The organism is Vibrio sp. 11-4(1) (assembly GCF_013048625.1).
Classification (GTDB): Bacteria; Pseudomonadota; Gammaproteobacteria; order Enterobacterales; family Vibrionaceae; genus Vibrio; species Vibrio diabolicus.
Genome location: NZ_VHSY01000001.1, coordinates 519,042 through 749,727, shown reverse-complemented (window position 1 = coordinate 749,727; position 230,686 = coordinate 519,042). Strand labels below are relative to the sequence as shown.

Annotated in this window: 216 protein-coding genes, 1 pseudogene and 1 riboswitch (2 of these 218 only partly in view); of the genes and pseudogenes, 110 read left to right on the top strand and 107 right to left on the bottom strand. The window is 45.3% G+C overall.

Translation table 11 applies throughout. The annotated features are described in order from the left end of the window. The 3 genes in view from FKN16_RS03165 to FKN16_RS03155 are tightly spaced (at most 3 nt apart) and all read left to right on the top strand, a layout consistent with a single transcriptional unit that may run on beyond the window. On the top strand, positions 1-826 hold the 3' portion of the coding sequence (locus FKN16_RS03165) for a DASH family cryptochrome (RefSeq protein WP_170901970.1). The gene continues 509 nt to the left of window position 1, outside the view; the window shows 826 of its 1,335 coding nt (coding positions 510-1,335); the start codon falls outside the window, past its left edge; the stop codon is at positions 824-826. Between the two features lie 3 nt (positions 827-829). Then, positions 830-2,374: a cryptochrome/photolyase family protein gene (locus FKN16_RS03160; protein WP_170901969.1), complete on the top strand. Its 1,545-nt coding sequence runs from the start codon at positions 830-832 to the stop codon at positions 2,372-2,374. After that, entirely contained in the window at positions 2,374-3,081 is a 708-nt protein-coding gene (locus FKN16_RS03155) for an SDR family oxidoreductase (RefSeq protein WP_048624688.1), read from the top strand. Before FKN16_RS03160 ends, FKN16_RS03155 begins: the two co-directional genes overlap by 1 nt. A 71-nt stretch (positions 3,082-3,152) precedes the next feature. Here FKN16_RS03155 and FKN16_RS03150 read toward each other — a convergent pair whose 3' ends face one another. Both FKN16_RS03150 and msrB read right to left on the bottom strand, forming a co-directional pair. Then, positions 3,153-3,299, bottom strand: a complete 147-nt coding sequence (locus tag FKN16_RS03150) for a DUF2256 domain-containing protein (protein WP_074189751.1) — start codon at positions 3,297-3,299, stop codon at positions 3,153-3,155. 51 nt (positions 3,300-3,350) lie between these two features. Continuing rightward, entirely contained in the window at positions 3,351-4,493 is a 1,143-nt protein-coding gene (gene msrB / locus FKN16_RS03145) for a peptide-methionine (R)-S-oxide reductase MsrB (RefSeq protein WP_047007986.1), read from the bottom strand. Positions 4,494-4,696: 203 nt separating this feature from the next. On the opposite strand from msrB, the gene FKN16_RS03140 reads away from it, so the two are divergent. From FKN16_RS03140 to FKN16_RS03120, 5 genes are all read left to right on the top strand, one after another. Further along, a complete protein-coding gene (locus tag FKN16_RS03140) occupies positions 4,697-5,095 on the top strand; it encodes an OsmC family protein (RefSeq protein ID WP_005393675.1) in 399 nt (132 codons plus the stop codon). A 129-nt stretch (positions 5,096-5,224) separates the two neighbouring features. Then, positions 5,225-5,779 carry a sugar O-acetyltransferase gene (locus tag FKN16_RS03135; protein WP_005393677.1) on the top strand — a complete coding sequence of 185 codons (555 nt, stop codon included), beginning with the start codon at positions 5,225-5,227 and terminating at the stop codon, positions 5,777-5,779. A gap of 87 nt (positions 5,780-5,866) precedes the next feature. Beyond that, positions 5,867-6,100 carry a hypothetical protein gene (locus FKN16_RS03130; RefSeq protein WP_005393681.1) on the top strand — a complete coding sequence of 78 codons (234 nt, stop codon included), beginning with the start codon at positions 5,867-5,869 and terminating at the stop codon, positions 6,098-6,100. A gap of 1,031 nt (positions 6,101-7,131) precedes the next feature. Beyond that, the gene (locus FKN16_RS03125) at positions 7,132-8,001 is read left to right on the top strand and encodes a hypothetical protein (RefSeq protein WP_170901968.1); all 870 of its coding nucleotides are present in this window, start codon (positions 7,132-7,134) and stop codon (positions 7,999-8,001) included. A gap of 31 nt (positions 8,002-8,032) precedes the next feature. Next, on the top strand, positions 8,033-12,151 hold the full coding sequence (locus FKN16_RS03120) for a M66 family metalloprotease (RefSeq protein ID WP_170901967.1): 4,119 nt from the start codon (positions 8,033-8,035) through the stop codon (positions 12,149-12,151). Between the two features lie 70 nt (positions 12,152-12,221). Here FKN16_RS03120 and FKN16_RS03115 read toward each other — a convergent pair whose 3' ends face one another. The 4 genes from FKN16_RS03115 to FKN16_RS03100 form a co-directional block, all read right to left on the bottom strand. Beyond that, entirely contained in the window at positions 12,222-12,404 is a 183-nt protein-coding gene (locus tag FKN16_RS03115) for a hypothetical protein (RefSeq protein ID WP_005393690.1), read from the bottom strand. Between the two features lie 164 nt (positions 12,405-12,568). After that, positions 12,569-13,255 (bottom strand): YafY family protein, encoded by a 687-nt coding sequence (locus FKN16_RS03110; protein ID WP_023583886.1) that lies wholly within the window; start codon positions 13,253-13,255, stop codon positions 12,569-12,571. A 47-nt stretch (positions 13,256-13,302) separates the two neighbouring features. Beyond that, the gene (locus FKN16_RS03105; RefSeq protein ID WP_029861917.1) at positions 13,303-13,617 is read right to left on the bottom strand and encodes a hypothetical protein; all 315 of its coding nucleotides are present in this window, start codon (positions 13,615-13,617) and stop codon (positions 13,303-13,305) included. A 115-nt stretch (positions 13,618-13,732) separates the two neighbouring features. Next, entirely contained in the window at positions 13,733-14,656 is a 924-nt protein-coding gene (locus FKN16_RS03100) for a LysR family transcriptional regulator (protein WP_005384329.1), read from the bottom strand. 138 nt (positions 14,657-14,794) lie between these two features. Between FKN16_RS03100 and yjjG the strand changes: the two genes are divergently transcribed. Beyond that, complete coding sequence (gene yjjG / locus FKN16_RS03095; protein ID WP_025573851.1) at positions 14,795-15,469, top strand: pyrimidine 5'-nucleotidase; 675 nt, start codon at positions 14,795-14,797, stop codon at positions 15,467-15,469. 51 nt (positions 15,470-15,520) lie between these two features. Then, positions 15,521-16,060, top strand: coding sequence for an NUDIX hydrolase (locus FKN16_RS03090; RefSeq protein ID WP_020834877.1), 540 nt, complete (start codon positions 15,521-15,523; stop codon positions 16,058-16,060). A gap of 71 nt (positions 16,061-16,131) precedes the next feature. On the opposite strand, the gene FKN16_RS03085 is transcribed toward FKN16_RS03090, so the two are convergent. The 5 genes from FKN16_RS03085 to FKN16_RS03065 all read right to left on the bottom strand — a co-directional run bounded on the left by FKN16_RS03085 (position 16,132) and on the right by FKN16_RS03065 (position 21,333). Continuing rightward, positions 16,132-16,566, bottom strand: coding sequence for a hypothetical protein (locus tag FKN16_RS03085; protein ID WP_005393700.1), 435 nt, complete (start codon positions 16,564-16,566; stop codon positions 16,132-16,134). A gap of 20 nt (positions 16,567-16,586) precedes the next feature. Then, a complete protein-coding gene (locus FKN16_RS03080) occupies positions 16,587-17,138 on the bottom strand; it encodes a YtfJ family protein (protein ID WP_170901966.1) in 552 nt (183 codons plus the stop codon). Positions 17,139-17,216: 78 nt separating this feature from the next. Continuing rightward, a complete protein-coding gene (locus tag FKN16_RS03075) occupies positions 17,217-17,936 on the bottom strand; it encodes a carbonic anhydrase family protein (RefSeq protein ID WP_170901965.1) in 720 nt (239 codons plus the stop codon). Between the two features lie 78 nt (positions 17,937-18,014). After that, positions 18,015-19,358: an outer membrane protein transport protein gene (locus FKN16_RS03070; RefSeq protein ID WP_170901964.1), complete on the bottom strand. Its 1,344-nt coding sequence runs from the start codon at positions 19,356-19,358 to the stop codon at positions 18,015-18,017. Between the two features lie 718 nt (positions 19,359-20,076). Then, positions 20,077-21,333, bottom strand: a complete 1,257-nt coding sequence (locus FKN16_RS03065; RefSeq protein WP_005395362.1) for a type 2 secretion system lipase — start codon at positions 21,331-21,333, stop codon at positions 20,077-20,079. A gap of 466 nt (positions 21,334-21,799) precedes the next feature. On the opposite strand from FKN16_RS03065, the gene FKN16_RS03060 reads away from it, so the two are divergent. Both FKN16_RS03060 and FKN16_RS03055 read left to right on the top strand, forming a co-directional pair. Then, complete coding sequence (locus tag FKN16_RS03060; protein WP_046873865.1) at positions 21,800-23,833, top strand: S8 family serine peptidase; 2,034 nt, start codon at positions 21,800-21,802, stop codon at positions 23,831-23,833. A gap of 9 nt (positions 23,834-23,842) precedes the next feature. Continuing rightward, the gene (locus FKN16_RS03055) at positions 23,843-24,190 is read left to right on the top strand and encodes a hypothetical protein (RefSeq protein ID WP_005395359.1); all 348 of its coding nucleotides are present in this window, start codon (positions 23,843-23,845) and stop codon (positions 24,188-24,190) included. A gap of 122 nt (positions 24,191-24,312) precedes the next feature. On the opposite strand, the gene FKN16_RS03050 is transcribed toward FKN16_RS03055, so the two are convergent. From FKN16_RS03050 to FKN16_RS03040, 3 genes are all read right to left on the bottom strand, one after another. Continuing rightward, positions 24,313-25,569, bottom strand: a complete 1,257-nt coding sequence (locus tag FKN16_RS03050; RefSeq protein ID WP_047007992.1) for a PTS ascorbate transporter subunit IIC — start codon at positions 25,567-25,569, stop codon at positions 24,313-24,315. 9 nt (positions 25,570-25,578) lie between these two features. Continuing rightward, positions 25,579-25,866 carry a PTS sugar transporter subunit IIB gene (locus FKN16_RS03045; RefSeq protein WP_005463968.1) on the bottom strand — a complete coding sequence of 96 codons (288 nt, stop codon included), beginning with the start codon at positions 25,864-25,866 and terminating at the stop codon, positions 25,579-25,581. A 67-nt stretch (positions 25,867-25,933) separates the two neighbouring features. Next, complete coding sequence (locus FKN16_RS03040) at positions 25,934-26,377, bottom strand: PTS sugar transporter subunit IIA (protein ID WP_053808137.1); 444 nt, start codon at positions 26,375-26,377, stop codon at positions 25,934-25,936. A 249-nt stretch (positions 26,378-26,626) separates the two neighbouring features. On the opposite strand from FKN16_RS03040, the gene FKN16_RS03035 reads away from it, so the two are divergent. Next, positions 26,627-27,655: a LacI family DNA-binding transcriptional regulator gene (locus tag FKN16_RS03035; protein ID WP_170901963.1), complete on the top strand. Its 1,029-nt coding sequence runs from the start codon at positions 26,627-26,629 to the stop codon at positions 27,653-27,655. A 76-nt stretch (positions 27,656-27,731) separates the two neighbouring features. On the opposite strand, the gene phnX is transcribed toward FKN16_RS03035, so the two are convergent. The 3 genes from phnX to phnW all read right to left on the bottom strand — a co-directional run bounded on the left by phnX (position 27,732) and on the right by phnW (position 31,147). Continuing rightward, positions 27,732-28,547 carry a phosphonoacetaldehyde hydrolase gene (gene phnX, locus FKN16_RS03030; protein WP_170901962.1) on the bottom strand — a complete coding sequence of 272 codons (816 nt, stop codon included), beginning with the start codon at positions 28,545-28,547 and terminating at the stop codon, positions 27,732-27,734. Positions 28,548-28,637: 90 nt separating this feature from the next. Continuing rightward, on the bottom strand, positions 28,638-30,017 hold the full coding sequence (locus tag FKN16_RS03025) for an aspartate aminotransferase family protein (RefSeq protein WP_170901961.1): 1,380 nt from the start codon (positions 30,015-30,017) through the stop codon (positions 28,638-28,640). Positions 30,018-30,043: 26 nt separating this feature from the next. Continuing rightward, positions 30,044-31,147 (bottom strand): 2-aminoethylphosphonate--pyruvate transaminase, encoded by a 1,104-nt coding sequence (phnW, locus tag FKN16_RS03020; protein WP_170901960.1) that lies wholly within the window; start codon positions 31,145-31,147, stop codon positions 30,044-30,046. Between the two features lie 267 nt (positions 31,148-31,414). Here phnW and FKN16_RS03015 point away from each other — a divergent pair, with 267 nt between their 5' ends. The 6 genes from FKN16_RS03015 to FKN16_RS02990 all read left to right on the top strand — a co-directional run bounded on the left by FKN16_RS03015 (position 31,415) and on the right by FKN16_RS02990 (position 37,642). Beyond that, positions 31,415-32,425, top strand: coding sequence for a putative 2-aminoethylphosphonate ABC transporter substrate-binding protein (locus tag FKN16_RS03015; RefSeq protein ID WP_025442487.1), 1,011 nt, complete (start codon positions 31,415-31,417; stop codon positions 32,423-32,425). Positions 32,426-32,537: 112 nt separating this feature from the next. Further along, entirely contained in the window at positions 32,538-32,948 is a 411-nt protein-coding gene (locus FKN16_RS03010) for a GNAT family N-acetyltransferase (protein ID WP_170901959.1), read from the top strand. 103 nt (positions 32,949-33,051) lie between these two features. Beyond that, positions 33,052-34,158 (top strand): putative 2-aminoethylphosphonate ABC transporter ATP-binding protein, encoded by a 1,107-nt coding sequence (locus tag FKN16_RS03005; protein WP_005395343.1) that lies wholly within the window; start codon positions 33,052-33,054, stop codon positions 34,156-34,158. A gap of 8 nt (positions 34,159-34,166) precedes the next feature. After that, on the top strand, positions 34,167-35,891 hold the full coding sequence (locus FKN16_RS03000) for a putative 2-aminoethylphosphonate ABC transporter permease subunit (RefSeq protein WP_170901958.1): 1,725 nt from the start codon (positions 34,167-34,169) through the stop codon (positions 35,889-35,891). A 9-nt stretch (positions 35,892-35,900) separates the two neighbouring features. Then, positions 35,901-36,602 (top strand): phosphonate utilization transcriptional regulator PhnR, encoded by a 702-nt coding sequence (phnR, locus tag FKN16_RS02995; RefSeq protein ID WP_053808131.1) that lies wholly within the window; start codon positions 35,901-35,903, stop codon positions 36,600-36,602. A 131-nt stretch (positions 36,603-36,733) separates the two neighbouring features. Beyond that, positions 36,734-37,642: an EamA family transporter gene (locus tag FKN16_RS02990; RefSeq protein WP_170901957.1), complete on the top strand. Its 909-nt coding sequence runs from the start codon at positions 36,734-36,736 to the stop codon at positions 37,640-37,642. Between the two features lie 47 nt (positions 37,643-37,689). On the opposite strand, the gene FKN16_RS02985 is transcribed toward FKN16_RS02990, so the two are convergent. After that, positions 37,690-38,241 (bottom strand): porin family protein, encoded by a 552-nt coding sequence (locus tag FKN16_RS02985; RefSeq protein ID WP_047008000.1) that lies wholly within the window; start codon positions 38,239-38,241, stop codon positions 37,690-37,692. 52 nt (positions 38,242-38,293) lie between these two features. Continuing rightward, positions 38,294-39,202 (bottom strand): VirK/YbjX family protein, encoded by a 909-nt coding sequence (locus FKN16_RS02980; RefSeq protein ID WP_046873855.1) that lies wholly within the window; start codon positions 39,200-39,202, stop codon positions 38,294-38,296. A 424-nt stretch (positions 39,203-39,626) separates the two neighbouring features. Between FKN16_RS02980 and FKN16_RS02975 the strand changes: the two genes are divergently transcribed. From FKN16_RS02975 to FKN16_RS02950, 6 genes are all read left to right on the top strand, one after another. Further along, complete coding sequence (locus tag FKN16_RS02975; protein ID WP_170901956.1) at positions 39,627-39,986, top strand: DUF3316 domain-containing protein; 360 nt, start codon at positions 39,627-39,629, stop codon at positions 39,984-39,986. A gap of 216 nt (positions 39,987-40,202) precedes the next feature. Then, positions 40,203-41,603 carry an FAD-dependent oxidoreductase gene (locus tag FKN16_RS02970; RefSeq protein WP_170901955.1) on the top strand — a complete coding sequence of 467 codons (1,401 nt, stop codon included), beginning with the start codon at positions 40,203-40,205 and terminating at the stop codon, positions 41,601-41,603. A 113-nt stretch (positions 41,604-41,716) separates the two neighbouring features. Next, positions 41,717-42,841, top strand: coding sequence for a M14-type cytosolic carboxypeptidase (locus tag FKN16_RS02965; RefSeq protein ID WP_005395332.1), 1,125 nt, complete (start codon positions 41,717-41,719; stop codon positions 42,839-42,841). Positions 42,842-43,298: 457 nt separating this feature from the next. Continuing rightward, complete coding sequence (locus tag FKN16_RS02960; RefSeq protein WP_005395330.1) at positions 43,299-44,279, top strand: OmpA family protein; 981 nt, start codon at positions 43,299-43,301, stop codon at positions 44,277-44,279. Between the two features lie 136 nt (positions 44,280-44,415). Then, positions 44,416-45,285 carry a LysR substrate-binding domain-containing protein gene (locus tag FKN16_RS02955; RefSeq protein WP_170901954.1) on the top strand — a complete coding sequence of 290 codons (870 nt, stop codon included), beginning with the start codon at positions 44,416-44,418 and terminating at the stop codon, positions 45,283-45,285. Between the two features lie 160 nt (positions 45,286-45,445). Beyond that, positions 45,446-46,219, top strand: a complete 774-nt coding sequence (locus FKN16_RS02950; protein ID WP_170901953.1) for an aminoglycoside phosphotransferase family protein — start codon at positions 45,446-45,448, stop codon at positions 46,217-46,219. Here FKN16_RS02950 and FKN16_RS02945 read toward each other — a convergent pair. Next, positions 46,216-47,091, bottom strand: coding sequence for a LysR family transcriptional regulator (locus FKN16_RS02945; protein ID WP_170901952.1), 876 nt, complete (start codon positions 47,089-47,091; stop codon positions 46,216-46,218). The genes FKN16_RS02950 and FKN16_RS02945 overlap by 4 nt on opposite strands. Positions 47,092-47,347: 256 nt before the next feature. Here FKN16_RS02945 and FKN16_RS02940 point away from each other — a divergent pair, with 256 nt between their 5' ends. Continuing rightward, entirely contained in the window at positions 47,348-47,584 is a 237-nt protein-coding gene (locus FKN16_RS02940) for a hypothetical protein (RefSeq protein WP_170901951.1), read from the top strand. Between the two features lie 77 nt (positions 47,585-47,661). Here the strand turns inward: FKN16_RS02940 and FKN16_RS02935 are convergent, their stop codons facing one another. Beyond that, complete coding sequence (locus FKN16_RS02935; RefSeq protein WP_170901950.1) at positions 47,662-49,158, bottom strand: MFS transporter; 1,497 nt, start codon at positions 49,156-49,158, stop codon at positions 47,662-47,664. A gap of 334 nt (positions 49,159-49,492) precedes the next feature. Continuing rightward, positions 49,493-50,863 (bottom strand): L-serine ammonia-lyase, encoded by a 1,371-nt coding sequence (locus tag FKN16_RS02930; RefSeq protein WP_005395319.1) that lies wholly within the window; start codon positions 50,861-50,863, stop codon positions 49,493-49,495. Positions 50,864-50,994: 131 nt separating this feature from the next. On the opposite strand from FKN16_RS02930, the gene FKN16_RS02925 reads away from it, so the two are divergent. After that, complete coding sequence (locus FKN16_RS02925) at positions 50,995-51,837, top strand: YdcF family protein (RefSeq protein WP_170901949.1); 843 nt, start codon at positions 50,995-50,997, stop codon at positions 51,835-51,837. Here the strand turns inward: FKN16_RS02925 and FKN16_RS02920 are convergent. Further along, entirely contained in the window at positions 51,827-52,483 is a 657-nt protein-coding gene (locus FKN16_RS02920) for a hypothetical protein (RefSeq protein WP_139060786.1), read from the bottom strand. The genes FKN16_RS02925 and FKN16_RS02920 overlap by 11 nt on opposite strands. Before the next feature lie 249 nt (positions 52,484-52,732). Next, positions 52,733-52,999: a DUF333 domain-containing protein gene (locus FKN16_RS02915; protein ID WP_005395313.1), complete on the bottom strand. Its 267-nt coding sequence runs from the start codon at positions 52,997-52,999 to the stop codon at positions 52,733-52,735. 278 nt (positions 53,000-53,277) lie between these two features. On the opposite strand from FKN16_RS02915, the gene FKN16_RS02910 reads away from it, so the two are divergent. After that, complete coding sequence (locus tag FKN16_RS02910; protein WP_005395311.1) at positions 53,278-53,796, top strand: NUDIX hydrolase; 519 nt, start codon at positions 53,278-53,280, stop codon at positions 53,794-53,796. A 436-nt stretch (positions 53,797-54,232) separates the two neighbouring features. Here the strand turns inward: FKN16_RS02910 and FKN16_RS02905 are convergent, their stop codons facing one another. The 4 genes from FKN16_RS02905 to flgA form a co-directional block, all read right to left on the bottom strand. Beyond that, positions 54,233-54,979 (bottom strand): lytic transglycosylase domain-containing protein, encoded by a 747-nt coding sequence (locus tag FKN16_RS02905; RefSeq protein ID WP_104972265.1) that lies wholly within the window; start codon positions 54,977-54,979, stop codon positions 54,233-54,235. After that, the gene (gene flgN, locus FKN16_RS02900; protein WP_006741304.1) at positions 54,960-55,397 is read right to left on the bottom strand and encodes a flagellar export chaperone FlgN; all 438 of its coding nucleotides are present in this window, start codon (positions 55,395-55,397) and stop codon (positions 54,960-54,962) included. The genes FKN16_RS02905 and flgN overlap by 20 nt, the downstream gene beginning before the upstream one ends. Positions 55,398-55,417: 20 nt before the next feature. Beyond that, positions 55,418-55,699, bottom strand: a complete 282-nt coding sequence (flgM, locus tag FKN16_RS02895) for a flagellar biosynthesis anti-sigma factor FlgM (protein WP_005395308.1) — start codon at positions 55,697-55,699, stop codon at positions 55,418-55,420. Positions 55,700-55,834: 135 nt separating this feature from the next. Further along, a complete protein-coding gene (flgA, locus tag FKN16_RS02890; RefSeq protein ID WP_047008010.1) occupies positions 55,835-56,632 on the bottom strand; it encodes a flagellar basal body P-ring formation chaperone FlgA in 798 nt (265 codons plus the stop codon). 77 nt (positions 56,633-56,709) lie between these two features. On the opposite strand from flgA, the gene flgB reads away from it, so the two are divergent. Genes flgB through FKN16_RS02830 form a run of 12 tightly spaced genes read left to right on the top strand, consistent with a single transcriptional unit; the run spans position 56,710 to position 66,700 of the window. Next, a complete protein-coding gene (gene flgB / locus FKN16_RS02885; protein ID WP_005395306.1) occupies positions 56,710-57,072 on the top strand; it encodes a flagellar basal body rod protein FlgB in 363 nt (120 codons plus the stop codon). A gap of 2 nt (positions 57,073-57,074) precedes the next feature. Continuing rightward, entirely contained in the window at positions 57,075-57,509 is a 435-nt protein-coding gene (flgC, locus tag FKN16_RS02880; protein WP_005395305.1) for a flagellar basal body rod protein FlgC, read from the top strand. After that, the gene (gene flgD / locus FKN16_RS02875) at positions 57,509-58,192 is read left to right on the top strand and encodes a flagellar hook assembly protein FlgD (RefSeq protein WP_170901948.1); all 684 of its coding nucleotides are present in this window, start codon (positions 57,509-57,511) and stop codon (positions 58,190-58,192) included. The genes flgC and flgD overlap by 1 nt, the downstream gene beginning before the upstream one ends. A gap of 27 nt (positions 58,193-58,219) precedes the next feature. Further along, a complete protein-coding gene (gene flgE, locus FKN16_RS02870; protein ID WP_046873843.1) occupies positions 58,220-59,416 on the top strand; it encodes a flagellar hook protein FlgE in 1,197 nt (398 codons plus the stop codon). A gap of 12 nt (positions 59,417-59,428) precedes the next feature. Continuing rightward, positions 59,429-60,160, top strand: coding sequence for a flagellar basal-body rod protein FlgF (flgF, locus tag FKN16_RS02865; protein WP_170901947.1), 732 nt, complete (start codon positions 59,429-59,431; stop codon positions 60,158-60,160). 27 nt (positions 60,161-60,187) lie between these two features. Further along, positions 60,188-60,973 carry a flagellar basal-body rod protein FlgG gene (gene flgG, locus FKN16_RS02860; RefSeq protein WP_005395297.1) on the top strand — a complete coding sequence of 262 codons (786 nt, stop codon included), beginning with the start codon at positions 60,188-60,190 and terminating at the stop codon, positions 60,971-60,973. Positions 60,974-61,005: 32 nt separating this feature from the next. Further along, on the top strand, positions 61,006-61,677 hold the full coding sequence (flgH, locus tag FKN16_RS02855; protein ID WP_005395295.1) for a flagellar basal body L-ring protein FlgH: 672 nt from the start codon (positions 61,006-61,008) through the stop codon (positions 61,675-61,677). Then, positions 61,677-62,798: a flagellar basal body P-ring protein FlgI gene (locus FKN16_RS02850; protein WP_031780462.1), complete on the top strand. Its 1,122-nt coding sequence runs from the start codon at positions 61,677-61,679 to the stop codon at positions 62,796-62,798. Before flgH ends, FKN16_RS02850 begins: the two co-directional genes overlap by 1 nt. A gap of 10 nt (positions 62,799-62,808) precedes the next feature. Continuing rightward, positions 62,809-63,357 carry a rod-binding protein gene (locus tag FKN16_RS02845; protein WP_170901946.1) on the top strand — a complete coding sequence of 183 codons (549 nt, stop codon included), beginning with the start codon at positions 62,809-62,811 and terminating at the stop codon, positions 63,355-63,357. After that, a complete protein-coding gene (gene flgK / locus FKN16_RS02840; protein WP_005395291.1) occupies positions 63,358-64,731 on the top strand; it encodes a flagellar hook-associated protein FlgK in 1,374 nt (457 codons plus the stop codon). Positions 64,732-64,742: 11 nt separating this feature from the next. Then, positions 64,743-65,642 (top strand): flagellar hook-associated protein FlgL, encoded by a 900-nt coding sequence (flgL, locus tag FKN16_RS02835; RefSeq protein WP_005395290.1) that lies wholly within the window; start codon positions 64,743-64,745, stop codon positions 65,640-65,642. 17 nt (positions 65,643-65,659) lie between these two features. Beyond that, the gene (locus tag FKN16_RS02830; protein WP_012842382.1) at positions 65,660-66,700 is read left to right on the top strand and encodes a hypothetical protein; all 1,041 of its coding nucleotides are present in this window, start codon (positions 65,660-65,662) and stop codon (positions 66,698-66,700) included. An 88-nt stretch (positions 66,701-66,788) separates the two neighbouring features. Here FKN16_RS02830 and FKN16_RS02825 read toward each other — a convergent pair whose 3' ends face one another. Next, positions 66,789-69,443 (bottom strand): DUF2339 domain-containing protein, encoded by a 2,655-nt coding sequence (locus FKN16_RS02825; RefSeq protein ID WP_170901945.1) that lies wholly within the window; start codon positions 69,441-69,443, stop codon positions 66,789-66,791. Positions 69,444-69,865: 422 nt separating this feature from the next. Here FKN16_RS02825 and FKN16_RS02820 point away from each other — a divergent pair, with 422 nt between their 5' ends. From FKN16_RS02820 to FKN16_RS02805, 4 genes are all read left to right on the top strand, one after another. Then, entirely contained in the window at positions 69,866-71,665 is a 1,800-nt protein-coding gene (locus FKN16_RS02820) for a sodium:proton antiporter (protein WP_005395287.1), read from the top strand. Between the two features lie 239 nt (positions 71,666-71,904). After that, the gene (gene fni / locus FKN16_RS02815) at positions 71,905-72,924 is read left to right on the top strand and encodes a type 2 isopentenyl-diphosphate Delta-isomerase (protein ID WP_065645655.1); all 1,020 of its coding nucleotides are present in this window, start codon (positions 71,905-71,907) and stop codon (positions 72,922-72,924) included. A gap of 192 nt (positions 72,925-73,116) precedes the next feature. Then, positions 73,117-73,380, top strand: coding sequence for a DUF3012 domain-containing protein (locus FKN16_RS02810; protein ID WP_005395285.1), 264 nt, complete (start codon positions 73,117-73,119; stop codon positions 73,378-73,380). Positions 73,381-73,660: 280 nt separating this feature from the next. Then, on the top strand, positions 73,661-74,059 hold the full coding sequence (locus tag FKN16_RS02805) for a GFA family protein (protein WP_046873838.1): 399 nt from the start codon (positions 73,661-73,663) through the stop codon (positions 74,057-74,059). Between the two features lie 96 nt (positions 74,060-74,155). Here the strand turns inward: FKN16_RS02805 and FKN16_RS02800 are convergent, their stop codons facing one another. Then, on the bottom strand, positions 74,156-74,506 hold the full coding sequence (locus tag FKN16_RS02800) for a rhodanese-like domain-containing protein (RefSeq protein ID WP_170901944.1): 351 nt from the start codon (positions 74,504-74,506) through the stop codon (positions 74,156-74,158). Positions 74,507-74,775: 269 nt separating this feature from the next. On the opposite strand from FKN16_RS02800, the gene FKN16_RS02795 reads away from it, so the two are divergent. The 4 genes from FKN16_RS02795 (at position 74,776) to FKN16_RS02780 (ending at position 78,139) form a co-directional block, all read left to right on the top strand. Continuing rightward, the gene (locus FKN16_RS02795) at positions 74,776-75,066 is read left to right on the top strand and encodes a co-chaperone GroES (RefSeq protein ID WP_005373989.1); all 291 of its coding nucleotides are present in this window, start codon (positions 74,776-74,778) and stop codon (positions 75,064-75,066) included. 33 nt (positions 75,067-75,099) lie between these two features. Next, positions 75,100-76,698 (top strand): chaperonin GroEL, encoded by a 1,599-nt coding sequence (gene groL, locus FKN16_RS02790; RefSeq protein ID WP_005395280.1) that lies wholly within the window; start codon positions 75,100-75,102, stop codon positions 76,696-76,698. 105 nt (positions 76,699-76,803) lie between these two features. Next, positions 76,804-77,013, top strand: coding sequence for a hypothetical protein (locus FKN16_RS02785; RefSeq protein WP_170901943.1), 210 nt, complete (start codon positions 76,804-76,806; stop codon positions 77,011-77,013). Positions 77,014-77,167: 154 nt separating this feature from the next. After that, complete coding sequence (locus FKN16_RS02780) at positions 77,168-78,139, top strand: leukocidin family pore-forming toxin (protein ID WP_104970249.1); 972 nt, start codon at positions 77,168-77,170, stop codon at positions 78,137-78,139. Between the two features lie 89 nt (positions 78,140-78,228). Here the strand turns inward: FKN16_RS02780 and FKN16_RS02775 are convergent, their stop codons facing one another. Then, positions 78,229-78,840 carry a LysE family transporter gene (locus tag FKN16_RS02775; protein WP_023583920.1) on the bottom strand — a complete coding sequence of 204 codons (612 nt, stop codon included), beginning with the start codon at positions 78,838-78,840 and terminating at the stop codon, positions 78,229-78,231. A gap of 109 nt (positions 78,841-78,949) precedes the next feature. On the opposite strand from FKN16_RS02775, the gene FKN16_RS02770 reads away from it, so the two are divergent. Then, entirely contained in the window at positions 78,950-79,837 is an 888-nt protein-coding gene (locus FKN16_RS02770) for a LysR family transcriptional regulator (protein ID WP_170901942.1), read from the top strand. A 59-nt stretch (positions 79,838-79,896) separates the two neighbouring features. Next, on the top strand, positions 79,897-80,268 hold the full coding sequence (locus tag FKN16_RS02765) for a VOC family protein (protein ID WP_005395273.1): 372 nt from the start codon (positions 79,897-79,899) through the stop codon (positions 80,266-80,268). A 101-nt stretch (positions 80,269-80,369) separates the two neighbouring features. Here the strand turns inward: FKN16_RS02765 and FKN16_RS02760 are convergent, their stop codons facing one another. Continuing rightward, positions 80,370-80,591 carry a hypothetical protein gene (locus tag FKN16_RS02760; RefSeq protein WP_005481464.1) on the bottom strand — a complete coding sequence of 74 codons (222 nt, stop codon included), beginning with the start codon at positions 80,589-80,591 and terminating at the stop codon, positions 80,370-80,372. 124 nt (positions 80,592-80,715) lie between these two features. Here FKN16_RS02760 and FKN16_RS02755 point away from each other — a divergent pair, with 124 nt between their 5' ends. Then, complete coding sequence (locus FKN16_RS02755; RefSeq protein ID WP_134645408.1) at positions 80,716-81,243, top strand: TetR/AcrR family transcriptional regulator; 528 nt, start codon at positions 80,716-80,718, stop codon at positions 81,241-81,243. Between the two features lie 44 nt (positions 81,244-81,287). Here FKN16_RS02755 and FKN16_RS02750 read toward each other — a convergent pair whose 3' ends face one another. Next, the gene (locus FKN16_RS02750) at positions 81,288-82,238 is read right to left on the bottom strand and encodes a helix-turn-helix domain-containing protein (protein WP_170901941.1); all 951 of its coding nucleotides are present in this window, start codon (positions 82,236-82,238) and stop codon (positions 81,288-81,290) included. 184 nt (positions 82,239-82,422) lie between these two features. Here FKN16_RS02750 and FKN16_RS02745 point away from each other — a divergent pair, with 184 nt between their 5' ends. The 4 genes from FKN16_RS02745 (at position 82,423) to FKN16_RS02730 (ending at position 87,385) form a co-directional block, all read left to right on the top strand. Continuing rightward, complete coding sequence (locus FKN16_RS02745) at positions 82,423-83,835, top strand: ethanolamine ammonia-lyase subunit EutB (RefSeq protein ID WP_005388715.1); 1,413 nt, start codon at positions 82,423-82,425, stop codon at positions 83,833-83,835. Further along, positions 83,828-84,712, top strand: coding sequence for an ethanolamine ammonia-lyase subunit EutC (gene eutC / locus FKN16_RS02740; RefSeq protein ID WP_114323453.1), 885 nt, complete (start codon positions 83,828-83,830; stop codon positions 84,710-84,712). The genes FKN16_RS02745 and eutC overlap by 8 nt, the downstream gene beginning before the upstream one ends. A gap of 11 nt (positions 84,713-84,723) precedes the next feature. After that, positions 84,724-86,127, top strand: coding sequence for an ethanolamine permease (gene eat / locus FKN16_RS02735; protein WP_170901940.1), 1,404 nt, complete (start codon positions 84,724-84,726; stop codon positions 86,125-86,127). A 187-nt stretch (positions 86,128-86,314) separates the two neighbouring features. Continuing rightward, positions 86,315-87,385 (top strand): nitronate monooxygenase, encoded by a 1,071-nt coding sequence (locus tag FKN16_RS02730; protein WP_170901939.1) that lies wholly within the window; start codon positions 86,315-86,317, stop codon positions 87,383-87,385. Positions 87,386-87,416: 31 nt separating this feature from the next. Here the strand turns inward: FKN16_RS02730 and FKN16_RS02725 are convergent, their stop codons facing one another. From FKN16_RS02725 to FKN16_RS02690, 8 genes are all read right to left on the bottom strand, one after another. Next, the gene (locus FKN16_RS02725; protein WP_170901938.1) at positions 87,417-89,897 is read right to left on the bottom strand and encodes a GH92 family glycosyl hydrolase; all 2,481 of its coding nucleotides are present in this window, start codon (positions 89,895-89,897) and stop codon (positions 87,417-87,419) included. A gap of 89 nt (positions 89,898-89,986) precedes the next feature. Further along, complete coding sequence (locus FKN16_RS02720; protein ID WP_170901937.1) at positions 89,987-92,443, bottom strand: GH92 family glycosyl hydrolase; 2,457 nt, start codon at positions 92,441-92,443, stop codon at positions 89,987-89,989. A gap of 72 nt (positions 92,444-92,515) precedes the next feature. Beyond that, a complete protein-coding gene (locus FKN16_RS02715; protein ID WP_170901936.1) occupies positions 92,516-95,221 on the bottom strand; it encodes a GH92 family glycosyl hydrolase in 2,706 nt (901 codons plus the stop codon). A gap of 47 nt (positions 95,222-95,268) precedes the next feature. Continuing rightward, positions 95,269-97,689: a GH92 family glycosyl hydrolase gene (locus tag FKN16_RS02710; protein ID WP_170901935.1), complete on the bottom strand. Its 2,421-nt coding sequence runs from the start codon at positions 97,687-97,689 to the stop codon at positions 95,269-95,271. A gap of 120 nt (positions 97,690-97,809) precedes the next feature. Continuing rightward, positions 97,810-100,641 (bottom strand): GH92 family glycosyl hydrolase, encoded by a 2,832-nt coding sequence (locus FKN16_RS02705; RefSeq protein ID WP_170901934.1) that lies wholly within the window; start codon positions 100,639-100,641, stop codon positions 97,810-97,812. 120 nt (positions 100,642-100,761) lie between these two features. Then, complete coding sequence (locus FKN16_RS02700) at positions 100,762-102,162, bottom strand: fructose-specific PTS transporter subunit EIIC (protein WP_152813424.1); 1,401 nt, start codon at positions 102,160-102,162, stop codon at positions 100,762-100,764. An 11-nt stretch (positions 102,163-102,173) separates the two neighbouring features. Next, the gene (locus FKN16_RS02695; protein ID WP_164665401.1) at positions 102,174-102,614 is read right to left on the bottom strand and encodes a PTS sugar transporter subunit IIA; all 441 of its coding nucleotides are present in this window, start codon (positions 102,612-102,614) and stop codon (positions 102,174-102,176) included. A 298-nt stretch (positions 102,615-102,912) separates the two neighbouring features. Further along, positions 102,913-103,386, bottom strand: coding sequence for a peptide-methionine (S)-S-oxide reductase (locus FKN16_RS02690; protein ID WP_164665857.1), 474 nt, complete (start codon positions 103,384-103,386; stop codon positions 102,913-102,915). 159 nt (positions 103,387-103,545) lie between these two features. Here FKN16_RS02690 and FKN16_RS02685 point away from each other — a divergent pair, with 159 nt between their 5' ends. Both FKN16_RS02685 and FKN16_RS02680 read left to right on the top strand, forming a co-directional pair. Then, positions 103,546-103,935 carry a VOC family protein gene (locus FKN16_RS02685; RefSeq protein ID WP_164665402.1) on the top strand — a complete coding sequence of 130 codons (390 nt, stop codon included), beginning with the start codon at positions 103,546-103,548 and terminating at the stop codon, positions 103,933-103,935. A 91-nt stretch (positions 103,936-104,026) separates the two neighbouring features. After that, positions 104,027-104,767, top strand: a complete 741-nt coding sequence (locus FKN16_RS02680; RefSeq protein WP_053808097.1) for a DNA-binding transcriptional regulator YciT — start codon at positions 104,027-104,029, stop codon at positions 104,765-104,767. Positions 104,768-104,770: 3 nt separating this feature from the next. Here FKN16_RS02680 and FKN16_RS02675 read toward each other — a convergent pair whose 3' ends face one another. Genes FKN16_RS02675 through FKN16_RS02665 form a run of 3 tightly spaced genes read right to left on the bottom strand, consistent with a single transcriptional unit; the run spans position 104,771 to position 106,570 of the window. Continuing rightward, positions 104,771-105,127, bottom strand: a complete 357-nt coding sequence (locus FKN16_RS02675; RefSeq protein WP_048624733.1) for a VOC family protein — start codon at positions 105,125-105,127, stop codon at positions 104,771-104,773. A gap of 31 nt (positions 105,128-105,158) precedes the next feature. Then, positions 105,159-105,812 carry an isochorismatase family protein gene (locus FKN16_RS02670; protein ID WP_053808096.1) on the bottom strand — a complete coding sequence of 218 codons (654 nt, stop codon included), beginning with the start codon at positions 105,810-105,812 and terminating at the stop codon, positions 105,159-105,161. Positions 105,813-105,844: 32 nt separating this feature from the next. Continuing rightward, the gene (locus tag FKN16_RS02665) at positions 105,845-106,570 is read right to left on the bottom strand and encodes an NUDIX domain-containing protein (RefSeq protein ID WP_065646362.1); all 726 of its coding nucleotides are present in this window, start codon (positions 106,568-106,570) and stop codon (positions 105,845-105,847) included. Between the two features lie 299 nt (positions 106,571-106,869). On the opposite strand from FKN16_RS02665, the gene pncB reads away from it, so the two are divergent. The 4 genes from pncB to FKN16_RS02645 all read left to right on the top strand — a co-directional run bounded on the left by pncB (position 106,870) and on the right by FKN16_RS02645 (position 110,556). Further along, on the top strand, positions 106,870-108,180 hold the full coding sequence (gene pncB, locus FKN16_RS02660) for a nicotinate phosphoribosyltransferase (RefSeq protein ID WP_074190011.1): 1,311 nt from the start codon (positions 106,870-106,872) through the stop codon (positions 108,178-108,180). 334 nt (positions 108,181-108,514) lie between these two features. Next, positions 108,515-108,874 carry a hypothetical protein gene (locus tag FKN16_RS02655; protein ID WP_005373947.1) on the top strand — a complete coding sequence of 120 codons (360 nt, stop codon included), beginning with the start codon at positions 108,515-108,517 and terminating at the stop codon, positions 108,872-108,874. A gap of 214 nt (positions 108,875-109,088) precedes the next feature. Further along, entirely contained in the window at positions 109,089-109,607 is a 519-nt protein-coding gene (locus FKN16_RS02650; RefSeq protein WP_005392659.1) for a glycine zipper 2TM domain-containing protein, read from the top strand. Between the two features lie 169 nt (positions 109,608-109,776). After that, positions 109,777-110,556 carry a methyltransferase domain-containing protein gene (locus FKN16_RS02645; RefSeq protein ID WP_170901933.1) on the top strand — a complete coding sequence of 260 codons (780 nt, stop codon included), beginning with the start codon at positions 109,777-109,779 and terminating at the stop codon, positions 110,554-110,556. Positions 110,557-110,620: 64 nt separating this feature from the next. Here FKN16_RS02645 and FKN16_RS02640 read toward each other — a convergent pair whose 3' ends face one another. Further along, positions 110,621-111,517, bottom strand: coding sequence for a DMT family transporter (locus tag FKN16_RS02640; RefSeq protein WP_150917082.1), 897 nt, complete (start codon positions 111,515-111,517; stop codon positions 110,621-110,623). 94 nt (positions 111,518-111,611) lie between these two features. On the opposite strand from FKN16_RS02640, the gene FKN16_RS02635 reads away from it, so the two are divergent. From FKN16_RS02635 to FKN16_RS02625, 3 genes are all read left to right on the top strand, one after another. Further along, on the top strand, positions 111,612-112,496 hold the full coding sequence (locus FKN16_RS02635) for a LysR family transcriptional regulator (RefSeq protein ID WP_005392662.1): 885 nt from the start codon (positions 111,612-111,614) through the stop codon (positions 112,494-112,496). 180 nt (positions 112,497-112,676) lie between these two features. Then, a complete protein-coding gene (locus tag FKN16_RS02630; RefSeq protein WP_005373936.1) occupies positions 112,677-113,291 on the top strand; it encodes an outer membrane beta-barrel protein in 615 nt (204 codons plus the stop codon). Positions 113,292-113,450: 159 nt separating this feature from the next. Next, positions 113,451-115,118 (top strand): ABC transporter substrate-binding protein, encoded by a 1,668-nt coding sequence (locus tag FKN16_RS02625; protein WP_170901932.1) that lies wholly within the window; start codon positions 113,451-113,453, stop codon positions 115,116-115,118. A 75-nt stretch (positions 115,119-115,193) separates the two neighbouring features. On the opposite strand, the gene ompV is transcribed toward FKN16_RS02625, so the two are convergent. The 4 genes from ompV to FKN16_RS02605 all read right to left on the bottom strand — a co-directional run bounded on the left by ompV (position 115,194) and on the right by FKN16_RS02605 (position 119,104). Then, positions 115,194-115,970 carry an outer membrane protein OmpV gene (gene ompV, locus FKN16_RS02620; RefSeq protein WP_170901931.1) on the bottom strand — a complete coding sequence of 259 codons (777 nt, stop codon included), beginning with the start codon at positions 115,968-115,970 and terminating at the stop codon, positions 115,194-115,196. Between the two features lie 219 nt (positions 115,971-116,189). Further along, positions 116,190-116,726: a copper resistance protein NlpE gene (locus FKN16_RS02615; protein WP_046873821.1), complete on the bottom strand. Its 537-nt coding sequence runs from the start codon at positions 116,724-116,726 to the stop codon at positions 116,190-116,192. A 256-nt stretch (positions 116,727-116,982) separates the two neighbouring features. Beyond that, positions 116,983-118,212: a glycine betaine/L-proline ABC transporter ATP-binding protein gene (locus FKN16_RS02610; protein WP_170901930.1), complete on the bottom strand. Its 1,230-nt coding sequence runs from the start codon at positions 118,210-118,212 to the stop codon at positions 116,983-116,985. Further along, positions 118,205-119,104: a proline/glycine betaine ABC transporter permease gene (locus tag FKN16_RS02605; protein WP_046873819.1), complete on the bottom strand. Its 900-nt coding sequence runs from the start codon at positions 119,102-119,104 to the stop codon at positions 118,205-118,207. The genes FKN16_RS02610 and FKN16_RS02605 overlap by 8 nt, the downstream gene beginning before the upstream one ends. A 502-nt stretch (positions 119,105-119,606) precedes the next feature. Here FKN16_RS02605 and FKN16_RS02600 point away from each other — a divergent pair. From FKN16_RS02600 to nqrM, 3 genes are read left to right on the top strand one after another with little or no spacing between them, the layout of a single operon-like run. Next, positions 119,607-119,897, top strand: coding sequence for a DUF134 domain-containing protein (locus FKN16_RS02600; protein WP_048625148.1), 291 nt, complete (start codon positions 119,607-119,609; stop codon positions 119,895-119,897). Beyond that, on the top strand, positions 119,894-120,409 hold the full coding sequence (locus FKN16_RS02595) for a NifB/NifX family molybdenum-iron cluster-binding protein (RefSeq protein WP_048624742.1): 516 nt from the start codon (positions 119,894-119,896) through the stop codon (positions 120,407-120,409). The genes FKN16_RS02600 and FKN16_RS02595 overlap by 4 nt, the downstream gene beginning before the upstream one ends. 1 nt (position 120,410) lies before the next feature. Continuing rightward, positions 120,411-120,620, top strand: a complete 210-nt coding sequence (nqrM, locus tag FKN16_RS02590) for a (Na+)-NQR maturation NqrM (RefSeq protein WP_054866942.1) — start codon at positions 120,411-120,413, stop codon at positions 120,618-120,620. On the opposite strand, the gene FKN16_RS02585 is transcribed toward nqrM, so the two are convergent. Beyond that, complete coding sequence (locus tag FKN16_RS02585) at positions 120,598-121,392, bottom strand: phosphotransferase (RefSeq protein ID WP_170901929.1); 795 nt, start codon at positions 121,390-121,392, stop codon at positions 120,598-120,600. The genes nqrM and FKN16_RS02585 overlap by 23 nt on opposite strands. 208 nt (positions 121,393-121,600) lie before the next feature. Here FKN16_RS02585 and FKN16_RS02580 point away from each other — a divergent pair, with 208 nt between their 5' ends. Further along, positions 121,601-121,795, top strand: a complete 195-nt coding sequence (locus FKN16_RS02580; protein ID WP_164665409.1) for a hypothetical protein — start codon at positions 121,601-121,603, stop codon at positions 121,793-121,795. Positions 121,796-121,870: 75 nt separating this feature from the next. On the opposite strand, the gene fusA is transcribed toward FKN16_RS02580, so the two are convergent. From fusA to FKN16_RS02555, 5 genes are all read right to left on the bottom strand, one after another. Further along, positions 121,871-123,895, bottom strand: a complete 2,025-nt coding sequence (gene fusA / locus FKN16_RS02575) for an elongation factor G (protein WP_005392674.1) — start codon at positions 123,893-123,895, stop codon at positions 121,871-121,873. A gap of 293 nt (positions 123,896-124,188) precedes the next feature. Continuing rightward, complete coding sequence (dgcA, locus tag FKN16_RS02570; RefSeq protein WP_164665411.1) at positions 124,189-125,181, bottom strand: N-acetyl-D-Glu racemase DgcA; 993 nt, start codon at positions 125,179-125,181, stop codon at positions 124,189-124,191. A gap of 50 nt (positions 125,182-125,231) precedes the next feature. Then, positions 125,232-126,236: an N-acetyltransferase DgcN gene (gene dgcN, locus FKN16_RS02565; RefSeq protein WP_170902007.1), complete on the bottom strand. Its 1,005-nt coding sequence runs from the start codon at positions 126,234-126,236 to the stop codon at positions 125,232-125,234. Positions 126,237-126,337: 101 nt separating this feature from the next. After that, complete coding sequence (locus FKN16_RS02560) at positions 126,338-127,219, bottom strand: LysR family transcriptional regulator (protein ID WP_170901928.1); 882 nt, start codon at positions 127,217-127,219, stop codon at positions 126,338-126,340. Between the two features lie 140 nt (positions 127,220-127,359). Continuing rightward, positions 127,360-128,568, bottom strand: a complete 1,209-nt coding sequence (locus FKN16_RS02555; protein WP_170901927.1) for an MFS transporter — start codon at positions 128,566-128,568, stop codon at positions 127,360-127,362. 201 nt (positions 128,569-128,769) lie between these two features. Between FKN16_RS02555 and soxR the strand changes: the two genes are divergently transcribed. Next, the gene (gene soxR, locus FKN16_RS02550) at positions 128,770-129,201 is read left to right on the top strand and encodes a redox-sensitive transcriptional activator SoxR (protein WP_005392679.1); all 432 of its coding nucleotides are present in this window, start codon (positions 128,770-128,772) and stop codon (positions 129,199-129,201) included. A 9-nt stretch (positions 129,202-129,210) separates the two neighbouring features. On the opposite strand, the gene FKN16_RS02545 is transcribed toward soxR, so the two are convergent. Together FKN16_RS02545 and FKN16_RS02540 are read right to left on the bottom strand one after the other, a co-directional pair. Further along, a complete protein-coding gene (locus FKN16_RS02545) occupies positions 129,211-129,606 on the bottom strand; it encodes a DUF2391 family protein (RefSeq protein WP_005373896.1) in 396 nt (131 codons plus the stop codon). Between the two features lie 13 nt (positions 129,607-129,619). Continuing rightward, entirely contained in the window at positions 129,620-130,465 is an 846-nt protein-coding gene (locus FKN16_RS02540) for a tetratricopeptide repeat protein (protein ID WP_005392681.1), read from the bottom strand. 200 nt (positions 130,466-130,665) lie between these two features. On the opposite strand from FKN16_RS02540, the gene FKN16_RS02535 reads away from it, so the two are divergent. Next, positions 130,666-131,136: an ASCH domain-containing protein gene (locus FKN16_RS02535; RefSeq protein ID WP_170901926.1), complete on the top strand. Its 471-nt coding sequence runs from the start codon at positions 130,666-130,668 to the stop codon at positions 131,134-131,136. A gap of 50 nt (positions 131,137-131,186) precedes the next feature. On the opposite strand, the gene FKN16_RS02530 is transcribed toward FKN16_RS02535, so the two are convergent. Both FKN16_RS02530 and FKN16_RS02525 read right to left on the bottom strand, forming a co-directional pair. Beyond that, positions 131,187-131,774, bottom strand: coding sequence for a class I SAM-dependent methyltransferase (locus FKN16_RS02530; RefSeq protein WP_005392683.1), 588 nt, complete (start codon positions 131,772-131,774; stop codon positions 131,187-131,189). Positions 131,775-131,863: 89 nt separating this feature from the next. Further along, positions 131,864-133,381: a phospholipase D family protein gene (locus FKN16_RS02525; protein ID WP_048624749.1), complete on the bottom strand. Its 1,518-nt coding sequence runs from the start codon at positions 133,379-133,381 to the stop codon at positions 131,864-131,866. 518 nt (positions 133,382-133,899) lie between these two features. On the opposite strand from FKN16_RS02525, the gene FKN16_RS02520 reads away from it, so the two are divergent. The 6 genes from FKN16_RS02520 to FKN16_RS02500 all read left to right on the top strand — a co-directional run bounded on the left by FKN16_RS02520 (position 133,900) and on the right by FKN16_RS02500 (position 141,300). Beyond that, positions 133,900-135,057, top strand: a complete 1,158-nt coding sequence (locus FKN16_RS02520; RefSeq protein ID WP_170901925.1) for an efflux RND transporter periplasmic adaptor subunit — start codon at positions 133,900-133,902, stop codon at positions 135,055-135,057. Between the two features lie 13 nt (positions 135,058-135,070). Then, a complete protein-coding gene (locus FKN16_RS02515) occupies positions 135,071-138,223 on the top strand; it encodes an efflux RND transporter permease subunit (RefSeq protein WP_046873808.1) in 3,153 nt (1,050 codons plus the stop codon). A 342-nt stretch (positions 138,224-138,565) separates the two neighbouring features. Beyond that, on the top strand, positions 138,566-138,832 hold the full coding sequence (locus FKN16_RS02510; protein ID WP_046873807.1) for a hypothetical protein: 267 nt from the start codon (positions 138,566-138,568) through the stop codon (positions 138,830-138,832). A gap of 409 nt (positions 138,833-139,241) precedes the next feature. Next, positions 139,242-140,021: a hypothetical protein gene (locus FKN16_RS24485; RefSeq protein ID WP_249370501.1), complete on the top strand. Its 780-nt coding sequence runs from the start codon at positions 139,242-139,244 to the stop codon at positions 140,019-140,021. A gap of 12 nt (positions 140,022-140,033) precedes the next feature. Further along, positions 140,034-140,462 carry a hypothetical protein gene (locus FKN16_RS24480; protein WP_249370500.1) on the top strand — a complete coding sequence of 143 codons (429 nt, stop codon included), beginning with the start codon at positions 140,034-140,036 and terminating at the stop codon, positions 140,460-140,462. 4 nt (positions 140,463-140,466) lie between these two features. Further along, positions 140,467-141,300: a DNAase gene (locus tag FKN16_RS02500; protein ID WP_170901924.1), complete on the top strand. Its 834-nt coding sequence runs from the start codon at positions 140,467-140,469 to the stop codon at positions 141,298-141,300. Between the two features lie 533 nt (positions 141,301-141,833). Here FKN16_RS02500 and FKN16_RS02495 read toward each other — a convergent pair. Genes FKN16_RS02495 through FKN16_RS02470 form a run of 6 tightly spaced genes read right to left on the bottom strand, consistent with a single transcriptional unit; the run spans position 141,834 to position 147,094 of the window. Continuing rightward, positions 141,834-142,493 (bottom strand): HAD family hydrolase, encoded by a 660-nt coding sequence (locus FKN16_RS02495; RefSeq protein WP_047008044.1) that lies wholly within the window; start codon positions 142,491-142,493, stop codon positions 141,834-141,836. Positions 142,494-142,495: 2 nt separating this feature from the next. Next, positions 142,496-143,515 (bottom strand): ABC transporter ATP-binding protein, encoded by a 1,020-nt coding sequence (locus FKN16_RS02490; RefSeq protein WP_046873805.1) that lies wholly within the window; start codon positions 143,513-143,515, stop codon positions 142,496-142,498. Continuing rightward, a complete protein-coding gene (locus FKN16_RS02485; RefSeq protein WP_170901923.1) occupies positions 143,512-144,300 on the bottom strand; it encodes an ABC transporter permease in 789 nt (262 codons plus the stop codon). The genes FKN16_RS02490 and FKN16_RS02485 overlap by 4 nt, the downstream gene beginning before the upstream one ends. Before the next feature lie 2 nt (positions 144,301-144,302). Further along, positions 144,303-145,193 carry an ABC transporter permease subunit gene (locus tag FKN16_RS02480; protein WP_170901922.1) on the bottom strand — a complete coding sequence of 297 codons (891 nt, stop codon included), beginning with the start codon at positions 145,191-145,193 and terminating at the stop codon, positions 144,303-144,305. Beyond that, positions 145,190-146,014, bottom strand: a complete 825-nt coding sequence (locus FKN16_RS02475) for an alkaline phosphatase family protein (protein ID WP_046873802.1) — start codon at positions 146,012-146,014, stop codon at positions 145,190-145,192. Before FKN16_RS02475 ends, FKN16_RS02480 begins: the two co-directional genes overlap by 4 nt. Positions 146,015-146,026: 12 nt before the next feature. Next, a complete protein-coding gene (locus tag FKN16_RS02470) occupies positions 146,027-147,094 on the bottom strand; it encodes an ABC transporter substrate-binding protein (RefSeq protein WP_104970226.1) in 1,068 nt (355 codons plus the stop codon). Between the two features lie 210 nt (positions 147,095-147,304). Here FKN16_RS02470 and FKN16_RS02465 point away from each other — a divergent pair, with 210 nt between their 5' ends. Further along, positions 147,305-148,033 carry a UTRA domain-containing protein gene (locus FKN16_RS02465; protein ID WP_170901921.1) on the top strand — a complete coding sequence of 243 codons (729 nt, stop codon included), beginning with the start codon at positions 147,305-147,307 and terminating at the stop codon, positions 148,031-148,033. A 62-nt stretch (positions 148,034-148,095) separates the two neighbouring features. On the opposite strand, the gene FKN16_RS02460 is transcribed toward FKN16_RS02465, so the two are convergent. Then, complete coding sequence (locus FKN16_RS02460) at positions 148,096-149,682, bottom strand: BCCT family transporter (protein WP_005392697.1); 1,587 nt, start codon at positions 149,680-149,682, stop codon at positions 148,096-148,098. 304 nt (positions 149,683-149,986) lie between these two features. Between FKN16_RS02460 and FKN16_RS02455 the strand changes: the two genes are divergently transcribed. Beyond that, complete coding sequence (locus FKN16_RS02455; RefSeq protein ID WP_170901920.1) at positions 149,987-152,395, top strand: glycoside hydrolase family 2 protein; 2,409 nt, start codon at positions 149,987-149,989, stop codon at positions 152,393-152,395. Positions 152,396-152,496: 101 nt separating this feature from the next. Here FKN16_RS02455 and FKN16_RS02450 read toward each other — a convergent pair whose 3' ends face one another. After that, complete coding sequence (locus FKN16_RS02450; RefSeq protein WP_046875806.1) at positions 152,497-152,751, bottom strand: hypothetical protein; 255 nt, start codon at positions 152,749-152,751, stop codon at positions 152,497-152,499. A gap of 167 nt (positions 152,752-152,918) precedes the next feature. Between FKN16_RS02450 and FKN16_RS02445 the strand changes: the two genes are divergently transcribed. Then, positions 152,919-153,278, top strand: a complete 360-nt coding sequence (locus FKN16_RS02445; RefSeq protein WP_170901919.1) for a DUF6559 family protein — start codon at positions 152,919-152,921, stop codon at positions 153,276-153,278. 78 nt (positions 153,279-153,356) lie between these two features. Here the strand turns inward: FKN16_RS02445 and tyrS are convergent, their stop codons facing one another. From tyrS to ppsA, 4 genes are all read right to left on the bottom strand, one after another. Further along, positions 153,357-154,616 (bottom strand): tyrosine--tRNA ligase, encoded by a 1,260-nt coding sequence (gene tyrS, locus FKN16_RS02440; RefSeq protein ID WP_170901918.1) that lies wholly within the window; start codon positions 154,614-154,616, stop codon positions 153,357-153,359. Between the two features lie 82 nt (positions 154,617-154,698). After that, positions 154,699-155,505, bottom strand: a complete 807-nt coding sequence (locus FKN16_RS02435) for a helix-turn-helix transcriptional regulator (protein WP_054866994.1) — start codon at positions 155,503-155,505, stop codon at positions 154,699-154,701. Positions 155,506-155,698: 193 nt separating this feature from the next. Beyond that, positions 155,699-156,478, bottom strand: a complete 780-nt coding sequence (locus FKN16_RS02430; RefSeq protein ID WP_170901917.1) for a hypothetical protein — start codon at positions 156,476-156,478, stop codon at positions 155,699-155,701. Between the two features lie 170 nt (positions 156,479-156,648). Further along, the gene (ppsA, locus tag FKN16_RS02425) at positions 156,649-159,021 is read right to left on the bottom strand and encodes a phosphoenolpyruvate synthase (RefSeq protein WP_170901916.1); all 2,373 of its coding nucleotides are present in this window, start codon (positions 159,019-159,021) and stop codon (positions 156,649-156,651) included. A 251-nt stretch (positions 159,022-159,272) separates the two neighbouring features. On the opposite strand from ppsA, the gene FKN16_RS02420 reads away from it, so the two are divergent. After that, positions 159,273-160,109, top strand: coding sequence for a pyruvate, water dikinase regulatory protein (locus tag FKN16_RS02420; RefSeq protein ID WP_170901915.1), 837 nt, complete (start codon positions 159,273-159,275; stop codon positions 160,107-160,109). Between the two features lie 76 nt (positions 160,110-160,185). Here FKN16_RS02420 and ansB read toward each other — a convergent pair whose 3' ends face one another. Continuing rightward, on the bottom strand, positions 160,186-161,250 hold the full coding sequence (gene ansB, locus FKN16_RS02415; protein WP_006741383.1) for an L-asparaginase 2: 1,065 nt from the start codon (positions 161,248-161,250) through the stop codon (positions 160,186-160,188). Between the two features lie 370 nt (positions 161,251-161,620). After that, positions 161,621-162,877, bottom strand: a complete 1,257-nt coding sequence (locus FKN16_RS02410) for an adenylosuccinate synthase (RefSeq protein ID WP_104973443.1) — start codon at positions 162,875-162,877, stop codon at positions 161,621-161,623. Between the two features lie 105 nt (positions 162,878-162,982). On the opposite strand from FKN16_RS02410, the gene FKN16_RS02405 reads away from it, so the two are divergent. The 3 genes from FKN16_RS02405 to FKN16_RS02395 all read left to right on the top strand — a co-directional run bounded on the left by FKN16_RS02405 (position 162,983) and on the right by FKN16_RS02395 (position 164,942). Further along, the gene (locus tag FKN16_RS02405) at positions 162,983-163,852 is read left to right on the top strand and encodes a LysR family transcriptional regulator (RefSeq protein ID WP_085343267.1); all 870 of its coding nucleotides are present in this window, start codon (positions 162,983-162,985) and stop codon (positions 163,850-163,852) included. A 3-nt stretch (positions 163,853-163,855) separates the two neighbouring features. After that, the gene (locus FKN16_RS02400) at positions 163,856-164,248 is read left to right on the top strand and encodes a ribosome recycling factor family protein (RefSeq protein WP_047008054.1); all 393 of its coding nucleotides are present in this window, start codon (positions 163,856-163,858) and stop codon (positions 164,246-164,248) included. A 79-nt stretch (positions 164,249-164,327) separates the two neighbouring features. Then, complete coding sequence (locus tag FKN16_RS02395) at positions 164,328-164,942, top strand: LysE family translocator (protein WP_006741386.1); 615 nt, start codon at positions 164,328-164,330, stop codon at positions 164,940-164,942. A gap of 93 nt (positions 164,943-165,035) precedes the next feature. On the opposite strand, the gene FKN16_RS02390 is transcribed toward FKN16_RS02395, so the two are convergent. The 10 genes from FKN16_RS02390 to doeA all read right to left on the bottom strand — a co-directional run bounded on the left by FKN16_RS02390 (position 165,036) and on the right by doeA (position 175,775). Next, positions 165,036-165,557, bottom strand: coding sequence for a DUF2058 domain-containing protein (locus FKN16_RS02390; RefSeq protein WP_006741387.1), 522 nt, complete (start codon positions 165,555-165,557; stop codon positions 165,036-165,038). Positions 165,558-165,604: 47 nt separating this feature from the next. Next, positions 165,605-166,381, bottom strand: coding sequence for an Asp/Glu racemase (locus FKN16_RS02385; RefSeq protein WP_048624768.1), 777 nt, complete (start codon positions 166,379-166,381; stop codon positions 165,605-165,607). 56 nt (positions 166,382-166,437) lie between these two features. Beyond that, complete coding sequence (locus FKN16_RS02380; protein WP_006741389.1) at positions 166,438-167,397, bottom strand: cyclodeaminase; 960 nt, start codon at positions 167,395-167,397, stop codon at positions 166,438-166,440. Between the two features lie 14 nt (positions 167,398-167,411). Next, positions 167,412-168,386, bottom strand: a complete 975-nt coding sequence (gene eutB, locus FKN16_RS02375; RefSeq protein ID WP_170901914.1) for a hydroxyectoine utilization dehydratase EutB — start codon at positions 168,384-168,386, stop codon at positions 167,412-167,414. Positions 168,387-168,472: 86 nt separating this feature from the next. Then, the gene (locus FKN16_RS02370) at positions 168,473-169,879 is read right to left on the bottom strand and encodes an aspartate aminotransferase family protein (RefSeq protein ID WP_074190436.1); all 1,407 of its coding nucleotides are present in this window, start codon (positions 169,877-169,879) and stop codon (positions 168,473-168,475) included. A 41-nt stretch (positions 169,880-169,920) separates the two neighbouring features. Continuing rightward, the gene (locus FKN16_RS02365; RefSeq protein WP_170901913.1) at positions 169,921-171,441 is read right to left on the bottom strand and encodes an NAD-dependent succinate-semialdehyde dehydrogenase; all 1,521 of its coding nucleotides are present in this window, start codon (positions 171,439-171,441) and stop codon (positions 169,921-169,923) included. A 155-nt stretch (positions 171,442-171,596) separates the two neighbouring features. Then, positions 171,597-172,076 (bottom strand): Lrp/AsnC family transcriptional regulator, encoded by a 480-nt coding sequence (locus FKN16_RS02360; protein ID WP_006741393.1) that lies wholly within the window; start codon positions 172,074-172,076, stop codon positions 171,597-171,599. Positions 172,077-172,179: 103 nt separating this feature from the next. Then, the gene (gene dctP / locus FKN16_RS02355; protein WP_005392727.1) at positions 172,180-173,193 is read right to left on the bottom strand and encodes a TRAP transporter substrate-binding protein DctP; all 1,014 of its coding nucleotides are present in this window, start codon (positions 173,191-173,193) and stop codon (positions 172,180-172,182) included. Between the two features lie 332 nt (positions 173,194-173,525). Then, positions 173,526-174,533: a N(2)-acetyl-L-2,4-diaminobutanoate deacetylase DoeB gene (doeB, locus tag FKN16_RS02350; RefSeq protein ID WP_005392729.1), complete on the bottom strand. Its 1,008-nt coding sequence runs from the start codon at positions 174,531-174,533 to the stop codon at positions 173,526-173,528. A gap of 54 nt (positions 174,534-174,587) precedes the next feature. Then, a complete protein-coding gene (gene doeA / locus FKN16_RS02345) occupies positions 174,588-175,775 on the bottom strand; it encodes an ectoine hydrolase DoeA (RefSeq protein ID WP_005392731.1) in 1,188 nt (395 codons plus the stop codon). Positions 175,776-176,048: 273 nt separating this feature from the next. On the opposite strand from doeA, the gene FKN16_RS02340 reads away from it, so the two are divergent. The 3 genes from FKN16_RS02340 (at position 176,049) to FKN16_RS02330 (ending at position 179,446) form a co-directional block, all read left to right on the top strand. Beyond that, on the top strand, positions 176,049-177,482 hold the full coding sequence (locus FKN16_RS02340; RefSeq protein ID WP_170901912.1) for a PLP-dependent aminotransferase family protein: 1,434 nt from the start codon (positions 176,049-176,051) through the stop codon (positions 177,480-177,482). Positions 177,483-177,614: 132 nt separating this feature from the next. Next, on the top strand, positions 177,615-178,172 hold the full coding sequence (locus tag FKN16_RS02335) for a TRAP transporter small permease (protein WP_047008059.1): 558 nt from the start codon (positions 177,615-177,617) through the stop codon (positions 178,170-178,172). Then, positions 178,169-179,446 carry a TRAP transporter large permease gene (locus FKN16_RS02330; protein WP_005392736.1) on the top strand — a complete coding sequence of 426 codons (1,278 nt, stop codon included), beginning with the start codon at positions 178,169-178,171 and terminating at the stop codon, positions 179,444-179,446. Before FKN16_RS02335 ends, FKN16_RS02330 begins: the two co-directional genes overlap by 4 nt. 64 nt (positions 179,447-179,510) lie before the next feature. Here FKN16_RS02330 and FKN16_RS02325 read toward each other — a convergent pair whose 3' ends face one another. Next, positions 179,511-180,512 (bottom strand): AraC family transcriptional regulator, encoded by a 1,002-nt coding sequence (locus FKN16_RS02325; protein ID WP_104972315.1) that lies wholly within the window; start codon positions 180,510-180,512, stop codon positions 179,511-179,513. 131 nt (positions 180,513-180,643) lie between these two features. Here FKN16_RS02325 and FKN16_RS02320 point away from each other — a divergent pair, with 131 nt between their 5' ends. Genes FKN16_RS02320 through FKN16_RS02310 form a run of 3 tightly spaced genes read left to right on the top strand, consistent with a single transcriptional unit; the run spans position 180,644 to position 183,030 of the window. Further along, a complete protein-coding gene (locus FKN16_RS02320) occupies positions 180,644-181,405 on the top strand; it encodes an SDR family oxidoreductase (RefSeq protein WP_047008061.1) in 762 nt (253 codons plus the stop codon). Between the two features lie 49 nt (positions 181,406-181,454). Continuing rightward, complete coding sequence (locus tag FKN16_RS02315; protein ID WP_025633388.1) at positions 181,455-181,967, top strand: 2,4'-dihydroxyacetophenone dioxygenase family protein; 513 nt, start codon at positions 181,455-181,457, stop codon at positions 181,965-181,967. Between the two features lie 4 nt (positions 181,968-181,971). Next, the gene (locus FKN16_RS02310; protein WP_170901911.1) at positions 181,972-183,030 is read left to right on the top strand and encodes a zinc-binding dehydrogenase; all 1,059 of its coding nucleotides are present in this window, start codon (positions 181,972-181,974) and stop codon (positions 183,028-183,030) included. Between the two features lie 83 nt (positions 183,031-183,113). On the opposite strand, the gene FKN16_RS02305 is transcribed toward FKN16_RS02310, so the two are convergent. After that, entirely contained in the window at positions 183,114-184,238 is a 1,125-nt protein-coding gene (locus FKN16_RS02305) for an alkene reductase (RefSeq protein ID WP_046875827.1), read from the bottom strand. A 10-nt stretch (positions 184,239-184,248) separates the two neighbouring features. Next, positions 184,249-184,878 carry a glutaredoxin 2 gene (gene grxB, locus FKN16_RS02300; protein ID WP_100088690.1) on the bottom strand — a complete coding sequence of 210 codons (630 nt, stop codon included), beginning with the start codon at positions 184,876-184,878 and terminating at the stop codon, positions 184,249-184,251. Between the two features lie 199 nt (positions 184,879-185,077). On the opposite strand from grxB, the gene FKN16_RS02295 reads away from it, so the two are divergent. Then, the gene (locus FKN16_RS02295) at positions 185,078-186,013 is read left to right on the top strand and encodes a LysR family transcriptional regulator (RefSeq protein ID WP_025607263.1); all 936 of its coding nucleotides are present in this window, start codon (positions 185,078-185,080) and stop codon (positions 186,011-186,013) included. On the opposite strand, the gene FKN16_RS02290 is transcribed toward FKN16_RS02295, so the two are convergent. Further along, the gene (locus FKN16_RS02290) at positions 185,966-186,877 is read right to left on the bottom strand and encodes a LysR family transcriptional regulator (RefSeq protein WP_005392753.1); all 912 of its coding nucleotides are present in this window, start codon (positions 186,875-186,877) and stop codon (positions 185,966-185,968) included. The two genes, FKN16_RS02295 and FKN16_RS02290, sit on opposite strands and share 48 nt — an antisense overlap. Positions 186,878-187,097: 220 nt before the next feature. Between FKN16_RS02290 and FKN16_RS02285 the strand changes: the two genes are divergently transcribed. Beyond that, entirely contained in the window at positions 187,098-189,977 is a 2,880-nt protein-coding gene (locus tag FKN16_RS02285; protein WP_170901910.1) for a Six-hairpin glycosidase-like protein, read from the top strand. A 91-nt stretch (positions 189,978-190,068) separates the two neighbouring features. Here FKN16_RS02285 and FKN16_RS02280 read toward each other — a convergent pair whose 3' ends face one another. Continuing rightward, positions 190,069-191,622 carry a DEAD/DEAH box helicase gene (locus FKN16_RS02280; protein WP_170901909.1) on the bottom strand — a complete coding sequence of 518 codons (1,554 nt, stop codon included), beginning with the start codon at positions 191,620-191,622 and terminating at the stop codon, positions 190,069-190,071. A 717-nt stretch (positions 191,623-192,339) separates the two neighbouring features. Between FKN16_RS02280 and FKN16_RS02275 the strand changes: the two genes are divergently transcribed. The 3 genes from FKN16_RS02275 to FKN16_RS02265 are packed head-to-tail and all read left to right on the top strand — an operon-like array spanning position 192,340 to position 196,037. Next, entirely contained in the window at positions 192,340-193,695 is a 1,356-nt protein-coding gene (locus tag FKN16_RS02275; protein WP_170901908.1) for a diguanylate cyclase, read from the top strand. After that, entirely contained in the window at positions 193,682-194,998 is a 1,317-nt protein-coding gene (locus FKN16_RS02270; protein ID WP_047008068.1) for a glycosyltransferase, read from the top strand. Before FKN16_RS02275 ends, FKN16_RS02270 begins: the two co-directional genes overlap by 14 nt. 1 nt (position 194,999) lies before the next feature. Further along, entirely contained in the window at positions 195,000-196,037 is a 1,038-nt protein-coding gene (locus FKN16_RS02265; RefSeq protein ID WP_048624783.1) for an HlyD family efflux transporter periplasmic adaptor subunit, read from the top strand. A 63-nt stretch (positions 196,038-196,100) separates the two neighbouring features. Here FKN16_RS02265 and FKN16_RS02260 read toward each other — a convergent pair whose 3' ends face one another. Beyond that, positions 196,101-196,811 carry a lipoate--protein ligase gene (locus FKN16_RS02260; RefSeq protein ID WP_170901907.1) on the bottom strand — a complete coding sequence of 237 codons (711 nt, stop codon included), beginning with the start codon at positions 196,809-196,811 and terminating at the stop codon, positions 196,101-196,103. A 195-nt stretch (positions 196,812-197,006) separates the two neighbouring features. Here FKN16_RS02260 and FKN16_RS02255 point away from each other — a divergent pair, with 195 nt between their 5' ends. After that, entirely contained in the window at positions 197,007-197,336 is a 330-nt protein-coding gene (locus tag FKN16_RS02255; RefSeq protein WP_170901906.1) for a DUF4156 domain-containing protein, read from the top strand. Positions 197,337-197,439: 103 nt separating this feature from the next. On the opposite strand, the gene FKN16_RS02250 is transcribed toward FKN16_RS02255, so the two are convergent. Both FKN16_RS02250 and FKN16_RS02245 read right to left on the bottom strand, forming a co-directional pair. Next, positions 197,440-198,468, bottom strand: a complete 1,029-nt coding sequence (locus FKN16_RS02250; protein WP_170901905.1) for a hypothetical protein — start codon at positions 198,466-198,468, stop codon at positions 197,440-197,442. Positions 198,469-198,880: 412 nt separating this feature from the next. Continuing rightward, a complete protein-coding gene (locus FKN16_RS02245) occupies positions 198,881-200,029 on the bottom strand; it encodes a PLP-dependent aminotransferase family protein (RefSeq protein WP_170901904.1) in 1,149 nt (382 codons plus the stop codon). Positions 200,030-200,154: 125 nt separating this feature from the next. Here FKN16_RS02245 and FKN16_RS02240 point away from each other — a divergent pair, with 125 nt between their 5' ends. After that, positions 200,155-201,024, top strand: a complete 870-nt coding sequence (locus tag FKN16_RS02240; protein ID WP_170901903.1) for an AraC family transcriptional regulator — start codon at positions 200,155-200,157, stop codon at positions 201,022-201,024. Positions 201,025-201,138: 114 nt separating this feature from the next. Here FKN16_RS02240 and FKN16_RS02235 read toward each other — a convergent pair whose 3' ends face one another. Beyond that, entirely contained in the window at positions 201,139-202,176 is a 1,038-nt protein-coding gene (locus FKN16_RS02235; RefSeq protein WP_170901902.1) for a DUF4382 domain-containing protein, read from the bottom strand. 232 nt (positions 202,177-202,408) lie between these two features. On the opposite strand from FKN16_RS02235, the gene FKN16_RS02230 reads away from it, so the two are divergent. Next, entirely contained in the window at positions 202,409-202,648 is a 240-nt protein-coding gene (locus FKN16_RS02230; protein WP_005392770.1) for a YdcH family protein, read from the top strand. 73 nt (positions 202,649-202,721) lie between these two features. Here FKN16_RS02230 and FKN16_RS02225 read toward each other — a convergent pair whose 3' ends face one another. Further along, the gene (locus FKN16_RS02225; protein ID WP_170901901.1) at positions 202,722-203,393 is read right to left on the bottom strand and encodes a cupin domain-containing protein; all 672 of its coding nucleotides are present in this window, start codon (positions 203,391-203,393) and stop codon (positions 202,722-202,724) included. Between the two features lie 205 nt (positions 203,394-203,598). On the opposite strand from FKN16_RS02225, the gene FKN16_RS02220 reads away from it, so the two are divergent. The 6 genes from FKN16_RS02220 (at position 203,599) to FKN16_RS02195 (ending at position 210,426) form a co-directional block, all read left to right on the top strand. After that, positions 203,599-204,741: a hypothetical protein gene (locus FKN16_RS02220; protein WP_170901900.1), complete on the top strand. Its 1,143-nt coding sequence runs from the start codon at positions 203,599-203,601 to the stop codon at positions 204,739-204,741. Continuing rightward, complete coding sequence (locus tag FKN16_RS02215; protein WP_114323398.1) at positions 204,731-205,657, top strand: zinc ABC transporter substrate-binding protein; 927 nt, start codon at positions 204,731-204,733, stop codon at positions 205,655-205,657. Before FKN16_RS02220 ends, FKN16_RS02215 begins: the two co-directional genes overlap by 11 nt. Before the next feature lie 3 nt (positions 205,658-205,660). Continuing rightward, positions 205,661-206,455 (top strand): metal ABC transporter permease, encoded by a 795-nt coding sequence (locus tag FKN16_RS02210; protein ID WP_053809276.1) that lies wholly within the window; start codon positions 205,661-205,663, stop codon positions 206,453-206,455. A 300-nt stretch (positions 206,456-206,755) separates the two neighbouring features. Then, on the top strand, positions 206,756-207,475 hold the full coding sequence (locus FKN16_RS02205; RefSeq protein ID WP_046875840.1) for a beta-ketoacyl-ACP reductase: 720 nt from the start codon (positions 206,756-206,758) through the stop codon (positions 207,473-207,475). 310 nt (positions 207,476-207,785) lie between these two features. Next, the gene (locus FKN16_RS02200; protein ID WP_170901899.1) at positions 207,786-208,517 is read left to right on the top strand and encodes a hypothetical protein; all 732 of its coding nucleotides are present in this window, start codon (positions 207,786-207,788) and stop codon (positions 208,515-208,517) included. A 535-nt stretch (positions 208,518-209,052) separates the two neighbouring features. After that, positions 209,053-210,426 carry a carbohydrate porin gene (locus FKN16_RS02195; protein ID WP_009698246.1) on the top strand — a complete coding sequence of 458 codons (1,374 nt, stop codon included), beginning with the start codon at positions 209,053-209,055 and terminating at the stop codon, positions 210,424-210,426. Positions 210,427-210,489: 63 nt separating this feature from the next. Here FKN16_RS02195 and FKN16_RS02190 read toward each other — a convergent pair whose 3' ends face one another. After that, entirely contained in the window at positions 210,490-211,476 is a 987-nt protein-coding gene (locus tag FKN16_RS02190) for a LacI family DNA-binding transcriptional regulator (RefSeq protein ID WP_009698245.1), read from the bottom strand. Between the two features lie 235 nt (positions 211,477-211,711). On the opposite strand from FKN16_RS02190, the gene FKN16_RS02185 reads away from it, so the two are divergent. From FKN16_RS02185 to FKN16_RS02175, 3 genes are all read left to right on the top strand, one after another. Next, entirely contained in the window at positions 211,712-213,151 is a 1,440-nt protein-coding gene (locus FKN16_RS02185; RefSeq protein ID WP_048624798.1) for a sucrose-specific PTS transporter subunit IIBC, read from the top strand. A gap of 165 nt (positions 213,152-213,316) precedes the next feature. Next, positions 213,317-214,240 carry an aminoimidazole riboside kinase gene (locus FKN16_RS02180; protein ID WP_170901898.1) on the top strand — a complete coding sequence of 308 codons (924 nt, stop codon included), beginning with the start codon at positions 213,317-213,319 and terminating at the stop codon, positions 214,238-214,240. 31 nt (positions 214,241-214,271) lie between these two features. Then, complete coding sequence (locus FKN16_RS02175; protein ID WP_170901897.1) at positions 214,272-215,726, top strand: sucrose-6-phosphate hydrolase; 1,455 nt, start codon at positions 214,272-214,274, stop codon at positions 215,724-215,726. Between the two features lie 73 nt (positions 215,727-215,799). On the opposite strand, the pseudogene FKN16_RS24820 reads toward FKN16_RS02175, so the two are convergent. Then, a pseudogene (locus FKN16_RS24820) lies at positions 215,800-215,910 on the bottom strand (dihydrofolate reductase); the annotation flags it as partial. Positions 215,911-216,164: 254 nt separating this feature from the next. On the opposite strand from FKN16_RS24820, the gene yghU reads away from it, so the two are divergent. The 3 genes from yghU (at position 216,165) to FKN16_RS02160 (ending at position 220,011) form a co-directional block, all read left to right on the top strand. Next, positions 216,165-217,022 carry a glutathione-dependent disulfide-bond oxidoreductase gene (gene yghU, locus FKN16_RS02170; protein WP_170901896.1) on the top strand — a complete coding sequence of 286 codons (858 nt, stop codon included), beginning with the start codon at positions 216,165-216,167 and terminating at the stop codon, positions 217,020-217,022. A gap of 1,197 nt (positions 217,023-218,219) precedes the next feature. After that, the gene (locus FKN16_RS02165) at positions 218,220-219,389 is read left to right on the top strand and encodes a D-alanyl-D-alanine carboxypeptidase family protein (protein ID WP_170901895.1); all 1,170 of its coding nucleotides are present in this window, start codon (positions 218,220-218,222) and stop codon (positions 219,387-219,389) included. Positions 219,390-219,603: 214 nt separating this feature from the next. Then, entirely contained in the window at positions 219,604-220,011 is a 408-nt protein-coding gene (locus FKN16_RS02160; RefSeq protein ID WP_006741205.1) for an SPOR domain-containing protein, read from the top strand. A gap of 50 nt (positions 220,012-220,061) precedes the next feature. Here FKN16_RS02160 and FKN16_RS02155 read toward each other — a convergent pair whose 3' ends face one another. The 5 genes from FKN16_RS02155 to FKN16_RS02135 all read right to left on the bottom strand — a co-directional run bounded on the left by FKN16_RS02155 (position 220,062) and on the right by FKN16_RS02135 (position 222,967). Continuing rightward, a complete protein-coding gene (locus FKN16_RS02155; RefSeq protein ID WP_005396331.1) occupies positions 220,062-220,535 on the bottom strand; it encodes a peroxiredoxin in 474 nt (157 codons plus the stop codon). A gap of 129 nt (positions 220,536-220,664) precedes the next feature. Beyond that, on the bottom strand, positions 220,665-221,678 hold the full coding sequence (locus FKN16_RS02150; RefSeq protein ID WP_170901894.1) for an adenosine deaminase: 1,014 nt from the start codon (positions 221,676-221,678) through the stop codon (positions 220,665-220,667). A gap of 89 nt (positions 221,679-221,767) precedes the next feature. Next, a riboswitch (purine riboswitch) is annotated at positions 221,768-221,867 on the bottom strand. A 249-nt stretch (positions 221,868-222,116) separates the two neighbouring features. Next, complete coding sequence (locus tag FKN16_RS02145) at positions 222,117-222,257, bottom strand: hypothetical protein (protein WP_005396335.1); 141 nt, start codon at positions 222,255-222,257, stop codon at positions 222,117-222,119. Between the two features lie 50 nt (positions 222,258-222,307). Then, positions 222,308-222,517, bottom strand: a complete 210-nt coding sequence (locus tag FKN16_RS02140) for a hypothetical protein (RefSeq protein WP_053807947.1) — start codon at positions 222,515-222,517, stop codon at positions 222,308-222,310. A 240-nt stretch (positions 222,518-222,757) separates the two neighbouring features. After that, complete coding sequence (locus tag FKN16_RS02135) at positions 222,758-222,967, bottom strand: cold-shock protein (protein WP_005396336.1); 210 nt, start codon at positions 222,965-222,967, stop codon at positions 222,758-222,760. A 391-nt stretch (positions 222,968-223,358) separates the two neighbouring features. Here FKN16_RS02135 and FKN16_RS02130 point away from each other — a divergent pair, with 391 nt between their 5' ends. Continuing rightward, positions 223,359-224,207 (top strand): pirin family protein, encoded by an 849-nt coding sequence (locus tag FKN16_RS02130; RefSeq protein WP_170901893.1) that lies wholly within the window; start codon positions 223,359-223,361, stop codon positions 224,205-224,207. Positions 224,208-224,350: 143 nt separating this feature from the next. Here the strand turns inward: FKN16_RS02130 and FKN16_RS02125 are convergent, their stop codons facing one another. The 7 genes from FKN16_RS02125 to FKN16_RS02095 form a co-directional block, all read right to left on the bottom strand. Further along, positions 224,351-225,199, bottom strand: a complete 849-nt coding sequence (locus FKN16_RS02125; protein WP_048624804.1) for a patatin family protein — start codon at positions 225,197-225,199, stop codon at positions 224,351-224,353. A 387-nt stretch (positions 225,200-225,586) separates the two neighbouring features. Further along, on the bottom strand, positions 225,587-225,925 hold the full coding sequence (locus tag FKN16_RS02120; protein ID WP_006741201.1) for a hypothetical protein: 339 nt from the start codon (positions 225,923-225,925) through the stop codon (positions 225,587-225,589). Between the two features lie 633 nt (positions 225,926-226,558). Beyond that, positions 226,559-226,990, bottom strand: a complete 432-nt coding sequence (locus FKN16_RS02115; RefSeq protein ID WP_005373685.1) for a YccF domain-containing protein — start codon at positions 226,988-226,990, stop codon at positions 226,559-226,561. A gap of 217 nt (positions 226,991-227,207) precedes the next feature. Further along, a complete protein-coding gene (locus FKN16_RS02110) occupies positions 227,208-228,140 on the bottom strand; it encodes a Gfo/Idh/MocA family oxidoreductase (RefSeq protein ID WP_170901892.1) in 933 nt (310 codons plus the stop codon). 123 nt (positions 228,141-228,263) lie between these two features. Continuing rightward, a complete protein-coding gene (locus FKN16_RS02105) occupies positions 228,264-229,919 on the bottom strand; it encodes a phosphoethanolamine--lipid A transferase (RefSeq protein WP_170901891.1) in 1,656 nt (551 codons plus the stop codon). A gap of 22 nt (positions 229,920-229,941) precedes the next feature. Next, positions 229,942-230,298, bottom strand: coding sequence for a diacylglycerol kinase (locus FKN16_RS02100; RefSeq protein WP_139061080.1), 357 nt, complete (start codon positions 230,296-230,298; stop codon positions 229,942-229,944). Positions 230,299-230,441: 143 nt separating this feature from the next. Beyond that, positions 230,442-230,686: the 3' portion of a glycine zipper family protein gene (locus FKN16_RS02095; protein ID WP_170901890.1), read on the bottom strand. 148 nt of this gene lie beyond the right edge of the window; the window shows 245 of its 393 coding nt (coding positions 149-393); the start codon falls outside the window, past its right edge; it ends in the stop codon at positions 230,442-230,444.

Genomic DNA, 230,686 nt, shown 5'->3' with positions numbered 1-230,686 from the left:
CGAGAGCGTTCATGCTTTACCGCCAGAACCTTCAGGTATGAATTTTCCTACCGCCACGACATATTACTTTGACACCAAACCAGCATTTGATGGCGGAGAACTGAGCGGTCTTGAACATTGTCGACGCTATTTTGCTTCAAGTTTAGCGAGCGAATATAAACAGACGCGCAATGGGCTTGATGGGGTGGAGTATTCAACTAAATTTTCACCTTGGTTAGCTCATGGTTGCGTCTCTCCTACAATCATTCATGCCATGCTCAAACAATATGAGCGGAAGAACGGAGCAAATGATTCAACCTATTGGATCTATTTCGAGTTGTTGTGGCGGGAATACTTTTATTGGTACGCGAGAAAGTATCAACAGAAGCTGTTTCGATTTGGCGGTATCGCCAACCAGCCACCACTGACCAGTTTTTATGCGCAACGCTTCAAACAGTGGAAGAAAGGCGAGACACCTTTTCCAATAGTTAACGCATGTATGCATCAGCTTAATAAAACGGGTTATATGTCTAATCGAGGGCGCCAACTGGTCGCGAGCTGTCTGGTTCATGAACTCGGACTCGACTGGCGCTACGGTGCTGCTTATTTTGAAACTCAGTTGATTGATTACGATGTCGGCTCTAATTGGGGCAACTGGCAGTATTTGGCTGGTGTTGGCGCTGACCCACGTGGCTCACGTCAGTTTAATCTAGAAAAGCAGACACAAACTTATGATCCAGATTTCTCATTTATCGACAAATGGCAGGGGAGATGCGTAGGCGTACATCTTGATAGTGTCGATATGGTGGATTGGCCGATTGCGCCAAAAAAAGAGAGCGGGAGATAACCAATGCATTACGAGACGGTTCGGCTCATTCTTGGTGACCAACTTAATAGCGAGCATTCGTGGTTTCAACGTGTAGACGACTCGGTGCTTTACCTTGTCGCTGAGTTAAAACAAGAAAATACTTACGTTACGCATCACATTCAAAAGGTGTGTGCTTTTTTCTCTGCGATGGTGAATTTTGCTAACGAGCTGCAGGAAGAAGGGCATCAAGTTTTACACCTCACGTTGGATGACACACAATCTTTCGAGGATCTTGCGCAAGTCTTACAACACTACGTGAGTGAAGTTGGTGCAAGTAAGTTTGAATATCAACGCCCCGACGAATACCGTTTACTAGAGCAGTTAGCCAAACTAAAGCTTGATGGGGTCGTGATGCGCAGCGTCGATTCGGAACACTTTTTGTTACCGTTTGAGGAAATAGAATCGCAGTTTCCCCAAGGTAAACACATCATGATGGAGCACTTTTATCGCCGTATGCGTAAGCGTTTCAACATTTTGATGCAAGACGGTAAGCCTATTGGTGGAAAGTGGAACTACGACGCCAATAACCGAAATAAACTTAAAGCAAAAGACATTGAACAGCTGCCAAAGCCATTAATGTTTAGTCATGACGTCAGTGATATTGCCGAGCGCTTAGGTCGGCACAACATTCAAACCATAGGTAAATTAAATGGTGATTTACTCTGGCCAGTAAGTCGCTCTCAAAGCTTGTCTTTACTCGCGCATTTTTGTCAGGTCTGTTTGCCACTGTTTGGTCGTTTTCAAGACGCCATGACAGGTCAGCACGAGGCTAAATGGAGCTTGTACCACAGCCGGATTTCGTTCTCGCTGAACAGCAAGCTGCTGAATCCACGAGAGGTGATTGACGCTTCACTTAAGGCATTTCATGCCAATGCCGACATCGATATTTCTCAGGTAGAAGGTTTTATTCGTCAGATCTTGGGGTGGCGAGAGTACATCCGAGGCGTTTATTGGGCGAACATGCCTCATTACCCGAAAAAGAATGAACTGGAAGCGAGTAGAAAGCTGCCAGACTTCTTCTGGAACGGCGAAACCAAAATGGCCTGTATGCGAAACGCGATTGGCCAGTCTCTTGATTACGCTTATGCGCACCACATTCAGCGCTTGATGGTAACCGGTAACTTTTGTTTATTAACCGAGCTCGACCCAGACCAAGTGGATGAATGGTATCTCGGTATCTACGTTGATGCGATTGAATGGGTAGAAATGCCCAATACGCGCGGTATGGCACTGTTTGCAGATGGTGGGATTGTTGGTACCAAACCGTATGCGGCGAGTGGCTCTTACATCAACAAAATGAGTGACTACTGTAAGGGTTGCCACTACGACAATAAGGCGAGGAGCGGGGAAGGATCGTGTCCGTTTAACAGCTTGTATTGGCGCTTTATGAACAAGCACGACAAGCGCCTCGCAACCAACCCACGAATCGGGATGATTTTCCGTTCTTGGGACAACATGGAAGAACAGCAACGCCAATCGATATTAGATACCGCTGAGCACTATATGGAAAACTTGGAGAGCTTGTAATGGACATACTGATCGTTGGTGGAAATGGCGGCATTGGATTGGCGATGGTTCAACAAGCGCTAGTTCGCTTTCCTCAAGCTCGCGTGCATGCCACTTATCGTAAGCATCAACCAGACTGGCAACACCCAAATGTAGCTTGGCATCAAGTGGATGTATCGCAGGACGAGCAGGTGACAGCGTTCAGTGAACAAATTGAACATGTTGATTGGTTGGTGAACTGCGTTGGTATGTTGCACACCCAAGATAAAGGTCCTGAGAAAAATCTTAGCTCGCTCGACGCAGACTTTTTTCAGCAAACCATCATGGTTAATACTTTGCCGAGTTTACTGTTGGCGAAATACTTCACGCCCAAGTTAAAACGCAGTACCAACCCCAAGTTTGCGACCATTTCGGCCAAAGTTGGCAGTATTAGTGATAATCACTTAGGCGGTTGGTACAGCTATCGTGCATCGAAAGCCGCGTTAAATATGTTCCTCAAAACCATGTCGATTGAATGGCGGAGAATGGTCAAACACGGGACTGTACTCGCTCTTCACCCAGGCACAACAGATACGGCTTTGTCGGCACCTTTTCAAGCGAATGTACCTGAAGGAAAGCTGTTTAGCCCAGAGCGTGTCGCGCGAGACTTATGGGGATTGATTGACAAAGCAACCCCGCAGGATAGCGGGGCATTTTGGGCTTATGATGGTGCCTTGTTACCTTGGTGAAGCGCTGCTTGGTCTGAGCCACGTTACCTTGGAAAATAAGGCTAGCAGTGCGACATAAAGTTTTTGTGGTTCTAACTTTTGACTGATTTGTTTCTTCGGCAGCGCTCAGAACAGTAAACGACTTCGTCCCAATTTCTTGCCCATTTCTTTCTCCAAGAAAATGGGCGATGGCAAACAGAGCAGATTTTGGTTGGTAATTGTGTTTTAAAACCTTTCATCTGGTCCTCCCCATTCGCCATCGTATGCCATTGAAGTTGAATGAATACGAACTATTTATCAAAGAGATACAGATACTCTTCATACCCCTGCGTTTTCATTTCACTTACAGGTACAAATTTCATTGCCGCAGAGTTCATGCAGTAGCGTAATCCTGTTGGCTTCGGACCGTCTTTAAAAACATGACCAAGGTGAGAATCACCAAACTTACTGCGAACTTCCGTTCTTGGATAAATCAGCTTGTAATCGGTTTTTTCAACGATGTAACCTGGGTTGATTGGCTTAGTGAAACTTGGCCAACCCGTCCCCGATTTGTATTTATCGGTAGAAGAAAACAACGGCTCACCAGTTACGATATCAACGTAAATCCCCGCTTCTTTGTTGTCCCAATATTCGTTGTCGAACGGACGTTCGGTGCCTTCTTCTTGTGTTACGTAGTATTGCAACTCCGTTAAGTTTGATTTGATCTCGGACTTAGCAGGCTTACTGTACTCTTTCACTTTTGATAGCAACTTTTTTTCTTCGATCAACTGACGAAGCGTTTTTGGGGTCTCTTTACGATCATCACCAAATACTTCATCCAAGTATTTATCTCGACCAGACGCATAGCGGTAATACTTATACTTTAAGCTGCTCTTTTTGTAGTAGTCTTGGTGATACTCTTCTGCGGGATAAAACTTTTCAAACTCGATCAATTCTGTTTTCAACGGCTTTGGATAGATCATCGCCTTGTCGATTTCCATTATAAACTGTTCTGCGATCTGCTTTTGTTCAGCGTTATGATAGAAAATAGCAGGGCGATACTGTGGGCCACGGTCGACAAAAGAGCCTTTATCGTCAGTAGGATCGATATGACGGAAAAAGTAGTCCAACACTTGCTCGTAACTAACCACTTTAGGATCGTACTTAACTTCGATCACTTCTATGTGACCTGATTTACCTGATGAAACTTGGCGATAAGTTGGGTTTTCAACATGACCACCAGAATAGCCTGATACGACATCGACTACGCCAGTCAACTGCTCCAAATCAGATTCTGTACACCAGAAACAGCCGCCAGCTAGTGTGGCGATTTCTGCATTCTCTGAAGCCTTCATCTTATCCATCGTATCGGCGGTGCCTGTTTTACTCAAAAGTAGAAACAAGACAGGAAGTGCGAAAGAGAATCCGACCAATAACTTAGATATATTCTTCATAGCTACCTCAACGTTGTTTTCCGTAGAAAGTGTGACTGAAATAAAAAGTGTTACGTATAGAGAAAGGCAACCGAGCGAAAAAATTACAGCAATGTTGAAAATTCCGTTGCCCTTTTATGCGAGAAAGCTAAAGTATCGACACGAAATACACCGCTTGATAGGGCAACGATGTCTTCAACGAGCGATGCTAAATGAGGTAAATCATGCAAGCAGAAGTTAAATGGGTAGAAGATTTTAAATTCCTTGGGCAATCTCAGTCGGGTCACTCCGTAGTGATGGATGGCAATGGCGGTGCAACGGCACCAAGCCCAATGGAAATGGTACTAATGGCCGCTGGTGGCTGTAGCTCTGTCGATGTTGTCGACGGTTTGAAAACGGCAGGACAAAAGGTCTTGTCTGTTAATGCCAAGCTAACCACAGAGCGTCGTGAAACCGCACCACGTATCTTTACGCAAGTGAATATCCACTTTGAAGTTTCAGGTGACGAGCTTGACCCAGAAGTCGTAGCAAAAGTGGCGGCTGACTCGCTAGAAAAATACTGCTCGGTTTGCTTAATGCTAGGTGAAGGTGTTGAGATGACCCACAGCTGGGAAATCGTGTAAGTCGACAGACTCCACAAAATATAAAAACAGGAAAGAGAAAAGTGCAGGCTTTTCTCTTTTTTTATTCCGCAATTCACGTACCGTGTGATTAATCTGAAAGTAGTAATTGCAGGTTTTAGGAGTCTCCCAGTGACAGAACTCGAAAAAATGATGTCTGGTCAAATCTTTGATGGCATGGACAAAGAAATTGACGCCATTAGAAGTCATGCTCTTCAAGCACTTAGAGCGCTCAATAACAATACCGACGAAAGTCAGCGCGACGAATTACAAAAACAGCTGTTTGGCAAAGCGGGTCTTTGCATTGTTCAAGCCCCTTTCCATTGCGAGTTCGGTAAAACCATCGAAATCGGCGAAGAAACCTTTATCAACATGAATGTGGTCATGCTTGATGGCGCTAAAATTACCATCGGGAACCACGTGCTAATCGGTCCAAGCGTGCAATTGTATACGGCTTCTCATTCTGTTGATTACCGAAGTCGCCGACGTTGGGAGACGTTTTGTAAACCTATCACGATTGAAGATGATGTGTGGATTGGTGGTAACTCCGTCATTAACCAAGGTGTAACGATTGGTGCTCGCTCGGTGATTGCGGCGAACTCGGTCGTCAACCATGATGTGCCGCCAGATTGTCTATACGGAGGCACACCTGCTAAGTTGATTCGTCGTCTCAACGAAGAAGAGTAAGAATCGATAGTGATGGTATGATGACTCGCTTTACAGGCATAAGAGAATCATGCCATCAGAAAGGGATAATTCGCCAAGGAGTCTAAGATGTCGAACAAGACAGAAGTCCTCATGTGCCCGACATGTGGGGTAGAAACGCATCATGTAGTGGTGTTAGTCAGAAAGAAAAGTGGCTTTGAAGGCGATAAAAATCGCAACAAGAAAGAGTTCATCGCTGGATTTCTCAAAAGTGTAGTGTTCGGCGCCTTCCTTGCTTCTATGGATGAATTTGAACGTCACTTGATCTGCGAAAACTGTGGTCATAAAACCATTCAACAGTAACTGATAGTCTTTCTTTCTCTGCATAAGCTCATAAGTGCGGTTTGAAGCACTGGTTATTCAAATCGCATTATCCTCTTTTAGTGCTTTTGCTCTTCTTATGTTCCTTTCTCAAAAATGAGTCACACCAGTACACATTTTAACCACTTGGATACAGGTAAATCACTGCTATGTATAATAAATTTGGTGGGAAATACGTGTTTCAGCTCGATGTTTAACCTCTGTTCTATCGACACGTTTTGGGTCCGTAAACACTTAAATTTCGTTTGCTTTATGTTATATACAGTGCGGTTTTGTGAAATTGGTCACATTAATGTTTAATTTATAAAAAAACATTTAATGAATAGTAATTCACAAATATGCTGACCGTATGTGCTATTTAGTTTTGACTTATCCTTTGAGTATTCACTTGGTGAATGCTTTGTTGGTTTTAGATTGACTGAAAGTTTGATTTTCTATTCAAACTTGTGAAGGGTTGAATGGATATATTAGAAAACATGAATTTGATCTTGTTTCTATCTTTTGTTTTAAATGCGAAATTCATTATTAACAACGGATGGTTTTGATGATTTCTCTTATGTGTATCCCACCAATTTTAGAAATTGAAAATTAAACTTTCTCAATACAATAACGACTAAAATTAAACGGAATGATGTTCTTATATTTTTTTGTATTTTAACTTTTACATTTTCACTCATTCATTTTAACTGTTTTTGTTGATTTTAAGTTGTTGATAATAATTGTCTTTTAACTTTTATTTTAATGGCGTTGCTTTGCTGCTTCTTTAATGTTGTGGTGAGTGGTTTTATTTATAAAAAGTCATTTTAAAGTACGTTTTTAAGCAAAGTAGAACGCGACAATACTCAGATAAATAGTATTAAAAAATTAAATAAGGATTTAACCATAAGAGTAATTTTATGGTTGATAGGTTTATTGGGGTTGATTATCTGAATTTTTATGGAATTTCATCCCAATAATCTGTTTGTCTTTAAGTTTATTCTAATAAACTTAATTCTCATGGAAGTTTCAAAAACATGCAGCACACAACAAAGTGGATGATGACGCCGCTTGCAATGTTGTTGGGTACGCTGTTTTCAGCGCCATCATTCGCGGTGGAAACAAGTGTAATTGATAGCACTAGCACGCCTGAATCTACACAAAATGAAGGAGATGCGTCCTGTATTGTTTGTAAGTTTAGTGGGGCCGTTTACCTATCTTACGATACAAACATTTACGATAAAGACGACTACCGTTCTGTCCGCAATTTCTCGTGGGGAGGCGATCTCGTTTATTCCTTTTCGAGCGACACAAAAGCCTATTTTTCTACGGGTGGCTATCGTGCCCTAGAAGATGAAGTCGGCACCTACGCGACAGATTCGGTGTTGGGCTTGCAATACACGAACCTATATCGCTTTGGAGATACAGGGAAAATCGGCGTTGCGGGTCAGCTCACCATTCCAACTTCAGAAACATCTCGTAAAGATGAACTGCACACCGCGGTTCGTTTAGATGTGCCGATCTCTTTTTCAGCTTGGAGCGTCGATTTTTCGGTTTCGCCAAGACTGAGAAAAAATTTCCACGAATACAAAACCATGGGGGGACGCTCGCTGACTGAGTGGACTTACTCATTGCTTGCTGTTGCGGAAAAGTCGTGGGAATCGTTCGCAGTGGGGATCACGGCGTTAGGTGGTAACAGCATCAGTTATCAAGGTACGCGCAGAAGCAGTTGGCAGTATGAAGGGGCGTTGTACGGCACATACGAGTTTGATGAAAGCTGGTCATTGCTACTCGCGGCGTCATCAACGGGTTTCTATCAAGATGCAGAGCGAGGCACCTTGGGCAACATCGATTTGTTGGACCAAGAGAAAGCGTCTTACATCGCGACAGTGACTTACTCCTTCTAGGAAAATAACAACAATTAAGGATATCCAAATAATGTTTAAAAAATTGACTCTGGTGTCAGCAATAACGGCCGCACTTGTAGGCTGTGGCGCAGATGATCAGGCGTATGACTATGTCGAAAGAGATGCAAAAGAAGTCGCAGTAAAAGATCTTAAAGACGGTCGTTGGTTTTACGTTCCGACGACTGGTGCCGCGCCACGCTTTGCTCTGAACCAATTCCCATTCTTGCAAGGTTCACCTCGTTACGTTGAGCTTTGTTTTACCAAAGAAGGTCTGGAAGTTCGCAGTTACGATAAAAACTACCCAGACGCGCATCTAAGCAAAGATGCCAATAATTACTGCGGTGAAGAGAAATTTGTCGCAGACGACGACGGCGTTAACTTCGCACAAGTGCTGACGATTCCGGGTGACTTTGCTGCGTATCGCTGTCAAGAAGACGCGCATGGTGATTGCACCAACAAAGAAGAAACCAACGAAGACGCAAGCTTAAACTACAAGAAGAAAACTCACTTCACTCCTCGTCCTGAAGATCTCGAAATTGCAGAATTCAATATGGAAGATCTGTATGGCATTACCGAGGGCATTGATGAAATTGGCACACCACGATTGATCTCGTGGGACTTTGACCCTAAAAACGGTCTTCTCAATTTCGAACTAGAGCGCACGTTCCGTATCGATTTAGATAATATTTCCGACTACATCAACTTTGCAACGAAAGCGAGCTTGGATGAAGCGCTTGTTGATGGCGCGTTTAAATCTCGTTTCTACTACTCGTTAGTGCACGAAAGTGAAGTGGCAACCGAAGGTTACCAACCGATCTTGTACCCAGTGGGTGATGAGAACGACATTGGTTTCTTCACCACGTCGACGAAAAAGCTTAACCCAGTCACGAATAAATACGACCGTGATGTGGTTTACCTCAATCGTTTCAACCCGAATCAAGGTTCTATCAAATACTACTTGAGCGATAACTTCTTTGAAGAGAAGAACAAGTTGTTCTTGGATGCAACGCTGCAATCGATCGACAAGATGAACCAAGCGCTGAATGTATTTGGGGCGGATACAGGCAAGCCTGAAATCGAGATTGTGAACAAAACCAAAGCGGCTGGTATTCACCCAGGAGATCTGCGTTACAACGTGATTAATCTGATTGACGAGCCTCTAGCGAACGGTCTGCTTGGCTACGGCCCGTCGGTTTCTAACCCGATGACGGGGGAAATCATCAAAGGCCACGTGAACCAATACGCAGGCGTTGCAAGAACGGGTGTACCTTTCTATTGGGATAACTTGGCGCGATTCTACAATCGTAATCAGCTGGACTTAGATGGATTGGATCCACTGCCGACTAATAGTGAAACGGTGAAAACAGAGGTCGAGGATAGAGTTGAAGCCCTCTCGACAATGGCAGCAATGGCGAGCCTGAAATCGGATGAAAACATTTATGCGCCTTTCGTATCAAAAGAAGACATCGTTTCTGGCAAGGCGGCGACAAAGAGCCCAACTCAGCTAATGAAAAACTTCAATGATGATATGGAGTTTGAAAAGGTGGTTGAAGCTGAAGAGAACCGTTTGTCTTTCTGGGCAGAGAACAACGTCTATCCAATTGAAGCGTCGTGGGTTTCTTCAACTAACAAGGCCATGTTGGACAACTTGAAGTTGGACGACGAGCGTTACTTTGAGATCAAACTTGATGACGCAGGTAACGAAGTATCGCGTCAGCTTAAGCGTTGGAAATACCTGCCAAAAGAGTTGCAAGTGAAAGCCGCTGATGCGATTACGGTTGCGACTTACAGCAATACGCTTGTTCACGAGCTTGGCCACAACATGGGTCTGCGCCATAACTTTAAAGGCTCAAATGACAAAGCGAACTACTACACGCTAGAGCAAGCGCATCAACTTGGTTTGAACAACATTCCTGCTTACAGTTCGACGATGGACTACGCGCCAAGCATGTTGGATGAAACGCCAACTTGGGGTCTGTACGACATTGCGGCCTTTAAGTTTGGTTATGGTCGTAAAGTCGAGACGATTCAAGATTCTTCAGGTTCAGCTCCCGCGCCTGTTGCGAAACCGGCAGACAGTGCGAGCGATGAAGACAAAGCGGCATACGCTCGTTACCTCGCTGATCAGCAAGCCTACCAACAAAGCTTTGCATACAAGTTTGGCAACAATCCAGACAATACATCGCTGATGGTGTGTTCTGAAGTGAAGGCACTAACGGGGAACGAGAAAGGCAAATCACTCTACAACTGTGACTTCAGCCGATTCGATACCGCTGCGTTGTCTGATGATCCTGAACTGAATGCGAAAACTCGTTATGGCGCACTTTACTACCTAGATAAAGTGAATGAAATTGAGCGTAAGTCTTACGATTTCTGTACCGATGGGAACGTTTCTCTAAACAGCGACTGTAACCGTTTTGACGAAGGTACAAACCTAGAAGAAATTGTTTCTTACGAGTGGCAGAACTATCTCGATAGCTATGATCGACGCAACTTGGAGTTATATGGGACGACGGGATTATTCTCGTCCGATTATCCTGGTTACTTAGTGCGCCGTTACATGGAAATGAGCGCTATCCGTGACAAGATGGAAGATCTTGAGCGCATCGATAACCTGTACACCAATCTGGGTTACACTTCGTCAACGGATAAGCCGGGTGACTTTTTATTGCGCCTTGCTTCAAATCCTCAATACTGTAGCGAAGGTAAAGCCGATAACTCATGGTTCTGTGATTACGCGAATGGGGCGAAAAAATCCGCGGCGTTCTTCCTTGATATCTTGCGCACACCAGAGCATCAATGTGTGATAGAAAATGCGGCAGGCAACCAAAAAGTGATTTCTTTTGGTCAACTGTTAGACAACAACTCACACCAAATTCCGGCTGATTACGATCTTTCAACAGCCAGCTGTTTTGATGATTTGGCAGCACGCTTTATCGAAGATTCAGATGAGGGCTATATAGCTGTTGCGGAAACTGCGAATGGACGCTTCCTAAACTCGATTGGTAGCTTTGACCCGGATTACCCTTGGTCAAATGCGGTGTCTGTGTTGGGTAACTGGCCAGATAAAGCGTTGGCGAGCCACTTCTTAGCACGTCGATTCTCGAACCGTTTTACCGACGAGGTGAGCTTTGCATCGCTGCTTGATATCCCTGGGGTGCAAGCTGAATACGAAGACATCATGGGCAACATCGTGGCAAATGATGCGTTAAATACGCCAGTTAAATTGGTGGGTAAAGACGATAAGGAATACACCAATCTAAAAGGTGTTACCGTGAACCTACACATCACTGAGCAAATGGAGTCCCTACCACCAATGCCTCGTGGTATTGCAAGATTCCTTGATATTGGTGCAGAAGGTCGCGGACGTGTTGGCGATGTCATCTTGAGAATGGGTGTGAACCAAATGAAGTCTTACGATTATACAGTGAAGACTCGTGGTCAATCTCAGTTTGATACGTTTACGAAGCAGCAAGACCGTTACGGTATCATCGCGGGTGACAAGGTTGAGTTTGTTATCGACGGCGAGAAGTTTGTGGCAACAAAAGCAAACAAGCTGGCTTACGACTACGCAAATCAACTGGTGACGTCCAAAGGTTACGATCTAAAAACGTACCTAGATAGCTATGAGCCTGCAACACTAAACAAGGTTGCAGAGAGCATCGATAGCGCTTGGGGGCCATTCCGAACAGCGATTGTCCCAGCGTTCCACGATCCTGTATTGCTGCTGGATGCGCCAATGGTCAACGCAATGAAGCGAACCATTAATGCGGATATCGCGGCAGGTATGCTGTCGTTTAGCCAGTCTTTCATCAACTTTACGACAGCGAATGTGACTTCGGGTGATTTGGTCATCGATGCAACTTCGGGCACATTGAGCTACAAAGGTGGTAAAGCGCACGATGAGCTGAAAGCGTTCGAAGCTTACACTGATGCGATGCTTTTGATTTACAACGATCACGCCGAAGACATGATGTTCGCGGTCGACAATGTGTACGCAGGGTACATGGCGTCTTCAGATGCTGACAAAGAACTTTGGCTGAAAGATCTCAATATGATTCAAGCGTATTTGCGTGGTGATATCGGCGCTGTGGCTGGTGATTACTACAAGATGCTTGATCGCCTACCAACTGCAGTGAGTTTCCAGTAAATAACTCTTAATTCACTCATACAAAGGCCTGCAGCAATGCAGGCCTTTTTCGTCATAGGACTGATGGAATTTAGGAGTGAAAGATGATCTGTCCGTCTTCTGTCATCACAAGTGTCGCTTTGCTTTGTTCGATAAGTTGGGCAGCATAAGAAGGGGTAACGGCCTGCATATCACCTTTAGATCGAAGAGTTAAAGATTCCCACGCTTGATCTCGATATTTCCCAGCTTGGGTGTATTGAATCAGTACTTTCATAGCTTCACGCTCCGGTGTGGTTGACGTGCTACTTAAGTTAACGATCTTAGGTTGGTTGCGCATCTGTTAAAAATGAAACATTAGTTTAACCAAATGTACCTTTCCAAATATCGCGCATTGAGCAGAGCAATTTAGAATCCTTGTGATGGAAGGATGAAAAACACTCAATCTTTCGATTCATACTGCGCAATATAATGTTTGAGAGATTTGGTTTCCGCACTCTGAAACTCTTCATCGTGCATACGCAGTGCTTGGATACGGTCGAGGCGGAACTGGCGGTAGTCATCGCGCAATTCGCACCAGGCGACCAGCGTCCAGACTTTGCCCCAAAAGAACTGGCCTAACGGTTGGATTTTTCTCTCGGTCACTTGTCCGTTTTCATCTTGATAATCCAAACTGACCTTAAACTGATGATCAATAGCGTGGCGCAGAAGCTGCCCTCGTTTGGCAGTCTCGGATTGGGTATGATAATCGGGCACAATCAGCGGACAATCTTCCACTTGTTGTTTGAGCTTATCGGGCAATACCGAAAGTATTTTGGTGGACGCAGAGTGAGACGCTTCGGCAAGTTCGGCATCCGACCAGGCTCGAACCATCCGCATACCCAGTTCAAGCGCCATCATCTCTTTTTCTGAGAACATCAAAGGCGGCAGATGAGAGCCAGCTTGCAACAGGTAGCCGACACCTGCTTCACCTTGAATAGGAACACCAGAACTGAGCAACGACTGAATATCGCGATAAATCGTACGTTCGCTGACTTCCATTCTTTCTGCGAGCTCTTTCGCTGTCACGGCGTAACGCTTTGCGCGCAAAAGCGTCAGTAGCTCAAACAGTCGTTCTGATTTGCTCATGATGTTCCTTATCTAGACCTACTGGTTGTTAGTAGTAGTGTGGCTGATTACTTCTCTAGCTCACTGCACATTTTTAAGTTGTGATGTTTAAGCTCGAAGCTTTCGCAGTCAATCATTGATAACAGAGGCTGAAATTCAGCGGCTTGCTTAAGCTGTTTTCCCGCCTGTTTTGCATCGTCCATTGAACGCCAGTAAATGATGTCTGTCCACACATCGTCCGTCGCTTCGTGACTGAGTGAGCGATACAAAAAGCCTGGCAGATTCTTCACAAACGTTTGTGACTGTTTGGCAGCGGCGATCACGTCTTGCTCTGTTGTGCCTGCGGTTAGACGAAATTGCACAGTTTCGATAACGGTTTCCATATTGTGATTCCTTATTGGTTTTGGCGGATTGCCTGTTGAGTTCCAAATAAGGTTACGCGGATGGAATGTCAGAACATGTCAGTAGTGAACTCTCACTCACTTATCATCAATATGGTTATTTTTCTGGGCTGTTGTAACGATCCCAGTAAGGTAAATCTGTGCCGAGTTTTTCGCTGATAAAATCGATAAAGGCTCTTACTTTCAACGGCATGTGCTTGCGCTCAGGGAACACCGCATAAATGGCGTGTTCTGGTAGAGAATACTCTTCCATCACCGGTTTTAGATTTCCTGCGGCAAAGTCTCTTCCTGCAATAAACGTCGGCAGTTGCGCAATGCCCGAACCTCTCAACAGCAACTGGCGAATGGCTTCGCTGTTATTGACGATAAAGTTTCCTTTTGGAAGCACCTTGTATTCGCTGCCATTGTTGATGAACATCCATTCGACGCCGCCACGGAAATAGGAATAACGCAGGCAGTTGTGACTGACTAAATCACTTGGTTTTTGTGGTGTTCCAAACTCCGCTAAGTAATCTGGCGAGGCACAAAGCACACTTTTACAAGGGGCGAGACGTTTTGCGATTAGATTGGAAGAGGTGAGTTCACCAATACGGATCCCCAAATCAAAACCGTCTTTAACTAAATCGACCATTTTGTCTTCGAGGTTTAAATCCACTTCAATTTTCGGGTAACGAGCGAGAAACTCGCTGATCAAAGGCGCGATATGCAGCACACCGAAAGACATCGGCACGGTAATTTTGAGCCGACCTTGTGGAGAGCCTTGCAGTTCCGATACCGCGTCCACGCCTTGCTGGGCCAGATTGAGCGCTTGAGAAGCGTACTCAAAATAGCGTTCTCCCGCTTCGGTCAGGCTCAGCTTACGCGTGGTTCGGTTAAGGAGACGAATACCCAAATCGTCTTCTAGTTGGTTGATGCGTTTGCTTATCGCCGATTTCGTCAGATTCAGCTGTTTGGCCGCAAGGGAAAAGCTGCCGCATTCGACAACAGCAACAAAAACGGGCAGGGAGGCAATCGCGTTCACATCAATCTCCTATCATCGTGAAGCATTTATTGTTGAGCACAAGGATACAATTAATTTCCAATTATAGAGATTATCTTCAAGAAGAAAACAATCTAGACTATGCATCAGTATTACGACCTTGATTTTGGGAAGAAGAAAATGAAGTACGATTGGATCCTGTTTGACGCTGACGAAACCTTATTCCACTTTGATGCTTTCAAAGGTTTGCAGCTTATGTTTTCTCGCAAAGGCGTAGATTTTACTGAACAAGATTTTGCTCATTACCAAACCGTAAACAAACCGCTTTGGGTGGATTACCAAGACGGCAAAGTAACGGCAGATGAGCTAAAACATAAGCGTTTTACCGAGTGGGCTGAGAAGTTGAATACCACAACAGCAGATCTCAACAGCGCATTTTTAGAAGCGATGGCCGATATTTGCAGCTTGTTGCCAGGTGCAAAAGAGCTGATGGAAGCGCTGCAAGGCAAAGCTAAAATGGGCATCATCACCAACGGTTTTACAGAGTTGCAAGCAATTCGCCTTGAGCGCACAGGGATGACTGAGTTCTTCGATAAAGTGGTGATCTCTGAACAAGTGGGCGTAGCAAAACCGGACTTAGGTATTTTTGAATACGCGATGCAGCAAATGGGCAACCCATGCAAAACGCGCGTACTGATGGTGGGTGACAACCTGCATTCCGATATTCTGGGTGGTAATAATTTTGGTATTGAAACTTGCTGGTTAAATACCACAGGCGCAAGCGTCGATGAGCGTATCGCACCAAATTACACCGTTGAGTCTTTGAGTGAACTAAAGAACATTTTGGTGGCGTAACCGAATCGGGTATTATTCCGCAGTAACCCTCAGAAAAATCAAGGAATAACCATGTCAGACATCAAACAGTTAGACAGCAAAGTCGTTTACCAGAATAAGTGGATGACGGTGCGTGAGGACAAAATTTTACGTCCGAGCGGCGCAGAGGGCATCTATGGTGTGGTCGACAAACCTGATTGTGCTGCGATTCTGGCTATCGATAACGGGATGATTCACTTGGTTCAGCAGTACCGTTACACCGTAGGTCAACGTTGTTGGGAGATCCCACAAGGGGCGTGGGAATCAAACCCAGATGCGGATCATCTTGAGCTTGCCAAAGGCGAGCTGCGTGAAGAAACGGGCATGCAGGCGAGCGCCATGGCGTATGTCGGCGCGCAGTTTATCGCATACGGCTTTTTGAATCAGACATGTCACGTCTACTTCGCCAGTGATTTAACGGACGTGGGCAATCAACTCGACAGTGAAGAAGAGGATTTGATCACTCGCGCTTTTTCTGTTGAGGAGTTCGAACAAATGATGATCGACGGCACGATCAAAGATTGTGTCACTATCGCGGCTTATGGTTTGGCGAAGCTGAAGAAATTCATTTAATGATAATTTTTAATGAAAACAGCGGCCTAGTGCCGCTGTTTTTAGTTTGGGAGAGCTCGTTGAGCCATCGCTTACTCGTCGATTTTCTTACCTAAAATTTCTACTTTTGCTTTCTTGGTCACCCCCGCGACTTGCAGCGCTGTGCTGCCAACCGATTCATAGTTCAACTCGATCTTGTCTAATTTCGCGTTATCTTTCGTTGGTAGGCTTAAGCTTCTTGATGACATGCCTTTAGTCAGAACACCTAAACTGTCGAACGTCTTTTCCTGACCATCTTTCATGATCACTTTAACGCTTTTCAGATCGACCGTACCTTGCGTACATTTGATTTTGATGTGGCTGAAACGAGCGTTAGCAAATGGTGACAGTGGATTGACTGTGTCGGTTTCCGATTTAAAACTGACGGTTTTATCTGCAATCTTGTCCCAATCGTTGTCTCCAGCAACCGATTGGAAAGAGGCTACAGCCGCTAAAAGACAGAGTGCGATGGTGTTGAACAGTTTCATAGCTTCTCCTTACCTTAGGTTTAGATATTCTGTTTAATCAGTTCGATGACGTGTGTGACTTCGTCTTGAGTTAAAGCCCCTTCTTTCACGAATAAAATTTCGCCTTGTTTATTTTGTACGATAATCGCAGAACTTTCTTGCTGTAGATCCCAAGTTGTTGCTAATACGCCATTTTTGTCTAACACCATGGAAGACCAAGAGAATGTCTTTTTGCTGTCCTCTGCCGACGATTTCACAAATGTACCGGTTCCCCAAATGGCGTCTTCTTGGTTGATCACGGTTGTGGTCTGATACTGATCTTCAGGAAAGTGAGCGGCAGTGATTGCTGACATCAGCGGCGCGTTCATCTCTTTAGCTTTACTACGACCTGCAATGGCTTGTATCACACGGACTTTGCCTAACATCTGCTGAGTTGCCCAAGGTTGATAAGCCACATCGTCTCCTTGCAGCGTCATTTCGCCATAGGTATCAATGCTGATGGATGGGCTAGTTTGACCGACAGAAAGGTTATGAGAGAAGGCGAGTGTCGGGGCGAGTGCGAGTAAGAGTGACAGAACAGATGGAGTTTTCATTGGGGGTTCCTGTAACGAAGTGAGGTTAGAGCGAATCAAATAAGGAGCAAATACGATGCCCCTTATCGGATTTGGCGATTAGTTAGAAAGTACAACGCGCGCATTTAACGGTTGCAGCGGACGATTGTTTTGTCCCATGACTTCCATCAGTTTCGCGGCTTGATCTTTGGATAAGGTTTGAGTGTCTTTAAGCACAAACCAGCGCACACCTTCTGAACATGGCGGTGTGGTTAAAGAGCCGTTAAATCGATAGTAGTTTGCAGTTTTTGGCAGTAAGTCATTAATCTCAAAAGTATCTTTAAAGAACGTGGTTTGATTCTCTTGTGGGATTGCGCTGATCAGTTTAGACAGTGCTGCGTTTTGATCACCAGCATCAAACATCACCGAAATTACCGCCAACTCGCCGTCTTCGTTGGCGTGTACAAAGTGCGCTTCAAGTGGATATTGGCGGCCTTTGATTTGGTTTTCTGAAGGTGTGTGGAAATGGAACTGTTGCAGCTCGAACGTTTCGCCATCGATGGTGAAGCTGTTACGTCCGTTCACTTGCGCTTGCAGCGTATGACCATTATTGGTTAAACCAATGACCTGACCAGTGTACGAAAGGTTCAGTGCTTCCAGTTTTGCATCGGCTGGGTTGTCGATGTTGATTGGGCTTTGGTTTTTCGTGGTTGCGCAGTCTTTGGCGATTTCTCCCCAGTGCTCTGGCCCGTGTTTGTCATTGCCATAGCCCCATTCCGAAGCCTGAGCAGCGCTTAGAGTGAGAAGTGAGAGTGAAAAAGCAAGTAGTGTTTTGTTCATAATAATGTCTCTGTTCGGTCGCTTCGATAAGCGTTGTTACAAGGCAATGACCTAGAGGTTTGATCACTGCCTGACAAATTAGAAACGGTGGCTGAGTTGGGCACCAATTAGGAACGCATTTGAATGGGTCACGCCCGTCACCATAGGTGCAGGAACACCTTCATACGCGTACTCTTCTACGTTGACATCTTCACCAATCAAGTACGTCATGCCGATGTCAACCGTGGTATCTGATGACCATTGGTAAGAGGCACCCGCAGATAACCAGTGACGGTTCGAATCTGGGATAGAAAGCGAAGTCAGCTCATCGACAGGTGTTTTGTCGAACATGTAACCCGTGCGAAGTGTCCAACGTTCATTGGCGTACCAAGTCGCACCGATGGAGTAGTGCGCGGAGTCTTGCCACTGAAAATCTTTTAGCAACTGATCATCAGCTTTCAAGCTGTCAAATGCTGACCAACCAATCCACTGCACAGAATAGTGCAGGGCAAATTTAGGTAAGACGCGGTGATAACCGGAAAACTCCGCAATATCCGGTAGTGGCATAGCAAGTGAGTCGTACGATTCGCCAGCAAAGTGGATGTCGCCCTTGGCATCTATGTTAGGGCTGTGCTTGTAGCTTAAACCTAAGCGATGACGTTCGTTAAACTCGTACATTATGCCAATGTTCGCGCCAAGCCCAATGCCGCCAGCTTCCACATCAAGTGCGTTGCCTTTTACGGATCCACAACGTTGTTCTAGTTCGTTTCCAAGGATGTTCCCACCAACGCAAACACCCACGTCCATGTCGCGGTACAGCTCACCAGAGCCGTAAATCACATCAATACCACCACCGATACTAAAACGGTCGTTCACCTTGTATGCCAAGCTTGCACCAAGGTTGACACTCGCTACGCTGGTGACACCGCCAAAAACAGGTGCGCCATAGTTTGGTTTAAACTCCATGTCGGTTCCGAAGTTGGAGTATGCCGATAAGCCTAGATACCAGTCGTCGTTGATAGGGTGAATAAAGTAAAAATTGGGTACAACGGCTGGTTGACCAACGCCATCGACGTCATCAATGTCGGTCACGGTTTGAGAGAAGGACGGGGTAATGTCAACTTGAGGGGATGGAGGGAAGCCGCCCATACCAACATTGACATCTGCATTAATGTTAGCTCGATGATATTGCGCATTTTTAACGGTAACGTCAGGTTTGACGTAAGTGACACCGAACGATAAGGCATTTTGTTTAAACAGCGTCATTGCTGCGGCGTTGCGGCTGACTATAGACGCATTATCACCAATGACGGCATCACCAGCAAAAGCACGACCAAGACCCGTCGCCGAATGTTCGTTAATTTGAAAACCACCGGCATACGCCGTCGATGAGGCTAAACCGATTAATAAATAAATCGGTGAAAGAGTGAATTGTCGCTGCATGTTTTTTCTCATGAATTAATTAGAGATTGTATTGCAACGAAAAGCAGTAAAATAAACAAATCTGACCAGTATATTTAGGAGTAAAACTAACAGTATGTTGACAATAAATAAATTTAACTTAATAAATATTTATTGATGAATTTATTAAGGGTTCATGTCGTGAATGTGGTGATTATTTTACGTGTAAATTAAACTCATAGCCTCTATTTTTATTTTTTCGGTATTACTTCTCTATTTTTATTGTGCTGACTGTTCCCTAACAAACAGAGGCAAATCCAGCGATAAAGTGTTCGTGATGGAAACTCTGAGTCATTTGTATTTCCATTGCATCCCAACGTTGGTAGTTCGAATCAGCAAGAGAACTATCGTTTAAACCCACATGACACACTCCTCTCGGTCTTACCTGTGTTATGTGGGTATTTTTTATTTAACTTGTCACTTAACTCTTCTTTAAATTCAATAATCAAAAATGACCATGATGAAATTTAAATGGATTGCATGTTGAATAAGTTTAGATTTTACTGGTTTGCTGATATTTAAAAGTTTTGTTTATAATACTTATAACTTGAAATTTTGTATTTTAATTATTGTTCATCTATATTTAAATATAAAAGTAGACTCATGTATATGAAAACAAAATGGCCACGATATTTCGTGGCCATTTTTAATCATCAACGTATTTATGATGATTAAGAGTTTAACCTATAAGAAAGTCTTATTAAAAGCGAAACTCTTCTAAGTTATTGCTGCTTTCCAACATTTTTTCAGCAACATAACGATGCGTGGCTGTGGTTGGGTGAGTCACATCCCAGAACACAAACTTATCTGCGCCAGATGCCGCACACTCAGAGCGTAATGAATGGGTGTACATGTAATCCACAGAAGATGAGCGGTTGATGTCCAGACAAGGATCACTTGCATTCACGAACCCGTGTTCTTCTGGTGCCGAGGTTAACGTCTCAAACAGCGCGTGCGTATCAAACAATGAAATGTTGTAACCTTGAGCTTTATAGTACATCGCTTGTGCTTTGATGAACTCGTTCATTTTCAATACTTTCGCGCGAATCGTTTCAATTTCTTCCTGCGTTGAGTATTTGAACTGTGGTGCTTTGGTTGCGTCTGGCAGTGTCATCAACATGAAGTTCTTCGCGCCCGCGTCTGTTAGACGAATCAGAGCTTCAGCGTAATCCGCTTTTACTTCCGGCACGCTACGGTTGTAGTTCATGAAATCATTTAAACCAAACTCCAACGTAAACAATGTGTTTGCTGGGTTGTAGTTTTTCGCCAGTTTTGTGTAGGTCAAGTAAGAAGAAACTTGTTCGCCGACACCTGTTAGCGCAATGTATTGGTTCTCACCTGCTGCGCCGCCAACTGCCCAGTTATAAAGCGGTAAGTTTTTGGCTTTAGCAACGTATTCCGTCCAAACAAAACCGTTCGAGAAGTGACCTAAGAACCAGCTGTTTGGGTTAGGGAAGCGCCATTGGGAAGCGTTAAAGATGTTGCCTGTATCAGACAAGCTGTCGCCCAAAGCCACTACTTTGTTGATTTGATCTGGTTGCATTGCAGCATCATTGCTCCAGATCGTGTGGTTATAAGAATAGCGATTGTCAGCAGCAAAAAACGTAATGTCTGCGTTCTCGTTCGCCAGATCTAGTGTTTCTTCACAGCGCTGGCGAATCACGTTTTGTGAAGTGTTGGTGTAGAACATGTTTTTAAATGAAACAGAGCTCCACCAATAACCGTCGATAGTAAAGTCACTACCATCTTGGTTTTTTGCCCATTTCCAGTCGGTAGCCGCATCATCCTTAGAGTGGCTCGTACGATACCAGCAGCGAACGTAAGTATAGGTTTGATTTTCTTGCGTGCTGACCACTTCAGACGCAGAAACCATTTCTGGTGATAATGTTGGCTCCTCTGCAACGGCAGAGGCAAGCGGAAGTAATGCAGTTAATAGTGTGATTGTTTTTTTCATCATTCACTCTTCTTGTAATGGTTATGGTTCCGAATACGTGAATACGCTCGGCTATAACAGTATTTAGATGAGAATTTTTCTCACTAAACCTTCTAATTCTGAGTAAATACTCAAGACAGTCAACAACTAAATATTCAATATTTCAGTTTTGGCACCACGGTCAAAAAATCCATTCAGCATAGCAATCGATTAAATGTGTATTATTTAGAATAATTACTCACTAACATTAATTTAACATGCACTTTTCGTTAATTAAGTGATTGCTTTATAAGGTTTTGTTTATGCTTTTTGATGTTAACTAAAAATGTTTATTGAATGATCTTTTGTACAAAGTTGTATATTCATGAAACAAATTGTTTGGCATTTTTGGCCTATAAACTATAGCTGAAGCTCTCATGCGAACATCATGGTGATGACTTTTCATGAGAATATAGTGAATAAAAATTAGCTCAAATAAGGAATAGGGCAAATGCACTACACAACAAGTAAAAAACAAGGCTTATTTTCGTTGTCTGCCGTAGCGATAGCACTGACCACTTCTATGTCAGCGTTTGCGGCTCCACCAATGGGATTTGATGAATCTAAGTTACCGACGAAGTACATCGTCAAATTCAAAGAAGATGCCGTCAGCCGATCTTCAATGGGTGGTAACTCATTTTGGGGACCACGAATCGCGCAGGAGTCTGTTTTACAACAGGTGAAGGCACGTAAGGTGGAAAAACTGGGTAATCGCGCCATTTACAGCGTTGAGTTGGATGGTGATGACTTAGAACCACTTCGTAATCGCAGTGATGTGGAATATGTCGAAGTCGATCCGCCTCGCTATTTGCTCAGCGAAACTACCCCGTGGGGTTATGAAGCGGTTAATGCTCAACAGTTAGACGACTTCAATGCTGGTAATCGCACTGTATGTATTATCGATTCAGGGTACGACATCTCGCACAACGACCTAAGCGGTAACCGTGTTGCAGGTACCAACGATAGTGGTACAGGATCATGGAGCGATCCGGGTAACAATAACGCCCACGGTACTCACGTTGCAGGTACTATCGCAGCGATTGCCAACACCGAAGGTGTGAAGGGTGTGATGCCAAACCAGAATGTGAATTTGCACATCGTGAAAGTATTTAACGAATCAGGTTGGGGTTACTCATCTGGACTTGTTAAAGCGATCCAAACGTGTGCAGATAATGGTGCCAACGTTGTGAACATGAGTCTTGGTGGTAGTCAATCAAGCCGAACTGAGCAAAATGCACTGCAAAACATTTACGATCAAGGCGTTCTGCTAATCGCCGCAGCTGGTAATGACGGTAACACCGCACACAGCTACCCAGCTTCTTACGATTCAGTTATGTCTGTTGCTGCTGTCGATAACCAAAATGATCATGCGGCGTTCTCGCAATCTACTGATCAAGTTGAGATCTCTGGCCCAGGTGTGGCGATCTTATCAACGGTTACGGTAGGCGAAGGTAAACTTTCTGATATTACCTTGAATGGCGTAAGCCAATTTGATCGCGGTATTGTCCCTCACAATCGTTTGATCAATAACGGCTCTTCGTATGTGCCAGATCCAATCGCTGGTTCAGTAACAGCAATGCTAGATAGCTGTGATGTATCTGGCGGTAACTTTAACTGTGGTGATATGTCGGGCAAAATTTGTTTGACTGAACGTATTGGCAACCAGTCTTCAGGTAACTACCCAGAAGTGGATGCGGTTCAAGCTTGTTACAATGCAGGTGCACGAGCGGCAATCGTATACAGCAACTCTGAACTACCTGGTTTACAAAACCCATTCTTGGTTGACACAAACAACGCTTATCGCATGGTTTCGGTGACGGTTGACCGTGCATTTGGTCAAGAGCTGTTGGGGTATGTTGGTCAAGAAATTACGGTTTCAACCACCTCTGGTGAAGATTACGAGTACTACAATGGTACATCGATGGCAACACCTCATGTAACTGGCGTAGCAGGCTTGGTGTGGAGTTACCACCCAACGTGTACAGCAGCGCAAGTACGTAATGCCCTAGTTCAAACGGCAACAGACATTGATGTCGCTGGACGAGACAACCGCACAGGTCACGGCCTAGTGAATGCGGAAGCGGCGAAACTGTTCTTGGATGCGGGCTGTAACGGTCCTGACGGTGGCGGTAGCTCTTCGGACTCTAGCTTCTCAAACACCAGCCCTGTTGCGATTCCTGACAACAAATCTTCTGGCGCAATCAGCGCAGTAGATGTCGATCGCTCTGGTGATTCAGGTACAGTAAGTATTGACGTTGATATTAGCCACACTTACATCGGTGACCTACGAGTGACGCTAACTTCACCGACTGGTGGAGAAGTCGTGCTTCACGATAATACTGGCGGCAGCGCTAACGATATCAAAGCCACTTTCCAAGCGGATTTCTCTGGTTTTGAATCACAAGGTTCTTGGGAACTAAAAGCGGTAGACAGTGCCAGAAGAGACACAGGCACAATCAACAGTTGGACTCTGACTTTTCAATAAGGAGTGGCTATGAAGAAGTTGACCTTACTTTCTTTGTCTGCGGTGAGTGCTACCGCACTATTGGCAATCGGACTAAGCTCGGCCAGCTTGGCGAACAATCAAGGATTTCCGCTCGTGGATGAACGTTCTGAACAAGCTGAGCAACAACCTACGCGTTACTTTGTTAAGTATCACAAAGGGAAAGAGAGCGAAGTGAGAGCGCTTCTTCGTCAACATAACCTTAAAGTGGTTGATGCGTTGGTGAAGCAACAGGTACTGGTGGTGAGCGGCGAACAAGCTGACGTCGATAAGCTATCTGGTAATGAATCCGTTGAATACACCGAGCAAGAACCAACGAGAAAGTTGTTGTCTCAATAAGATAGCCTCAATATGAAAAACGCCCCTCACGTGAGGGGCGTTTTGTTTGAGTGCTTTTCCTGCTAGAGCCTTTGAGAGATGAATGCCGACGAGCCTAATTCTGCATTCATAAGAATAAAAGCTTAGCGCACAATCAGGCCAAGTAGGATACCTACAATGCCGAAGTCAGCATCACTGAATGTTGTGTTTGCAAAGCCAAGATCACCCAGTACCGGCATTAGGAAGACAGGTAGGAAAGTAATCAGTAGACCTTGTGCAAACGCACCTAGAATTGCGCCGCGACGACCACCTGTTGCGTTACCAAATACACCCGCAGCCGCACCCACAAAGAAGTGTGGAACTACACCAGGGATAATCACAGTAAGCCCCATCACGTACAGCAGGAACATGCCCACTAGACCGGCTGCAAAGCTCGATAGGAAGCCCACCAATACCGCATTTGGTGCGTATGGGAACACAACCGGACAATCCAGTGCAGGTTTTGCGTTTGGAACCAGTTTGTCTGAGATGCCTTTAAATGCAGGAACGATTTCTGCGATAACCATACGTACACCTTGCAGGATAACGTACACACCACCTGCAAATGTGATGGATTGCATTAGCGCAAACATAGACCAATGTTTACCGCCACTGACTTCACGGACAAAATCACCGCCAGCGAACAAACACGTCACCACAAAGATGATGCCCATGGTGAACGAGATCGCCACTGGTGTATCACGTAGGAACAACAAGCTTTTAGGGACATTCATCTCTTCAGTAGAGTGTTCTTTGTTACCGAACTTGCTGCCAATAAAGCCAGCTAGCACGTAAGAAAGGGTAGAGAAGTGACCAATCGCAACGTCATCAGAACCTGTAACTTGCTTCATGTACTTGTGAGCGATCGCAGGGAAGAACACCATTACAGAACCCACAACCACAGAGCCAAGCGCGATCAGTGGAACACCTTTCATGCCGCTAGATGCCAGAATCGCTGCTACCATCATCGACATAAATAGTGTGTGGTGACCGGTTAGGAAGATGAATTTCCATGGCGTGAAGCGAGCGATCAAGATGTTCACTAACATACCGAAGAACATGATCATCGCCATCTCTTTACCAAACGCTTCTTGAGCGATAGAGACGATAGCTTCGTTGTTTGGTACCACGCCTGTAATGCCAAATGCGTGTTGGAAAATGGTCGCAAAGTCGCCTAGCGAGCTCACAACTAAGCCTGCACCTGCGCCAAGCACGATGAAACCAAGAATGGTTTTTACCGTGCCTTTAATGCACTCGGTGACCGGTTTTTTCTGAGCAATTAAGCCGATTAGAGCGATGAGACCGACCAGAACCGCTGGCTCTGATAGGACATCGTTCATTAAGAAACTGAAGAATTCCATAACACCACCTTATAGAGCGCCAAGCTCTTGAAGTGCCACAGATAAACGCTCTTTCATTGCGACTTTGTCGACCATGTTATCAAGCGCTACGATACGTTGTTCAACGCCAAGTGCTTCCAACTGTTCTGCAATGTCTTTTGTGCCGATGAAAATGTCGCAACTTGTGCCTTTTGCTGAGCCAAGATCGATGTGATCCACTGCGGCATCGACGTTCAATTCTTTTACGATGCTTTTGATGCTCATTTCCATCATTAAGCTAGTACCAAGACCGTGACCGCAAACAACCATAATTTTCATAATTCAGACCTTTTCTTTTTTATAGGGGGTATACCCATTTGTGAATGGGGTATGTCAGGAGTAAAACTTAGTATTTGTCGATGATCGCAAGAACATCTTCTTTGCTTTGAGCGTTGCAGATGTCCTCTACATGCTCTTCATTCATAAACAATTCTGCCAGTTTCGAAATCGCATCAACGTGGCTATTACTGTCCGTTGCCGCTAGCGTGACCAGCATTTTTACTGGGTCATTTTCTTCAGAGTTAAAGTTGACGCCGTTTTGGATCACCGTGATCGCCAGTGACAAACGGTTAACGCCATCTTCAGGGCGAGCGTGTGGCATCGCCATGCCCGGACCTACCACGTAGTAAGGGCCAAGCTCTTCGTGCGAGCGGTAAATTGCTTCAACGTAACTTGGTTCTATCGCGCCATTTTCAATCAAAGCTTCACAAGATTTGCTGATCGCATCTTTCCAGTCGGTTGCGTCAGAATGGATGCGAATGACATCAGAGGTAATCAGTTCACGTAGCATTGGAATGTTTCCGATTTGTTGTTTTGTTGCTGCGTACTTTATCGATCAATTTGCCAGAAAAACCTGAGAGTGATCACAAATGGTAGCGCTATCTGATAGCGCTACCATTAATTGTGATAGCGCTATCATTTTTATCAGGCATCGAAGTTTCATGTGCTGGTGTTCGAGTTCTAATGCGCTAATATCAAAACCATTAAAGCGCTGTGATAAGATGTCGCAGCTGAAATTAGAGAACATTAAATAAGAACAATGAGCGAACCTCGCAAACGAAGAAGTACCGGCAATGTCACTTTGGCTGATGTCGCCAAGCAAGCAGGCGTAGGCACTATGACGGTGTCGCGAGCATTACGAACGCCCGAGCTAGTATCTGACAAGCTGAGAGAAAAAATTCAACAAGTGGTTGATGAGCTCGGCTATATCCCGAACAAAGCCGCAGGGGCACTCGCATCTGCAGAAAGTTATTCCATCGCTCTTATCATTCCGTCACTGTTTGAAAAAGCATGCGCGCATTTCTTACCAAGCTTCCAACAGGCGTTAAACAAAGCTGGTTATCAATTATTACTGGGTTACAGCGACTACTCGATTGAGCAAGAAGAAAAGTTGCTTTCGACCTTTTTAGAGAGCCGTCCTGCGAGCGTCGTACTGTTTGGAAGTGAGCATAGTCAGCGAACGCATCAACTGTTAGAGGCGTCAAATACGCCAGTGTTAGAGATTGCCGAACTGAGCTCAAAGGCCAGTTATCTCAACATTGGCGTGGATCACTTCGAAGTGGGTAAGGCCTGCACCAGACACCTGATTGAACAAGGTTTTAAGAACGTTGGTTTTATTGGGGCGCGCGGGAATCACTCAACGTTGCAACGCCAGTTACACGGTTGGCAAAGTGCGATGATTGAAAACTATCTCACCCCAGATCATTTTCTGACGACTCATGAAGCGCCATCTTCACAATTGGGTGCGGAAGGATTGGCGAAGTTATTGCTGCGCGATTCAAGCTTGAATGCTTTGGTGTGTAGCCATGAGGAGATAGCAATTGGTGCGCTCTTTGAGTGCCATCGCCGCGTGCTCAAAGTCCCGACCGACATTGCCATTATTTGCCTTGAAGGCTCTTCTATGGGGGAGCACGCTTACCCAAGTTTGACATCGGCAGAATTTGATTACGAGCGCATGGGCACCAAGGCGGCAGAAAAACTGTTGCATGCCATCAAAGGTGAGCCAGAAGAAAGGCCAACCAGTATGGGCTTTAAGCTAAAGCGTCGAGCAAGTACCGCGATTAACTGACACTTCCGCTTTCCATAAATACAAAAAGCCTCTCAATATGGAGAGGCTTTTTACATTCTGAATTCGCGAGCGAAAACTACGGACGTTCGCCCGCTGCTAGGCGACGTTCGATATCTGCAACCACTTCTGGGAAGTCAACAATGGTGTCGATGAGGTAATGCGGCGAGCTCTTGATCAATTTTGCACGCGCTTTTTCACGAGCGGCATTAAGTGTTGCTTCGTCCGCAGCTTGGTATTCTTCAAACGTTAGACCTGCTTCGTTACCAGAAAGCAGAAGACCCACCGTCCACATACCGGCGTTGTGACCTTCATCGATGCCCGGTGCAGCGTCATCCACTTTGATACACGCGTTAACGTCCGTTACATTCAGCTCGATCACGTTTTTCAGTGCCATAAATGGTGCAGGGCGACCACCTTGCGGTAGGTCATCCGTTGCTACCACATAATCTGGTTTGTAACCGCAATCCGCTGCAACTGGAATCAGTACGTCCATCACTTCGCGAGGGTAACCAGAACAAGAACCGATCTTGATGCCTTTGTCTTTCAGACCGTTTACCACTTCAACTGCGTTGAGGATTGGCTCTGCGTGGTCAGCCACTTTTGCTTTTTGCAGCGGCATGAATGCTGCGTAGATAGCGTCGATGTCTTCGTTGGTCATTGAGCGACCAAACTTCTCATTCCAACGCTTATCAACGGCAGGGATGCGACCCACAGCTTGGATGTGATCCCACTTACCAAGCCCCATTGGTTCGCGCGCTTCTTCAAGGTCGATTTCGAAATCAAAGCCTTGTCTGAACGCTTCCACAAAGATGCTGGTTGGCGCAAAAGAGCCAAAATCGACGATAGTGCCAGCCCAGTCAAAGATCACTGCTTGAATTGGTGAGTTGCTCATGTTCAATCCTTTTTCTTGCTTGCCAGAGCGCTTGCCTACACGTCGGAACTGCGCTCAGGATAAATTGGTTTTTGTTGAGGTCTATTGACCCTAAATGTAGTTAAAGTCTTTGCATACTTTGGCGATGGCTTCTTCGAAGATCGCCAACGCTTCTGTTAGTTGTTCGCGAGTGATGATCAGCGGTGGGCTGAGTTGAATCACGTTACCTTGCGATACCTTGAAACTCACTCCGTTGTTGAGGCATTGGTACAGCACAGCTTCCGCTTCGTCATACGCGCGTGCTTTGCTTTCGTGGTCAGTGACCAGTTCAATGCCCCATAACATGCCGATGCCACGAACATCGCCAATCACAGGGTACTTGGCTTTCATCTCTAGCAGCTTTTCACGCATGAACTGGCTGTCGGCTTTGGCTTTATCTAGCAAGCCGTCATGCTCAATGGCTTCCATGGTTGCCAGTGCTGCAGCACAACCGATAGGACTTTTCTCATGAGTGTAGTGACCCATGGAGATTTGCTCGGCGGTGTTGTATTTGTCTTTGGTTACCATGGCTGCGATAGGCACTAAGCCTCCGCCCAAACCTTTACCGATGCAGAGCATATCTGGCTCGATGTCGTAGGCTTGGTAGGTAAACCATTCACCGCTGCGACCCATACCGTTAGGGATGTCGTCGATGATCAGCATGACATTGTGTTTGTCACAGATTTCTCGAATGCGTTTCCAGTAGGCTTTACTCGGCACTTGAACATCCGTATTGCGAACCGCTTCTGCGATAAACGCGCCCACGCCGCCTTCTTTCTCAATCACGTATTCAAGGTAATCGGCGTAATGCACATCGCTGTCGTCCGCGACCGGTAAAGCGCCACGATAAGACACCGCTGGTGGAATGCGCTCAACACCTGCCATTAATGGTCCCATGCCTTGGCGGAAACACGCTTCACCACCCACTGAGATAGCATCTAACGATGCGCCGTGGAAGGAATCCCACAGAGACACCACCTTGTAGTTGCCTGTGATGTGGCGCGCTAGTTTAAGTGCCATACCAACCGCAGATGTGCCTCCCGGAGCAAACAGCACGCGGTTCAATTCGCCGCCACAGATTTGGGTGAGCTTTTCGGCACATTCAATCGCGGTTTCATTGGTAAAACGACGTGGTGAAAACGGCAGTTTGGCAATTTGCTCTTGCACACGTTTAATCACATGCGGATGACCGTAGCCCAACTGATGGACGTTATTGCCATGGAAGTCCATGTACTTTTTGCCGGTAGCATCTTGGATGTAGATGCCTTCTGCTGCTTCCAATGTATCTAAGCAAGGCGTTGACATGGCTTGATGAAGAAAGACCTCCGAATCACGCTTCAATAATGTTTGCGTGCGTTCGTCATCCATCGATGCATTCCAAGCTTGGCGCGCAGGTGTCGTGTTGACATCGCCTTCGCTGCGGAAATGGGTCGGTTTGATATTCTGAGTCATAACGCTCTCTCAATCAGAAGGTTGCTTTACGCAACTTGCCAATACATTGCTTTTTCAATCGCACCGATTAAGCGCTCGATATCTGCTGGGTAAACTTCGCCAATGTTGCCGATGCGGAAGCAATCTGCGTTCGATACCTTACCCGGATAGATCACGAAGCCCTGCTCTTTCAAACGTGTGTAGAACGCTTTGAACTGGTAATCACTGTGCGTCGGAGAGTAGAAAGAAGTGATGATTGGCGAATGAAGGTCATCACTCAGTAGTGGTTCGAAACCCAGAGAACGCATTCCTGCAACCAGTGTTTTCTGGTTAGTTTGGTAACGGTGATGACGCGCTTCAATGCCGCCCTCTTGTTCCAGTTCTAACAAGGCTTGGTAGAAAGCGCGAACCGTGTGCGTTGGAGACGTGAAACGCCATTTGCCGTGGTTCACTTCCATGCACTGCCATTGGTCGTACAGATCAAGGCTCAAAGAACGTGCCTGACCTTGGCACTTTTCTAGCTCAGTTTGTTTTGCAATCACAAAGCCAAAACCCGGTACGCCTTGAATACATTTGTTTGCAGAGCTGATCATAAAATCGATGCCTAGCTCAGCAATATCGATAGGAATGCCGCCAAAGCTCGACATGGCATCGAGAATCACTACTTTACCGTGTGCTTTTGCCGCAGAAGCAAATGCCTCAATTGGGTTGAGCATGCCAGTGGTTGTCTCGCAGTGAACAATCGCCACGTGTGTGATCGCAGGATCCGATGCCAATGCAGTTTCCACCTCGTTCAAGTGTGGCTGTGATGTTTCGCCTGGGGAAACTACATGGCATGGAATATTTAGGTATTCAGCGATCTGAGCGATACGCGCACCGTACGCACCGTTGTCGACAACCAACAATTTTCCATCTTTACCAATGGCGCTGCCAATCGTTGCTTCTACTGATGCGGTGCCGCTACCTTGCATTAGTACGCTGGTGTAACCGTCTTGCTCCGTCGCCAGTTTTACAAGCTTAGTGCGGATCACTTCTACAATGTCTTTGTTGTATTCATCATCCCAAGTGCACCAGTCTTTTAGCATGGCTTCACGTACTGTTTCAGAAGTAGATAGAGGACCTGGAGTCAGTAGTAGGTATTCGTTTTTCATCTCGATTTCCATCAGAATAATTCAATTGGTCTACACCAGAAATTGAGTTCACTCTAGCAAGGATGAAAAAGGGTCGTAAATAGCCATTCAGTGAATTTCATAAAACTTTCATATCCAAAATTTCACCGATCAGTTTGTCGCCTATTTATCGATAATTTTCTCAAAACTGCCATTTTATGGTCATGATTTCGTCACAAAGGCTCAGTAGGGTGTATGTCGTCAACTGGTACAGACCAAATGAAAACTTAGCCAAATTAACTGGAGAAAATGATGAAAAACCGTTTGATGAAAGGATCGCTGGCTGCACTTGTCTCTCTGCTAGCTACGAATGCAATGGCAGCACAGGAAGTCACGGTTTACACCGCTTTCGAAACTGACATTCTTGCTAAATACAAGTCTGCGTTTGAGAAAGACAACCCAGATATCAAGATTAAGTGGGTTCGTGATTCAACAGGTATCATGACGGCGAAATTGCTGGCAGAAAAGAACAACCCTCAAGCAGAAGTGGTTTGGGGGCTTGCTGGCTCGTCAATGGCACTGCTGAAAGATGAAGGTCTTCTTAAGCCTTACACACCAAAAGGTTTGGAAGAGCTGCACGCGAACCTAAACGACCCTCAATCAAACCAAGCTTGGTTCGGGAATGATGCGTTCTTTAACGCAGTTTGTTTCAACGAAGCGGTAGCGAAACAACTTAACCTACCGAAACCAACGTCTTGGGAAGACCTAACGAAGCCGGTTTACAAAGGTCACATTGCAATGCCTAACCCAGCTTCTTCAGGTACTGGTTACATGCAGGTGTCTGCTTGGTTACAAAACATGGGTGAAGATCAGGCATGGAACTACATGCGTGACCTAGACAAGAATATTGCACACTACACGCACTCTGGCTCAAAGCCATGCGTTCAAGCAGGCATGGGCGAAGTGGCGATCGGTATTTCGATGGCAAGTCGCGGCGCGAAGCTGAAAACACAAGGTGCACCACTTGCGGTTATCACACCTAAAGGTATCGGCTGGGAATCAGAAGCCGTTGGCCTAGTAAAAGAGTCTGACGCAGCGAAGCGCGTTGTCGACTGGTCAATCTCTAAAGCTGCAAACGAGCTTTACGTAGAAATGTACCCAGTGGTTGCACATAAAGACGTGAAAGCGACCGTATCTAACTTCCCGAACGTTCAAGAGAACATGGCGAAGATGGATTTTGCGCAAATGGGTAGCAAACGTGCAGAAATCTTAGCGACATGGTCTGAGAAATTTGACGCGAAATCAGAGCCAAAATCATAAGGGTTACGACAAATCCAATTGTCAAAGGAGAGCGGTTGCTCTCCTTTTTTGCATCTTGCGAAAAGTAGAGGCACATTAGTGGCCGGATACTCAGGTAGAAAGGAGGAAGTGCATGGAAATCCAACGTATTAATGCGGAGCAGACACTGCCGCTTCGACAGCAGGTTTTATGGCCAAGCAAAAGCATTGAGTTTTGCAAGGTTGATGAAGATGAAACTGGCTATCATTACGGGAGTTATGTGAACGGAGAGCTGGTGGGTGTGGCGTCAGTCTTCTTCAGCAATGGCGCAGCAAGACTAAGGAAGTTTGCGGTATCTTCAAGTCAACAAGGGAAAGGGATCGGCTCTCGAATGTTGGAGACGATGATTGATGATGCTAAGGCGTTTAACGCAGAGGTATTCTGGTGCGATGCGCGTGAGTCGGCATTGAAAATTTATCAGAAGTTTGGATTACAGAAGGAGGGCGAGCGCTTTTATAAATCAGACATTCCGTATTTCAAGATGAGTTTAGATTTAAGCGTTTAATATCGAGGGCGTTCATCTATTTGTCATCTTCTGGCTATAAATTTGTCATTGGAACGTAACACTCTAAAACTAAAGTTGGTATATACCATTTGGAGCGTGTGTTATGTCAACTAACCAACATTACCTAAATATCGAAAATGTAGTGAAGCAATTCGGACAGTTCACTGCATTAAAGAAAATCTCGCTAGCGATTGAAAAGGGCGAGTTCGTTTGTTTTCTTGGTCCTTCTGGCTGCGGTAAAACCACTCTGCTACGTGCTATTGCAGGTTTAGACCTACCAACATCTGGTGCGATTTTTCAAAACGGTCAAGAGACCACATTCCTACCACCAGAGAAGCGCGATTTCGGCATCGTATTCCAATCTTACGCGCTGTTTCCGAACCTAACTGTGCAAGAGAATATTGCGGTGGGCTTGAAGAACCAAGGTATGTCGACCAAAGAAGCGTTAGAGAAGGTGGATTACTGGCTAGAAACCATTGGTCTTCCAACCTCTGGCGAGAAATTCCCTAACCAACTTTCTGGTGGTCAGCAGCAGCGTGTTGCTTTGGCTCGTGCATTGGCTTTGTCTCCGGGTCTACTGTTATTGGATGAGCCATTATCGGCGCTGGATGCAAAAGTGCGTGTTCACTTACGTGACGAGATTTGTAAGCTGCAACGCAAGCTGGGCATCACCACCATCATGGTTACGCACGATCAGGATGAAGCGTTGTCGATGGCGGATCGTATCGTGGTAATGAACCATGGCGTGATTGAGCAAGTCGGCACACCTCAAGAAATCTACCAACAACCAGCCACGCGCTTTGTTGCTGAGTTTGTCGGCAGCATGAACTTTATTGAAACCTCCGTTGCAACGGACTCCCAAGTGCGCATTGCTGAAACCTTGATGCCAGCGCCAAGCTTGACCAATCGTAAGATCCAACGTGGTGACCGCTTCGACCTTGCGGTGCGTCCTGAAAGCATCAAGTTCGTTGAAAACTACAACAACTCTTTACCAGTGCGAGTTACGGCAACCGAGTTTCTAGGGGCGTTTTTCCGCATTGATTGCGTATTGCAAAACGACAGCTCAACGAAAACCATCGTCGTGGATGTGCCTGTGGAAACGGTTCAAAAACTCAATATCAAGGCGGGCGATGTACGTTACATCCAGTTTGCTGAAGAAGGGCTGCATGGTTACGCCGTGCCCTCGGTTGATAAAGCGCTAGCGGCGTAGGTGTAAACATGGATGCGAAGACAATGACGATGAATAGCCTAACCACACAAGACAAAGCAAAATCCTTACTCGGGCGCGTTAGCCGCGACAACCTTGTGTTGTTTGGTTTGCTCGCTGGCTTGTCGACCATGATGGTGCTATTCATCTTAATGCCGCTTTGGGCAATGTTGACCAAGAGTGTGCAAAATGCCAATGGCGAATTTGTCGGTCTGGCAAACTTTGCGACGTACTTTTCCTCTTCAAGCTTGTGGGTCTCGGTGGGCAACACCTTCACTTTGGGCGTGATAGTGACCTTGGTAGTGGGTGTGCTTGCGTTTGGTTATGCCTACGCGCTGACTCGTTCATGCATGCCGTTTAAAGGTTTGTTCCAAATCCTAGGTACCGCGCCAATCCTTGCGCCTTCGTTGTTGCCGGCGATCAGTTTGATCTTCCTTTTCGGTAATCAAGGCATTGCTAAAGAGATGCTGTTAGGAAACTCGATTTATGGCGTGATTGGTATCTCGATGGGTTTGATCTTCTGGACCTTTCCTCATGCATTGATGCTCTTAACCACTTCGCTGCGCACTTCAGATGCCCGCTTGTATGAAGCAGCCCGCGCACTTAAAACCTCACCAATCAAAACCTTCTTTATGGTGACGCTACCTGCGGCGAAATACGGTTTGATCAGTACGCTTATCGTCGTCTTTACGCTGGTTATCACTGACTTTGGTGTGCCGAAAGTGATTGGTGGAAGCTACAATGTTCTGGCGACTGACATCTTCAAGCAAGTGGTGGGACAACAAAACTTTGCCATGGGTGCGGTGACCAGCATTATGCTTCTATTCCCTGCGGTAATGGCATTTGGTGCAGACCGCTGGGTACAGAAAAAGCAAAAGAGCTTATTTGACACTCGCTCGGTGCCTTATCAGCCAGAACCTAACAAAGCGCGCGACAGCATTTGTTTGGTTTACTGCAGCATCATTTCTATCGCAGTGTTGGTAGTGCTAGGCATGGCGGTGTATGGCTCGCTAGTTACATTCTGGCCATGGAACAAAGCGCTGACGCTAAACAATTACAACTTTGCTGAAATGAGCACTTATGGTTGGAGCCCATTCTTCAACTCGTTAACGTTGGCAGGTTGGACGGCAGTTATTGGTACAGCCATCATCTTTGTCGGTGCTTACTGCATTGAGAAAGGGCGTGCGTTCGGTCCAATTCGTCAAGTGATGCAAATGCTCAGCGTGGTGCCGATGGCGGTTCCAGGTATGGTGCTTGGCTTGGGTTACATCTTTTACTTCAACGATGCGAACAATCCTCTGAACGTGCTTTATGGCACCATGGCATTCTTAGTGATTAACACGGTAGTGCATTACTACACCGTGGGCCATATGACAGCACTGACAGCGCTAAAGCAGTTGCCATCGGAGATTGAAGCCACGGCGGCATCGGTGAAGCTTCCTCAATACAAGTTGTTCTTTAAAGTGACATTACCTGTGTGTTTATCTGCGACTTTGGACATTGCGGCTTACTTGTTTGTTAATGCATTGACCACCACTTCTGCGGTAGTATTCCTTTACTCAACCGATACGATTCCAGCTTCGGTCTCAATTCTGAATATGGACGATGCCGGTCAAACTGGCGCTGCTGCGGCAATGGCGGTGATGATCATGATTGCTGCCGCAATTGCGAAGATTGTTCAGATGACTTTGGGTAAATTGTTAGAGAATCGCACACAAGCTTGGCGCAAAAGATAAGGACACTTCGTGCAATACGTAAAAATTAAAGATTCGATTGTTGAACAGATTGAAGCGGGCATGCTATCGCCGCGTCAAAAACTGCCAGCAGAGCGTAAGTTGGCGGAATCGTTCGATACTACACGCGTCACTTTGCGTGAAGCTTTATCACTGCTCGAAGCGGAAGGTCGAATCTATCGCGAAGACCGCCGAGGTTGGTTTATCTCACCTGAGCCATTGCGTTACGACCCAACCCAAACGTTGAACTTCCCAAACATGGCAAAAGCGCAAAATCGCGTGCCAAAAACAGAAGTGATAGCCGCAAAAGGCACTTTGGCTAATAAATTGGCCGCTCGTTTGTTGGACCTTCAGCCGTTTTCAGACGTATTTCGTGTCGACCGCGTTCGTTACCTAGAAGAGCGTCCGGTGGTTTATGTCACGAACTATATTCGACCAGACATATTTCCCAACTTATTGTCTTATGATTTATCAAACTCGTTAACCGACATTTATCGTGAACACTACGGTGTGACGTATCAAAAAATTCGTTACCGAATTTCGACTAGTACTTTGTTGGGTGAGGTGGCACAGGCATTGCGCGCGACGTCTGGTACGCCTGCAATGGTGGTTGAACGTATCAACTACAACCAACATGGTGAGTTGATTGACTGTGACATCGAATACTGGCGTCATGATGCCATCAGCATCGAGTCTGTCGCGGAGCTGAATTAATCTCTGTTTGCTGGGCATCTGTCTAGTTGGCGGCGAGCAATTTATATCTCAAATTAAAAGGCTCCATATTGGGGCCTTTGTTGTACCCAAGCACCTTGAGGGTATCTAAATATCATAAACAGGAAAACGGAATGGATCTCTTGGCAATCGCACTCGTTGTATTGTCTGCGATTATGCATGCTGGCTGGAATATTCTTGGTAAAAGCAATGCTGGTTCAGGGCTCGCGTTTACGATGGCGGCAAGTTTATCTGCTTGCCTTCTGCTCACTCCTTATCTTATTTGGTATCTCTTTAACATTGGCTGGACGACGTTGCCCAACGTGTTTTGGGGAATGTTGTTTATCAGTGGTTTATCTCAAATCGTCTATTTGATTGGTTTGATCGTGGCCTACAAGCACGCTGATGTGGGAGTTATTTATCCCATTGCGAGAGCACTTCCTGTAATGATGGTGGGCGCACTCACCGTCGCCTTAGGTTATGAGTTGAATGCTCAGCAGTGGTTGGGTTTCCTGCTTATTACTTTAGGTTGTGTCCTAGTTCCAGTAACCAGTTTTCGTCAAATTACTCTTGGGGAGTACCTGAATGTTGGTGTGTTTTGGGCCTTGATTGCGGCGTTTGGCACGACGGGTTACTCCGTTGTGGACAAGCAAGCACTGAATCTGCTAACTCAACAAACATCGACCATTCTTAACGACCACTATAGCGCGATTTTTTATCTAGGCGTGCAGTTTTGGGTTATGGGAGTACCGGTTTTATTGTGGTGTATTGTTTCGGGGAGTCAGCAAGAACTACAAACCGCTTGGATGATTCGCAAAAGTGCGAGTATGGCTGGCATCATGATGGCATCAACCTACGGCTTGGTGCTGTTTGCGATGACTATGACTGATAACGTCAGCCTTGTTGTGGCTTTGCGACAAATCAGCATTGTATTTGGTTTATTAATGGGCGTTTGGTTGTTGGCTGAAAAATGGTATTTCACGCGAGGCGTCGGGGTGCTGTTGATCCTGAGCGGAATCATTCTGTCATTGAGCCCTGCTTGAGGTATAAGGCACCGATGTCGATTCGGTGCCTTGGCACAGCTAAATTTTTAAAATCGCAATTGTGCACCAAACATCACACCGCCAGAATCAAAATCGCTATTCTTGGCGTAGTTGTACTCTAAGTTCAAACCAAAGTGTTTATAGGCCCAAGCGACACCAGCAGCGGCTTCTCCGCCAAGACTAGACTCGTCATATTCTTTATTCTGACCATTGTTTTTAAGCGTGTAACTTAACGTGTAGTAAGTGATACCGCCTTTCCCGTAAAGCTCAAAGCCAGCTCCCAGAGGGTAACTTGCGTAACCGCTGAGTCGAGGTCCGCCATAACTGACATCGGTGATTTCTGTTAAGGGACTGATAAGTACGGAGCCAATGCCGTTAAATGCGCCCTTATAGCCAGCTTCAATGCCAAAGTTGTGATCGAACATGTAACGGTAATATACATCACCAAGGAACATGTCACCTTCATCATGGCTATTGTTCACATCGTAACTAACATTACCGTAGCCTAAATTTGCTCCAACAACATGTTGGGTTGGTTGTGCATGAGCCGTTAAGGAAAGTGCGGATAGTAAGCATGCAACGGCGTACTTGTAAGACATAAAAACTCCGAATCATAAAATGAAAAAACAAAACGTCATGTGGTGCGTTGGGTTAACGTAGCCTTGTCATGAACTCCGCTTTGGTATTGTCTAACCATTCGTAACGACGTCGATACATCGAACGCTTAGAACGCGACATGCCTTCAATATCACGACGCGGGGCATTCACATCGAGTGAGTAGAAATGACGGTTGTATTCGGTGCCGCCCAACTCTTGCCAGAGTGCATCGTAATCGGTTTTGATTCGTCCTTTACTGTAGCGTCGTGCAGCATAAGTATGGGATTGTGTTTTTACCGCTAGAATCGTATTCACTTCCCAAATTTGCGCGAGTAAAGTGAGCAAACTCACCATCAAGCTTTTTGGTCTTTGCCCGTAAAGTTTACGAGTTAACTTTTTAATTTTCGCGTTGTTCTCTTCACTGCTGCGTGGCCCTTGCAAGCCGCCAATCATAATGCTGCGTCCAGATTCTATGTGGCCGAGAGTAAATGAGAGCGTATAGAAGTTGCCATCTTCCGCGCTGTGTAGCACTAGGCTCATGTCGCCTTCTTTTTGGTAACGCGCTTCGTACACCAATCGCACAGAGTACAATGTCTCGTCGATTTCAAATGATGTTAATGTTAAGCCAGTCGAATCGGTATAGATCTCTTCAATGGTCTGTTTAGAAAACAGCTCTGAAATGGTTTTGTAGTGATCAACCACTAGGTTTGAACGATCGAAAGCTGAGTTATTTTTGATGATGTAGGGACGAAACGGTTTTTCTAAAAAGCGGTGCGTACGAGCACAAAGCATCTCTAGCAATGACGATTCAATATTATCTGACAGGTGCTTAAACGCTCGTTTGTAGTAAAGTGCGCGCAAGATGAACTTCGCTCTGTAGGTCCAAATTGGCTTATAGACATCAGCATAATCATCTGAGTAAATTGATTTGCTATGGTAAAAAATGGATTTGTTCGCGGTCATTTTCACTCCAGATTAACGTGTGCTCAACAGCCACAATTAAGAACCGACGGACGAGCAGCGAAGAACCCGAAAAAGGGGGAAATGCAAAGCACTACTAAAAGGGGAGGTTTTGCTGTGCCCGACGTTTATATAAGGTTTTGAACACTGTTCTTTTGTTGGGATTCTAAGAGAAAATTGACCTTAGGTATTGTATGGGTTGGTAAGGAAATGTCAGTTTGGAAGCCACTTTGAACGTTGTGACTACGAGGTAGAAAAATGCTCGTGTTGGCAGAGTATGATGCCGTGTTGCTAAGTTAAAGTGAAATGAGTTGAACAAGAATTGAACGTTATTTGAAATTATTTTGACGTGTTTCTGGTCTTTATACGTACCTTATAAATATCGAGCCAATTTAGGCCCGATATAAAGGTAAGTAAGGAGAGGTTTATGAAACGCTTAATGACTTTAGCAAGTATGATTGCTCTGACTGCTGCACCTTCTGTTGTTTTTGCTGGTGGCTATCAGTGGACAAACGATACCGAAACGATCCATGGTGATGTTATGGATAGCAAACAAGCGGCTTATGAAATAGGTCGTGACATGATTCAGAACTATCAAAGCAAATCACCAGGTCAGCTTCGTGACGAGTTTACAAGCCTTACAGAGTATGTTGATCGCCAGTCGTTTTCTATCACTGACTCAAAAGTCATGGTGAATGAGTTCTTGCAAAGTGACGGGCAAGTTGTATACCAGCCTATTCTCAATGTTCAATACGAGTACCGCATGCGTGAAACCGGTAAATACTAACCAGTAAGACGGTCTCGATTTTCCGATAATTTATATCCTTGCTGTTTGTTTTGGGGAGCGCTGCTCCCCATTTTTGTATTCATTGATAGCGGAAACTTCCACTCTCTCAGCGCAACATTTGCTATCGCTCAGCGTTAGATATTCTTGCTCGTTGATTGTGCTCATCGTTTGTAAAGTGTTTACAGAAACGATGCAACGCACTAACAAGGATATCCGATGACACATAGTTCATACTGGTTCAAACAGGCCATTGAAGCTGAACAGCCAGAAACGCCGCAACCATTACATCAAAATATTGATACCGATGTTGCTATTGTCGGTGGTGGCTACACCGGACTTTGGACAGCGATTATGATTAAGCAGCAATCTCCTGAAAAACAGGTGGTTGTTATCGAAAAGGGCTTGTGTGGCAGTGGGGCATCTGGCGCGAATGGCGGCTGTATGCTGACATGGTCTACCAAGTTCCCGACGTTAAAACGGTTATTCGGTGAAGAACATGCTGTTTGGTTGGTAAAAGAGTCGGAACAAGTGGTGTTGGAGATTGACGCATTTTGCAAGCAACATGGGATTGATGCACAGCTATCACTCAACGGTGTTTATTATACGGCGACAAACCGAGCGCAAGCTGGAGGAATGCAACCAGTTGTCGACGAGTTACAACGGCTAGATGTGAACAGTTGGCGTCGTTGCTCGGTGGAGGAACTGTGTGCTAATGCGGGTTCACCTCGCCATATTGAAGGCTACCACTCTCCGGTTGCTGCTAACGTACAACCCGCCTTACTTGCGCGAGGGTTACGCCGTATTGCTATTGATCTGGGTGTAGAAGTTTATGAGAACACGCCAATGACGCGTCTAGATTATGGAAAACCTGCCACCGTCTGTACACCTAAAGGAAACATTCAAGCGCAGCAGGTGGTGTTGGCATTAAATGCATGGATGGTGGAGCAGTTTAAACAGTTCAAAAACAGTATCGTGGTGGTCTCTTCCGACATGGTGATCACCAAGCCGCTTGGTGATACTTTGTCTCAATCTGGTTGGCAAGCGGGTTCGAGTGTGTTGGACTCACGCATCTTCGTACATTATTACCGAGATACGCCAGATGGCCGTTTGATGCTAGGCAAAGGCGGTAATCAGTTCTCTTTCAACAACCAAGTTGACGCGATGTTTAACAAGCCGACGCGTTATCAAACTCTACTAAAAAAATCATTCGACAACCTTTTTCCTCGCTTAAAAGGGGCTGAATTTGAGTACTCTTGGACTGGCGGTTCGGATCGTTCCGCAACTGGGTTTCCTTTTTTTGGCCAATTGGATGAGCAAAGTAATGTCTTTTACGGGTTTGGTTATTCAGGTAACGGCGTTGCCCAAACTCGAATGGGTGGAAAAATTTTATCGTCGTTGGTGTTAGGGCTAGATAACGAATGGACGCGAAGTGGTTTAGCGCAAGGACCGCTTGGGTATTTCCCAACAGAACCAATACGTTGGCTGGGAGCAATGATGGTACGAAATGCTGTTCGCCGAAAAGAGGAAGCGGAAGACAATGAGAAACATCCGTTTGTTTGGGATAAATGGCTAGCGAAACTCGCAGGACCAGCAGGCAAAGCGGATAAGCTCGACTAAACTGAAAACTTTAGCCACAAACGAGACAGTTTGCAGTGAAAGTCATTGGGGGGCAATGTACCCTTGTGGTAGCCTCTGTCTTTCAAGCTCAGATTTAAAAGGTGAGTAATATAATGAAAGTATTCAGCAACTTCGATAGCGGCAGCATTCACGTAGTGAAAGCAGACGACAAAAATGACATCCAACTTAAAATCCCTAATGACAATATGTCGGAATTCTACCAGTGGTTCCATTTCCGTCTAGAAACCGAAGCCGAGCAGTCGCACACGATCAAACTGCTTGATTTGGCTAAGTCGGCTTATCCAGAAGGGTGGCAAGGTTACGATGTCGTGGCGTCTTACGACCGTGAAGAATGGTTTCGTATACCAGCAGAGTTCGATGGCGACACGCTGACTTTCACTGTTATCCCTGAGCGTAGCTCAATTTACTTCGCGTACTTTGCGCCTTACACATACGATCGTCATTTAGATTTGTTACACATGGCACAAAGCGCGCACCACTGCCAACTAGAAACATTAGGCCACACATTAGACGGCAATGACATGAGCTTGCTAACGTTTGGTGAGCCGGAAGAAGGCAAAAAGAAAATCTGGATGATTGCACGCCAACATCCGGGTGAAACCATGGCTGAATGGTTCATGGAAGGTATGATCCAACGTCTACTGGACGAAAATGACACGGTTGCGCGTGCATTACTGGAAAAAGCAGTGCTTTACGTGGTACCAAACATGAACCCAGACGGTGGTATTCGCGGCCACTTGCGTACGAACGCGGTAGGCGTGAACTTGAATCGTGAATGGCAAACGCCATCAATGGAAAAGAGCCCAGAAGTCTACCTTGTGCGTCAGCGCATGCTGGAAACGGGTGTTGACATGTTTTTAGATATTCATGGAGATGAAGCGATACCGTATAACTTCGTCGCTGGCTCAGAAGGTATTCCTTCTTACGATGAAAATCTTGCCGCTTTAGAGGCATCATTTAAGCAAGCGCTACTGACTATTACCCCTGAATTCCAAGATGAGATTGGTTATGATAAAGATGAGCCGGGTAAAGCGAATTTGACGGTAGGCTCAAACTGGGTCGCGGAGCAGTTCAAATGCCTGTCGTACACGATCGAGATGCCATTTAAAGACAACAACAATCACCCAGATCCACTTTATGGTTGGTCACCAGAACGCAGTGTATTATTTGGGCAAGATGTCTTAGCTGCAACGCTTACCGTGGCGGATAAAATCTAGTTCGATAACTTAACGTCTGTTCATTATTTCGAAAACAGCTCATTTTAAATGAGCTGTTTTTTTATGCCTTCGGTATCCATTCTCTCCTGTAAAAATTTGTTGCCATTCACAGGCTTAAATGTCGATTCTTAAATTTGAGAAAATGGGTTTTTATGGTGATTTGCGTCACAGAAAACTGGCTATTTTGTGATATTCTCCGCAACGAATTGACTATGGCTAAACCAACGCAACGAGACTTTATTTCTCGGTTGGGTATGCGGATGAAGCTCATGAATAGATGGTCTTGAGGTTATCTTTCTCCGTTTTACGTCATTGGCGTTTGAATATCATTTTTTGATTCTTTCCTACGCTATTTAGCTATTTCTGTTCGAAGAAAAGAGAAAGTTACGGCTTCATATTTTACGGCAGTATGCTGCCTCGATGTGTTGCTTTGTGTACAAGAAAAAGGAAAAGAATAATGAAAAAAATCGCTATAGCAGTGGCTACTGTACTTGCTGGTGGTGTGATCTCAAACGTTGCACTTGCTGACACTTACATGGGCGGTAAAGTAGGTTACAACTCTCTAAATGATGCGTGTTACCTAAACGAACCTTGTGACGACGACAGTTTTGCAGCATCTATGCACCTGGGCTACAGCTTCAACGAGTACGTTGCAGCAGAGTACGGTGTTGATTACCTTGGTGACTTCACTGCAAACTTCAAAAAGCCGGGCCTAAACACCGTTGACGGTGATCTTTGGGCGTTGACTCTTGCTCCTAAATTCAACCTACCGCTAACGGATTCTTGGAATCTATTCGCGAAAGTTGGTGCTGCATACATGATGGCGGGTGACGAAAAAGATTTCGTACCAACAGGCTCTCTAGGTGCTGAGTACAAAATCAACTACAACTGGAGCCTACGTGCTGAATACCAACGTTACCAAGATATGTCTGATGACGTGATTGAAGATATGGATTCAGATTTCTTCGGTATTGGTTTTAACTACAAGTTCGGCTCTGAGCCAGTAGTTCAAGAAGAAGTGGTTGAGGAAGTAGTAGAAACACGCCCTGCAACACGTATTGTTGAGCATGTTTACCCTGCTCAAACAACAGCGACAGTACAATTCGACCTAGAAAGTGCAGAAGTGAAAGATGCATCGACCCTTTCTGGTACCGTTGATCTGATGAACACTTACCCACAAGCTCAAGTTGAGATCACGGGTTACAGTGATACGACGGGTTCTGCTGCGTACAACCAGCAACTTACAGAAAAACGCGCGAAAGCCGTTGCTGACGAGTTCCAAGCAAAAGGTATTGCGGCTGAGCGTATGACAGTGAAAGGCATGGGTGAAGCTAACCCAGTAGCAAGCAACGAAACACGTCAAGGTCGTCAAATGAACCGTCGTGTTGAAGTAGTTGTCCCTGCGTTTGAATACCAAACCACTGAGAAAGCAGAATAATTCCTGCTTAAGAGACAGTTCCAAAAGCCAGCGTGTATCACGCTGGCTTTTTTGATCCCGCTTAACAAACTCAGCACTTTCATCAATTTGTCATCACCAGTTCATACCATGGCTACTGAGTATTTGGGAGAGTGTTATGCAAAGTTTACCGCCGCTTAATTTGCTCCGAGCGTTTGAAGCCACGGCGCGATTACAGAGCTTCACTAAAGCCGCAGAGGAGCTCAATGTGACCCGTGCGGCCGTCAGTCAGCAGGTAAAATCGCTAGAACTGCAGTTAAATGCAACATTATTCGAGCGCAAGGGTACGCACCTTACGCTGACCAGCTCAGCAAAAGAATACTGGCCGGTGGTTAACCATGTGCTTCAAACCTTATCAACCTCGACCCATCATTTATTTACTCGCCCACAGAACAAGCAAATTACCTTACATGTCGCCCACAGTTTTTGCTCGCAATGGCTAATGCCAAGGCTGGCCGATTTTCAGCGTCAATTTCTAGATGTTTCCTTTAAGATCTCAACAACCGCGAATACGGTTCCAAACGCCAGTGCGATCGCAGATATAGAAATTATTAACGGAGATGGCGATTGGCAAGAACAACAAGCTATTCAGCTTACCCAAGAAAACTGGATCGTTGTAGCAAGCCCCGGCTTTATTCAGTTAAATCCGATTGATGACCTCACGAAGTTGTCTCAAACACCTAAAATCTGCACCGGCGGTTATCATGAATCTTGGCCGGTGTGGTTTGCGTACCAAGGTTATCAAGGCAAGGTGAGCAAAGTGATAGCCGAATTTGAACATTCACTGCTTGCTATTCAAGCTGCAACCAATCAACTTGGTGTCTTGCTGGTGAGAGACTTTCTTGTTGAGGATGAGTTGCAACAAGGGATATTAGTACAAATCGGAGATTGGCGTATGCCCAGCTCCGGCGCACACTATATGATGGTTAGAGCATCAGAAAAGTCACACGTAAACACCTTTGCCCAATGGTTAATACAAAGCCTTTGATGTTTACGGTCTATTTTTACAGCGGTACTTATTCTTGCGATTTACCTAACAAAATGCGCGGTTTCTTATAGGGTCAGTCAACCTTCTCTAAAAGCTTTGAGTGTATGATGATCTAGCTTTACGTTATCTGATGCGTACTTAATCCACACAGGATACTGTTATGGAAACAATGCAAGGCGGTAGAGAAAATGCCATCTATCGAAAAGGGAATTTGATATCTCGTCCTGCCAGTTATTGGACGATGACTATCCATCAGCTACTTACCTATCTTCATTCACGAGGCTTTACGGCATGCCCTAAAGCGGTTGGTATTGAGAAAGGAAAAGAGTGGGTTAGCTATGTCGAAGGAGAGACTGACAACTATCCATTGATTGGCAACATTGCTTCTGTTTCCGCGCTCCAATCTGCGGCAAAAATGTTACGCGATATGCACGATGCATCTGAGGGTTTCCTTAAGCAATATCAAAATGAAACGCTGCACTGGATGCGGCCACCACGAACACCACAAGAGGTGATTTGTCATGGTGATTTCATGCCATATAACGTGGCACTCCGTGGAGAGTTTGTCGTTGGTGTGTTTGATTTTGATACGGCGCATCCGGCGCCAAGAGTTTGGGACGTCGCTTTTTCGGTCTATGGTTGGGCACCATTTAAAACCGATGAGCACGATAAAATGGGCTGTTTGGAGCAACAAATTCAGCGCGCAAAACTTTTCTGTGACGCTTATGGCTGTTCGAGATTGGAACGGGAAGAGCTGGTGGAGGTGATGACACATCGACTCTCCGCGTTAGTTGATTATATGAGAGGGGTCGCAGCTCAAGGTGATGATAGGTTTCAAGCGAACCTAGAAGATTGCCATCATACCGCTTACCTCAACGATATCGAGTACCTAAGAAAACATAGACAAGTCATCACCCTAGGACTTTTAGGTTAGGGCTGGGTGATATCTTTAATGACATTGAATAACCACTGGTTTATCGGGGCTTGCTGTTGTGATCGACGACAGCTCATCACGTAGCGAACATCAAGCTCTAACCCGCCAGGAAGCGCGATACTTCGGCAGCCCTTAGGCACATGTCCACTCATGGTTATACCAAAATGATCCGTTTGTAGGAGCACTTTTTGAATCATCGCAGGATGTTCAATTTCTACCTTAGGTGTGGTTCTGAACCCCATATGATTGAGCCTTTCCAACAACGGGTATCGGTAGTCGTTCCATCCCGGCGTTTTGAAAAGTAAAAAGGGGTAGTTTTCTAGCTCTTGGAAATGTTGAGCGGGATGCTTATCTCGAACAAAAAATACGGCTTTTCCTCGACCTAGTTCGTTTTGAATAATTGACTGCGGAAGATCCTCATCAAAATAATGAATCGCAATAGCGTTTTCACCCTCAGTTAATCGCTTTTTCGCGTCGCTACCCCAACGTAAACAAGAGAACTTTGCTTTTGGGGCGTGTTTTAGTAATTCTAAGTAAAACTTGTCACCAAAGTAATCCCAAAACAATGTGTTCGCATAAATAGTGATCGAGCCGTCAAAATGAGCGGGTGAAAAACTCTGTGGTTTGATGGAATCAATACTGGTGAGGATTTGTTCAAAATGTGGCATGTTCGCTTCGACAAAAGCGGTCGGTTCAAAGCCATTTTTAGTCTGAATGAACAAAGGATCATCGAGCTGCGCTTTCATTTTTGTCAGGTTTTTGCTGATTGATCCTGATGTCTTTCCGAGTGAATCTGCCACCAATCGGACGCTACGTAACTCATACATCCGTTTTAGTACCAATACGTTTTGAATGTCCAGATTAATGCTCATACATCGTCTCATTTATCTTCTGCCGAGAAATCATATCTCTGAATTTCTGAATAAAAGACAACGTTCGGTCAATTTAAGCATGCTGTCGTATCTTATGGTTTATTGAAGGCGACGGTGGACAGCAAATATGCTTGGTCATATCAATTTAGTGGTTTGGATTTCCATTTGGTAAATGATGACTTTCCTCGTATGAACATGTTTCTGTTGTTACAGTTTTTTCATCGAAAGAAAGTAAGAACAAAAACAGAGGTGACGTATGAAAAAATTAATCGCACTTGGTTTGATGGTTTGCTCAACAAACATAGCATTAGCTGGCGATGGGTCATACACGGGCACGATTGATATGACGATGGCTACGAAAAATCAGGTCGACGTCGAGCGCGCAGATTCTCAACTGACGCTGAAAGGTCTAAATGAAACGGCTTATGGCGGGGTAATCATCCAAACGGATGCTGCTACACAAAAAATTGAACTTCGTGGTCGACGTGATTAATCGAACATGTTGTTGTTAAGAAAATGCCGCGAATATCGCGGCATTTTTTATATTTTGAGATAGGTAAATCATCAAACTCAGCTTTGAACTTCAACCCCAGCTTCGATCTCGACTGGTTGCGCTTGAGTATCGCTTTCTTTCGCCGCATCAAGCATCTTGCGAATAATGAGTGACGCTGCCATTGCGATAGCGACCATCACGACAGCAAGGACAGTGAGTAATTGGAAATAATCACCATATACGTTTTGTACAATGTCTTGTGTGATGGTCTGTCCTTTCTCTAACGCGATAGAGGTTGAGAATGCAGCACCAATAATACCGCTTAATGCGATTGCCACAGAAAATAGGCTCACAGAGAAGTTTTCGATGTGCTTCGGCGCGACGGAAAGAATAAACGCTACGACCATCGAACCCACGATGACTTCTGCAATCGCCTGGAAGAAGTGAATAGCGAGAAAGATTTCTGGCATGATCACGACATCTTCACCCACGGTAGTCACGGCAAACGTCAAGATACCAAACGCTATTGCGGTCAGTACAAATGCCAAGGCGATTTTTGTCGCGGTAGAGAGGTAGATATCTCGCTTTTCCAGCAACCCAAAAAAGCCAGCTACGATAGGACCACCAACCATACACCAAAGCGGGTTCATTGCCATTGCTGCTTCTGGTTCGAGCGGAATAAAACCAAATAGAGAGCCTTTTAATGTGTTGATAGCAACCATGTTCATCGAGGTCATCATTTGTCCGTAGTAAACAAAGAAACAGGTTGTCAGCAAGGTCACAATTAAGATGGTCCCCATCTTCAAAGACTCAGCTTTGCTTGCTTTAAGCATCAGAGATATGAAGTATGCGATCGCCGCCCCTCCGATGGCGTATACGATATTTTGGCCAATATCCATGTTTGAAAACATGAAAAATACCAACGCGATCATTGCCAATGAAATCAATGCAAAAAGTACCCAGTTTTTTAAACTTACGGTTTTTTGATCAAGCTCAGAGGCTACGCCAACAAGATCTTTGCGGAATACCAATAGCATGATCAATGCCGCTGCTGCCATAACAGCAGAGATGGTAAAACCGCCATTAAAGCCGATCACAAGGACAATCATTGGGAACAAATATTGACCTAAAAAGGCGCCAACATTATTCACTGAATAATTGATTGGGTATCCTTTTTCAAAATCTTCTTGTGATTTGAACGTTCGTTTATAGAGGCTAGGGTAAGAGGGTGACATCAGGCCGCGGCCATAACTGGCGAGCGCAATACCACACAGTGAAAGTGGAACGTTAGAAGCAGAAGCCCCCAACACGAGCAATACGTAACCGGATGCAAAAGCGAAATATGCGATAGAAAGTGAGCGATAAGCGCCTAAAAACTTATCTGCAATAAAGCCGCCCGCAATCGCGAAAAGTGGCCCGATCGCCGAAAAAGCACCAACGATCATCATCGTATCGGCTTCGTTGTAATTTAGATCCTCTAGAAAAAATCGAGTTAGACTTACTAATACACCGTAAAATGATAAGCCAAACATCATTTGGCAGAACATCATGGATTTATTGAGTTTATTCCACATAATTTTGTACTCACATTAGCGGAGAAAGGTAGGTATTGTTATTTCTATTAAATAGTAATGAAACGAAAGATTGAGTATTGAAATAATTGTCGCATAACGTGGAAATGCTGCACTATATTTTCTAATGCTTAGGTGACTAAGTGCTAATGTGTTGTTCTAGATCAATTTGAATAAAGCAGTGCTTAATTCTGTTTTTGTTGAATTTTGTTGTATTTATTACTGATTGGGACTAAAGGGGGTTTTATAGGATTACTGGCAAATAAAAAGAGGTCTTGCGAGAAAGGAAATTGCTGACGAAGTGCATCGCCAGCAATGATATAGCGGGCTTATTTGACTATTCGCATGGCGGTGCCATATGAATGACGGCCAAGCCACCTAAGGAAGTTTCACGGTATTTTTTGTTCATATCTTTACCAGTTTGATACATGGTTTCGATAACTTTATCTAATGAAATAAGGCATTTGCTCGTGCGCTTTAATGCCATACGTGAGGCATTAATGGCTTTCATTGCGCCCATGGCATTTCTTTCAATGCAAGGCACTTGAACCAAGCCGCCGATCGGGTCACAAGTCATTCCTAATGAATGCTCCATCGCAATTTCCGCAGCAATACAAATCTGCTCGTTACTGCCGCCTCTGAGCGCCGTTAAACCAGCGGCTGCCATGGATGAAGAAACCCCGACCTCTCCCTGACAACCCACTTCGGCGCCGGAAATTGACGCGTTAGTTTTGTATAAGATGCCGATAGCGCCAGCGACTGCAAGAAAATCTTTCAGCTGTTTAATATCAAGCTCTTTGATGAAGCGATGGTAGTACATCAATACCGCCGGAATCACCCCTGCAGCGCCATTAGTTGGAGAAGTAACGACTTGTCCGCCAGCTGCATTTTCTTCGCTAACCGCAAAGGCAAAGAGGTTAATCCAATCCATGATCTCCATTGGATCATTCTCAACTGCAGCGTTGGCTTCGAGCTTCTTCAAAAGGTTTGGTGCACGACGAGTGACATTGAGACCACCTTCTAAAATCCCTTCCGTATCGAAACCACGTTGCATGCAGAGCGACATCACTTTCCATATTTGTTCTGCTCTTTGGCTAATTTCTTCATCTGAGCGGAATGCCAGTTCGTTTTGTAGAATCATACCTCCCAAACTAAAACCGTTAGTCTCGGCTTTTTCCAGCATCTCATCCGCTGATGTGAAAGGAAATGGTACCGCGACTTCATCTTGTTGCGTGCCGTTTTCTAGTTCGTCAGCGGTGGCGATGAATCCGCCTCCGATGGAATAATAAATTTCAAACGCCACTTGGTCTCCCGCAGCGTCTAGTGCAGTAATCGTCATTCCGTTTTCATGCAGGGGAAGGTTGTCACTATGAAAGACGATGTCATGGTCGTAGCTAAACTCAATCTGGTGCGTACCAGCGAGCAGCAGCGTATTGTTGTCTATAGTATTTTGTAGCGCACTTTTAGCGCTACTCATTTTGATGGTATCGGGTTTATTTCCCATCAAACCAAGGACAGTGGCTCGGTCTGTGTGGTGCCCTCTACCAGTGAGCGATAATGAGCCATAAAGGTCCACTTGCACCCGATGCACTTTCGCCATAGAGTCGCTAACTAGTTGAGTGAAATGGAATCCGGCAAGCATAGGACCATTAGTGTGGGAGCTAGAAGGCCCGACACCAATCTTAAATATATCGAAAATCGACAGCATAATTGACTTCCTTTAGCAGTGAACCTTTATAAAGGTCTCTAGAACAGTGTTGTTAACTAGATGTTAAGGCCTGTAGGCCGGGAGTGAAAGAAGATTTTTGTAACACTGCCAACTAAGCGCGAGATTTTGAAATGAAGTTAGACAATGTGGTCATCGTTTTAGGTAAACGCCTCGTCAATAGCAGATTGACCGTTGAAGGGGTAACAAGAGTCGAAGCCTTATCTAATACGATTGCGTCATTGCCGACAGAGCGAACGGCGATTATTTTTTGTGGTGGATTAACGCAAGGCCAATGCATTTCTGAAGCAGATGCAATGTACAGTTATTTTAAATCTCTAAATGCGGCCGCTGTGCATCCGTTCCCTGAACATCAAGTACTTTTAGAAAATCGTTCTTTAAATACGTTTCAGAACATGCGTTACGCTTCTCGCGTTTTGTGTGATAGTGGTTTGTTCCAGTTATGGTCAGCGCGTTCGGTTGAGGTCACCTTGTTGTCGAATGACTACCACCTTGAGCGAATCATAGAAATCCAAACCTTGATGGATGAGCAGGGATTATTACGAGTACTAAAATCTGAGTGCGCCTCCATGGGCGTTACTCTCAACTTACCATTGGATATCAACAAACATATCAGCGTACCATACCCACATAAAGGGTCTGTGGCGGTGGCATTTTTATTACTGGATGAACTCACGACTTACCGAGTTTATTTAGAAGGGGTCAAGCAGGGAGCATTTTTACGAGACTTATCGGTTGTCCGAAAGAAGCCGCTTATGATCGCTAGACATGCCATTCAGCAATTGCTCGCTTTACCACTCGATAAAGATAGTTTGCAACAGATTGAAGATATGAAAAAGGCCATCGAAATGACGGCCTTGGATGAATCTGTAGGAGCTGCGGAACAAGCGTTAAGGATCGTTCATCCGATATTAACTGCATTGAACCGCCGCTTGGATCCTGAGTCTATTCATTAAGTTCGCGTTTTGTGCGGACTGCGCTCAATGCGATCAAACAGTAGCAAAGGAGTTCCATGCCTTCTTCCGAAATATTTTTAACATCACGGATGTAGTTCTCGTCCATCACTTGTTGCCAAAAACTGCCCATGCCATACAAGCGAGAGAAGACCAACAATAGCATCACGGCACCAATTAACAGTTTCATGTGGGGAACCGTTAAGATGGTCGCCATTTCGTTCATGGTACCTTTACCACCTTGGTAAGCTTTGGCGCAAGCCAGTGCGGTTACAGCTAGCGCAGGGAAAACCCAAGAACCATGACTAATCATGTCTGTCCAATAGTCTGTTTCACGAATAATGAGCACCGCGAAAAAGCCGGCAATCAAAATGGCAGCATGCTTTAGCTGAGGCTGTTGTTTAGATAGGCTAAAAAATGACCATGACGCAATCGCGAGCATCACAAGCTGGAGTGTTTCTGTTATGGAAAGCTCACCAAGGCTCGAACCCAACACGACATAATCAAGGCGAAGACTGAGGTTAACGAGAATACTGATAGCGACAATCATTAATGCGCTTAAACTCGATTTATAAATGATGCGCTTTGACTCTTCAGTAACAACGTTGCTTGGGGCTGACTCGGCTTCTTTTACTATTTGTGTTTTCATCTTGCTCACCTGTTCCAGAAAATGTGGAAGAAATGTGAATTAGTGTGATCTGTGTTTGGAATTTTATTGTCCAAGTGGAAAGTTATGTCAGAGGAATGTCAGGAATAGAACACTGTTCGATATAGTATCGATGTGCGGTAAAGTCAGAGGTATGTAAAAATGAAGTGAGAAAGTTTTGATAAATCAAATAAAAAAGGAGCCTAAAGGCTCCTAAGTGATAGAGGGAATCTGACGTGTCGACAAAAAAATTTAGTAGTCGCCACTCTCACTTTCTTTATGATTGTCGCGATAGTATTCCCATTGCTCGACACGATTATCGTCAGACAGCACGCAGTAAGTCACACGTTCGCCATTTTCCGAAACGGTATCCAACTCACCACCTTGCTGAACACAGTAAACGGCTGCAGGATTTGCGACGGAGGTATACTCAGTCGAGCGAGTGGCACCTTCGTAAGTTGAACAACCAGCCAGTACCAACGTTGCAGCCATAGCCATCATTAAATTTGTCTTTTTCATTCTTTATCTCCGCATGGGGTGGGCGAGTATTGTATTGATTATAGGCAACTTTCAGAGATTATTGTCTTATCGATGTTAAAAGTAAGAGGGGCGTATAAGAATTTAGATATTCTCATCTTTTACTGGTTATCACGTCACACTTCTATTTGTTGCGGATTGTTACGAAGGTTAGAACCGTTGCGTTCAAACCAATGTCTTGAACGCGTTTGGACCGACAACGATGATTTAAAGCGTGAAGTTCGGTAATATGCGCGCAAAACATGACAGTGGTATTTTCGATGAGACACTTAAAATCGACCGTTCATCCGGACATTGAGCACTTGGACGACAAAATTATTTTCCAGCGCAATGCGGCACGCGCCATCGTACTAGATGGTGAAGATGTGTTGTTGCTCTATACAGAGCGTTACCATGACTACACTTTACCAGGTGGTGGTATTGATGATGGTGAAGATGTGATTGCTGGACTAGTTCGTGAACTAGAAGAAGAAACCGGCGCGCAGAATATCCATGGTATTAAGCCTTTCGGGATCTTTGAGGAGTTTCGTCCTTGGTACAAAGACGACGCTGACGTAATGCACATGGTGTCGTATTGCTATACATGTAAAATCGATCGTGAGTTAGGCGAAACGGCTTATGAAGACTATGAAGTTAAAAATGGAATGCGACCAGTATGGATGAACATTCACGAAGCGATAGCGCACAATGAAAAGACCATGGCAGAAAGCCCGAAAAAAGGCATGAGCATCGAGCGCGAAACGTTTTTGCTTCAGTTGATTTCTAAAGAATTACTATAAATAACTTAGCTTGCCTCATAGTGACCTACCCTCTCGTTGTTCTGTTGATAGGTGAGACTTTAAATCGATAAAAAAAGTCCGGACTCCCCCCCGGAACCCGGACTTATTCCAGACGCGCAAGCGAAGCGTCATCTTGATATTTTAAATTTGTTTCGAACTATGAAAACAATAGCTGTTTTACATTTAGTGTGTAAATAATTATTAGGTCCAACCATTGGTTTTCATGTTTTTTGCAAACGCAATGTGACGCATATCTACCCAATTGGCAAGCGCAATTTGGGTATCTTTTAATAAACCACTACTCTTTCTTATCTTTGAGATACCTTACCTCAACTTTTTTGCACACGTTTGCATAGAGATCACGAGTTTTCAAATTGGCCGAACACGATCTTGTAATTTTACGTTTTTCTGACATTGGATTTTGTCGTGATTTTTATCACAAACTGACCAACGGAGGTAGTGGGCTAAAGTCGATCAGCGGTTGCGAAACCATCGGAGCATCTGAAGCAAATAAGTGTAAAGGTTGAAATGATGAGGATTGTAACTGACCGATATCTATCAACTTTTCCAGCGCGAAGAATCGACTAACGTATTGGCGAGTCTCTTTAGGTAGTGTGAGCTTCTGAAAGTCGTTACTGCCTGCTCGCTGAATAGCGCGTGCGACACGCCCTTCGCCTGCATTGTAGGCCGCTAATGTCAGCGCCATGTTTTGATCGAATTTGTTGTATAAAAACGTCAGATACTTGAGTGCTGCAGCTGTGCTTGCTTCTGTATCAAAGCGATCGTCTTGTTTTGTATCTACAGTCAACCCGAATCGTTGAGCTGTTGCTGGTATCAGTTGCCAAAGTCCGGCGGCGTTGGCATGAGAAACGGCTTTGGGGTTGTAAGAGGATTCCAACATTGGCACTAAGGCTAGACTCTTTGGTAAAGAGTGGCTTTGCAGTTGTTTGAAAATGTGATGAATCACCGGACTGGATGAATCGAGACGCTTGGCAATTTGTGGCTTGTATGGGGCTAAAACTTGATATTGCGTTTGAATATCAGCTGAGCTTGGTTTCGCCTGGCAGGTGATTGAAAGGCAGGATAGTAAGGCGATAAAAATAAAAAGGCCTACAGTACTCAGCCGAGATGGCGACTGAATCTGTAGGCAAGACGAACATCGTTTAGAACGATTTATCTTCATAAGTGTGTTGCACAGGTTGTTTGAGTTGACTGACCAACTCATGGAACGCCGCAGAGCTGTGGCCATTGCTCTGATTGTATTGTTGGCACTGACTTACCAACGTTTCCAATAGCGCCCATTGTTTTCTAGCTTGCATACCTATTTGGGCAGGCAAAGCATTGAAAATTCGTTTTACGCTGGCGTCATTACACGCTAACCCCAGCTCTCGCATACACTGGCTTCTATCACTGGCTGAGCGGCTAAGTTTATTGAGTATTGGCATTTGTTTCTGAACATTGTTGCTCAGTGCCTCACCATCAAACTTTAAGTACAACGTTTTTTGCTGTTGAAGCAAAGGGATAAGTTGTTGATAGAGCTTGATATCCTCAGGTATTGAGCGAATAAATTGTTGAATTCGCTGCGATACTGCGCTTGCCATGATCTCTTCCTAGTGTGTTATTACTCGTGACCTGTATGGAATTGCATGATCGCCTTTGATAGTGCTTTGGTATCTAGGCTAAGTTCGCCACGCGCTAATGCGTTACGTACTTGTTCTACTTTTTCCATATCAACATCAGGTAGTGATGCCATTTCAGCTTGAGCGCGATCTATCGCTACGGTATTCGCTTGAAATGCAGGCTCGTGTACCTTGCTCTGTTCGACGATGTCGACAGGCTGTTTGCTTGCTTGCTGTAATTTTGTTTGTGGGACATGACCGCCCGCGACTTTGTCGATTTTCATGCTGTGGTCCTCATCATCATGTTCTAAATTAAGTAGGCGGTTAGGATGTGATAAACATTAAATATTTTTTTTGTACTCGAAATTCAGCGTTACTGACGAGAGCCAAAATTAAAAAATGTTACTCTGAGTCCAAAATCAAAATTGAGTATGAACCTGGTTTAACCCGGTTACGACAGCTCTAATGACCTTGCCAGAACTTAGGTTTTCTACTTCAATTTGTTGCCCTTTCGCACCATCTTCTAAGGCGACTCCTTTCGTGCTGGCGCTAAATCCATTTTTGCTCGCAATCACTATGACTTCATTGCCTTTTTCGATTAAAGGTGGAGCCGATAAATTGGATGGGTTGACCACTTGCCCTGCACGTAAACGGCGAGAGGTTTCTAAGCCTATTGCTTGTCCTGGGCGAGTATAAAAATCGTCTTGTCGCGAGATGGTGCGCGTTTCCAGTTTAACGTGCTTGGCAGTCACAACTTCATTTCGACCGACCGTGGTTGTGGCAACCAAGACAGGCAGTGTCAGAGAAGATTTTATCGTGACGTTAATTCGCCAGGGTGAAGCGATGTCATCGCAACTTACTGAGCGCTTAAGGTTTCCAACTGGCAACGCTTGATTGTCGCGACCAGTGATGACCAGAGGCGACTCACACTCAGGTAGGTGATTCGCCGAGCCTGGTACCCACATGTCGAAATCCAGTTGGTATTCTCCCCACTGGTTAGAGTGAGCATTTTGGGCCACTTCTTGTTTGAAATGCTCTGCTACAACAGATTTTATCTCCTCAACGCTTAGGGTTCTGCCAGAGGTGTTGGCGAAAGTTTGTCCTGGTACTAGAGCAAGCAGAGTTAGCATTAATGTTGAGGAAGTAAGCACTTTCCCCTTGCTTTTAATGCTTTCCGTAAGCCGGAAGTTTGGCTTCCATCCTTGTTTGTAAATCATTGATATATATAACTATTTTTTATGGCACGCATCTTGTTTGTATGTTGGCGTATTCGAGCCAACTGTAAGGAAGATGCATGGCGATCACATTTGAAAATGCTTTAGGTGTACATCCAGAGGCACTTAATTTTCGCGTTCAGCGTACCAAAGTCCTTGCCAGTAACCTAGCAAATGTTGACACCCCTGGGTATTTGGCGAAAGACCTAAGTTTCACCACCGTAATGAACCAGGTGGCTGCAGGCGGTGTGAACAAACCAGTGCCTAAGTTTCAGGTTCAGGCCCAATACTCGGTGCCTTACCAGAACAGCAAAGATGGCAACACTGTAGAACTGGGTGTTGAACAAGCGAAATTCACGCAAAACAACATGGACTTTCAAACTAGCCTGACGTTTCTCAACATGAAATTTAATGGCTTAACGAAAGCGATTGAGGGACGTTAATTATGTCATTCACTGATATTTACTCGATCACTGGATCCGCGATGACGGCACAAACTGTGCGTCTTAACACGGTCGCCAGTAACTTAGCTAACGCGGATGCGGTGTCTGCAAATCCAGATGACGCTTATAAAGCGCTGAAGCCAGTATTCGCGACTGTGTACCAAAAAGCGCAGCTGACAACGGAAAACGGGGTTTATCCCAATGCTGAAGTTCGCATTGTTGACGTTGTGAAAAATGCGGGAGAAGCCGAGAAACGCTTTGAGCCAAACAACCCGTTGGCCAATGGTGAAGGTTATGTGTATTACCCAGATATCGATGTCGTGGCTGAAATGGCAGACATGATGTCAGCGACACGTAGCTTCGAAACCAATGTTGAAGTGTTATCAAATGTGAAAAGTATGCAGCAAGGTCTGCTTAGATTAGGGCAGGGCAGTTAATGAGTCTCGCACAATATACACCTTTATCGTCTGATGCTCCTGTGAACACTAAAGCAAAAGAGAACAATGGCATTGCACCAAACCCTAAAGATATGAACAGTGCTTCTTCATTAGAGAACGAATTCATTTCTTTGATGGTGGCGCAGATCCAAAACCAAGATCCACTTAACCCACTTGATGGCACTGAATACGTTGGTCAGTTGGCTCAATTCTCTCAAGTTCAAAGTACCGAGAATATGTCCAAGACAATGCAACAGAGCATGATTCTCCTCGACAACATGCAAGTGCTATCGACAGCGGGGCTCGTCGGACAAACTGTTTACGTCAACTCCAAAGAATTTGAGCTTGGCGAAGGCGTACAGAACGGAAAAATCGAACTCGCTCATAGCTCAAACCAAGTGACGTTAGTTGTGAAAGATGAGTTTGGTCAATCTACTAAAGTGCCATTAGGTGCTCACGGCAAAGGTGACGTCGACTTTTCAATTAATCCTGAAGAACTTGGTCTTAAACCAGGCAAATACTCAGTGGCAGTAGAAGTGCAAGAAGGGCAAGCAAGTCCAAATGTGCTCATGGCTGGCACTGTTGAGCAAGTGCGTATTCCAAATACTGGCGGCGCAGCATTAGTCAATGTCCATGGCGTTGGCAACGTTCCTTTCTATCAAATCACTCAGTTTGGTGCTTAACCAAATAGGGAAATCAGAGGTCTTTTTATGAGTTTTAACATCGCACTAAGTGGTCTGGACGCGACCAACACAGAGCTAAACACAATCAGTCACAACATTGCCAACGCATCAACGTATGGTTTTAAAGGTGGCCGCACAGAATTCTCCGCAGTATACAACGGCATGCAACCTGGTGGTGTAGAAGTCGCGTCAATTTCACAGAACTTCGACAAAGACGGCAGTATCTCAGGAACTGGCCGTGCGATGGACTTGGCGATCAACGGTGGCGGATTCTTTGTCACTAAAGACAATATGGGTCAAACGCTATACACGCGTTCAGGTGTATTCGCGACAGATAAAGATAACTTTGTTACAGCTAACAGTGGCGCAAAACTGCAAGGTTACAGTGTGGATAGCAACAACAACCTGATGACAGGCTCTGTGGGCAATATCCAAGTATCTACGTCATCACTGAATGCAAAAGCGACAGACGGTCTTGATTTTGTTGCAAACTTTGATGCAAGTGCGTCTGCCATTGATAAAACGGTAACGCCGTTTAATCCGGACGATCCAAACTCATTCAATTCGTCTTACACCACAAAAGTCTATGACTCGCTGGGTAACTCGCACACGGTAACCCAGTACTTCACTAAGACCGCTTCTAACTCTTGGGAAGTGAATGTTCAAGTGGATGGTGGCGCAACACCAGTGACAACGGTACCAGTAACGTTTGACAAAGACGGTTCGCTTTCTTCACCGACGGCTCCGTTTAATGTTTCATTCCCTGCGGCAGGCGCAAACGCGATGAGTGTCGACATTAACTTGAAAGGCAGCACGCAGTTTGGTGCGAAATTCGGCGTAAGTACTAACAGCCCGAACGGTTACACATCCGGTGAGCTTGCAGGTGTACGCGTTGAAGGTAATGGCATGGTTTACGCGACCTACACTAACGGCCAATCACAGCTGCAAGGTCAAGTTGTACTTGCAGACTTCGCCAACACACAAGGTTTAGCAAAAGTGAGTGGTACGGCATGGACTCAAAGCTTTAGCTCTGGTGCGCCAATCATGGGTGTCCCTGGTTCAGGTACGTTGGGTGATTTAACCCCAGGTGCGCTAGAAGGTTCTAACGTTGACCTAACCAGTGAGCTTGTGGCGCTTATGACCGCACAGCGTAACTACCAAGCAAACGCGAAAACCATCTCTACCAGCGACAAGCTAACTCAAGCTTTGTTTAACGCGGTGTAATGGGAGTTTTGCATGGATAGCTTGTTATTTACTGCAACGTCAGGTGCGAGTCGAGTTCTTAAGGCTCAGCACGTGCGTTCAAACAACTTATCAAACGCTGATACTGCTGGCTTTCGAGCGGATATGGAGCGCGTGCGCAGTGTAGAAATGCAAGGCCCAGGTTTTGATGGTCGCACTATGGTTGTGACCAACTCTGCCTCAACGCGTTTTGATTCTGGCGACATTATGAAAACGGGACGCCCGTTGGATGTCGCCATCATGGGTGAGGGTTATCTTGCTGTTGAAACCCCTGCGGGTAACGAAGCGTACACGCGAGCGGGCAATATCCAAGTCGACACTTTTGGTGCCATGACCATCAATGGTTTCCCTGTTCTTGGTGAAAATGGGCCTTTGGTTGTGCCTGATTATCAAAAGATTGAAATCAGCGAGCGTGGTCAAGTATCCGTGATTCCACCAGGTGGTGGCGCAGAAATCGTCGCTGGAACGTTGAAGTTGGTTAAACCAGAAATGAACCAACTTCAAAAAGAGAGTGACAGCCTACTGCACAGTGTAGATGGCGTGCCATTCGCTGTCGATGAAACGGTGCAACTTTCTCCTGAGCACATTGAGGGCAGTAACGTATCTGCCATTGATGAGTTGATTAGCGTGATGTCGTTAACGCGTAACTTCGAGATGCAAGTTCGCATGATGAAAACGGCCGAGACGTTGGCACAAGCTGGTAATAAATTAATGGCGGCGAGATAAGTCTCGCCCCGCAAGGAGTAATAAAAAATGCATTCAGCATTATGGGTAAGTAAAACAGGCATGGCAGCGCAGGACACGAAGATGACTGCCATTTCTAACAACCTAGCGAACGTAAATACAGTTGGCTTTAAGCGTGACCGAGTTGTATTCGAAGACCTTTTCTACAGCATTCAGCGTCAACCTGGTGCTCAAGTAGACCAAGTTAACGAGTTGCCAAGTGGTATTCAGCTAGGTAGCGGTGTTCGCGTAGTTGGCACGCAAAAAGTGTTTACGCAAGGTAACACTCAAAATACAACACAAGAGTTGGACCTTGCCGTTATGGGACAGGGTTTCTTTCAAATCGAAAACTCGGATGGACAGATCATGTACACACGTAATGGTCAGTTCCATGTCAACTCTGAAGGCTTAATGGTGAACAGCCAAGGCTTGCCGTTAGAGCCACAAATTCAGATCCCAGATAATGCCTCTTCATTCTCTGTTGGTGTTGATGGCACGGTAACAACAACGACGGCGGACGATCCAACGCCACAGCAGCTTGGTCAAATCACGCTCGCAAAATTCATTAACCCAGCAGGCTTAGAGGCCGTGGGTGGTAACTTGTTCCGTGAAACGGAAGCCAGCGGCCCGGCAGATGAACTGATTGCTGGTGAAGATGGCGCAGGCCTCATCAAGCAAGGTGCATTGGAAGGTTCAAACGTACAAGTAGTGGAAGAGATGGTCGACATGATCACGACTCAACGTGCGTATGAGATGAATGCGAAAGTGGTCTCTGCTGCAGATGACATGCTGAAGTTTGTTTCGCAATCAATGTAAGTATGAAATTGGTGATGATGAAGGAAAAAGCAATGAAATGGCTTTCTAAGAGTTGGGCAGTAGCCGCCGTGTTGCTGGTGGGATGTGCCGGCCGTCAGGAATTTATTCCGCCTGAGCCAAATGCCGAGGAATATGCACCACCAACGCTCGATTACACGTTGCCGGAAACCCAGTCTGGTAGCCTTTATCGTCACCAATACACGATGACCCTGTTTCAGGATCGTCGTGCTTACCGAGTTGGCGATGTGTTAACGGTTCAACTATCAGAAGAAACCTCATCGAGCAAAAAAGCGGGTACTAAGTTTGGCAAAAGCTCAGCGGTTAACTTCGCGGCGCCGACCATAGGAACGAAAACGTTCGATGAGTTAGGGGTTAGTGTCGATGGCAGCCGCAACTTTGATGGCAGCGCTTCAAGCTCACAGGGTAACAAGCTGCAAGGTGCTATCACCGTAACGGTACACGAGGTGTTACCTAATGGTGTATTGCGTATCAGTGGCGAAAAATGGCTGCGCCTTAACCAGGGAGATGAGTTTATTCGTCTCACTGGCATTGTTCGTGTGGATGATATTAATCGCAGCAACCAAGTTTCTTCTCAACGAATTGCTGATGCACGAATTACCTACGCAGGTCGCGGAGCTCTGGCTGACAGCAACGCAGCCGGATGGCTAACTCAATTCTTCAACAGCCCATGGGTACCTTTCTAATGAAGACAATGCAATCTTTCTTTACGTCTTTCCTATTGGTGTTGACCTTGGGATTACCAACCACTTCACATGCTGAAGTGGAAATTCCGATCATGGACTTGGTCGATGTACGCGGCATTCGAGAAAACCAATTGGTTGGTTATGGTTTGGTGGTTGGCTTAGCTGGCCAGGGTGACCGAAACCAAGTGAAATTTACTTCTCAATCTATCACCAACATGCTCCGTCAGTTTGGGGTTCAAATTGATGACAGTATGAACCCTAAGCTACGAAATGTGGCTTCTGTGAGCGTGACAGCAACCGTTGATCCAATGGCGGGCCCCGGACAAACTTTGGACGTGGTCGTGTCTTCAATTGGTGACGCGAAAAGCCTCCGTGGCGGTACGCTATTGTTGACGCCTTTACGCGGTATTGATGGTGAAGTGTATGCCATTGCACAAGGAAACGTCGTGGTGGGCGGTTTGTCTGCAGAAGGGCGAAGCGGCTCCAAAGTCGAAGTTAATACGCCAACGGCAGGTCGCGTCCCGAATGGTGCGACGTTAGAGAGAGAAATCAAAACTGATTTCAACCAGCGTGATGAAGTCACCTTAAACCTGCGTAAACCAAGCTTCACGACGGCAAAAAATATCGCGCGTGAAATTAACAATACTTTTGGGCCTAACGTTGCTGTTGCGATCAATAAAGCGCGCATTGATATGCGTGCACCAAAAGATACCCAACAGCGCGTAGTGATGATGTCGATGCTTGAAGAAATGAGCGTCGTGGAAGGCCGCAAGCCGGCTCGAATTGTCTTTAACTCTCGCACGGGAACGGTCGTGATCGGTAAGAGTGTCAAAGTGAGTGAGGCGGCAGTGAGCCACGGCAACTTAACCGTGCGAATTTCTGAATCACAACAAGTCAGTCAGCCAAATGCGTTTGCAAATGGCGATACGAAAGTCGTTAACCAAACGGATCTTGATGTGAACGAAGATTTAGCTCAAATGGTGATTTGGCCTCCAGGCACGGAGCTCAACACTATTGTGACTGCGGTAAACAGCTTAGGTGCCACACCTACTGACTTAATGTCTATCCTGCAAGCACTGAGCGAAGCGGGTGCATTGAACGCTGAATTGGTCGTGATTTAAGGAGTTAAGGATGAAACTAGACAGTACCAATGAACAAACTCAACTGAATTCGATGCTGTATCACGACAACAGCGCACTTGCCAACATCAAGCAGAGTCGAGATCAGGAAGGCGCGCTTGAAGTAGTAGCGGGTCAATTTGAGGCGATGTTTTTACAAATGGTGCTGCGTCAAATGCGCAGCAGCAGCGATGTTCTAGCGGATAAAGACAGCCCGTTTGCAAGCCAGCAGCAAGGTGTTTTCCGCGATATGTACGATGGGCAACTGGCAATGGAACTGGCAAAAAAGCAGAGCTCAGGCATTGCCAATATGCTCATCCAGCAACTTAGCCCCTCTATGCGCGAAGTCGCCTTTGATGCTGCGCGTAACATCTCATCTGCAAACGATGGTAAAGGTGCGAATTCTGAATCTATCTCACAGCTTGATGCTAACGAGATTGAGGAGAACTCAAGCTTATTTAATACCGCCTCTCAAGCCGTCGCCTCTGTAAAACAGGTGCTCGGTGAGGCCGGTATGACTACCGCGTTTTCTCAGCCGTTGATCAGGAAAATGGAGCTGTAAATGAACCTAGTTAATATTGCCCTTTCAGGTTTAGGCGCGAACCGCGTGGCCTTAGACGTAACGGCACAAAACGTGGCGAACGTGAATACTGTGGGCTACAGCCGTCAACAAGCGTTGATGGCATCAGTCGATGACGGAAAAGCTAACCGCTTAAGCCCTGGTTTAGGGGTAGAGGTCACCAGCATTCGCCGCGTTACAGACCAATTTCTGATTAAGCAAACGTGGTCAACTAACAGTATGGCGGCGTACGCTTCTGGTTACACCAGCAACATGAGCCAATTGGAAAATACGCTAGGGGCCGATGGCTTCAGTATTTCTGCTGGTTTGGACTCTCTAAACGCTGCGCTTAACGATGCCACGGTTAAGCCTGAGTCGATCCCTTACCGTCAACAAATCATCAACGAATCTGAAGCGTTGGCGCGCCGCTTTAATACGTTGACCGAGTCTTTGCACAACCAACATAAAGATATGAGCGACCAGCGTAATGCGGCACTCAACCACGCGAATAGCCTCATGGAAAACATCGCGAAGGTAAACAAGCAGCTGGTTGAAATGCAAGGAACAGGCGGCAACCCATCGCAACTTATGGATGAACGAGATAAATTGATCGGCGAGTTATCTCAAACCATCGAAATCAGAACAACAGAACAGCCTGACGGCAGTGTTCAGGTAACGTTGACCTCTGGTCAGCCACTTGTGATGGGCACGGACCATGGCAAACTCGCAGCCGTTCCAGACCCTAGTGACCCTTACGTAGCAGACTTACACGTAACATTCTCAAGCCAAAGTTTTGCGATTGGTGACTCTCTTGGTGGCAAATTAGGTGCGATTAACGATTATCAAACCGATGTATTAAAACCAAACCAATTGGCTTTGAATGACATGGCGAAAGCATTAGCGGATGAATACAACGCTGTGCTCGCTACTGGACAAGATTTAAATGGTAACCCAGGTAAACCATTGTTCAGCTACGACCCTGCCAACCCAGCGGCAAGTTTGGATATCACTGAGTTGACTCCAGGTGAGCTTGCGTTTTCAAGTGATGGTACGCCAGGTAATGCGGATGTATTGCAGTCGTTGATTAATTTAAGCAACAAGCCTGTTTCTGTGACTGGCTATGGCTCAGTGAGTTTGAATGACGCATTCAGTTCTATGGTGGGTCAAACCGCGATTAAAGCACGCCAAGCAGACGCCGATTACCAAGCTAAGTTAGCCATGAACAAGCAAGCACATGCGGCTCGTGACAATGTGAGTGCCGTTAACAGTGATGAAGAAGCGGCTAACTTAATGACGTTTGCTAATGCACACAATGCCAACATGAAAGTGATCAGCACAGCGAATCAGCTGTTCGATTCTGTATTGCAGTTATTCTAAAGGAAACCCAGATGCGAATCAGTGACAATCAATTTAGCCAAATGATGCTGCAAAGCCTGCAAGGTAACAATGCAGGTCTGGGGCACGTGCTACAACAAATGACGACAGGTGAGCGTCTAACTAAACTATCTGACGATCCAATGGCATCGATTAAGCTGCTTAATTTGGATCGTGAAAACAGTGCCATCGCCCAATATCAAAACAATATCGCAAACGTCAAAACCACGCTTTCGAGTCAAGAAACACATTTAGACTCAGTGAAAGAGAGCCTAATGAGTATGCGTGATATTGCATTATGGGGCGCGAATGGCTCACTGACTGATCAAGACCGTACCGGTATGATCACGGAGCTAAAGAGCTATCGTGATTCAATTGAGTCGTCTTTCAATGCTCAGGATGAAGAAGGACATTACCTATTTTCAGGCACCAAAACTGACACCCCTGCTATAAACAGTGCAAGCGGTAGTTATGTCATCGAGGGCAACAGCGATAAACGTGTCGTGACGATTGCGAAAGGCGTAACGATGGATTCCAACATGACGGCAAAGGACATTTTGGACCTTGGTGGCGGCAAAAACGTACTGGATCAAATTAATAATCTAATTACAGAATTTGAGAACCCGAGTCCGAATTTCCAAGCCGAAGTGGACGCAAGCCTGAGTGCCATTGATGATACGTTGGCAAGCGTACTTGGCACGATGACGGAGATTGGTGGCCGACACAATAACCTAGATTTGGTTGGCGGTGCTCATGGTGAGAATAAACTGTTCGTCGATAAAGTATCAGGTGACCTCTCAGCTCTGGATTACGGTGAAGCATCGGTACGCTTGAGCAATTACATGGCGGCTTTGCAAGCAACGCAAGCGAGCTATGTAAAGATCAATGATCTATCGTTGTTTGACCGTCTATAAGGTTAGGAAGTTCTTTTATGGTAATGAGTACAGTAGAGGTCAGACCCCATAGCATACGCTTGGGTGGGCAAGAACAAGCCTCTATCATGCCGACCCGTTCTGCAGACTCAAGTACTGCAATTAAACCGCGCCCGGCGCAAGTTCAGGCTGACACTGCGTCAGCCTACTCTGTCTCTGGGATTCAACTGACCCAGGGTCAGCAGCAAGCGACGGCAGTGCAGATCGCATCGAAATCGTTGCAGGTGATTGGCAAAGAGCTGACTCAAATTAAACGTGGCTTGACGCAAGCGGTGAATCAAGGCGTACAAAATGTACCTGGCTTGCAGGATACATTGGTTCGTTCTAAAGCCACCATTCAGAACGTTGTGGAGCATGCTCGTTTCGACGGCCAGAAAGTGCTCAACAACGAACTGCATTTAAAGCTAGATAAAGCAGACATTCGTCGCTTTTCTATTCCTGGCTTGAACGTGCATCGCTTAAGTGACAAGGCTGAGCAAATTCGTTTGGATTTCCCTCAGGGTCAAGCGGTAATGATTCAGTTCGATGGACAAGCCGATGGTGCTCGAACTGTCAAAATGCTTGACCGAAGCTTGATTGCTTTAGGGATGCGTGCCTCATTAGCTGACGATGGCAGCATTTTATTTGAAGCCAGAGACAACGCTTATCAGCAAATGCAGCAGAAAGTGATGGTCACGGGCGAAGGGCACCGTTTTCCTGCGGGCCAGCCGAACGTTCTAAATCTAAAGTCAGAGCCAGATGGTATTGCAGAACTTGGGTTTGATTTGGCGTCACGCGATGGCATGAAACAGACGATTGCCAAAGTGAACCAGCACCTAAGACAAGTGCAAACGAGCTTGCAGGAAGCGAAAGCATTTCATGGAGAGTTGAATACTCAAATGCGCTCAATTCAAAATAAAACCGCGCAGCTTTCTGTGGATGATGTGAATGCAAAACTGGATGGTTTTGTGCAGAAGTCTGGTGAGTTTACCTCGACTTTTCAAGCGTTGAATGCACAAGCAAACGTGCGTCGTCATACGGTTGTTGCGTTGCTAAAATAACGAACACTCCAATGATTCCCGGCTTTGCATCGCTATCGCCCCCCAATAACGAGAACGGTGCATTGTCGGGAATCTCTCTTTAATTCGTTTATGGTTCGAGTGCTTTTGCCACCGAGCGATTCAATTTCTGGAATAACCACCCAAGCGCGATTAAAGATGCTCCTAAACCTAAGAAGCTGATTGCTCTCCAGAACCCATCCAGAGAACTAACATCCCATAAGAATACTTTTAGTGCGACAAAAGCTAAAACCACTAGACCCACGCGCTGCATCATCAACCCTCTGTGTGTCACACCGCGCCAAGTAAGCAATCCACCTACGAGCAAACCTGCTACTGAATAACTGAACAGTTCTGCCATGCTAGTCGGTTGGTACAGCATCATGGATGTGGTTTGCCAGAATTGACGGATAGACATACCTAACCAAATAGCAGCAAGTGCAAAGCCTAGGCTAGCAACCGCAAATCGATGAACCTGTAACGTATTCCAGCCTCTAAATGTTGCGATAAGTAGGATACAAGCTGGCAGCAACCAGCCGACGCTTAGCATATTAATAACGGGAAGAGCTTGGGCTGAGACGTTGTCAGTCACCAATGGCGACTCTGCCGTATTAAGCAAAATTATCAGCAATGCGAAGGCACACCAAAGCAGGTAGCTGTAGGCTTCATAGATGCGGCTTAAGCGTTGTGCAAATTGGCTACGGTAGCTGTACACCATACCCATAACCAACGCTTGGTTAGCAAAAACGATGGCGCTTGCGAAATCAATGTGTCCCAAATAGCCGTACTGCCCAGTTAACCAGTAGTTGGTTTGAGTGAATAGCGCCATTAAGAATACATGCAAAAATGCGCCTTCAAACCAGTTGGTCAGTTCGAGGTCCACTTGCTTTAGCGTTGCTCGAGCATAGAGCAGGATGATGAGAGACGGTAGGTAACTCACAATAACCCAAGCCCAATGTCCTGCTTCTACGGGTTGCCATTCAGGGATGAAGGGTAAAAGTGTGAGGCGGATGACCAGTATCCCCATCGCCACTTTAATCGCCCAACTTGCGGGGCGAAATAACCCTGATTGCGTCTGCAACGCCATTACCGCAACTTGTATCGAGATTGCTGTCGTCAACCAGGTATCGCTTAACCAAACAAAGGCGATGCCTACAATTAAAGCGTGCATGACGGCAGAACATTCCAATGCTAGCGAATGTAAGCGCTGACCAAGTACAACGTAATAAACGGTCACCAATGCGCAGAATGCAGTCCAGTGCCACAGGTAGCCTTGCATAAATTCGTCGACATAAAACAACGTAATCAAACTCATTGCTGGAGCCAGTACCAACAGAAGTACGCCGCTAAGTTGCGATCGGTCACTGAGTGACTGGCAATAAGTTCGACAGCAGATCAGTGCAATACTGGTGGCCAATGCGAGTAAGATACTGGCACCATGTTCTGGCATATACAAAGCGTCAAACGCGACAGTGAGGACAACAAGTGCGGTCGCAGAGACCAATATGGAAGGCAAAAATACGCGCAATGACCAACCTGTGCGAACCGCTGGGAGCCATACTGTCGCAACGAGCAGCGCATAACAGTACACCATTTGCAGTGTGTCCAATTCTGGCATTCTAGTGACAGCCGAAAAGGTCAATAACGCAATCGCGAGAGAGGTAGCGGTCGGCGGATTTGTCCACTTATTCTGGCAGTGATGAGAACGAGGATTGAGTGTCCAACCCAGTCTTGGAACGGCGAAAATAAGATAGAGCGTAATTGAGAGATAAATAGCCAGCCAAGAAAAAAGCGTCTCAAGCGGCATGCTTTCAATGAGCAACAGCATCCAAACAACATGTGGAAGCGCGATGCTTGGAGAAATCCATGCACTACGCACTTTTTGCATTAGCAATGTTGCCGCGACCGAGATCGCGCTGATATACCCAGCTAATAAGAAGTAATTAGGCTCGCTTCCACCAATCCATAACGGTGCGGTATATCCACCAATCAGACCAAGCACCGCCATCAACGGCCCTTGCTGTAAAGATAGAGCCAAGCTACAAAATGCAGCAGCGGCTAAGATGATAAGCGAGACACTAGGCGTCAGCATTTGATAAACAACAAACGCAAAGATAACCGTGCAGTAAATACCAGTTAGCCCGGTTCCGGTAACGGCGGCAGGCACATAAGTAAAGCCTTGGGCTCGTGTTGCTCGTTGAGGATTTTGTTGTTCTTTGCGGTGGAACCATTCGCCAACAAGCACCATAAGTAACGAGAGTACAAACGCAAAGGACACACGCATAAATGGCGAAAACTCAATGTGACTACCAATAACCTGTACGAGATACCCCCCACCAATTAGCATTGCCAGCGCGCCCACCCAAACCAACCAGTTTTCTTGAATGTTGCTAAACAGACTCTGCACTCTACTTGGCAATATAGACTCTTGTTCTTGACTAAAAACGTCCAGTTGAACTTCGCTTGCCTGGTATTGAGCTTGATGTGTTGTGTTTGGATAAGATGCTCGATCGGTAATCGGGTCATGCTCCTTAGAGGATGAGGAATTTGCCTCTTTTGTTACCTCTTCAACGCTGGATTGTTGACGCGTTGGTTGGTTCGAGTCCTTATTTAGACTGACTCGCAGTGATGTTACCTCTTCACGAAGTTTGGTTAGCTCTTTTTCTAAAAGTGCTGCTCGGTTGGCGGCTTTCACTCCGATGAGGATGGCGAGCAATGCCATGAATAGTGCTAGTATTACGTACAATCCATTTCTCCTTGCGTACGTCGCGTGACACACGATTCTTAACTTTGAGCACGTACGCTAAAGCTTAGTCCAAGCGCTTTGCCTTAGCTTCATATAGTGCTAGGTTCCGCGCTTTCTTTAAGAATCATTCTACATAATGAAACTCAATGCGTAATGATGAATTCGACGAAGCGACATACTTGTGTGTCACTTTAAGATCTGATGAACAGAAATGAGTCGTTAAGTCATTGGGGTTCAACTATATTCATAATTCTGATGCGATACCCAAGTGACCTCAAAAATGTGCATTTCAGAGGCATGCTGTCGAAGAGTCGAAGGTAAGCCGTTTAGTCTGCATGCCAAGTCATGCTTATTGAACCGCACGCCGAGGTTATTTGGGTATAGCGCATTCACGCGAAAAAAGACAAAACAGGTAATGATTAATGCAAGTGGGTAATGAAGCGCTGGTTCTATCAGCGGTTGGGGTCATTGGTTTAGGTTGTCAGTGGTTGGCATGGCGATTGCGCTTACCAGCGATTTTATTTTTGCTGCTAGCTGGGTTGATTGTCGGGCCATTTATGCAGTGGTTAAATCCAGATGAGATTTTAGGGAATTTGCTCTTTCCGTTGGTTTCATTGGCGGTTGCGGTGATTCTTTTCGAAGGCAGCTTGACCCTAAATTTTAAAGAAATTCGCGGTGTGAGTGGCTCAGTCTGGAGTATCGTTTCCATCGGGGCCATCATTTCGTGGGCAGCAACCAGTATTGCGACGCACTATTTCCTCGGTTTTACTTGGGAGCTCGCCATGTTGTTCGGCAGCTTAACCGTGGTAACAGGTCCGACGGTGATAGTGCCACTTCTTCGGACGGTAAGGCCTAACAGTACGCTTGCTAATATTTTGCGTTGGGAGGGGATCTTGATTGATCCACTCGGTGCGCTTTTTGTTGTGATGGTTTATGAGTTCATCGTATCGCACAGCGCGATAAATAGCGTCGAAGTGTTCGGGACGCTCATTGCCGTGGGCGTCATTCTTGGTGCGGCCTCCGGCGCAGCAGTCGCAACAATTATGCGCCGTGCGTGGCTACCGGAATACTTGCAGCCATTTGCGGTTTTGATGATCGTGCTCGGCGTATTTTCCGTCTCCAACCATATTGAGTCTGAAGCCGGATTACTCACGGTTACTGTAATGGGTATGTGGCTTGCCAACGCAAAGGGCATCAATATTCAACAAATTCTGCACTTTAAAGAGCACTTGACCATATTGCTGATCACCGGCCTATTTATTTTCCTTGCTGCACGCATTAGCTTGGATGATTTTGCTGCGCTGGGTAGTGGCGCGTTATTGCTGTTTGTATTTATGCAGTTGGTGTCGCGCCCGTTGTCGATTTTCCTCTCAACCATCCGCAGTAACTTGAGACTTAAAGATAAACTGTTTCTGTCTTGGGTTGCACCGCGCGGTATTGTCGCTGCCTCTATTTCTTCTCTTTTCGCGATCAAATTGACCGAATACGGTATTGATGAAGCGATTTTACTGGTTCCTATGACCTTCATGGTGATCATCGGAACGGTTGTTTTACAAAGTGCAACGGCACGTCCTGTCGCATTGATGTTGGGCGTCGCGGAGCCAGCGCCACGCGGCTTCTTGTTGATTGGTGCTAACCGAGTAGCAAGAGAAATTGGTCAAGCGTTGGCACGCTATGACCGCCGTATATTGATGACCGATTCTAACTGGGAGTACATCAGTCAAGTTCGTATGTTGGGGCTGGATTACTACTACGGGAATCCGATTTCTAGTCACGCAGATGACAATTTGAACCTGATAGGGGTGGGACAAGTCGTTGCATTAACGCCTGACCAGCATTTCAACATTATGGCTTGCATGCAATTTGTCGACGAGTTTGGTGAAGATAAAGTTCACTGCTTGCAAAAAGTGAAAACCAATGGCAATGGTAGCGAGAAGCACTCCGTGGCTCAGGAGTACCACGGTAAATTGCTGATGGGCGGTAACGTAAGCTATACCCAGCTGGCCAGTTTGTTGAGCCGCGGTGCAGAGATAAAACACACGAAATTGAGCGACAACTTTACGTATCAAGACTATTTAGCGCATCACAAAGGGAACTCGGTAGTGCCGTTGTTCCACGTTGAAGAAAAAGGGAAAATTCAATTCTGTGATGACCCTGAGCAGTTTGCTCCAACCACCACAAGCACCGTTGTGTCTCTGATTCTGTCAGAAAGCGCAAAGTAAATTAGAGAAGTATGCGGCCCATTTTTATCGTGGTGTCTCGCACGCTGATTACTTCAACTTGGAGAAACACTCGCCTGCTTGTTTAAAACAGAAGGCGAGTTTCTCTTTCTATAATGTCAGAGTAAGTCGTGATTCATTACTGGTTTCGGAAAAGTAATCTCGTGAATTCAGAAAATTCGCATTGACGTTACTGATAAGGATCGCAATACTGCGCGACTGTTTTACTTTAGGGTGACATTATGGCTCCGCAAACTAACCGAAAAGATTTACATCTAGACGCTGTTTTACATCATGACATGAGCATGAAGCATAAAACGGCGGGCTTTGAGTCTGTCGAGTTTGAACACTGCGCGCTGCCAGAATGTGACTTTCAGGCGATCGACCTATCGACAGAGTTTCTTGGCCACCGATTGGCGCTGCCGTTTTTGATTAGCTCGATGACAGGTGGAGCGAAAGACGCTGAAGTGATCAATTGTCGTTTGGCTGAAGCTGCCAGTGAATTAGGCATTGCGATGGGCGTGGGTTCGCAGCGTATTAGCTTAGAAGAGCGCCAACACGCAGGTCTAGGCAAAACCATTCGTGATTTAGCCAAAGATGTGCCGCTTTATTCCAACCTTGGAGCCGCTCAATTGCGCGACAAAGGTAAACTAGATAATGCGCAGCGTGCGGTTGAATCCATTCAAGCGGATGCGTTGTTTGTACACGTAAACCCAATGCAGGAAGCGTTTCAGAAAAATGGCGACCATAATTGGATTGGGGTCTTACACGCTATCGAGCAGCTTAAATCTCGCGTGAATGTTCCGATCATTATTAAAGAAGTCGGTTTTGGTATAAGTGGTCACGTTGCGCAGCGATTGGTTGACGCCGGTGTGGATGCCATTGACGTAGCGGGCGCGGGTGGCACAAGTTGGAGCGCGGTTGAAGGCTATTGCCAAGATAACCCGAAAATGCAGCGTGCAGCCGAGCTTTTTCGCGATTGGGGTATCCCGACGGCAAAATGTTTGACTCAAATAAGAGCACAGCATCCTACATTACCTTTGATCGCCTCAGGTGGTGTGCATAACGGACTTGAAGCGGCGAAAGCCATACATTTGGGCGCCAATCTCGTTGGGCAAGCGGGCGCAGTCTTGAAAGCGGCTACTATAAGCACTCAAGCGGTGGTCGAGCACTTTGAGCAAATGGCGTTAGAGTTACGTTTATCATGTTTTGGCACGGGGTCTTCTAAGATCAGCGCATTAACGCAAGCGCGCAGCCTATAGGTGTTTATGGTGTCATTTACGCAGCTTGGCTCAATAATTTTTCGGTGTCTTAACACGTAGACTGATAATTTCGTTATAGTTGATATAAAAGTCACTTCAACAAGTGACTGCTTAGTTCAGACCGTTGAATGGGCATTTGTTGAAGCGATTGAGTTTTATTTTAATATTGTTTGCAACTGGAACCTTAAATTTATGAAAAAACTAGTCATGCTGATGTTGGCGGCTTCTGCTTTAACCGCTTGTAGTGATGAAGTGGGCACTGAAGGCTGGTGTAACGACATGCGCGATAAGCCAAAAACAGAATGGACAGCAGACAACGCAGTAGACTTTGCGAAGCACTGTGTTCTTCAAGATGGTGTGGGCAGCGAGCAATGGTGTGAGAACCTGAAAGATAAGCCAAAAGGTGACTGGAGTGCAAACGAAGCCACCAGCTTTACTAAGCACTGCATTTTCTAAGCACTACACTTTCTCAACACGGCGTCTCTTATTAAGAGCGATGACTGTGTTAGACAAAATATTAAGAAAACACCAAGCGTCTTGCTTGGTGTTTTTGTATCGACAATAGCTTGGGCTCTCACGTGCTGAGCACACCTATCTTTCCTCTGAGTAGAGTGTTTTACATTTTCGTTTCATTTTTGAAAACCTGTATTACCTGCCTTTAATTTTTCGCATTGCAGTGGCATGGTGTCGGTGTATTCGTCTAATTCAATTAGATTCATAACAAAAAGGGACTCAAATGGAAGTACTCAAAGGCTCATGTCTGTGTGGTAAGGTGAAATTGGAAGTGGCAGATGAATTCAAGTACATGGGAAATTGCCATTGCTCGGAATGTCGCAAGTTCACAGGCTCCGACTACTCGTCTGCAGGTGGTATCGCTTTGGATAAGTTGCTCATTACTCAAGGAAAAGAGGATATTCAGACTTATCAGAAAAGCGAAAATACCATGCTATGTTTTTGTCGCCATTGCGGATCGAGCCTGTATTCGAAAAAGAACAATGGTATTGTCAATATTCGCCTAGGGGTCTTGGATGATGCACCATCCCACAAGCCAAATTTCCATATTTTTGTCGCGTCCAAAGCGCCGTGGCTTGAGATATCGGATAACCTGACTCAGTTTGAGGCCGGGCCCAAATAGAGTAGTAGCGGAAGAGATTTATTTAGTAACAGAGGGCGTTGCAATAAGTTTGCAACGCCCTCTGCACTTTTATTTTTGAAATTAGAACAGAGATGATTATTTGGCGTCTTGCAGTTCTTCTAAGCCACCTGCATTGTGCAGATTCGTGAACCCTTGCGATTGCAAATATTGATACGCTTTACCAGAGCGATTACCACTGCGGCAGTACAATACGATCGCTTGATCTTTATCGACGTCTTGGAAATGTTTATCAAGCTCAGATAGAGGGAAATTGACCGCATTGTCTAAATGCCCCTCAGAGAACTCTTGCGGCGTGCGTACATCGACAATCATTGCGCCTTTCTCAATCAGTTGCCATCCTTGCTCAGCACGCTCAGAAGCCGCCACGTTGGGAGAAAGCAAACCAACGCACAATGTTACAAGAAACAGAGATACGACCTTTTTCATTGTTTGATTATCCTTTTTAAGAGTATCTAACCACTCTAGATTTGATTGAACACATTTTCCATCATAAAGAGGTTTTAAGTGGTCGTGAATGTCAAAAGTTTCGATAGAAGATTTTATTCAATTCAATAAAAAATTTTTATGAAATCCACCTCTTGAACTCCAATTTTTCGACCTTATTATTCTCATCGAAAGCGAGCGGTCGACTCGCAAATCCATCTTGATGTTTATTCTGTCTTTTATTTTTGGTTCCAAGTAGGAGGCACTTAAAAATGAAAATTCGTCCTTTAAATGACAAGCTAATTGTTGAAAGACAAGAGGTGGAAAATAAATCTGAAGGGGGAATCGTTTTAACTTCTCAGTCGGTGAAAAAATCAAACCGCGGGAAAGTCATTGCTGTTGGTTTAGGTAAACGCCTTGAAAATGGCGAACGCGCTGCGATGGAAGTCAAAGTGGGCGACCAAATCATTTTCAATGACGGTTACGGCGTGAAAACCGAGAAAATTGACGGCGCAGAATACTTGATTCTGTCCGAATCTGATGTGTTAGCAATCGTTGAGTAATTATTTTTGTAGTAGTTTTTTGAGGAGATAATTATGGCTGCAAAAGACGTATTATTTGCTAATGACGCACGTCAAAAAATGCTGAAAGGTGTGAACTTACTGGCGGACGCAGTAAAAGTGACACTAGGCCCTAAAGGCCGCAACGTTGTGCTTGATAAATCTTACGGCGCGCCAACGATCACTAAAGATGGCGTGTCTGTAGCGAAAGAAATCGAACTGAAAGACAAGTTCGAAAACATGGGCGCACAAATGGTGAAACAAGTGGCGTCCAAAGCGAATGATGAAGCGGGTGACGGTACAACGACGGCTACTGTACTGGCGCAATCTTTCATCAATGAAGGTCTTAAAGCGGTAGCCTCTGGCATGAACCCAATGGACCTAAAACGTGGTATCGACAAAGCCACTGAAGCGGCGGTTGAGAAACTACGTGAAATGTCTAAGCCATGCAGCGACAAAGAATCCATTACCCAAGTGGGTAGCATTTCTGCAAACAGCGATCGCGCGATCGGTGAAATCATTGCAGAAGCGATGGAAAAAGTGGGTCGCAATGGCGTGATTACGGTGGAAGAAGGCCAAGGTCTAGACAACGAATTGTCTGTGGTTGAAGGTATGCAATTCGACCGCGGTTACTTGTCGCCATACTTCATCACTAACCAAGAAAATGGCAGCGTAGAGCTAGACAACCCTTACATCCTATTGGTGGACAAAAAAGTCAGCAGCATCCGCGAGCTATTGCCAGTGCTAGAAGAAGTGGCGAAATCTTCTCGCTCGCTATTGATCATTGCTGAAGACATCGAAGGTGAAGCGCTAGCGACATTGGTTGTGAACAACATGCGTGGCATCGTGCGTGCGACTGCGGTGAAAGCACCTGGTTTTGGTGACAACCGTAAAGCGATGATGGAAGACATTGCGGTACTAACCGCAGGTACGGTCATCTCTGAAGAAATCGGCCTAGAACTCGAAAAAGCAACGCTAGAGCAACTAGGTAGCGCGAAGAAAGTGACCATCACCAAAGACACAACAACCATTGTGGGTGGTGCAGCAGAAGCAAGCGCGATTGCTGATCGTGTGGCTTCGATTGAAAAACAAATCGAAACAACCACCTCTCAATACGATAAAGACAAGCTTCAACAACGTGTTGCGAAGCTTTCTGGCGGCGTAGCGGTGATCAAGATCGGCGCTGCAACTGAAGTTGAGATGAAAGAGAAGAAAGACCGCGTGGACGATGCGCTACACGCTACTCGCGCAGCGGTTGAAGAAGGTATTGTTGCTGGTGGTGGTGTTGCCCTAACTAAGATCGCGAAAGAATTGGCGGATCTAAAAGGTGACAACGATGACCAAAACGTGGGTATCCGAGTTGCGCTACGTGCGATGGAAGAGCCTCTCCGTCAAATCGCAACTAACGCAGGTGACGAAGCTTCAGTCGTAGCGAATGCTGTCAAAGCGGGTGATGCCGATTACGGTTACAACGCTGCAACAGGTGAATACGGCAGCATGATCGAAATGGGTATCTTGGACCCTGCGAAAGTAACACGTTCAGCGCTTCAATTCGCGGCGTCTGTTGCTGGCTTGATGATCACGACTGAAGCGATGATCACCAACCACGTTGAAGACAAAGAACTTGATATCTAACGTTATCAATCGTTAGTGATTAAGTAGGCGTTAAAACAACAATAACATTGCAAAACCTAAGCGGGCTCGCTTGAGCCCGCTAATCAGTCATTTGAGGTAAGTGTTATGACCCGTTTACCCGCGTTTTCTTTCTCAATATCTGAGCCGAGCGGTAATGAAGCTTCGTCAACGTGGCCGACGGCTATTCACTTCCCCCTCGTTCAAGCTGGGCCAGAGTTTTCGATCGAAAATGCTCTGCCTAAACGTCCGACAGTGACGATATTCACTATCGATCTGTCTCAGTTACTTAAAGGGGACGCTCGGGTCATTCATTAACTGCATCGAAACAGCCAACGTAAGTTGGCTGTTTTTTTTCATTTCTGGGTGTAGGTCAAATTATTGATAATGTGAATCGTTTTCGTTTGATTGTCGCTACTTGTTCAATGTGTTAGCTTAAATTGGGACTGTTCCCAAGTAAGGTAATAAAATAATGAATAAGAAAATACTGCTTCCCTTAATGTTAGGGATTTCCGCTACTGCCGCTGCTTCTGATAACAAGGTTGTAGAAAGTGTCTTGATTGATGACATCGCGCTAGAAGGTTACGTGAAGAAAAGCTATGAGGTCGTGATGCAAAGCGAGCCTGAGCTTTTCCCGTACGCGTTTCGTGGTAGCCGTGTGCAAATGAAGTTACTGGTTGAGTTATTCCATAATTCAAAGAACGACAAAAAAGCGGCTCGCGTGATCACTCTAGGGAATGGTTATGTACCAGGTAATCCGGGTGTAAAACACACTTACGATGCTGCGATTGTGGACCGTTTTACTCAAAACTACCCAGTCGCGTTCGACTACAGTATCTATCAAGCTGGTGGCACGCCGGTATTTAGTGAGGATTACTCACCGCAAAACGAAGCCAATGATGTTTCGGTATCGACAACCACGGTTGCACCGTCTATCGGCTTAACCGCGACTGCAACACCGGGCTCGGCACCAAGTTTTTCTGGCTCGTTGACGACCGATCTCGGTGTGGCTTATACGTCTCGCTACTCAAGTAAGGATTACGTCACCGCAGCCAAGCCAAAAGCTTCCATGGAACGCGGTATGGGCGTTAAGTGGACCACCTCTCTTAGCCAGATTTACACCAACGACTACCAGTACTACGGTAAATGGGCGGGTGTTTACCACTACACAGGTTGTTCAAACGAGAACCTATTACCAGAAGAGAACTTGCCGCGTTTGATCTACGGTTTCAAACCGAAATTCCAGTACGTGTTCACACCAGAATTTGAGCGTGGAGAAGAGCCCAAAACGGAGATGATCGCACGAGCTGGCATGAAAGAAGTTGAAGAAGGTTTCTCTCGCAATGCGTGTAACTGGTACGATCAAGGCACAACGAGCCACTACACTGAGGCACAAATTCGCTTCACGATTGATTGGGATAAGCTCACCGTTATCACTCAATAAACGTTTCACTTATCAGACCGAAGGTTTGTGGATTGTAATGCGGCTCCAGTAGCCGCATTTTTTGTGTTCAAACTCTGACCGCAAACGTATTAAGCCTTTAAGCCCAGCATCGCGCCGAAAATGACCAAACCCGCCCCACATGCTTGATTGAGTCGATGCTTAATCTTCAACAAGAAGGCTTGTAATTGGGGGGACGTGAATAAAACTGCAACGATAGAAAACCAAATGCCGTGCAGCGCAATCATATAAATCCCGTAAAACAAGGCGATATGTTGCTGACTAGAATCGGGAGAAATCACTTGGCTAAAAATACTCAGAAAAAACAGCATCGTCTTAGGGTTGAGTAAATTACACAGAAATCCCTGCATGAAAAATCGCCACATTGAATACTCGCTCTGTTGAATGGTTTCTGAGTTTGGCGCAGGCTGCGAGGAGAATATTCCTTTAATCCCAAGGTAGACAAGATAAGCAGCCCCAAGGTAGCGTACGAGATTAAATAACCATTCATTTTGTGAAATTAAGTAACTGATCCCCAGCATGGAGTAAGCGATGTGGATGCTTATCGCCATGCTGATACCAATCGCACTGTACACGCCAGCTTCTCGTCCTTGATTTAAGCTGTTTCTTAATACCAAAACAAAGTCTGCGCCAGGGCTAATAACAATAAGTACCCCCAATAGCGCAAGAGTTACAAATTCCATATCGGTTTCCTGTTTGAATGATGAAGTCTGTGATGTAGCGGAATTGTAGGCGTCTTTGTTACTGACTATAATCGAAAAATATTCCCATATTGGTGAGAAAAACTCACAAATGCGTCACCTAAAATCTTTCTATGTCTTCCACGTTGCGGCGAGCTCTTCAAGCTACACTGAAGCGGCTGACAAACTGAACATCACCCACGGAGCCGTGAGTAAGCAGATCAAGCAACTTGAGCAATATCTGTCGCAACCTTTGTTTTTGAAAGAGGGTAGGAAATCCGTGTTGACGGCAGAAGGTGAATTACTCAAGACATACACAAAAACGGCATTCCAAACGCTAGAAACAGGCGTGAATACACTCATTCAAGAAAAGCATCAGCATCTTGAAGTGTCTTGTGAACCGACATTAACCATGCGTTGGTTGATGCCAAGGCTTGCTGCGTTTAATGATGAACACCGTGCTGATGTTCGTTTGTCGACGGCGGGAGGCCCGGTAACATTAGGATCAACAGGGCTTTCGATGGCGGTTCGTCGAGACGATTTTGCTCAGCACGATTACAACAAAACCATTCTTGTTGAAGAGTGGGTGGGGCCAGTATTTTCTCCTGAGTATTGGCAATCCATTCAAGACGATTTGGATGCAGTTCGATTGTTGAATAGCCAAACTAGACCGCATGCTTGGGCGGATTGGCAGCTATCAACACGTTGTGAAACCTTCAACGGCAACACTCAGCAATCATTTGCGCATTTTTATTTTTGCATACAAGCCGCGGTGGATGGCTTAGGCGCGGCGATGGGATCGTATCCTTTTGTTATGGACGATATTAAGCGCGGTAATTTGGTCGCGCCATTTGGTTTTGTACTATCAGGTTGCAATTATGTTTTATTGAGCCAAGATAAAAAGCGTACAGAACTCGAACATAAATTCATCACGTGGTTACAAACGCAAATGGTAGAGTGTGTACCACTACCATCGCAGCAAAATACGCAAGGCGAATAGAAGGCGTAGAGCGTGATTACGTCAGTCAGTTTGATGGAAAAGGGCTTAGGAAATTGGAAATGGAAAACCTCAATATTGTTGAAATCAAATCATTTGTTCCAGCGAAAGATTACGCGCTCTCAAAACGTTTTTATGAGGCGATAGGCTTTGATATGGCGTCAGACTTCGGTGATGTGGCGTACTTCTCTCAAGGCAGCTGCGCGTTTCTTTTACAGAATTTTTATGAGCCAGAACACGGCAACAACTTCATGATGCACTTGCTCGTAGAAGACGCAGAAAGCTGGCATCAGCACTTATCCAAAGTGGGCCATGAGGAATTTGGTTCGCGTTTAACTGAGCTGGTCGAGCAACCTTGGGGCATGCGCGAATGTTGTTTGTTTGACCCTAGTGGCGTTTTATGGCGAATCGGTCAGAACATGAATACTGACTAACGCCAGTCCTCTTTTTAGAACATCTATATCGCGCAGGTATTGATATCTCGATACCTGCGCGTTTTGTTTTTTGCTTAACTTTGCCAACGTTTCTCGCGCACTCACGCCTTTTTCGAGGTGGTGTGCGATGGACTGACCCCAAAAAGCTCCTCAAGCAGCATGGCTTTGAGTTCTGCTCTGACTTCTGCCCCACCGATTAACGCCAAAAGTGCGAGTCCACCTGGGATGAGAATCACCATCAATATGGGTCTTAAAATATACGAAAAGCAGAATATGGTCGGCAAGAAAATCAATCCTTGGCCTAGTTTGTTTAATACGTACATGAGCGATTCCTTTTGTTTTTATATAAAATTGAGCGTGCTCATTTTTTATAATTGAGCGCGCTCAATTTGTCAATATCAGTCGCTCAAGGTATGATCCTTTCAGGCTCATTAAGCAGATACATCAATGACGAAGCGACAACAAACCAGAGATAAAATCCTAAAAGCCGCGTGGGCATCTTTTGCTCAAAATGGCTATGACATGACGACCACAAGGCAGATTGCGAGAGAAGCAGGAGTCGCCGACGGTACGGTGTTCAGCCACTTCCCGACTAAACTGTCGATTTTGCGCGAAGGGATGCTGGCGCAACTGCAACAGATCAGCCAAGAAACGCTAGTCAGTGTGGAAGGTAAAACTGATATCGACATCGGTTTGGCGCTGACTGAGAAATACTATCGCTACTATTTTGCGAACGTCGAGCTGAGCCGAGCCTTGTTGAAAGAGGTGATTTGGGATTTGGATTATTATCAGTCGTTTAACCAAGCTTTGTTTCAATCTGCGAGCGTAAGTTCTGTTCTTGAAGACAAAATGCCGTTGATTTTTGACTGCTACTTCATGACGCTAATCGCACATTTAAGCCGAGCAGAACCGGATGTCGAAGCCGCGCTTACAGATCTTCATGCTAAGTTTCAGCAAATCATTGCGACTACATAAAATGGCCCCAACGCAGAATCTGAAAGAATATACTGCCTGTCATTTTATTTGCTGGACTCCCATTTTCTCGTTTCAGTTGGCGTCTCACCAAATAGCCGCTTGTAGCTTTGGCTGAACTGCCCGAGATGAAAAAAACCAAAGTCAAAAGCGATTTCTGCAATTGTTCGATTATCTTCAGGGCTTTGTAGCACTCTACGTACTTGATTCAGCCGCATTCGGTGTATGAATTGCTTTGGCGAAGTATTACAGCAATGTTCAAAGGTGTACTGCAGTGTGCGGCGACTGACGTGCACAGCGTCACACAGTTCACTGACGGTGATCGGAGTTCTGTAATCTAAGTCGTGTAGCTGTTGCTTTATGCGGCGCATCACATGCTGACGATGAGAGATTGATATCGGGTGGCTTGCGCTTGGTGAACTGATTGAGAACAGTTCGAGAACGATGTCTTTTAAAACCACCTGATGTGTGCTGTCAGACCATCGCGATTCAGTGGGGCCGAGTAAAGTACCCAAGTAGAATTTAAGTTGTTGAATGTGCTTTTCTGTTAGTCCCGCTAAGTGCGGTGTGTTGCAGCCGATACCGTCTAACTCGAGCTGTTTTTCTATGATTTGAACCAGTTTTCTGTCGAGTACTATCCCATAGATAGAAAACTGTTCAGGTGTCATTAACTCAAAATCTGCACCACCTTGTCTAAGCAAAAGCTGGCTTGCATTAAACTTGCTGTGATTTAGGTGTAGCGGTTTATTTTCCGCACTCAAACCCAACCAAATACCTCCCTGTTCAACCCTGCATTGCTGTCTTAGTGAGCGGTTACTGTCTTCTCGAAATACATGGAAATTGGGAAATCGTCGTTCTCGAATTTGACCTAAAAATCGGCCATCGCTGAGTTGATCGTATTCCTGTTGCCAGTTTATTAGGCTTGCAGCTTGTTGGTTTGCATCCTTTGTGTGATTGATGCACAGCATTGGTGCGGTTTGGGGTGTTTGGTCACTCATCCTTGTGATGCTCATTCTTTTTTTGTGAGTCATGTTGGAGCAGTTTTTATGTAACTCATTGTTTATTATTGTTTTATAAATGTTGCCAGTTTTTGATAACGCTACGGAACACATTTGGCAATACTTTCTTAAAGCTTATTGATAGTTCAGCAAAAAGCGAACCAAATAGTGAAGAGGAAGAGCAATGACGGCAACTTATCGTCGGCAACAAGGCAGTAAAGTCTATACCTTTAAGTCATTAGCTGACTTGATGGCGAAAGCGACACCGGAGCGATCAGGCGATGCGTTAGCTGGGGTTTGTGCTCAGTCAGCGGCAGAACGTGTAGTCGCACAAATGGCGCTGTCTGAGTTACCACTTAAAACGTTTCTTAACGAGGCGGTTATTCCATACGAAAGCGACGATATCACTCGCCTAATTATCGATACGCATGACCTTGAAGCCTTTAAACCGATTGAGCACTTGACGGTCGGAGATTTTCGAAATTGGCTGCTGAGTGAAGAAGCCGATGGTGAAACGTTGGCTAAAATTCGTCAAGGTTTAACACCAGAAATGGTGGCCGCAGTCAGTAAGATCATGCGCAACCAGGATTTGATTCTCGTTGCTAAAAAATGCCAAGTTGTCACGGCTTTTCGGAATACGATTGGTTTGCCGAGTCGCCTGTCTACTCGCTTACAGCCGAATCACCCCACTGATTCTCTCAACGGTATCGCAGCGACCATTTTTGATGGTCTGATGTACGGAAATGGCGATGCGGTTATCGGTATCAATCCGGCAACAGATAATGTGCCTCAAGCTATCAAGTTAATGAACTTAATGGATGAGGTGATTCAACACTATCAAATACCGACTCAGTCTTGTGTGTTAACTCATGTAACGAACACGATCGAAGCCATTGAAATGGGTGCACCAGTCGATCTCGTTTTTCAGTCGATAGGCGGCACGCAAGGAACGAACGATACCTTCGGAATAGACTTATCAATTTTGAAAGAGGCCCATGAAGCCGCGTTGTCTTTGAATCGAGGTAGTGTAGGAAACAATGTGATGTATTTTGAAACCGGACAAGGTACAGCGTTGTCTGCGAATGCATTTCATGGGGTCGATCAACAGACTTGCGAAGCTCGTGCTTATGCTGTCGCGAAACAGTTCGATCCTTTGTTGGTTAATACAGTTGTTGGGTTTATTGGCCCAGAGTACCTGTTTGATGGCAAACAGATCATTCGTGCTGGGCTTGAAGATCATTTTTGTGGGAAGCTGCTTGGTTTACCCATGGGTTGCGACATCTGTTACACCAATCATGCCTATGCCGATCAGAATGACATGGATAATTTGCTGACACTGTTAGGCGTGGCCGAGTGCTCTTTCATCATGGGTATTCCAGGGTCTGATGACATCATGCTCAACTATCAAACTACCTCATTTCACGATGCCCTTTACGCAAGAAAAGTACTCGGTCTGAAGCCAGCTCCAGAGTTTGAACAATGGTTAATGGAGATGCAGATTTTCGAGAGCGTGCAAGACGTTCGGTTAAGTGAGCAAATCTCTCGCTCGTTTTCGGGAGCAATTAATCAACTGAATAAGGGGTATTCTCATGGGTAAAGTGATCACCATTTCTCAGTCCACACAAGACGAGTCTGAAGTTGTCACACACAACCCTTGGGGCAAGTTACGCGACTTCACCTCTGCTCGGATCGCTCTGGGTCGCAGCGGAAACAGTGTACCAACCAACGAGTTACTCTCATTTCAGCTGGATCATGCCCAAGCTATGGATGCAGTGCATTGCAGTTTGAATATTGAGTCTCTCGTTGCTGGTTTGTCGGACTCTTACTCGATTCTTGAAAATACCTTAGAGCCTCCAGTGGTAGTGAGCAGCCAAGTGAGTGATCGGCTTATGTACTTGCAAAGGCCCGATTTAGGACGGCAGCTCGATGAATCTTCTTGGAAAACGCTCAACTCGATAGCAAATGAGCATAACACTGACATTGATCTTGCGATTGTTATTGCTGATGGACTTTCTTCCGTCGCAATTCAAAACCATGCCGTGCCTGTTGTTACGCGATTGATTTCTCTTTTAAGCGCTGATGATGAACATCAATGGAAATTCACACCTATCACAATCGTAAAGCAAGGAAGAGTAGCAGTAGGGGATGATGTTGGTGAATGTTTTAACGCTAAGGCCGTGCTGGTTTTAATTGGAGAGAGGCCCGGTCTAACTTCTCCGGATAGCATGGGTATGTATCTCACTTGGGGGGCTAAACGAGGCTCTAAAGATTCCCAAAGAAACTGCATTTCCAATGTGCGCCCTCAGGGGCTCAATTATGACGATGCCTGTGAACGCGCATTTTACTTGCTCAAGGAGGCTCGAAAATTACAACTGTCAGGAGTGAACCTGAAAGATCGCTCCGACATCAATGAGCCAAGTGGCGCAAGCGTTGAAGATAAACACAGCGACAACTTTTTAATTTCATCAAAGTAGAAGGATTTACTATGTCTAAACATCAGGAGTACTTGGCCAAAAGGCAGCTAAAAAGAGGCACCGCAGGTTGGATTTTACTTGCTGGCTTAGGTGTCTCGTATGTTATATCTGGTGACTTTGCCGGTTGGAACTTTGGCATCGCTCAAGCAGGATGGGGAGGCTTTCTTATTGCTGCTATCGCGATGGCAATAATGTATTTCACGCTAGTATTGTCTTTAGCTGAAATGTCTGCAGCGATTCCTGCTGCGGGTGGTGGTTACAGCTTCGCAAGACAGGCGATGGGGCCGACAGGCGGCTTTTTCACTGGCTTATCAGTTTTGATTGAATATGCGCTCGCGCCTGCTGCGATAGTGATTTTTATTGGCTCAGCAGTGAATGAATTGGTTGGTATCGATGGCCCTGTTGTTTACGCACTTTTCTACGCCGTCTTTATCGCTATTCATATGGCAGGGGTTGGCGAAGCTCTCAAAGTAATGATGGTCATCAGCGGTTTGGCTGTGCTAGCTATTCTCATTACTGCTGCTGTGCTTATTGGTCACTTTGACGTTAATAACTTATTCGATATTGCTCCGGCGACGGCTCAGGTAACAGAAATCTTGCCGTTTGGGTGGTATGGCGTATGGGCTGCGTTGCCATTTGCAATGTGGTTGTTTCTTGCGGTTGAAGGTGTGCCTTTAGCGGCAGAGGAGGCAAAAAATCCGGCAAAAGATGTTCCCCAAGGTATCATTGGTGCGATGCTGTTTTTATTGCTAACCGCAACTCTCGTAGTCGTCCTTTTGGCTGGTGCGGTTGGCTCAAAGGTCATAGGCGATAGCGCGGTGCCATTAGTTGACGCCCTAAAGCTTACGGGCAATTCAACGGTAGCAATGGCCGTGAACTTACTTGGATTGGCTGGCCTTATCGCTTCTTTCTTTTCAATCATTTATGGTTACAGTCGCTTGGTGTTTGCGCTTTCCCGCGCGGGTTATTTACCGCAAACTTTGTCATTAACCAGTGACAAAAAAGTGCCTTCTCGTGCGCTTTTGGTTCCGGGCGTTTTTGGGTTCTTGGTTTCACTTACGGGTGAGGGGGACTTAATCTTGGCGATGGCTGTTGTCGGTGCGACTGTATCGTACGCATTAATGTCCTTGAGCCATATTTTATTGCGAATTAAACAGCCGGAATTAACTCGTCCATATAAAACGCCTGGTGGGATAATTACTTCGAGTATTTCTCTGGTGCTTTCTTTGATCGCAATGACAGGTGTTTATGCTTTTGATCCCTCAGCCTTTTTCATGACAATGGGATTGTTTCTTATCGGTGGTGTTTATTATGGGTTATACAGCCGCAACAAATTGGTGGCAGCAACCGCCGATGAAGAGTTTGCCATGCTGTCTGTAGCAGAGCTAGAGCTTGAATCAGATGTCGTACGATAGTCACTCTGATTCTTGTTATTCAGCATATTAAGGGAGCCATAGGCTCCCTTTGTCATTTCTATCAAAAGTGCATAGCGCACAAATGCATCACTTTAACTTTATAAGTGTTTAATCATGTGAAAGTCTAGTCTGGATAACGATGGCGCAGAGCCATCACAGGTAAAGGTTAAGTTTTCAAGGAAAGGTCATGATAAATAAGGTATTTAATACACTTTTGGGAACAGAGTTACCGATTATTCAAGCGCCAATGGCCGGTGTGCAAGACAGCCAAATGACCATAGCCGTCAGTAATGTTGGCGGGCTTGGCTCGTTACCTTGTGGAATGCTGAACAAAGACACCATCGTAAAAGAACTTCAACTTATCAAGCAGGCAACTAACCGACCGTTTAACCTCAATTTCTTTTGCCATGAAATGCCGGAGTATGACGCCAACAAGCACGAAGAGTGGCAAAAAACGCTGCAACCGTATTTTTCCGAGGTTGATGCAACCGTTCAGGCTCAGCCAAACGCTCCGACAAGGATGCCTTTCAATTATGATATTGCTGACGCGATTGAACCATTTGCACCGCCAGTGATCAGTTTCCACTTTGGTTTGCCAGACGATGATCTGTTAGCTCGAATTAGAGGGTGGGGCGGGAAGATCCTTTCGTCAGCGACTACGGTGGACGAAGCACTTTGGCTAGAAGCAAAAGGCGTTGACGGTATTATCGCCCAAGGCTTGGAGGCTGGTGGACACCGAGGCATGTTTTTATCGGATGATTTATCTACTCAATTAGGCTTGATGGCGTTGTTACCGCAAATCGTCAAGCGCGTGAATTTGCCTGTTATTGCAGCAGGAGGAATTGCCGATAGAAATGGTTTAGAAGCCGCGCTGAAGTTAGGGGCAAGTGCCGTGCAGGTTGGCAGCGCCTATTTGTTGTGTGATGAGGCGAAAACATCGTCTTTACATCGATATGCCATTGCCAGTGAGCGCGCGCAGCATACGGCGGTGACTAATGTTTTTTCGGGCAGGCCAGCACGAGGCATTGTGAATCGCGCGATGTCGGAGCTAGGTTACATCTGTGAGTCTGCACCGAAATTCCCATATGCTTCCATTGAAATGACTCAGTTAAGAGCGCTTATGGAGAAGCAAAACCGAGATGAATTTACGCCGTTGTGGTGCGGACAAAATTCGTCGGGTTGCAAAGAAGTTTCAGCGGCAGAAATGACACTATCATTAGTGGAAGGGATTGATTTGAGCTTGTGTTCCTCAGACTGATTTGGCCTGAGGAACACATTTCAAGTGAAGGTTATTGAGGCGCTTTCATCGCTTTAGATTGATCGCCTGTCATCACGAAGTGCAACTCACCACCCGGTTTGAACTCGGAATGGTCGAAGAAGAAACCGTTATCCAAAGCTTTGCCATTGATGGTGACAGACTTGATGTACATGTTGTCATCGGCGTTGTTCTCCGTGGTGATGGTGAACGTGCCGCCTTTCACCGGAATCACCGCTTTGTCGAATAGCGGACGACCCACAGTGTAGATAGGTTCTGCCGCGTTCACTTGGTAAAAGCCTAATGCAGACATCACATACCAAGCAGACATTGCGCCTACGTCTTCGTTACCAATGACGCCCTCTGGCGCTGCAAAGTACATGTCATCCAGAATGTGGTCGACGACTTGTTGCGTCTTCCATGGTTCTGCGGTCCAGTTGAATAGGTAAGGAATGTGGTGTGAAGGCTCGTTACCAAACGCAACTTGACCAATCAAACCAGACATATCTGGTGTTTCTGTACCTTGGCTCTCTGCGGTGAAGGTTGCTTCTAGGTTTTTCTGGAACTCAGCATCGCCACCCATGATGGTTTTTAAGCCCGCGATGTCATGCGGTACAAACCAAGTCCACTGCCACGCGTTACCTTCGGTGTAGTTGCCTGTTTCGTGTTCTGTGCCGTATGGGTCGAATGGCGTCATGAAGGTTTCATCAATCATCACTGGGCGCATAAAGCCCGTCACACCATGCTCTGCGTATTCCGTTGGGTTGAAATCGAAGTATTTTTTGTAGCCTTTCGAGCGTTCAAGGTATTGCTCTTCCGCTTGAGTATCACCGGCTGCTTTGGCAATTTGTGCGATAGCCCAATCGTAGAACGCGTTTTCTAGACCGTAAGAAACAGACTCAACCGTGTAGTCTTCAAAGACTGGCTCACCATCGACACGTTGGATGGCAGGCGTGAAGCCGTTTTTCTCAATGTAATCGATGTGCTTGGTTAAAGTGCGATCCAATACGCCCTGATCCCAATCGGCTTGCAGTGCTGGGTAGTTGTCGTAAGTCGAAGAGTCGATCGCTGCTTTCAGTGCCAGCTCTTTCTCTTGCTGAGTAAACTCTTCTGGGAATTTGGTCATCGCATCTGCAATCACGGCGACCGCTGGGTAGCCAACCATGGTACCTGTTTCGTCACCTAAGTGTTCCCACTTCGGTAGCAAGCCGCTTTCAGTGTACTTCTGAACTAGGTTCTTCGCGTACTGCACCGCACGGGTTGGTTCCGTGATAGTTTTTAGTGGGTGTAATGCACGTTGGGTATCCCATAGAGAGTAAACCGAGAAGTTTGGCTGTTCTTCCGTTGCTTGACCGTAAGCGATGGAGTATTCCCCTTCGCCTTCACGAATTGAGCCTTTGCCCATGCCACGGAATCGACCATCCACGTCTTGATGCACCATAGGCGCAATCTTGGTGTGGTAAAGCGCGGTGTAGAAGATCTCTTTCTGATCTTCTGTGCCACCTTCGATAGAGAAGTTGAGTGCTTTTGCCCATTTCTCACGTGCGTTGTTGCGCGCAGTATCGAAAGAGACATTCGCTTCGGCATCGTAGTTGTTTTCTGCGCCTTGTGGATCAACCGCAGACAACGCCACTTGCGCATTCAACTCTTGTGAGCCTTCATCTTCAAATTCGATGTAGGCAGTGACGTCCGCTTTGACACGCTTAACTGGATTACCTTGGTCATCGTAAATCAATTCAGAAACGTGCTCTGCCGTTAGGCCGTTAACAGGTTCGCCGTTGGCAAGGATGTAGACGTCTTTGATCTTCTTATCAAAAGTCGCATAGAAGAAGATTTTTTGGTTTTTAGCCCAACCAGAGAAGTGCGCTGCGTCGCGCTCGCCCGTGATGGTATGACCGTCTTCGCTCACCGTCAGTTTGTTGCGCAGAGAGGTCGAACCCCAGTCACTGTTAAGTATGGAGTTGAGGTCAATCTTCAATCGTTGTGGTTGACCTTGCGGGTAGGTGTAACGATGGAAGCCGACACGTTCAGACGCCGTAAGCTCAGCTTTGATACCGTTCTCTGCAATCTTCACAGAGTAGTAACCCGCTTCTGCCACTTCTGAGGTTTTGTCCATCTTGACCGAAATCGCTTCGCGGTAGTCGTCGCTGTCTTCGATGTACTTGGCTTTGTCTTCGGTAAATGGCAGGAACAGAATGTCACCTAAGCCGCCCATCCCCGTGCCGGATAGGTGAGTGTGGGAGAAGCCAAATAGGGTCTTTTTATCGAAGTGGTAACCTGATGAAGAGTGCCAGCCGATCAGCTCGGTATCTGGAGAAAGTTGCACCATGCCTTCTGGCACAACAGGACCCGGAAAGGTGTGTCCGTTAAAGCCGGTACCAATGAATGGGTCGACGTATTTTAGGTTGGAAGTGTCGACGCTTGGTGAGGTGTTATCGTCGTCATCGTTGCAGCCAGCCAAACCAATAACACTTGCAATCACTGCGGTGGCGATAGCGGTTTTCGTAAAGTTCATAATCTTGATTCCTTAGGCAGGAAGCGCGTCACTTCCTGCCACTGAGTTAATCTATCTGCTTATTCTTTAAACACGAATTACAGAAAACGTTACTGAGCTTGAAGCGCTTCTTGCTTGTCACCCGTCATGACGAAGTGAAGCTCGCCGCCCGCTTTGATTTCGCTGTGTTTGAAGGTGAAGTTGGCATCCAGCGGTTTGCCGTTGATGGTTACGGACTTCACGTACTTGTTGTGTGGGCTGTTGTTGTCTGCAATGACGTTGAACTCGCCGCCTTCCACTGGAATGGTGATTTCATCAAACATAGGGCGACCGATGGTGTAGACCGGATCTGCAGGCGTCACTTGGTAGAAGCCCATTGCCGACATCAAGTACCAAGAGCTCATCTGACCTACGTCTTCGTTACCAATCAAACCAGTTGGTTCGCTGGTGTACATCTCTGACATGATGCGGTCTAGGTACTCTTGCGCTTTCCATGGCTCATCCGTTAGCGCGTATAGGTAAGGAATGTGGTGTGATGGCTCGTTACCGTGCATGTACTGACCGATGTAACCCGTTAGGTCTGGCAGCTCTTCACCTGTGTTTGAAGAACGCGCATTGAATAGCTCGTCCAAGTCTTCACGGAAGGCTTTCTCTGGCGTGGTGTCTTTGCCTTGAGCCAAGTCTGCTTGGTAGATTTCTTGTTTCAGACGGTTGAAATCGTGCATTGGTTGGAACTTCCATTGCCACGCGTTCCCTTCGGTGTAGGCAAACTCGTCCACGTAGTAAGGGTCGAATGGTAGCAGCGGGCATTTCTCTTTCATCACACCTGAGCCTTCAGGCCACTCAACCATTTCACACTCATCCAAACGATCTTCATCAATTGGTTGGTTGAACTCCAAAGGCGGTTTGTTTGGTGATGAACTAAGCGGGTGGTTTTTCGGACGTAAGAAGCCTGTCTCTGCATCCCAATGGTTAAGCCAGTTGTCAGCACGAGTCATAAACTCTTCTTGCAGTTTTACATCGCCAGCCATGCGCGCGATTTCTGCCATTGCCCAGTCGCCATATGCAAACTCAAGCGTGTAAGACGCACTGTTCCAGTAACCGTGGTGAACAAAGCCGTTTTCTTCGTACACCTTCACTTGCACAACGTTTGCTGCGCCGATGTTGTTGTCTTCCGTCCAATCTGGGAATTCAGACGCCTCGTGGTAACGCACCGTAAACTCAGCCGCTTCTTTAGCCAGTTTTGGGTCGATGTCTAAGCCTTTCGCCATCGCGTCAGCAATGATTGAGACCGCAGGGAAGCCGATCATAGTGCCCGTGTAGTGGCTGTGCAGTTCCCATTTCGGCAAGATGCCACCGTCTTCGTATTTACGAATCAGGTCGTTGGCAAACTCTTCGGCACGTTCTGGGTCGATGATGGTTTTCAGTGGGTGCGCTGCACGGAAAGTATCCCACATGGAGTACACAGAGTAGTTTGGTGTGTCGCCCGCGTCTTTTTGAATGCGAGTACGCATCGCTGGGTATTGACCGTCGACATCTTGGAAAATCATTGGCGCGATAGAAGCGTGGTAAAGCGCGGTGTAGAAGATCTCTTTTTGATCTTCCGTGCCGCCAGATACCATCATTCGGCTAAGCTCTTGGTGCCATGCGTCGTTGGCTTGAGCGCGCGCAGTATCAAATGACACACCTTTCGCTTCTGCTTCTAAGTTCTTCTCCGCACCTTCTGTGCCTGTTGGTGACAAGCCTACTTGGATTTCTAGCGGTGTTGATGATGGTGCGAATTCTAGGTACGCGATGGTTTTCACTGCGTCGATGTTGTCGTTGTTTACATCGATTTCGGTTTCTGCGCCGTCAACCAAAGCGATGGCTTTGACGATAGGTTGATTGAAAGTGGCGTAGAAGTAAACGTGTTGGTTGTTCGCCCATCCGTTTGAGCTACGTAAACCGCGGATGGTGTAAGCGTCGATGAACTCTAAATCACCCTTCATGGTGCGGTTGTTGAAGTGACCTTTGTTGAGGGTGTGGTCTAAATCGAACTTGATGTGTGGCGTCGTGCCTTCTTTGAAGGTGTAGCGGTGGAAACCAACACGTTGCGTGGTAGTTAGCTCGGCTTTGATTTCGCCTTTGTTCAGTTCAACCGCGTAGTAGCCTGCTTCTGCTGTTTCGTTGTCTTTATCGAAGGTATTGAAAACGGCGTTTTCTTTCTTGGTGAAAGGCAGAACTAAGATATCACCAAGGTCGGTAATGCCTGTGCCAGAAAGGTGAGTGTGGGAGAAGCCATACACCGGGATTTCAGTCAGCTTGCCGTGGTCGAAGTAACCTGCGGCAGAGCCCCAACCTTCCATTTCGGTATCAGGAGATAGTTGTACTAAACCGTAAGGCACAACCGCCCCTGGGAAGGTGTGACCGTCTGCGCCCGTACCAATCAATGGGTTGACGTATTGGGTTAGCGTGGTGTCGAGGGATGGTGTTCCAGATTTGCTGTTGTCGTCATCACTGTTACAACCAGCAAGACCAAACATGGCAGCGAGTATAGCGGTAGAGATAAGGGTTCTTTTTAGTTTCATTTTTATGGTTCCACTGAAGTGAAGTTTTTTAGGGGGCTAGACGCCCCCTTTCGTTATTTGGATAGGTATCGGTTACTGCGCTTTCATCGCTTCAGATTTGTCTGAAGTCATAACGAAATGCAGTTCACCACCGTCTTTCAAATCGCTGTGCGCGAAGCTGAAGTTGTCACTCAATTGTTTGCCATTGATTGTCACCGACTTCACGTAGATGCTCTCTTGGCTGTTGTTTTCTGAGGTGATGGTGAATTTACCGTCCGCGACTGGAATCACGGCTTTGTCGAACAGAGGACGACCGATGGTGTAACTTGCTTCGCCCGGTGTGACTTGGTAGAAGCCCAATGCAGACATCACATACCACGCCGACATCTGACCGACGTCTTCGTTACCAATCAGGCCTTCATGCGTTGGGTGGTAGAACTCGTTCATCGCCTGATCGACGATTTCTTGTGTCTTCCAAGGCTCTGCCGTCCAGTTGTATAGGTAAGGCACGTGGTGATCAGGCTCGTTACCCATCACGAACTGACCGATGTAGCCGGACATATCGTGTGATTGGCTTGTATCGGCGTTGGAGTCCGCATTAAACAGTGCATTCAAGTTAGCGAGGAATGCCGCTTTGCCTTGTTCGGTTACGTCTTCAGGAAGAGAGAAGTCGGTGCGGTCGATGTGCTCTCCACCCATCACGTTAGCCAGACCGTTCAAGTTGTGCGGTGCAAACCATGTCCATTGCCATGTGTTGCCTTCAGTAAAGTCTTCGCCTCGGTGCTCGGCGCGGTAAGGCCAGAACACGTCGCTTTCGTTGAGTGCTTTACGGTCTTTACAGGCGTTGTAGTCCATACCGTCTGGGATAGACAGTGCCATGTTCTCGTCCAAACATTCGGCTTTCAGGTTGTTTGCCCAAACCTTGCTGCCGCTATTCATGTATGCCGGACGCATAAAGCCCGTTGCACCCAATGCGTTGCCTTTGGTGTCTTGCAGTTTGCCGTATTGCTCTGGGTTGTAATCGAAGTAGTTCTTGAACGATTCAGAACGAGCCATGTAGCGGTCGTACTGCTGGTCGTTGCCCGCAAGTTTAGCGATCTGAGCGATACACCAGTCGTAGTAAGCATTCTCAAGACCGTAAGACACCGATTCGTTCACGAGCTCGTCGTATTTATCGACTTTCAAGCCTTCCACGTAACCCGGTTTTTCGCCAGAGTCCGGCGCCCATTTAGTGTTGGCTGGAATAAAGCCGACGTCTTCTTGGTAGTCGTTATGACGCGTCATTACTGTGAAGCGTTTGTCGCCGTTCCAAGCATCTTGGTAAGGCACCCAGCTTTCAGTTTTATCAAGGTTAAAGTTGACCGTTTCGTCAGCGGCTTTCAACGCCAAATCAAACTCAGCTGCGGTAAAGGCTTCTGGGTGTTTGACCATGATATCGGCGATAACTGAGACTGCAGGATGACCGACCATTTCACCAGTGTAATCCGAGTGCAGTTCCCATTTTGGTAGCACGCCACCCGTTTGGTATTTGTTCAATAGATCGCGTGCGTGTTCAATCGCGCGGTCTTTATCGATGATGGTTTTCAGTGGGTGTGCGGCGCGGAAGGTATCCCACATTGAGTACACTGAGTAGTTCACTAAGCCATCTTCTGCTTGGTGCACTTTGCCATCCATGCCACGGTATTTGCCATCCACATCTTGGTATAGGAATGGAGCAACGAACGTACGGTAGAGCGAGGTGTAGAACATGGTCTTATCAGCTTTGTTGCCGCCTTCCAGTTCAAACTCGCCAAGGATGTTTTCCCAAGCCAAGCGGTTTTGTTGTACGACATTGTCGAAGTCCCAACCGTTAGTGTCTGCTTCTAGGTTTTTCAGTGCGCCGTCAACGCCAGTGCCAGAAATCGCTACTTTGACCACCAATGACTCATCGCTCTTACCAAAGTTCAAATGCGTCAGGACATCGTTTGCGCGTTTTGCCAAACGTTCTGGGTCAGGTTCTGGTTCGCCCGGCATTGGTTTGTGCTCTGCGTAGCCGCGGTAATCTTCCAAGCCGACTTCGGTAGCGTCAGTTGGGGTGAGTTTGTTTTCAGAAGCCAGTTTGGTGTACAGGTTCTCTTCAATGATTGGATCAGAGAATTCTGCCGCGAAGAACACGGTTTGCCATTGACCCCATTCGTTTGAGGTACGCGCGCCTACGACTGTGGTGTCGTTAACGCGTTTGTAGTAGATGCTGCGAGAGTGGTTGCCGTATTGCTCTAACAGTTCGTGTTGCAGGTCGATACGCACTTTGCGGTCTTCACCCGGCTTAAAGGTGTAACGCTGGAAAGCCACGCGGTCGGTTGCCGAAAGCTCAGCTTTTACACCAGTTTCTACAAGGTCAACCGAGTAGTAACCAACCTCTGCCACTTCCGAGCTTTTATCCATGGTTACGGCATCGGTATTGAAGCCTGTGTATGGCAAGAAGGCGAAGTCGTTTAGATCGCCTTTACCTGCGCCGGAAATGTGAGTCATTGAGAAGCCAGAAAGCAGGCTGTGCACAGGATCGTATTCGACAGGTGAGCCTTTGCCATTCCAACCGTTTGGATCGAAGTTATCTGGTGACGGTTGAATCATACCTTCTGGCATGACTGGAGATGGGTTGACGTTGCCAAGACCTTTTGTGCCGATCAAGGTATCAACGAATTCCAAAGTAGGGGTAGAGATAACTGGAGTTTCTGGATCAGAGTCGCTGCCACAACCAGCAAGACCAAGCATGGCGGTTAACACTGCGGTAGAGAGTAGGGTTCTTTTTAGTTTCATTGTTTTTATTCCACGAGAAAAGGGGACACGAGGTCCCCTCAAAATCATTATTCGCCTAGGTTGGCTTGCATTGCTTCAGACTTGTCAGCCGTCATCACGAAGTGCAGCTCGCCGCCTGCTTTGAATTCGCTGTGCTGGAAGGTGTTGTACACATCCAGAGGCTTACCGTTGATGGTCACTTCTTTGATGTACATGTTGTCTGGACCGTTGTTCTCAGCCGTTACCGTGAAGGTGCCAGAGCCAATGTCTACCGTCGCTTTGTCGAAGATTGGACGACCGATGCTGTAGGTTGGATCGGTTGGCGAGATTTGGTAGAAGCCCAGTGCTGACATCAAGTACCACGCCGACATTTGACCTACGTCTTCGTTACCGATGATGCCGTCTGGCGTCGGTTTGTAGAACTGGTCGTAAACTTGGTCTAGGTATTCCTGCGCCTTGTAAGACTCTTCTGTACGGTTGTACAAGTAGATGACGTGGTGCGAAGGTTCGTTACCGTGAATGTACTGACCGATGTAGCCTGTCATGTCTTGGTGCGCTTCGCCGCCATTTGGATCGGCAGTAAATAGGTTGTTCAGCTTGTCGTTCAGACCTTGCGTGCCGCCCATGATTTCAGTCAGCTTGTCTAAGTCTTGCATGAACGCCCATTGCCACTGCCACGCGTTACCTTCTGTGTAGTAGAACGCGTCAGACTTGTAAGGGTCGAAGTCAGTTGAAGCGTATTTCAGCGCACATGGGTCGCCTTCTTTCAGTTCTGTCGGTACAAAGAAGCCCGTGCCGTCTGCGTTACCTGCTTCTGCATCCCAGTGTTTCAAAGAGTTGTAAGAACGAGCTTTGAACTCTTCATACGCGTCCATATCGCCGGCAGCTTTTGCCATTTCTGCGATCGTCCAATCGTAGAAGGAGAATTCCAACGAGTACGACACTGAGTTCCAGTTCGGGTAACGAACACACTGTTCTTTCTCGTGGTAGTTCAACTGACCTGCCATAAGTGAGCTTAGGATGTCGTCATGAATCTGTGGGTATTCATGCGGTGTGTAACGTGCTGATTTTACTGACGCCGTGTAAGCCTGCTCTGCATCAATCAAGCCTTTGGTCACCGCATCGCCTAGAATTGCTGCCGATGGGTAGCCGATCATGGTGCCAGTTTCTGAGCCGTGACCTTCCCATTTCGGCAATAGACCAAACTCGTCGTTGGATTTACGAATCAAGTCTTTCACGTATAGCGTTGCTTGATCTGGGTCGATGATGGTCCACATTGGGTGAACCGCGCGGAACGTATCCCACGTTGAGTAAATCGAGTAGTTTGGTGTGTCGCCATCTTTCAGTGTGCGCACTGTGCCAAGCATATCCACGTATTGACCATCCACATCGTAGAACTCGATTGGTGCGATCATCATGTGGTACATGCCAGTGTAGAAGTTGGTTTTCTCTGCGTCTGTGCCGCCTTCTACTTTGATTTTCGCTAGCTTCTCAGCCCACGCGTATTCCGCGTCTTCTTTTACTTTTGCTAGGTCGAAACTTGGTGCTTCCGCTTCTAAGTTTTTCTGTGCGCCTTGCCAGTTAACTGGAGAGATACCGACGCGGATTTCAATTGGCTCTTCGCCTGTGCCGAAGTTTAGGTAAGCGGTCAGATTATCGCCAGAGTAAACCGCGCCATTGCGCATTTCGCGCGTTGGTTCTAGGTCTTGTTCGCCTAACAGTGCTTTGGCGATTGGTTGGTTGAATTTCGCGTAGAAGAAGATGTCTTGACCTTGGTGATCTTGCCCTTGGAACCAGCCAGTTGAGGTTTTACGACCGCGAATGGTGTATTCGTCCACCACTTCTACTTTGTTCTTCAAAGATTTGCCGTTGTTGTTCATTAGGGTATGCCCCAAATCGAACTTCACGTTGCGGTCTGCGCCATCAGCAAAGGTGTATTTGTGCAAACCAACGCGTTTGGTGGCGCTCAGTTCTACTTCGATTTGACCTTGGTTTAGCTTGGTTTTGTAGTAGCCTGCGCTTGCTTCTTCATTGGCTTTGTCGAAAGAGTTCAGCTGTGTGTTCGCCATGTCTGCGTATGGCAGAACCAAGATGTCGCCTAAGTCCGTTGCGCCTGTACCTGAAAGGTGAGTATGGGAGAAGCCGTACAGCGGAACGTCAGTGTTAACTACTTCGCCAGTTTCGTAGTTGGATGAATCCCAGTAGCCAGATGCCGAGTGCCAAGGGTTAAGCCCAGATTCATGGTCTGTGTTAGAACCGATGAAAGTATCTGGAGACAGTTGAACCATACCTGCCGGTACCGTCGCGCCCGGGAATGTATGACCAGAAGCTGCTGTGCCGATCATAGGATCGACGTATTTCAATACCGCAAGATCAACAATTGGATCACCCGGCAGTGAAGAGGAAGAATCGTTGTCGCTGTTACAGCCAGCCAAGCCACCCGTCAGACCAACCAGGATAGCCAAAGAGATAAGATTACGTTTAAACATGTGCATACCGTTTTGTCGTTATTCGTATATAAAAAAGTGTTTATAAGAGACTGCTTATAAAATTTGCTTGTAGGGATAGCCGGGAGATGCGCTCCCCCGGCTGAGTTGTCACTATTGGGATTAACGAGAACCTGCTGGCATCTCGTCTTCATGCAAGAACTCACCGATGCCTTGTGCTGGTGGAAGATCTTGCTCTAAAGAGCCCCAACGTTGATTTGGTTTGTCGCCCATCACGAACTCCAGCTCACCGCCGTACATGATTTCGTCATGAGTCAGGTAAGTGCGGTTGAAGTCTTTGCCGTTGTAGCGAGCCGATTGAATGAAGATGTTTTCGCGGCTAACGTTCTTCGCGGTAACGGTGAACTTCTGGTTGTTGCCGACATCGATAGACGCGCTTTCAAACAGCGGAGTACCGATTTCGTAGATGCCAGAAGAAGCATTCACTGGGTAGAAGCCAAGTGCACGGAACACGAACCACGCAGAGAGCGTACCGAAGTCGTCGTTACCACAAATGCCGTCAGCGGTGTTCTTGTAGCAAATGTTGGTTGCTGCGGCGATGGCTGCCTGACCTTTCCAAGGTTGACCGACGTAGTTGTACAAGTAAGGAACGTGGATATCTGGTTCGTTACCTTGTACGTGCTGACCAACGTTACCTGTGTTGAACACTGGGAATTGGTTGTCGCCTGCGTTGCGGTCTGGGTAGGTTGACCAGTACTCATCCAAGCGCGCTGCGAACAAGTCACCGCGTTCTGCTTCAGGGTTTTGTGTCTTATCGAAGCGTGTCATCAGGTCAATCAAGCCATGAATGTCGTGCTGAACACTGAACGAGTATTGCCAGCCGTTCGATTCAGAGAATGACCAGTTGAACATGTCTGGACGCCAGTCTTTACCAACCGCGCGACCGGTGATTGGGTCTACCCACCCTGCATCGATAAACTCGCCATCGTAGTCACGGGCTTTGAACCAACCTTGGTATTGCTTACCGCCGAAGTCGAATTGCGCTTGCCAGTTTTTAGAACGGTTAGCGAACTCGGTGTAGCGTGGATCTTCTTCACCGAAGACTTCCTTGATCGATTGTGCGATTGCCCAGTCGTTCATTGAATATTCAAGCGAGTAAGATGCTGTCCAAGAGTCTTTAAATGGTGAGTGACCGCCGTAAGAATCTGGTGGAGTGTCGTGCAATTGCGCTGGCACGTAACCTTGTTCTTCGTACTCTTTGATCCATGCTACGCCTTGGCTCGTTGCGGCGCGCGCGTCGGTAATCATCGCTTCAACTAAACGTTCTTTAACGTCTTTGCGCTCTGCTTCTGTGAAGCCAAGATCGATCATGCGTTTTTCTAGTGAGCCTTTCGACAACACATCATGAATCACAGGCGTTGAGTGCATGCCCATCATCATGCCCGTTTCGTTGCCTTTGAATGTCCACTCAGGCAGACGACCTTTGCGCACGTTGCCTTTGTCATCCACCCATTCTTCTTCGGCGTAAGACAACATAGACAGCACCACGTCTGCTAGGCGGTCTGGCTCAAGAATCGAAGACAGCGGTTGAACTGCGCGGTAGGTATCCCATAACGAGAAAGTGTCGTAGCGCGTGAAGTCTGCTTTGCCATCTTTGTTAGCATCGGCTGTGCGGATCGACTCTTTCAGCGTATCGATCTTATCGCCCCAAGGTGTGTTGCCATCTGGGTAGGCGTTGCGACCTTGGTGCACTTGGCGGTAGCGACCATCTAAGTCAGAGTGAATAGTTTGACCTAGGTACGAGTGGTACATCGCGGTGTAGAAGGTCTGTTTGTAATCTTCGTCGCCAGAGACTTGGATCTTGCCGAGTTCGTCTTCCCATTTCTTCGTTGCCGCTTCGCGTACTTGGTCGAAGTTCATGCCCGCAACTTCTGTCATGTTAAGAGAAGCACCTGACTTGCCGTTCTCGCCAATCTCAACGTTTGATAGTGCCAATTTCGCTTCAACCGTTAAGCCGTCTTTGGATGTATCGAACTCAACGTAAGCGCGCGCGTATTGGTACTTGCCGCGTGTTTCGTTACCGATTTCCGTAATGCCTTCTGGCACGTCCATGTAACGACCTTGCTCTTTATCGTAGTAAGCAAAGCGGACGTTTTTGATCGGTTGGTCGAATTCCATCACGAAGAATTCTTTTTGGCTTGGTGCCCAGCCATCAGAGAAACGGTGACCTTCAAGACGGTTGTTGTCTTTGTCCCATTTCAAGTAAGAATCTGAGGTGTAGTCCCAGTTAATTTTGAAGCCAGTATTCACGATGATTTCTGACTTCTCATCACGAGGGAAGGTGTAGCGGTGTACACCAACGCGATCAGATGCCGTTAATTCTGCTTTGATGTCGTAATCCAATAGATCGACTTTGTAGTAGCCTGCTGTCGCTTGCTCGTCACGATGTTGGAAGCGAGACGCTTCTAGGTTTAGCGTTGCCGAACCTTCATCAATCATGAAATCCGAACGTGAGTTGATTGGCATGACGAGAATGTCGTTCAAGTCGCCAGCACCTGCTCCGGAAAGGTGGGTATGAGAGAAACCGGAAGTACGTGCGTCGTGGTAGTAGTAGCCTGAAATGTATTCCCAGCCGTTAGAGCCGTTGTTAGGAGAAAGCTGCACCATGCCGTGTGGTGTGGTTGCACCAGGGTAGGTGTTGCCTAGGTTACCTGTACCGATGAATGGGTTGACGTAGCGTGTTACGTCCATATCGGCGAAATCTACTGGGATGTGAACGCCCATGTCGACTTCAGGTGTTTCTGGGTTTGGCTTGTCATCACAGTCGCCATCGCCAACTGGAGGACATACTGGCTTGCCGCCGTCAGGAATATCCGGCAGTGCAGGGTTGGTGTCACCGCCTTCATAAATGTTGGTTGTGTCGTCGTTACAGCCAGTCAGACCGACTAGACCACTGAGAACTGCGCAAGCGAGTAGGGAAGGTTTGAATTTCATTTTTAAGGCCTTGTAAATTGTAGGGTTGTATAATTAAAAAAATCAGGGGTATTACTAAAACTTAAAAACTTGAAATAGAGCCCTTTGGGGGAAGGGCTCTTAGGGGGAGGAGCTTAAGGTTTAAGCTTTCACAAGAGTCGCTGCGTTACGCATCGCTTCTTTCGTTGAACACTCAACAACGTTTGCTTTTGCAAAGCGGTGAGCGTCTTTTACTTGGATATCGTGAGCTAGAATAACCAGCTTCGCGTTTGCTACATCTAGGTCAGTGATGCGGTTCTGGATACCGTTTTGACCTTGAGTTTCTACTTTGATCTTCAGACCCGCTGCTGCACCTGCTTTCTCTAGTGCTTTCGCTGCCATGAATGTGTGTGCTACGCCAGATGGGCAACATGTTACTGCTACGATGTCGTACTCGCCTTCGCCTGCTGCTGGAGCCGCTTGAGCTTGTGCAGGTGCTGCTTCTACGATTTCGTCTTCTGCTTCTTCTTCAGCAACTGGTTTCCAGAAGCCAACGATAACTGCTGTTGTTAGTGAGCCTAGTGCGATACCCACAACGTACATTGGGATGTTGCTTGATACAGGTGCTGTGATTAGACCGCCCCATGGTGCGTGTAGTAGAACGTCTGTTAGGAAGCCGAACACACAGCCAACGATACCACCAGCAACGATTGAAGGAAGAACGCGTACAGGGTCGTTTGCTGCGAATGGGATAGCACCTTCAGAGATACCGATAGAGCCCATGATTGCTGCTGCTTTACCTGCTTCTTGCTCTTGCTTAGTGAACTTCTTCTTGAATAAGAATGTTGCTAGTGCCATGCCTAGAGGAGGCGTACAGATTGCGATACCAACACCACCCATTAGCCATGGTTGAGTGTCAACTTGAGTTTGAGCGAATAGCGTTGCTACTTTGTTGATTGGACCGCCCATATCGAATGCAGTCATACCACCAAGAATCGTACCTAGAACCACTTTAGAAGCGCCAGCCATAGAAGCTAGGAATTCGTTCATAGAAGCCATGAAGATCTTGATTGGCTCACCGATACCCCAAAGAACGATACCTGCAGAGATAAGCGTACCAACAAGCGGGTAGATAAAGTAAGCGCCCAACGCAGTCATGTTAGCAGAAAGAGGGATCTTCTTAAGTTGTAGAACTACACCACCAGCGATAAAACCAGCGACGATACAACCTAGGAAGCCGCCGCCCATGTCAGCCATGATGCCAGAAGAGATCATCGCTGGAGCAAGTGCCGGTTTGTCTGCAATTGAGTAACCAATGAAGCCACCAAGAATAATTGGGAACAGCACCAGACCTTTAATACCGATATTAGAAATATCCGCCAATAAACCGTCCGCAGGAACCGCACCTTTACCGGATGCCATTACCGCCAGCGCCAGTAGTACACCACCCGCAACGATAAATGGCAGCATGTGAGAAGTACCGAATAAAAGGTGACCTTTCATGGTACTTAGGAGTTTTTTGAAATCGCTATTATTGCTAGCTTGAGCTGTGATTGTACTCATAATTTCACGCCTTATGAATTAATTAAAATATTTAGTATTTGGTTTTCGTCTTTTGCGTTATGAATATCTTCAATAAACTCTTCGCTAAATTTTCCGAATAATTCTTGAAGAACATAAATATGGTGGTCGGCACCGTTATCAGGTGAAGCAATCATGAAGGATACGGTCGGTTTGACTCCCTCTTCGTCGCCATACTCGATGCCTTCGCGCTTTACGCCAACAGCGATTGCAGGCTCTGTAACCGCTTTGCTTTTTGCGTGTGGGTAAGCGATGCCGTCCATTGAAGTCACGCTTAATGCTTCACGTGCTTCGATGTCGGTTAAAAAAGCCTCTTTGCTGCTGATTCGATTATTTTCGAATAGCATTTGTGCTAGCTCTTCAAAGACTTCTTTTTTATTATTTGCTTGAAGGTTGCCTTTAATTAAATTGACGTTTGTTAGTTCTGTAATCATTTTGTGACTCATTGGTACTGAAGTAATGAGTCAAATTTAATTAATGAAGTGGTTTTCGGAAATAGTAAAAAAAAACCAATAACTATACTTTTGTATCACTCAATCTTAAGTGTGATAGCCGTCATTAATAATGCGGAATATTATAAAATTTATTATGTGATTTATATTCCAGTTATTTTGAAATAAATAACTAGACATGAAAATGAACTGGAGGAGGATCAAAGCCCTGGTTAGGATGCAAAAAGAGGCGTTGCGCCTCTTAGTTTGAGATAATAGAAACAGCGATAAAGGCTGGCCATTAATTTTTATATTTATGCAGCAAATCTAACGGGATATGGCAGTAGTCATTTGGAAAGCGCGTGAGTCGGTCTTGGTGCTCATCATCACTTGGCACGTAGTTTGTGAGTGGTAGCACTTCTACGGCGATTTTATCGGCATCTGGTCTGGCTGCGATAAATGCTTTAGCAATCGCTAGGTGTTGTTCGCTTTGGCTATAGACACCAGTACGGTACTTCTCACCTACGTCTTCACCTTGCTTGTTAACGCTGTGCGGGTCGATGATCTCAAACAGATATCCCATTAAAGTTTCAACCGAAACCTGCTTAGGGTCGAACTGGGTTTTCACGCATTCTGCGTAGCCATCGTATTCGGATTGAGTGTTATCCGTTGTGCCATTTGCTCGTCCTGCTTCGGTGCTAATTACGCCCGGAAGGTGGCGCATAAATTCTTGAACACCCCAAAGGCAGCCGCCTGCGAAGTAAATTTCTTCCATCATTCTGTCCTGAAAAAACTTTGCGCCATTATGGGCATCACTTTCATTCAAACACAACTCCAACCATAAAACAGGAACAACTCAGAAGTGATTTGCTCTCTTTTTTGTGCTGCTTTTCCTCGTTAGATTGAACGCAGTTAAGAGCTAGGGGTAATCCTAATGAAAATTGAACATATCGCGATTTGGACTGAATGTTTGGAAGAGCTTAAAGCCTTCTATGAGAAATACTTTAACGCGGTGTCTAACGACAAATACCACAACCCAACTAAACAGTTTTCATCTTACTTTCTTTCGTTTGAAAGTGGTGCACGACTGGAGTTGATGTCGATGGAAGGTGTGACCGCTTGTGAAAAATCTCATGCGATGCAGGTAACAGGGTTGGCACACTTTGCCTTCGCCCTAGGATCAGAACAAGCAGTGGATCAATTAACCAAAACCTTAATGGATGATGGCTACCAATGGATCGACGGTCCGAGACAAACGGGTGATGGTTACTACGAAAGCTGCGTATTAGATCCGGATGGCAACCGTCTAGAGCTTACGGTGTAACGCAGCTTCGCTTATTTCTATCGTTCACAGGCTGCTTTCATATGAAAGTATTCGGGCGTATACTGCAAGCTCATCTATAAGGAGCGAGCCTGTGAACCCAAGACAAAATGAAATCCTGCAATTGGTTAATGACCGCAAACGCGTTCAAGTCACGGAGCTTTCTGACATTATCGGCGTGTCGGGCGTGACCATCAGGCAGGATTTGAATTTTCTGGAGCAACAGGGCTATCTAAAGCGCGTACACGGCGCAGCTACCGCATTGCAAAGTGATGATATTGATACCCGATTAGAAGTCCGTTTCGACATTAAACAATCACTTGCAAATAAAGCGGCGGATTTGGTATCACCAAACGAAACCGTATTGATCGAGGGCGGCAGTGCTAATGCGCTCTTGGCTCGCACTTTAGCTGAACGCGGCGATGTGACCATCATTACCCCATCGGCGTACATCGCCCATCTCATCCGTAACACCTCTGCCAACATCATCTTGCTTGGTGGTGTGTATCAGCATCAAGGTGAGAGTCTCGTTGGCCCGCTCACCAAACTCTGTATTGAGAACATTCACTTCAGCACGGCTTTCTTGGGTATCGACGGATTTCACCAAGACACTGGTTTTACTAGCCGAGACATGATGCGTGCCGACATCGCAGAGGCCATTCTGGCAAAGAATAGACGTAACATCGTACTGACGGACTCCAGTAAATTTGGACAGATTTATCCATCTTCAATTGGCAATACCAACGAAATATCGGTGTTGTTAACCGACAAAGCCGCTCCGAAAAGCGACCTTGAGCAAATCAAAAAGCTAGGTGTGGAAGTGGTGTTGGGGTAAGTACTAATGGCTCTCCGACCATACTGCGAATTCATTTCCACTTGGTTCGGTGAAGTGGAATCGGCAGCCGCCGGGAAATTCGAAAATAGGGCGGATAATTTTTCCACCATGCTGCTCAACTTTTATCTGCGTGGCCTGAATATCTGAGCTATAAAACACTAAAAGTGCGCCACCATTTGCGGTTTGGTTTACAAACTCAGATTTGAAGAATCCGCCATCTAACCCTTGTCCTGAAAATGCAGAGTATTCAGGACCATAATCGATAAAGGTCCAGTCAAAGGTACGCTCAAAAAATTGTTTTGTAGCGTTAATATTGGTGGAACCAAATTCAACGTAATTCAATTTTTCATGTTGATGCATGGTGAAATCCCTATCCATTTGTTTCATGCCTCTAGGCGAATTTTTCTACGATGATGTCATCCGCTTTTTCGACAAATAATGCGCCTTGATCCTTGAGCTCTGTCAGCACATTTTCAATATTATCAGGCAGCACTGCGCGAGTTGAAGCAAGGTTGACCACCACATTGTAGCCAAGATCCAGTGCTTGCATGACGGATTTCTTCACACAAAAATCTAGCGCGAGACCACCGATCACTAGGGTATCAATCCCGTTGAATTTTAGAAATTCATGTGCGCCTGTCGTTTTAGTATCGGCAATATCATGGAAGAAAATACCGTAAGGATGCGCATCAGGATCCATGCCTTTATTAACTTGAAAATCATAGTCCAAAACAGGTGGTAAACCGTCTAAAAGTTCTGAACCTGTTGTGCCAAGCACACAATGGCGGTTCCATTTTATATCCACATTGGGTAGACCGACGGGTTCAAGCATGTTGGCTGGTGTTTCTGCATCCCATTTTGCTTTCGGTGGGTGCAAGTCACGGCTCACCAGTTTTAATCGGCCTTTGGCATGATTACTCAGAAGCTCCGGTACGATTTCCAACGCACCTGCAACGGGTAGTTCATTTGGACATAACTCACTAAAGCCTTTCTCTGGGTCAACGTCGATCACTGCTGTAGTTTGATAGTTTACTCGAACAGTCATGGCAGACTCCTTGTCTGTCTGATTGCTTGCGTTTATCCACGCAAACAGTTTTGAAAAAAGGTTACTTCGTCGCTGGTCAGCGTATATACCATTGCGGGTTTTCCACCTTTACCTTTGTTGGTAGAAGCGACTTTATTGGTGGGTTTTAGTACGCCTGAATCTATCAAGCGGCGCTTAATCGTCATTCGGCTAATATCAATACCAAACTCTTGATAAGCAGAAATGATGTCGGCAACCAAAAACTCTTTGTCTAATGCAAACAAAAGAACCGATGTGTATTCAATGGATGCACGAAGCTTCTGCCACGCTTTTTCAATGGTTTTTTGATGGTCAAACGCGAGGGTCTCTTCTCCATTGAGTATAGACTGTAGCGAAAACCATTTAAGTTGGCACTCTGGTACACCTGCATTGTTGATTTGCTCTACATTGTTACGATCGACCAAGGCGTAGTGCGTAATGTTTAAGCTCCAGTCTTCTGGATCACGCTTGGGATCGCCGTCGATAAAAGCTTCACTAAAGTGACGAGGGTAAGTATGGATTTTCTCGCGGCAAATTCGGCGGCGCGCCGCCTCAAAGTTTTCATCGGCCGGGCGTCCTCCTTCACTGGTTAAGTCTTTATCAAAGACAAATCCGCCCGGTAGTGCCCAGACTCCATGGTATGGCCGATTTGGATTTGAACGTTTAATCAACAACACTTCCAGTCCTTTATCGGCACAGCCAGATAGCCTGAATGGAATAATGTCGACAGATACGATCATGGTTGGGTCCTAATATTGATTTGTAAGTAATCTAGCGCATAACAAGTGGTCAATCAATGGGTAAGTAACGAGTTGTGCGAAACGTTTTTGGTAGTGCTTCATAGTACGCCTTGAGTATAAATCTACGAATGAATCTGACTTATTCACAATCTGTGTGCGAATTCTAGACAGAAAAACCTTATAAAAATGAGTGGTTAGTAACAAAAGTTGACAAACTATAGATGGGTGTTTATTGTTTACGCAAATTAGTTAGTAACAAAAAGTTATATACCCAGGAAGGGCGTGTAGAAGGGCACCTAATGACCACCAAACTATTTTCTTCCCGCATCATTCAAAGCGCTTTGGATTTTGATGTCTACAAAGTCAATATGATGAGCGCAGTAACAGCGCTTTACCCTGATGCGATGGTGTCATACAAATTTATTGTGCGTAGCGAGGAAGATCTCTCTGAACTGCTACCAGAGGTAAAAGCAGAAGTTCTTAAACTGCAAGACATTCAATTTACGCAAGAAGAGATCGAATACATCAAGCGTGTCGCGCCTTACCTGAATCCTGATTTTGTTGATGCATTGCGCCATTTCCGGTTTAACCCGCAAAGTGATGTCTCTTTCCATAATAAAGCCATGGCTGATGGCTCAAGCCAGTTACGCATTACTATCAATGGTTTGTGGCGAGATACTATTTTGTACGAAACGATCATCATGAGTATCGTGTCTGAAGTTCGTAGCCGTCAACGTTGGTCAGATATCCCTGTAGCGCAATTTACCACCGTTTTAGAAGAGAAAGTTCGGTACCTAAAATCCGAACTAAAACGTCGTAACATCACTAACTTTAAATTTTCTGATATGTCGACGCGTCGACGTTTTTCCTTTCAAGCTCAGCGCACCATGCTGGAGTTCTTGTGCCAGGAAGTGCCGGAATGTTTGACAGGAACAAGCAACTACCACTTAGCAAAAGAACTGAATTTGACGCCTATCGGTACTGTTGCTCATGAATGGTTTATGGGCCATCAAGCTCTGGTGAATGTGCGAGATTCGCAAAAAGTGGCTTTGCAACGTTGGCAAAAAATGTTTAACGGTGCACTAGGTATTGCACTGACCGACACGATTGGTATTGATGCCTTCCTTAAAGACTTTGATGAAGAGCTAAGTAACGCGTATTTCGGTGTACGTCACGATAGTGGTTGCCCTTATAGCTGGGGTGAAAAAATGATTGCACACTATCAGTCGCTTAATATAGACCCGTTAACAAAAACGCTGGTGTTTACAGACGGACTTAACTTCGAACAAGCGTTAGATATTTGCGAGTATTTCCAGGGACGTATTCAGGTGAGTTTTGGTATCGGTACTTTTCTTGCGAACGATATGGGTGATTATGTCAATAAAGAGGGTGAAGCCTACCAGCCACTTTCTATCGTGATCAAAATGGTCACGTGCAATGGTTCACCAGTCGCAAAAATCAGTGACGAACCTGAGAAAGCCATGTGTGAGGATATCTTCTTTTTGATGAACCTCAAGCGCCGCTTCGAGCAACCTCTTGATTTAAATGAGTGTCGTAAACTGATTGATCGTCTAGAAACTGAAGGTCAAAACTATCTCATCGACGCGTAGGCGTTATCCCTCCTTCTTGATAAGTGCCCTCTATCGTTACGACAAATTTATATAGACAAACGTAGAGGGTGATTTCGTTATAGTAATACGCAGAAGTAACCAGATACAGCGTAGGAAAGCACTCGAAAATGAGGTTGTTTTTTTGATGTGCTATGTGCCTATGATTGGTGTAAATCGATACGTTACAGCATTGTGGAAGGTGTATTTTCATCGGACACTAAACTCAGTCTAATCACGTAGTTTATTCCCATGTACCATGAGGTCACTCGGGTATAGACGTCTATCTGCTTTTATGACTTTGGGCTTCGCGTAATTGCTTGAATCAGGAGTCAAAATGAACCTAGTAGTACATTTGCAAAAGAAAGCGATCCGAAAATATGGCTATGAGATGGCCACTCGTCAAGCATGGAAATGTGGCATCAAGGCAAATCTTGTTAAGCGCGTGATCGGCCTTTTTAAAGGACAAATTGTTTGTGTGGTTGAAGGCTGTCGCGCAGAGTTTTCTTCTCCTCTTAATAACCCCCTTCACGAAGATGACAAGCAAGGGCGATATGTGTTTGTTGGTGGTGTATGCTGGGAACCAAACAACATTATTGCTCCTGGTTTTCCTGACTTTATGTTTATGCACGTGCGTAACCTGAGTCACCGTCATAAGTATTTAACGGATGACGAACTGTTTTTAAGCTTGGCTTAAAAATAAGCCTCATAGGTTAATCAAGCCTAACCATAATCAGTAATGATACGGTTTTAGCTTAGTTGACATTCTGTTGAGTGTTTCTTGACTTACCTTTTATAAAACAGTGTTTCTTTACTCGTTAATGACAGAGGGTTTGTTTTCGCCTGATGTGATTTCCTAATTGCGATTTACTATACCGCTCATCAAAGCAAACCATACTGGGATGTAAATCATGAATATGAAATCTATCGCAATTGCAACGGCAGTTGTTGCTGTACTAGCAGGCTGTAAAGACAAAACGCCACCAGCTCCAACCCAAGCAAACATTACTTTGGTTGAAGCGGTGACTGAAACTGTGAAAAATCCACACCAAGTATGTAAAGACGTGGTAGTAACGGAGCAAGTTGCTCCTACGGATGATAATAAAATAATTGGTACGGTCGGCGGCGCAGCAGCTGGCGCGGCATTGGGTAACCAAATCGGTGGTGGCTCAGGTAAAGTGATTGCAACTGCTGCTGGTACGATCGCTGGTGCATTAACGGGTCGTAAGATTCAGGAGAACGTGCAACAAGGCGATGTAGTGACAACGACGAAAAAGCAGTGCCACACAGAATACACAACATCTGAAAAAGTAGTGGGTTACGATGTCACTTATGAAGTTTCAGGTGCGCCAACGACGGTTCGCTTAGCGAGCAAGCCTGCGACAAAAACGTTCCCAATTCAAGATGGCAAAGTTGTTCTTCCGCAATAACTAGTCTCTCAACTGAAGTGATTAACAAGCCCTTTTATCTTGAGATGAAAGGGCTTTTTCACATAAGCGGTGTTTTCATCTATTTTCCCGCGGGAATGTGCAGCCAGAATTACCAGCTAATTTCAGCGTTCGATACAATCACTTTTCGAAAAGTACGAACGGAAAAAACATGGAAGATTTTTACCTGACCGATCGCGGTTTAGCTGGTTATTTCGAAGCGCAATGGTTCGACAAGTTCATCGAAGATAAGCAGATTGAGACGATAACCAGTCGCTCAAAACAAGTCCCACTCTCTTTTTTGTCATCACCTCACTGCTCCCAAGTTGCTGATTTTATTTCGCAGACGGCACTTGAGAGCGGCGTTCAGCCGTATTCCCTACTTGAGGTTGGCGCGGCGCTGGGAAGAAACTATTATGAGTTAGTGCAACGCTTACCTAACCTTAAAGAAGCGACGCTTGTGGAGCCTTCAAATAGGTTGATGGATGGCTTGAAGCAACTATTAATAGAAGAACAACGAGTCGAGCTAACTTATCTTCACGATGTGAACACCTTAAACGCTTTAGAGGTAGAGAATAGAGATATCGTACAGAAATGTGCTCATGCTGATTTGACGCTGATTAACCAACCTTTTGAGCACGATACTCTCCAGTCTAGCTTTGATTTAGTCGTATGTTTGAACGTGGTTGATCAATGTGAGTCGCCACTTAGCGTGATCAACGCTCTAAAAGAAGCCACCAAGGTTGGCGGGCTGATGGTTGTCTCTTGCACTTATCAGTGGAACGCGAAACACATCAAAAATGAAGAAGAAGCGGTCGATGATATAAAAGAGTACTTTGCTGAAGGTTGGCGTTTAGTATCGGAAGCCGATCATGAATATCGCATCCGGTTTAATGATCGTTTTGCAAGGCAGTTTTTATCTCATGTGGTCGCTTACATCAGAATGGATTAGAGCCACATAAAAAAACCGAGTACTTACGACTCGGTTTTTTTAGTCTTTGAGATAGAGCGCGATTTTAAGTAACGTGCGCCTCTTGTTGCTCTCGCTCTTGTTGAGCTTGCAGCTTTTTCTTGCGACGTTCTCGTTTAGAAAGCCAAACCAGGGGCACAACAATCATTATTGTTCCTATAGCCATAAATATGTCTGGCACTTCTCCAAACCAGATTAATCCCACAAACACGGCACCAATTAAGCCACTGTATTCAGCGCTGGCAATTTTGTTGCTATCAATCGAGCGGTAAGCGATCACACATGTTGCCGCATAAATCATGATGAACAAACTTGAGCCAGCAGCGACAGGGAAAGCACTCCAGTCCCAAGGTTCCGCTTCGATCAGAACAAGTAAGAAAGCCACGGGAATACCTGCCAAGTTTGTCATCAATAACGTTTGCATGACAGATTGATTTTTTGGCAGTTTTCGAATGAGCAAGTTATTGATTGCCAGGGTAATAGCCACAACTAAAGCCGAAATCGCTGCCCAGTCGATCTGATCTGGACGAATGATGACCAACACACCGGCAAAGCCCATTATCGCAGCCGCGATCGATTGTTTAGACAGCTGTTCGCCAAAAAATATCGCGGCAAGCGGCAGCATGATTAATGGCGCGGCGTAGAAGATTGCGTTCGCAGTTGCGAGCGGTAAAGATGAAATCGCCAAAACCATAAATATAGCACCAAGCAACCACACGTGAGCGCGGACAGCATGCCATTTAAATCCTTCAAGAAAATGAGTCTTTTTTGTCAGCAAGCAGACAGGCAGTAGGAAAAGCACTGCGGAAATTTGTCGGAAAAAGACAAACTGAAAAATAGGCACTTCATTTCCGACACTTTTAATTAAAGAGTCCGAAAGCACCGCAATGAGATTCCCAACAATTAATAGCAGCATAGCTGCGCCGACCGATGTAACTTTCACTTATTTCCTCTCCTCTTTCTTTGCCAAAGAGTAGGTGATGTCATAGGATGAAGTGAAGTGATATTTATTAGTTTAAGTATGAGATTTTTAGATGATGAAATTGCCACCACTCAGAGCGGTTCACTGTTTTGAATCTGTCGCTCGAAACTCTAGCTTTTCGCTTGCGGCTGAAGAGCTCAATGTGACGCAAAGTGCCGTTAGTCATCAGATACGATTATTGGAAGATTATTTGGGCGAGTCATTATTTATTCGTCAAGGAAGAAAGCTCTCTTTATCGGATACTGGTGCTCGTTATTTAGAGGATATTAGCCCGGCAATTAGCTCTATTGCGATGGCCAGCCAAAAGGTGAGAGAAGGGGACAAAGGCAGCATACGTTTAGCGATTTATAGCTCGCTTGCCGTAAAGTGGCTTATTCCGCGTTTGTCTGATTTTAAGCGGTTACATCCGGAAATCGATCTGACACTCAATATGGTTGTTGGTGATCCTGAGCAGACAGATAGCGTTGGTGATTGTTTTATCACGGTAGAGAAGCCAAAGCGCAACTATATGTCGGTGAAGTTATACGCGGAAACGCTGTATCCGGTATGCAGCCATAAAATTTGGAAAGAGTTACAAGATCAACCCATTCCAGAAGCGCTTTGGCGATATCCTATTTTGTCGACAGACTCTATTTATCGTGAGAGAGGAAAAGACTGGGCAGAGTGGTGCAGAGCGGGTGGTTACACTTTGCCGAAAGATGTCGATGTTCAACATTTTAGTCATATGTTGCTGGCAATTGAGGCTGCACGTTATGACCAAGGCATCGCATTTGCGAATGATTTTATGCTCAATGAAAGAGATAAAGCGCATGATTTGGTGTATATCCCTTCTCATGGATTAGAGACGGGGGACAGCTTTTATTTTATTCATAAAAAGAGCCGAGCCAAGCAGGCGGAAATCATCAAACTCACCAATTGGTTGAAGCAACAGTGCTTGTAAAATGACTAAATTGTCATAATTAAGAAATAAAGTGGCAAAGTTGTGTTTAAATATTTCATGTTTTATTGAGTTTTTATTCATTAACATCAACTTGGTTTTGAAACCGAGTGAAATGGATAGCATGACGTGCTTAAGGATGGGCAAAACACAACCTCAATAATTAACAGGCAGTGAAATACAATGTTTAAAAAAACATGGCTAATGACAGCCCTTCTAGCAACATGTTCTGTTGCAAACGCAGCTCCTTACGTTGGCGCATCGGTAGGTCAAGCATCGTTTGGTGATGTTAATGGCTCTATCAATGGTGGTGGTACCAACGCTAGCACTAAGCTTAAACTTGAAGATGACTCAAGCCTTTCAGGTAAAGTATTTGGTGGTTACAAATTCAACGAATACATTTCTCTAGAAGCAGCCATTGGTGGCTACGACGCTTTAGACGGCAAAGTTGTTACTGTTGGTGATATGAAGTATCTATCGATTCAACCAAAGGCGACTCTACCTATTGGTGATCGTTTCAACCTTTTTGCTAAAGCTGGTCTTTCTTACTTCAATGCTGAATTCAAAATTAGCAACTCTGTGATTGACGGTAGCGCAGGCCATACCACCATTTCTGACAGCACTGTGACAGGCATGTACGGTTTAGGCGCAGAGTTCGCTATTACAGAAAACTTTGCTCTGCAAGTTGAATGGGAATACATGATGCCTGAGCTAGACATTGCGAAATTTGGTAATGAAAAAGTAACGGTTGATGCTGACATTAACGTGTTCTCTGTAGGTATGAGTTACCGTTTCTAAGAATACTTATTCAAGTTACCTCTTGGCTTAGTACACGTTTTTGACTTCTGTTGGTCGAGCTGAGTCCAAGCTTTGAATATGTTTAGATATAGCACAGGAAGTTTAGTTGCTAAGCGTCCTGTGCTATTTTTTGCTTTGGAATAACTCTTAGGAATCTTTGTGAACGATGTCAATCTTAGGTATCTGGATCTACTGTTAAAGCACTTTGAACCTCATCAATATCACTTCGTTACGCTGTCTGAGCTTGAAGTGGTAATTTGTACGTCAAGGCGCAATGTTTCTATTGTGATGAAAAAGCTTGCCACTTACGGTTGGGTAGATTGGAAACCTGCAATTGGCAGAAGTAACGCCAGCCGTCTGAATATTACTATTTCCCTTCAACAAGCGATGACCGAATTTTTGGTTGAGGAGCTTGGTCGGGGAAGAATGAACTCGATAACAAAACTTATCGATTGGTTCGGCCAAAGTGCTGTCAGGGCGTTGACGATTGCCTCTGAAAAAGTGAACCAGTTGAATGAGTCAAATAATGCTATTTTGATCTCCTCTTATCCTTGGGTGTCTAAGGTCGATCCTGCGAACACTTATCGTCATACTGAACTGCATGTGGCGAAAAGTGTCTATGATGTTTTGCTGACTCAAAATTCCAATGGTGGCATTGAGCCTTCGCTAGCACATGAGTGGAAAATGGAAGGCAATGTGATGACGTTATGGTTGAGACCTGGAATATATCGTCACGATGGTGAACTTCTCAGCATACAAGATGTTGTTTGGAGCATAGAAAGACTTAAGGAAATAAAAGGACCAGTACACGAGCTCTGGCAATGTATTGACAGTGTGATTGCCGAAACATCGAGCTGCTTAAAAATCACATTGAAACATCCGAACATGTTTTTTCCATACATGCTAGCCACTCCTCACGCTTCTATTCTTTGTCGAGATGTTGTTTCTTTCGGTTCTGGTTATTCTTACCACATAGGCACCGGACCATTTAAAATCAGTGGTTGGAACCAAGAGAGTATGCTTCTTCAAGCACACAAAGAATATTTTTCAGCGCGCGCATTGTTAGACCAAATTACGCTGTCTCATGGTAATGTTAAAACCTTGAATATGTTGAGTTTTAACCAAACTTCTGATCACGTTGAAGTGGAAAAAATCAGCGCATTTTCATATTTGACCTATCGGGAGCGCGCGGACTCTAATCTCGCAAAAGAAGACTGGCATCAACTCGCCGATTACATCAATGCGCAAAAGAGAATCTATGAGGCGCAAAGTGCCGTTGACAGCATTCAGTTAGTGACTCAAGGGCAAGATTTACTAATAGCAGAGGCTATTGTGACGCCTAAGCTACAAGGTAAAGTAGCGCTAGCTGAGCCAGTCTGGACGATACCAAGTTTAATTCGTCACTCTGAGTGGTTGAACCGAGTGATTCGGGCGACGGGATTAGAGTTAGAGATCATTGTTATTGATGACATTAGTTTTCCTGAGGTAGTGTCTCACCAAGCAGACTTGCTCTTCATTGAGGAAGTCATGGAAGCACCATTTGAATATGGCATCTTCGAATGGCTGTCGATAGCAACTGGACTGCGTTTTAGTTTTGATCAAAGCCAGATGTTAAGCCATAGAGAAAAGGTTCGCAGGGCGATGGCAGATGATCACTCGCTACAGTCTTTATTAAACCTAGAGAAAGCGCTGCGCGATCAGTACCTATATTTGCCTTTGTTTGTTGGCTACGAAGAAGTGACAAAAACACAGCAAGTGCGAGGTGTGCAGGTGAAGAATACAGGCTATAGCGATTTACATAGGTTATGGATTGCTCATTCACACTAGAGTCTGTGTTCAAGATTATGCAAATGTCCAACGCATAAAGCCATCGAAATGATGGCTTTATAAGGGCGTATCGGATTAGAAGTTGTACGACACACTTGCGCCAACAACCCATTGGTTTGCACTATCAACGATAGATGAGTCGCTGATACCGCTGCCTAGGCGAGTGTATTGTGTCATTTGGCTCACTTGCCAGTTATCGTTGATTGGCATGACTAGCTTGTAGCCTAAACCATAGCTTACTGTTGAATCACCTTTGTACGCTTTGCGGTTTGCATTTGCTTCGCGTTGTTTTACGCCAAAGTAGTAATCTACGTAGTCTTCACTTTGATAAGTTAGGTTAGCAAAAGGAACAAAATCAACACTACCGAAGTTCATAATGTGGAAGTAAGTCGCGCCCGCTAAGTAACCTTTGTAAGCACCACTGATATCATGTTGAAGGTATGTTGAAATCACATTGTGTTGATCTAACGTAAAGTCAGTGTTCAAACCTAAATCGACAGCAAAGCGACGTTTATCCGTGCCTTTCAGGCTCTTTGCAATATCACCGTCACGCATGACACCACTGCCAACAAGGTAAGCACTCATGTTGATTAATTCATTGGTGTTACCGAAGAAGCGGTAGTTAATGCCACTTAGATCGGCGTTAAAGTTGTCACCATGGTAACCGCCATTTAGAATTGGAGCTGTATTGTATTTTTGATCTTTGAAAAGATCGCTGCCATGAGCCACTCCGACTTCCGCGTTCCAGCCACCTTCATTGTTGTAGATGTTACCGTTACGAATATAAGTATCACCAGCAACCGCTGAACCAGCAGCAGTCAGAGTTAGTAGTGCAATTAATGTCTTTTTCATCATTTTTCCGAGTTGTTCTGATTTGTTTTGAACACTGTACAAAATGAAGTTGTAAGCCTCTATCAGCAAAGCGTATGGAAATGTAATGAACCATCAGGATAAGAAGCGGAATGTAAGATCAGAGGAGGAAGATAAGAAAGGCAACCGCCGTCGATGGAAAGAAAAAATCCGAGCTGGGGTAGCTCGGATTTAGATTATTTATCAGGTATCGATACGAACTTATTGTTGTTTCGTTAAGTTGTATAACGGTGCTAGGTCACCTGTTACTTTTTCGCCATTCATGTCTAGCTTCATAAGTACATTTTCACCAACAAAGTATTGGTTTGGCGCATCTTCGTTTGTCAACGTTACGATGCTGCCGTTTGCATCCCAAGTGAATTGGCCTTCAGACTTTGACTGACCGTCTTCTTTGTCTTGGTAGCTTTCTTCAAGTACGTAAGTGCCATCTTGATTTAGTGTGATGGTCATGTCGATACCTGAACAATCCGCACATGGAAGCGTACCTTTATATGTGCCGTTCCAGTCCAGGGCATTTTGTGCGTTATGCTCAGAGTCTACAAATGTTTCTTCAGTGATGACTTGTTCTTCTGCTACTGGCAGCGTGTCAATTGTCTCTGTAGTAACTTCTGCGCTAGTAGTGACTTCAGTTTCCGTCGCTTGAGGTACTTCAACTGCGCTTGTTTCGGCAGGTTTCTCATCTTGACAGCCTGCAAGAATGATTACCGCGCCTGTTAGTGCCAACATTGTTTTTTTCATTTTATCCCTCTTTAAATCAAGATTTTGTATGAGAGTAATAGTAGACATTTATCAGGTATTTGCGTCATCAAAAAGCAATAGAATGATCTATCTATGTCAATAAAACCGAATATGAGCATGAAATTGTCAGGAAAATCAGAACAATGTAAATGTTGATTGGGATATCAAGCTTGAGTCTACAAATAAATATCTAGAGGGGTGGGGGCAGAGATAGTGAAAACAGCCCACATTGCTGTGAGCTGTTTTATTAAATCAGTTAAGAGGCCTTATCGATGTTTGAACGTGAGGTGCTTCGTTTTGTGCTGTCTCCATCAGCGAATAGATCAGCAACAGTACGACGCTCTAATTCACCTTTCAAATGACCATGCTCATCGACAACGGGCAGTGAGTATTCGCACGACATGGTTTCAGTCAATATTTGCTCAATGGCTGAATGGGGAGAGATGATAGGCACTTCTTCATAGATATCATCATCCCAGCTTGGAGTTTGAGCTAACTTCGTCGCGTCTAGTAACCCTTGTTGCGTTATCACGCCTTGATAGCCTGAATCGGTCACATGATAAGCATAATCACGTTTTACACGTTTCATCTCACTGAGCGCTTCTTCAATGGTTTTAGCGGCAATGCGATATGAAGGTGGCTGCATCACAGTCTCAACCGTCAATGCTCGCGCTCTATTGACGTCTTTTACAAAGGCTTCAACGTACTCATCGGCAGGATGCAGCAATATTTCGTCTGGTGAACCTTGTTGGACAAGCTCACCGTCTTTAAGGATCGCAATGCGATCGCCAAGGCGCAGTGCTTCATCTAAGTCGTGAGTAATAAAAACAATCGTTTTGTGTAACTGCTGTTGCAGTTCTATTAACTGATCCTGCATTTCGCTCCGAATCAGTGGGTCCAGCGCTGAAAATGCCTCGTCCATTAATAGTATTTCGGCATTGGTTGCCAACGCTCGCGCGAGGCCTACGCGTTGCTGCTGACCACCTGATAGCTGAGCGGGATATTGGTTCTCATAACCCGTTAATCCAACGGTATCCAACCATTCGTTTGCTTTTGATAAGCGCGCTTCTTTACTTATTCCTTGAATTTCCAAACCGTAAGCGATGTTGTCGATAACAGTGCGATGAGGCAATAAGCCAAAACGTTGAAACACCATCGACATCTTATGACGACGAAACTGCTCTAACTCCTTGTTAGAAAGCTGCATGACATCTACCCCTTCCACCAAAATCTGTCCCATGGTTGGATCGATTAGGCGATTGAAGTGGCGAATCATGGTGGACTTACCTGAACCGGATAAACCCATGATGACGAAAATCTCGCCCTTTTTAATTTGGAGGTTGATGTCTTTTAGCCCGACCGTGTGCCCCGTTTCCGCCAACACGTGTTCTTTACTATGTCCCAACTTGACGCGCTCAATCACGCTGTTGGGTTTGGGGCCGAAGATTTTATACAGACCGCTGATTTCGATAAGTGGACTAGTCATGCTTTAAATCTCCTAGATGGGCTTGAGTGCGTTTCGCATACGCTTGTGAAGCGCGGTCGAAAAGAATCGCTAGGGCGACAATGGCTAGACCATTTAAAAGACCAAGAGTGAAATATTGATTGGTAATCGACTTAAGAACGGGCTGGCCCAAACCTTTTACCCCAATCATCGATGCGATGACAACCATCGACAGTGCCATCATTATCGTTTGGTTGATTCCCGCCATGATGGTTGGCATTGCGAGCGGAAGTTGGACCCCAAAAAGCCGCTGTTTACTGCTGGCACCAAATGCGGTTGCGGCTTCCAACACTTCTTTATCCACCAAACGAATACCCAAATTAGTTAAACGAATAACAGGTGGAATCGCGTAGATTACTACTGCGATGAGGCCAGGAATTTTGCCGATCCCGAGTAACATAACAACTGGGATGAGGTACACAAATGCCGGCATGGTCTGCATGACGTCGAGTAATGGCGTCACAACAGACTGAATACGATTAGAGCGCGCCATGGCGATGCCGATAGGGATCCCGAGTGTGATTGCCAGCATGGTACACACCGTGATAATACTGAGCGTGCGCATTGTGTCTTCCCACATGCCGAAGTAGCCAATCAGGATAAGTGAGCCAAAACATGCGATAGCCAGTTTCCAAGAGCGACTAGCGGCATAAACGAGGGCGGTGCAGACGCCTAAAACAACGACCCAAGGTGTTGAAATAAGCAGTTTTTCAAACCAGACAAGAAATGAAAGGAGCGGATCAAAGAGAGACTCGATAAGTTCACCATATTCACGAGAGAAATCTCGGTAGGCGCCATCGAGTGTTTTGCGAATCGCTCTAAGATCAGAGCGATCCATTTCTGGGAATTCGCTGAGCCAATTCGAGTCAGACATATTTACTTCCTTTTCTGATATATCTAGGTGCCCTCAAGAGACGTGATTCAGCAAGAATGGCTGGGATCGTAGACCAAGTAATGATTGGTGGTTCGATAGGTCCTCCATCTATTGTTTTACCCTTTAGGCTCATTTCAATGCAGTCGACCTGCACTTTATAGTTACTTAGGGAGACACTCTTTTAATAAAATAATCATTAGTGTTCAAATGCATGATTTGATCGGATTATAGTTTTTCTTCTCCAATAAAATGAATACATTAGCGCGTATTTGTATGAAAAGTCTGCGCAAACTAACGTTTTTATTATCTAGATAATTAGAATTGATCTTTTTGCTCGTTTGTCACCAAAGTTTGTAAATTTTTAGATGTCTAATTAATCCTGATGTCTTACGTATTTATCGTGTCGATTTTTGCAAACTTAGTTTATTGGTATATGCTAAAAATGTTATTGGCATATGCCAACTTAAGGCGTAATTTGATCCTGTGTTTTTGAGGGATAATGATGGCAAGACCAAAGATAGAAAGACGAATATGCGGACGTGCTGCACACCATTGTTTCAAACCTAATGGCGTGCCATTTCATCAGTTGGAGCAAGTCGCCATATTACCAGAAGAGCTAGAAGCACTGCGTTTGGCCGATTTAGAGGGGCTTAGCCAGCAGCAAGCTGCTGATCAGATGGGCGTCTCTAGACAAACTTTTGGTAACACAGTAAAAAGTGCAAGATTGAAAGTCGCAAAAAGTTTAGTTGAAGGTCATGCATTAGTTTTTCCGGATGAGGAGTCAAACTTATGATTTATGCTATTCCTAATGATGGTGAGCGGGTGGCAAACCACTTTGTTAAAGCACCATATATTGCTATTTATTCTGATACTGACGGCATGCTAAAAAACTTAGCGAACATTGCTTCGATGCCACAAGCAGGTTGCAATGCGAAGTCTCAGTTAATTCAGTCTCTGCAAGAGTACAATGTGGATGCTGTACTTGTACGAAATATCGGTGAACGCGCATTAGCCAAATTACTTCGTAGTGGCACGCAAGTATTCAGGCTTTCTACCCGTAGCTCATTGGAAGATGTACTTGCGGTTCCAAGAGAGCCTCTCATTGAGCCGTCTCAAGGTCGTCCCTCAAACAATCATAAGAAAAATGCTCACAAGCCAAAAGGCGGTTGCGGTTCCTGTGGTTGTGGTGGCAAAAAATCCAAACCCTCCTTGCTGGCAAGACCGAAAGCACCAGCAGGGCTACTTAAAGTGACATCTCGCCCTGCTATACTTAGGCTAAAGACGATGGCTAATAAGGCAGGTTAATATGGTTTGGTTATTTACCTTTCTTGGTTTTCTCGCAATCATTTTGTTGATGTCGCTTGGCGTCATTTTCCACAACAAGCGTATTCAAGGGAGTTGTGGCGGATTGAATAATGTCGGTGTTGATAAGGTGTGCAATTGTGAAACCTCTTGTGCAGAGCCTGCAAGACGTTTGTATCAAATATCCGAACCTAACTCGTCATCTGAGCGCTAAGATCTTTTGCCCATTTCGGTAAGGTGTGTTTAAACCAGTCAATGTATTTACTGGTCTGCGGGTTCTGTCTCGAGACCAGTATGTTCACCACTTCTACCACCATCCACGTTTTAGCTATTGCAATCGTTCTTGCTAAATTACTCGCATCGCCTTGCTCTGCCGTCTTGGTATAGGTATGCGCCACACCAAGATAATCTTCGAGTGTGCCCATGCCTTTGACTAGTGGCGCTAAATCTATCGCGATATGCCCTGTCGAAAAACGTTCCCAGTCGAACAGCACCAAATCGCCATTATCTCGTCGCCCCCAGTTCCCGGCATTGGTGTCTCCAGAGATCAAATTTTTGGCGTTGAAAAGCGGGCCGGATTGCTCTTGTAGCTGATAAAAGAACCACTCTGTTTTTGCGTCTAGTTTGAGCGTGCTTAAAGCTTGGGAAGTGGCTGGTTGTGTCCACTGATGAGGATGATAAACACCATCTGATGTCGGAGATAGTCTATGTATTTTAGCTAGTTGTTCTATCACGCGCGGCTCTTCAAGCAGGAATTCTTGATTGACAGAGTGCGGGATATACTCGATTCGTAACGTATTTTGTTGGTGATCGTAATCAATGAGCTCAGGTACAAGAATGCCAAGTTCATTGAATGGTTTAGCCTGGTGTTGATAAAAAGCGACCTCAACCTGTTCTACCTGTTGCTTTTCAATGAATGAAATGCCGTGTTTTTCTACCAGATAAACTTTGGCACTGCCCATCTGGTTAAGCTCTTGCTTTGACATGAGACATCCTGTCTTTTGATGGTGGAATCTTCACTTACCTTAAACGCGAAAGGTGTGTGCCAAGAATACTTAAAGAGAACATCGAAACAAAATAATGCAATGGTTTGAGTATAAAATTGTCGCTAGTGTCTAAATTTTATACAGTGGCTTTTACGCATCGCTAACCACGTTCTACGCTTAATGTTCGATTTAAACAAGGAGAACCACTATGGCTGTAATAAAGCAGGATATTCCAAATCGTGTAACGGTTTATCATGACAATATCGATCAAGAACAAGAGCTGAAAAATGCGATGCTGCCAGAGAAACCGCGCTACTTTAACGGTGCTCCGACTTACAAAGCGAACAGCATCGAAGAGTTTGAAAATAAAATCAGTCAGATCGGTTTGTCTCTCGATAAATAAATTTTAATTTACCTAAAAGCGCCCTCAAAATGAGGGCGCTTTTTTATTTGTATGATTGATTTTAATCGTAGGGAATTAACCTTGTTGAGCACTGCCTTGGCAGACTTGTTTTTGCACTGCTGGTGGCGCGGGCTCGTAATGGCTTAAAGTCATACTAAAACTGCCTTCACCACCCGTGATAGCTCGCAATCGACGAGCGTAATCTTGCAACTCGTTTACTGGCGATTTGGCTTTCAACAACGTGAATTGGCTATCGATCGGTTCGGTGCCTTCTATTAATCCTCGATTACCTGACAAATCCCCAGACACGTCACCGACGTTTGTGGTTGGGACGTGTAACTCCATTTGGACAATGGGCTCTAACACAATAGGATCAGCGTTGTTGATCGCGTCTAAAAAGGCTTTCTTACCTGCGATGACAAACGCAATTTCTTTTGAATCGACAGAGTGATATTTACCGTCATAAACGGTGACTTCCACATCCTTGATTGGGTTGCCAGAAATCGCCCCTTCTTCGAGTACTTGTAAAATACCTTTTTCGACCGCGGGAATAAGCGCGGTTGGAATGGCGCCACCCACCACTTTGTTGATGAACTTAAATCCGGCGCCACGTTCGAGTGGACGAACCTTCAATTGCACTTCACCAAACTGGCCTGCACCGCCACTTTGTTTTTTGTGTCGATAATGCCCTTCGGCAGGTTTGGTGATGGTTTCAAAGTATTCGACGCTTGGTTGGCAGGTTTCGACGTCCAGCTTGTACACGTTCGCCATCTTTTCTAATGCGACTTTGAGGTGAAATTCCCCTTGGCCGCTGATGATGGTTTCGTTGGTGCGAGCGCGATGTTCGATGCGCAGCGAAGGATCTTCGCTGGCGATTTTATTCAGTACATCGCCTAATTTTTGCTCATCTCCACGCTTAAGAGGCTTCAAGCACAAAGAATACATGGAGTCAGGAAGGTCCAACGTCTTGAGTTGAACACCATCTTCTTCGTGAGAGTCATGAACGATTGAATCGAATTCGAGATCATCCACTTTGGCTAAAACGCAGAAGTCGCCCGCAAGCGCACGAGGGATCTCGGTTCTATCTTTGCCCTGCAGTTGATATAAGTGCCCAACTTTAAATGCCTTGTTGCTTTCGCCAATATAAAGCTGGCTGCCCGCATTGATTTCACCCTGATACACACGTAAGTAGGCAAGTTTTCCCATATATGGGTCGACGCTGACTTTGTACACGTGTGCGACGGTGTGCTCTAAAGTTTCGCAATTTACTTTGATTTTTTTGCCGTTCTTTTCCAATAGAGGAGGGTTACCTTCGTTTGGCATGGGCATGATCTCCGCCAAGGTACGAAGCAGAAGCTCGACGCCCGCGCCGGTTTGTGCTGAGACAAAACAGACCGGAATCACATGTCCAGTTCTCAGTGCTTCTTCAAATGGATCATGCAGTTGCTCTGCGGTGAGTTCGGAACCTTGTTCCAGATACAGTTCCATCAGTTCTTCATCGACTTCGATAACTTGGTCAATCAAGGTCTCATGAGCTTCATCTACCGTCGCAAGTAAGGTTTCTCGTCCCAATTCTGGTTCGAAATAGCAGTCAACTACAGATTCCCCGTCAGCCGAAGGTAAGTTGATCGGCAAGCAGTGGTCACCAAAATGCTCAACGATGTTCTCCATCAATCTCTCTAACTGATGACCGTGGTTATCGAGCTTATTGATGATGATCATCTGACATTTTTGCTGCTCTTTAGCAAAGGTAAATAAGCGATCGGAAGTTTGGTTTAGTGGTGTTTGAGGGTCGATGACAAGGGCGGATGTTTCAACGGCAGGAAAAACGCTGATCGTACGGCCAAGTAACTCGTTTTGTCCCGGAGTGTCGATGATATTGAGCCGGTGTTTATTCCAGCGCAGTGCGACTGGCGTTGCTTCAATACTGTGTTGATATTGGATGGATTGAGGGTCGAAGTCGGTAACGGTATCGCCTTTTTCTACGCTGCCTAAATGGTGCGTGGCATCGCAGGTGAAGAGCAGTTTTTCTATCAGCGTGGTTTTACCGGTCCCGGTTTGGCCGACGAAAGCGATATTGCGTATTTTGTTTATAGGCATAGAGCCTCCTTGCAAGATGGCGTGAAAAACCTACGAATTGCTAGGAAGTGGGTTGTTAGAGAAACCCACGCACTGCATTGGAGTAGGGCGGGATTACCGCCTATTCGTCTTCCATGTCATTTTCCGGATGACTCGATGCATAAGACCACCTTCTTGGACTACTGTAATCTTAGCATGCCGTAATAACCGTATAATTTATGTGACTTATTTCATGATGGGGCTGATTGTTTTTTAATCGAGATCATAAACTCAGAGGTTCTGACTTTTCGATCAAAACCTCGGGATTATTTAGGCTATTTGGAAAGAACGATTTCGCCGTCGCGATAAACTAAGCTCGGCGTTACATCTCGTCCGAGCAACACCGGGCCATCAAGATCGACAACGCTCGCCTGAGCAGCAATAGGTAACGCAGCCCGCATTGCCAGCGACGTCCCCAACATACAACCGGACATGAGGCTAAAACCGAGTTTTTGGGCGTCGTCGGCTAGTAATAGTGCTTCTGTGAGCCCGCCCGTTTTATCTAGCTTAATGTTCACCATTTCATATTTGCCAACAAGCTGATGTAATTGCTCTTTGGTGTGACAACTTTCATCGGCGCAAAGTGGAATGGGGTGCGGAATGCTGGCGAGTACGTCGTCGCAGTCTTGTGGCAACGGTTGCTCGATCATGGTGATATTAAACGGTTGGAGTTGAGCAAATACCGTAGCGAGGTCGAGGTTTTGCCATGCTTCATTCGCATCTAAGACAATTTGCGTGTGCGGTGCGGCGTCACGCACTGCTGCAACGCGCTCAATCACGTGTTCACCATCCAGTTTTACCTTAAGCAGTTTTGCGCTTTGGCTAAGGTAAGCTTGCGCCTGTTTTGCCATCGCTTGCGGCGTATCGATAGAAACCGTCATCGCCGTCACAATCGCCTCAGGTAACGTAAAGAGGTCGTGAACCTGCTGCTTGTGGTTCAAAAGCGCAAGAAGATGCCAAAGCGCGCAATCCAACGCATTTCTTGCCGCTCCTGCGGGCAATAATGATTGAAGCTGGCTTTTGAGAGCCATGACATCAGCTTCGCCTTTGGCATACAAACTTTGCAGTTCATGCGCGGCGTGAGAAATCGCCTTAATTACCGATTCAACCGATTCACCATAACGAGGGTATGGCGTGCATTCTCCTTGTGCGATCATGCCCAGATGTTCAATTGTCACGCGGACTACGTGGCACTCTGTCCGACTGCCGCGAGAGATGCGAAATGGTGTCGCCATAGCAATCGTGACGGGTTCTACATGAATTTTCATCTCACTAGTTTTCCCTAAACCGCAGTTATTTTCTAAACCGTAAATGTTTCCTAAATCGTAAGGAGCCTATCTGCAACCGCATCAACGCCAAAACGCATAGGGTCGGTGACGGGCACCTGATATTTGTCGCTCCAATCCTGGCATAACTGGGCAGCATCTTCTTCGCTGATCGCCGAAGTATTTAAGCAAATACCCACTAATTGAGCTTTTGGATTTGTTAGGCGGGCAGCGGCCAGATTCGCTTCTATCGTTTGTTCAATGGTTGGCAAGCTCGCATGTGGTAAGTTGCGGATGTGCGGGCGACCAATCTCATGGCACAGTACCAGAGCGTCCGCTTGTGCGCCGTGAAGTAAGCCCAAACTTACGCCAGCAAACGAAGGGTTAAATAACGAACCTTGCCCTTCGATGATGTCCCAATCGTGGTCGGTGAAGTCGGGGCTGATCGCTTCTACTGCGCCGGAGATAAAATCGGCAACTACGGCATCAATTGAAATGCCACTGCCTGCGATGAGAATTCCGGTTTGACCCGTTGCTTTGAACTCTGCGCGACAGTTTTTACGCTTTAATGCGTGTTCAATGGCGAGGGCTGAGTACATTTTGCCAACGGAGCAATCTGTCCCTACAGTAAGTACTCGCTTGCCTGCGCGAGCTTTGCCATTGCCGACCTTGAGCGGGGCATCATAATGGCGAACATCATACAGTTTGGTTAATCCGCGTTGTTCTAGATCGGCAAGAGGAGCAAATTCCGCCAAATGTTGGTGCATGCCCGATGCAATTTCAAATCCCATTTCTGCCGCTTCAAGTAAGGTTGCTTGCCAAGCTTCGGGAATGACTCCCCCCGGGTTTGCTGTGCCAAGCACCAGCGTTTTTGCTCCTTGCTGCTGCGCTTGTTGTAGTGTCATGTCGGTTAAACCAAGCGATACGGTTTCTGGCATCAGGCGGATTTGGCCAAGACAAATCTCAGATCGCCATTGGTATATGCCACGCGCGGTTTTTGCTGCGAGTGGATCGGTTACATCGCCAAGAAAGAGTAGGTAAGGTTGAGCAATTTGCATGATGGTTCCCTTCGTCATCGTTATTGCTCATTAATGTAGCCAGACTGATTTAGGAAACCGAATGCTTATTTGTTAGGCAGGTATAACTTCAGGTTATACTTTTAAACCATCTGTTGTTTTAGGGCGGTGATAAATTGCTTTGTCGCAATTGATTGAGGTGTGTGCTCTGCGAATAAAATAGAGACAGAGAAGGACATGTTTGGCTCCAAAGCATGCACGGAAATGGCACTATCTTGGCGATATTGTTTTGTAGTCCATGGATCGACAATGGCGAATCCTGCTTGGTGTTTCACCAGTTCAGCCGCTGCGGAGTAGCTGCGCACAGTGATGGCATGTTGATAATGCTCGTCACGCGCTGACAAGGTTTGATGCAACAATAAGCCCAAAGGGTCTCGGCTATCTAAACCGATAATGGGTAAATCGTGACTGATGAGTTCTTCTAAAATGACGGTTTTTTCTGCGGGTATCGCTGCGCTTTTAGGAGCGATCAGTGCTAAGTTTTCTTTCAATAACACGTGCCCCATGATCGCTGGTGGTGTTTCTTCACCGAACGCGATGGCGACATCCAATTCATGTTTCAGCAACCCAGAGCACAGCTCATCGCGATTGGCCGTTAATAGCTCAAAGGAGATGCCGTGTTCTTTCGACAACAACGCGACAGTCGGCGCTAACAAGTGCGCGGCCAAAACGGGCGGGGCACCGACTCGTAAATGTTGAGTTCCCTGTTTGACTTTGTTGGTCAGGGAACGAAATTGTCCGAGTTGTTGATAGACCTTTTCTGCCTCTGGCAATAAGGCTTTGGCTTCTTGAGTGGGAACGAGACGCCCCTTTACACGCTCAAATAAAGCGAAGCTCAGTTGTTGTTCTGTATGGGCGAGAACTCGAGTGACATTAGGTTGGGAAACGTGCAGTAAGCGAGCAGCACCAGACACCGTTCCTGCTTGCATAATGGCGTAAAAGACTTCCAATTGTCTTAAGTTCACTGCGAGTTCCTTCTGCTCATGTTGGTCGCCTCAGAATACCCAACCTTGCTGATGAGCGATAGAGGAAAAAAGTGCTGGTGTAGAAAATTAGGAAGACGATGTTGGTCGTCTTCCTTTTCGTCATCTCTATTTATACCGCTTTACTTTGCAGCCGCATGAAGGGGCAGATCGTTAAACGGCTCGACGTCTCGGCTGAGTAATCCCATCAATACCACTGCTAACACCATGACAACAGCTGCGATTGCAAAACCGTATTGTGTTAGCTCGTAATGACTCAACATCGCGATTAATACATAACTGAGAGATTGAATGGTGGTGGAAAACATGTTGATGCCGCCATCAACACGACCACGTTGATGAACCGCTACGGTGTGATGCATCCAGTTGACTCTTGCAATGCGATTTAGCGCGTTAAACACACCAAACAGAGCTGTAAACAATAAGATGGTCAACGGGCTTATCGCAAAACTCATTCCGATAAACGCCAGAGATACCATGACCATCGAAGCGAACATAATGTGGCTATGGGAGGCGCGACTCAGCACTTTGGTGACAAAGAAGCCAGTTAGCAACGAGCCGATACCAAAACTGATGTTGAACCCTGCAAACCAATCGCCAGAGATGCCTTGTTCAGAAAACCAAATCGGCACCAATTTGCTCAAATACGTCAATGCAGGATAAGAGAGGCAAGAGAGCAGAATAAAGCCATAAAAGCGGGGTTCGAGACGGAATATTTGTTGGCTCTCTTTGAGTTGTGCGATGAAAGCGACAGATTTTGATGCTCTTAATTGTTGGGTATACGGCGTCAGAATATAAAACATCGCCGCCAAAGCGGATGCGCTGGCTGCAAACAAAGCAAACTCTTTCATTCCCCACATTTCAAGCAAAACAATACCCAACGCACCAGCTCCTAGGGTCGTGGATTGCATTACAATTTCTTGCTGACCCGAAATTTTTGCGTATTCGTGATGCTGATAATTTTCTTGAGTGAAGGCGTTGTTGGTCGTCCATGCAAAGTTACTCGAAACCCAATACACCAATTGCGCAAAAGCCAGCAGCCAGTGGGACTCAAACCCTAACCAATAAGCAATGAACACCACCAAAGCCATTCCCGATTGAATCCATTGATTGAGTACGAGGAGTGCTTTGCGTGAGTGTCGGTCAACTAAAGTGGAAAAGAAAGGCGTTGCCAGAAAAGAAATCGCGGTGCAGCTCAGAGAAACTAAAGCGACGAATGTGCCCATTTTGGGCTCGGAAAGCATGACCCATGGCAGTGCCATCATGAACAAGCCAGATGAGATACTGTCGAAGAAGCGGCCAGCTAAGTACGGCTGAGTTTTATTTTTCATTATGTTTGCCTCAAGTTCCCTTTGGATTTCAAAACGTTGGCTTATAACGGTGCTGTGTTTGTCAACCAACTTGTTCATTCCGAACGCATTATTTCGAGACCATCTGGGTTTAGCGTTAATTAAGATGGTGAAACTTTAAAACCTCAAGTAAACTTGAGGTAAAGCATTTTTTTAACAAAATTGATACACAGGGAGTCAAGGATGGAAATCAGCGTAGGAGAAGTGGCAAAACGTTCCGGAGTGAAGGTCTCTGCCCTGCATTTTTATGAACAAAAAGGACTGATTTCGAGTTGGAGAAATCAAGGGAATCAGCGTCGCTATCATCGAAGTGTGTTGCGCCGTGTTGCGGTTATTAAAGCGGCACAGCAAGTGGGGTTGTCGTTAGAAGAAATCAAACATGCGCTAGATGAGCTGCCGAAACATCAAGCGCCAAACAAACAGCAATGGGAAGTCATGGCGAGTCATTGGCATGAACAGTTGGAGCAAAAAATTCAAAAGCTCAAAGCTCTGCAAAACGATTTGGGTGGATGCATTGGCTGCGGGTGTTTGTCGTTAGAAACCTGCGCGCTGCGAAACCCAGAAGATGTGTTAGGCAAAGACCACTCGGGTTCTAATTTAACGTTAGAAGAGTAGGTGCTATTCCTATTCTTTGTCGAAACTGTCCACCACAATCGCACCCATTGACGCCGGCATTGTGATGACGATGACCCGTTTTATCGCAACCAAAGGTTCATTCATTAGTGGCAGCTTATCAAGACAGAAAAGAACTAACGCCACCACAACGGCCGCAATGAGGTATGCGATAACCACACGAAAAATAAAAATGGATACGCGATTTTTGATGTGGCTTTGGAATACGCTTTGATAGGCGAAAAAACTGAGGAAAATGACAGAAAGGCTTAACAGCATGAGCAGGTTTGCCATTGGCAAGCTTTCACCCAGTCGCCACGCCTCTTCAGAAAAAGAGATGGGGACGGCGAGGGCAAAAGCGCCAACCAACACTTGGCTGGCGTCTTCTAAGTTAAAGTGACTACTCATGCTGTTCATTCCATTATTCGTTTGCTAGGTGTAAGAGCTTTTCAAAGCGCTCGTTACCATGCAGCAATTCGAGGTCTCGCTCTTCGGCAAGCAAATCACGAATAGATGGGCTGTATTCAATAGCGCGTTCCAAGTCTTCAATGGCTTGCTCTTCAATGCCAAGACGAGAGTATGCACAAGCACGTTGATACAGTGCAGGACCATTGGTGTAATCGACTTCAAGTACGCGGTTACAGATGCTCAGTGCCCAGTGGTATTCGTTGATTTCCATCGCGGCGTCTGCTTTGTAAGTCAACGCTTCTAAATCACCTGGGCGAATCAGCAAGATCTCATCATAGATTTCAATACGTTGCTCTGGTGTTTGTGAGCTTTGCGCACGCAACCATAAGTTATGGATCTCGTTGATTTTCTCAATTTCTTTATTGTTTTCACTGATAATTCGAGTTTTGCGTTTTAAATCTCGCTCCAGTGCTACAAATTTCTTCTCGTATTCTTGGGCGATCTTTTCTAATCGTTTATCCGCCATCTCTTTGGTGTTGTGTTTAAACTCACGCAGAGATTGCCAGCCTACAAAGGCGATCAGCGATGCGACACCTGCGATGATGTAGAAGAAGTAGGTTACGGTCACGTTGGCATAGTTCAACGATTTATCCGCAACCGTCAGCTCGCGGTCGGTGATCTCTGTGATCATTCGTTTTTCTAGGCTCTGATAGTCCTGACGCAGTGCTTTTAGCTCATCTAAAATATAGCGTTCCATTAATGGTCTATCTAACAGATCCGATTCTGAATACTTTTCGTCCGATGCCATCGTCGGCAAGGCAAGTATCAGCGAGAAAAAAATACCAATAAATAAGCGCATAAAACGTCCTTTCACGAGAAGAGTACAGATAGACCATGCAACAATAGCAAATAGCACAAACGTTTAGCAAAGTTATTACAAAAGAAATAATTGTCGTCTACGTAAAAGTCATATTCTTGTTGTTTTTCAGTTTGTTCCTGGTGGTTATTTGCCGTGATATCTTTTATCCTCCTTGCGAATTTATGATTAATGGAGTGAGCATGGACGCGCGAGCTAAGGATTACTTAGAGCAGTATCTAAAATTATTGTCACCAGAACAAAGAGCAGCCGTACCATCAGTTAGTGCTGACTATTATTGTGCCGATGAATACAACGCCAACGTATGCGCCGATTTGGTTCGAATTGGACAGAAAACCGCCTCTTGCAGTATGGAACTTTGGTATCGAGAGCATGGCGAAAGCATGCCACAAGTGGGCCATTTACAAGTCGTCACGAATTGGAACGGGGACCCCGTTTGTGTGATACGAATTACTGATGTCAGCACATGCAAATATGAGGATGTAACCGCAGAGTTTGCCTACGCAGAAGGCGAAGGTGATAGAACCTTAAACTGGTGGCGTGACGCGCATACTGCATTTTTTAAAGCTGAATGCGATGAGTTGAACATAGATTGGCATGAGAAACGTACGCTAGTTTTGGAGCGTTTTGAAGTGGTGTATCCAGTCAATTAATCGCTGATAGCAGCACTGATTTGAAGTGCTGCTTTCTTGAGAGACCGCTTTTAGCGCTTGCGAGCGGTCACACTAAACATGTGCCAGTGTTTTGGGCTTCCGACTACCGTGGTTCCGTCTTCATCTCTTTCATTCAATGAAATGAGTTCGTAATCCTCGAATAAACTTTCCACTTCCTTTTTCGTTAATGCGGTAATGTTCGGATGCATTTCTGATGCAACCCAGGAGTCTTTTACTCCTAAGAAATCACCGCAAAAGATACCGCCAGGTTGTAAGGCACTGTCTATTTTGGTCCAAACTTGCTCAAAGCCTTCGTCCGGGCAAAAGAACAAACTGGCATTCGCGATAACCAGGCTGCATTGAGGATAGTCAAACTCAGTAAAACAGCACTGTGAAATTGAGAAACGCTTGTGGCCTTCAAAGCGTGTTAAACAAGTTTTTACTGCATCTTCATGGCTATCAAATGCGTGAACGTTAAACCCCTGTTCGAGGAGAAAATGACTGTCTCGACCTATTCCGCAGCCAATATCAAGAGCGACTTTGCTCTCGAGTTTCAGTAGGTTTACGGCATTTTCTACGTTTGGGCGGTGAGGTTGGTTTAAAATTTTCTGATAGTACTCGTTCCATTGTGCTGACATTGAACTTCCTTGTATTTATTGTGTTTCCCCAAATCTAGTGTCCATTCTTGTATTGCTTTATCGGGGAGGTTTTGAAACATTGGCAATTGTTATAGCTGATCTTCAATTGGCAATATGCCGGAGAACCAAGCGCCCATTTTTCGCCATACTCCGGCCTCTGGTTCAGAATCATATTCTTTGCCTGTTTTTATGTCAGTCCAGACAATGTCTCCGTCGTGCAGAGTTAAGGCATAGGCGTTATTCGACAATTGATTCGGCAGTTGTTCTAGAAACATTTGCACATATTCTGGCTGTTCGATAACAACGGCCATTTCGGTATTCAAAGCGGCTGAACGTGGATCCCAGTTCATCGAGCCAACAAACAGAGTTTTGTCATCAATCGTCATTGCTTTTGCGTGTAAACTTGCTCTGCTGCTCCCCGTGAGGCTCCACTTGCTTTTGAGTTTCGCGCTCGCTTTTACTTCCCATAGCTTGACCCCAGCTTCGAGCAGGTCTGTTCGATATTTTGCGTACCAACCATGCACGGCAAACACGTCGTTAGAGGCGAGACTATTGGTCACTATCGTGATATCAACACCTCGCTTGGCCGCGTTACTCAATGCTTGAGTGCCGACTTCGGTTGGGACGAAATAGGGGGAGATAAGAACAAATGAATGTTCAACACTTTTAACCAGCTCCGTTAAATTATCAATAAGTTGGCTCTCTCGGGTCGCAACTTTATCGGGTAAGTCAAACCATACTTTTGCTTCTCCCCAGTAGAGCTTGAGATTGCCTTGTTTGAGAGCTTGGTACATATCCAGTTTAGTGAAGTCATAACGGCCGGTTGAGAACTTTTCCTCTAGCTGGAGTTTGTCGACCTGCTTTTGAATCGCCAGGTCTGTAATTTGCTGTGAGTCCGGTGTTATCCATTCCATTGGTATCGCATAGGCGCTATTCCAGTAGAGGTCGAACTGATCTGCAGTTTGTTGTACCGCCTCACCATAGAGCAGTAGATCAAAATCACCAAATTCGACCTGTGATTCAAAAGAAAAGTACTCATTGCCGATATTCCTACCCCCGACAATGGCAGAAACACTGTCTGCAATCAAAGACTTATTATGCATACGACGATTAAGACGTTCAAAATCGCTAGCAAGTGCGAACCAGCGGGAATCGCGATACTGATGCGGATTGAATAAGCGGATTTCGATATTAGGATGTGCATTGAGTGCAGCCATCACGTCATCGTTTCGCTTTTGCATATCGTCAAGCAACAGCCTTACTCGGACTCCACGCTTTGCAGCTTCATACAAGCGCCACGTTATTAGCTGACTCGTTTCGTCACCACGGTAAATATAGTATTGAAGATCAAGGCTTTTTTGTGCGGACTCGATTAAAGAGGTGCGAGCAAGAAGGGCATCGTGTCCTTGATTTAACGGGGAAAAGCCAGTTATTGACTTTGGGTCTTTCCCGTAAGCTTCAAAGTACTGTGCAAGCACAGAGTCACCTTGATACCCAAGTTGGAAGCTAGTGGATTTTTCACTGGGATCGTTCAATGACACGGATGAACATGCCGATAAAATTGTGAATAAAGAAGGGAAGAGCAGCTTAGCGAGTGTATGTAACAAAGTACATTTCCTTGTCTTACAGAGTGTTACTTATCAGAAATTATAGACCTAAGTTGTCGCAGCGTGCATCCAACAAGGTTGGATAACGGGCTATTAATCAATGAATTGTCATGTTCTCGGGATTAAGTTCACCTTTTTGAACGCAGATAATCATTTATTTTAATTATGATTGCGTCTGAATTGGTCATAATCACTAATATCTGGTGGTTATGACCAATAGCACACTGGTTAAAATAGTTGAGTAATAATAACTATTTGAATTTTAATAAATAAATGCCTGGCACGTCCCTTGCTATTTAAATGAAGAGTTAAGTCAGGGCAACTTGCGAAGTTGGTTAATTTTTTGTTAATTTTATTAACTTTGAATTGGCAATAACTCTGTAGTTAGCAACCGAAAAAGCAAGGTACGCGCTGCTTTGACGTCTATTCAAATGTAATTCCCTCACCATCATGCTTACAGGGAGTCAAAGATTTAATAAAAGCATGGTGATGAAAACAACAATAAAAAAGGATTTTCGATGTTAGCAAAACCCGTATTACGTTGGCTTTTACCTTTCGTTGTCGTTGGTGGCTCTTATGCAGGATATGCCGCAATCGCCGCGACAGCTCCGGAAAAAGAGTCAACCAAAGATGCCATTACAGAGCCTACCGTTCAGGCTTCTTCTCTTTTTCCTACCGATCATAAAGTGGTGATAACCAGCCATGGTGAGTTAGTCCCTTTTGAAAAAACACACCTTTCCGCGCAAGTCAGTGGTGAAGTGATAAGTTGGCACCCTAATTTTGTAACGGGTGGGATCGTGAAACGAGGAGAAGTACTGTTCACGATTGAAAGTGACAACTACGAAGCGTCGGTTTTGCAAGCCGAAGCCAATTTAGCTAGCGCACGTGCGAGCTTAATTGAGGAGCAAGCCAAAGCGGAAGTGGCAAAACGCCAGGCCAAGAGACTGAGCGATAAGCAAGTGACAGACCTGTATTTACGTAAGCCTCAGGTTTTGAGCGCGCAAGCGCAAGTGAAGTCGGCTCAAGCAGCACTCAAACGAGCAAAAAGAGATTTAGAAAATTGCAAAGTCGTTGCACCTTACGATGCGCTGGTTGTTGAGCGTGACATTGGTGTTGGTCAATTTGTCACATCTGGCTCTCGAGTTGCAACGCTAAATAACATTGAAGTGGCGGAGGTGCATGTACCAATTGCCGGTTTTGATAGTGCATTTTTACCCGAATCCATTGGTGAGCTCACTGCGACAGTAACGCAGCAAGGTGTATTTTCTACCACTAGAGAAGGTCGAGTTGTTCGTGATTTAGGCATGATTGATAGCGCTACCCGAATGATTAACATGGTCATTCAAATCGCGGACCCATATGGTATTGATAATCAGCAGCCTCCAATTAAATTTGGCTCCTACGTTGAAGTGAGCTTCACAGGTAAGGAGCTAAAGCATATCTATCGCCTGCCACAGGAATTAGTCAAAAATCGCACAGTATGGGTAGTGAATGGTGAGAATCAACTTCAACCTCGGACGGTAACGGTCTTGAGAGCAGAAGGTGAATTTTTACTTGTGGGGGAAGGCTTAGAGCAAAGTGATAAGTTGGTACTTACCTTGCCGGAGTACCCTCAAAAAGGCATGGCGGTACAAATCGCAAAAAAGAGTGACAACTCCGAAACCGTCGTACAGTAAGTAGGAGTTTGTCATGGAAGATACTAAACAAAAGGGCTTAATTGCCTATTTTGCGAATAACCCCGTCGCTGCCAACCTTTTGATGGTGTTCATCATCATCATGGGTGTGGTGAGTTTTCTCTTTATTCAAAGGCAGATGTTTCCGAACATTGAGGTGAACTACATTGATGTTCGTGCGACTTATCCTGGCGCTTCACCTCAAGAAATTGAAGAAAGTATTCTCGTTAAGGTTGAGGAATCGATTAAAGATGTCACCGGGATTAAAAAAACGGTCTCAACGGCCTCTAGAGGTAGCGCGTATGTCTCTATCGAGGTAGACGTTAATGCTGATATCAAGCGTGTCTTGGATGATGTAAATCAACGCATTGATACTTTATCCAACTTACCTGCCGGTATGGAACCGATCAATGTCTACCAAGTTGAGTGGCGTCAAGATGTGATAGAAATGGGGTTAGTTGGGGACCGACCGCTTGAAGAGCTCAAACCCATTGCTAAGCAAGTCGAGGATGAATTACTTCAACTCAAAAATGTCATGTTGGTGTATTTGAGTGCACCAGAGGAAGAGATAGCGATTGAAGTTGATCCACTCGTTCTTCGTAAATACGACTTGACGTTGAGCGATATCAGCAGCGCGATCAGTCGTTATTCTGCCAACTTTTCTGCGGGCGAAGTCAAAACAAACTCAGGGATGATCGCAGTAAGGATTGAAAATCAGTACTACCGTGGTGATGAATTTAGGAATATTCCTGTAAAGCTTGGCGCAAATGGTGCAAAGGTTTTACTGCAAGATATCGCCACGATCAAAGATGGCTTTACGGAAGAAGAGCGCTACTTTGAATACTCAGGGCAAAATGCGATCTACATGTCTGTTGAAGCGACTCGTGATCAGAACATTATCCCTGTTGCCGAGTCTGTTCGTAATTATATCGAAGCAAAAAACAAGACATTGCCGCAGGACGTTAAGCTCAAAGTCTTAGTGGATACGACCTATTATTTAAACGGTCGTCTCGACATGATGTTGAAAAATTTGCTGCAAGGCGCTGCTCTAGTGGCGATTATGCTGACAATTTTCTTGCGCTTTCGCTTGGCAATGTGGGTAATGATTGGGCTGCCAGTGTGTTTTCTTGGCGCGGTGATGATGATGCCTGCATTAGGGATCACGGTAAACATCGTATCTCTTTTTGCCTTCATTATGGTGCTCGGTATTGTGGTCGATGACGCCATCGTGATGGGAGAGAGCGCCTACAGCGAAATTGAAGAAAAAGGCGGTGGCGTCGAAAATGTGGTTCGCGGTGTCAAACGTGTTGCCACGCCAGCTACTTTTGGCGTTTTAACCACAATTGCCGTGTTTGCCCCTTTCTTGTTGTCTAGCGGTATTGATAGTGCTTTCTTCTATGGTATTGCGGGCGTTGTGATTCTTTGTTTGATCTTCAGTTTGATTGAATCGAAGTTAATCCTTCCTGCTCACCTCGCACATACTCACTTTAAGCCAGTTAAACCTGGTGGCTGGCGTGACCGATTTAACCAACGCTTTTTTGGCTTTGTAAACGGCACTTATCGTAACTTTGTCACGACATGTACGCATTGGCGCTGGACAGTGTTTGCTGTGTTTTGCGGTTTGCTGCTGATCAGTGCGGCTTTGGTCAACGCGAATTATGTTCGGGTGATCCCTAACCCTAAAGTGCCTACTGATTATCCTGCGATCACTATTGAAATGAACGATACCGTTTCAAGTGAGCAAACAATCAGTGCTCTTAAGACCATCGAACGTGTGATGCAAAAAATTGAATCAGAGACCATCGCAGAACATGGTCAAGGTATGATTCGTGATGTGCTTTCATACAACAGAAGCCGTACCGAAGGCCGTGTTTTGGTGCCATTGGTTGATGAGGAATTACGCCCGTTCAATACATTTGAACTTGCTCGACGTTGGCGTGAAGCTATGCCAGTTATTCCTGGAATGAAGAGCATCAAAATCCGCGAGCAGAGCGCGGGTGGCGGTGACAGAGATGAGTTTGGTTACTTGCTGTTTGGTTCTAATATTAATGAATTGAACGAGGCTGGGCGTTACTTGATAGAGCGTTTACAGCAGGAAGAAGGGTTATACGATATTTCATCTTCTATTGATTCAGGAAGTAAAGAAGTACTCCTCTCTCTTGCGCCTGTAGCGTACGATCTCGGACTGGATCTCACCATGATCGCAGAGCAAGTGGGTGGCAGCTTCTACGGTGGTGAAGCACAGCGTCTTATTCGTGATGGTGAAGAAATCAAAGTTATGGTGCGTTACCCGCAACTGACACGTGAAGCATTTTCATCATTACGTTACGCTGTGATTACCACGCCAGCAGGTAAGAAGGTCATGCTGGGTGATGTGGTGAAGATCAACGAGCAGCCGGGCGTGAGTAGCATTCGACGTGAAGGCGGGTATCAAACCGTTTATGTCTATGGTTCGATAGACGAAGAATTGGTTGAACCTCAAGAAATCGTGAAGGTCATCGACGACAATATCTTACCGGACATGAAGCAAGTCTTCCCGAGTGTGAAAACGGAATTGGGTGGTGATATTGAAGAGCAGGCAGCGCAGCGTAATGAACAGATTCTGTTCTTTATTGCAGGCATGATCATCGTCTACATCTTGTTAGCCGTACCGTTAAAAAGTTATACCCAACCTTTGATTGTAATGTCAGTCATTCCATTTAGTCTGACGGGGGCGATTTGGGGCCACTTCTGGCTAGGTTTGGATATCAGTATGATGTCGACATTTGGTTTGATCGCCGCTGCTGGCGTGGTTATCAACGACTCTCTAGTTATGACAGATTACGTAAACCAAGTGAGAGAAAAGGGTATGAACATCAAACAAGCGGTGGTTGAAGCGGGCTGTGCACGCTTTCGAGCGATCACGCTCACCTCAATAACGACGTTTGCGGGTGTATTGCCGATTATGTTTGAAACGAGCTTGCAGGCGCGTTTTGTCATACCAATGGCTGTAGCTTTGGGCTTTGCGGTGTTGTACGCAACGGTTCTGACTTTAGTGCTGGTGCCTTGTTTGTATTTAATGCTTGAAGATATTAAAAATATTTTCAGATCGATTAAGGGGTTTATTCATCGCTTTATCAATCGTTTCAGAAAGTCGCCAGTGACGTCGAGCGTTGAAGTAAATATATAGAGTTAACAAGCTTGATGTTAACGATTAGGAGCAGCCTTCGGGCTGCTTTTTTATTTCTGTATTTTGATTCAAAGCAGTTCTAGAGTGGGTTGTTACGTAATTTATTCGATGAAAGAACAGCGAGAAAATCTCCTGATAAGTTATTCTTTTTATGAATACCTTTTGCGTGTTTGATTCTCTTGGTTAATTTAACACTTGGTTAGCGAAATTTACCAGATGGAGATAATGATGAATATATAGTCTTGGCTAAGTTATTGAAAAATAACAAAATAAAAGTTGGCATCGTATGTGCAATATATAAATTGTAACTAAAACGAACTGCTAATCCTCAAGGAGCTTATTATGAAAAGCGTATTTCTATCTACTCTAAGTCTTATTGTTGTAATGTCATCACCAATCGCTGCTGCTAACACTTTAGACAAAGAGGAGTGGAGCTCAGATTTACGTCAGGACTTTTCTGAAATGAAGCATGAAGCTGTAGCAGATATTCAGCAAATGAATATGGATGCCATCCACGCACGCGATGAGCGTATCGTGAAAAACATTAAAGATGAGCAAGAACAGTTAGTAAAGGTAACGTGCCACAAAGAGAAAGCAAGCAAGTCATAACCGACGATAAAGAGACTAACAGACGAAAATGAATCCAATACGAGTTCAGTGCTAGTTAGCAGTAAGCACTGACCTTGTTGCTCTACTTGCCAGCCTTTTAAGGCTGGCTTTTTTGTTAAAGGTATACTGTATAATTAGTATCTATGGGTACGTTCCCCCAATAATTGGTAGTTCATGATTAAATGTCTCTTGTTTCAAACGTGACTTAAGGCACTTAACCTTCGTATCAATAGGTGTATATATCTAGTGATTTATCATCGAGATGGGGATGAATGTAATTTTTAAAATTGTTGATTTCATTAAATTGGAGGCGATGCTATATATTTGAAATTCAGAAAGATCTAGTCTCCTTGTTGACCTTAATAATACCTTAGTATATGCCTCACTTTTATTTGAAGAGGGATTCGTAATGACTTGGGAGTTTATTGAAAGGAAAGAGGCTTTTGATTATATTGGGCTAAGTAATAAGTCGGTTAATGAGATTGAACAATTCTTACATGGAAGAGTGAGACTTTCAGCTACACTCTTTAGCAATAAAAAACTATACTTATCAAGACAATCCCTCATCATGCTTGCGTCTCTGAATGAATATGATCAGAAGCAAGTTGTCAAAGAAATGTATTTTCTTTCATCTAACCCAAGCACACCGTCTGTAGTTAGACACAAACGTAATCCATTGCTTCGAATATTTCGAACTAGGTATCCCTTCAAAAATTATCATTATTTATTAACTTGTATCCTTAGAGACGGGAAAGTTGTAATTCATGATATAGCTTTTGATCGACAATTGCATGGTAAGTCTATTTTTAAGCATTCACATCAAAGAACCCAAATGTATCATGTGAAGAAAGAAACAGGTAAAAATGGTGAGTATAATGGGGTGCAGAACAATGACGAAGCAAAGTTATTGTTGGCTGAATGGGACCACACTAAAGCTCAAGTAACTCACCAAGTCAATACGCTTCATGCTACGGTAAATGGAATGCTGAATGATTATGAGAAAGCGGCGACACTGATGGGAGTACATACGCAGGTGGCATATAAAGAAGATAAGCCAACAGAGTATACGTTGTTTCACAACCCTTCTGATAATGCGAAGCTGGATCTTATTGAATGTGTTTATGACAAAACTCGTTTTACTTCGCACAATGCTCAACACCTAGCAGCAGTAATGAAACAATGTGCATAGCAGGGTAAACAAGTGAAATGGACAGTACATAGTCAAGGTGCCATTATTTTTAACTCTGCGTTTGAATATGTAAGGAAAAAGAATCCGAGCTTAAAACTATTGAATCAACAAGTTGTGGTGCACGCTGGAGGGGCCAATACAACGAAGATAGGAAAAAACGCACAGCAGCTTGGTTTGAAGATAAACTACAATAAAACCCGAACGAATCCCTTTGATATTGTCCCAAATATTGCTGCGAGACAAACTCCATTATCGGCAAGTAGTCTCCTTCGTTGTTGTAAATTCTTGGGATTGGTGATGAATGGAGAGGTCACAGAGAGCCCACATACATTACCCTATTTTGGTGTTGAATCCTATCGACGACAACTGATGATGTCTGGTACTAATATGGCTAGTAAACGTTTAAAAGATATTGATGCATATTTAAAGAATAAGAGTTAGAAATATGGGCCTTATTAAAACTTGTAAAGATGGCTTTCGAGGAAAGCCAGATTTTTCAAACTTGCTACATAATGTATTCCAGATAGATGACTTAGTATTGTCATTTGAGTGTCCGAACAATATATATGAAGGGCATGTATACCAAGATCTTGTGGAGTTAAAACAATTCGATGTTGACTCAAAAGAAGAACGGCATGAAAAGTTAATAAAATTGGCTTCTATTTATTTCTCATTTCAAAAAAAAATATTAAACCCTCTATTACCTATAAATAAACAAGGTGGTTTATATATTAGGCTAAGGATCAAGTCTGCCAATGAGGATATTAGTTCCGTCAATCAATTGTCTTCATTCATAGAAAAAGAGTATGTGGGGTTTTATCATGCTCTAGAGTCTCCTGAAGGATCTAAGAAAGGAGATCATACAGAGATGATGAATGATGCTATCGATTACGCAAATCATCGCTGGGGATTAAAGCCGATAAGCGAAGAAAAAAAGAGAGCGAAAGAAGAATTTCTCGTAGGAGAGTTTCTTCGCGGCTACCCCCCAATTAAATGCCAGGCTATTGATGTTGGAGAGAAAACGTACTCAAAATACGTAGAAGGTAACTTGGAGTATAAGAAGGACTATCGAAGAGTTTACAATTTGCATATTAAAAATGAGTTTTACTTTAGTATCGAGTTTTTATACGAAATCGAGCCTATGTTTGCTCAAAAAAAGTTTTTAGATTGGGTGAGAAGTGCTGATGAAACCTTTGAGAAAAAGGTGTTAGAGTTACTAGAATTGTCTCCGCTTGTTGATTCGTATACTACCTCCAAGGTAGAGAGATTGACCAAATAGAATTGATCCTGTGCGCTCTGACTTTCAACTTAAAGAAAAAAGCCCGCAAAGAATTTCCTCTGCGGGCGTAATAAAGGGCACCAAATTGGGTGTCTATTCATTTTGGAGGTGGTCGAACGTCCATATAAAACTGACAATAGGCTTGGTGAGAGGCTTACCACCAGCGCGACCAACGGAGCTAAAGTTAACATTGTTGCAATGATTGTTAAAATGTTAATTCTTCAATCAATGTTTTCATTATCGTTAGTCTGGATTGTGAATATGTTGTTCTATTGTTCCTGGAATGCTTGACTGTCGAATTTGAATACATCATGAGATATAGAGGGCCCTTTCTTTATTCATTTTGGTTATATAAATCTTGTCATATCACACTGCTAAATCTTCATTATTTTTAATAATTCGACATGGCTTACGCCATTTTGTTACTGGTGTGTTTGTTTTTCGATGGTCTCAAATTTGAGTTCACGTATAACCAGGCAATTAAAGGAAAAGAGCAGCAGTTAGCTGCCCTTTATTGCTATAAAGACCGAAGGCTAATTCCAACGTAATAGCGTCCAATTTGATCGATTCGCGTGTTCTTTTAGGCGTGAGCATGGATTTACCAGGTAGGTGTAATCTGCGTATTCACATAAAGGCAAATCGTTGATTGAATCGGTATAGAAATGGATTTCAGAATAAGGCTCAGGCTGATTTTCTAGCCACTGTTTTAAGCGCGTGACTTTACCTTCACGATAACTAGGGACACCGTCGATTTCAGCGGTATAACGGTTGTCTTTCTCGATTAAATCGATGCCGAGTGCGGTTGGAATATTAAGACGGCGACCAACGGCTTCCACCAAAAAAGTGACGCTGGCAGAGATGATAACCATATCTATACCATCACGAGACAGTTGCTCAATCAGGGTTTTGGCTTGAGGAAACTGTTTAGGCAAAATATGGCTTTCAACACATTCTTCAACCAAGGCGTTTACTTCTTCAATCGGCATGTTTTCTAGTGGCTTCATGGAGAACGCTAGATAGTCTTCCATGTCCATTTTGCCTTCAGAGTACAAGGCCATTAGACGCTGATCTTCCTTAATAAATAAAGGATCAGTCGCGATGCCTCTCTCAACCATAAACTCGTTCCAAATCATTGCGCAGTCAGCGTTTATTAGGGTTTCATCCATATCAAAAACATACAAAGGTTTGGACATGTTTAGGCTCTCACTGGTTGAATTTCGTTTAGGTTAAAGAGTAGCTCTAGTTGGCTGCCATTCGCTAGTAAGCGTTCTGAAGAGCGGTTAAGCAAGTCAACAGTGAGCTCACACTCTTCAACGTTCACTTGATAGCGAATAACATTACCTAGAAGCTGGTGGTTGGTGATCGTACCTACTTGTGGCGCTGAGATGTGGCTATCATATTGACGACCTTGCTCTTTTACATATATAGACTCTGGGCGAATCGCTACTTTCCATTCGGTATCAATGTTGAAGAGTTGCTTGGCTTTATTGGCCTCTACAAGGTTGTAGTGCCCCATGAAACCGGCCACAAACTCGTTAGCAGGATGAGTATAAATTTCTTCAGGTGTTCCTGCTTGAACAATTTCCCCTTTACTCATTAGGAAGATACGATCAGACATAATCATCGCCTCTTCTTGGTCATGAGTTACGAAGATAGTGGTGAGATTCATCTCTTTCTGAATGTCTCGGATTTGCTGACGAAGGTGTTTGCGGATTTTGGCATCAAGCGCAGAAAGTGGCTCATCAAGCAATAATATGCGAGGTTTCACCACCAACGCTCGAGCGAGTGCGACACGCTGGCGCTGACCACCAGAAAGTTGATGCGGATAGTGTTTTTCTTTACCTGCCAGATCCACCAGTTTGATGACTTTAGCCACTTCACGTCGAATATCATCATTCGCAAGCTTTTTCATTTTTAAGCCAAATGCAATGTTGCCTTCGACGGTCATATTGGGAAACAGCGCATACGATTGAAAGACCATCCCAATACCACGCTCTTGCGGGACTTGATGCGTGATATCTTCTCCGTTTACCCAAATCTCGCCTCCATCGACAGGGTTAAGCCCAGCAAGGCTGCGAAGTAGTGTCGATTTACCACAACCGCTAGGGCCCAAAAGCGTAATGAATTCACCTTGCTCGATGTTAAAGTGAATGTCCTCAAATACGGTGTTATCACCAAAACGTTTAGTCAGATTTTTCGCTATTACGTAGCTCATTGTTTGACTCCTCGGCTGAAACGACTTGCCAACCAAGTCAGTAAAAAAATAAATAGGAAGTAGGTCATCACTAAGGCAGACGTAAAGTGGCCGCTCGTCTGACGCATGTTATACAAGTAGATTTGCAGGGTTTCATAACGTGTGCCGACTAAAATATTGGCGAACACAAACTCTCCAAATAGAAATGAAAATGAAAGGAAAAGCGATGCCATCAGTCCTTTTTTGAGGTTAGGTAAAATGACCATCAAAAACGCTTTAGTTGTGCTTGCCCCTAGCAAATGTGCAGCGTCCATTAAATCATTAAGGTTAATTGCTTCGAAGCTATTAGAAATCGCACGATACATGAACGGTAACGCGATGGTGAAGTAAGTACCTACTAGAATCCAAGGAGTACCGATAAGGGAGATTTCACTGTCAGCATAAAGTTGAAGCAAGCCGACGGATGACACCACTGGTGGTACAGCGAATGGAAGCAAAATCAATACGTTCATGAGCTTATCGAGCTTCGGAAAGTAGTAAAACACCACGAATATCGCTGGCAGAACCAGAATCACACTGAGGGTTAGCGAAGCAATACAAATAAACAGCGAACGCCCAAATGCTTGCAAAAAGCGTGGGTCGGTCAGCAATTTAACGTACCAATCAAAAGTGAAGCCATCCGGAAGCACCGTGGCGCCCCAGCGTGATGAAAGCGAATAGACAAAGGTCGCTAAAATCGGGATGAGCATGATCCCAACAATGGAATAAACCACCGTTTTATGGAATCGAGTATTAACGTTGTGCATGACTACTTCCTACCTGCATAGCTTTTCGAAATGAGCCATTGGTTAATCACTGTGATAAAGGCAAGTAACGCCATTAGAATCACCGAAATTGCAGCGGCGAGATTAGGTTCAAGGAACAGGTCTCCCGATACCAGACTCGCAATTCGAATTGTGATGACGTTATAGTTACCGGAGGTCAACGCATAAACACTCGCATATGCGCCAATCGCGTTGGCTATTAAGATAATAAAGGTACCGAACAAGGCTGGTGAGAGCACTGGCAGAGCGATTTTTGCCCAATATTGCGATGTTTTGGCACCTAGTAGCGCTGCGGCTGCTTGCCAATCATCACTCAGCGCGTCGAACGCAGGGTAGAGCAACAACACTGCCAGCGGGATTTGGAAGTAGATGTAAACGGCCAACAGGCCCCATTTACCATAAAGGTCGAAATCACCGAGTAAGCCATACTGCTTGAGCAAAAGGGTAATTGCCCCGTTGGTGCCTAAAATAATAATAAAAGCGAATGACAGAGGTACGCCTGCAAAGTTGCTGCTCATGTTCGTAAACGCAATTACACCGTCGCGGACTTTAGAATTGACTCTGCGTAGAGAAGAGACCAACAAAGTCGCAATGGCTAAGCCAAAAATGCTCGACCACACAGCTAACCACAAGCTGTTGCCAAACGCCTGCATCATAAAGGCGGAGTCGAGCACTTCAATGTAGTTATCTAAGGCAAACTCGCCATCGTAGATAAAGCTGTTTAACAGTACCCAAATCATCGGTGCGAGTTGAAATAGGTAGAAAAACAGCGCGAAAGGCACTAACCAAATGGCTGGCTTAAAGCGCTTTAACCAAGTACTTGCCAAATTTGAGCGTGATTCGCTAGAGCTTGGGGAGAGGACAGAACTGCTCATAGTGCTAACAATTCCTGAGTGTATGGCTTCGTGTGGTCAAGGTTTAGCAATTGACAAACGGTGCCACAAATATCAGTTTGCTTAATATGACAATCCTGATGGGTAAACTTATCGCCAATGACAAACAGAGGAACTTCTCGCTCTTCAGGTAAAATCCCACCGTGAGAAAGATCGTTGTTCATGCCATGATCGCTGGTCACAATGATTTGATACCCATCAGCAAGCCATTGTTCGATGTAGTTGGAAAGAATAATGTCTGCACCTCGCGCACAATTGCGGTATTGGCGAGAGTCTAGGCCAAACTTATGTCCTGTATCGTCGATATTCATCGGGTGGATCAGTAAGAAATCAGGTTGATAGTTTCGACGTAAATACTCTGCGTCCAGGAACAAGGCTTCATCAGGATAATGATCCCAATGGTAAAAGCAGCCGTGCTGGATATTCAGAGTTTCATCATGCGTGAAACGATCGCGAACAGGTTCAAATGGCGCGCGATTATAAAGCTCACTTACCCAGTGGTAGGCAGCCGCAGCGGTCACTTTGCCTTGGGCTTTTGCCAAACTGAAAATGGAATCGTGTTTGGATAGACGAACGATATTGTTGTTTACGATGCCGCTTTCTACAGGGCGAACGCCCGTTAAAATGCACTCATAAAGTGGGCGAGACATAGAGGGCAGCTCACATTGCACAGGATAAAGCGTTGCGCGAGTTTCTTGTTGGGAACGACTTTGTTCTAGAAGACCATTGAGGTAGCCCATGCAATCACGGGCTACCTGATAGTTCAGTCCATCTAGAACGACAAGGATGACCTTATTGCTCATAACGACTTACTCTTATTGCTGGTGGATTAAGACACTTTCTTGCCATTGACGAGGCAGCTTACGTGCGGACTTTTCCCAAGCTGAGAAGTCAGTCACTGGGTGAACATTGCTGTATTGGTCGTTAGCTATTAGCTTGTCTTGTACCGCTTGAGGCAGTGTGATGTTGGTGCGGATTGGACGCGCATAACCTTCTGCTAAGTTGATTTGCCCTTGATCGCTGAAGATGTACTCACGAGCAAGCTTTGCTGCATTAGGGTTCTTCGCATATTTATTGATTATGGTTGTATAACCAGAAATCACAGAGCCATCTTGAGGAATGCTCACTGTAAAGCGGTCGCGGTCAATTTTGTCGCGGTAGTTCAACGCATTGAAGTCCCACATGATCGCCACTTCCACTTCGCCTTTTTCTAGGTTGGCGATGTTCGGATCGGTAAATGAAAGACGACCTTGCTTCGCGAGTTCAGAAAAGAACTTGAGCGCAGGCTTGAGGTTGGATTCGTCCCCACCGTTGGCGAACGCTGCGGCGAGAACTGCGTTGTTTGCCTGTGCTGCTACGCCGACGTCACCTACGGTCACTTTGTAGTCGCCTTTTAATAGGTCATCCCACGTTTTTGGCGCGTCTTTTACGAGGTTATTGTTGGAGATAAAAGAAATAGTGCCAGTGTAAGCAAGTGCCCAATGACCATCTTTGTCTTTTGCCCAATCTGGAATGTCATTCCAAGTTGTTGGTTTGTATGGCTGAGTGACGCCTTTTTTAACCGCTACACGTGCGAAGGCAAAACCTACGTCACCAATGTCTGCGGTCGCGTTTTTCTTCTCAGCTTCGAATTTTGCGATTTCTTGAGCCGAGCTCATATCTGTGTCTTGGTGCTTAAGGTTGTAGTTTGACTTTAAATCAGCCCAAGTGTCTTTCCAGTTCGCCCAACTGTCAGGCATACCTACACTGTAAACCGCCCCTTCTTTTTGTGCTGCGGTAACCAATGACTCAATATCGGCTTCTTTCGCTACTGTTGGTGCTGCAAGCGTTACCGCGATGATTGCCGCTGGTGCAGTAATTGAACGACTTAGCAAAGTTTTCATTGTCTCCATCCTTCTGGACTAGGTCAGTAAGTTCGCTTTTTATGCTATGGATGGAATGTGACGATTTAGCGCAAGTAATTTGACAGTTTTTATGAATTTCTATGGCACTTATATTTCATACGCTCAATATGTGTTCTGTTGATTAATGTCATATTTTTGTTACGTAAACGCCTTATGTTATTCGTCAAATTATCGTTGGACTAGATCAGAATGAGAGCGACAGGCACCGGAGAATTTGGTACCCAATTAGGAAAAATTAGAAGCAGCTTAAAACAGCAGATTCTTTCCGGCATCATGTCGGAAGGACAAAAACTGCCGTCAGAGAGAGAGCTCAGTGAGCTGTTCTCTACGACTCGAATCACTATCAAAGATGCGTTGGTGTCTTTGGAAACTGAAGGTCTTATTTATCGAGAAGAGCGCCGGGGTTGGTATGTATCTCCTGAGCGTATCTGTTACAACCCGCTGTCTCGTTCTCACTTCCATCAAATGATTCGAGAGCAGCATCGTATTGCAGAAACTAAGTTACTCAACGTGCGAAGTGAAATGGCCGCAGGTGAGTATGCCAAATCGTTAGAGGTGGAGCGAATTACCCCAATTTATGTGATTGAACGGTTACGTTTTATTGATGGGCGAGCGGTATTGTTTGTTGAAAATATACTCAAAGCAGCACTGTTTGAAGGTATATTGTCCGAGAACCTCACCATGTCACTGACAGGTATTTATCGTGAGAAGTATGGCTACGAGACAAAGCGCTCTCGTTTTGATGTGATTCCAACGTCAGCGCCTGCTCATGTCGCTAAGGCGTTGAACCTAGCTGAAGGACAACCCGTCCTGAAAATTCGTCGAGTAAACTACAAACAAGATGGCAAATTAATGGACTGCGAATTCGAGTATTGGCGTCCAGATGCAGTGATGATTCGCATTGATAGCGTAGGATAAAGCGCAGAATTAAAAAGAGCCCAATGAAGGGCTCTTTTTCGCATATTGGTTAGAGAGGCGGTTTAAACGAGGCCTTGCTCTTTTGCCATTTTACTTGCTATGCCAGGCGCTTTCCAAATGCTTGGCAGCAAAATGAAAGACACAGGTACGGCGGTAATTACAATGAAAGACTGCAATGCAGAAATACCACCAGAGCCCATTGAGATAAGCGCAATAGCGACAATACCCATCATCAAGCCCCAGAATGAGCGAATCACTGCGTTTGGTTCCGTAGAGCCCGTCATTACCACACTGATTGTGTAAGTCATCGAGTCACCTGTCGTCACGATAAATGTTGTCGTTAAGATCAGGAACAGAACCGAAATGATCATTGGGTAAGGTAATTCACCGGTAATCGCTAGCAGTGCTGCAGGCAAGTTAAAGCCTTCAAACGCAGATGAAATCAAGCCAGGGTTATCAAGTTCAAACGCAAGGCCACTGCCGCCAACGATACTAAACCAGAAGCAAGTAATCAGCGGTGCCGCGATGCTAATAGACATGATCAATTGGCGAATTGTACGACCACGAGAGATACGAGCAATAAAGATCGCCATCATTGGGCCATAACCGATAAACCAACCCCAGAAGAATACTGTCCACCAGCTTAGCCAGCCCGTATCACCACGGTAAAGCGCCATTGGGAAGAAGTTATCTACCATGCGACCAACGCCTTGTACGTAGCCATCAACAATAAAACTTGTCGGTCCAAAGAACAGGATGTAACCAATTAACAGCACAGACAAAATAATGTTGTAACGACTGACGATTTGAATACCTTTGCTCAAACCGCTTAGTGCGGAAAGGGTATACATCAGGATCGCTGCCATGATAACCATGCTTTGCGTTACGAACGTATCTGGCAGGCCAAACAATGAGTTTAGCGCGTAGCTAATTTGTAAACCTAAGAAGCCGATAGGGCCGATTGTTCCTGCTGCTACGGCAATAATGCTACATGCGTCAGCAACATCACCAATCCAGCCTTTAATGGCTTTATCGCCAAACACAGGGTAAAGCAGAGTACGCGGCTTAAGAGGCAGGCCTTTATCGTAATGCAAGTGCATTAAGACAATGGAAGATAAACCACCAAGGATCGCCCAAGCTAAGAAGCCCCAGTGCATAAAAGACTGAGATAGAGCATTGATTGCGGCAGTTTTCGGTGAAGCTTCACCGTATAAAGGCGGAGCAGTCACAAAGTGCGCGATAGGCTCAGCTGCGGCCCAGAACACACCACCACCTGCAAGTAGAGTACAGAGTACGATTGACAACCACTTAAAGTTATCAATATCAGGTTTCGCTAGACCACCTAGGCGCACATAACCAGTGCGACCAAACGCAAGAGCCAAACCAATTAGGAAATTCAGAAGAAGCAGTACTTGCCAGTAAGCTCCGAAATATTTAGTAGCAAAGCCGAAGCCGGTGTTAACCATTGCGGTTAGAGAGTCGGTATTCGTTAGAGCAAGTAAAACGAATAGAGTGAGGAAGCTACCACTTAACCAAAAGACAGGATTGGTGAGTTCGAGGCGCTTGAGCAGAGATGGGGGATGAATAGCAGAATAGTCAGCATCCTGAATAGGCGCTGTGTGGGAGGCGGCATTCGTCATATTTGACATAATTACTTCGCTTTTTAGGGCTATGAAGCCGTGCATTTCCCCTCACATCGTTTCGACGAAAAGTGTGAGGATGTTCAAAAAGCAGATGATGTTAACATGTCGAAGTTGCAAATATAACCTTAGATTTCGATTAATTTTTAACAGGTTAGCCAAGTTGCTGATTTTTGGGTAGAGATCAAAGGAAAGTGTTTTTACGTGAAGTGCACCGCATTTCGTATGTAAATAACATTTCCCTTGTTTTTGCATGGATTACTCAGGATTACATTGAGCAAACATGTTTCTTCTCCAAACTGAGGTTTACTCAATGGCTCACTTCGAACTTAATGGACCGTGGTTACTTACCTCGCCACAGCGTCCCGATATTGAAATTCCAATGTCTATTCCGGGCGATAATATTTCGGCGCTTTTACAAGCAGAGCGCATTCCGGATCCTTATTTTGCCGATAATGAAAACAAAGTTCGTTGGATTGAAGAGTGTGAGTGGCATATCTCGCGTGAGTTTGAAGTTGATGCGTTTACGTTGTCTGCCAAGCAAGTTTGGATGACGCTAACTCGTGTCGATACCTTGGCAACTTTCTATATTAATGGTGAGTTAGCACTAACTTGCAGCAACATGTTTAATCAACAACGAGTTGATATCAAACCTTATTTAAAACAGGGCATAAATACTGTTCTTGTTCAATTCGCCAGAGTCGATATAGAAGGTGTGGAACGTGCTAAAAAATTGCCTTTCCCAATCCCTTCTGCAATGGGAAATAATCAAATTCCGCACATGAATTTGATCCGAAAAACGCAATGTCATTCCGGATGGGACTGGGGTATTTGCTTGATGGTATCGGGTATTTACGACCCCATTCAAATCGACATTGTGAATGAGCTTTGGCTCAAAGGCTTCTCGACAGAGCAGCAATGGCAAGCCGATGAGAGTGTGTTTCTTGATGTAGTAGTTGAAGTGGAAACGGACAGTCAACGCCATGAACTGATTGTTGAATTTAATGGTGAGCGTCAATGTATTCAAACAAAAGGAAGTGGCCACTATCACTGCCAGTTCCACATTTCGGAGCCTCAACGCTGGTGGCCATCAGGTTATGGCGAAGCTTATCTTTACCCCATTACCATTTCTTGCAGAGAGCAAAAGTTAACGCGCAACGTTGGTTTGCGTCAGTTAACCCTAAATAACCAAGCTGATGAACATGGCTCTGCGATGGAATTTATCATCAATGGCGTACCAATTAATGCCAAAGGCGCCAACTGGATCCCTATTGACGCAATGCCGGGGCGAGAGTGCGAAACACGTTATCGCAACCTTTTGCAAAGTGCGGTTGACGCCAACATGAATATGATACGTGTGTGGGGCGGTGGTCAGTATGAGAGTGAAACCTTTTATAACCTTTGTGATGAACTTGGCTTGTTGGTGTGGCAAGACATGATGTTCGCATGTTCACTGTACCCATCTGATAATGACTTCTTAAAAGAGGTCGAAGATGAGCTTCGATACCAAATCCCTAGGCTTAAAGAGCACCCATCAATAGCACTTTGGTGTGGTGACAATGAAGTGATTGGTGCCATTGGTTGGTATGAAGAATCCAAGCACAACAAAGTCAAATACACGGTTAACTACGATCGCCTCAACCGCATGATTGAGCAGGTGACTACTGAGCACGATAGCGCTCGTCGTTTCTGGCCAAGTTCCCCGTGTAATGGTGAACTGGATTTCGGTGACGCGTGGCATGATGATAGTAAAGGCGATATGCACTTTTGGGACGTTTGGCACTCAGGAAAATCATTCAATGCCTACCTTGACGTGAATCCTCGTTTTTGCTCTGAGTTTGGTTTTCAATCTTGGCCGTCTTTTGCAGAAGTTAAGCAGTTTGTCCCGGAGCAAGATTGGAATATCACGTCCCTAACCTTTGAACAACATCAGAAGAATCCTCGTGGTAACAGTATCATCACAGAGATGTTCACGCGTTATTTTCGTTTTCCTTCTGGATTCGAGAGCATGCTGTATTTAAGCCAAGTTCAGCAGGCAATCGCGATCAAAACTGCATGCGATCATTGGCGTGCCATTTCTCCAGTTTGTCGCGGCATGCTGTACTGGCAACTCAACGACAATTGGCCTGTCAGTTCTTGGTCTAGCTTGGAATACAGTGGTCGTTGGAAGCAGTTACACTACCATACAAAACGCTTTTTTGCGCCGCAGTATTTGGTATTTTCCGAGCATACAGGCAAGTTGAGCCTGCATTTGCTCAATGATGCCAAAGAGCCCGCAAGCGTCAACGCACTGCTCAAGTGGGTAGATTGGCAAGGGGAAGAAAAGCAATGTTGGAGCTTAGAACAAACAGCCATAGCAGACAGCAATACGATTTTGTGGCAATTGGATGAATCGGTTGAGAAGGATGAACTTACGTCAGGCTTCCTCTATGTTGAAGCGCAAATCGGTGAAGACAGAATAAGCAACACATGGTTTAGTACTCACGAGCTAAAAACCTTGCCGATAGCGAAAGCCAATATTGATGTCTCGATTGAGGGTAGCCAAATTACATTGGTTGCAGATAAGCCTGCGTTTTTTGTTCATTTGGAGAGTGATGTTGATGGAAGGTTCAGTGACTCCAGTTTTACTCTATTGGCCAACGTTCCAATGACGGTTGAGTATTTAGGTGATGATGTTTTAGGCATGCAACAATCGTTGAGGGTATACCACCTTAATGATTAAAACGGGCATAGAACATCTATATGCTGATATCTGGGAAGGGGGCCTTTGCTCCCTTTTCAGCTATTAAGTATCCGTTATTAAGCTCAGGTTGAGACAGAAGTTTATTTAAGTTTCTGATGAATACGGTAGCCAACAACAAAACCTATGTAGAATAGCGCTGCGAGAGTAAGCATTGCCGTCGCGTACGCCAGTAGGCTGTTTAACCCTAAACCAAAAGCCAGAGTGAAGGCGATACCATGAATGGCTTCCGCAGGGATTCGGTACCAAGCAGCGTGGACGGAAGATCCGAAGAGGATAAAGGTACTAAGTAAGACAATCGTGCCGCCTATAAAGCCGACCCATCTGCTGTTGTTCATGTTGCAGTCTCAGGGGTTACCGAGGTAACGTAACAAAATATTTCAGAGTCGTATTATACAACCGATCATCGCGAAAAGCGCTAGAGAAATTTCGCGGATAAAACAGAGTGTTTTAATTCGAACAAAAGAATACGACCATAGCCAACTTAATACAGGAATAACAAAACATGTTGAGATTTATACAACGTCGCCGCATTAAGAAAGTGATTAAGCTAATGAGTACCAGATTGGTGTTGGGATACGGCAGTCGTGAGTACTTTTCCGTCGGTCAGGTAAAGACGAGCACCTGCGAGTTAAGCTCGTGCCAACAAAAAATTGCGTTGGCGTTGTTCGCGAATCCGCAAGATCTTGATTTGGAAAATCAACCAGAGTTGCAAGCCATCCGCTCTGATGTGGCGAATGACTTCTTTGCTGATGCCGATTATACCGCTCAGGATGTGCTTAATTTATTCGGTGCTGGTGGCTGGAAAGGCGGCCGAATGGAAGATGGAATGTCTCATCATTTTGGTATGCACAGCCGATACTAGAGCGAGCTAACCTTATAAAGTCTTGTCAGTTAACTCGCTATATCACTTTGCCTTGTGAGGTGTCACTCCGATGCTTTGTTAAGCGGCACGCTTTACGAGGCAGAAGTGCTTTTTACCGCGTTGCAGTAACCAGTATTGGTCAAACAGTGGGAAGCTTAAACTCGGGTTATCAGCCGACACTTTTTCACCGTTTACACTGATGGCGTTGTTGCTGATGTGTTCGCGCGCAACACGTTTCGAGCTTGCTAAGCCCGACTCAATCAATAGCTCAACCAAATCTTGTTGTGTGCTCTCAATGCTTGGTAAACCATCTAACTCCAACTGTTTTAATTCACCCAAACTCAGTTGTTGCACATTACCGCTGAACAGTGCTTGAGTGATGCGCTCGGCACTAGATAGGCCGTCTTCGCCATGAACAAACCGCGTCATTTCTTCAGCGAGAATACGTTGTGCTTGTGGCTTGCCTTGGCTTGCTTGGTCTTGCGCTTCAATGCTGGCAATTTCTTCGCAGCTCAAGAACGTGTAGTAACGCAAGAAGTGGTAAACGTCGGCGTCTTCTGCGCCAAGCCAGAACTGGTAGAAGGCGTAAGGTGAGGTTTTACTAGGATCTAGCCATACTGCGCCGCCTTCGGTTTTGCCAAATTTGGTACCATCGGATTTGGTGATCAGCGGCAGAGTTAAGCCAAATACTTGCTCACCATTTTGACGACGAGTTAAATCGATCCCGCTGACGATGTTTCCCCATTGGTCATTGCCACCGATTTGCAGACGGCAACCGTATTGACGGTTTAGCTCGGCAAAATCGTACGATTGCAGCAGAGCGTAGCTAAATTCGGTGAAGGAGATGCCTTGGTCAGGTCGTTGCAGGCGTTGTTTTACCGATTCTCGGTTGATCATAGTATTGATCGAGAAGTGCTTACCCACATCACGGAAGAAGTCGATCACATTGATCGCTTTCATCCAGTCAGCGTTGTTCACCATGATCATCGGCTTGGTCAGCTGGTGATTCATCAACTGCTGAATTTGATTAGAAAGATCGTTAACCCAATCTGAGACGATTTCTGAAGAATTCAGACTGCGCTCGGTCGCTTTAAAGCTTGGGTCGCCAATCATGCCCGTTGCACCGCCAATCAAGGCAACAGCTTGGTGTCCGGCATCTTGAAAGCGCTTAAGCATAATCAAAGGCACGAGGTGGCCGATGTGCAAGCTGCCTGCTGTAGGATCGAAGCCGCAGTAAACGGTTTGTGGCTGTGAGAGAAGTGTCTGAATTTCTTCCAAATCGCTGGCTTGTGCGATCAAGCCACGATCTTGTAAATCTTGCAGTAATGGTGTCGTCATTCTTTTTGTCTGTCTTAGTGGTTGTTGTATTCAGACTAAAACGCGACACCTTTTGTCGATATATCCCTTAAGGGACAGTTTTTTATCTTGAATGGAGAATAAGGTGATTGAGGAAAAGCTGGAATAACTCACTCAATGAAGACACATTTAACTGCGAGTAAATGCGTTTTCGATGATTTTTGACCGTGCCTTGCACTAAGTGTAACCGCGCGGCAATTTCTTTGGTGTCAAACCCTTGAGCGAGAAGTGAAGCCACCTCTTGCTCGCGACGAGTGAGTGATTCTACGCCAAATGTTGCTAAAGCTTGCTCAATGGCCAATCGCATACTGCCAGAATAAGCACTTTGGGCAAAAACAGGCTCAGAAAAGGTAAACTCCGTTTGTTTCCAGTGCTGCTGACAAAGCGATTGGATTATCGGGAAGTAGGGCTTTAATTTATTGATTTGCTGTTGAGAAAAGTATTTTCCACCATTCATATACCCGAAGTACAGCATGACCCAACGGCCAGGTTCGACTTCGACTAGCATGCTCAGTTCGTCTTTCCACCCGGTCTGATGGTAGAACTGTTCGCAGTAGGAAGTAAAATCAACGCCTTTGCGTGCTACGTCTTTGAGTGTAAATACGCCTTGTTGCTTTGTCTCGTTTAGTTTGAGAAAAAAAGGGTCATTTTGAAATGAGTCCGTAAGGTAGCGTTGAAAAAGTAATTCTCGCTCGTTCTCAATCGAGTCGTAGAGATAAATAGGATGTTTACCTTCTCGATAACCTAAAATAACCGCGCAATCAAAATGAAAAAGAGTGCGAATGACACGCATAAGCTTAGGAGTAAAGTTAGGCGTATTAAGAGCAGAAATTGCTTCTGCCAGCAGATTATTAAAGTTATTGTCAGGCATGGGATACCGAATCGCAGATGGTTTTGCGCAAGCATAACCAAAAGCCATCCAACGAGAAAGGGAAGTCACCATCTTCTGGTGACTTCCCATGAGAAAGTTGCACAAGTACTCAGTTTTGAGGAGTCATAGCTGCGTTAACTTATTGATAAGGGTGCATAACAAACGTTCTGTTTAAGCAATTAGTTGCTATGCGTTACTGCGAGTTGGTGAGCTCTTCGTTAACCCAATATTTAGAACCAGACACGTTGGCATCGATAAGCAAGCCTTTTGCATTCAACTGATAAACGGCGACGCCACTGTTAAATTGCTTTGAAAGTTGCTCAGAATCTTCGCCAGCTACAGCAGAGGCTTCACTGGTCGCCTCCCATCCTTCGTTGACGAACGTATCAAAGTCTTCTTTGCTCTCAAACAGAATCACTTGTTGGTAAAACTTGCCGCCAGCCCCAAGTGCGACGCCCAAACCAAACATATTCATATAAGTGCGTTTTTCTGTTTCCTTATTGACTGCGACACCTGACCCTGAGTTGGTGTGAAACAATAAAGACAATTTACGAGAATCAAAGACCGCGTAGCCGTAAGCGTTGTCGTAAATGGCTTTGGCCTCCGGCTTTTCATTAAACAACTTGAGCAAAGCACTATCCGCCATTAAGTCCACGGCTTGGCGAGCTTCTTCTGGCGTGTCGCCTTCCATTAGTTCATCAATTTTCTTGTCGGCTGCATCTATCCATTCTTTGCTTTTCTCGATACTGGCTTCTGTCCACTCGCCCGCGGTATTGATTGCTTCCTCGGACCAGTTCGTGAAATCTTGCCACGCTTGTTTTGAAAGGGCTTTGGTATCGTCCCAAGCATCTTGCGCAGTATCAGAAACCGCTTCGCCTAGCTCAGACATTTTGTTGGAAATATCATCCCAATCTGCGTAAGCGGGAGATGCGATGAGCATCAATGTGGTAATGAGTGCGATAGACTTTTTCATCAAATTCTCTCTGGAGTTGTCGATACATCATTCATTCTAGGTCATCAGACTTTGATAATGAAATTGACTAAATGGCGATCTTGAGAGAGGAATCACGAACTGATTGCGAAATGACGTATGCATAACAAAGCCCTCACAAGGGGAGTGTGAGGGCTTAAGTTTTTAGCGCGTTACTTGCTGCTAACTTTACCGAGCTGTAACCAAGTATCGATAACGGTGTCTGGGTTTAGTGAAACAGAGCTGATGCCTTGCTCCATCAACCATTCCGCCAAATCTTCATGATCTGATGGGCCCTGACCACAAATACCCACGTACTTGCCAGCTTTGGTTGCTGCGTCAATTGCCATTTTCAGCATGATTTTCACCGCCGCGTTACGCTCATCAAATAGGTGAGCAACGTCGCCAGAGTCACGGTCCAGACCAAGCGTTAGCTGAGTCATGTCGTTTGAACCAATCGAGAAGCCATCAAAGTACTTCAAGAACTCATCGGCAAGTACCGCGTTGGATGGCAGTTCACACATCATGATGACTTTAAGACCTTGGTCGCCACGGCGCAGATCAAACTTCGCTAGCAAATCAATCACTGATGCAGCTTCGCTTGGTGTACGCACGAATGGGATCATGATTTCAACGTTTTTCAGACCCATTTCGTTACGAACGCGCTTGATAGCTTGAGTTTCTAACTCGAAGCAATCTTCAAACACTGGAGAAATGTAACGAGACGCACCACGGAAGCCGAGCATTGGGTTTTCTTCATGCGGTTCGTAGGCATTACCACCAACCAAGTTACTGTATTCGTTCGACTTAAAGTCAGACATACGAACGATGACGCGTTTTGGCCAGAAAGCAGAAGCGATAGTCGCGATGCCTTCAGTCAGTTTGCTTACGTAGAAATCGATAGGATCTTTGTAACCACGAATGCGCTGTTTAATTTCTGCTTTTAGCTCATCGCTTTGCGCATCAAAGTTAAGTAATGCTTTCGGGTGGATACCGATCATCTTGTTGATGATGAACTCTAGACGAGCAAGACCAACACCTTCGTTTGGAATCTGAGCAAAGTCGAATGCGCGATCTGGGTTGCCCACATTCATCATCACTTTGGTCGGCAGTAGTGGCAGTTCATCAACAGAAGAGCGTTTTACATCAAACTCAAGTTCACCTTGGTAAACGTAACCCGTTTCGCCTTCTGCACAAGATACGGTCACTGTTGCGCCATCAGTCAGTTTGCTTGTCGCATCGCCACAGCCAACGATTGCAGGAATACCAAGTTCACGAGCAATGATTGCTGCGTGACAAGTACGTCCGCCACGGTTGGTAACAATAGCAGAAGCTTTCTTCATCACTGGTTCCCAGTCTGGGTCAGTCATGTCTGTAACTAACACATCACCTTCTTGAACCAATGACATTTGGTCCAGAGAATCAACCAAACGCACTGCACCTTTACCGATACGTTGACCGATTGCACGACCTTCAATCAAAACATCTGCTTTGTTTTGTAGCTCGTAGCGCTCAATCACGTTTTGTTCCGTTTGTGAACATACGGTTTCAGGACGCGCTTGAACAATGTACAGCTTGCCGTCGATGCCATCTTTTGCCCACTCAATGTCCATTGGACGCTGGTAGTGCTTCTCGATGATCATCGCTTGTTTTGCGAGCTCTTTGATCTCTTCGTCGTTCAATGAGAACGTGTTGCGCTCTTCATCAGAAGTGTCAACGATATCAACTTGTTTGCCGATCTCTTGGTTGTTAGAGTAGATCATTTTGATCAACTTAGAACCAAATGTTTTCTTAACGATCGGGTGCTCACCTGCTTCAAGCATTGGCTTATGAACGTAGAATTCATCAGGGTTTACTGCGCCTTGAACGACCATTTCACCTAGGCCCCATGAAGAGGTGATGAAGACAACTTGGTCGAAACCAGACTCAGTATCAAGCGTAAACATTACACCCGAAGAAGCTTTGTCTGAACGCACCATACGTTGGATACCCGCAGATAGCGAGATACCACGGTGGTCGAAACCTTGGTGTACACGGTAAGAGATCGCACGGTCGTTAAATAGAGAAGCGTAAACGTGCTTAGTTGCTTCTAGTACTGCGTCGATGCCTTTCACGTTCAAAAACGTTTCTTGCTGACCAGCAAAAGAGGCATCAGGCAGGTCTTCTGCCGTAGCAGATGAACGAACTGCGACTGAAAGCTCAGGGTTGCCTTCAATCAGTTCTTGGTAGTTTTCACGGATTTCTTGTTCAAGGTCCGCAGGGAAAGGGGCCTCTAATACCCATTGACGGATGGTTGCACCTGTCTTACGCAGAGCTTCCACATCCTCAACGTCTAGTTCATCAAGTAATTGGTGAATACGCTCATCCAAACCTTCGTGGTCAAGGAATTGGTTAAACGCGTATGAGGTTGTCGCAAAACCATTTGGTACAGAAACGCCTGCGTTCGCTAGGTTAGAAACCATTTCGCCAAGTGAAGCATTCTTACCGCCGACTTTGTCGACATCATCCATGGATAGGCCATTGAACCAGAGGGTGTTCTTTTGCATGTCTTTCTCCAGAAACATTGCAGCTTAGTAGGGGGACTTAAATCGCTCTAAACAATCGCATGTTGGCTGTTATTACACGTTGACCATACATTGCTTCATTTAGATTGATATCAAAGGCAAACGATTACGTTCTGGCTGAAAAAAATTCAAAAGAATTTTTAAAGCTGTGGTGAACCTAACTGAAAGCCAAACTGATTTATTAATATTATGTTTACCATCCTACTCAAAAGATTTTGAAAAATTAAACAGAAATGCAAATAAATAACCAAAGTCGTGATGTGTTCTATGTTTCTGACGGTACGGCGATAACATGTGAGACATTAGGGCATGTTGTTCTCGGTCAATTTCCGTTCATTCCTAACGAAAAAACCTTTCCGTTCGTAGAAAGCCAGGACAAAGTTGCTGACGTTCTAAAAGAAATTGAAACTTCCTACCAACGCAATGGCGTCAAACCTCTGGTGTTTTTCTCTATCGTGGTGCCAGACGTACGTGAGATGCTGCTGGAAGCGCCTGCATACAGCTACGATGTGTTGGAAAGCATTGTACAGAAAGTGCAAGACGACATTCAGATGGCGCCAAAACCCAAGTTGCAACGTTCTCGCAGTGTGGGGAAAGATTCCGATACCTATTTCGACCGTATCGCGGCCATTGAATATACATTGGCGCATGATGATGGCATCACGCTAAAAGGGTTGGAACAAGCCGATATTATCCTGCTGGGAGTATCGCGCAGCGGAAAAACCCCCACCAGCTTGTATATGGCGATGCAATTTGGTTTGCGTGTCGTGAACTATCCGTTCATTGCGGAAGATGTGAAGATGATGCGTTTGTTGCCTGAGTTTGAGATCCATCGTCATAAATTATTCGGGCTTACTATCGACCCTGAACGTTTGACTGAAATCCGTGAGAATCGTTTGTCTGGAAGTGATTACGCCAGTACCGAGCAGTGTAAGCTGGAGCTAGACACCGTAGAGGCGTTGTTTAGAAGAGAGGCGATCCCATACATCAACACGTCCTCTCTGTCTGTTGAGGAAATTACTACGCGTATTCTGGAAAAAGCAGGAATGAAGCGTCGCTTGTTTGGCTAACAAGACAAGCTCATGTCGCTATGTGTAAGAGGAGGTAAGGTGTGTACCTCCTCTATCGAATGAACCTTAGACAGAATTAATAGTATTGGAACATCTTTTGGATGTCTTGATAGTTTTTGGTCTGAGTCAGTGACAGCATCAGTAAGATACGTGCTTTTTGTGGGTTTAGTGTGCCTGAGGCAACAAAGCCATATTTGTCGTCATCAATTTCAGCATCCAAAGTGGTTGATCCGGTTGGTGTGCGAGAGCTTCTTACAACAACAACGCCATCTTTGCTCGCTTTTTCTAGCTCATCAAAGACCGTGTGGTACAAGTTACCATTACCCACACCAGCACTTACAATACCGTCAAACTTGGCATCAACAAAGGCTTTTACTGGTAAGCTCGACGCATTTGCATAGTTATAAACAATGCCTACTTTAGGTAGTGTGTTGAGTTTTGATACATCGAATGGTGTTTCTGTGGTGTGTTTACGCTCTGGGCTTCGTTGATATTTGGCATCGCTATTATGAATGTAGCCGATAGGGCCAAAGTTAGGTGACTGGAAAGTACTGACGGAAGTGGTGTTTGTTTTAGTTACGTCTCGCGCATCGAATATAGTGTCATTCATCGCGACTAATACGCCGCGCCCTTCAGAATCTTCATCGGTTGCTGTCACGACGGCGTTGTATAAATTAACTGGGCCATCAGCACTCATTGCGGTGGAAGGACGCATTGCACCGACAATCACGACTGGTTTTTTGCTCTTGACGGTCAGATCAAGGAAGTAAGCGGTTTCTTCTAACGTATCGGTACCATGCGTGATGACGATACCGTCAACATCATCTTGAGCGAGCAGTTCGTTGACGCGTTTGGCTAATTTAAGCCATACCTCATCATTCATATCTTGTGAACCAATACTGACCACTTGCTCTCCGGAAATATCTGCAATGTTGGTCATGCTAGGTACCGCAGAAATCAATGATTCGACACCGACTTTACCTGCGGTGTAGTTTGACTCTGTCGCAGATTGACCTGCGCCTGCTATGGTGCCGCCAGTGGCAAGAATTTTAATGTTCGGAAGATCGGATTGCGCAAAAGAGAACGAACTGATGCATAAACCGAGAGTTATCGTACTGAGGCGGAAAAGATTTTTCGTCATAGGAATCACCTGCTGTTAGGTTGGATGTTGGGGAACTCATCTATCCTAAAAACAGCGGGTTAGATTTTTTGAGTGCTAGTTCAACAAATTGCAGATGAAGATCGTGATCAAGCAATCAGTTAAAGAACATTAATTCAAACAATTAACTTAAATAACGTGCTTCTTTAACAAGTGAGATGTACTAATAACGTGCACAATGCGTTATATGCTCTAATCTATTGATTGATAAATAAAGAGGGAAGGGAGGCGCGATTAGGTTACTAAACACGAATGGAGAAGTGCAACTTCTTCAAAGTTTACAGTGTAAAAAAAAGCGGCTTTACCCCGGAACAGATAAAAGCCGCTTGCCAATGATGTGTTAATTCACATCTTATCGCATAATCATTTGTTCACGACCAGGACCCACAGACACCATTTTTACTGGTACGCCCATCAGTTCCTCAATGCGTAGAACGTATTTCTGTGCTGCTACTGGAAGCTCTTCAAACTTACGACAACCTGTGATGTCCTCGCTCCAGCTTTCCATCTTCTCGTAGATTGGCGCAAGAGATGCAGTTTGAGGCCAGATTGGGTTTTCGCTGTGGTCGCCTTCGTAGCCAACACAGATTTTCAGATCGTTAAGACCAGTCAAACAGTCTACTTTAGTTAGCGCAATTTCAGTTGCTGCTTGCAGTTCAACACCGTTCTTCGTAGCGACTGCGTCGAAGTAGCCCATATCGCGCGGACGACCTGTAGTTGCACCGAACTCGCCTGCAAGTTCACGGAAAGCGTCTTGCTCTTCCATTGCCGTGATCAACGTACCAGTACCTACTGATGAGCTGAATGCTTTTGCAACCGCAATCACGCGTTCAGGACGAAGTGCCGGAAGACCACTGCCGATACCCGCATACATTGATACAACGTTAGAAGATGTTGTCCAAGGGTACTCACCGTAAACAAGGTCACGACCCGCGCCAAGCTGCGCTTCGAACAATAGAGTTTTGTCTTTCGCTTGTAGTTCTTTTAGAGGAAGCGTTACGTTGCAAATTGAATCGCGCCAAGGTGCAGACACTTCTAGTAACCAGTTCGCCATTTCTTCCGCGGTTTGCTCGAACTCGAACGTCGGGTAAAGCGCACGCAGTTGCGGCAGTTTCCAATCCATCATGAATTGAAGGCGTTCAACCAATACTTCTGGTTGCTTCAACCAACCAACAAGGATGCCTTTCTTCATTACGCGGTCACCGTACGCAGGTGCAATACCTTGACGAGTTGAACCGTATGCTTTGTCGCCTAAACGCTGTTCTTCTAGCGTATCTTCTAGTGCGTGTAGAGGTAGACACAGTGTTGCGCGATCAGAGATGCACATATTCACTTTTACACCCGCTTCTTCAACTTCCGCAATCTCCTGAGACAGCAATGCAGGGCTGATAACCATACCCGGACCTAATACTGCCAAACAGTCTGGGTTGAAAACGCCACTTGGTAGCTGGTGCAGCTTGAACGTACCTAGGTCGTTAACCACGGTGTGACCCGCGTTGTTACCACCTTGGAAACGAATGCTTGCAGAAGCTTGCTCTGCCAAAAAGTCAACGATGCGGCCTTTGCCTTCATCACCCCAGTTTGCACCCACAACAACGATAGACGACATAATTTAATCTCCAAAAACAGATGCAAAAATCTTAAGATGTTCGCCATAATAAGAGAAATTAATTATACTCATTAACTTGATAAGAATCTCATATCGGAATTGGCAATGTTAGATTTGAACTGGCTGCGAACCTTCGTAACTCTTGCAGAGGTAAAGCATTTCGGCAAAACAGCGACGGAACTGCACATGACGCAACCGAACGTCAGCTTGCATATCAAGCAGTTGGAGCAGGCCACACGCACGAAATTGATTGAGCGAAATCCTGTGCAGTTGACGCAAGCGGGGAAGCGTTTGTTAGATACGGCGCAGCGGATGCTTAATGAGCTGCAAATTTGCCAATCGGATCTCAATGCCATCAACGATCTTACGCAAGGAACGCTTTCTATTGCGGCGAGCGATATCGTTTCACGTTTACTGCTTATCAAACCATTTCAGCAATTCAAAAGTGAATACCCGGGTATCGACTTGGCATTGTTCAATACCACGTCTTCTCAAGCAGTGGACTTGGTGAAAAGTGCGCGTGCCGATATCGGCTTTGTTATCGCACAAAAAGAGAGCCAACCGCTGCATTTTACGCCCCTCACGCAGATTCACTGGTGTGCGTTTGGCGATAACATTTTTGAGTGGCAGGACAATCGAAAAGAGAGCCAGACGTTGATTCTGCTAGGGCACGACACGCGAACCCGTGAGCTGATAGATGCATCTTTACCTGAGTTAAATCTGCCTAAGCATCGCGTGATGGAAGTGGGCAGTGTGGAAGCACAAATCGACTGGGCAGAAGCAGGATTTGGGACCGCCATTGTGCCGGATTTCTCTCTTGATCCGAGGCTAATGCTTTCCCGAGAAGTCACGCCTTTACCTAGTTTTCCAAACACCGATTTCGGCTACATTGTGCGCCAAAATCAGGTACTCTCCAAAGCCGCCAAACAGCTACTCAGTTGGGTTGGAGAGAATGTGTCAGTGGTGGGAGAGTAACGGATGAACGATGACAACATTATTGTTTCGCTTCCCTCTCTGATTCATCGCATTGGCGGTGAGAATGCTAAACGCATTAAAGTCATTGCGGCGGATTGCGGGTGTGACGTTAAGCGAGTTAGGCGCTCACGTCATTGGCAAGTTTCTGGAGAAGCTTTGAACTTAAAAGCGTTACTTGATCAGCTAAAAGCAGGGCAGTGTGAAGAGCTAAGGTTTGTGATGAATAAGTTGGAGAAAGGGTTATCCGTTCATCAGGACAAACTGGAACCGTTAGAAGAAAAACTGATTCGGTTGGTGGTGCAAAACCCAAATATCACCTTGGCGGAGTTGATGACAGAAACGCACTGTACGATTGCGCAAGCCAGAGCAGCTCGGTTTGAAGCGGAAATGCTCTAGCGTAGAATTTTTATTTACTCATTCTAGCAGCCAATGTTACGGTGCGGGCTATTACTAAAAATTAAGGCCATTTTTTATCATGGATATTTGGAAGCTCCTCCTTTTTATTCCCGCTTGCTTTGCTCTGAATATGACTCCAGGCCCAAACAACTTATTGGCAATGAATAATGCGCGTTGTTACGGTTTTCGTGCCGCGTTTGTCGCTAGTTTAGGGCGTATTACGGCATTTTCTGGCATGATCGCGTTGTCTGCCTCTGGGCTCGCCGTGATTTTGTACACATCAGAAATGCTGTTTTTAGCGTTAAAGCTGGTGGGTGCGTTGTATCTATTGTGGATTGCATTCAACCTTTGGCGTTCGGAATCGAGCCCGATCTCTGAGTTAACGAACTCACGCAACTATGCAGGGCTTGCGAAACAAGAGTTTACGCTTGCCGCCGGTAACCCGAAGGCGATTCTTATTTTTACTGCGTTTTTGCCGCAGTTTGTTGATGTGAACGCCAACGTTCAAGAGCAGTTTTTTGCCCTTGGCTCCACGTTTTTGATATTAGAAATGGTCGCCATTTCAATCTATGCCATCTTTGGTTTGTACTTGAGACACTGGTTTTCAAATCCAAAAATGGCGAAACGTTTTAATCGCGGATGTTCGCTGTTTTTAGCAGCATCTGGTGTGAATTTGCTATTAAGTAAGCAATAACGCATATCATTTCTGTAGCGTATTTTTCTATTAAAAAAGAGCCGCTGATGTTATATCAGCGGCTCTTTTCGTTGATGCATCTATTGTTTGTTGTTACCACATCAAGTCATCTGGCACGACGAAATCTGCGTATGGGTCGTCTTCTGCTGGAATGTCCGATTCTGGTTCTTTCTGTTCGATGATGACGGATTCATCACGTTGAGCAATTTTATTTGCTACTCCGCGTGGAATGACAACGTAGCTTTCACCGACAATAGCAATGGCTAGAATGCCTTTAATCAACTGTTCACGGATGAGAGCATCAACATACAGTGACTTAACCAAGGTGCCATGGGTGAAGTTGTACTTAATATCGCCATCTTTTAAGTCGATCTTGTTCATCTCAATCAATTGATTGATTTGCGCTTTGATCTCTTTATTCAAACGCTCGGCATTTTGCTGTTCGCTCAATTGTTTATCACGCTCTAACTGTTGGCGTTTATTCTCTTCAACCGCCGCTTTTACTTCGCGTGCTTGAACGCGTGATTTTTTAGAGCCTTTCTTCGCTTTCTTTAGTTTCTTTTCATTAACTAAGCCAGCTTTCAGCATTTGTTCTTGAAGGGTAAGTTTTGCCATGTTTCATCCAGTTAGTGCGCAATTTTGTGCATTTTAGCGAGTCCTTATCAGCAAGGAAAGGGCGATGATGACACGTCGGAGAAATTATCAGACTCAAGCAAACGCAATGCGTCCCAAAGCATCACTTGGTTGGAGCTTAGTACAGGAATACCAAAGCGGCTTGAGAAATAAGGCAGTAGATGCATGACTCGCATGTTCGTGCATGAAATAAATACTGCGTCCACAGTGCAATCAATCGACTCAAGCAGCTGCGCTAAGGCATTCTCTACGTCTTGTCCTCCAATGGTTGGGATATGGGGATCGTAGTCGAGATTGAAATACCCAAAGGCCAGAACGTCAATGCCATGTTCGGTCATGGACTCATAAAGTGGGTGATTGACGTCATTGGTATACGGCGTCAGCATAACGATTCTTTGAGCTTGATGGTGTTCAAGCGCTCTCAGTGCGGCTTGCCAAGGGTTAGTTGTTATGGCTTCGGGTCTCTCTTGACGAATTAAATCAGTGATTTTATCGGAGCCAATGAGCACACTAGCTGACGTACAGCCAAACGCCATGACGTTGATTGGCCACATTGGCACGATGGTGCGTACACACTCGCGGATACTGTTTTGCATGTCTGTTAAGTGCAGAGGATCGACAGTACCTGTAGTGAGAAAGCGTGAAGTGTATAAGCGAACATCTGCGGGTAAATGCTCGCGCCATTCGTTTTCTAGCACATAGTCGGTCGCGAGTTGAATGAGTCCGATTGAACGTTGATAAGCGGATACATCCGCCGAAAACTCAAACTGAGTGGTTAAAGATTGAAACGTACAGAGCTCTGGCATGTTACGGCCCTCAAAAAGTGCGGTGGTTGCCCACCGCCAAAGTCACAGGGAATAAGTTACATCGTGGATTGAATGCTGGTGAGTTGTTGAGCGGTATAGTCAGCGATTGCGGTGTCTTGAACGCCAGTTCCCGTTAAATCACATACCGAAACATCGTCAACACGCCTTGAGTAGGGGTGCTTGCCGCAAATGATGTCGCCAAGTTCGACTAGGCTACGGGTGAGCGGTTTGTCTACACCACGTAATTCGCCAAGTGATTCTGACTGACTGATTCGATCAACCACCAGATGCTCAGCGTTTAGGATGACTGAGGTGGCAAGCTCACGTTTATGAGGGCTGTCTGAACCCATAGCGATCACGTGTGCTCCGGATGGGATATCTTCCCAATTCAGCAAAGGTTCTTTTGATGGTGTTGTCGTGACAATAATGTCGGCTTCTTGGCATGCTTGCTGGATAGAGGAGTGTACGGATACGGATAGATCGTATCGTTGCTCCATACGTTGTTTGTAAGCCTGCGATTTTGTGTTGTCTCTTGCCCAGATGTTCACTTGGGAGATTGGCCTAACTAATTTTATTGCAGCGACTTGTAGTTCTGCTTGAAGCCCACTGCCAATAACCGTAATTTTGGATGCTTCTGAGTTCGACAGGTATTTCGCGGAGATAGCGCCGGCGAGAGCAGTACGAATGTCGGTTAGATACCCTTCGTCAAACAATACGCTATCAACCAGCCCTGTTTTCGCGCTAAAGAGCACCATCAAACCATTTAGGCTGGGTAGTCCCAGTTTTGGGTTATCAAAAAAACCTGGGCTGATTTTTATCGCGAAGCGCTCATTGCCTTTGATATGCGCCGTTTTTACATCCACTTCGCCGTTATGTTCTTCGATTGCCATACTAAGAATCGGAGGCATGGTGACGTTGCCTTGCCCAAGCGCTTTGAAGCCATTTTCCACGGCCGCTAACGCATTAAGATCTAACTGAGTCACTTGCTCTATCTGAGATTTATTATAGATTTTCATTCGCACGACCTCGGTTATTCTTTGACTTGGCGGCCAATTTTTAATGCCGTCTCAAAAGTGTCTGAAGAGACGTTTTTTCCACTGAGCACCAAAACGACTTTCTTACCGCGTAAGTCCAGTTGATGCTGGTGAATGGCGGCAAGCCCCACTGCGGCTGCGCCTTCTACGGCAAATTTTTCTGCATCGAAAATATCTGCCATGCCTTTGGCGATGTTGTGTTCACTGACTAAAAACGCTTTATCCATGACTTCTTGCACGAGTTTGAAGGTATAGCGATTGTCTAAACCTATGCCGCCACCTAAGCTGTCAGCAAACGATTCGTGCTCTTCAACTTGTACTGGTTTTCCTGCTTTAATGCTTTCTACCATCGCAGCGCCTTTGTCCATGGAAACGCCATACACGTTCACTTTGCTGCTGTTTGATTTTGCGGCTAAGCCAATACCACCAATCAATCCGCCGCCAGATAGCCCGGCGAAAATGACGTCGACATCAGGAAGATCTTCAATGATTTCTAGCCCAATGGTCCCTTGTCCGGCGATGATGTCTGGGTGTTCGAATGGTGAGAGATAGGTCATCGACTCGTCTTCTGTTAGCCTCAATGCTTCTCGCTCCGCGTCGTCTTGAGCTTGACCAACTATTCGAACTTCTGCGCCTAATGCTTTAATTGCGTCGACTTTGTTTTGTGGCACTAAATTGGACATACAAATCACGGTGCGGACTCCTAGTCGTTGCCCTGCATAAGCCACGGCACGGCCGTGGTTACCAGTAGAGCAAGTGACGACGCCATGTCGTTTTTGTTCCTCACTCAGTTTGTTCATGGCATGAGTCGCTCCACGCAATTTAAAAGCACCAATAGGTTGTAGTGTTTCCAGTTTTAACCAAATTTCACATTGATATTGTTGCGATAACAGTGGTGAGTGAAGTAATGGTGTGCGACTGACTAATCCGTTAATCGCTTTCTTTGCGGCAAAGATTGCTTGTGTTTCCATGTAGTACGTCTCTTAGGACCGCCCCCTCTAATTTGGTCAGAGGGGGCGGTAATCATTGGTAGGTTTGTGAGTTGGTTAATTCGCGGCTATTTTGGCTGCCACTGTTTAGACGTGACGAGGTTATCCATCACTTTATTGACCGCTTGGTGCGCTTTGTCGACAATAGTGTCGATGTCATTACGGTTCGCGATAAGCGGTGGAGCAAAGCCGAGGATGTCACCATGTGGCATGGCACGAGCGATTAAGCCTTGCTCTAAACAGGCTGCCGCGATTTGCGGACCCACTTTCAAGTTTGGATCAAAGTGTGCTCGGCGGAGTTTGTCTGAAGAAAACTCCAACGCATGCAACAAGCCAACGCCACGAGTATCACCGATCAATGGATGATCGTTAAACGTTTCCGCCATACGTTGCTGCAGGTAAGCGCCGACCTCGGCTGCGTTTTGCACCAAGCCTTCACGTTCAATGATATCGAGGTTGCAGTTCGCGGCTGCCGCTCCCATTGGGTGACCGGAGTAGGTATAACCGTGTCCGATAGCGCCCCATTGGTCGGTGCCGTTTTCTAGCACACTCCAAACTCGTTCACCGACGATCACGCCAGACAGCGGTTGATACGCTGAGGTTAACCCTTTCGCTACCGTGATGAGATCCGGTTTCATGTCGTAGTGCAGTGAGCCAAAATCGGAGCCGAGGCGACCAAAGCCACAGACCACTTCATCCGCAATCAAGAGTACATCGTATTTGTCTAGTACTTTACGAATCGCCTGCCAGTACCCTTCTGGTGGTGGCACAATACCGCCAGTTCCGAGCACTGGTTCCGCAATCATAGCTGCCACCGTTTCAGGGCCTTCTTCCAAGATCATCGCTTCGAGTTGATCCGCACAATATTGAGAGAATTCAAGCTCAGACATACTCTCGTCTTCACGGCGATAGTAATACGGCGCCATGGTGTGCTTGATGCGCTCAAGCGGTAAATCAAAATGTGCGTGGAAAAGAGGCAGTCCTGTCATTGAACCCGAAGCGATACTTGAGCCATGGTAGCCGCGGTCACGGGAGATAATTTTTTTCTTCTCTGGTAGACCACGAGCATTGTTGTAATACCACACCAACTTAAGTTGAGTTTCGTTCGCATCACTGCCTGACATGCCGTAGTAGACTTTACTCATGCCTTCAGGCGCCATTTTGATGATGCGATCTGACAGTGTCACTAGTGCTTCGTTGGTATGACCGACGTAAGTGTGGTAGTACGCCAGCTCTTTGGCTTGTTCATAAATGGCATCGGCCATTTCAGTCCTACCATAGCCAATGTTCACACAATACAACCCGGCAAAGCCGTCTATCAGCTCGATGCCTTCTGAATCGGTGATGCGTATTCCGCTTCCGCTCGAGATAATTCTTCCCGAAAGCTCCCCAGCCGCATACTGCTTCAGGTGGGTTGAGGCATGAAATACTCTCTGACGGTCGATCTCTAAAAGTTGTTGGGTTTTGTTGCTCATGATCCTTCTCCTCGAATAATTGGATATCCATATTTCGTGCCTTAACTGCCACTGACGGTTGGTAAAGCGCCTAAGCAGCAGTATTTGATTTCACTGTATTCTTCAAAGCCGTGGCGACTGCCTTCTCGTCCAAGTCCAGACTGTTTCACACCGCCGAATGGGATAGGGTGGCCAGTCATCTTGACGGAGTTCACGCTCACCATGCCAAACTCCAAACCACGCATGCAGCGCCAAATTTGGTGAATATCGTGACCATAAACATAGGCAGCTAAGCCGTACTCAGTGTCGTTGCTCATTTCAATCACGGTATCTAAGTCTTGGTAAGGCAATACGCCTGCCACAGGACAAAAATTCTCTTCGCGATACACCGCCATATCAGGGGTGACATCGGCCAGCAATGTCGGCGCAAAGAAGTTTTCGCCTGGTACGGGCTGGTGGTATCCCGCTACCAATCGCGCGCCTTTGTCGAGTGCGTCACGCACCAAATCATGCGCTTTATCCACCGCAGCGCGATTGATCAGCGGCCCCATGGTGGCTTTTTCATCTAAACCATTGCCTAAAACGATGTGGCTCATTTCTTTGGCAAACGCTTCCAAAAATGCTTCGTACTTATCTTCGGGGACGAAAATACGGTTTGCGGCCAAGCAGTCTTGTCCTGCTGTTTGAAACTTGGCATCCACGGCAGCTTTGGCTGCTTGCTCGACATCCATATCTGGCAGCACGATGAAAGGGGCATTACCGCCGAGCTCCATGCTGCACTTCTTCACGGTTTGTGCCGCGTCGCGCAGCAGCAACTTACCCACTCGAGTTGAACCTGTGAACGAGAGTGCTTTGACTTTATCGGAGTGACACAAGGTTTGTGACACCATCACCGCATCGCCAGTGATCACGTTAAATACACCAGGTGGAAAGCCAGCTCGGTCTGCTAATTCTGCCAAGGCCAATGCGGAGAAAGGCGTTTCACTGGCAGGTTTGATGAGCACCGGACAGCCTATCGCTAATGCTGCGGCGGCTTTACGGGTGACCATTGCATTAGGAAAATTCCATGGTGTAATCAGAGCTGCGACACCAATCGGCTCGCGTATCGTCGATAGTTGCGCATTCGGAATATGACTTGGGATGGTTTCGCCATAGCTGCGGCGTGCTTCCTCTGCAAACCAACGAACAAAGGATGCGCCGTAGTCGATTTCACCCAAAGCATCACCTAATATTTTGCCTTGCTCCATAACCATCAAACGAGCAAGATCTTGTTTTGACTCTAAAATCAGATCGTGCCAACGCATGAGAATTTCAGCGCGTTCTTCTGCTTGCATTTTTCGCCATTGACGAAAGGCTTGGTCGGCTTCATCAATCGCTTGATAGAGTTGTTGCTGAGATAGCTTGGTAATGTAGCCGATGACCGTACCATCCGCTGGATTATCCACCGGATGAAATTGGTCACCACTTACCCATTTGCCATTTACGTACGCTAAACCTCTCACCAAACGTACGTCTTTCATTATCGCCATCATGTCGTGCGAGGCTTTTAATTCCTCAGCATGTAAGCTGTGCAGTGCTGTCATGAGTCCTTCTCCCAGCGTCGTTGTCCATAGTTAAACTGTAATGGAGAAGTGACCGAAATAATTTCTGATGCCGAGGTTTAAACCATCAAAACTTTCTTTTCCACACCATCAGATATGGTGATTTTTCTGGTCGTCTTTTAAGCGTGTTTTCCCTTTTAGAACAAGGCGTTTTGGTTCACTTCTAATGTGCCTGCATCACGTTTGATTGTTTTCGTCACGATGTAAGTAAAGTAGCGCTCAATGCCCACTTCTGACTCTAACCAGTTGTCGATAAGCCGCTGATATTGATCAATATCTTCCGACTGAATTTTGAGTATGTAATCGACACCGCCGCCTGTGGCATAACAATCAGTGACTTCTGGTGAGTGTTGAACCAGTTGCTCGAAACGTTTGAACGCTTGGGCGCTGTGCTCTTTGAGCGTAACTTCAACCATGACCGACGTTCGTTTGAACAAAACATCGGTATTTACTTTTGCCCCATAGCCTTCAATGATGCCTGCTTCTTCCAGTTTTTTGACACGCTCCCAGCAAGGGCTCACAGATAGGTTAATGGCCTCGGCAAGGTGAGATTTGGTAATACGGCCATTGTCATGAAGTATTTGTAGAATTTTTACGTCGTAGCGATCGAGGCGCATAATTGGTCTCCCTGTAAAATACCAATCAGTTCAGAATAGTTGATGACTGGTCAACCGCTATAAGGTGGCCCGAAGGCCACTCCTTTTTCTGTTATTGATTCTGTTATTGATTGAACTCTTGCTCCAGTGAGCTCAGCACCGCTTTACCGCTGTCGCCTGTAAGCTCGATGTATTTGTCCCGCATTGGCATAGAGGCTTGTTTAAATGCTGCACGTTCGTCACTGTCGAGTTTGATCATCTGCATATCTGGTTTTGCTTGCTTAATTTGATCAAGACGTTTTTGGTTAAACTCATCCTGTTTTTCAAATATAAAGTCAGTCATACCAGCGATGACTTTATTGACCTGATCTTGGCGGGCTTGTGGGAGGGTTTCGAACCAGCTGTTATTGGTAATGACAGTAGTAGTAAATTGTTGTTGTCCTGCCCAGATCATGTAGTCGTTCACTTCGTAGAACTTCATTTCTTCGATAGCAAAAACGGGGTTTACTTGACCATCGATCATTTTAAGTTGCAGAGCACCATAGACTTCTGAGTAGGGTAAAGGCGTAGGGTCGGCTCCAAACGATTTATAAGCCTCAACCAGCATTGGCGATGCCATCACGCGCATTTTGAAGTTATCAAAATCTTTTGGAGAACGAATCTCACGGTTGGTCGTCCACACCATTTCACCTTCTGGATACATAGTGAGAAGTTTGAGGTTTTTCTGTTCTAGCTTTCCGCCGAGTGTGTCATAGATAGTAGGGCTTGAACTCAGCACTTTTTTATTCACATCATTGTCTTGCGACAAAAGGTAAGGGATGGAGAAAACCTGCATTTCGGGCACGAATGAACCAAAAATACCTGGCGATGCGTTGGTAAATTGGATAATACCGTTCGCAGTAAGCTCGGTAAGATCTTCTGACTGACCTAATGTGCCGTATGGATAGACTTCCACTGTGACGTCGCCATCGGTTGCATTTTCGATGCGCTTTTTAAACTCTTGCGCATAAGCATCTTGCACCGAGCCTTTGACTTCTTCTAGAGCGAATTTCCACGTTTCTGCATAAACATTGCTGGTGGCAAAGCTGGCTGCGATCAGTACGGCACTCGTTAGGTAGCTGTGTTTCATCGGATTCATCCATTTCTTCCTTAATCAGTTTGTGAGTCAATTCACCAACGGCAGGTGATACACCAGACCCGATGTTGTGTCGTGTTTAGGGCGTGTTGACCTTTCGAGCTGATTTTTGCAGCGCTTTGTGGGTGGCCTACATAAAAAGCCGATAACGCAGTAGAAATGAACCACAAAGGCTGCCCGAAGGGTTCGAGCTAGGCGCCCCCGCAAAAATCGTTTTATGCTTTGTTGAAGACCATTTGCTTAGAATGACTAGGCTGCATAGTCTTCGCCGCGCCTAAAACGATTTTACCTCGAACAAAATTTAACCGCGAAAGGTCAAGACGCCCTAGTAAGAGTTAGTTTAATTCGCCACAGTCTTCGGCAATTACGGCGACCGTGTCACCAATGTTGACCATGGCAGGGAAACGACGTGCAGCAAAAATCCCACTGCGCTGCGCTTTGTATTCGATTGGGTCGCTCCCTGTACGCTCGGTTGAATAGATTCTTGCCAGTACATCGTCTTGTTTGATGGTATCGCCAAGCTCAAATAAGTATTCGGTGATACCGTTGTGCTGGCTTTGCACGTAGCAACTTGCATCGGGCATATCAAGCAACCTAGTTGGCAGGGTTGGTTTTTCGTAATCACCTGATAAGTTGCCCGAAAAACGCAAGAAGTTACGAATACCTCGGTCGGCATAAGCGATGGTTTCTGGAGTGCTGGTTCCGCCACCTCTGAGCTCTGTGGTGACGAAGATTTTGCCTTGAGATTCCACTGCGGTGTCGTACAGGCTGGTGGCGTCCATTTCGAGCAAGATCATGGTGTAAGGTGCGCCAAACAGTTTCGCACCTAAGATGCATGCTTCTTCTTGATCGAGGTTGTCGAGGCGATGGGCGGCGGCGAAAGGCACGATGTCTAACGTTTTACCACCTGAATGAATGTCTAACGCAAAATCGCACATGGGTACTAAGTAACGAGTAAAGTAATCCGCGATTTTTTCGGTCACTGAGCCTACAGGGTTTCCGGGAAAGCTGCGATTTAAATTCCCTTTATCGATAGACGATGTGCGCGAGGCATTTTGTACCGCAGGTAAGTTCATCATTGGCACAATAATGACGCGACCTTGGATTTGCTCTGCTTGAAGCGAGTTTGCCAATTTAAGCAGGCTGGTAATACCTTCGTATTCATCACCATGATTACCGCCAGTAAGCAGCGCCGTTGGCCCGAGACCATTTTTGATCACGGTGATAGGTATCATGATGCTTCCCCAAGCGGAGTCATCATGGGAATAGGGTAGCGCTAAAAAGCCGTGCTGCACGCCTTCTCGGTCAAAGTCTACGGTGGCTGTGATCGAGCTCTTTTGCATATCAAGTCCTTTTTGTTCTTAAGCCTAGTTCAACAGAACTTACGGTTTGAAAAATTAGTGTTTAACAAATAAGTGGCGTGGAAAATCACACAGTGTTTTTGCACCATCACGGGTGATCACAATGCTTTCGGTGGTTTCTAACCCCCAATCTTCAAACCATAGCCCCGGCATAAAGTGGAATGTCATGCCTTCTTTTAATACGGTTTTATCGGTGTCTCGCAAGCTCATGGTTCGTTCGCCCCAGTCAGGAGGGTAGCTCAGACCAATTGGGTAACCACAGCGGGCGCCTTCACGTGAGAATCCTGCTTTATCCAGAACTTGGTTCAATGCGTTGGCGATGTCGGCGCAAGTATTGCCTGGTCTTGCGACTTCTAAGCCTGCTTCGAGACCTAAAGTTAATGCTTCATCTGCACGTTTGAATTTGTCGTCTGGTTCCCCAAGAAAAATAGTGCGAGAGAGTGGGCAATGGTAACGGCGATGCGCGCCAGCGATTTCGAAAAAAGTACCTTCGCCTTTTTTGAAAGGTCTATCGTCCCACGTTAGGTGAGGTGCAGAAGCATCAGAACCAGATGGCAAAAGCGGTACGATCGCGGTGTAATCGCCAAAGTGATCTTCATGCCCAAGTACTGCTTGGCGGTTAATCTCGGCGACAAGGTGATGTTTCGGCAATCCTGGCTCGATCATATCGAACGCGACGCGATGCATGTTTTCAACAATGCGAGCTGCGCGGTACATATAAGCCAGTTCTTGATCAGATTTAACGGCGCGACACCAATTGACTAGCCCGGTTGCATCGAGAAGTTGAGCATTCGGCAAGTGCGTGGTGAGTGACTCGTAAGCGGTGGCACTAAAGTAATAGTTATCTTTTTCCACCCCGATACGGCCGCGATCCCAAAGACGCGGGGCGAGTACCGCTTCTACCAGAAAATCCATTGGGTGTAATGGTGGATTCATTACATAATGGTCTGGGTAGTAGGTGATATTTTCTGCCGACATATACGCAGTTCTGTATGCCCCATTGGCATCTTGGCAGCGCCCAAACCAAACAGGCTCGCCAGATGATCCTACAACGACACATTGTGGGACATAAAAAGACCAACCGTCATAACCAGTCAGCCATGCCATGTTAGAAGGATCGTGAATGATAAGGACATCCAACTCTCGTTCTTCCATCGACTGCCGAACTTTTGTTAATCGGTCCTGGAATTCATCCAGTGTAAAATGCAAAGCAACGCCTCTCATATTTTCTCCTTGTTAAAAATCCGACGCCTTATGGGCCTTCGGAGACGTTGAGGTATTTCTACCTTCCACCAGGTCAGCCAGACCTGCGTTTAAAAACTATTGCAACTCACCACTGCGGCTGGGTTTGGATTAAACGATGCCATTTAACATGTTTGTTGAATCTATATTTCTCATGTCAATCATTACAATTGTGGCTCATTTTTGTGCATTACACCGCATTTGATGGCTAAAAACTCGCCATTTGTTAAATTGAAGTTACAATGAGCATTAAAAATGAATCAATTAAAATATTGTGTCATGACAATTTCTTTGAACCCGATCATTCGCCCAGGCACCGCTAAGTACATCTCCATTGGCAATTATCTTGTCGAATGTGTCCGCAGTGGTTACCTAAAACCCGGTACTCGACTACCCACACATCGTGAGTTTGCGGAGCAAATTGGCGTGAGCGTACAAACCGTCAGTCATGCATATGGTTATGCAGAGAAAAAAGGTGCGCTCGAGTCTTGGGTGGGAAACGGTACGTTTGTAAAATCAGGCTTTGTGGATGAAAGCACGGACACGGAGTTCATGCTGACGCAAGAGATGAAAGAAACGCCGGATGAAATTGATATGTCGATCGCTCATCCGGTAGTAACCGATCGCCACATTACGCTTTTTAATCAGGCGTTAATGGAAATTGCTGGGCAAACAAACAATCGCAGTTTGATCAGTAAAGCAAAGCCAGTAACAGGTCAGCCTCATCATATTGAGTCCGGAGCGCGATTTCTCAGTAGCCAAGGACTGGACGTTGGTACCGATCAAATATTACTCACAAATGGTGCATGCCATGGCTTGACCTTGGCTTTAAGCACCGTTGTTGAACACGGTGATTTCGTCGCTTGTGGTCACTTAGTCGATCATGGCTTGATCTCTCGCTCGAGAATGCTTGGATTTAAGTTACAGCCGCTTGAGATGGATGAATTTGGTATCACGCCGGATGCATTTGAATGGGCATGTAAACACAAACCAATCAAGGCGCTGTGTTGCACACCGAGCATGGCCAATCCGAATAGTGCGCATATGGATATTTCGCGCCGAGAGGCGATAGCAAATATTGCGAAGCAGTATGAGATCTACGTGATTGAAGATGACGTGTATGGGGCACTAGAGCCCAATCGTGTCCCACCTCTCGCCGCACTGTTACCCGAGCAGGCTTTTTATGTCACCAGTTTAACCAAAGTCGTAGCGCCAGGTATGCGTACGGGCTATTTAACGGTCCCACGTCATTTTTTGCAGCATGCGATTGGCCGTTTAGCAGCGACGAGTTGGTCTGCGACCCCGCTACCGTTTGAAGTCGCTCATTTGTGGATCGAGAACGGTACATTAAATCGACTTATTCGATTTCAAGTCAATGAATTTGCCAAGCGCCAGCGAATAGCAAAAGCTACTTTAGAAGGGCATGTTTATAGCTCACACCCGAATGGTCAGCACATTTGGTTGAGGTTACCTGAGCAGTGGAGCAGTGATGATCTGGTCGCTTCGGCTAAGCGTTCTGGGGTGCAGATCACGGGGTATAAACCTTTTGTTCTCGATACTAATCAGCCAATGCCTTACGTGCGAATCAGTTTGGGAGCAGAGACTAATCGAGGCTACATCAAGCATGGGTTATCTGTGATTGCAGAAATTCTCGATACAAACCCTCCAACCTCTCACTTTTTGGTCTGAGCAGTATGCTCTGACCAATTTTTTCTGCGAAAGCGCCAAGTTCAGAAAATCTTTCTTATTCACCTGATTGACTTGATTGTCATGAAAAAGATAACGTTTCATTAACATTTTTGTTGATCAGGAGCAGCGCGGATGAAAGGGATTTTTCAGTGGCTAGATAAATATATACAGAAAGCGGAGGCGGCACTGCTCATTGGCTCGGTGCTTCTTATTGCGTTGAACTCAATTGCTAACGTGTTAGGGCGCTACCTCTTTAGCCAAAGCATCTACTTTTCAGAAGAACTCAATTATTTCCTCATTATCGCCGTCACGTTTATTGGTTGCAGTTATGCTGCCCGCCAATCTCGCCATATCCGTATGACGGCATTTACCGATATGCTTCCAAAGCGTATACAAACTTTAGCAAACGGCATTATTTATTTACTCACCGCCGCATTGGTGGCGGTGCTAACTTGGTATTCGTGGCAATACATTGGCAAGGTGAGCCAAATGGGGCGTCTTTCTCCTGCAATGCAAGTACCTCTGAGCTGGGTGTACTTAATCGCACCGATTGGCCTTTTCTTTAGCACGGTTCAGTTCGCGCGTGTGGGTGGTCGCCATATCAAACGTTTCATAACGCTGACAAAGCTTTCACGCTCATCTCGACCAGATGGCATCGGCTCTGCCACTAAGCAGGAGAAAGCGCTATGACGACCGCTCTTGTTGCAACGATGATCACGTTGTTGGCTTTTGGCTTTCCGATGTTGGTACCGCTATTAGCGGCGACCATGTTGGGATTTATTGTTTTTCTTGGCTTGGGACCAGATTTTATGATCCAGCAAATGCTTGCTGGCATCAAACCCGCTGCGTTGATCGCTGTGCCTATGTTTATTCTCGCGGCAGAAATTATAACCCGAGGCGTGGCAGCAACGCGCTTGCTAGATGTCGCAATGGCGTTTGTTGGGCACGTTCGTGGCGGTCTGGCGATCACCTCATCGCTTAGCTGTGCGATGTTTGGTGCGGTATCGGGGTCGACACAAGCCACCGTTGTTTCTGTTGGCTCTATTATGCGACCGAAAATGTTGGAGTATGGCTACAAAGACAGTTTTGCTCTGGCTTTGATTATTAACGCCTCTGACTTAGCGCTCCTTATTCCACCGAGTATCGGTATGATCATCTATGGTGTGGTGTCTGGAACATCGGTTGCTGAGCTGTTTATTGCAGGTATTGGACCGGCGATCGTGATTTTATTGATGTTTTCTGCCTACTGTTATTTTTATGCAGGTAAAAGCTCTGTAGAAAATGCCCCGCGAGCCAGCTGGAAAGAACGTTGGACCACAATACGTAAAGCGGTTTTACCATTTGGTTTTCCGATCATTACTGTTGGCGGTATTTATGCTGGAGTATTTAGCCCTACCGAAGCGGCGTCGGTTTCGGTGTTGTACGCAGTGTTATTAGAAATGGTTATCTTCCGTAAAGTGAAATGGAAGGAGCTTGGCGAAATCGCGCTTTCTACGGGCATGGTTACCGCGGTGGTATTTATCTTAGTCGCAGCAGGGGCTGCTTTTTCTTGGGTAATTTCATTTGCCCAGATCCCGCAAGAATTGTTGGGTATGATCGGGATTAATGATCTTTCGCAGACCGAGTTACTGGTCGTTATTTCAATTGCGTTCTTTATTGGTTGTATGTTCGTTGATCCAATCGTAGTGATGCTGATTTTGATCCCTATCTTTGCACCTGTGATTAAGTCCTCTGGCATTGACCCAGTACTTGTCGGCACCATCGTGACCTTGCAAGCGGCGATAGGTTCTGCAACGCCGCCATTCGGTTGTGATATTTTTACCGCGATTGCCGTGTTTAAACGCCCTTATGTAGAAGTGATTCGCGGGACACCACCGTTTGTGTTCATCTTGCTTTTGGTCTCTGTGATGCTGATTTTCTTCCCTTCGATTTCACTTTTCTTACGTGATTTAGCGTTTCGATAGTATCGACTAAACGCTCAAAGCCGCTGAATATCGGCGGCTTTTTAATCTATGCTCTCAAACTGGTTCAACTTATTCTGTTCTCCAGTCTCCATTGGCTAGGCGACTTTCCTGTCCAACTGCGAAAGTGGCGGCTGAATACCGCAGTTTCTGCATAACCCAGTTGCAACGCGATATCGGTAATACTCTGAATATTCTCACTTAAACGCTGCTCGGCGAAATCCTGACGCACTTGCTGCAACAGCTGTCGATAACTCGTGCTCTGCTGCTTTAGCTTGCTTTGCAGCATTCTCGGATGCAGGTCTAATGCTCTTGCAACGCGCTCCACGCTGCATTCTCCCGTCGACAACAAACGACCAATCATATTCGCTGCTTGATCACTCAGATTGTTAGGATAGCGGGTTTGTAAATACTTGAGGTGCTGTTGAAAGTGGCGATCCAGTGCGTCTTCGTCTTGGTGGTTCTTAGCGTTAAGCAGACTCGCTTTAAGTAGGATACCGTCAAACTTATCACCGAAACGCAGTTTGTTCTGTTGGGCAAACTTGCTTTGCTCTACTTCCAAGGTTGCGTGTTGAGTCAAATGTAGCGCGAAGTGGCTTGCTTCAATATCGAGCAAACTGGCGATAAACATGGCTAAGTGTGACACACTGAGCTGCATCAACTGCGCAATACCGCGGTCACTATTCACATCAATATTGAGCGACAATCGTACCCAATCATCTTGTGGCGTCATGTTGAGAGTAACGCCTGACGAATGCAGATAGAGATAATCATTCACCCGCGCCAATGCATCACCGACCGTTTCAGCACGAGAAACCAGCATCGGCAAATCGCCTAAACTTTGCAGGTTTTGGCGCTCGGCGAGTAACGCACCAAACAACGGTTGCTGACAACGAGCAGCCGCTTCTTCCAGTAATTCAGCCAACCTAGGGTAGGCGAGATAGGTATCGGGATCGCGAAACTGCGCGGCAGACAGGCCAGCAGCGGCCATTATCTCTTGCGGATTCTGACCTAATTCTGAAACCAAGCTATCAAATTTATCGGCAGCGCCACTTCGTACGATATACATGTCTCGATTTTTAAATGTTAACAGGTTGTAAATCGCAATATATCAAATTTACTTCGTAAAAGGTCAAGTGAGTGCCAGTGAGTTGATCTAAGTTACATTTCGATAACAACAACGCATGGATGAGAAGCTGTATGGAACTTATCAATAAAACTGCCATCGTGACTGGCGCTGCGGGTGGAATTGGGCAAGCTATTATTGCAAAGCTAAGAGAGCAAGGAGCCAAAGTGCTTGCTGTCGATATTTCAGAGCAATCACTGCAAATGTACGCAAGTTTTGGCTCTAAGCAGTTGGAAACCTTTGTTGCGGACGTCACCGATTACCAACAAGTCGAAGCCATGGTGAGGTACGCGGTCGAACAATTTGGCTCACTTGACATCATGGTCAACAATGCAGGTATCGGCGCACCGAAACCTCTGCTTGAACATGATCCTATCGCCGACTTTGAGCCTATCTCTAAAGTCAACCAAAACGGCGTTTACTATGGCATTCTCGCCGCTGGACGACAATTCCAAGCGCAAGGGACACCGGGCGTGATCCTCAATACCTCTTCCGTTTACGCCCAAATGGCCTCCGAGATGACGTTTACCTACAACGTCAGTAAAGCTGCAGTCGATATGATGACCAAATGCGCCGCTCTAGAGTTAGCGCCTCTGGATATTCGTGTGTGTGCCGTCGCTCCGGGACGTGTCGATACTCCGATGTTAAGGCAATACGAAGAGATCGGCTTGTGGAACCACATCCGCAAAGAACAGATGCGCCAAAACTTCACGCAACCAGAAGAGATTGCCAACGTGGTAGCGTTTCTTGTCAGCGAGAAAGCCAACTGTATCAACGGCTGCACCATTAGCGCATCTGACGGTTTCGAGAATTTTAAGTACCCGCTCATGGGATAGATGGAATAGGCGAGCACGCCAAATTACAGCAATAGTGAGGATGTAAGTTATGTCATTACCAGAAGTTATTCAGCATCAAGATTTCCTATTAACTCTTAATACTAATGAAGAGTCGATCATTAAAGACGCGCTACCGGGTGTTGATGTTTACCCGCTGTTTCTTGACCCAGAAAATGGTACGTGGGTGATTCGCGCCAAGTTCAAACCGGGTATCACTCTGCCTAAGCACTTCCATACTGGTGTGGTGCATTTCTATACACTGAGTGGCGCGTGGCACTACATCGAGTATCCAGACCAAGTCCAAACCGCTGGTAGCTACTTATATGAGCCGGGCGGTTCGATTCATACCTTTCACTGTCCAGAAGAGTCGGGTGGCGCAGATGGCTTTATGGTGATCCAAGGTGCGAACATTAACTTTGACGAAGAGGGTAACTTTATCAACATCATGGATGCAGGTTGGATTGAGCAAGTGGTGGTTGCCGCTGCCAAAGCGCAAGGCTTCACTGCGCGCTATATCAAACCGGGTGCGATTGCTGCCCTGAGTGATGAGCTAGCGGAGTAACCCCATGCAACAGATGAACAGTATCGTAATGCAGGATGGTAGTGTCCGCCTGAAGCAAGTCGAAATCCCCAAACCCGCAGCGGGACAAGTCTTGGTTCGTAGTCTCGCCTGTGGGATTTGTGGCTCCGACCTACACATTACTCGACACGCGGATGAGGTGTTTGATGTATTCTACCAGCTCGGGTTGATGCCTGATGAAGTAGGTGAGCACGCTCAAGTGATGTTGGGACATGAATTCTGTGCGGAAATTGTCGAATACGGTGCCGATACGCAGCAAACGTTGCCTGTCGGTAGCCGAGTCACCTCTGTGCCGATGTTGCTCAGCCAAAATGGCGCAGGCGTTGGTGTCACTCCGGGTACTTACGGCGCTTACTCTGAGTATTTCCTACTTGATGAAGCGCTCCTACTGCCAGTGCCCGACGAAATACCGTCTGAAGCGGCAGCGTTAACCGAGCCGCTGGCGGTCGGTTTGCATGCGGTCAATCGCAGTGAAATCGAAACGGAAGATACAGCGCTGGTTGTCGGTTGCGGCCCTATAGGGCTGGCGGTGATTGCAGCGCTCAAACAACGCGGTGTGAGCAACATTCTTGCGGTCGATCTTCAGGAAGAGAAGCTGCAACTTGCCAGCGAGTTTGGCGCAAATCGATTGATCAACCCGACCAAGGAGGACGAGATCGCCGTCGGGGCACAGTATGGAATGAATTCACGTTTGGTCATCTATGAGTGTGTTGGCAAACATACTTTGATTGATGATTTCATGCGCCGTGCTCCTGCCCGATCTCGAATCGTTGTATCAGGCATTCATACGGCTCCAGCAACCATTAACTACGCGTACGCGACGGTAAAAGAGCTCGATTTGAGATTCTCTTACTACTACCAACCGCAAGAGTTTGAGCAATGCCTTCAAGCGATTGCCGAACACAAGTTGCCTTGGCAGAAAATGCTTACCGCCAAAGTGGGAATCGATGGTGTGGAAGATGCGTTTAGACAGTTAATGACGCCAAATGATCACATCAAAGTCGTTATCGAACCTTGGCGCAGCGGCGCGTTAGAAGTGATTTAACTCTTAGCCAGATTAAGCTAGCTAAAACCAATTCTAGTTTGGTGACAGCCCCAACCGTAGCAGCTAGGTTGGGGCTTTTTTTGTTAGGCCTGTTCTGCGTATTCCTGTTGCAGAGCAGGGTAATCGGTGTAGCCTCGTTCGTTTCCGCCAAACAACGTTGAGCCATCGAGTTCTGCCAACGGATGGTGATGTTGCAAGCGAGAGACTAAGTCTGGGTTTGCTACGAATGGTCGTCCGAATGCGACAAGATCCGCGTAGCCTTTCTCTAATACTTCGTTTGCTCGTTGAGGATCGTAGCGACCTGCAACAATAATAGCGTTGCGAAAGCGCTTTCTAAGTTCGACTCGAAACGCCTCAGGAATCGTTGGAGCATCGGCCCAATCGGCCTCGGACAAGTGTAAGTAGGCAATGTCGCGCTCCTGTAGTTGCTTTGATGCTTCTAAGATTGTTGGCACGATATCTGGGCAGTCCATATCTTTAAACGTAATGAATGGTGCCAATCTCACTCCAACTCGATGCGCACCAACAGCGGCGATAACTGCATCCACTACTTCGATAAGAAAACGGATACGATTTTCTCGTGGACCGCCGTAGTTGTCTGTTCGATGGTTTGAGTTGGTTCTTAAGAACTGATCGATCAGATACCCATTCCCGCCGTGGATTTCTACCCCATCAAAACCCGATTCAATGGCGCGTTTGGCTGCGTTCGCGAAATCACCGACAACTCGGTTGATGTCCGCTTGTGTCATGGCGCGTGGCTCAACACAATCGACCATATTGCCGTTGCCTTGTTCATCCGCAATCCAAACTTGCGTCTCTACCGGAGCGAGCGCAGATGGTGCGATAGGCTGTTCACCATTTTGGAATGTTGGGTGAGACACTCTGCCCACATGCCATAGCTGACAAAACATCGCTGCACCTTGTGATTTGACCGCTTGGGTCACTCCTTGCCAGCCCGCCACTTGCGCATCGGTGTAAACGCCAGGGGTGAACGAATAGCCTTGAGAATCGTCCGAAATTTGTGTGGCTTCGGAAATGATCAGCCCGGCAGAAGCGCGCTGTTGATAATACGTTGCCATCATCTCATTCGGGATGTTGCCCGGCTGAGTGGTGCGTGCGCGAGTCATTGGTGCCATGACAATACGGTTTTGTAGTGACAACGCTTTTAGTTGAGCTGGTTCAAACAGCTTATTTGTTCTTTGTTTCATGTTGCGCTCCTCAGATAAGTACTGGCACGTTGGTCGCTTTACGAGCGGTTGCCATCCAGTGAAGTACGGCTGGATCCCATTGCACTTCGGGCGCACTGAAAAAGCCGCGTAGAATGGAGAAAATAATGGCCTGATCAACCAGTGACGTTTGCTTTTCTGAACTTAGGTTGAGCAAGGATTTGGTTTGTTCTATCAAAGCGGCGACTTCTTTCGCAATCGCAGGTGTATCGTTAATCAAGGCTTCAAAATTTAATGCTTCGGTTTCTTTTTTTGCACGCCATGCTTGTTTAGCGGTTTCTGTTGCAAATTCCGGTAACGTCATGTTTGACCAACGCGGATACCCGACTTTTTGTAGCGGTAAAAACGCCTGTTTTTGCCAGTCTAAAACCGGTGCTGAGGGTTGGCTGCTTTCATTGGAAGATGCCAATTCAAGGAAGTAGTTGATGATGTCTAAGCTTTCCGCCATCGCTTCGCCATCGTCTTTGATCAAAAGAGGAACTTGTTTTGCGCCGATGATGTTTGTGGTGGTGCTCTCGTCGTCATAAGCAATGTTGATGACGTCGAGCTGAATATTCAGCATGCCTGCAACAAAACGGACGCGGGCGCTAAAGGGGCAATGTTCATAAATGTACAGTTTCATTTTTTGTTTCCTATCTCTTGGCTGGGCAGGGCGTGTTGTTGTGCGTTGAACAGCGTTACGGCGTTTAACTTTGCCCTGTCACATAACGTTCTGGGTCTAAACAATGTCGATAGGGTCAGTATATGGATTCGATTTAATTTGATAATTGGGTAATATCTGAATTGATTATTTAGTTTTTTCAAATAATAAGGGCGCGAAGATGGATAAGTTTTCGGATATGACGTTGTTTGTCAGCATCGTTAAACATCAAGGTCTGGCAGCGGCGGGAAGGGAGTTAGGTTTATCTCCGGCGACGGTAACGGCAAGGCTGCAAGCGATAGAAGAACGCTATGGCGTAAAGCTGCTCAACCGAAGCACACGCCACGTATCACTCACGGACGCAGGGGCAATGTACCATCAAGCTTGTCTGAACATCATTGATAGCGTGAAAGAGACGGAAAACTTACTTCAAACTGGTATTTCGGAAGTGCGCGGAACGTTGAAAATTTCAGCTCCACGAGATATTGGCAAACAAATTATTTCGCCGATGGTGTCGGCTTTTTCTGAGCAATATCCGGATGTGACGCCTTATCTTTATCTTAATGACAATTTGTCGAACTTGGCTGAATCGGGGCTCGATTTGGTGATTCGTTACGGCGAGTTAGCGGACAGCAATCTCATTTCGCGCAAGCTGGCGTCGAGTCAACGCGTGCTGTGCGCGTCACCTGATTACTTGGCGAAGCAAGGTGTCCCAAACTGTCCACAAGATCTCGCGGATCATCGCTGCTTAGCCATGGTGCGCAGCAATGAAGAATTAAAAACGTGGCACTTTAAAGATGAAGAGTCTCACCAAACGATCACGGTCACGCCAAAGCGCTTTTCTGATGATGGTGAAGTGATTCGACAATGGGCGTTGGACGGTGCGGGGATTGCGTTGAAATCGATTTTAGATATTCAGCAAGACCTAAAACAACAACGTTTAGTAACGGTTTTGGATGGGTATATGAAAAACTTCAGCGCCTTTTCGCAAGGCGCTGAAGCGGATCTGCATGTCATTTATCAAAGCCGCCAATATCAACCGAAAAGAGTTCGCCTTTTTTTGGACTTTCTAGTTGAGCAATTTAGCGCGCTGAGTGATACCAGCAATCAGATCTAGATGCGATTCAGAAGTTTCTCGGCGGTGGCGATAAATCCCGACGGTGCCAGGGTTTGGTTCGTTTTCCATGGTTAAGCATCGTAAGCCAAAGGATTCCAAATACGGTTTCAGGTGGCCGGTATAAGACATCACCGCGACGCTTTCTTTCAGTACATCAATACTGGCGAGCAGAGAATCCACTTCGTAAGTCGGTCTATCATCCAGTTGCTGCCTTTCGCGTTCATTTTGTTTCGGGATTGGGTTATCGATGACGTGAGCGAATTTCTTAGCGTCATAAGTGACCGAAAGAGCGGGGTATTCGTGCAGCATCTCTTCGGTGACGGTTTTCCCTAGCAGTGGATGGTTTGGGGAAACAAAATAGGCATCAACCGTTTGAAATAAAGGAATAAACGTAACATCGCATTTAGACGACAAGCCGACAATCTCGTGGCCGATGAAGAATTCAATCTGTTCGTTGATTAATGAATCCATCAAGCCTAAGTGGTTGCCAAATTCGACGTGCGTAGATGCCGATGGCTGCTTGGTCAGATGTTCATTGAGTGCTTGTTTGACGAACAGCGGCCACCACGCATCGCCAGTACCCATTTTAATTTTTCCGACTTGGTACTGTTTCCGTTCATCAATGCTTTGCATCATTTGGTTGTATTCATGCTGCATCGCGTTGCTATGGCGATAGAGGATGCGTCCGTATTCGGTCAACACCATGCCATTAGGATGACGTTCAAACAGCGTCACGCCGAGATTCTCTTCCAGCTTCTTTAAATTGCTTGTTACCGTTGGCTGGCTTAACCCTGCCATTCTTGCCGCAGCGCTGATGCTTTGGCAGCGTGCAACCAGTAAAAATTGCTGCAGAGATTTGTCCATTTTCTTTCCCCTCTAAGAATGAGGGGTATTTTGCACAATTTCATTTATAAATCACAAATCTGTAATCTCATTTGATTGAAATTATGCGCATTTCATAGATCTACATCACTGTTGGGGTTTGACGTATAGATGTTATCTATAGCTCGCTCCTGACTTCCTATTTTCCCCTCAAAAAGGTGTTCTTTAGACTGTCGCTAAAACAACAATCTAAGGGATGAACATGAAACCGAGTTTTATTGCGCTTGCTGTCGCGTCTTGTATTGGTCTTGCTGGGTGTGGGTCAGATTCCTCTGATGCGTCTGTGCAGGTCGACAAACCAATTATTTCAGCCGACTTATATTTACGTGGTTTAAATGGGGATTGGGGCACGGCAGAGCATGCCAAGCTAAACTATTTGGGTAATAACGAGTACGAAACCGTACTGCGCGTCGCTCGAGGTAGCAATCAGTTCAAGATTGCTGATCCCGGTTGGCAGATCCAATACACCTATTTTGAGGAGCCCGCGGCGTTCGATAAAGCTCAGGAGTACCTGCCAAAACCAGACACAAATGAAGCGTGTATGAACGATGATTGCAACTCTGAGATCACGTTTGAAGACAAAGGGTATTACAAGTTTTCTGTGAGCTTTGCCGATGAAAGTCGCGCGACAATGACTGTGACGAAAGCAACGCAAGAAGAAGCGGAAAAATACTACTCTGATGCGATTCTCGACCCTGCAATGGTGCATGAAGGGCATCAGAGTAAAGAAGTGAAACTGTTCGCCAATTACGATGACTCGAGTGATACCGTGATTTTCTCGGTGAAAGATCCTAAAGCTGAACTGCGTGAATTTGGTATTTCAACGACGACAGAATTGCGTGATGCGCTCGACCAAGGCTTAGTGATTAATGAACAAACAGGGCCGCGAGTGGTATCGGGTGATGTCGCGTTTGACGCGTTGTTTGCGTTGACGATGAAAGAGCTAGACCAGCTTGCCGTTTCTGAAATCAAAGACGGCAATTACAACTACAACAACCCAATCAAAGCGGAAGTTTTTGAGACGGGCGCGAAGTGGCATTACGTGTGGACGCGTGATTTGGCGTACGCAGCAGACCTTTCGCTTGCATTGATGAATCCAACTCGCGTGCAAAATGGTTTGAATTTCAAATTGTCCGCTTTCCGCGACACGACCGATCAGCAATACGATGGCGAGCAGATTGTGCAAGACACGGGCACTGGCGGCAGCTGGCCAATCAGTACCGACCGCACGACTTGGGCGCTTGGTGCAGAACGCTTACTTTCGGCATTGGATGGAGAAGAGTACAACCAGTTTGCTGAGCGCGCATATAACGCTATCAGCAATACACTTGAAGCCGATCGCCTGGCGGCTTTTGATGCGAAATCTGGTTTATACACTGGTGAGCAGTCATTCCTTGATTGGCGTGAGCAAACGTATTCAACGTGGACGCCAAACGATGTCAATGCGATTGGTAGCAGCAAAGCGTTATCGACAAACGTGGTTCACTACCGCGCGATTCAGCTCGCGGCTAAGTTGGCAGAGAAGTACGATTCAACCAACGCGGTCAAATACACCGATTGGGCTGAGCAGTTAAAAACCGCTATCAACGAGCAGTTTTGGAATGCCGAACGCGGTATGTACGTAAGCTATTTGTTTGATAATGGCAAAGACATCGCGGTCGACAAATACGACATGTTGGGCGAAGCACTTGCGATCATCAGTGGCGTGGCAAGTGATGCGCAGGCGAAACAAATCATGGCCAATTACCCACACAGTGAGTTTGGCGTGCCGGTTTATTTCCCTCAACAACCGGATGTGCCTGTGTACCATAACCGCGCAATTTGGCCATTTGTTACCGCGTACAGCTTGCGCGCCGCGCATCAAACACAAAACGTGGCTGCGGCGAACAATGCCATTCAATCGTTGGTTCGTGGTACAGCGACCAATTTATCCAACATGGAAAACTTAGAGTGGCTTTCTGGTAAGTCATTCATCATCCATAGTGATCATGGCGAAGATCCGAGCTTGGATGGCCCAGTGATTAACTCTCAGCGTCAGCTTTGGTCTGTGGGTGGCTACTTGAACATGGTGGTAGAGACCCTATTTGGCATCCATACCGAAACAGGTAAGTTGGAAGTGAAGCCATTTATCACAAGTTGGGTGCGCAATAACTTGTTGGCTCAGTCTGAACAAATTACGTTGGAAAACTTTGCCTTCAAAGGAAAGAACTACTCGGTAACGATTGACTTGCCTGAAGTAAGCAAAGATGAAACAGGCTACTACCCAGTTGAAAATGTCGCGATGGACGAAGAGGGGCATTTCCACGTGACACTGGGCGCGCTTGTGAATGTAGATAGCAGCATTACTTTAGTTTCTGGGGTGAAACCGTATGTGAGTGAAGACAGCCGCGTTTATTCTCCGCAAGAGCCAAAACTGGTAGTAAAAAGCGTTGATAATTCGGTTTCGATTGACGTGACGAGCAAGTACAACGTGAACTTGTATCGCAATGGCGAGCTGATTCAAAAGAACGTGATTACTCAATCTTATTCCGATACGCCAACAGGTTTTGCTTGTTATTTGGCTGAAAGCATTAACGATAAAGGCTTCCGTTCTAACCCAAGCCAACCAGTTTGTGTCGGTGAAGAGATCCGCATCAAACTTGATGGCGAATATCAGCCACTCAAAGACAATGTCTCAGTGGTTACGGTGAGCAAAGACAGTGGCATCGTAAAAGGTGCAGAGTCGTTTACAGCTCCTGTAACGGGCACTTACCAGTTCGATGCTTGGTACAACAATAACCTAGGACAACTTAATACCGGCATCACGAACACCGTGAAATTGTTAGAGGTATTGGATGATGCAGGTAAAGTGGTTGGTCAAGGTTACTTGCAGATGGGCCATATTGGTGAAAACCAAGGTATGCGTTACTCAACGCCAATTGAAGTGGCGTTGGAGCAGGAGAAAACCTATCAGATCGCGCTGAAGGACCACTTCAATATGAGTTACCTCACATCGAATGAAACCTACATCTACGCTGGTGGTATTGAGGGTGAAAAGAACGAAGCGCAAATCGCAGATATTCGAATCACACCTTTAATGTAGGCTGTTTTAACAAAGCTGTGTTCTAAGAAAAACAAAGCCGCTGAGATTATCAGCGGCTTTGTTGTATTTGCTATCGGAGGCCGTTTACAGATTAGTTTGCCGCCTGCGGACGAGGTTTACGGCGCTGACCTGATGGTTTGTTTCCTGCAGGCTTAGCATTGTTTGGCTTGCGGTTACCTGACGGTTTACCAGCGTTGCCACTCTTATTACCGTTTGGTTTATTGCCATTTGGCTTGTTGCCGTTAGGTTTACGGTCATCTGGTTTACTGTTTGTACGACCTTGGCCTTCACGGTTGCCTTTAGGCTTGCCCGCACCACCTTGATTGGTGCTGTTTTTGTTGCCGTTGTTACCACCGTTGAAGCGACGTTTAGGTTTGTTTGCACCATTGCCTGCTTTCTTTTCGGTTGCTGGAGCGTTTTTACCCGCAGCACTTGGCGCTTTTGGTTTTTTCGGCTTCTTAGGTTTTTTCGGTTTGATTGGGCGAGTATCCAGTTTAGATTCTGGCACTACATTGGTTGGCGCAAAACCTTCCAACTCTTTACGTGGTAGCACTTCTTGAATCAAACGTTCAATCGCAAACAGCTCAGATGCTTCTAGCGCACACACGAGTGAAATCGCTTTACCTACTTCGCCCGCGCGGCCAGTACGACCAATGCGGTGAACGTAGTCTTCTGCCACTTTAGGTAGCTCAAAGTTCACCACTTGCGGTAATTGAGGAATATCGATACCGCGTGCAGCAATGTCCGTCGCGACCAACACACGAATTTCACCCGATTTAAAATCCGCCAGTGCTTTGGTACGTGCGCCTTGGCTCTTGTTGCCGTGGATGGCAGCAGCAGGTAGATTTTGTTCGATAAGGAACTTCGCCAGACGGTTTGCGCCGTGTTTCGTTTTCGTAAACACCAGCACTTGCTTCCAATCGCCGTCTTTGATCAATTTAACCAACATCGGTGCTTTCTTCTTCACGTCTGCTGGGTAGATGCTTTGCTCAACCGTTCTCGCCGTCGAGTTTGCCGGGTTCACTGAAATCTCAACCGGGTTGTTCACCAAGCCTTTCGCAAGGTCGCGGATTTCATCCGAGAAAGTCGCCGAGAAAAGTAGGTTCTGACGTTGTTTTGGTAGCAGAGCTAGGATCTTACGAATGTCACGGATAAAGCCCATATCCAACATACGGTCTGCTTCATCCAGTACCAGAACTTCTAGTTGGTCGAACTTCACCGCATTTTGGTTGTACAAATCCATCAGGCGGCCTGGCGTCGCAACCAACACATCCGCACCTTTGCGAAGACGCAGCATTTGCGGGTTGATCTTCACACCACCAAAAACAACCGCACTGCTTAGTGGGAGGTGACGGCCGTACATAAACACGTTTTCTTGCACCTGAGCCGCAAGTTCACGTGTTGGCGTTAGGATAAGTGCACGAACTTGGTTAGCACGAACGCGAGGGCCGTTCGATAAACGTTCAAGAATCGGTAGCGTAAAGCCTGCAGTTTTACCTGTACCAGTCTGCGCTGCTGCCATTACGTCTTTCCCTTCCAAAATAGCAGGAATTGCTTTTGCCTGAATTGGCGAAGGGGTGTCGTAGCCTTTCTCTTGAATAGCTTTAAGGATTGGAGCAGATAGACCTAACGAGGTAAAACCCATATGTATGATTCTCAATTGTAGAGTTAGATAACAACGCGCCGAAAATAAATCGGTGCGAAAAGTGCGACATTCTGAGGCTTTTACGCGCAGGCTTCAACTAATTCTGTTATGGATAAATATTTGAACTGGATCTCATTTCTTTTTTGAACAAAAAAGAGCATAGAAAAGTGACGTAGATTCATTCTGTAGTTTGAATGTGTTACGTGTTCTTTCGGAAAAAACAGCGAGACAAATGGTGATTATTAATCACTCAAACGGCTTAAAAATACTTGTTTGATAAATAATCAGAATGATTGAATGTTATTCAGTGTTTTGCCACTCAATTTTAATGGAAATTAGTTGGTAAAGTATTACCAAGTCTCAGATTTGATACATGTCGGTATGGTTAAATGCTGAGCAGAAAGGAACCGACTGATATAAAACAATGAGCTTGATGTGAATGCAAGGATCTCATTCATCATCAAATCACACTATTATCCCAGCTTGCTAACAAAGGTTGTACTATGCGCTTTGCTATCCGATTTCTCTACTCACGGCCTCCTTCACACTTTATTCAGAGATCTTTCTGCTTTTACTGCCTGAGTTAAAGCTCTCTAAATATTTGTTCTATTGTTGTATTTAACGGTGGCAAGGCTTGTCTACCTAGAGTGCTTTGTTACTGCAAGTTCTATATTTCTGATGTTATGAATTAATTTTGTGGTTGTGAGAACTAATAAAATGTCGTCAATAAATAACAATTTCTACTGGGTTGGTGAACAGCCTGTCAGTGAGTTAGCTGAAGATATGGTTTTGGTTGATCATATTGATGAGGTGGCAACGGGACTCGGTGGCATGGTGTGTATTGCTTATCAAGATCCACACCAAATAGATACCGCGCTGAAAGCGTTTTATCAGGAGAAAGGGCGTTGGTCTTGGGCGGTTTATGTCACCGTGGAAACCCCTTATTCTCGATGCGTTACCGACGGTGTCTTTGAAGCTAGAGAATCAATAAAAATTTGGCGATCCATTCAGAGCAAGCTCGATGCCATTGATGAACCGGAAGTGTTAGATCCTTTGATTGGTTGGCTTGGGGTCAATCGTCAGCGAAGAGTGACTGCTTTAAAAAGTTTAGAGTCTATGTCGGTTTATTCGTACCCAATCATCGATATGTTGTTTCCTGATATTTATTCGACTTATCGATACGTGCTCTCAGAGCAAGGTCGCGGAGTATTAGAAGCGGAAGTGCTGATCGATAGAATTCGTGTTTGTTCTCATTGCAACAGCGGACACTTGAATTATGTAGAGGTGTGCCCGGATTGCAGCAGCATCGATATCGACTCTCAAAGCTCTTTGCACTGTTTCACTTGTGGCCATGTTGGTGAACAACACAGCTTTCAGCGCCGTGGAAAGCTCGAGTGCCCTAAATGTTTGACCCAGCTGCGCCATATCGGCGTTGATTATGACCGCCCGCTTGAAAACCACGTTTGTAATAGTTGCTCCAGTTTATTTGTTGAAGCGGCGACGATCAGTCAATGTTTAAGTTGTGACTCAAAGATCAAAGTCGAAGAACTTGTTGTCCGGAAAATTTACCAATATCGACTTGGTGAAGTGGGTGAATACATTTTCCAACACGGCAAGTCCATTCAAGCTCCTGAGCTCTCGATCAAAGGCAAAGTGGAAGTCAGCTTTTTCCAAAATTTGCTTGCATGGTTAAATAAAGTCGCGCTGAGACACAAAGAACAGCACCTTCTACTTGGACTGCATTTACCGACGATCGATGAATACGGTAAGCAATATGGCGATGCAAAATTATTCTCATTGATGGATCAACTGACGCGTCGTCTTAGCGGCTTGTTTAGAGATACCGATATCTGTTGTCAGTACAAACAGGATGTGTTGCTTGTCCTAATGCCAAATACGACCAACGCGAGTCTGTCCATTTTACAGCAAAAATTATCGGATCTGGGTGAGCTTGTTGAAGACGAAGAGTTTGAGTTGGATGTCTTTGCTTGGGACCTGCCCGACCCGATCATTGAAGACGGTGTTTCTGTTTGGATGGAATCGCTGATGGGTGAGATTTATGCTGCAAGATAGTCTCGTTCTGCTCGACTATCTTCGAGGCATGCTACTTCACAATGAAGAGTTATGGCTATTGCTGTTTCCCGTCATGATCATTATCGAACTACCTCTATATTTGCTGGTGCTAACAGGGATATTTCGTTGGTCATATGCGCAAGAAGATCCAGAATTAAAGCGGTTTCCTTCAGTGAGTTTCGTTATTACTTGTTATGGTGAAGGTGATGCGATTGGGATCACTATCGATACGTTAGTTGAGCAAGTTTACCCAGGTCATATTGAAGTACTTGCTGTGGTTGATGGGGCGGTACAAAACCAAGATACTTATCAAGCCGCGTTAAATGGTGAGAAAAGGCATGCAGGCGTTCGTAATCGTAAAGTGCGCGTGTTGCCAAAATGGCAACGAGGAGGTCGGGTTTCAACACTGAATGCCGGCTTATCAATGGCTAGTGGTGAAATCGTCATTAACGTGGATGGAGATACGTCATTCGATAACGACATGGTCTTCACCATGATGAAACAGTTTGCGGATAAAAATGTGATTGCGAGCGGTGGTGCGTTAAGAGTTCGCAACCACAACGCCAACTTGTTGACCAAAATGCAATCCTTGGAGTACATGCTGTCGATGCAAGCCGGTAAAACGGGGATGGCGACATGGGGAGTGCTCAATAACATTTCTGGCGCCTTCGGAGCGTTTCGGAAGAACTTGCTTAAGCAAGTGGGGGGCTGGGATACGCATACCGCAGAAGATCTCGACTTAACCATGCGCTTGAAGCAATACAAACGTCGTTACCCTGATAATAAATTGGCCTTTTCGACGCACTCCATCGGCCATACTGATGTGCCAGATACGTTGAAAGGTTTGGTATTGCAGCGGCTGCGTTGGGATGGCGATTTATTGTTTTTGTTTTTGCGTAAACACAATGAAGGGTTGTCTCCACGGTTACTTGGTTGGGGAAACTTCTTATTCACTTTGGCTTATGGCGTGATTCAAAACGTTTTATTGCCGCTGCTTGTGGTGATATTTAGCGTGTACATGGTGATTGTCTATCCACTTAAATTTGTATTGGCGTTGATGCTAATGCTCTATTTTGTCTACCTCTTCTTATCTGCTCTGATTTTTGTTGTCTACATTGGGCTTGTATCAGAGAGAAAAAAAGAGGATTTGAAGTCAGCGAAATGGTTATTTCTTTACCCTGTCTACCAGTTTTTCATGCGTTTGATTACCGCTTTCTCAATGGTTAATGAAGTTGTGAGGAGAAGTCATGAAGAGTCGAGTATGGCACCTTGGTGGGTATTGAAGCGAGGTAAAAAGTTTTAGTATGAAAGTTAACTTTCACTTAGATAAGAAAAACAAACCGCAGTCTGAGAACGGGATGAAAGTCGTCTACGGACAGGCAAAGCGTGGCGGTTATCGTCTCCGTTGGTACTTGATTTTAGCGATTGTAATCAGTCCGCTTTTGTTTATGGCTTATTACTTGTTTAGAACGCAAGTATTAGTGACGGCACCTGCTATTATCACGTCACATCCACTTACGGTGACGGCAACTCGCTCTGCCATTGTTGGGCCAGTGCCTGTGAATGTCGGTACGGAAGTGACTCAGGATCAAGCGCTGCTGTTGTTAAAAGATAATGCGTTGAATAAAGAGATTGATTTCATTAAAGATGAGCTGGTGAAACTGTCTAAAAATCAGGTGCAAAGTACTGATGAGCTATACAAAAGTGCTATTGAAAGCTCAGCCGAAGGCTTGAAGAAGGTCCGTGATATTCAGAAAAAATACGACCTTTACAGAAAGAAAGGGCAAGTGTCTGAGGTTGATTACGCGGCTATTGTGAGTGTGAATAACTCACTGAGTAATCAGTTAAGCAGTCAGAAAATTGCTTATGTGGATGCGATGCGTAACTTGGAAGAGTTAGAGTTGGCTGGTCCAGTGACACAAGAGTATCGTTCTTTAATGCGTGAGCTGGTAGTAAAGCGTGCTCAACAAGAAGATCTCACCTTCCGTTCCCCGATGAACGGTCGTGTACTCGATATTCATGTGCATGAGGGGCAAAATGTATCGGAAAATACGCCATTGCTCACGATTGCTCGCAACGTGACACCTGAAATTACGGCTTTTCTAAATCCTAAATACCTCGAATACAGTAATATGGAAACCAAAGCAAAAGTCGTATTTCCTGATGGTCGAAAGTTTAGAGCGACGGTATCGAAGCCAGTTGAGGTTGTGAACAAATTGCCTTCAGAACTTCAAAGCCCATTTGAAGGGCAGCCAGCCTATTTAAAAGTCACACTGAGCTTTGATGAGCCGTTGGAAAAAAGTCGATGGATTGAAGGGGTCGAAGTGGAAGTTCGCTTTTAACGTTGGTTGATTGAGTAGGAAAGGAGCGAAAGCTCCTTTTCTTTTTTGGTTGTTAACGCGCCTTTAGTCGCCTTTAGCATGCATTAAAAACGCGCTAGTCAGTTGCTGAAAGAGTGAATCTATCGAGAGGCGGTCGGATATATGATTGAAGAGCGGTGTGTGGACATCGCCACGAATATCATCGCTGTGACCACAAAGCTGATTACACATTCGTACTGGTTCGACAATCTTCTCGACGTCGGCATCAATCAGAATGCATGCTTGTGACAATACCACTTGTCCGCCGCCTTTTTTAAGTAAAACACGCTGCGCGGTTCCCACGACTTTTTGCCCGCCAATGTTGAGGTTGTACTCGCCATCGCAGTAGGAATAAGGCGTAGCATGAACATCCACTTTCACGCCGAGCTGTTTAAAGAAAACCGTTAATATCGCACACAAATCGAGATACGCTTTCTTGATGTCGTAAGGCTCACCGTCTGGCCAGTGATAGATGTGGGATAGATTAATAATACCCGGTACTTGAGGGACGGGGGCACCACCAGTTTTACGGGAAAAGAGTTTCCAGCCAGACGCATTTAACGCATGTTCTAACTCGTTAGAAATAGGCCACTTTTTACCTGCGGGAAGCACGAGCGTCTGGCTTTTTACTTGCCAAAGTAATAGCACTTGCGAGAGTTGGTTGGACTGAACTTGTTTAATGAGCTCATCTTCTTTTTCAAATGCATCAGCGACTTCCGTAGCCGTATAGCGAATTAGCTTATTTTTAGAAACCAAACTCTATCCCTCATCCGTATATTATCGCTACTGTTTTATCTTAGATGCCATGTGATTACTAGCGGTATACGCTGCCTTTAGAGTTTTCTTCGCTTCCATTATTTCTATTTAAAGGGGCGATAGAAATATTTTGTTGGTCATCACATAAGCAATTCATAAAATCCGCCATCTAAATAATTTTTAGGCGATATGACTATGAAAAAGCGAGTGATGTGTCTTGCGTTAGCGGCATCATTGACGGGATGTGTGACGTTCCCGACCCAAGAATCTGAGCAAGTCCAAGTGCTTTGGGACAACGTGAATGCGATTGAAAACTGCGAGCTAATGGGAACGGTAATTGGCTCGGAAGGGCACTTTTATGATTATTGGCTGCACGCAGATAAAGACATTGTCTGGGGTACGTTAAACCAAATGCGCATCAAAGCGGCAGATTTAGGCGCAGATACATTGTATTTATATGAGCCGTTGGACTTCTCCACATCGGTTACCATGTTTGCCAATGCTTATAAGTGCAAACAGCCATAATTTTACTTTTCCGAAAGCAAAGACAGGCGAAATGTGCCTGTCTTTGAGCTTGCTGCCAAACAACAAGTTTACGTCTGTGCGCGTTATGATGAGCGCTTTTCAGTTAATTTACGTTCGCTGTAGCCACTGCCGTCGTGTCAGAAAACGACAGAGTGAAGTCCTGTTCGGTATTTAATACTTTTGCCGGGAACTCCAAGCTTAACTGTGTGTGTGGTGCGACTTCTGAAGCGATACTGGTGACGAATTTTCGGGTTTCACCCGGAGAGATTGACAAGTTATTTCCCCCTCGTGATGAGAGCTCTGCGATCCCCATGGTTTCAAGCGTGTTACCCGCAGTATCTGCTAAGTTCAACAAAGACTCCGATTTATACACTAGCTCTCCGCTTTCGGTGCGATAGGCATTAAACGTGTTGAAGTTTGGCTGTAATGAACCTTGTGAACCGACGTTAGTGACGGAAAACGTCACATTAGAGCCATCAAAATTCTCGACTTTCACCAACACGTTACCGTCTTGGTAACGTGCTGCTGCGGCAGCACTGGCTTGCTGTTTCTGTCTCTGTTGTTCTTTCTCGATGTTGCTTAACTGTTCCTGCTCGCTAGCAATTCTATTTTCTGCCATGGCGTAAGATTGATCTACCATTGCTAACAAAGCGGGGATTGAATACAACGTGAGACCTTCCAAATGGTCAAAGTCGATTTTGGCATGCTGAGTAAGTTTGTGGTTCGAGAACTGGCAGTAACCATCAATCAAGCTAACAAATGCGACTTCAAAAGTACCTTGTAATCGGTTCACTTCCTGTGCGGCTTTTTCTAAATCTGAGCGTACTTTTCGGATCTCTTCCAATGTCTTTTGTGGCAAACGTCCATTGGGTGACACTTCGTTGGAAACTGAGACCAGTGCTTCGGTCACAAATGGATTGTTTTTGGCTGGAATCACCGTGGTGATGCGGTTGGATTTAGTGATGTCTTCGCCCAGTAAAACCATCATTTTTTGCGATACGGCAGTTGTGTTGCCCGCTAAAACATCACTACAGTTTGGAGACGTATTCGCATACGCGGCGAATGCGGTAAAAAGTGAAAAGATAACGGACCAGCCAGTGGTGACGAGTCCTGTCGTGGTTCGAGTGTTCATCCTGATAACCCCTCTGTCATTTGGTGCGATTCACTGACGTAATTGCCAATCAAAAGATTGGCTCGCGACATTCAGAATGGTTCTGGTCAATCCTTCGTAGTGGGTATGCCCGCAGATGCTTTCGAGTCGTTTTCTCAATCGCTAAGCCACGACTGAGTAAAGTGTCTGAAATTGAGAACATTAATGCTGCGAAGTTGATGTCTTTTGTTTGAAAGATAGACGTAACTTTTCTAACCATCAAATACGTGATTAGGTGCTCATTTTTATATGAGTGAGAGGATCAAGAGAAAACAGGCACTTACTGTAGAGAGTTGATTTGAGAGAAAAATATAAAATTTTTTGGGGAACTTTTTTGATGCTGCCTTTGAGACTTTTTCGAATCTCAAAGGCAGATTCTAACGCATGCGCTCAATTACAATGCGTTAAGTACATCCGCAAGTCGAGTGACAGCAGTCGTCAGTTCTTCTGGTGTGGCATTGGTAAAGTTAAGACGCAGAGCGGCTTTTACCTTTGAACCTTCCGGATAAAATACCGGGCTTGGCACTACAGCAACCCAGTTTGCGAGAAGGGTCTTCGCAAGTTCGAACGTGTCACATTCTGGAATTTCTACCCAGACAAACATACCACCATCGACAGGTTTGAGTACGCAACTTTCCGGCAGCTGTTTTTGCAGCTCAGTAAACATGACATCGTAACGCGATTTGTAAAGCGCACAGATGGTTGAAATGTGCGTTTCGAAGTTGTCATGTTGCAGTAGACCATGCAGCAAAGCTTGCATAGGAATACTAGAGTGCAGATCGGCACCTTGTTTGATTTTGATGAGTGGCTCAAGGTAACTGCATTTGCCCGTTACCACACCAATACGCAAGCCTGGTGAGGCGATTTTGGAGAATGAACGCAATACGATGGAGTGCTGCGGGCAGAACTCCGAAACCAGCGGCAGTGCTTCACCAGAAAAACGCAGCTCGCGGTATGGTGCGTCTTCAATGAATGCAACGTCGTATTGGATACAAAGTTCGGCAACTTTTTGGCGAGTCTCTAGCGCCCAGCATACGCCCGTTGGGTTGTGAAAATCGGGCACGGCGTAGAACATTTTCGGTTGCTGCGTAGCAAAGCATTGCTCAAGTTCTTCAAGGTTTGGACCACATTCTGTTTGCGAAACGGTCACGATATTGGCTTGCACTAAACCAAATACCTGCATGGCTCCAAGGTAGCTTGGCGCTTCCATCACCACTTTATCGCCCGGATTCACGTACGCACGCGCAATCAAATCTAGCCCTTGCTGAGAACCCGTTGTGATCATCGCCAAATGAGATTCTGGCAGCTGGTAATAATCGGTCAAAAAGTTAAGTAGCGGTGCGTAGCCTGCTGTTGCGCCATATTGAAACACCTCTGGCATGTTCGCGAGGTTTTCGAGCGTCGGTTTCATCAAGTCGATCGGGAAGGTTTTTTCGTCCGGTAAGCCACCCGCAAGAGAAATGACGTTCTTATCGCTCGCTGCTGCGAGGATCTCTCGAATGTAGGATGACTTAGTTTGTTGTAATGACTGTGCTATTTCCATGTGCTGTGCTTCTCGTAATTGTCTTTTTTTATGTCAGAAATAGTATAGGTAAATTGCCAAGCTTGGTGTGTCCATTTATGCTGTTAAATATGTCCATTTATGCTATTTGAGCGAAAGTTTACTCCGTGAGCCATCAACAAGTTTCCAGAATCAATGACGTGCTGTTTTACATTCATCAGGACATTAGCAGAGAGTTATCGGCTAAAGAGCTAGCAGATGTAGCAGCCTATTCTGAACAACACTTCCATCGTATTTTTAAAGACGTGGTAGGGGAGTCTATCCATCAATATATCCGCCGCACAAGAATGGAATACGCCGCCAATCAACTGATGTTTGATACCAGCTCATCGGTGTTAGACATTGCTAACAAGTGCGGCGTTAGCTCGGTATCTTCTTTTAGCCGAGCGTTTAAAGCAACGTTCGCTATGTCACCTGGTGCGTGGAGAAAGCATGATTTACAAGTCGCAGAAAAACCGTATTTGAAGGATCCGGAAGTGGCTGCGGGTTATCATCGGGTTGCGAAACGCGAGTTGCCAGAACCTAAAATTATGGAGGTCCCACAACGCTTTGCGGCGTATGTGCGACATGAGGGTTATAGCCGTTCCATTCGCAATGCGTGGCTGATTTTGAAGGCGTGGGCAAGTTCTGAGAATCGGGACTTTTCGGTTCAATATGGTTTGCATCACTCCAACCCTGCTTGGGTCGAACTCGACAAGTGTCGTTATGTGGCTTGTATGGCGATTGATACGCCGCTCAAAGTGCGCGGCGTCGTGAATCAAATGACGATTCCTGGTGGTTTACATGCCGTCTTTCGCTTAACGGGAGTATATGGTGAGCTTCTTCCTCAACTCAGTATGGTACTAGAGAAGTGGTTGCCTAACTCTGGCTTTAAACAGCGTTCTACACCCGCTTACGTCCATTATCATAAAAATCATTTTCTCAGCCATGATGAGGCGTTTGAGCTGGATTTCTATCTGCCCATTAGCTTCTTCTAAGGATGAAAACGAACGTATTATCTTGTGAGTCGATTTGTGGTGAGCAAAGAGCTGACCAAGAACGCCATGAAGAAAAGGCAGAGCTTGTGCTGACTCTGCCATTTCTAGGGGATCTTAAAAGTTTGCGTCTGTATCAGTACCAACGGATACGTTAAGTCCGCTAGTTGATTGATAAATGCTGAAAGTTTCGCCAGCGACAATACCTTCTTCAGAATCGTCATTTGCCGTACAGGTATAACCGACTGAGTAAGTACCAGGTTCTACAAAACCGAATTCGTACTCGTAATTCGCATCATCAACGTCTTGAACCACGTTCGCTGCTGCGATTGGCATTGCTTGGCCTTCTGCGCCGGCAAATGGCCCCATGTTTTCTTCGGCGATATTTCCTTCATATAAGTAGATCGCGTGCGCATATCCATTTGCACTTGGGGTATCCGTTTCGCAGCTTTGATAGGTCAATGTTGCGACATCACCCTGAATCTCCCCCGTTGTAACCGTGTTAATTAAAGTGACGGAGGTGCGTTGAATGCTGTAGCCTTCGTTTTGGCCTGTTCCGTCTTTTAAGCCGCGGCGCAGATCAAATTCAACTACGAACTCATTATTGTCAGGGTTGACTGCAAAGGTGTTGTTAAAGAACAGTACCCCAGAATCAGGATCCTTTCCGACACCTTGTGGGCAAGCACCATCACCTTTGACGGTCAGTGGGATTTGATTTCCTGTCGCTTCGTCAATCACATACGATGGGTAGTTTGGATGATCGCCATCATTAGCAAACACGCAGAGTTTATAATTACCAGTTGGTATCAGTTCATCATCCACCAATTCTTGTGCGTCACTGCCTTGGAAGTTGAGTAAGTTAACACTTAGGGGCAGTGGATCTTCACCATCGGGAAGGGGGTTACCATCTTCGTCGACCCAATTGCCTTCTTCGTTTGTTTTATACACATCGAATACTTGTGGTGTGCCACCATCAAGAGGAAGAAATGCAACTTTGTTATATGTGATCACCACTTCTGATACGTCATCAATAGGGGCATCTGATACAGACAAAGTAACAGGAGTCATTGTACTGACAGAGTCACTGTCTGAATTACAGCCAATAAGTGCAACGGCTATTGATGCACTGATTAGGCCAATTTTCATGCTGTTCATTAGATGTACCTTTTTATGAGAAGTGTATTAAATGTAGCTGATTATTGACAAAATACAGAATAACAACGAGCGGAGTTACCGGGTCGAAAACAGTGACGAACCATCATTAAGACGTTCAGTAAAAGTGTGCTCAAATCGACGATATTGTGCTCAATGAAGTGCTATGGTTAAGAATGTGTCGCTCAAAAAATGAGCGGAGATATACATCAATAACTCTAGCCAAGAGGTCTCTATGTTAGGTGAAAATCACTCATTAACTCATGAATTCCCAGAACATTTGGATACCATTACTCAGCTTGCCGAAAACGATGCATCATTTGCTGAAACCGTTAAAAACTACAATGCTTTAGATAAGGAAATCCGCGTACTAGAACTGCAAGGAAGCCCGATTGATGATCACGAAATGAACGTGTTAAAACATAATCGAGCTGAGCTCAAAGATTGGCTCCACTCGAGAATTATGGGCTCTTAGCGACGCAATGATCATCGGCTCGTAATCTACGAGCCGATTTTAGTTTCAAGGGACGATGCCAAGTATTCCAACATTAGGATTGTTGAGCAGGAGCTTGGAGTGGCAGGTGGCCTGTTTTTACCCAAATGATCGTTTCTTGCTCTACAAAAGGAAAGTGCTCACTCATATGTGGACTGCGTATCCAAGAGTAGGGAGGATAGGTTCCTAGCTCGTCTTTAAATTCCCCCGATAACACAAAAATTTCTTCACCACCAAAGTGACGGTGTGCTTGAAACTTCTCGCCTTTCGGCCATTTAACCAATGCTACATGTTCATGCTGAAAATCATGCAATGGCATGACTTCCAGCCCACCAATGCCAGGTAACCAATTCGCTTCGTTCGTATTGATTCGAACTGCTTCAAGATCATCAGAATTGAATTGATTTAGTTTAACTAAAATCACACAGCCTTCTTTGCTATAGGGCGCATGTTGACTTCCAGGAGGGTTACGCAAGTAGGTTCCAGCAGGGTAGTCACCATGTTCGTCAGAGAACACTCCTTCGAGCACTAATATTTCTTCTCCGTGAGGATGAGGATGAGTCGAAAAGTGCGAGTTTGGCTCATACTTCACTACGCTGGTGGTGTGCCCTGATTCTTTGGCTTCTCTTTCCAAAGGTTTACGCCACACGCCTTTGGAAGGGCTGGCGATCCACTCCTGTTCCCCCGTTTCTATCACGATTCTTTTCGAGAAATCCATATTCAACATACTGAAATTCCATTGCTTATCTAATGATTGACTCTCAATAGTATACGTATAAAAAACATCAATTGATTCACTTGTTGATAGTCAAAATCAGGGATTGAATACGAGCTAGCAGTCGGAACCGAGTTAAATTTCTGCTTGTGTAATGATAATTGTTATATTATAACATCACCAAATTGAATGTTATAACATAACAAAAGGAAAAGTAGTGAATAAGAAATTGGTTTCTCTCGCGATCGGTAGCATTTTTGCGTCCCCTGTTTTTGCCGATACATTATCGAACCCACAGATTGGTGTTGTTGTTGATGGCTACTACCAAGATGGTCAACGTCATAATTCCGATCGCGAAGAAGGTTTTGGTCTAGGCCATACGGAATTGAACTTATCATCAAATATTGACGACAAGTTTCACGGTGCGTTGACCGCTATTCTTGAAAGTCATGGCGATGAGACAGAATTAGAGCTTGAAGAAGCATTCATCGAAACTTTGGCATTGCCATATGGTGTAAACGTGCGCGCAGGCCGATTCCTATCTGACTTCGGTTACCTCAACAATCAACACATGCACACTGACAGTTTCGTTGAACGCCCAATTGCTTACCGTACTTTCCTTGGTTCGCATTACTATGATGACGGTGTACGCGCAAACATCGTTCTGCCAACCGATCTTTACGTGAAGTTTGGTGTAGAAGCATTAAGCGGCAACAAGATGTCTTCTGTTGAAGATGGCTCTAAAGTTGGTGTTTACACGACAACGATGAAGCTTGGTAATGATTTCTCTGAATCTTCAAGTTGGCAGTTTGGTTTAAGTTACCTGCGTAACGAAAATGGCAAAGTTAAAGAATTCGAAGATCACGACCATGGTCATGGTCACGAAGAAGAACATGACCACAGCCACGCTGCGGCTGTAACGGGTGCGAACCTATACGGCGCAGATTTTGTGTGGAAGTGGGCACCAGATGGTAACTACAAGTACAGCAACTTCACGCTATCTGCGGAATACATGTTGTTAGGCGGTGTAGTAGACAGCAAATACAAGAACGATGCAGAGTCACCAGACAACCTAAGCGCATACTATGTTTCGGGCGTTTACCGCTTCAACCCAAGTTGGTCAGCTGGTCTACGTTACGGCGAAGCAGAAAGCTACGATGGTCATGCACACGGCGACCACATGCATTTCACAGCACTGAATGATAAAGAGATGGATGCGATGATCGCATGGGATTCTTCTCATTTCGGTACGATCCGTGCGCAATACACTCGCATTGATAACCAAGACAGCGAAACAGACAACGTGTTTACTCTGCAATACGTAATGACATTTGGAGCGCACGGTGCACATGCGTTCTAAACTTGCGATAAGTAAATGCAGTTTAGTGATGATGGCGGCGGGATCTGCCATCATCTCTTCGCCTGCTTTGGCTCTCAACATTTTCGTTTGTGAGCCTGAATGGAAAGCTTTTCTTGAAAGTCATGCTCCAAACGCCACCATTTACTCAGCAACCACGGCTAAGCAAGATCCCCATTATGTTCAAGCTCGTCCGTCTTTGATTGCCAAGATGCGCCAAGCTGACATGGCGATGTGCTCTGGCGCTGAGTTGGAGGTAGGTTGGTTGCCGATGCTTCAAAATCGAAGTGGCAATAGTGCCGTTCAAAATGGTGCTCAAAGCATGATTTATGCGACCGATTTCGTGCGTATGTTGGACTCTCATGATCATGTTGACCGCAGCATGGGGGATATCCATGCGCACGGAAACCCACATGTTCAATTTGCGGCAAATGACATGATTCCGTTATCTCGCAAAGTAACGGAGCGCTTAAAAGCGATTGATCCCGACAACGCGCAAAGTTACCAAGTTAATGGTATGAAGTTTCGCGCGCAGTGGCAAAAAAAGCTCAATGAATGGAATGAGAAAGGCGCGGCTTTAAAGGGTAAGCAAGTTGTCGGTTATCACGCGACGTATCGTTATTTGTACGATTGGCTCGGAATGAAGCAGATTGCCGATCTCGAACCTAAACCGGGCATTTCACCGACCACATCTCACCTGCAATCACTTACCAAGTTAGATGCCGACAGTTTTGATGCGATTGTTTACTCCTCTCATCAGGATCAGCGTCCAGCGAACTGGTTGCAGGAGCATACTGACAAACCTGTGATTCAACTGCCATTGACCGTTTCTGAGGGTGAAAGCTTGGATGAGATGTACGATCAGGTCATTGATGATTTACTGGATGTGTTAGTGCCACCCGTTCCAGTGAAGATCTAAGTCATGGCAGATTATGCATGGCTTTTACCTGCAGTTTTGTGTGGCTTAATTGCGTTAGTTGGCAACATCGTTCTGGGGCAACAAGTTCTTAATCGTCAGATCATCTTTATAGATTTGGCGGTGGCGCAAGTTGCGGCATTGGGGGCAGCACTAAGCCACTACTGGTTGAGCCAATACGCGCTGTTCTCAGGCTCATTCTTTGGTGAAATGATTGGCCCTTGGGTTATGTCTTTGATGCTTTGCGGTTTGATTGCCTTAATGGAGAAACGATACCAGCAACATTTAGAGCCCATGATTGGCAGCTTGTTTGTGGTGTCTGCATCGCTGGCGATCCTGCTGGTGAGCAAAGACCCACACGGCGGAGACTTTATTCAAGGCATTCTTAATGGGCAACTGTTATGGGCGACTTGGGCAGACGTTTGGCCTTTGGCACTCATTACCGCTGCGATGTTGCTATTGGTTTGGTTAAAACCTGCGTTTATGTGTGGTAGTGGTTTTTATCTGATCTTTGCTATCCTGATGCCCATTACGGTCAAGTTAACCGGCATTTATTTAGAATTTGCTTTGTTGGTTATTCCAGCTTTATGTGCGGCAGCATTGAAGGGAACTCGATTCTTTGTCGCCAGTATCAGCATCGGTATTGTTGGGATTTTATCGGGTATTGCCGCATCGGCTCGCTACGACTTACCAAGTGGTGCGAGTATTGTGATCACCCTGTTTATTACTGGAATGTTGTTTAATCTTTTGCTTCAACCTTTTCTGGTGAAAATAACAAAACCAGCTTTTGTAAGAGATTAAGAGACAAGTAATATTGGTCTGATGAAGTAGTATTTGAGTCATCAGATCAATACTTTTCTATCCAAGTCCTCCAATCGTGTAACTTTGCTCCTTCCAACACACTTTCTTAAGTTGATCTTGCCATAGTCATCAAGTTGCCTTGATTAGTTCACATCCGACTCCCAGACTGTTTCTATAGTTTTTATAAGATATAAAAGACCCTGCGTATGAGAAGCGCAGCTGTAGCGCGACTAGGCATAAAAACAAAAAACGCTAGGGATACAAGCGAATTTGTACTCTCAACATTTAAGGAAGACCAAGATGAAAGACGAAAAAGTCGCCGTCGTTACAGGGGCTGCTCGCGGTATAGGGCAGGCCATTTGCGAGCAATTACTCGAAGATGGATTCCACGTCGTGGGACTAGATATCTCGCCTGTGGAGTGGAGTCAGTCGCCAAACCTTTCAAGTTATCAAGTGAATCTCTGTGAGGCCGCAGCGGTAAGTGAAGTGGTCGACCGCATCGTCGCGAAACATCAACGCATTGATGTTCTGGTCAACAACGCTGGGATAACGAGAGATGCACTGCTGCCAGACATGTTAGAGCAAGACTGGGACAGCGTTATCGACGTGAACCTAAAAGCGGTGTTTTTACTCACCCAGCGCGTTGCACCTGTCATGCTAGAGCAAGGCGCAGGCAGTATTGTCAGTATTTCGTCTATCGTGGGAACGGATGGCAATATTGGTCAAAGTAATTATGGCGCGAGTAAAGGTGGCGTGATAGCGATGAGCAAAGGCTGGGCGAAAGAGTTAGCAAGAAAAGGCGCTCAAATCCGAGTCAACTGTGTTGCTCCAGGTTTTATCGCTACCGACATGACAAAGAGCTTGCCTGAAAAAGTCATTCAAATGATGGAAAGTAAAACGCCTCTGGGACGCATGGGCTCGGCGCAAGACATTGCGAATGGCGTTGCGTTTCTAGCGTCTGATAAAAGTGCGTTTATAACCGGACAAGTGCTCAAGATTGATGGTGGGTTGGTGTTATAACTCGCTAATCAAAACCTCAAATAACAAACGCCCTTTACTTATGTGAAGGGCGTTTTGTTGGGTAACGCTATTCGGGCTTTTGACACGTTCACTTTATTCGTTTCGCACTGCCGGATTTGTATGATTAAGTATAAGTTAGAACACATAATTCATTCTGGCATCGTTCTCTGTTATTAATCTAGCAATGTAGCTAATCAAAAATATTAACTTCGAAATAGAATAACTGTTGAGGTATTAAAGTATGATTTTATTGCCCATGATATTGTTTTAAATGATAATGCCACGAAATAATTAACTTTGAATACTCACTATGTACTTAAAAACTGTACTGTTTAGCGCGTCAACTCTTCTTATTTTGGGCTGTAACTCCGAATCAACTAACCCATCTACTGAAGAAAGCGGATGGATAGTTGTAAGCTCTCACTCCGATCCAAGAAAACATCAGGTAATTTACGAAAAACATAGCAGGAAAGGTCTAAGTCTTGCCACTAACGTTCCGGATCTTGACCTGCCTTTAACTTACCAATTGGCGAACCAAATTATTGAGGTCAAAGAAGAGCTTACATTTGGTGAAAATATTGATGGGAACCGCCTAACTTGGAAAGCTATTGGCAATTCTAAACTTAGAGAAAACCAAGTCCACTACGGAGTTAATAAAGATTACTCAGCTTCTAATGAAGGTATTGCTATCGGCTATGTTAACTTTGAGTCGAGGTTTGAGGCTGAAGGAAAGCTTGGAATCGAAAAGTTATTCATTGCGATGTATGACGATGTCAAGAGTGTCAAATTTTACTCTGGATGGGATAGTTCTAAAATATCTTGTTACCAAAATACGTTTGATGAAGACTTAGCTTGTTACGGTGAAATTTTAATTAACGACGATATAGTTCATGTTTTTGATAAATATCTGCCGTATGAATATGTAAACATGGTTTACGACACCGTTATGTCCAAAGGTCGAGAAGAGATAATTGAGGCAGATTTTCAACATCAAATTAAATACTTACTAGTCGCCAAAGAGAATAACATTGAGATGTATTAGACTGCATTAGCTTGATTACTTTTTGGTAATGAGTGGCTTTTCGAAACCGATGTGACCATGAGCAAGATTATTGGATTTTACAAAACTCATTTATGTTCAAAAAATGAGTTTTGTAGATATTAAAATGCATGGAGCCAAATGCTCTCACTGATTCTATGAAGTTTTTTTGTGCGCTCTAACCACAAGACAATCTATAAAAGACGTTGAGCCAACGTCTCTGCCACAATGCCACCTGTTAATAAGGCTGAATTTCAATGCCTGTTTCTCATTACCATTCAAATGTGCGCTGGTTAATGATTTTTCTGTAAGTAACATAATTGAACGTGATACAAGTAACAAAATTTCCCTCCATCGGTAACGTTCCCGAAAATTTTATATATTATCGCCTTCATTGATACAAGTGGTAGAGACGCTCTGTATCTGAGCGCTCTGAAATTCAGGCTTTAGATGGACGTTTAAAGTCACCATAAGTTTGCAATTTTGCTTGGGAACGTTTGCAAATAACCTAAGTATAAATTTACGTGAGACTATGGAAATGAAACTACACACTTTGACGATGGCAGTAGCGCTTGGGCTGGTTACTGCACCTGCATTTGCAACAACAGATGTTGACGCTCTTGAAAAGCGAATTAATGAATTAGAACAGAGACTTGAACAGACAGAAAAAGTATCTACAGAAGCAAATGAGAAAGCCTCAAGCTTTGAGTTTCATGGCTACGCTCGTTCCGGGCTGCTCATTAATGATGATCTGAATGGTGCAGTGGGTACTGGTCCTTACATGACGGCAGCTGGTGCTATTGGCGCGCCAATTGGACGATTAGGGGTTGAGGATGATCATTATGTGGAAGCAAACCTTATTCACAAACGCTTTGCAGATGATGGTTCCAGCGCATTGTTCCGAATCATGTTGGCAGATAGTACGGAAACCAATAACGAATGGACAGCGAGTGAGAGTCAATTAAACGTTCGTCAGGTATATGCTGAGCTAAACAAGTTGAGCATGTTCTCTGAATCAAGTGCGTTTGCTGACGCAACGTTTTGGGCAGGTAAACGATTTGACCGTGATAACTTTGACATTCACTTCTTTGACTCGGATATCGTTTTCCTATCTGGTACTGGTGCAGGTGTGTATGACGTCCAAATGAACGATTCATGGAAAGCAAACTTCTCGATCTATGGTCGTGATTTTGGTGAGATTGATAGCTCGTCAACTGATGTTGAAAACTATATCGCGACAATGAACAACCGCTTTGGTAATTGGCAATTGATGCTGAGCGGCATGACGTCTGCTGATAACAATGATCGCGTAGAAGGTGCAGCGGACAAAGGTTTACATGCGATGTTTGCTTACCATGGCGATAACTTCTTTGGCATGAGTGAAGGCTTCTCCAAAACCGGTATTTTGATGGGTGATGGACTGGGTGCGGAACTTAAAGGCATTGGTTCAAACGGTGATTTGCTAGAAGACGCAAAAGCCGTACGTTTGTTCAGTTATGGTGTAACACGCATCGGCGACAACTGGCGTGTAGCACCTGCGTTGCTAGCAGAACACAGCCAAGATCGCTTTGCTAAAAATGATGAATTCACGTGGGCATCGTTCAACATCCGCTTAGCGCAAGAGTTTACGCAAAACTTTGAGATGGTTTATGAAGGCTCATACCAATACATGGACCTAGACAATGCGATTGATAAAGCAAGTGGCAGTTTTTACAAAGCGACAATTGCACCAACGCTTAAGATGTCTACCGCAGCAGGTTTCTTTGACCGTCCGGAGCTACGTTTTGCAGTTAGCTACGTTGATTGGAGCGAAGACTTGAATGGCTACTCGATTAGCCAGGATGCGGGCGCTGCAACGATGGGTGACGGTGGTGAAGTTCTGTTTGCACTGCAAATGGAAACTTGGTTCTAAAGGGATCTAACCGACAAAGAGTAATAAGAAAAGCGCCAACTGATTTCAGTTGGCGCTTTTTCATTAACAGGACTGACGCTCAATCGTTTTGAAGGTTAGTACCATCTTACTCATTTCAAAACTTCTGTTGGCGATTCTATCTAGTAACAGTTTCGCACCATTTTCCCCTGCTTTATCAAATGCATAGTTAAATGTTGATAACGTTGGGGTGCACACTGATGCGAGCTCATCATCACCAACTCCTAGCACTAAAACGTCTTTACCCGGTGTTAACCCGAGCTCTTGAATCGCTCTCATCGCACCGATAGCAATACGGTCTGTCGCACAGAACAAGCCATCTAGCTTAGGGTTCTTTGTTAAGTGTTGTTTTGCCAATGAATAGCCAGAATCGATTGTAAAGTCACCACGAGCATGGAAGGCGAGCTCAAAACCATGATGTTGTAGCGCTTGAACAAATCCTTCAGAGCGTTGCTTATCTACCGCGATATCGTCACCTTGCACACCAATAAAACCCATGGTTTGGCAACCTTTTGCAACCAGTCTATTTCCCGCTTCAAACCCTACTCGTGCGTCATCATGAATGATGCTTGGAATATTAAACATGGAACCATCTTGACCGACGAGCACAACTGGGACGGCTGAGTTTTGAATTGCTTTTACCAGCTTGGAATCGAGGTGGGTGGCGTAAAGAATGATCCCTTCAACCCGTTTTTGGTTAAAGATCTGAATGTATTCCAGTTCTTTTTCGTGGGCTTGGTGAGTGCTAGCAAGTAAGACATGTTTCCCGGCTTTTTCAAGGACATCGGTTAATCCATCGACACCTTGGGATGTGGCATGAGAGGAAACCCGAGGAACAATGACACCAACCAGATTGGTCTTTTGAGATTTTAGATCTTTAGCGACTTGGTTCGGCACATAGCCACACTCCGCTACTGCTTGGCGGACCTTCTGTTTTGTCGCTTCTTTTACGCCATACTCATCGTTTATAACCCGTGACACTGTTGATTTTGATACGCCAGCCAGACGGGCGACATCATGCAGACTCGCCATTGTTCCTATCCATTCTGTTTTTCGTTTTTGGGATTGTTTGCAAAGAGAAGATGAAAAGCTCTTTGATAAGTAGCGATTCTAACCTCCTATACTGCTCTTAGGGAGAGAATTTGACGATCATTCTCACATTCTCTCTGTTTTATCTTTGATCATTTGGTTTTATTGAGCAAAAATCTGTTTTGCAAACGTTCCCTAAAATTTCGCAAGCTCAGATAATAATCCAATGGGGTATGAAATGAATTATCCGGCAGTAGCAAAAGAGTTGTTAACTCTATTAGGTGGTAAAAGCAACATCACCGCACTTGCGCATTGTGCGACACGCTTACGCCTTGCCGTTGCAGATGAGCAAAAAATAGATGAACAAGCGATTGATAGCCTTGAAGGGGTAAAAGGGCAGTTCAAAGTTGCGGGTCAGTACCAAATCATTTTTGGATCAGGCATCGTAAACCAAGTTTATGCAGAAATGGCGAAGTTGACGGGGATGAGTGAAATGTCCACCAACGACGTTGCGTCTGCTGGCGCAGAGAAACAAAACATCGTTCAGCGCGCGGTGAAAGGGCTGTCTGATATTTTCGTCCCAATCATTCCAGCAATCGTCGCTGGCGGTTTGTTGATGGGTATTTACAACCTACTGACTGCCCAAGGCTTGTTTATTGATGGTAAATCCTTGATTGAGGCCAATCCAGGACTGACTGACTTGGCGAACATGATCAACACGTTTGCAAACGCGCCGTTTGTTTACCTGCCTATCCTGTTGGCATTTTCAGCCAGCAAGAAGTTTGGCGGCAACCCATATTTAGGGGCAGCGCTAGGTATGTTGATGGTTCACCCTGACTTGCTGAATGGTTGGGGATTCGGCGGCGCATCTGTGTCTGGCAACATTCCGGTTTGGAATATTCTTGGTTTTGAAATCCAAAAAGTGGGTTACCAAGGTTCAGTGTTACCAGTTTTGGTATCGGCATTCATTCTTGCGAAGGTTGAGCTAGGCTTACGTAAAGTCATACCTTCTGTTTTAGACAACCTTTTAACGCCATTACTGGCGATTTTCATAGCGGGTTTGCTGACATTTACTGTCGTCGGTCCGTTCACGCGTGATATCGGTTTCCTATTGGGTGATGGTCTGAACTGGCTATACAACACAGCTGGCTTTGTTGGTGGTGCGGTATTTGGTCTTATTTATGCTCCGTTTGTTATTACTGGTATGCATCACAGCTTCATTGCGATTGAAACTCAACTTCTTGCGGATATTGCGACGACGGGCGGCACCTTTATCTTTCCTATTGCGGCGATGTCTAACGTTTCTCAAGGAGCGGCAGCGTTGGCGGTGGGCGTGATGAGCAAAGATAAGAAGATGAAAGGTATTGCGATTCCATCTGGTGTTACGGGTTTGCTGGGTATTACAGAACCAGCCATGTTTGGTGTTAACTTAAAACTACGTTACCCATTTATTGCGGCAGTTTGCGCTGCGGCGTTATCAAGTGCGTTCATCACAATGTTTAATGTGAAAGCTCAGGCATTGGGTGCAGCTGGTCTTCCAGGCATCATTTCCATCACGCCAGATAAGATTGGGTACTACATCGCGGGTATGGTGATCGCGTTCTTGACCGCATTTGTTCTCACCATTGTTCTTGGTATGCGTGACCGCGCTAAAGTCGGTAAAAAAGCAGCGGCTTAATCTGAACTCCTTAAGGGTGGAGTCCCCCAAAATCCACTTCTTTTCCTAAATGTTTGGGGTGCTAGCCAAGCACTCATGGTTTGGCTAGCCTTTTTCAATTTTTACTTGGTAGTGAATGTGTTCAACACGTTGGACTATCAGGGCTTTAATTTTAAGGTAAGCAAGATGAATCAAGTGTGGGTAACTGGTGATGCTGTTGTCGATCTAATACCGGAATCTGAGACTTCTTTACTCAAATGTCCCGGAGGTGCACCAGCGAATGTCGCCGTAGCAATTGCTCGTCTATCTGGTAAGAGTGCGTTTTTTGGACGTGTGGGTGATGACCCATTTGGTCGCTTCATGCAATCAACGCTCGATCAAGAGGGCGTGAGCACGGAGTTTCTCGTTAAAGACCCTGAGCAAAGAACATCAACAGTGGTGGTAGATTTAGACGATCAAGGGGAACGCAGCTTTACATTTATGGTAAAACCGAGCGCTGATCAGTTTATGTCTGTTGAAGACATCCCAAACTTTAAGCAAGGTGACTGGCTGCATGTTTGCTCGATTTCACTGGCAAATGAGCCAAGTCGAAGCAGCACATTTGAGGCGATCAAAAGAGCAAAAGCCGCTGGTGGTTTCATTAGCTTTGACCCTAACTTGCGTGATGAAGTGTGGCAAGATCAATCAGAAATCCAAGCTGTCGTGATGAAGGCTGTAGCGATGGCTGACGTGGTTAAGTTCTCTGAAGAAGAGCTTTTGTTCTTAACTGACTCAACTTCGATGGCACAGGGTTTACAACAAATAGCCGCTTTGAATATTGCTTTGGTCTTGGTGACACAAGGTGCGAAAGGCGTTTGGCGCGTCTTTGAAAGCCAGAGTGAGCTGATCACTGGTCAAGTCGTTAGTCCGGTTGATACTACAGGGGCTGGTGATGCTTTTGTCGGAGGGCTACTGGCTTGTCTGTCTCAACATGACGATTGGAAAAATCATCGTGTTGTTAGCTCTGCGATTCAATGGGCAAATGGCTGTGGTGCATTAGCGACGACGCAAAAAGGCGCAATGACTGCGCTTCCGACCCAGACAGAATTGCTGCAATTTATTGGGCAATGATCTTCAGATCCAATTTCAGTTGAGAAAAATTATGAGCTTAAACAACCGTTGGACTGTAGAGCAAAGGTATCGCCGACTTGAGCAAATCCCTCAGTGTGATATCGAAGAAATGACACTTTCACGTCAGCAAGATAAAGGCTTTCCTAGTTTTCATATCGCCCCTAGATTTGGGCTGTTAAATGACCCAAATGGGTTGTGCTATTTCAATGGTGAGCACCACATCTTTTACCAGTGGACACCTGTGGGACCAGTCCATGGAATGAAGTATTGGTATCACCTTTCTACTAAAGACTTCATCCATTTTACTGATCACGGCGTGGGTCTTCATCCCGACCAAGACTACGATTCACATGGCGTCTATTCGGGCGGCGCTTTAGTGGAAAACAACAAGGCTTTGCTGTTTTTTACTGGTAACAAGCGTGACCAAAACTGGAATCGAATCCCAACACAGTGTTTTGCCACCATGGGTTCAGATGGCAACATTGAAAAGCATGGTGTGGTCATTGAGAACGAACATTACACGGAGCACTTTCGTGATCCAAAAGTTTGGAAGAAAGGCGACGACTATTTGATGGTGGTGGGTGCTCAAACCAAAACCGAGCATGGTTCTATGGCGCTCTATCAAAGCAAAGATTTGAAAACGTGGCAGCATAAAGGTCCTATCAAGACCAAGTTTTCTGACCTTGGGTACATGTGGGAGTGTCCTGATTTCTTTGAGATTAATGGTCAATCGGTGATGCTGTTTTCTCCACAGGGTGTGAGCAGTAGTAATCCTTATGATTTTAAAAACATCTATTCTGTCGCGTATATCGTGGGTGATCAGTTGAACCTAGAGTCGATGACTTTAGAAAACCACCAAGATATTTTACAGCCAGATTATGGGTTTGATTTCTACGCCCCACAAACCTATTTAGATGAGAATGGGCGTCGCATTCTTATTGCATGGATAGGGTTGCCAGAAATCGACACACCATCGGTCACACACCAGTGGGCAGGAATGTTGTCTCTTCCTAGAGAACTAACGTTGAAAGATGGTTTTCTTGTTCAAACTCCGCTCCCTGAGCTGAAAAGTTTAAGAAAAGAAGAGGTGGTCTTTGCACAATCCCATACACTGGAAAGCACCAGTTGTTTGATCCAATTAGACCTTGTGGGCGATGGCTTTGAACTTGAGCTGAGTAACCTCAAAGGTGACAACATCGTCTTTAGTGCGACAGAGCACGAGTTTATGCTGGACCGTCGTTACATGTCTCATTTGTACGCAGAAGAATTTGGTAGCATTCGAAAAGCACCAAGATTGGACGCTAAGCAGACGATTGATATATATATCGACAACTCTGTCATCGAGATTTTCATTAATGGTGGCAAACACACGATGACCAGTCGTTTCTTTATTGATGACTTAAATACGGTAACGTTGAAAGGGTTGGAGCAAGCAAGGCTTTTCCCTTTGAAAGGCATCACTGGTTTGTTTGAATCTGCTAAGTAACGGTTTCAATTACATTAAAACGCCCTTCATTGACTCAGTGAAGGGCGTTTTTCTTTTTAACTATCTAACCTAACTATCTTTCACGTACGTAAGTCTTCTGAACCAAAGTATCTAACACTACTTCGCTCTTAGTGACTGTAAAGTTAAGCGGTTGTTCTAAATCACCAAACAGAGGTGCGCCGCCGAGTTGGGCTTACTCATTATTGTTAGCATCTCGAACCTAACTCACATTAAAACAACGTTTTTCCTTATAGCGTGAAAGAAAATCCCATAACCAAAGGTTCTAATTAAGTGAAAGGTCAGGACTTTTATTTGAAGATTCCGGCCTAATATCTTGGGTATGCCCATTTATCGAATGCGGTGGGTTACTTCATCATGCTTGCTGGCGCACTGAGTTTGCCAGCTTGATAATGCATTCAAACACAATAAGGGATAACAATGGCTAACGAATACATTCCACCAAAAGTTTGGACAAACGATAACGAAAATGGTGGCCAGTGGGCGAGCATTAACCGCCCGGACTCAGGCGCTCGTCATGAGCAAGAATTGCCTGTTGGGGAACACCCATTCCAACTTTATTCCATGGGGACTCCAAACGGCCAGAAAGTAACGATCATGTTTGAAGAGCTTCTGGCGGCAGGCGTAAAAGAAGCAGAATATGATGCATACCTGATCAAGATTGGTGACGGCGACCAGTTTGGTTCTGGCTTTGTAGCTGTTAACCCAAACTCGAAAATTCCGGCATTGGTTGACCGTTCGGGTTCTGAGCCAGTGAACGTGTTTGAATCTGGCAACATCTTGTTTTATCTAGCTGAGAAGTTTGATCATTTCTTACCAAAAGAAGGCGCTAAGCGTGCTGAGGTAATGAACTGGTTATTCTGGCTGCAAGGTTCTGCGCCATACCTAGGCGGTGGTTTTGGTCACTTCTACGCGTACGCACCAGAGAAGTTCGAGTACCCAATCAACCGTTTTACAATGGAAGCAAAACGTCAGTTAGATGTATTAGACAAGCGCCTCGCAAACAATGAATTCCTAGGTGGCGATCAGTACAGTATCGCTGATATCGCAACATGGCCATGGTACGGCAACCTTGTACTGGGTCGTGCTTACGATGCGGCTGAATTCTTAGATGTAGAAAGCTACAAAAACGTTGTGCGTTGGGCGAAAGCGATTGATGAGCGAGAAGCTGTCCAGCGTGGTCGTATTGTGAATCGCTCATGGGGAGAAGAGTGGGAGCAGTTACCTGAACGTCACAGCGCAGAAGATATTGATAAGGTATTGAAGCTTAAACCATAAGCAACCTTGGCTCAGTCACTTCAAGTAAGTTTGTTTTCATCCGAACTCATACTCCAAAACTGATCAAATCCATAGCGCATCTTACTAGATGCGCTACTTTTATTTGAATTGTAACCCCGTTGAAGATTATTCAATCTATAGATAGTTCTTTGCTTCTATTTATCGTTTTCATATTCAACAAGCCCTCTGCATTTCTATTAACTATTAGCTGATGATATTCTAAAAATTTATACTTTAGATAACCTTAAATTTATAACTTAATTTTATATCTAGTATAAATAAACTTAATGATAATTAATCTTTGACATAACCTTTTATTTTGTGTGGAATGTGAGGGTTAATCTATTTAAATTAAAATTTATAGATAAATAAAATTTAAATAATTTACTGAATTCTACATCTAGCTTTGAGCAATGTTTAATTACAACTGCTTATACCATGAAAGAGGATATGTATAATGTCGTCGTTTGATTCGTACTGGGTTGGGGTACGTGAAAGAATTGCTATACAAACTGAAGGTAACCGAAATTTAAAGTCTTTAGTGATAAAAAAGCAGAGAGTGAACTTAAATAACAGTGGCTTATCTTTTCGCGCTAAAGCCGGATGCCTTATCCCTCATTGTTACACTCAGTTTACTGATGACGATACAAACTCAAAGGCATCGAAAAAAGCCTCCCTTAGTTTTAAGAAAGGGAAATTATACTTTTCTCCTGTCTAGTAATAGATAATATTTAGGTTATATATAAATTAAATTTTTATTTTTATCTGAAATTCTGACAATAAATTATTATGTTGTTATGACCGAGATGAAGCATTGGTTAGTCAATTATTAGTTCGGATTATTAATTGAATTTTAGATTTTCTTAGTTGCCCCTAGTTAGATAGTGATAAAATTTTTAGCTATCTTTTCCCGTACAAGCTTAGTTTTAGATCTGGCTTGTACGGTTTTTTCTCTGAACACTAATTACATAGCACAACGGCATGATTTCTAGCCTCTTGTCTCATCTTTCTAGACGAAAGCTCTACCTACTTCTCATTATTCTCGACAAACATTGAGTAAAAGTAACTAATCGTAACAAGGTGGCTGTAACTGAGCGCCGTTTCAATATACTCGCTCTTTACCTAGGTAACCCTGTGCTTTGAATTCATTCGGGTACCGTTTGTAAGCCTTAAATGCTACTAAGATAAGATGTCATGATGAGAAAAAGTACTATATTAAACACAGTGTTAATTACAGGGTTCGCTGCTGTATCTTCGTTGGCTTATGCAGCACCAACGGTTGTGCCAAATGCACCGGAACTCAGTTCTCGTGGCTATGTTTTGATGGACTTTCACACTGGGAAAGTGCTGGTTGAACGTGATGCACATAAACGGCTAAATCCTGCGAGCTTAACGAAGTTAATGACGGCTTATGTGGCTGGTCAAGAAATTAACGCAGGTAATATTACTTTGGATGATGAGGTCGTCATTAGCCGAAATGCTTGGGCAAAAAACTTCCCAGATTCCTCAAAGATGTTTATTGAAGTCAATACTTCCGTTTCTTTATCTGACTTATACCGTGGCTTGGTTGTTCAATCAGGTAATGATGCTAGTGTGGCCATTGCTGAACATGTCGCAGGTAGTGAGTCAGGGTTTGTAAGCTTGATGAATAGTTGGGCTGCTAAGCTTGAATTAAATAACACGGCTTTCACCAACCCTCATGGTCTAGACAGTGACGGTTTATATTCGACACCTTATGACATTGCCAAGTTGGGTCAAGCTATTATTCGTGACTTACCTGATATCTACCCACTGTATAGCGAAACCTCGTTTACCTACAATGGCATTACGCAATATAACCGCAATGGCTTGCTTCGTGATCGCAGTATGAATGTCGATGGTATGAAAACTGGTTATACAAGCGGTGCTGGTTACAGTCTAGCGACTTCAGCGACTCAAGGTGACATGCGTTTAATTGCTGTTGTGATGGGAGCAAAAAGTGAGAATATCCGTGAATCCGAAAGCAAACAACTGCTAAGTTATGGCTTCCGCTTTTACGATACGGTAATGCCAACCGAGGCAGGAACGGAAGTTGCGAACGCTCGAGTTTGGATGGGCGAACAAGATGAGCTTAAAGTAGGCGTGGCCAATGACGTTTATCTCACTTTACCAAAAGGGGATGTGAAAAAGCTACAAGCTGAAGTTGAATATAATGGCGATTTGGTAGCGCCAATTTCTGAGCAACAAGTGGTTGGTAAAGTGCTTTACAAAGTCGAAGGTAAAGTTGTGAATGAAGCCGAACTTGTAGCGTTGGAATCGGTGGAAGAAGGCAGCTTATTCAAGCGAATTTTAGACTGGTTTAAGCAATTGGTCGCGAGTTGGCTCTAAAAAACAGCTAACTTCTGCCATTATCACTCTATCTTGTTATTGTTCTATTAAATCAATTTACTAAGGCGGCCAACGTGGTCGCCTTACTTTTTTGGAATACTCGTTGCGCTAAAACATCGAATCTTCTCGTGTGGGTCTATTTTCGCCTAATTAGAAGCGTTTTTGTGTTTTTGAGTGCGAGAGAAAAGAAACTAGAACAAAAATGGAGTGACACGTGCACAAGATTTTATCTTTGACATTGATTTTATCGCTCATGGGCTGCGCTATGCCTTACCAGCAGCAGGTCGATAGTGGCCAATGTGTTGGAGTAATGACCTCTCAGGATGCGTATGGTTATTTAAACCCAAACCATTACACGATGCAGGTACTCGCGCTAAAGCAAGAAAAAGATGTGAAAGATTACATTCGTTATATCGATCCTAAGCATCCGGTTTGGGTTAACTGGAAAAACAGCCGAGGCACGCGTTGGTATACGGTAACTGTTGGCGATTTTAAAACGAAACAGGATGCCTACAATGCGCTTTCTTCACTGCCGAGCCGCGTAAAGCAGTCATCCCCATTTGTGCTGACTTTTGCGGAAATGCAGCGTAAGCAACAAACGAGTGTTGTGAGAATGCGTTAGCCAACAAAAAACGGAAGCGATGGCTTCCGTTTTTGTATCTAAGGGTAAGCTTAAAGCGCCGCTAGAATCGTTTCTGCTTTGCTTGCTTCAAACTCTTTTGGTTCTTCAACGTTAAGTTTGGTCACAATGCCGTTTTCAATGATCATGGCGTAGCGTTGTGAGCGAATACCACCAAAGCCGCCGGTATCCATTTCAAGACCTAATGCTTTAGTAAAACTTGCGTCGCCATCACCCAACATCAGGATTTCTGAAGCGTTTTGAGCTTCGCCCCAAGCTTGCATCACAAATGCATCGTTTACAGAAACACAAGCTATTAAATCAACACCTTTTGCCTTCAACTCGTCGGCTAATACCACATAGCCTGGTAGGTGAGCTTCCGAGCACGTTGGGGTGAATGCGCCAGGTACAGCGAAGAGTACGACTTTCTTGTTTGCAAACAGCTCAGTAACGTCGTGGTTAACCATACCATCGGCAGTCAATTCGCTTAGAGTCGCAACTGGTAGAGCTTGGCCTTGTTGAATCATGATTTTATTCCTTTTTGTGTGCTAGTTTAGCTTTCTCAGTCTAGCGCTTATAAATGCGGTTAACCACAGAGCTTTTGTAAGGTTTTAGCACCTAAGTGTTTGACCCAAGATGTAGCACTGATGGATTTATTACAACGCTTCATGCTGACTTACGTATTGACTAACGAGATGGCGATACTTCGCTTTCAACTCATTATCGATGAAGCTAGCATCAATCGCATTCATTGTGAATTGAGCTAGTTCATTCTTACTCATTGGGTGTGCGTTGTTGACGGCTAAAAAGTTATCTGTCATGTAACCACCAAAGTATACCGGATCGTCCGAATTAATCGTCACAGCGACACCTTTGCGCAGTAGCTCGACAATATTGTGATCTTTCATATCGTCAAATACACACAATTTAAGGTTCGATAATGGACATACCGTCAGTGGCATTTTGCTTTCAATTAACGACTCGACTAATGCTTCATCCTCAACACAGCGAACACCATGATCCACGCGGCTGACGTGAAGCATTTCAATTGCATCGGTAATGTTTTGTGCGGGGCCTTCTTCACCTGCGTGAGCAACTGTCAGTAAGCCTGCTTCTACCGCTTGTTTAAATACTCGTTTGAACTTAGCTGGTGGATGGCCTTGTTCTGAAGAATCTAGACCGACACCGATGATCTTATCACGGTGTTTCAGAACGGCTTGCAGAGTTTCCATGGCGCTTTCTTCTGAAAGGTGACGGAGAAAACACGCAATGATTTGTGAAGTAATGCCGAGCTTCTCGTGCCCATCTTTTAGTGCGCGAGCGATCCCGTGGGTAACGGTGTCAAAGTCAATACCGCGCTCTGTATGCGTTTGTGGGTCAAAAAAGATTTCGGTATGAATAACGTTATCCGCTTTACAGTGCAGTAAGTATTCCCAAGTGAGATCGTAAAAGTCTTGCTCTGTACGCAAAACATCCGCCCCTTGGTAATAAAGGTCAAGGAATGACTGTAAGTCTTCGAACTGATACGCGCTGCGTAGTTCACTCGGAGAAGAGTAAGGAATGTCGATGCCGTTTCGTTGTGCTAACTTGAAGAGAAGTTCTGGCTCAAGTGAACCTTCGATATGTAAGTGCAGCTCTACTTTTGGAAGACCTTGAATAAATGCGTTCATATTCCACCTTATGTGTATTGTGGATGCAGTTACTCTAAGAATAGGTATAGATAAGAATAAATCGAACGCTATCACAAAGAGTAAGACCCACGATGATCTCAACTCTTCGTAATCAGCACTTTGCGGGAACTGGTAGAGACCCCCAAACCATATCATTGGGGTTATACGAAGCAAACGAGGCGATTATACGCAAAATTCTCAATTTGGCTATACGCAAATAACCTAGTTGTCAGTAGTCGAAGGATTTTTCTAAGAAAAGTAACTGGCAACCGTATAAGTCACTTGGGTATAGAGGAGCAAATTGGTTTTTGAGCGTGAACGAGGCTTATCGTGTTGTTATAAGCGAGGAAAAGAGTGAGGCTTCGTTTGAGCAAAGGTAGGTGGCGGTACCTTGCACAACGATGGAGCAGAGAAAGCATTGAGAGAGTCAAGGATAGCTTATAGATCAAATAACTTGTCAAATTCTCTTTGTTCCATAATGTCTTCTATACGGCGTCGCGTTTTTTGTTTTACCGCCGCCGCGTTTTGCTCCGACTCTTTCTTGTCTTTTTCTGCTTGCTTCTTACTTTTTCTAGCCATTGGATACCTTCCAAATTAGTTGCATCATTCATTAATGCATGAAAACTGAATTAGTTAACAGTAAAACTTCCTAACTTTGAACCTGAATCACAGAGAATAGTTCCAGATTGCGTTTTCTCACAATATTCAAAATCGATCATGTAGCTATGAGAATGAAGCTTAGGTAATACGTGCCTTCGTAAAATATCACCATTTAATTGATGTATTTTAGCGTTCCAAGAGGTGTGAGGTTGTTCTAGATTAAATTCAATTTCTAACATTTATTCTCCTGTTTCTTAGTGATTTTGTCTTTGTTAAGTAATTGATACCAATGCCTTTGACGGCCTGTTCTTTTTGAGGACATGATTTTTCCTATAAATAATAAATTAAGCAGTACTATCCTATTTATTTTAGGTAGCACAAAGAAATGCCTGATATTAGGCTGAGTGATTAAAGTGAGAATATTTTTGAAGGAGAGAGATTTGGTGCAGCATGGGCATGCTACACCAAGAAAAGCAGTCTTATAGAGGAGTTACTTCAGTCGCTTGAGGACCTTTTTTACCTTGCTCTACGTTGAAGCTTACTTTCTGACCTTCAGTCAGTGTTTTGAAACCGTCAGAAACGATAGCGTTGAAGTGTACGAATACATCTTGACCACCGTTGTCTTGAGATAGGAAGCCAAAGCCTTTAGTTTCGTTAAACCATTTTACTGAGCCGTTTACTTTAGACATAAAAATACCTTTGAATTAAACATTAAAATTTGAATTTGTTTTGTGGATCTTTTCTAAGCTATTGAATGTTCAATCAAGAGGAAGTTGTACGCAGGTGTCTGAATTGGGGGATTCAAGATTTTACTGAGAGGGAACTTAAACTAAATGTTGCATTAACAGCTCTCTTCTAAGAGCCAAGGCCTACTATACACCTTATTTAGGAAATAGCTACACTTATTTTTAAATATATGTCGACAGCTTGGATAAGTGGGCTGTTCGAAAAATTTGAATAAGTAGCTCAAATAGCAAGGCTCATGATTATTTTTCTTCAATCTAAAATAGAACCATATCGATAGCCATGGCTGAACATGCGGTTTGCAAGCGGCCACAAAGGTAAACGAGGAGAAATAGTATGAGCACATTCAGAGAAATTCGTCAGCTTATTCAATCACAACCCACTGCTGATGGTGACGGAGTGAAAATTCGTCGAGTAGCAGGGTTTAATAATGCAAGTTTTTCTCCATTTTTGATGATGGATGAACTTAAGTCTGACGACCGTGCTGATTATGTGGGTGGCTTTCCTCCTCATCCGCATCGCGGCATCGAGACGCTTACTTATATGTTGAAAGGTCATTTCCAGCATCGTGACCACATGGATAATGTTGGTGAGCTTCGTTCTGGTGGCGCTCAATGGATGGCGGCAGGAAGAGGCGTCATTCATAGTGAGATGCCTATTATGCAGGAAGGTGAATTGCATGGTTTCCAAATTTGGATAAACCAGCCTGCGAAAAATAAGATGTCACCGGCTCAATATCATGACTTTCAACCTGAAACGATAACGGAATTCGAAACTCAAAGCTCGGGCGTTGTACGCTTGATTGCTGGTCATCTGACTATAGACAACGAACGTATTCAGGGGCCTCTAACAGAAACAGGTGTTGCTGCCACGGTGGCCGATTGGAGAGCGATGGTTGGTCACGCTTTGAATTTGACCACGGAGCAAGACCACAACATGATGCTCTACGTTTATAAAGGTCGTATTCAGGTAAAAGATCGTGAGATCAATCAAGGCGAAATGGCGATTCTATCGAAAGGTGAATGGGTTGAATTACAAGCCGAAAAGGAGAGTGGTGCTCTGATTTTTATTGGCGAACCAATCAATGAACCAGTGGTTCACTATGGCCCTTTTGTAATGAATAGCATGGAAGAAATAGAACAAGCAATCCAAGATTACAATTCAGGATTGTTTGAAACCTACTAGCATCAATATCCTAACTCCCTTTTCTGTGAGTAGCGCAGTTATCAACAGTTTTGAGCCTGACCATTGGGCTCGACCAGAAGCAAATACGATAATCCACTGCCATCGAATTTGCGTTAGCCACGTCTAATACACGTGGCTTTTTTCTACTTCTGATTCCATCGCATGATGGCTTCTTTTCCCGCTTCAATACCTAGCTCATAAGCTTGACGCAATGGTGCTGGCGAGCGACTCAATCGTTTTAATTTAAATGATTCAGGAGGACAAACTTGGATGATTTCGACTCCCGATGGTGGATTGTCGATCAGTGCTAAAGTTTGATTGTAGCGAACTTCACGCGTCAACATCGGCTCAATTAATCCTGGCGTTTCTTTCAACATCCGTTTGGTTAGTGCGCTGAACTTTCCTTTCGGCTTTTGATAGCTGGAGGGTTGACTGCGTAAAACCATAATCTTTTTGGCTCCTCGCTTTATTGCTTCTGCGACAGGAAGTGCATCAGAAACCCCACCATCAACGTATCGGGTACCGTTCAGTAAGACACCATTTCGGTAAAGCACGGGAAGCGCGCTGCTGGCTTTCATTGTTTCTGCGAGCTCGTCGACATTAGGAGTATGGTACTCGGCTTGGCCATTGTCTTGACGTGTTACGCCTAAAAAGAAAGGTCTCGAATCCGCTTTTAGTGCGGACTTGTCGATACCAAGCTCTTCGAGAGTGACGTTCCACATCCAATCTAAGTTCATCATATCGCCGCCACGTAGAATCTGAGATGGTGAGATGAATTCTTTCCTTAAACTGTAATCGAGATAGATTTTTAAGTTGCGCCCGGGCATTTTAGCTAAATACGCCGCCAAGTTACTTGCGCCCGCCGATACGCCCCAAAAGCTATCAAATGGAGAGAAATCGTTAGCGAGAAAATGATCGAGTATGCCGCAAGAAAATACACCTCGCATCGCACCACCTTCGACAATCAACGCACGCTCTCCTACTTGTTCCATCACTGTGTTCCATTCTTTACCTATTGGATGAATAGAATGCAGCTTAACGCATAACGGTTTTATACCCAAGTGGCCCTAAGTGCTAGGGCATCTCCTTAAGTAAAAGAAAAGGGCATCGATGGATGCCCTTTTCATATTAAGCCTAGGGAGTTACAGGTTATTGAGCAGCTCATTTAGTGAAAGCGCACTGAATAAATATGTCACTCCCACACAGAAAGCGGCGCCTGTAATTCCGATACTGATCGTTGTTGTAATTAAAAGAAGTGTCATCTTAGACATACAAGATCAAACTCCTTTTTTATATTTAAGTGGGGCGTTGTGCGTCTGGTTATCGTTTTGAATCATGATGCAAGCGCCCTAAGTTTATTGTTCTAATAAAAGTGATGATCACTTGTCAAAAAAGCAGATAAATAGCACCCAAACTGTCGTTAATGCGAGCAGCGGAGTGAATACTTTCTGTATAGAGGCGCCATCGGTTAGGTTGTAGATTTTGATGGATTCGTTATAGAACGCCCGCTTGAACGCCTTAAAAGAAATATCATTTTTCACATGAGATTGTTCATAGTGTAGGTGTGCTGCGTCTGATAGTTGGTATTCTAAGTCTTGGAGTTCGTACTCTTTGTTAAGAAATGCCTCCCAAGCCGAAAGACGGGCTATCGTTTTTGGAGATTGATTACCCTTTAACTTCTCTAGACGTTTGGCATAAGCAGCTTGATATTTATCCACGGTGTATTCCTGTCTGAATAGACGTTGAGTTAGAACATTTGTAAAAAGAAAAACGAGCAAAAAAAGGGGCTTTACGTTCTATGTCTGTGATAAATGCTAAGGAGCTCAATGATCTATTTCTCTGATGTCGCGAATAATATTGATTGAACTTAAATGCGACAAACAAAATAATTTACTCAAGATAACAACGAATATTTGTTGCCTTTTAAAGAAAAACGATAGTGATGCGAAGTGGTGGCTTTGATCGGGAAGAAACCCGCTTTCGTAACGGCTTGCGTTTACTGAGAAAAAGTAAACGCTGGAACTATCTCTGGATTGGTGTGAGTTATTTATCGTCAAAAATCATTAATATCAACTATGCTTATAGCTCGACTTTTCGTAAATGAACTCAATTTGGAGGAGCAGAAATAATACTGATTTTTGAGCGTGGGTGAGCTTGGAGAGTTAAGCTAATCCATTGATTAATAAAAAGTAAAGTAGTACAGAGCTAGGGTGAACTTCAACTTAAAGGTGACGGTATGGATATACAATCAACCATTATTGAATATGCGATAGCGATAATAGGCTTACTTTTGACGGGAGTTGCCCTCTGAGCACGACGGCCCAGAGGATAGAAAGTATATTGGCTGTTTGTTAGCGGTTGATATTGTACCGAGCCATTGCAGCTTCTTCTGACGACACAACCGTTTTACCAATTGGTGCGAGTGAAATAACCGCAAGCTTCAGGTGTTGGAGTGCAAACGGAATACCAATGATGGTTACAAAACACGCTGCGGCGGAAAGTACGTGACCGATTGCCAACCAAAGACCTGCAAAGACAAACCAAAGGACGTTACCGATAACGCCTAGAGGGCTCGTACCAATGTCCATTTCATTGGTCAATTCATCGCGTGAAATGGCTTCTTTTCCGAATGGGAAAAAGGAAAAATTACCCATAACGATACACGCACGCCCCCAAGGTATTCCGATGATGCTAATAAAGGCTAAGATACCGAAAAACCACCATAGCAACCCCATAAATACGCCACCAAATACAAACCAAATGATGTTACCGAGTGTTCTCATTCTATTTCCTTTACTCTTGAATATGACGATGCAGGTTCCTGAGGGTATAGTAATGTAAAACTAGAACCACTCCGTTAATAAACGTGATCCGTTCCCTCATTCACTTGCTTGATAGAATAGCCGCATAAGTATTAACAGAGAATGAATGACTCTCTGAAGCTACGTTTGTTTTAGTATAGAGCGTAATACTCGATTAAGCACATAGCCAAGAATTAAGCTACCTAGAGGTAACTTTCTCGATATATTGACAAATTTGCTCTGCTAACTGATGGCTAGCAATGTTGCGTTTCACTACTTCACTGGCGATTTTTCCAGATTCAACGACGCTAAACCAGTCGAGCAACATCGCATGAAAACCTTTGCTCGTCAGCATTGGCGTCCAATCTTTCAAATTGATTTTTTGCTCTTGGTTCGCTTGCCATCGTTTCCCTTCAACGAAAGAGTCGAATTCCACTGCTTTGTTAGCATAACAAGCTTGAACGCGCTCCACAGTCACACCGAAGTGACGATTCATCGAAGCGTGGAGTAAAGTATCTCCGTGTTGCCACTGAATATCTAAACGCGCCAATTGGTCACCCTCAAGCTGATGCGTTATGTAAGCCTCTTTTAAATCGGTTTTGGCTGTCACGTTAATACTGTCTAATGGGTGAATAAAATCATCAAATATAAAGGTACGAATATCGCCTGGTAGTTGGTGACGGTTCTTTTCCCAGCGTAGCGATTTTAGGTCAGAAATGTTGCCTTGCTGTACCTCTGGCATGTGTTGGTTGTAAAGCGGAATATGACGTCGGTTGAAGCCCACATAAAGTGGTTGTTTTTCTTTTTCGGCAATATCGTACAGTTTTTCCACGTCATCAGCATTGTCCGCTAATGGTTTGTCGACAAAGGTTGGGATTCCATGTTGCAAAAAGAATGCTGCGATTTGAGGATGTACGCTTGTTGCCGCATGAATCATGACAGCATCTACGCCAAAGTGCAGAAGCTGCTGGTAGTCTTGACAGGTCTCTGAGATTCGATATTGCTTAGCCAGACTCTCAAGCACATTTGCGTTGCGGGTACAAAATACAAGTTCGATATTTGGAAGCTGAGTGATAACGGGAAGGTATGCTTTCTGAGCAATATCTCCTAAACCAATAATACCAATTTTCATCCTAGTCCTTATTTCGATGTATGGATGGCAGGTTGTAGTATAACGCTTGGCAAGCTGATGAGTTTAAATGCCTTGTTAGAAAAGAGCCTGACTCACATTTTGAGTCAGGCTTTGTTGGTCCACTTAGGAAGTCGTGCGGCAGTCTTTGAATATATCTAACTTGCCGTCGTAGGCTTGGGTTTGTACATCCATAATGCCTAATAAAGAGTGGAACACGTTATCATGTGAGTACTGGCCTGCCTTTTGCGCTTCATTCGACAAACAGTCGGTGTTGATTTGTTTCACTTGCTTAAAGCCGGAAGATAGCCACATGAGCAAAGGAACACGTTTTTGGAAGTCTGGTGCAAGGCCGTAAGGCATGCCATGTAAGAACAATCCGTTTTCGCCTAATGATTCACCATGATCCGATACGTAGATGAGAGCGGTATTATATTGAGACTCTAATGCTTTGAGTTTGTTGATGGTTTCTGCCAACACAAGATCAGTGTAGCGTATCGTATTGTCGTACGTATTCACGATTTGTTCGACGCTACAGTTTTCTATATCTGCACGTGGGCAGTCTGGTTTGAAAAACGCTTTGTCTCTAGGATAACGCTGGAAGTAGGTAGGACCATGGCTTCCTATAAGATGCATGGCGACAACGCGATTGCCGTGCATATCCGCAACTTCTTGATCAAAGTGATCTAACAGCGCCATATCGTAACAGGTTTGACCGTTACACAGAGGACTTGCTTGCTTTCGGTTCACTTCAATTTTCTTGATCTTGTGGGCGACTTCTTTGTCTCCGCCATCATTTTCTTTCCAGATGAGGTCAACTCCAGCGCGCTGCATGATGTCGAGAGCATTATCTTGGTTATCTGCCTTGGTCCGTTCAAACTCGCTTCGCGTGAGCTGAGAAAACATGCAAGGCACAGATACTGCAGTTGCAGTGCCACAAGACGCGACCTCTTGAAATGAAATCATATCCAGCTTACTGGTGTAAGGGTTTGTCTCTCGCTTATAGCCATTGAGTTGGTAGTTCTGCGTTCGAGCGGTTTCTCCAACAACAAACACCAGTAGTGTCGGCTTGTTCTGTGCTTGCTTTACTGCGCTATCTGACTGCTTTGCATCGATTCCAATCTCGCGGTACGGTTCTGGCGTGGTGAAGTATTTCTCCTTTACATACCCAGTCGCGCTGTAAACGAATTGAGTGGGAATAATGATTTTTTTCAGGTAGCTGTTATTGCGACCGACAGATGCATAGTCTTGGTAGTAAACACTGGCAATAACAGCAATTACGGCAAGAGATGACAACATCGACACCAACTTCGTGAGAGAAAAATACAGCAATTGGTGGCGCTGAGATTGCAACTTGACCTTATAGACAATCATCGCAGGGACGCCCCCCATAAGTAGCGTCCAGATTACAGAATAAGTACTCAGGTAAGAGCTTGCCTCGCTCGAATCGGTTTCAGCAATATTAGCAATCATTCCAGAATCGAAAAGCGTGCCATAGTTGTAACTTGCGTAGCTCACCATACTCGAAATTATGAGCAAAATAATAAAGAATGGCTTTCCAACCCAAGGCCAACTAAATAAGTTAAAAAGGAAATTGAGCGCGGCAAGAAAGAAAATGGGTATCGTAATAATAAAACCAATTTTGACATTATCTAGGCTTGAAAAAATACCATTCAGCTCTTTGTAAATAGGAATGTTTACAACCAGCGCGAAATAGAGTGCCAACAAGAAAGTAAAGGTAACGTACGAGATACCTTTCTGTTGCAAATTATGTGTCTTCATAAGTAAATGTCTTGAATCAAAATTAGAGCAAGAACGAAGCCCAAACAAAAAGGGCAAGAGTGAGCGCAACAAATACTGCAGCCGAGCCGATATCTTTGGCTCTACCACTGAGCTCGTGCCAGTCATCGCTAACACGGTCGACAACCGCTTCTACGGCGGAATTAATAAGTTCGACGATCAGGACCAATAACAGGCTACTGATCATCAGTACTCTTTCAAATGCGGTGACTGGAAGGAAAAAAGCACAGACGGAAAGCACTAAGGCTAGAATCAATTCTTGTCTGAAGGCGGCTTCGTATTTCCATGCGGCTTTCAATCCCTGAAATGAATAGCCGGTCGCATCCATGACACGGCGTAGACCTGTTTTTCCTGGCTTCAAAATATGACCTTACTACAGCTTAATAATTTAGATTGTGCATCTATCCAAACGATGAAATGAGACTAATCGTTCTTGCGTGAAACATTTGTGAATGGCATTCATCACACAACGATATAGGGTTTGAATAAGAAAAAAGAGTTGAATTAATCAAGGTCGTAGACGGTATAGCCTTTATTCTGAAGGCATTTTCGCAGTACGAGAGATTGTGTCTTGGTGGAGTCATTGCTTCCACTCAACGCTCCGGCCCCAGCCCCTACAGCACCGCCTGCAGCGGCACCTACAGCAGCCCCACCTATCCCGCTTTCTAGCGCTCCAGCTGCTGCCCCAATTAGTGCACCTGTAACTGCGCCATTAGCAGCTTCAGATTTTGCAGATTCCGTTTTGTCTA

What these genes read in the sequence shown, in the direction of transcription:
- FKN16_RS03160 (WP_170901969.1), top strand. Translation starts at nt 830, where the DNA reads ATGCATTACGAGACGGTTCGGCTCATTCTTGGTGACCAACTTAATAGC.
- FKN16_RS03155 (WP_048624688.1), top strand. Translation starts at nt 2,374, where the DNA reads ATGGACATACTGATCGTTGGTGGAAATGGCGGCATTGGATTGGCGATG.
- FKN16_RS03150 (WP_074189751.1), bottom strand. Translation starts at nt 3,299, where the DNA reads ATGAAAGGTTTTAAAACACAATTACCAACCAAAATCTGCTCTGTTTGC.
- msrB (WP_047007986.1), bottom strand. Translation starts at nt 4,493, where the DNA reads ATGAAGAATATATCTAAGTTATTGGTCGGATTCTCTTTCGCACTTCCT.
- FKN16_RS03140 (WP_005393675.1), top strand. Translation starts at nt 4,697, where the DNA reads ATGCAAGCAGAAGTTAAATGGGTAGAAGATTTTAAATTCCTTGGGCAA.
- FKN16_RS03130 (WP_005393681.1), top strand. Translation starts at nt 5,867, where the DNA reads ATGTCGAACAAGACAGAAGTCCTCATGTGCCCGACATGTGGGGTAGAA.
- FKN16_RS03125 (WP_170901968.1), top strand. Translation starts at nt 7,132, where the DNA reads ATGCAGCACACAACAAAGTGGATGATGACGCCGCTTGCAATGTTGTTG.
- FKN16_RS03120 (WP_170901967.1), top strand. Translation starts at nt 8,033, where the DNA reads ATGTTTAAAAAATTGACTCTGGTGTCAGCAATAACGGCCGCACTTGTA.
- FKN16_RS03115 (WP_005393690.1), bottom strand. Translation starts at nt 12,404, where the DNA reads ATGAAAGTACTGATTCAATACACCCAAGCTGGGAAATATCGAGATCAA.
- FKN16_RS03110 (WP_023583886.1), bottom strand. Translation starts at nt 13,255, where the DNA reads ATGAGCAAATCAGAACGACTGTTTGAGCTACTGACGCTTTTGCGCGCA.
- FKN16_RS03105 (WP_029861917.1), bottom strand. Translation starts at nt 13,617, where the DNA reads ATGGAAACCGTTATCGAAACTGTGCAATTTCGTCTAACCGCAGGCACA.
- yjjG (WP_025573851.1), top strand. Translation starts at nt 14,795, where the DNA reads ATGAAGTACGATTGGATCCTGTTTGACGCTGACGAAACCTTATTCCAC.
- FKN16_RS03090 (WP_020834877.1), top strand. Translation starts at nt 15,521, where the DNA reads ATGTCAGACATCAAACAGTTAGACAGCAAAGTCGTTTACCAGAATAAG.
- FKN16_RS03085 (WP_005393700.1), bottom strand. Translation starts at nt 16,566, where the DNA reads ATGAAACTGTTCAACACCATCGCACTCTGTCTTTTAGCGGCTGTAGCC.
- FKN16_RS03080 (WP_170901966.1), bottom strand. Translation starts at nt 17,138, where the DNA reads ATGAAAACTCCATCTGTTCTGTCACTCTTACTCGCACTCGCCCCGACA.
- FKN16_RS03075 (WP_170901965.1), bottom strand. Translation starts at nt 17,936, where the DNA reads ATGAACAAAACACTACTTGCTTTTTCACTCTCACTTCTCACTCTAAGC.
- FKN16_RS03070 (WP_170901964.1), bottom strand. Translation starts at nt 19,358, where the DNA reads ATGCAGCGACAATTCACTCTTTCACCGATTTATTTATTAATCGGTTTA.
- FKN16_RS03065 (WP_005395362.1), bottom strand. Translation starts at nt 21,333, where the DNA reads ATGATGAAAAAAACAATCACACTATTAACTGCATTACTTCCGCTTGCC.
- FKN16_RS03060 (WP_046873865.1), top strand. Translation starts at nt 21,800, where the DNA reads ATGCACTACACAACAAGTAAAAAACAAGGCTTATTTTCGTTGTCTGCC.
- FKN16_RS03055 (WP_005395359.1), top strand. Translation starts at nt 23,843, where the DNA reads ATGAAGAAGTTGACCTTACTTTCTTTGTCTGCGGTGAGTGCTACCGCA.
- FKN16_RS03050 (WP_047007992.1), bottom strand. Translation starts at nt 25,569, where the DNA reads ATGGAATTCTTCAGTTTCTTAATGAACGATGTCCTATCAGAGCCAGCG.
- FKN16_RS03045 (WP_005463968.1), bottom strand. Translation starts at nt 25,866, where the DNA reads ATGAAAATTATGGTTGTTTGCGGTCACGGTCTTGGTACTAGCTTAATG.
- FKN16_RS03040 (WP_053808137.1), bottom strand. Translation starts at nt 26,377, where the DNA reads ATGCTACGTGAACTGATTACCTCTGATGTCATTCGCATCCATTCTGAC.
- FKN16_RS03035 (WP_170901963.1), top strand. Translation starts at nt 26,627, where the DNA reads ATGAGCGAACCTCGCAAACGAAGAAGTACCGGCAATGTCACTTTGGCT.
- phnX (WP_170901962.1), bottom strand. Translation starts at nt 28,547, where the DNA reads ATGAGCAACTCACCAATTCAAGCAGTGATCTTTGACTGGGCTGGCACT.
- FKN16_RS03025 (WP_170901961.1), bottom strand. Translation starts at nt 30,017, where the DNA reads ATGACTCAGAATATCAAACCGACCCATTTCCGCAGCGAAGGCGATGTC.
- phnW (WP_170901960.1), bottom strand. Translation starts at nt 31,147, where the DNA reads ATGAAAAACGAATACCTACTACTGACTCCAGGTCCTCTATCTACTTCT.
- FKN16_RS03015 (WP_025442487.1), top strand. Translation starts at nt 31,415, where the DNA reads ATGATGAAAAACCGTTTGATGAAAGGATCGCTGGCTGCACTTGTCTCT.
- FKN16_RS03010 (WP_170901959.1), top strand. Translation starts at nt 32,538, where the DNA reads ATGGAAATCCAACGTATTAATGCGGAGCAGACACTGCCGCTTCGACAG.
- FKN16_RS03005 (WP_005395343.1), top strand. Translation starts at nt 33,052, where the DNA reads ATGTCAACTAACCAACATTACCTAAATATCGAAAATGTAGTGAAGCAA.
- FKN16_RS03000 (WP_170901958.1), top strand. Translation starts at nt 34,167, where the DNA reads ATGGATGCGAAGACAATGACGATGAATAGCCTAACCACACAAGACAAA.
- FKN16_RS02990 (WP_170901957.1), top strand. Translation starts at nt 36,734, where the DNA reads ATGGATCTCTTGGCAATCGCACTCGTTGTATTGTCTGCGATTATGCAT.
- FKN16_RS02985 (WP_047008000.1), bottom strand. Translation starts at nt 38,241, where the DNA reads ATGTCTTACAAGTACGCCGTTGCATGCTTACTATCCGCACTTTCCTTA.
- FKN16_RS02980 (WP_046873855.1), bottom strand. Translation starts at nt 39,202, where the DNA reads ATGACCGCGAACAAATCCATTTTTTACCATAGCAAATCAATTTACTCA.
- FKN16_RS02975 (WP_170901956.1), top strand. Translation starts at nt 39,627, where the DNA reads ATGAAACGCTTAATGACTTTAGCAAGTATGATTGCTCTGACTGCTGCA.
- FKN16_RS02970 (WP_170901955.1), top strand. Translation starts at nt 40,203, where the DNA reads ATGACACATAGTTCATACTGGTTCAAACAGGCCATTGAAGCTGAACAG.
- FKN16_RS02965 (WP_005395332.1), top strand. Translation starts at nt 41,717, where the DNA reads ATGAAAGTATTCAGCAACTTCGATAGCGGCAGCATTCACGTAGTGAAA.
- FKN16_RS02960 (WP_005395330.1), top strand. Translation starts at nt 43,299, where the DNA reads ATGAAAAAAATCGCTATAGCAGTGGCTACTGTACTTGCTGGTGGTGTG.
- FKN16_RS02955 (WP_170901954.1), top strand. Translation starts at nt 44,416, where the DNA reads ATGCAAAGTTTACCGCCGCTTAATTTGCTCCGAGCGTTTGAAGCCACG.
- FKN16_RS02950 (WP_170901953.1), top strand. Translation starts at nt 45,446, where the DNA reads ATGGAAACAATGCAAGGCGGTAGAGAAAATGCCATCTATCGAAAAGGG.
- FKN16_RS02945 (WP_170901952.1), bottom strand. Translation starts at nt 47,091, where the DNA reads ATGAGCATTAATCTGGACATTCAAAACGTATTGGTACTAAAACGGATG.
- FKN16_RS02940 (WP_170901951.1), top strand. Translation starts at nt 47,348, where the DNA reads ATGAAAAAATTAATCGCACTTGGTTTGATGGTTTGCTCAACAAACATA.
- FKN16_RS02935 (WP_170901950.1), bottom strand. Translation starts at nt 49,158, where the DNA reads ATGTGGAATAAACTCAATAAATCCATGATGTTCTGCCAAATGATGTTT.
- FKN16_RS02930 (WP_005395319.1), bottom strand. Translation starts at nt 50,863, where the DNA reads ATGCTGTCGATTTTCGATATATTTAAGATTGGTGTCGGGCCTTCTAGC.
- FKN16_RS02925 (WP_170901949.1), top strand. Translation starts at nt 50,995, where the DNA reads ATGAAGTTAGACAATGTGGTCATCGTTTTAGGTAAACGCCTCGTCAAT.
- FKN16_RS02920 (WP_139060786.1), bottom strand. Translation starts at nt 52,483, where the DNA reads ATGAAAACACAAATAGTAAAAGAAGCCGAGTCAGCCCCAAGCAACGTT.
- FKN16_RS02915 (WP_005395313.1), bottom strand. Translation starts at nt 52,999, where the DNA reads ATGAAAAAGACAAATTTAATGATGGCTATGGCTGCAACGTTGGTACTG.
- FKN16_RS02910 (WP_005395311.1), top strand. Translation starts at nt 53,278, where the DNA reads ATGAGACACTTAAAATCGACCGTTCATCCGGACATTGAGCACTTGGAC.
- FKN16_RS02905 (WP_104972265.1), bottom strand. Translation starts at nt 54,979, where the DNA reads ATGAAGATAAATCGTTCTAAACGATGTTCGTCTTGCCTACAGATTCAG.
- flgN (WP_006741304.1), bottom strand. Translation starts at nt 55,397, where the DNA reads ATGGCAAGCGCAGTATCGCAGCGAATTCAACAATTTATTCGCTCAATA.
- flgM (WP_005395308.1), bottom strand. Translation starts at nt 55,699, where the DNA reads ATGAAAATCGACAAAGTCGCGGGCGGTCATGTCCCACAAACAAAATTA.
- flgA (WP_047008010.1), bottom strand. Translation starts at nt 56,632, where the DNA reads ATGATTTACAAACAAGGATGGAAGCCAAACTTCCGGCTTACGGAAAGC.
- flgB (WP_005395306.1), top strand. Translation starts at nt 56,710, where the DNA reads ATGGCGATCACATTTGAAAATGCTTTAGGTGTACATCCAGAGGCACTT.
- flgC (WP_005395305.1), top strand. Translation starts at nt 57,075, where the DNA reads ATGTCATTCACTGATATTTACTCGATCACTGGATCCGCGATGACGGCA.
- flgD (WP_170901948.1), top strand. Translation starts at nt 57,509, where the DNA reads ATGAGTCTCGCACAATATACACCTTTATCGTCTGATGCTCCTGTGAAC.
- flgE (WP_046873843.1), top strand. Translation starts at nt 58,220, where the DNA reads ATGAGTTTTAACATCGCACTAAGTGGTCTGGACGCGACCAACACAGAG.
- flgF (WP_170901947.1), top strand. Translation starts at nt 59,429, where the DNA reads ATGGATAGCTTGTTATTTACTGCAACGTCAGGTGCGAGTCGAGTTCTT.
- flgG (WP_005395297.1), top strand. Translation starts at nt 60,188, where the DNA reads ATGCATTCAGCATTATGGGTAAGTAAAACAGGCATGGCAGCGCAGGAC.
- flgH (WP_005395295.1), top strand. Translation starts at nt 61,006, where the DNA reads ATGAAATGGCTTTCTAAGAGTTGGGCAGTAGCCGCCGTGTTGCTGGTG.
- FKN16_RS02850 (WP_031780462.1), top strand. Translation starts at nt 61,677, where the DNA reads ATGAAGACAATGCAATCTTTCTTTACGTCTTTCCTATTGGTGTTGACC.
- FKN16_RS02845 (WP_170901946.1), top strand. Translation starts at nt 62,809, where the DNA reads ATGAAACTAGACAGTACCAATGAACAAACTCAACTGAATTCGATGCTG.
- flgK (WP_005395291.1), top strand. Translation starts at nt 63,358, where the DNA reads ATGAACCTAGTTAATATTGCCCTTTCAGGTTTAGGCGCGAACCGCGTG.
- flgL (WP_005395290.1), top strand. Translation starts at nt 64,743, where the DNA reads ATGCGAATCAGTGACAATCAATTTAGCCAAATGATGCTGCAAAGCCTG.
- FKN16_RS02830 (WP_012842382.1), top strand. Translation starts at nt 65,660, where the DNA reads ATGGTAATGAGTACAGTAGAGGTCAGACCCCATAGCATACGCTTGGGT.
- FKN16_RS02820 (WP_005395287.1), top strand. Translation starts at nt 69,866, where the DNA reads ATGCAAGTGGGTAATGAAGCGCTGGTTCTATCAGCGGTTGGGGTCATT.
- fni (WP_065645655.1), top strand. Translation starts at nt 71,905, where the DNA reads ATGGCTCCGCAAACTAACCGAAAAGATTTACATCTAGACGCTGTTTTA.
- FKN16_RS02810 (WP_005395285.1), top strand. Translation starts at nt 73,117, where the DNA reads ATGAAAAAACTAGTCATGCTGATGTTGGCGGCTTCTGCTTTAACCGCT.
- FKN16_RS02805 (WP_046873838.1), top strand. Translation starts at nt 73,661, where the DNA reads ATGGAAGTACTCAAAGGCTCATGTCTGTGTGGTAAGGTGAAATTGGAA.
- FKN16_RS02800 (WP_170901944.1), bottom strand. Translation starts at nt 74,506, where the DNA reads ATGAAAAAGGTCGTATCTCTGTTTCTTGTAACATTGTGCGTTGGTTTG.
- FKN16_RS02795 (WP_005373989.1), top strand. Translation starts at nt 74,776, where the DNA reads ATGAAAATTCGTCCTTTAAATGACAAGCTAATTGTTGAAAGACAAGAG.
- groL (WP_005395280.1), top strand. Translation starts at nt 75,100, where the DNA reads ATGGCTGCAAAAGACGTATTATTTGCTAATGACGCACGTCAAAAAATG.
- FKN16_RS02785 (WP_170901943.1), top strand. Translation starts at nt 76,804, where the DNA reads ATGACCCGTTTACCCGCGTTTTCTTTCTCAATATCTGAGCCGAGCGGT.
- FKN16_RS02780 (WP_104970249.1), top strand. Translation starts at nt 77,168, where the DNA reads ATGAATAAGAAAATACTGCTTCCCTTAATGTTAGGGATTTCCGCTACT.
- FKN16_RS02775 (WP_023583920.1), bottom strand. Translation starts at nt 78,840, where the DNA reads ATGGAATTTGTAACTCTTGCGCTATTGGGGGTACTTATTGTTATTAGC.
- FKN16_RS02770 (WP_170901942.1), top strand. Translation starts at nt 78,950, where the DNA reads ATGCGTCACCTAAAATCTTTCTATGTCTTCCACGTTGCGGCGAGCTCT.
- FKN16_RS02765 (WP_005395273.1), top strand. Translation starts at nt 79,897, where the DNA reads ATGGAAAACCTCAATATTGTTGAAATCAAATCATTTGTTCCAGCGAAA.
- FKN16_RS02760 (WP_005481464.1), bottom strand. Translation starts at nt 80,591, where the DNA reads ATGTACGTATTAAACAAACTAGGCCAAGGATTGATTTTCTTGCCGACC.
- FKN16_RS02755 (WP_134645408.1), top strand. Translation starts at nt 80,716, where the DNA reads ATGACGAAGCGACAACAAACCAGAGATAAAATCCTAAAAGCCGCGTGG.
- FKN16_RS02750 (WP_170901941.1), bottom strand. Translation starts at nt 82,238, where the DNA reads ATGAGTGACCAAACACCCCAAACCGCACCAATGCTGTGCATCAATCAC.
- FKN16_RS02745 (WP_005388715.1), top strand. Translation starts at nt 82,423, where the DNA reads ATGACGGCAACTTATCGTCGGCAACAAGGCAGTAAAGTCTATACCTTT.
- eutC (WP_114323453.1), top strand. Translation starts at nt 83,828, where the DNA reads ATGGGTAAAGTGATCACCATTTCTCAGTCCACACAAGACGAGTCTGAA.
- eat (WP_170901940.1), top strand. Translation starts at nt 84,724, where the DNA reads ATGTCTAAACATCAGGAGTACTTGGCCAAAAGGCAGCTAAAAAGAGGC.
- FKN16_RS02730 (WP_170901939.1), top strand. Translation starts at nt 86,315, where the DNA reads ATGATAAATAAGGTATTTAATACACTTTTGGGAACAGAGTTACCGATT.
- FKN16_RS02725 (WP_170901938.1), bottom strand. Translation starts at nt 89,897, where the DNA reads ATGAACTTTACGAAAACCGCTATCGCCACCGCAGTGATTGCAAGTGTT.
- FKN16_RS02720 (WP_170901937.1), bottom strand. Translation starts at nt 92,443, where the DNA reads ATGAAACTAAAAAGAACCCTTATCTCTACCGCTATACTCGCTGCCATG.
- FKN16_RS02715 (WP_170901936.1), bottom strand. Translation starts at nt 95,221, where the DNA reads ATGAAACTAAAAAGAACCCTACTCTCTACCGCAGTGTTAACCGCCATG.
- FKN16_RS02710 (WP_170901935.1), bottom strand. Translation starts at nt 97,689, where the DNA reads ATGTTTAAACGTAATCTTATCTCTTTGGCTATCCTGGTTGGTCTGACG.
- FKN16_RS02705 (WP_170901934.1), bottom strand. Translation starts at nt 100,641, where the DNA reads ATGAAATTCAAACCTTCCCTACTCGCTTGCGCAGTTCTCAGTGGTCTA.
- FKN16_RS02700 (WP_152813424.1), bottom strand. Translation starts at nt 102,162, where the DNA reads ATGAGTACAATCACAGCTCAAGCTAGCAATAATAGCGATTTCAAAAAA.
- FKN16_RS02695 (WP_164665401.1), bottom strand. Translation starts at nt 102,614, where the DNA reads ATGATTACAGAACTAACAAACGTCAATTTAATTAAAGGCAACCTTCAA.
- FKN16_RS02690 (WP_164665857.1), bottom strand. Translation starts at nt 103,386, where the DNA reads ATGGAAGAAATTTACTTCGCAGGCGGCTGCCTTTGGGGTGTTCAAGAA.
- FKN16_RS02685 (WP_164665402.1), top strand. Translation starts at nt 103,546, where the DNA reads ATGAAAATTGAACATATCGCGATTTGGACTGAATGTTTGGAAGAGCTT.
- FKN16_RS02675 (WP_048624733.1), bottom strand. Translation starts at nt 105,127, where the DNA reads ATGCATCAACATGAAAAATTGAATTACGTTGAATTTGGTTCCACCAAT.
- FKN16_RS02670 (WP_053808096.1), bottom strand. Translation starts at nt 105,812, where the DNA reads ATGACTGTTCGAGTAAACTATCAAACTACAGCAGTGATCGACGTTGAC.
- FKN16_RS02665 (WP_065646362.1), bottom strand. Translation starts at nt 106,570, where the DNA reads ATGATCGTATCTGTCGACATTATTCCATTCAGGCTATCTGGCTGTGCC.
- pncB (WP_074190011.1), top strand. Translation starts at nt 106,870, where the DNA reads ATGACCACCAAACTATTTTCTTCCCGCATCATTCAAAGCGCTTTGGAT.
- FKN16_RS02655 (WP_005373947.1), top strand. Translation starts at nt 108,515, where the DNA reads ATGAACCTAGTAGTACATTTGCAAAAGAAAGCGATCCGAAAATATGGC.
- FKN16_RS02650 (WP_005392659.1), top strand. Translation starts at nt 109,089, where the DNA reads ATGAATATGAAATCTATCGCAATTGCAACGGCAGTTGTTGCTGTACTA.
- FKN16_RS02645 (WP_170901933.1), top strand. Translation starts at nt 109,777, where the DNA reads ATGGAAGATTTTTACCTGACCGATCGCGGTTTAGCTGGTTATTTCGAA.
- FKN16_RS02635 (WP_005392662.1), top strand. Translation starts at nt 111,612, where the DNA reads ATGAAATTGCCACCACTCAGAGCGGTTCACTGTTTTGAATCTGTCGCT.
- FKN16_RS02630 (WP_005373936.1), top strand. Translation starts at nt 112,677, where the DNA reads ATGTTTAAAAAAACATGGCTAATGACAGCCCTTCTAGCAACATGTTCT.
- ompV (WP_170901931.1), bottom strand. Translation starts at nt 115,970, where the DNA reads ATGAAAAAGACATTAATTGCACTACTAACTCTGACTGCTGCTGGTTCA.
- FKN16_RS02615 (WP_046873821.1), bottom strand. Translation starts at nt 116,726, where the DNA reads ATGAAAAAAACAATGTTGGCACTAACAGGCGCGGTAATCATTCTTGCA.
- FKN16_RS02610 (WP_170901930.1), bottom strand. Translation starts at nt 118,212, where the DNA reads ATGACTAGTCCACTTATCGAAATCAGCGGTCTGTATAAAATCTTCGGC.
- FKN16_RS02605 (WP_046873819.1), bottom strand. Translation starts at nt 119,104, where the DNA reads ATGTCTGACTCGAATTGGCTCAGCGAATTCCCAGAAATGGATCGCTCT.
- FKN16_RS02600 (WP_048625148.1), top strand. Translation starts at nt 119,607, where the DNA reads ATGGCAAGACCAAAGATAGAAAGACGAATATGCGGACGTGCTGCACAC.
- FKN16_RS02595 (WP_048624742.1), top strand. Translation starts at nt 119,894, where the DNA reads ATGATTTATGCTATTCCTAATGATGGTGAGCGGGTGGCAAACCACTTT.
- nqrM (WP_054866942.1), top strand. Translation starts at nt 120,411, where the DNA reads ATGGTTTGGTTATTTACCTTTCTTGGTTTTCTCGCAATCATTTTGTTG.
- FKN16_RS02585 (WP_170901929.1), bottom strand. Translation starts at nt 121,392, where the DNA reads ATGTCAAAGCAAGAGCTTAACCAGATGGGCAGTGCCAAAGTTTATCTG.
- FKN16_RS02580 (WP_164665409.1), top strand. Translation starts at nt 121,601, where the DNA reads ATGGCTGTAATAAAGCAGGATATTCCAAATCGTGTAACGGTTTATCAT.
- fusA (WP_005392674.1), bottom strand. Translation starts at nt 123,895, where the DNA reads ATGCCTATAAACAAAATACGCAATATCGCTTTCGTCGGCCAAACCGGG.
- dgcA (WP_164665411.1), bottom strand. Translation starts at nt 125,181, where the DNA reads ATGAAAATTCATGTAGAACCCGTCACGATTGCTATGGCGACACCATTT.
- dgcN (WP_170902007.1), bottom strand. Translation starts at nt 126,236, where the DNA reads ATGCAAATTGCTCAACCTTACCTACTCTTTCTTGGCGATGTAACCGAT.
- FKN16_RS02555 (WP_170901927.1), bottom strand. Translation starts at nt 128,568, where the DNA reads ATGAAAAATAAAACTCAGCCGTACTTAGCTGGCCGCTTCTTCGACAGT.
- soxR (WP_005392679.1), top strand. Translation starts at nt 128,770, where the DNA reads ATGGAAATCAGCGTAGGAGAAGTGGCAAAACGTTCCGGAGTGAAGGTC.
- FKN16_RS02545 (WP_005373896.1), bottom strand. Translation starts at nt 129,606, where the DNA reads ATGAGTAGTCACTTTAACTTAGAAGACGCCAGCCAAGTGTTGGTTGGC.
- FKN16_RS02540 (WP_005392681.1), bottom strand. Translation starts at nt 130,465, where the DNA reads ATGCGCTTATTTATTGGTATTTTTTTCTCGCTGATACTTGCCTTGCCG.
- FKN16_RS02535 (WP_170901926.1), top strand. Translation starts at nt 130,666, where the DNA reads ATGGACGCGCGAGCTAAGGATTACTTAGAGCAGTATCTAAAATTATTG.
- FKN16_RS02530 (WP_005392683.1), bottom strand. Translation starts at nt 131,774, where the DNA reads ATGTCAGCACAATGGAACGAGTACTATCAGAAAATTTTAAACCAACCT.
- FKN16_RS02520 (WP_170901925.1), top strand. Translation starts at nt 133,900, where the DNA reads ATGTTAGCAAAACCCGTATTACGTTGGCTTTTACCTTTCGTTGTCGTT.
- FKN16_RS02515 (WP_046873808.1), top strand. Translation starts at nt 135,071, where the DNA reads ATGGAAGATACTAAACAAAAGGGCTTAATTGCCTATTTTGCGAATAAC.
- FKN16_RS02510 (WP_046873807.1), top strand. Translation starts at nt 138,566, where the DNA reads ATGAAAAGCGTATTTCTATCTACTCTAAGTCTTATTGTTGTAATGTCA.
- FKN16_RS24485 (WP_249370501.1), top strand. Translation starts at nt 139,242, where the DNA reads ATGACTTGGGAGTTTATTGAAAGGAAAGAGGCTTTTGATTATATTGGG.
- FKN16_RS02500 (WP_170901924.1), top strand. Translation starts at nt 140,467, where the DNA reads ATGGGCCTTATTAAAACTTGTAAAGATGGCTTTCGAGGAAAGCCAGAT.
- FKN16_RS02495 (WP_047008044.1), bottom strand. Translation starts at nt 142,493, where the DNA reads ATGTCCAAACCTTTGTATGTTTTTGATATGGATGAAACCCTAATAAAC.
- FKN16_RS02490 (WP_046873805.1), bottom strand. Translation starts at nt 143,515, where the DNA reads ATGAGCTACGTAATAGCGAAAAATCTGACTAAACGTTTTGGTGATAAC.
- FKN16_RS02485 (WP_170901923.1), bottom strand. Translation starts at nt 144,300, where the DNA reads ATGCACAACGTTAATACTCGATTCCATAAAACGGTGGTTTATTCCATT.
- FKN16_RS02480 (WP_170901922.1), bottom strand. Translation starts at nt 145,193, where the DNA reads ATGAGCAGTTCTGTCCTCTCCCCAAGCTCTAGCGAATCACGCTCAAAT.
- FKN16_RS02475 (WP_046873802.1), bottom strand. Translation starts at nt 146,014, where the DNA reads ATGAGCAATAAGGTCATCCTTGTCGTTCTAGATGGACTGAACTATCAG.
- FKN16_RS02470 (WP_104970226.1), bottom strand. Translation starts at nt 147,094, where the DNA reads ATGAAAACTTTGCTAAGTCGTTCAATTACTGCACCAGCGGCAATCATC.
- FKN16_RS02465 (WP_170901921.1), top strand. Translation starts at nt 147,305, where the DNA reads ATGAGAGCGACAGGCACCGGAGAATTTGGTACCCAATTAGGAAAAATT.
- FKN16_RS02460 (WP_005392697.1), bottom strand. Translation starts at nt 149,682, where the DNA reads ATGTCAAATATGACGAATGCCGCCTCCCACACAGCGCCTATTCAGGAT.
- FKN16_RS02455 (WP_170901920.1), top strand. Translation starts at nt 149,987, where the DNA reads ATGGCTCACTTCGAACTTAATGGACCGTGGTTACTTACCTCGCCACAG.
- FKN16_RS02450 (WP_046875806.1), bottom strand. Translation starts at nt 152,751, where the DNA reads ATGAACAACAGCAGATGGGTCGGCTTTATAGGCGGCACGATTGTCTTA.
- FKN16_RS02445 (WP_170901919.1), top strand. Translation starts at nt 152,919, where the DNA reads ATGTTGAGATTTATACAACGTCGCCGCATTAAGAAAGTGATTAAGCTA.
- tyrS (WP_170901918.1), bottom strand. Translation starts at nt 154,616, where the DNA reads ATGACGACACCATTACTGCAAGATTTACAAGATCGTGGCTTGATCGCA.
- FKN16_RS02435 (WP_054866994.1), bottom strand. Translation starts at nt 155,505, where the DNA reads ATGCCTGACAATAACTTTAATAATCTGCTGGCAGAAGCAATTTCTGCT.
- FKN16_RS02430 (WP_170901917.1), bottom strand. Translation starts at nt 156,478, where the DNA reads ATGAAAAAGTCTATCGCACTCATTACCACATTGATGCTCATCGCATCT.
- ppsA (WP_170901916.1), bottom strand. Translation starts at nt 159,021, where the DNA reads ATGCAAAAGAACACCCTCTGGTTCAATGGCCTATCCATGGATGATGTC.
- FKN16_RS02420 (WP_170901915.1), top strand. Translation starts at nt 159,273, where the DNA reads ATGCAAATAAATAACCAAAGTCGTGATGTGTTCTATGTTTCTGACGGT.
- ansB (WP_006741383.1), bottom strand. Translation starts at nt 161,250, where the DNA reads ATGACGAAAAATCTTTTCCGCCTCAGTACGATAACTCTCGGTTTATGC.
- FKN16_RS02410 (WP_104973443.1), bottom strand. Translation starts at nt 162,877, where the DNA reads ATGTCGTCTATCGTTGTTGTGGGTGCAAACTGGGGTGATGAAGGCAAA.
- FKN16_RS02405 (WP_085343267.1), top strand. Translation starts at nt 162,983, where the DNA reads ATGTTAGATTTGAACTGGCTGCGAACCTTCGTAACTCTTGCAGAGGTA.
- FKN16_RS02400 (WP_047008054.1), top strand. Translation starts at nt 163,856, where the DNA reads ATGAACGATGACAACATTATTGTTTCGCTTCCCTCTCTGATTCATCGC.
- FKN16_RS02395 (WP_006741386.1), top strand. Translation starts at nt 164,328, where the DNA reads ATGGATATTTGGAAGCTCCTCCTTTTTATTCCCGCTTGCTTTGCTCTG.
- FKN16_RS02390 (WP_006741387.1), bottom strand. Translation starts at nt 165,557, where the DNA reads ATGGCAAAACTTACCCTTCAAGAACAAATGCTGAAAGCTGGCTTAGTT.
- FKN16_RS02385 (WP_048624768.1), bottom strand. Translation starts at nt 166,381, where the DNA reads ATGCCAGAGCTCTGTACGTTTCAATCTTTAACCACTCAGTTTGAGTTT.
- FKN16_RS02380 (WP_006741389.1), bottom strand. Translation starts at nt 167,397, where the DNA reads ATGAAAATCTATAATAAATCTCAGATAGAGCAAGTGACTCAGTTAGAT.
- eutB (WP_170901914.1), bottom strand. Translation starts at nt 168,386, where the DNA reads ATGGAAACACAAGCAATCTTTGCCGCAAAGAAAGCGATTAACGGATTA.
- FKN16_RS02370 (WP_074190436.1), bottom strand. Translation starts at nt 169,879, where the DNA reads ATGAGCAACAAAACCCAACAACTTTTAGAGATCGACCGTCAGAGAGTA.
- FKN16_RS02365 (WP_170901913.1), bottom strand. Translation starts at nt 171,441, where the DNA reads ATGACAGCACTGCACAGCTTACATGCTGAGGAATTAAAAGCCTCGCAC.
- FKN16_RS02360 (WP_006741393.1), bottom strand. Translation starts at nt 172,076, where the DNA reads ATGCGCCTCGATCGCTACGACGTAAAAATTCTACAAATACTTCATGAC.
- dctP (WP_005392727.1), bottom strand. Translation starts at nt 173,193, where the DNA reads ATGAATCCGATGAAACACAGCTACCTAACGAGTGCCGTACTGATCGCA.
- doeB (WP_005392729.1), bottom strand. Translation starts at nt 174,533, where the DNA reads ATGCAAAAGAGCTCGATCACAGCCACCGTAGACTTTGACCGAGAAGGC.
- doeA (WP_005392731.1), bottom strand. Translation starts at nt 175,775, where the DNA reads ATGAGAGGCGTTGCTTTGCATTTTACACTGGATGAATTCCAGGACCGA.
- FKN16_RS02340 (WP_170901912.1), top strand. Translation starts at nt 176,049, where the DNA reads ATGAATCAATTAAAATATTGTGTCATGACAATTTCTTTGAACCCGATC.
- FKN16_RS02335 (WP_047008059.1), top strand. Translation starts at nt 177,615, where the DNA reads ATGAAAGGGATTTTTCAGTGGCTAGATAAATATATACAGAAAGCGGAG.
- FKN16_RS02330 (WP_005392736.1), top strand. Translation starts at nt 178,169, where the DNA reads ATGACGACCGCTCTTGTTGCAACGATGATCACGTTGTTGGCTTTTGGC.
- FKN16_RS02325 (WP_104972315.1), bottom strand. Translation starts at nt 180,512, where the DNA reads ATGTATATCGTACGAAGTGGCGCTGCCGATAAATTTGATAGCTTGGTT.
- FKN16_RS02320 (WP_047008061.1), top strand. Translation starts at nt 180,644, where the DNA reads ATGGAACTTATCAATAAAACTGCCATCGTGACTGGCGCTGCGGGTGGA.
- FKN16_RS02315 (WP_025633388.1), top strand. Translation starts at nt 181,455, where the DNA reads ATGTCATTACCAGAAGTTATTCAGCATCAAGATTTCCTATTAACTCTT.
- FKN16_RS02310 (WP_170901911.1), top strand. Translation starts at nt 181,972, where the DNA reads ATGCAACAGATGAACAGTATCGTAATGCAGGATGGTAGTGTCCGCCTG.
- FKN16_RS02305 (WP_046875827.1), bottom strand. Translation starts at nt 184,238, where the DNA reads ATGAAACAAAGAACAAATAAGCTGTTTGAACCAGCTCAACTAAAAGCG.
- grxB (WP_100088690.1), bottom strand. Translation starts at nt 184,878, where the DNA reads ATGAAACTGTACATTTATGAACATTGCCCCTTTAGCGCCCGCGTCCGT.
- FKN16_RS02295 (WP_025607263.1), top strand. Translation starts at nt 185,078, where the DNA reads ATGGATAAGTTTTCGGATATGACGTTGTTTGTCAGCATCGTTAAACAT.
- FKN16_RS02290 (WP_005392753.1), bottom strand. Translation starts at nt 186,877, where the DNA reads ATGGACAAATCTCTGCAGCAATTTTTACTGGTTGCACGCTGCCAAAGC.
- FKN16_RS02285 (WP_170901910.1), top strand. Translation starts at nt 187,098, where the DNA reads ATGAAACCGAGTTTTATTGCGCTTGCTGTCGCGTCTTGTATTGGTCTT.
- FKN16_RS02280 (WP_170901909.1), bottom strand. Translation starts at nt 191,622, where the DNA reads ATGGGTTTTACCTCGTTAGGTCTATCTGCTCCAATCCTTAAAGCTATT.
- FKN16_RS02275 (WP_170901908.1), top strand. Translation starts at nt 192,340, where the DNA reads ATGTCGTCAATAAATAACAATTTCTACTGGGTTGGTGAACAGCCTGTC.
- FKN16_RS02270 (WP_047008068.1), top strand. Translation starts at nt 193,682, where the DNA reads ATGCTGCAAGATAGTCTCGTTCTGCTCGACTATCTTCGAGGCATGCTA.
- FKN16_RS02265 (WP_048624783.1), top strand. Translation starts at nt 195,000, where the DNA reads ATGAAAGTTAACTTTCACTTAGATAAGAAAAACAAACCGCAGTCTGAG.
- FKN16_RS02255 (WP_170901906.1), top strand. Translation starts at nt 197,007, where the DNA reads ATGAAAAAGCGAGTGATGTGTCTTGCGTTAGCGGCATCATTGACGGGA.
- FKN16_RS02250 (WP_170901905.1), bottom strand. Translation starts at nt 198,468, where the DNA reads ATGAACACTCGAACCACGACAGGACTCGTCACCACTGGCTGGTCCGTT.
- FKN16_RS02245 (WP_170901904.1), bottom strand. Translation starts at nt 200,029, where the DNA reads ATGGAAATAGCACAGTCATTACAACAAACTAAGTCATCCTACATTCGA.
- FKN16_RS02235 (WP_170901902.1), bottom strand. Translation starts at nt 202,176, where the DNA reads ATGAACAGCATGAAAATTGGCCTAATCAGTGCATCAATAGCCGTTGCA.
- FKN16_RS02230 (WP_005392770.1), top strand. Translation starts at nt 202,409, where the DNA reads ATGTTAGGTGAAAATCACTCATTAACTCATGAATTCCCAGAACATTTG.
- FKN16_RS02225 (WP_170901901.1), bottom strand. Translation starts at nt 203,393, where the DNA reads ATGTTGAATATGGATTTCTCGAAAAGAATCGTGATAGAAACGGGGGAA.
- FKN16_RS02215 (WP_114323398.1), top strand. Translation starts at nt 204,731, where the DNA reads ATGCGTTCTAAACTTGCGATAAGTAAATGCAGTTTAGTGATGATGGCG.
- FKN16_RS02210 (WP_053809276.1), top strand. Translation starts at nt 205,661, where the DNA reads ATGGCAGATTATGCATGGCTTTTACCTGCAGTTTTGTGTGGCTTAATT.
- FKN16_RS02205 (WP_046875840.1), top strand. Translation starts at nt 206,756, where the DNA reads ATGAAAGACGAAAAAGTCGCCGTCGTTACAGGGGCTGCTCGCGGTATA.
- FKN16_RS02200 (WP_170901899.1), top strand. Translation starts at nt 207,786, where the DNA reads ATGTACTTAAAAACTGTACTGTTTAGCGCGTCAACTCTTCTTATTTTG.
- FKN16_RS02195 (WP_009698246.1), top strand. Translation starts at nt 209,053, where the DNA reads ATGAAACTACACACTTTGACGATGGCAGTAGCGCTTGGGCTGGTTACT.
- FKN16_RS02190 (WP_009698245.1), bottom strand. Translation starts at nt 211,476, where the DNA reads ATGGCGAGTCTGCATGATGTCGCCCGTCTGGCTGGCGTATCAAAATCA.
- FKN16_RS02185 (WP_048624798.1), top strand. Translation starts at nt 211,712, where the DNA reads ATGAATTATCCGGCAGTAGCAAAAGAGTTGTTAACTCTATTAGGTGGT.
- FKN16_RS02180 (WP_170901898.1), top strand. Translation starts at nt 213,317, where the DNA reads ATGAATCAAGTGTGGGTAACTGGTGATGCTGTTGTCGATCTAATACCG.
- FKN16_RS02175 (WP_170901897.1), top strand. Translation starts at nt 214,272, where the DNA reads ATGAGCTTAAACAACCGTTGGACTGTAGAGCAAAGGTATCGCCGACTT.
- yghU (WP_170901896.1), top strand. Translation starts at nt 216,165, where the DNA reads ATGGCTAACGAATACATTCCACCAAAAGTTTGGACAAACGATAACGAA.
- FKN16_RS02165 (WP_170901895.1), top strand. Translation starts at nt 218,220, where the DNA reads ATGAGAAAAAGTACTATATTAAACACAGTGTTAATTACAGGGTTCGCT.
- FKN16_RS02155 (WP_005396331.1), bottom strand. Translation starts at nt 220,535, where the DNA reads ATGATTCAACAAGGCCAAGCTCTACCAGTTGCGACTCTAAGCGAATTG.
- FKN16_RS02150 (WP_170901894.1), bottom strand. Translation starts at nt 221,678, where the DNA reads ATGAACGCATTTATTCAAGGTCTTCCAAAAGTAGAGCTGCACTTACAT.
- FKN16_RS02145 (WP_005396335.1), bottom strand. Translation starts at nt 222,257, where the DNA reads ATGGCTAGAAAAAGTAAGAAGCAAGCAGAAAAAGACAAGAAAGAGTCG.
- FKN16_RS02140 (WP_053807947.1), bottom strand. Translation starts at nt 222,517, where the DNA reads ATGTTAGAAATTGAATTTAATCTAGAACAACCTCACACCTCTTGGAAC.
- FKN16_RS02135 (WP_005396336.1), bottom strand. Translation starts at nt 222,967, where the DNA reads ATGTCTAAAGTAAACGGCTCAGTAAAATGGTTTAACGAAACTAAAGGC.
- FKN16_RS02130 (WP_170901893.1), top strand. Translation starts at nt 223,359, where the DNA reads ATGAGCACATTCAGAGAAATTCGTCAGCTTATTCAATCACAACCCACT.
- FKN16_RS02125 (WP_048624804.1), bottom strand. Translation starts at nt 225,199, where the DNA reads ATGGAACAAGTAGGAGAGCGTGCGTTGATTGTCGAAGGTGGTGCGATG.
- FKN16_RS02115 (WP_005373685.1), bottom strand. Translation starts at nt 226,990, where the DNA reads ATGAGAACACTCGGTAACATCATTTGGTTTGTATTTGGTGGCGTATTT.
- FKN16_RS02110 (WP_170901892.1), bottom strand. Translation starts at nt 228,140, where the DNA reads ATGAAAATTGGTATTATTGGTTTAGGAGATATTGCTCAGAAAGCATAC.
- FKN16_RS02105 (WP_170901891.1), bottom strand. Translation starts at nt 229,919, where the DNA reads ATGAAGACACATAATTTGCAACAGAAAGGTATCTCGTACGTTACCTTT.